The sequence below is a fragment of the Zobellella aerophila genome, assembly GCF_039539325.1.
GTDB lineage: Bacteria > Pseudomonadota > Gammaproteobacteria > Enterobacterales > Aeromonadaceae > Oceanimonas > Oceanimonas aerophila.
Genome location: NZ_BAABCX010000002.1, coordinates 1 through 230686, shown reverse-complemented (window position 1 = coordinate 230686; position 230686 = coordinate 1). Strand labels below are relative to the sequence as shown.

The 230686-nt window shown below is 59.7% G+C and carries 210 protein-coding genes and 4 tRNA genes (1 of these 214 cut by a window edge); 116 read left to right on the top strand and 98 right to left on the bottom strand.

The features are described 5' to 3' along the window. Positions 1–111, bottom strand: partial view of an NAD(P)/FAD-dependent oxidoreductase gene (locus ABD806_RS08675; RefSeq protein ID WP_344956944.1) — the 5' portion only. Its footprint begins 1128 nt before the window's first position; 111 of the gene's 1239 nt are visible here — the first part of the coding sequence; it begins with the start codon at positions 109–111; its stop codon lies beyond the left edge, outside the window. A 355-nt stretch (positions 112–466) separates the two neighbouring features. Then, the gene (locus tag ABD806_RS08670) at positions 467–1879 is read right to left on the bottom strand and encodes a sodium:solute symporter family protein (RefSeq protein ID WP_344956942.1); all 1413 of its coding nucleotides are present in this window, start codon (positions 1877–1879) and stop codon (positions 467–469) included. Positions 1880–2037: 158 nt separating this feature from the next. Here ABD806_RS08670 and ABD806_RS08665 point away from each other — a divergent pair, with 158 nt between their 5' ends. Next, entirely contained in the window at positions 2038–2943 is a 906-nt protein-coding gene (locus ABD806_RS08665; protein ID WP_344956940.1) for a LysR substrate-binding domain-containing protein, read from the top strand. A gap of 167 nt (positions 2944–3110) precedes the next feature. Here ABD806_RS08665 and ABD806_RS08660 read toward each other — a convergent pair whose 3' ends face one another. Beyond that, a complete protein-coding gene (locus ABD806_RS08660) occupies positions 3111–4028 on the bottom strand; it encodes a LysR family transcriptional regulator (protein ID WP_344956938.1) in 918 nt (305 codons plus the stop codon). A 243-nt stretch (positions 4029–4271) separates the two neighbouring features. Between ABD806_RS08660 and maiA the strand changes: the two genes are divergently transcribed. The 7 genes from maiA (at position 4272) to ABD806_RS08625 (ending at position 10992) form a co-directional block, all read left to right on the top strand. Further along, positions 4272–4913: a maleylacetoacetate isomerase gene (gene maiA, locus ABD806_RS08655; RefSeq protein ID WP_344956936.1), complete on the top strand. Its 642-nt coding sequence runs from the start codon at positions 4272–4274 to the stop codon at positions 4911–4913. Between the two features lie 43 nt (positions 4914–4956). Continuing rightward, a complete protein-coding gene (locus ABD806_RS08650; protein ID WP_344956934.1) occupies positions 4957–6156 on the top strand; it encodes a 3-hydroxybenzoate 6-monooxygenase in 1200 nt (399 codons plus the stop codon). 99 nt (positions 6157–6255) lie between these two features. After that, on the top strand, positions 6256–7287 hold the full coding sequence (locus ABD806_RS08645; protein ID WP_344956932.1) for a cupin domain-containing protein: 1032 nt from the start codon (positions 6256–6258) through the stop codon (positions 7285–7287). Positions 7288–7311: 24 nt separating this feature from the next. Next, positions 7312–8013 (top strand): fumarylacetoacetate hydrolase family protein, encoded by a 702-nt coding sequence (locus ABD806_RS08640; RefSeq protein WP_344956930.1) that lies wholly within the window; start codon positions 7312–7314, stop codon positions 8011–8013. Positions 8014–8199: 186 nt separating this feature from the next. Continuing rightward, positions 8200–9174: a TRAP transporter substrate-binding protein gene (locus ABD806_RS08635; RefSeq protein WP_344956928.1), complete on the top strand. Its 975-nt coding sequence runs from the start codon at positions 8200–8202 to the stop codon at positions 9172–9174. Between the two features lie 46 nt (positions 9175–9220). Then, on the top strand, positions 9221–9721 hold the full coding sequence (locus tag ABD806_RS08630) for a TRAP transporter small permease (RefSeq protein ID WP_344956926.1): 501 nt from the start codon (positions 9221–9223) through the stop codon (positions 9719–9721). After that, on the top strand, positions 9682–10992 hold the full coding sequence (locus ABD806_RS08625; protein ID WP_344956924.1) for a TRAP transporter large permease: 1311 nt from the start codon (positions 9682–9684) through the stop codon (positions 10990–10992). The genes ABD806_RS08630 and ABD806_RS08625 overlap by 40 nt, the downstream gene beginning before the upstream one ends. Before the next feature lie 528 nt (positions 10993–11520). Here the strand turns inward: ABD806_RS08625 and cuyB are convergent. Continuing rightward, positions 11521–12231 carry a cysteate racemase gene (cuyB, locus tag ABD806_RS08620; protein WP_344956922.1) on the bottom strand — a complete coding sequence of 237 codons (711 nt, stop codon included), beginning with the start codon at positions 12229–12231 and terminating at the stop codon, positions 11521–11523. A gap of 277 nt (positions 12232–12508) precedes the next feature. Between cuyB and ABD806_RS08615 the strand changes: the two genes are divergently transcribed. The 10 genes from ABD806_RS08615 to ABD806_RS08570 all read left to right on the top strand — a co-directional run bounded on the left by ABD806_RS08615 (position 12509) and on the right by ABD806_RS08570 (position 27197). Further along, entirely contained in the window at positions 12509–13426 is a 918-nt protein-coding gene (locus ABD806_RS08615) for a LysR substrate-binding domain-containing protein (RefSeq protein ID WP_344956920.1), read from the top strand. Beyond that, on the top strand, positions 13423–15120 hold the full coding sequence (locus ABD806_RS08610; protein WP_344956918.1) for a transporter substrate-binding domain-containing protein: 1698 nt from the start codon (positions 13423–13425) through the stop codon (positions 15118–15120). Before ABD806_RS08615 ends, ABD806_RS08610 begins: the two co-directional genes overlap by 4 nt. Beyond that, on the top strand, positions 15117–16541 hold the full coding sequence (locus tag ABD806_RS08605) for a sigma-54-dependent transcriptional regulator (protein WP_344956916.1): 1425 nt from the start codon (positions 15117–15119) through the stop codon (positions 16539–16541). The genes ABD806_RS08610 and ABD806_RS08605 overlap by 4 nt, the downstream gene beginning before the upstream one ends. Before the next feature lie 311 nt (positions 16542–16852). Continuing rightward, positions 16853–18130, top strand: coding sequence for a dicarboxylate/amino acid:cation symporter (locus ABD806_RS08600; RefSeq protein ID WP_344956914.1), 1278 nt, complete (start codon positions 16853–16855; stop codon positions 18128–18130). Positions 18131–18517: 387 nt separating this feature from the next. Next, a complete protein-coding gene (gene fdhA / locus ABD806_RS08595; protein WP_425583090.1) occupies positions 18518–19717 on the top strand; it encodes a formaldehyde dehydrogenase, glutathione-independent in 1200 nt (399 codons plus the stop codon). Between the two features lie 156 nt (positions 19718–19873). Beyond that, a complete protein-coding gene (locus ABD806_RS08590) occupies positions 19874–20365 on the top strand; it encodes an NAD(P)H-dependent oxidoreductase subunit E (protein ID WP_344956912.1) in 492 nt (163 codons plus the stop codon). After that, complete coding sequence (locus tag ABD806_RS08585; protein WP_344956910.1) at positions 20365–21900, top strand: formate dehydrogenase beta subunit; 1536 nt, start codon at positions 20365–20367, stop codon at positions 21898–21900. The genes ABD806_RS08590 and ABD806_RS08585 overlap by 1 nt, the downstream gene beginning before the upstream one ends. 15 nt (positions 21901–21915) lie before the next feature. Then, a complete protein-coding gene (gene fdhF / locus ABD806_RS08580) occupies positions 21916–24780 on the top strand; it encodes a formate dehydrogenase subunit alpha (RefSeq protein ID WP_344956908.1) in 2865 nt (954 codons plus the stop codon). Between the two features lie 154 nt (positions 24781–24934). Then, positions 24935–25756 (top strand): formate dehydrogenase accessory sulfurtransferase FdhD, encoded by an 822-nt coding sequence (gene fdhD, locus ABD806_RS08575; RefSeq protein WP_344956906.1) that lies wholly within the window; start codon positions 24935–24937, stop codon positions 25754–25756. 274 nt (positions 25757–26030) lie between these two features. Then, positions 26031–27197 carry a BCCT family transporter gene (locus tag ABD806_RS08570; protein ID WP_344956904.1) on the top strand — a complete coding sequence of 389 codons (1167 nt, stop codon included), beginning with the start codon at positions 26031–26033 and terminating at the stop codon, positions 27195–27197. Between the two features lie 708 nt (positions 27198–27905). Here the strand turns inward: ABD806_RS08570 and ABD806_RS08565 are convergent. Then, entirely contained in the window at positions 27906–29012 is a 1107-nt protein-coding gene (locus ABD806_RS08565; RefSeq protein WP_344956899.1) for an FAD-binding oxidoreductase, read from the bottom strand. Between the two features lie 305 nt (positions 29013–29317). Between ABD806_RS08565 and ABD806_RS08560 the strand changes: the two genes are divergently transcribed. Next, positions 29318–30583 carry an aromatic ring-hydroxylating oxygenase subunit alpha gene (locus tag ABD806_RS08560; protein WP_344956897.1) on the top strand — a complete coding sequence of 422 codons (1266 nt, stop codon included), beginning with the start codon at positions 29318–29320 and terminating at the stop codon, positions 30581–30583. A gap of 172 nt (positions 30584–30755) precedes the next feature. On the opposite strand, the gene ABD806_RS08555 is transcribed toward ABD806_RS08560, so the two are convergent. The 3 genes from ABD806_RS08555 to ABD806_RS08545 all read right to left on the bottom strand — a co-directional run bounded on the left by ABD806_RS08555 (position 30756) and on the right by ABD806_RS08545 (position 33774). After that, positions 30756–30983: a hypothetical protein gene (locus ABD806_RS08555; RefSeq protein WP_344956895.1), complete on the bottom strand. Its 228-nt coding sequence runs from the start codon at positions 30981–30983 to the stop codon at positions 30756–30758. Positions 30984–31211: 228 nt separating this feature from the next. Continuing rightward, complete coding sequence (locus ABD806_RS08550; RefSeq protein WP_344956893.1) at positions 31212–33158, bottom strand: acetoacetate--CoA ligase; 1947 nt, start codon at positions 33156–33158, stop codon at positions 31212–31214. A 133-nt stretch (positions 33159–33291) separates the two neighbouring features. Then, positions 33292–33774, bottom strand: a complete 483-nt coding sequence (locus ABD806_RS08545; RefSeq protein WP_344956891.1) for a thioesterase family protein — start codon at positions 33772–33774, stop codon at positions 33292–33294. 185 nt (positions 33775–33959) lie between these two features. Here ABD806_RS08545 and ABD806_RS08540 point away from each other — a divergent pair, with 185 nt between their 5' ends. The 7 genes from ABD806_RS08540 to ABD806_RS08510 all read left to right on the top strand — a co-directional run bounded on the left by ABD806_RS08540 (position 33960) and on the right by ABD806_RS08510 (position 42813). Then, positions 33960–34916, top strand: coding sequence for a GlxA family transcriptional regulator (locus ABD806_RS08540; RefSeq protein ID WP_344956889.1), 957 nt, complete (start codon positions 33960–33962; stop codon positions 34914–34916). Between the two features lie 264 nt (positions 34917–35180). After that, complete coding sequence (locus tag ABD806_RS08535; RefSeq protein ID WP_344956887.1) at positions 35181–35999, top strand: alpha/beta hydrolase fold domain-containing protein; 819 nt, start codon at positions 35181–35183, stop codon at positions 35997–35999. Positions 36000–36137: 138 nt separating this feature from the next. Then, positions 36138–37529, top strand: coding sequence for a BCCT family transporter (locus ABD806_RS08530; RefSeq protein ID WP_344956884.1), 1392 nt, complete (start codon positions 36138–36140; stop codon positions 37527–37529). A 506-nt stretch (positions 37530–38035) separates the two neighbouring features. After that, positions 38036–38926 carry a beta-keto acid cleavage family enzyme gene (locus ABD806_RS08525; protein ID WP_344956882.1) on the top strand — a complete coding sequence of 297 codons (891 nt, stop codon included), beginning with the start codon at positions 38036–38038 and terminating at the stop codon, positions 38924–38926. A 47-nt stretch (positions 38927–38973) separates the two neighbouring features. Continuing rightward, on the top strand, positions 38974–39942 hold the full coding sequence (locus ABD806_RS08520) for a 3-hydroxyacyl-CoA dehydrogenase NAD-binding domain-containing protein (RefSeq protein ID WP_344956880.1): 969 nt from the start codon (positions 38974–38976) through the stop codon (positions 39940–39942). 118 nt (positions 39943–40060) lie between these two features. Next, the gene (locus ABD806_RS08515) at positions 40061–41737 is read left to right on the top strand and encodes a BCCT family transporter (protein WP_344956878.1); all 1677 of its coding nucleotides are present in this window, start codon (positions 40061–40063) and stop codon (positions 41735–41737) included. 50 nt (positions 41738–41787) lie between these two features. After that, on the top strand, positions 41788–42813 hold the full coding sequence (locus ABD806_RS08510) for a GlxA family transcriptional regulator (RefSeq protein WP_344956876.1): 1026 nt from the start codon (positions 41788–41790) through the stop codon (positions 42811–42813). Positions 42814–42835: 22 nt separating this feature from the next. Here ABD806_RS08510 and ABD806_RS08505 read toward each other — a convergent pair whose 3' ends face one another. Both ABD806_RS08505 and ABD806_RS08500 read right to left on the bottom strand, forming a co-directional pair. After that, on the bottom strand, positions 42836–44014 hold the full coding sequence (locus ABD806_RS08505) for a gamma-butyrobetaine dioxygenase (protein WP_344956874.1): 1179 nt from the start codon (positions 44012–44014) through the stop codon (positions 42836–42838). Between the two features lie 412 nt (positions 44015–44426). Then, on the bottom strand, positions 44427–44669 hold the full coding sequence (locus tag ABD806_RS08500; RefSeq protein WP_344958068.1) for a hypothetical protein: 243 nt from the start codon (positions 44667–44669) through the stop codon (positions 44427–44429). Here ABD806_RS08500 and ABD806_RS08495 point away from each other — a divergent pair. Further along, the gene (locus tag ABD806_RS08495) at positions 44611–46215 is read left to right on the top strand and encodes a BCCT family transporter (RefSeq protein WP_344956872.1); all 1605 of its coding nucleotides are present in this window, start codon (positions 44611–44613) and stop codon (positions 46213–46215) included. The genes ABD806_RS08500 and ABD806_RS08495 overlap by 59 nt on opposite strands. Positions 46216–46731: 516 nt before the next feature. Then, positions 46732–47784, top strand: coding sequence for a choline metabolism transcriptional regulator GbdR (gene gbdR, locus ABD806_RS08490; protein ID WP_344956870.1), 1053 nt, complete (start codon positions 46732–46734; stop codon positions 47782–47784). Positions 47785–48047: 263 nt separating this feature from the next. Here the strand turns inward: gbdR and ABD806_RS08485 are convergent, their stop codons facing one another. Beyond that, on the bottom strand, positions 48048–49160 hold the full coding sequence (locus ABD806_RS08485; RefSeq protein WP_344956868.1) for an alcohol dehydrogenase family protein: 1113 nt from the start codon (positions 49158–49160) through the stop codon (positions 48048–48050). 1283 nt (positions 49161–50443) lie between these two features. On the opposite strand from ABD806_RS08485, the gene ABD806_RS08480 reads away from it, so the two are divergent. Then, entirely contained in the window at positions 50444–50815 is a 372-nt protein-coding gene (locus tag ABD806_RS08480) for a tautomerase family protein (RefSeq protein WP_344956866.1), read from the top strand. Positions 50816–51148: 333 nt separating this feature from the next. Here the strand turns inward: ABD806_RS08480 and ABD806_RS08475 are convergent, their stop codons facing one another. Continuing rightward, the gene (locus ABD806_RS08475; protein ID WP_344956864.1) at positions 51149–51430 is read right to left on the bottom strand and encodes a hypothetical protein; all 282 of its coding nucleotides are present in this window, start codon (positions 51428–51430) and stop codon (positions 51149–51151) included. Positions 51431–51686: 256 nt separating this feature from the next. Between ABD806_RS08475 and ABD806_RS08470 the strand changes: the two genes are divergently transcribed. The 6 genes from ABD806_RS08470 to etfB all read left to right on the top strand — a co-directional run bounded on the left by ABD806_RS08470 (position 51687) and on the right by etfB (position 59448). Beyond that, on the top strand, positions 51687–52667 hold the full coding sequence (locus ABD806_RS08470; protein WP_344956862.1) for a dipeptidase: 981 nt from the start codon (positions 51687–51689) through the stop codon (positions 52665–52667). A 31-nt stretch (positions 52668–52698) separates the two neighbouring features. Beyond that, positions 52699–53229 (top strand): DUF5943 domain-containing protein, encoded by a 531-nt coding sequence (locus ABD806_RS08465; RefSeq protein WP_344956860.1) that lies wholly within the window; start codon positions 52699–52701, stop codon positions 53227–53229. Between the two features lie 190 nt (positions 53230–53419). Next, a complete protein-coding gene (gene dgcA, locus ABD806_RS08460; protein WP_344956858.1) occupies positions 53420–55480 on the top strand; it encodes a dimethylglycine demethylation protein DgcA in 2061 nt (686 codons plus the stop codon). 45 nt (positions 55481–55525) lie between these two features. Next, on the top strand, positions 55526–57463 hold the full coding sequence (locus ABD806_RS08455; protein ID WP_344956856.1) for a (Fe-S)-binding protein: 1938 nt from the start codon (positions 55526–55528) through the stop codon (positions 57461–57463). After that, positions 57456–58682 carry an electron transfer flavoprotein subunit alpha gene (gene etfA, locus ABD806_RS08450; protein ID WP_344956854.1) on the top strand — a complete coding sequence of 409 codons (1227 nt, stop codon included), beginning with the start codon at positions 57456–57458 and terminating at the stop codon, positions 58680–58682. The genes ABD806_RS08455 and etfA overlap by 8 nt, the downstream gene beginning before the upstream one ends. Further along, positions 58672–59448, top strand: a complete 777-nt coding sequence (gene etfB, locus ABD806_RS08445) for an electron transfer flavoprotein subunit beta (RefSeq protein ID WP_344956853.1) — start codon at positions 58672–58674, stop codon at positions 59446–59448. Before etfA ends, etfB begins: the two co-directional genes overlap by 11 nt. 135 nt (positions 59449–59583) lie before the next feature. Here etfB and ABD806_RS08440 read toward each other — a convergent pair whose 3' ends face one another. The 4 genes from ABD806_RS08440 to ABD806_RS08425 form a co-directional block, all read right to left on the bottom strand. Then, the gene (locus tag ABD806_RS08440; RefSeq protein ID WP_344956852.1) at positions 59584–60072 is read right to left on the bottom strand and encodes a CAP domain-containing protein; all 489 of its coding nucleotides are present in this window, start codon (positions 60070–60072) and stop codon (positions 59584–59586) included. Positions 60073–60182: 110 nt separating this feature from the next. Then, the gene (locus ABD806_RS08435) at positions 60183–60593 is read right to left on the bottom strand and encodes an SRPBCC family protein (RefSeq protein WP_344956850.1); all 411 of its coding nucleotides are present in this window, start codon (positions 60591–60593) and stop codon (positions 60183–60185) included. Positions 60594–60626: 33 nt separating this feature from the next. Further along, positions 60627–61292 carry a TIGR02117 family protein gene (locus ABD806_RS08430; protein WP_344956848.1) on the bottom strand — a complete coding sequence of 222 codons (666 nt, stop codon included), beginning with the start codon at positions 61290–61292 and terminating at the stop codon, positions 60627–60629. Positions 61293–62022: 730 nt separating this feature from the next. Next, positions 62023–62901 (bottom strand): DMT family transporter, encoded by an 879-nt coding sequence (locus tag ABD806_RS08425; RefSeq protein ID WP_344956846.1) that lies wholly within the window; start codon positions 62899–62901, stop codon positions 62023–62025. A gap of 288 nt (positions 62902–63189) precedes the next feature. Between ABD806_RS08425 and purU the strand changes: the two genes are divergently transcribed. The 3 genes from purU to ABD806_RS08410 all read left to right on the top strand — a co-directional run bounded on the left by purU (position 63190) and on the right by ABD806_RS08410 (position 64702). Continuing rightward, the gene (purU, locus tag ABD806_RS08420; protein ID WP_344956844.1) at positions 63190–64056 is read left to right on the top strand and encodes a formyltetrahydrofolate deformylase; all 867 of its coding nucleotides are present in this window, start codon (positions 63190–63192) and stop codon (positions 64054–64056) included. A 78-nt stretch (positions 64057–64134) separates the two neighbouring features. Beyond that, on the top strand, positions 64135–64293 hold the full coding sequence (locus tag ABD806_RS08415) for a YqaE/Pmp3 family membrane protein (protein WP_344956841.1): 159 nt from the start codon (positions 64135–64137) through the stop codon (positions 64291–64293). Positions 64294–64324: 31 nt separating this feature from the next. Beyond that, positions 64325–64702 (top strand): DUF4112 domain-containing protein, encoded by a 378-nt coding sequence (locus ABD806_RS08410; protein WP_344956839.1) that lies wholly within the window; start codon positions 64325–64327, stop codon positions 64700–64702. A gap of 103 nt (positions 64703–64805) precedes the next feature. Here ABD806_RS08410 and nhaC read toward each other — a convergent pair whose 3' ends face one another. The 4 genes from nhaC to ABD806_RS08390 all read right to left on the bottom strand — a co-directional run bounded on the left by nhaC (position 64806) and on the right by ABD806_RS08390 (position 70418). Beyond that, entirely contained in the window at positions 64806–66296 is a 1491-nt protein-coding gene (nhaC, locus tag ABD806_RS08405) for a Na+/H+ antiporter NhaC (RefSeq protein WP_344956837.1), read from the bottom strand. Between the two features lie 311 nt (positions 66297–66607). Continuing rightward, the gene (locus tag ABD806_RS08400; RefSeq protein ID WP_344956835.1) at positions 66608–68932 is read right to left on the bottom strand and encodes an ATP-binding protein; all 2325 of its coding nucleotides are present in this window, start codon (positions 68930–68932) and stop codon (positions 66608–66610) included. Then, positions 68929–69696 (bottom strand): substrate-binding periplasmic protein, encoded by a 768-nt coding sequence (locus ABD806_RS08395; protein ID WP_344956833.1) that lies wholly within the window; start codon positions 69694–69696, stop codon positions 68929–68931. The genes ABD806_RS08400 and ABD806_RS08395 overlap by 4 nt, the downstream gene beginning before the upstream one ends. Then, complete coding sequence (locus ABD806_RS08390) at positions 69693–70418, bottom strand: response regulator (RefSeq protein WP_344956831.1); 726 nt, start codon at positions 70416–70418, stop codon at positions 69693–69695. The genes ABD806_RS08395 and ABD806_RS08390 overlap by 4 nt, the downstream gene beginning before the upstream one ends. 670 nt (positions 70419–71088) lie before the next feature. On the opposite strand from ABD806_RS08390, the gene ABD806_RS08385 reads away from it, so the two are divergent. After that, positions 71089–71763 (top strand): ankyrin repeat domain-containing protein, encoded by a 675-nt coding sequence (locus ABD806_RS08385; RefSeq protein WP_344956829.1) that lies wholly within the window; start codon positions 71089–71091, stop codon positions 71761–71763. 357 nt (positions 71764–72120) lie between these two features. Here the strand turns inward: ABD806_RS08385 and ABD806_RS08380 are convergent, their stop codons facing one another. After that, on the bottom strand, positions 72121–72534 hold the full coding sequence (locus ABD806_RS08380) for a GFA family protein (RefSeq protein WP_344956827.1): 414 nt from the start codon (positions 72532–72534) through the stop codon (positions 72121–72123). Positions 72535–72634: 100 nt separating this feature from the next. Beyond that, positions 72635–73681: a GlxA family transcriptional regulator gene (locus ABD806_RS08375; protein WP_344956825.1), complete on the bottom strand. Its 1047-nt coding sequence runs from the start codon at positions 73679–73681 to the stop codon at positions 72635–72637. Positions 73682–73986: 305 nt separating this feature from the next. Here ABD806_RS08375 and glyA (ABD806_RS08370) point away from each other — a divergent pair, with 305 nt between their 5' ends. From glyA (ABD806_RS08370) to ABD806_RS08345, 6 genes are all read left to right on the top strand, one after another. Continuing rightward, positions 73987–75240, top strand: coding sequence for a serine hydroxymethyltransferase (gene glyA / locus ABD806_RS08370; protein WP_344956823.1), 1254 nt, complete (start codon positions 73987–73989; stop codon positions 75238–75240). A gap of 61 nt (positions 75241–75301) precedes the next feature. Then, the gene (locus ABD806_RS08365; RefSeq protein WP_344956821.1) at positions 75302–76555 is read left to right on the top strand and encodes a sarcosine oxidase subunit beta family protein; all 1254 of its coding nucleotides are present in this window, start codon (positions 75302–75304) and stop codon (positions 76553–76555) included. A gap of 10 nt (positions 76556–76565) precedes the next feature. Beyond that, positions 76566–76862: a sarcosine oxidase subunit delta gene (locus ABD806_RS08360; protein WP_344956819.1), complete on the top strand. Its 297-nt coding sequence runs from the start codon at positions 76566–76568 to the stop codon at positions 76860–76862. Next, complete coding sequence (locus ABD806_RS08355; RefSeq protein ID WP_344956817.1) at positions 76859–79888, top strand: sarcosine oxidase subunit alpha family protein; 3030 nt, start codon at positions 76859–76861, stop codon at positions 79886–79888. Before ABD806_RS08360 ends, ABD806_RS08355 begins: the two co-directional genes overlap by 4 nt. After that, the gene (locus tag ABD806_RS08350) at positions 79881–80510 is read left to right on the top strand and encodes a sarcosine oxidase subunit gamma (RefSeq protein WP_344956815.1); all 630 of its coding nucleotides are present in this window, start codon (positions 79881–79883) and stop codon (positions 80508–80510) included. The genes ABD806_RS08355 and ABD806_RS08350 overlap by 8 nt, the downstream gene beginning before the upstream one ends. Positions 80511–80600: 90 nt before the next feature. Continuing rightward, the gene (locus ABD806_RS08345; RefSeq protein WP_344956813.1) at positions 80601–80945 is read left to right on the top strand and encodes a cupin domain-containing protein; all 345 of its coding nucleotides are present in this window, start codon (positions 80601–80603) and stop codon (positions 80943–80945) included. An 82-nt stretch (positions 80946–81027) separates the two neighbouring features. Here ABD806_RS08345 and eda read toward each other — a convergent pair whose 3' ends face one another. The 6 genes from eda to ABD806_RS08315 all read right to left on the bottom strand — a co-directional run bounded on the left by eda (position 81028) and on the right by ABD806_RS08315 (position 86970). Beyond that, on the bottom strand, positions 81028–81678 hold the full coding sequence (gene eda / locus ABD806_RS08340) for a bifunctional 4-hydroxy-2-oxoglutarate aldolase/2-dehydro-3-deoxy-phosphogluconate aldolase (protein ID WP_344956811.1): 651 nt from the start codon (positions 81676–81678) through the stop codon (positions 81028–81030). 10 nt (positions 81679–81688) lie between these two features. Then, positions 81689–82603 carry a sugar kinase gene (locus ABD806_RS08335; RefSeq protein WP_344956808.1) on the bottom strand — a complete coding sequence of 305 codons (915 nt, stop codon included), beginning with the start codon at positions 82601–82603 and terminating at the stop codon, positions 81689–81691. 42 nt (positions 82604–82645) lie between these two features. After that, positions 82646–84139 (bottom strand): sodium:solute symporter family protein, encoded by a 1494-nt coding sequence (locus ABD806_RS08330; protein WP_344956806.1) that lies wholly within the window; start codon positions 84137–84139, stop codon positions 82646–82648. A 100-nt stretch (positions 84140–84239) separates the two neighbouring features. After that, positions 84240–84629 carry a RidA family protein gene (locus ABD806_RS08325; protein WP_344956804.1) on the bottom strand — a complete coding sequence of 130 codons (390 nt, stop codon included), beginning with the start codon at positions 84627–84629 and terminating at the stop codon, positions 84240–84242. Further along, positions 84626–86080 carry an N-acyl-D-amino-acid deacylase family protein gene (locus ABD806_RS08320; protein WP_344956802.1) on the bottom strand — a complete coding sequence of 485 codons (1455 nt, stop codon included), beginning with the start codon at positions 86078–86080 and terminating at the stop codon, positions 84626–84628. Before ABD806_RS08320 ends, ABD806_RS08325 begins: the two co-directional genes overlap by 4 nt. Positions 86081–86106: 26 nt before the next feature. Further along, positions 86107–86970, bottom strand: coding sequence for a MurR/RpiR family transcriptional regulator (locus tag ABD806_RS08315; RefSeq protein ID WP_344956800.1), 864 nt, complete (start codon positions 86968–86970; stop codon positions 86107–86109). A 186-nt stretch (positions 86971–87156) separates the two neighbouring features. On the opposite strand from ABD806_RS08315, the gene ABD806_RS08310 reads away from it, so the two are divergent. Both ABD806_RS08310 and ABD806_RS08305 read left to right on the top strand, forming a co-directional pair. Next, positions 87157–88383: an amino acid deaminase gene (locus tag ABD806_RS08310; protein ID WP_344956798.1), complete on the top strand. Its 1227-nt coding sequence runs from the start codon at positions 87157–87159 to the stop codon at positions 88381–88383. A gap of 486 nt (positions 88384–88869) precedes the next feature. Continuing rightward, on the top strand, positions 88870–89313 hold the full coding sequence (locus ABD806_RS08305) for a YMGG-like glycine zipper-containing protein (RefSeq protein WP_344956795.1): 444 nt from the start codon (positions 88870–88872) through the stop codon (positions 89311–89313). A 92-nt stretch (positions 89314–89405) separates the two neighbouring features. On the opposite strand, the gene ABD806_RS08300 is transcribed toward ABD806_RS08305, so the two are convergent. Beyond that, complete coding sequence (locus tag ABD806_RS08300; protein WP_344956793.1) at positions 89406–90755, bottom strand: cytosine permease; 1350 nt, start codon at positions 90753–90755, stop codon at positions 89406–89408. Positions 90756–91091: 336 nt separating this feature from the next. On the opposite strand from ABD806_RS08300, the gene ABD806_RS08295 reads away from it, so the two are divergent. Continuing rightward, positions 91092–91694 carry a transglycosylase SLT domain-containing protein gene (locus ABD806_RS08295; RefSeq protein ID WP_344956791.1) on the top strand — a complete coding sequence of 201 codons (603 nt, stop codon included), beginning with the start codon at positions 91092–91094 and terminating at the stop codon, positions 91692–91694. Between the two features lie 154 nt (positions 91695–91848). On the opposite strand, the gene ABD806_RS08290 is transcribed toward ABD806_RS08295, so the two are convergent. The 7 genes from ABD806_RS08290 to cysK all read right to left on the bottom strand — a co-directional run bounded on the left by ABD806_RS08290 (position 91849) and on the right by cysK (position 100107). After that, entirely contained in the window at positions 91849–92658 is an 810-nt protein-coding gene (locus ABD806_RS08290) for a transporter substrate-binding domain-containing protein (RefSeq protein WP_344956788.1), read from the bottom strand. Positions 92659–92885: 227 nt separating this feature from the next. Continuing rightward, a complete protein-coding gene (dsdA, locus tag ABD806_RS08285) occupies positions 92886–94238 on the bottom strand; it encodes a D-serine ammonia-lyase (protein ID WP_344956786.1) in 1353 nt (450 codons plus the stop codon). 93 nt (positions 94239–94331) lie between these two features. Beyond that, entirely contained in the window at positions 94332–95687 is a 1356-nt protein-coding gene (locus ABD806_RS08280) for an alanine/glycine:cation symporter family protein (RefSeq protein ID WP_344956784.1), read from the bottom strand. 166 nt (positions 95688–95853) lie between these two features. Further along, the gene (locus ABD806_RS08275) at positions 95854–97890 is read right to left on the bottom strand and encodes a tRNA(Met) cytidine acetyltransferase TmcA (protein WP_344956782.1); all 2037 of its coding nucleotides are present in this window, start codon (positions 97888–97890) and stop codon (positions 95854–95856) included. After that, positions 97883–98164 (bottom strand): HlyU family transcriptional regulator, encoded by a 282-nt coding sequence (locus ABD806_RS08270; RefSeq protein ID WP_344956780.1) that lies wholly within the window; start codon positions 98162–98164, stop codon positions 97883–97885. The genes ABD806_RS08275 and ABD806_RS08270 overlap by 8 nt, the downstream gene beginning before the upstream one ends. A 202-nt stretch (positions 98165–98366) precedes the next feature. After that, the gene (gene crr, locus ABD806_RS08265; RefSeq protein WP_344956778.1) at positions 98367–98876 is read right to left on the bottom strand and encodes a PTS glucose transporter subunit IIA; all 510 of its coding nucleotides are present in this window, start codon (positions 98874–98876) and stop codon (positions 98367–98369) included. Between the two features lie 262 nt (positions 98877–99138). After that, complete coding sequence (gene cysK / locus ABD806_RS08260; RefSeq protein WP_344956776.1) at positions 99139–100107, bottom strand: cysteine synthase A; 969 nt, start codon at positions 100105–100107, stop codon at positions 99139–99141. A 291-nt stretch (positions 100108–100398) separates the two neighbouring features. Between cysK and ABD806_RS08255 the strand changes: the two genes are divergently transcribed. Next, entirely contained in the window at positions 100399–101835 is a 1437-nt protein-coding gene (locus tag ABD806_RS08255; RefSeq protein WP_344956774.1) for a L,D-transpeptidase family protein, read from the top strand. A gap of 133 nt (positions 101836–101968) precedes the next feature. Further along, positions 101969–102514 carry a peptidoglycan L,D-endopeptidase MepK gene (gene mepK, locus ABD806_RS08250; RefSeq protein WP_344956772.1) on the top strand — a complete coding sequence of 182 codons (546 nt, stop codon included), beginning with the start codon at positions 101969–101971 and terminating at the stop codon, positions 102512–102514. A gap of 2 nt (positions 102515–102516) precedes the next feature. On the opposite strand, the gene cysZ is transcribed toward mepK, so the two are convergent. After that, the gene (cysZ, locus tag ABD806_RS08245) at positions 102517–103281 is read right to left on the bottom strand and encodes a sulfate transporter CysZ (protein WP_344956770.1); all 765 of its coding nucleotides are present in this window, start codon (positions 103279–103281) and stop codon (positions 102517–102519) included. A gap of 326 nt (positions 103282–103607) precedes the next feature. Between cysZ and zipA the strand changes: the two genes are divergently transcribed. Next, a complete protein-coding gene (zipA, locus tag ABD806_RS08240; protein WP_344956768.1) occupies positions 103608–104555 on the top strand; it encodes a cell division protein ZipA in 948 nt (315 codons plus the stop codon). A 222-nt stretch (positions 104556–104777) separates the two neighbouring features. Continuing rightward, on the top strand, positions 104778–106811 hold the full coding sequence (ligA, locus tag ABD806_RS08235) for an NAD-dependent DNA ligase LigA (protein ID WP_344956766.1): 2034 nt from the start codon (positions 104778–104780) through the stop codon (positions 106809–106811). 85 nt (positions 106812–106896) lie between these two features. Here the strand turns inward: ligA and ABD806_RS08230 are convergent, their stop codons facing one another. Next, a complete protein-coding gene (locus ABD806_RS08230; RefSeq protein WP_344956764.1) occupies positions 106897–107442 on the bottom strand; it encodes a LysM-like peptidoglycan-binding domain-containing protein in 546 nt (181 codons plus the stop codon). A 236-nt stretch (positions 107443–107678) separates the two neighbouring features. On the opposite strand from ABD806_RS08230, the gene gltX reads away from it, so the two are divergent. From gltX to ABD806_RS08200, 6 genes are all read left to right on the top strand, one after another. Beyond that, a complete protein-coding gene (gltX, locus tag ABD806_RS08225; protein WP_344956762.1) occupies positions 107679–109091 on the top strand; it encodes a glutamate--tRNA ligase in 1413 nt (470 codons plus the stop codon). A 540-nt stretch (positions 109092–109631) separates the two neighbouring features. Then, a tRNA-Ala gene (locus ABD806_RS08220) sits at positions 109632–109707 on the top strand. Between the two features lie 28 nt (positions 109708–109735). Next, positions 109736–109811, top strand: a tRNA-Ala gene (locus ABD806_RS08215). 33 nt (positions 109812–109844) lie between these two features. Next, positions 109845–109920 (top strand) — tRNA-Ala (locus tag ABD806_RS08210). Positions 109921–109940: 20 nt separating this feature from the next. Then, a tRNA-Ala gene (locus ABD806_RS08205) sits at positions 109941–110016 on the top strand. 84 nt (positions 110017–110100) lie between these two features. Then, complete coding sequence (locus ABD806_RS08200) at positions 110101–110793, top strand: DNA-3-methyladenine glycosylase I (RefSeq protein WP_344956760.1); 693 nt, start codon at positions 110101–110103, stop codon at positions 110791–110793. Here ABD806_RS08200 and ABD806_RS08195 read toward each other — a convergent pair. Further along, positions 110781–111380, bottom strand: coding sequence for an arylesterase (locus ABD806_RS08195; RefSeq protein ID WP_344956758.1), 600 nt, complete (start codon positions 111378–111380; stop codon positions 110781–110783). The genes ABD806_RS08200 and ABD806_RS08195 overlap by 13 nt on opposite strands. Between ABD806_RS08195 and ABD806_RS08190 the strand changes: the two genes are divergently transcribed. Together ABD806_RS08190 and ABD806_RS08185 are read left to right on the top strand one after the other, a co-directional pair. Then, positions 111379–112062: an ABC transporter ATP-binding protein gene (locus ABD806_RS08190; RefSeq protein ID WP_344956756.1), complete on the top strand. Its 684-nt coding sequence runs from the start codon at positions 111379–111381 to the stop codon at positions 112060–112062. The two genes, ABD806_RS08195 and ABD806_RS08190, sit on opposite strands and share 2 nt — an antisense overlap. Continuing rightward, positions 112055–114493 (top strand): ABC transporter permease, encoded by a 2439-nt coding sequence (locus ABD806_RS08185; RefSeq protein ID WP_344956754.1) that lies wholly within the window; start codon positions 112055–112057, stop codon positions 114491–114493. The genes ABD806_RS08190 and ABD806_RS08185 overlap by 8 nt, the downstream gene beginning before the upstream one ends. Before the next feature lie 33 nt (positions 114494–114526). Here the strand turns inward: ABD806_RS08185 and ABD806_RS08180 are convergent, their stop codons facing one another. The 4 genes from ABD806_RS08180 to ABD806_RS08165 form a co-directional block, all read right to left on the bottom strand. Continuing rightward, positions 114527–115435, bottom strand: a complete 909-nt coding sequence (locus ABD806_RS08180) for a TIGR01777 family oxidoreductase (protein ID WP_344956752.1) — start codon at positions 115433–115435, stop codon at positions 114527–114529. Positions 115436–115768: 333 nt separating this feature from the next. Beyond that, positions 115769–116269 (bottom strand): thiol peroxidase, encoded by a 501-nt coding sequence (gene tpx / locus ABD806_RS08175; RefSeq protein WP_344956749.1) that lies wholly within the window; start codon positions 116267–116269, stop codon positions 115769–115771. 211 nt (positions 116270–116480) lie between these two features. Continuing rightward, the gene (gene pta / locus ABD806_RS08170; RefSeq protein WP_344956746.1) at positions 116481–118643 is read right to left on the bottom strand and encodes a phosphate acetyltransferase; all 2163 of its coding nucleotides are present in this window, start codon (positions 118641–118643) and stop codon (positions 116481–116483) included. 11 nt (positions 118644–118654) lie between these two features. Beyond that, positions 118655–119854 carry an acetate kinase gene (locus ABD806_RS08165; RefSeq protein WP_344956743.1) on the bottom strand — a complete coding sequence of 400 codons (1200 nt, stop codon included), beginning with the start codon at positions 119852–119854 and terminating at the stop codon, positions 118655–118657. A 272-nt stretch (positions 119855–120126) separates the two neighbouring features. On the opposite strand from ABD806_RS08165, the gene yfbV reads away from it, so the two are divergent. Beyond that, positions 120127–120564 carry a terminus macrodomain insulation protein YfbV gene (yfbV, locus tag ABD806_RS08160; RefSeq protein ID WP_344956740.1) on the top strand — a complete coding sequence of 146 codons (438 nt, stop codon included), beginning with the start codon at positions 120127–120129 and terminating at the stop codon, positions 120562–120564. Between the two features lie 19 nt (positions 120565–120583). Here the strand turns inward: yfbV and ABD806_RS08155 are convergent, their stop codons facing one another. Further along, complete coding sequence (locus tag ABD806_RS08155) at positions 120584–120748, bottom strand: hypothetical protein (RefSeq protein WP_344956736.1); 165 nt, start codon at positions 120746–120748, stop codon at positions 120584–120586. Between the two features lie 8 nt (positions 120749–120756). Then, on the bottom strand, positions 120757–121032 hold the full coding sequence (locus ABD806_RS08150; protein WP_344956733.1) for a gamma-glutamyltransferase: 276 nt from the start codon (positions 121030–121032) through the stop codon (positions 120757–120759). Positions 121033–121399: 367 nt separating this feature from the next. Here ABD806_RS08150 and ABD806_RS08145 point away from each other — a divergent pair, with 367 nt between their 5' ends. The 3 genes from ABD806_RS08145 to ABD806_RS08135 all read left to right on the top strand — a co-directional run bounded on the left by ABD806_RS08145 (position 121400) and on the right by ABD806_RS08135 (position 125922). Beyond that, entirely contained in the window at positions 121400–122167 is a 768-nt protein-coding gene (locus ABD806_RS08145) for a M15 family metallopeptidase (RefSeq protein WP_344956730.1), read from the top strand. A 592-nt stretch (positions 122168–122759) separates the two neighbouring features. Further along, on the top strand, positions 122760–124253 hold the full coding sequence (locus tag ABD806_RS08140; protein WP_344956728.1) for an alanine/glycine:cation symporter family protein: 1494 nt from the start codon (positions 122760–122762) through the stop codon (positions 124251–124253). Between the two features lie 223 nt (positions 124254–124476). Continuing rightward, positions 124477–125922 carry an NAD-dependent succinate-semialdehyde dehydrogenase gene (locus ABD806_RS08135; protein ID WP_344956726.1) on the top strand — a complete coding sequence of 482 codons (1446 nt, stop codon included), beginning with the start codon at positions 124477–124479 and terminating at the stop codon, positions 125920–125922. Positions 125923–126058: 136 nt separating this feature from the next. Here the strand turns inward: ABD806_RS08135 and ABD806_RS08130 are convergent, their stop codons facing one another. Beyond that, positions 126059–126826 (bottom strand): hypothetical protein, encoded by a 768-nt coding sequence (locus tag ABD806_RS08130; protein ID WP_344956724.1) that lies wholly within the window; start codon positions 126824–126826, stop codon positions 126059–126061. A gap of 304 nt (positions 126827–127130) precedes the next feature. Here ABD806_RS08130 and ABD806_RS08125 point away from each other — a divergent pair, with 304 nt between their 5' ends. Further along, a complete protein-coding gene (locus ABD806_RS08125) occupies positions 127131–127931 on the top strand; it encodes a glycine betaine ABC transporter substrate-binding protein (protein ID WP_344956722.1) in 801 nt (266 codons plus the stop codon). Positions 127932–127946: 15 nt separating this feature from the next. On the opposite strand, the gene ABD806_RS08120 is transcribed toward ABD806_RS08125, so the two are convergent. From ABD806_RS08120 to ABD806_RS08050, 15 genes are all read right to left on the bottom strand, one after another. Further along, positions 127947–128756: a hypothetical protein gene (locus tag ABD806_RS08120; protein WP_344956720.1), complete on the bottom strand. Its 810-nt coding sequence runs from the start codon at positions 128754–128756 to the stop codon at positions 127947–127949. A gap of 201 nt (positions 128757–128957) precedes the next feature. Further along, entirely contained in the window at positions 128958–129257 is a 300-nt protein-coding gene (gene fis, locus ABD806_RS08115; RefSeq protein WP_116473813.1) for a DNA-binding transcriptional regulator Fis, read from the bottom strand. Between the two features lie 25 nt (positions 129258–129282). Beyond that, positions 129283–130248 (bottom strand): tRNA dihydrouridine synthase DusB, encoded by a 966-nt coding sequence (gene dusB, locus ABD806_RS08110; RefSeq protein ID WP_344956716.1) that lies wholly within the window; start codon positions 130246–130248, stop codon positions 129283–129285. Between the two features lie 215 nt (positions 130249–130463). Beyond that, complete coding sequence (gene prmA, locus ABD806_RS08105; RefSeq protein ID WP_344956714.1) at positions 130464–131345, bottom strand: 50S ribosomal protein L11 methyltransferase; 882 nt, start codon at positions 131343–131345, stop codon at positions 130464–130466. 244 nt (positions 131346–131589) lie between these two features. Then, complete coding sequence (gene panF, locus ABD806_RS08100; RefSeq protein ID WP_344956712.1) at positions 131590–133044, bottom strand: sodium/pantothenate symporter; 1455 nt, start codon at positions 133042–133044, stop codon at positions 131590–131592. Next, positions 133034–133276, bottom strand: coding sequence for a DUF997 family protein (locus tag ABD806_RS08095; protein ID WP_344956710.1), 243 nt, complete (start codon positions 133274–133276; stop codon positions 133034–133036). Before ABD806_RS08095 ends, panF begins: the two co-directional genes overlap by 11 nt. Positions 133277–133577: 301 nt before the next feature. Beyond that, positions 133578–134918, bottom strand: coding sequence for an acetyl-CoA carboxylase biotin carboxylase subunit (gene accC, locus ABD806_RS08090; protein WP_344956708.1), 1341 nt, complete (start codon positions 134916–134918; stop codon positions 133578–133580). Positions 134919–134927: 9 nt separating this feature from the next. Continuing rightward, positions 134928–135389 (bottom strand): acetyl-CoA carboxylase biotin carboxyl carrier protein, encoded by a 462-nt coding sequence (gene accB / locus ABD806_RS08085; protein ID WP_344956706.1) that lies wholly within the window; start codon positions 135387–135389, stop codon positions 134928–134930. Between the two features lie 34 nt (positions 135390–135423). Continuing rightward, a complete protein-coding gene (aroQ, locus tag ABD806_RS08080) occupies positions 135424–135873 on the bottom strand; it encodes a type II 3-dehydroquinate dehydratase (protein WP_344956703.1) in 450 nt (149 codons plus the stop codon). 364 nt (positions 135874–136237) lie between these two features. Next, positions 136238–138187 carry an acetate--CoA ligase gene (gene acs, locus ABD806_RS08075; RefSeq protein ID WP_344956701.1) on the bottom strand — a complete coding sequence of 650 codons (1950 nt, stop codon included), beginning with the start codon at positions 138185–138187 and terminating at the stop codon, positions 136238–136240. A 244-nt stretch (positions 138188–138431) separates the two neighbouring features. Then, positions 138432–138863 carry a YqaA family protein gene (locus tag ABD806_RS08070; RefSeq protein ID WP_344956699.1) on the bottom strand — a complete coding sequence of 144 codons (432 nt, stop codon included), beginning with the start codon at positions 138861–138863 and terminating at the stop codon, positions 138432–138434. After that, positions 138856–139545, bottom strand: a complete 690-nt coding sequence (locus ABD806_RS08065; protein WP_344956697.1) for a gamma-glutamyl-gamma-aminobutyrate hydrolase family protein — start codon at positions 139543–139545, stop codon at positions 138856–138858. The genes ABD806_RS08070 and ABD806_RS08065 overlap by 8 nt, the downstream gene beginning before the upstream one ends. Further along, positions 139533–140504, bottom strand: coding sequence for an amidoligase family protein (locus ABD806_RS08060; RefSeq protein WP_344956695.1), 972 nt, complete (start codon positions 140502–140504; stop codon positions 139533–139535). The genes ABD806_RS08065 and ABD806_RS08060 overlap by 13 nt, the downstream gene beginning before the upstream one ends. Before the next feature lie 22 nt (positions 140505–140526). Further along, complete coding sequence (locus ABD806_RS08055) at positions 140527–140889, bottom strand: DUF2956 family protein (RefSeq protein WP_344956693.1); 363 nt, start codon at positions 140887–140889, stop codon at positions 140527–140529. Next, positions 140890–141513 (bottom strand): molecular chaperone TorD family protein, encoded by a 624-nt coding sequence (locus ABD806_RS08050; RefSeq protein ID WP_344956691.1) that lies wholly within the window; start codon positions 141511–141513, stop codon positions 140890–140892. A gap of 305 nt (positions 141514–141818) precedes the next feature. Between ABD806_RS08050 and glyA (ABD806_RS08045) the strand changes: the two genes are divergently transcribed. The 10 genes from glyA (ABD806_RS08045) to ABD806_RS08000 all read left to right on the top strand — a co-directional run bounded on the left by glyA (ABD806_RS08045) (position 141819) and on the right by ABD806_RS08000 (position 149715). Beyond that, positions 141819–143072: a serine hydroxymethyltransferase gene (gene glyA, locus ABD806_RS08045; protein ID WP_344956689.1), complete on the top strand. Its 1254-nt coding sequence runs from the start codon at positions 141819–141821 to the stop codon at positions 143070–143072. A 152-nt stretch (positions 143073–143224) separates the two neighbouring features. Continuing rightward, positions 143225–143674 (top strand): transcriptional regulator NrdR, encoded by a 450-nt coding sequence (gene nrdR / locus ABD806_RS08040; protein ID WP_116473798.1) that lies wholly within the window; start codon positions 143225–143227, stop codon positions 143672–143674. Further along, complete coding sequence (gene ribD / locus ABD806_RS08035) at positions 143675–144790, top strand: bifunctional diaminohydroxyphosphoribosylaminopyrimidine deaminase/5-amino-6-(5-phosphoribosylamino)uracil reductase RibD (protein WP_344956685.1); 1116 nt, start codon at positions 143675–143677, stop codon at positions 144788–144790. After that, positions 144790–145440, top strand: coding sequence for a riboflavin synthase (locus ABD806_RS08030; protein ID WP_344956683.1), 651 nt, complete (start codon positions 144790–144792; stop codon positions 145438–145440). Before ribD ends, ABD806_RS08030 begins: the two co-directional genes overlap by 1 nt. A 13-nt stretch (positions 145441–145453) precedes the next feature. Further along, positions 145454–146563 carry a bifunctional 3,4-dihydroxy-2-butanone-4-phosphate synthase/GTP cyclohydrolase II gene (ribBA, locus tag ABD806_RS08025; RefSeq protein ID WP_344956681.1) on the top strand — a complete coding sequence of 370 codons (1110 nt, stop codon included), beginning with the start codon at positions 145454–145456 and terminating at the stop codon, positions 146561–146563. 59 nt (positions 146564–146622) lie between these two features. After that, positions 146623–146934, top strand: coding sequence for an EthD family reductase (locus tag ABD806_RS08020; RefSeq protein WP_344956679.1), 312 nt, complete (start codon positions 146623–146625; stop codon positions 146932–146934). Positions 146935–147057: 123 nt separating this feature from the next. After that, a complete protein-coding gene (locus ABD806_RS08015; protein WP_344956677.1) occupies positions 147058–147600 on the top strand; it encodes a HutD/Ves family protein in 543 nt (180 codons plus the stop codon). A 13-nt stretch (positions 147601–147613) separates the two neighbouring features. Further along, entirely contained in the window at positions 147614–148276 is a 663-nt protein-coding gene (locus ABD806_RS08010; protein WP_344956675.1) for an alpha/beta hydrolase, read from the top strand. A 159-nt stretch (positions 148277–148435) separates the two neighbouring features. Further along, positions 148436–148783, top strand: coding sequence for a HopJ type III effector protein (locus tag ABD806_RS08005; RefSeq protein WP_344956673.1), 348 nt, complete (start codon positions 148436–148438; stop codon positions 148781–148783). A gap of 17 nt (positions 148784–148800) precedes the next feature. After that, a complete protein-coding gene (locus tag ABD806_RS08000; RefSeq protein ID WP_344956671.1) occupies positions 148801–149715 on the top strand; it encodes a DUF808 domain-containing protein in 915 nt (304 codons plus the stop codon). 310 nt (positions 149716–150025) lie between these two features. On the opposite strand, the gene ABD806_RS07995 is transcribed toward ABD806_RS08000, so the two are convergent. After that, the gene (locus ABD806_RS07995) at positions 150026–150928 is read right to left on the bottom strand and encodes a DMT family transporter (protein ID WP_344956669.1); all 903 of its coding nucleotides are present in this window, start codon (positions 150926–150928) and stop codon (positions 150026–150028) included. 631 nt (positions 150929–151559) lie between these two features. Between ABD806_RS07995 and ABD806_RS07990 the strand changes: the two genes are divergently transcribed. Both ABD806_RS07990 and rluF read left to right on the top strand, forming a co-directional pair. Further along, on the top strand, positions 151560–152699 hold the full coding sequence (locus ABD806_RS07990; protein WP_344956667.1) for an EAL domain-containing protein: 1140 nt from the start codon (positions 151560–151562) through the stop codon (positions 152697–152699). A 274-nt stretch (positions 152700–152973) separates the two neighbouring features. Beyond that, the gene (gene rluF / locus ABD806_RS07985; RefSeq protein ID WP_344956665.1) at positions 152974–153897 is read left to right on the top strand and encodes a 23S rRNA pseudouridine(2604) synthase RluF; all 924 of its coding nucleotides are present in this window, start codon (positions 152974–152976) and stop codon (positions 153895–153897) included. A gap of 16 nt (positions 153898–153913) precedes the next feature. Here the strand turns inward: rluF and ABD806_RS07980 are convergent, their stop codons facing one another. Further along, complete coding sequence (locus tag ABD806_RS07980; RefSeq protein ID WP_344956663.1) at positions 153914–154447, bottom strand: O-acetyl-ADP-ribose deacetylase; 534 nt, start codon at positions 154445–154447, stop codon at positions 153914–153916. 80 nt (positions 154448–154527) lie between these two features. On the opposite strand from ABD806_RS07980, the gene ribH reads away from it, so the two are divergent. The 9 genes from ribH to fusA all read left to right on the top strand — a co-directional run bounded on the left by ribH (position 154528) and on the right by fusA (position 165494). Further along, a complete protein-coding gene (ribH, locus tag ABD806_RS07975; protein WP_344956661.1) occupies positions 154528–154995 on the top strand; it encodes a 6,7-dimethyl-8-ribityllumazine synthase in 468 nt (155 codons plus the stop codon). Between the two features lie 13 nt (positions 154996–155008). Then, positions 155009–155419, top strand: a complete 411-nt coding sequence (gene nusB, locus ABD806_RS07970) for a transcription antitermination factor NusB (protein WP_344956658.1) — start codon at positions 155009–155011, stop codon at positions 155417–155419. 45 nt (positions 155420–155464) lie between these two features. Continuing rightward, positions 155465–156433, top strand: a complete 969-nt coding sequence (thiL, locus tag ABD806_RS07965; protein ID WP_344956656.1) for a thiamine-phosphate kinase — start codon at positions 155465–155467, stop codon at positions 156431–156433. Then, the gene (locus tag ABD806_RS07960; protein ID WP_344956654.1) at positions 156430–156909 is read left to right on the top strand and encodes a phosphatidylglycerophosphatase A family protein; all 480 of its coding nucleotides are present in this window, start codon (positions 156430–156432) and stop codon (positions 156907–156909) included. Before thiL ends, ABD806_RS07960 begins: the two co-directional genes overlap by 4 nt. A gap of 464 nt (positions 156910–157373) precedes the next feature. Then, on the top strand, positions 157374–159113 hold the full coding sequence (locus tag ABD806_RS07955) for an ABC transporter ATP-binding protein (protein WP_344956651.1): 1740 nt from the start codon (positions 157374–157376) through the stop codon (positions 159111–159113). A 20-nt stretch (positions 159114–159133) separates the two neighbouring features. After that, complete coding sequence (locus ABD806_RS07950; protein WP_344956649.1) at positions 159134–160690, top strand: ABC transporter substrate-binding protein; 1557 nt, start codon at positions 159134–159136, stop codon at positions 160688–160690. Between the two features lie 91 nt (positions 160691–160781). Further along, positions 160782–161756 carry an ABC transporter permease gene (locus ABD806_RS07945; RefSeq protein ID WP_344956647.1) on the top strand — a complete coding sequence of 325 codons (975 nt, stop codon included), beginning with the start codon at positions 160782–160784 and terminating at the stop codon, positions 161754–161756. A 3-nt stretch (positions 161757–161759) separates the two neighbouring features. Further along, positions 161760–162695 (top strand): ABC transporter permease, encoded by a 936-nt coding sequence (locus ABD806_RS07940; RefSeq protein ID WP_344956645.1) that lies wholly within the window; start codon positions 161760–161762, stop codon positions 162693–162695. A 705-nt stretch (positions 162696–163400) separates the two neighbouring features. Next, positions 163401–165494 (top strand): elongation factor G, encoded by a 2094-nt coding sequence (fusA, locus tag ABD806_RS07935; protein ID WP_344956641.1) that lies wholly within the window; start codon positions 163401–163403, stop codon positions 165492–165494. Positions 165495–166123: 629 nt separating this feature from the next. On the opposite strand, the gene ABD806_RS07930 is transcribed toward fusA, so the two are convergent. Next, the gene (locus tag ABD806_RS07930; protein WP_344956639.1) at positions 166124–167038 is read right to left on the bottom strand and encodes a LysR family transcriptional regulator; all 915 of its coding nucleotides are present in this window, start codon (positions 167036–167038) and stop codon (positions 166124–166126) included. 106 nt (positions 167039–167144) lie between these two features. Between ABD806_RS07930 and ABD806_RS07925 the strand changes: the two genes are divergently transcribed. From ABD806_RS07925 to ABD806_RS07900, 6 genes are all read left to right on the top strand, one after another. Beyond that, positions 167145–168302: a CaiB/BaiF CoA transferase family protein gene (locus ABD806_RS07925; protein WP_344956637.1), complete on the top strand. Its 1158-nt coding sequence runs from the start codon at positions 167145–167147 to the stop codon at positions 168300–168302. Positions 168303–168457: 155 nt separating this feature from the next. Next, positions 168458–169597, top strand: coding sequence for an acyl-CoA dehydrogenase family protein (locus ABD806_RS07920; RefSeq protein ID WP_344956635.1), 1140 nt, complete (start codon positions 168458–168460; stop codon positions 169595–169597). 47 nt (positions 169598–169644) lie between these two features. Then, on the top strand, positions 169645–170394 hold the full coding sequence (locus ABD806_RS07915) for an electron transfer flavoprotein subunit beta/FixA family protein (protein WP_344956633.1): 750 nt from the start codon (positions 169645–169647) through the stop codon (positions 170392–170394). Beyond that, positions 170394–171338: an electron transfer flavoprotein subunit alpha/FixB family protein gene (locus tag ABD806_RS07910; protein WP_344956631.1), complete on the top strand. Its 945-nt coding sequence runs from the start codon at positions 170394–170396 to the stop codon at positions 171336–171338. The genes ABD806_RS07915 and ABD806_RS07910 overlap by 1 nt, the downstream gene beginning before the upstream one ends. A 206-nt stretch (positions 171339–171544) precedes the next feature. Next, entirely contained in the window at positions 171545–172849 is a 1305-nt protein-coding gene (locus tag ABD806_RS07905) for a YjiH family protein (RefSeq protein WP_344956629.1), read from the top strand. Between the two features lie 70 nt (positions 172850–172919). After that, positions 172920–174581, top strand: a complete 1662-nt coding sequence (locus ABD806_RS07900) for an electron transfer flavoprotein-ubiquinone oxidoreductase (protein ID WP_344956627.1) — start codon at positions 172920–172922, stop codon at positions 174579–174581. 41 nt (positions 174582–174622) lie between these two features. On the opposite strand, the gene dxs is transcribed toward ABD806_RS07900, so the two are convergent. The 3 genes from dxs to xseB are packed head-to-tail and all read right to left on the bottom strand — an operon-like array spanning position 174623 to position 177643. After that, positions 174623–176488 (bottom strand): 1-deoxy-D-xylulose-5-phosphate synthase, encoded by a 1866-nt coding sequence (gene dxs / locus ABD806_RS07895; protein ID WP_344956625.1) that lies wholly within the window; start codon positions 176486–176488, stop codon positions 174623–174625. Positions 176489–176509: 21 nt separating this feature from the next. Next, positions 176510–177397: a (2E,6E)-farnesyl diphosphate synthase gene (ispA, locus tag ABD806_RS07890; RefSeq protein ID WP_425583089.1), complete on the bottom strand. Its 888-nt coding sequence runs from the start codon at positions 177395–177397 to the stop codon at positions 176510–176512. Next, positions 177398–177643, bottom strand: a complete 246-nt coding sequence (gene xseB / locus ABD806_RS07885; protein WP_344956623.1) for an exodeoxyribonuclease VII small subunit — start codon at positions 177641–177643, stop codon at positions 177398–177400. Positions 177644–177865: 222 nt separating this feature from the next. On the opposite strand from xseB, the gene thiI reads away from it, so the two are divergent. Then, on the top strand, positions 177866–179314 hold the full coding sequence (gene thiI, locus ABD806_RS07880; protein WP_344956620.1) for a tRNA uracil 4-sulfurtransferase ThiI: 1449 nt from the start codon (positions 177866–177868) through the stop codon (positions 179312–179314). Positions 179315–179461: 147 nt separating this feature from the next. Here the strand turns inward: thiI and ABD806_RS07875 are convergent, their stop codons facing one another. After that, entirely contained in the window at positions 179462–180373 is a 912-nt protein-coding gene (locus ABD806_RS07875; protein WP_344956617.1) for a ketopantoate reductase family protein, read from the bottom strand. Between the two features lie 194 nt (positions 180374–180567). On the opposite strand from ABD806_RS07875, the gene ABD806_RS07870 reads away from it, so the two are divergent. Further along, on the top strand, positions 180568–181050 hold the full coding sequence (locus ABD806_RS07870) for a YajQ family cyclic di-GMP-binding protein (protein WP_344956614.1): 483 nt from the start codon (positions 180568–180570) through the stop codon (positions 181048–181050). A 278-nt stretch (positions 181051–181328) separates the two neighbouring features. Here ABD806_RS07870 and ABD806_RS07865 read toward each other — a convergent pair whose 3' ends face one another. From ABD806_RS07865 to ABD806_RS07845, 5 genes are all read right to left on the bottom strand, one after another. Continuing rightward, positions 181329–182177: a nucleoside-specific channel-forming Tsx family protein gene (locus ABD806_RS07865; RefSeq protein WP_344956612.1), complete on the bottom strand. Its 849-nt coding sequence runs from the start codon at positions 182175–182177 to the stop codon at positions 181329–181331. Between the two features lie 141 nt (positions 182178–182318). Then, positions 182319–183689 carry an AmpG family muropeptide MFS transporter gene (locus tag ABD806_RS07860; RefSeq protein ID WP_425583109.1) on the bottom strand — a complete coding sequence of 457 codons (1371 nt, stop codon included), beginning with the start codon at positions 183687–183689 and terminating at the stop codon, positions 182319–182321. After that, positions 183677–184270 (bottom strand): peptidylprolyl isomerase, encoded by a 594-nt coding sequence (locus ABD806_RS07855; protein ID WP_344956610.1) that lies wholly within the window; start codon positions 184268–184270, stop codon positions 183677–183679. The genes ABD806_RS07860 and ABD806_RS07855 overlap by 13 nt, the downstream gene beginning before the upstream one ends. Beyond that, entirely contained in the window at positions 184271–184840 is a 570-nt protein-coding gene (locus ABD806_RS07850; protein WP_344956607.1) for a YajG family lipoprotein, read from the bottom strand. Positions 184841–184851: 11 nt separating this feature from the next. Then, a complete protein-coding gene (locus tag ABD806_RS07845) occupies positions 184852–185988 on the bottom strand; it encodes a methyltransferase (protein WP_344956605.1) in 1137 nt (378 codons plus the stop codon). A 61-nt stretch (positions 185989–186049) separates the two neighbouring features. On the opposite strand from ABD806_RS07845, the gene ABD806_RS07840 reads away from it, so the two are divergent. The 11 genes from ABD806_RS07840 (at position 186050) to dinB (ending at position 195623) form a co-directional block, all read left to right on the top strand. Beyond that, positions 186050–186643 (top strand): alpha-ketoglutarate-dependent dioxygenase AlkB family protein, encoded by a 594-nt coding sequence (locus ABD806_RS07840; RefSeq protein ID WP_344956603.1) that lies wholly within the window; start codon positions 186050–186052, stop codon positions 186641–186643. A gap of 9 nt (positions 186644–186652) precedes the next feature. Beyond that, positions 186653–186964: a BolA family protein gene (locus ABD806_RS07835; RefSeq protein ID WP_344956601.1), complete on the top strand. Its 312-nt coding sequence runs from the start codon at positions 186653–186655 to the stop codon at positions 186962–186964. A 390-nt stretch (positions 186965–187354) separates the two neighbouring features. Next, a complete protein-coding gene (locus ABD806_RS07830; RefSeq protein WP_344956599.1) occupies positions 187355–188698 on the top strand; it encodes a Na(+)-translocating NADH-quinone reductase subunit A in 1344 nt (447 codons plus the stop codon). Between the two features lie 3 nt (positions 188699–188701). Then, complete coding sequence (locus ABD806_RS07825) at positions 188702–189940, top strand: NADH:ubiquinone reductase (Na(+)-transporting) subunit B (RefSeq protein WP_344956597.1); 1239 nt, start codon at positions 188702–188704, stop codon at positions 189938–189940. Between the two features lie 10 nt (positions 189941–189950). Further along, the gene (locus ABD806_RS07820; protein ID WP_344956595.1) at positions 189951–190703 is read left to right on the top strand and encodes a Na(+)-translocating NADH-quinone reductase subunit C; all 753 of its coding nucleotides are present in this window, start codon (positions 189951–189953) and stop codon (positions 190701–190703) included. Then, positions 190696–191328, top strand: a complete 633-nt coding sequence (locus ABD806_RS07815) for an NADH:ubiquinone reductase (Na(+)-transporting) subunit D (RefSeq protein WP_344956593.1) — start codon at positions 190696–190698, stop codon at positions 191326–191328. The genes ABD806_RS07820 and ABD806_RS07815 overlap by 8 nt, the downstream gene beginning before the upstream one ends. 3 nt (positions 191329–191331) lie before the next feature. Then, entirely contained in the window at positions 191332–191928 is a 597-nt protein-coding gene (gene nqrE, locus ABD806_RS07810) for an NADH:ubiquinone reductase (Na(+)-transporting) subunit E (RefSeq protein ID WP_344956591.1), read from the top strand. A gap of 26 nt (positions 191929–191954) precedes the next feature. Beyond that, complete coding sequence (nqrF, locus tag ABD806_RS07805) at positions 191955–193178, top strand: NADH:ubiquinone reductase (Na(+)-transporting) subunit F (protein ID WP_344956589.1); 1224 nt, start codon at positions 191955–191957, stop codon at positions 193176–193178. Positions 193179–193184: 6 nt separating this feature from the next. After that, complete coding sequence (locus ABD806_RS07800) at positions 193185–194219, top strand: FAD:protein FMN transferase (protein ID WP_344956586.1); 1035 nt, start codon at positions 193185–193187, stop codon at positions 194217–194219. Between the two features lies 1 nt (position 194220). Next, positions 194221–194445, top strand: a complete 225-nt coding sequence (gene nqrM / locus ABD806_RS07795) for a (Na+)-NQR maturation NqrM (RefSeq protein ID WP_344956584.1) — start codon at positions 194221–194223, stop codon at positions 194443–194445. A 137-nt stretch (positions 194446–194582) separates the two neighbouring features. Beyond that, complete coding sequence (dinB, locus tag ABD806_RS07790) at positions 194583–195623, top strand: DNA polymerase IV (RefSeq protein WP_344956581.1); 1041 nt, start codon at positions 194583–194585, stop codon at positions 195621–195623. A 39-nt stretch (positions 195624–195662) separates the two neighbouring features. On the opposite strand, the gene ABD806_RS07785 is transcribed toward dinB, so the two are convergent. Both ABD806_RS07785 and ABD806_RS07780 read right to left on the bottom strand, forming a co-directional pair. After that, positions 195663–195995: a hypothetical protein gene (locus tag ABD806_RS07785; RefSeq protein WP_344956579.1), complete on the bottom strand. Its 333-nt coding sequence runs from the start codon at positions 195993–195995 to the stop codon at positions 195663–195665. A gap of 98 nt (positions 195996–196093) precedes the next feature. Further along, positions 196094–197554, bottom strand: a complete 1461-nt coding sequence (locus tag ABD806_RS07780) for an aminoacyl-histidine dipeptidase (protein ID WP_344956576.1) — start codon at positions 197552–197554, stop codon at positions 196094–196096. Between the two features lie 442 nt (positions 197555–197996). Between ABD806_RS07780 and gpt the strand changes: the two genes are divergently transcribed. The 6 genes from gpt (at position 197997) to ABD806_RS07750 (ending at position 203227) form a co-directional block, all read left to right on the top strand. Then, positions 197997–198461: a xanthine phosphoribosyltransferase gene (gpt, locus tag ABD806_RS07775; RefSeq protein WP_344956575.1), complete on the top strand. Its 465-nt coding sequence runs from the start codon at positions 197997–197999 to the stop codon at positions 198459–198461. 80 nt (positions 198462–198541) lie between these two features. Further along, positions 198542–199795 (top strand): esterase FrsA, encoded by a 1254-nt coding sequence (frsA, locus tag ABD806_RS07770; protein WP_344956573.1) that lies wholly within the window; start codon positions 198542–198544, stop codon positions 199793–199795. Positions 199796–199903: 108 nt separating this feature from the next. After that, positions 199904–200302, top strand: a complete 399-nt coding sequence (gene crl, locus ABD806_RS07765) for a sigma factor-binding protein Crl (RefSeq protein WP_344956571.1) — start codon at positions 199904–199906, stop codon at positions 200300–200302. Positions 200303–200403: 101 nt separating this feature from the next. Continuing rightward, entirely contained in the window at positions 200404–201507 is a 1104-nt protein-coding gene (gene proB, locus ABD806_RS07760) for a glutamate 5-kinase (protein ID WP_344956569.1), read from the top strand. An 8-nt stretch (positions 201508–201515) separates the two neighbouring features. Further along, a complete protein-coding gene (locus tag ABD806_RS07755) occupies positions 201516–202772 on the top strand; it encodes a glutamate-5-semialdehyde dehydrogenase (protein WP_344956567.1) in 1257 nt (418 codons plus the stop codon). Between the two features lie 26 nt (positions 202773–202798). After that, positions 202799–203227, top strand: coding sequence for a hypothetical protein (locus ABD806_RS07750; protein ID WP_344956565.1), 429 nt, complete (start codon positions 202799–202801; stop codon positions 203225–203227). 74 nt (positions 203228–203301) lie between these two features. Here the strand turns inward: ABD806_RS07750 and ABD806_RS07745 are convergent, their stop codons facing one another. The 8 genes from ABD806_RS07745 to ABD806_RS07710 all read right to left on the bottom strand — a co-directional run bounded on the left by ABD806_RS07745 (position 203302) and on the right by ABD806_RS07710 (position 208756). Beyond that, the gene (locus ABD806_RS07745) at positions 203302–203808 is read right to left on the bottom strand and encodes a redoxin domain-containing protein (protein WP_344956563.1); all 507 of its coding nucleotides are present in this window, start codon (positions 203806–203808) and stop codon (positions 203302–203304) included. Then, entirely contained in the window at positions 203805–205859 is a 2055-nt protein-coding gene (locus ABD806_RS07740) for a protein-disulfide reductase DsbD family protein (RefSeq protein WP_344956559.1), read from the bottom strand. Before ABD806_RS07740 ends, ABD806_RS07745 begins: the two co-directional genes overlap by 4 nt. Before the next feature lie 54 nt (positions 205860–205913). Then, complete coding sequence (locus tag ABD806_RS07735; protein ID WP_344956557.1) at positions 205914–206285, bottom strand: hypothetical protein; 372 nt, start codon at positions 206283–206285, stop codon at positions 205914–205916. After that, on the bottom strand, positions 206267–206869 hold the full coding sequence (locus ABD806_RS07730) for a LysE family translocator (protein WP_344956555.1): 603 nt from the start codon (positions 206867–206869) through the stop codon (positions 206267–206269). Before ABD806_RS07730 ends, ABD806_RS07735 begins: the two co-directional genes overlap by 19 nt. Before the next feature lie 158 nt (positions 206870–207027). After that, positions 207028–207582: a YceB family lipoprotein gene (locus ABD806_RS07725; protein WP_344956553.1), complete on the bottom strand. Its 555-nt coding sequence runs from the start codon at positions 207580–207582 to the stop codon at positions 207028–207030. Between the two features lie 87 nt (positions 207583–207669). Continuing rightward, on the bottom strand, positions 207670–208110 hold the full coding sequence (locus ABD806_RS07720; protein ID WP_344956551.1) for a YaiI/YqxD family protein: 441 nt from the start codon (positions 208108–208110) through the stop codon (positions 207670–207672). Then, a complete protein-coding gene (locus tag ABD806_RS07715; protein ID WP_344956549.1) occupies positions 208110–208511 on the bottom strand; it encodes a DUF2750 domain-containing protein in 402 nt (133 codons plus the stop codon). The genes ABD806_RS07720 and ABD806_RS07715 overlap by 1 nt, the downstream gene beginning before the upstream one ends. Positions 208512–208546: 35 nt before the next feature. Further along, positions 208547–208756, bottom strand: coding sequence for a DUF2061 domain-containing protein (locus ABD806_RS07710; RefSeq protein ID WP_344956547.1), 210 nt, complete (start codon positions 208754–208756; stop codon positions 208547–208549). 213 nt (positions 208757–208969) lie between these two features. Here ABD806_RS07710 and aroG point away from each other — a divergent pair, with 213 nt between their 5' ends. Then, on the top strand, positions 208970–210028 hold the full coding sequence (gene aroG / locus ABD806_RS07705; protein ID WP_344956544.1) for a 3-deoxy-7-phosphoheptulonate synthase AroG: 1059 nt from the start codon (positions 208970–208972) through the stop codon (positions 210026–210028). A 53-nt stretch (positions 210029–210081) separates the two neighbouring features. Here the strand turns inward: aroG and ABD806_RS07700 are convergent, their stop codons facing one another. The 15 genes from ABD806_RS07700 to leuS all read right to left on the bottom strand — a co-directional run bounded on the left by ABD806_RS07700 (position 210082) and on the right by leuS (position 225114). After that, the gene (locus ABD806_RS07700) at positions 210082–211155 is read right to left on the bottom strand and encodes an NAD(P)H-dependent flavin oxidoreductase (protein ID WP_344956541.1); all 1074 of its coding nucleotides are present in this window, start codon (positions 211153–211155) and stop codon (positions 210082–210084) included. A 97-nt stretch (positions 211156–211252) separates the two neighbouring features. After that, positions 211253–212218, bottom strand: a complete 966-nt coding sequence (lipA, locus tag ABD806_RS07695; RefSeq protein WP_344956539.1) for a lipoyl synthase — start codon at positions 212216–212218, stop codon at positions 211253–211255. Beyond that, positions 212215–212868 (bottom strand): lipoyl(octanoyl) transferase LipB, encoded by a 654-nt coding sequence (gene lipB / locus ABD806_RS07690; protein WP_344956537.1) that lies wholly within the window; start codon positions 212866–212868, stop codon positions 212215–212217. Before lipB ends, lipA begins: the two co-directional genes overlap by 4 nt. A 9-nt stretch (positions 212869–212877) precedes the next feature. Beyond that, entirely contained in the window at positions 212878–213141 is a 264-nt protein-coding gene (gene ybeD, locus ABD806_RS07685; protein ID WP_344956535.1) for a DUF493 family protein YbeD, read from the bottom strand. Between the two features lie 165 nt (positions 213142–213306). After that, a complete protein-coding gene (locus tag ABD806_RS07680) occupies positions 213307–214491 on the bottom strand; it encodes a serine hydrolase (protein ID WP_425583108.1) in 1185 nt (394 codons plus the stop codon). 66 nt (positions 214492–214557) lie between these two features. Beyond that, on the bottom strand, positions 214558–215475 hold the full coding sequence (locus ABD806_RS07675) for a septal ring lytic transglycosylase RlpA family protein (RefSeq protein ID WP_344956531.1): 918 nt from the start codon (positions 215473–215475) through the stop codon (positions 214558–214560). Continuing rightward, positions 215459–216433 carry a lytic murein transglycosylase B gene (mltB, locus tag ABD806_RS07670; protein ID WP_344956529.1) on the bottom strand — a complete coding sequence of 325 codons (975 nt, stop codon included), beginning with the start codon at positions 216431–216433 and terminating at the stop codon, positions 215459–215461. The genes ABD806_RS07675 and mltB overlap by 17 nt, the downstream gene beginning before the upstream one ends. A 12-nt stretch (positions 216434–216445) precedes the next feature. Next, on the bottom strand, positions 216446–217552 hold the full coding sequence (rodA, locus tag ABD806_RS07665) for a rod shape-determining protein RodA (protein WP_344956527.1): 1107 nt from the start codon (positions 217550–217552) through the stop codon (positions 216446–216448). Further along, the gene (gene mrdA, locus ABD806_RS07660; RefSeq protein ID WP_344956524.1) at positions 217545–219443 is read right to left on the bottom strand and encodes a penicillin-binding protein 2; all 1899 of its coding nucleotides are present in this window, start codon (positions 219441–219443) and stop codon (positions 217545–217547) included. Before mrdA ends, rodA begins: the two co-directional genes overlap by 8 nt. 2 nt (positions 219444–219445) lie before the next feature. Further along, positions 219446–219916, bottom strand: coding sequence for a 23S rRNA (pseudouridine(1915)-N(3))-methyltransferase RlmH (gene rlmH, locus ABD806_RS07655; protein ID WP_344956522.1), 471 nt, complete (start codon positions 219914–219916; stop codon positions 219446–219448). Further along, positions 219916–220257 carry a ribosome silencing factor gene (gene rsfS, locus ABD806_RS07650; RefSeq protein WP_344956520.1) on the bottom strand — a complete coding sequence of 114 codons (342 nt, stop codon included), beginning with the start codon at positions 220255–220257 and terminating at the stop codon, positions 219916–219918. Before rsfS ends, rlmH begins: the two co-directional genes overlap by 1 nt. A gap of 34 nt (positions 220258–220291) precedes the next feature. Continuing rightward, the gene (gene nadD, locus ABD806_RS07645) at positions 220292–220939 is read right to left on the bottom strand and encodes a nicotinate-nucleotide adenylyltransferase (protein ID WP_344956518.1); all 648 of its coding nucleotides are present in this window, start codon (positions 220937–220939) and stop codon (positions 220292–220294) included. After that, positions 220936–221958, bottom strand: coding sequence for a DNA polymerase III subunit delta (holA, locus tag ABD806_RS07640; RefSeq protein ID WP_344956516.1), 1023 nt, complete (start codon positions 221956–221958; stop codon positions 220936–220938). The genes nadD and holA overlap by 4 nt, the downstream gene beginning before the upstream one ends. Further along, a complete protein-coding gene (locus ABD806_RS07635) occupies positions 221958–222443 on the bottom strand; it encodes an LPS-assembly lipoprotein LptE (protein WP_344956513.1) in 486 nt (161 codons plus the stop codon). Before ABD806_RS07635 ends, holA begins: the two co-directional genes overlap by 1 nt. A gap of 91 nt (positions 222444–222534) precedes the next feature. Further along, a complete protein-coding gene (gene leuS / locus ABD806_RS07630) occupies positions 222535–225114 on the bottom strand; it encodes a leucine--tRNA ligase (protein WP_344956511.1) in 2580 nt (859 codons plus the stop codon). Positions 225115–225235: 121 nt separating this feature from the next. Between leuS and ABD806_RS07625 the strand changes: the two genes are divergently transcribed. The 4 genes from ABD806_RS07625 to ABD806_RS07610 all read left to right on the top strand — a co-directional run. Further along, positions 225236–225721 (top strand): zinc ribbon-containing protein, encoded by a 486-nt coding sequence (locus ABD806_RS07625; protein ID WP_344956509.1) that lies wholly within the window; start codon positions 225236–225238, stop codon positions 225719–225721. 365 nt (positions 225722–226086) lie between these two features. Beyond that, positions 226087–227679, top strand: coding sequence for a TolC family protein (locus tag ABD806_RS07620; RefSeq protein WP_344956507.1), 1593 nt, complete (start codon positions 226087–226089; stop codon positions 227677–227679). Then, positions 227679–228413 (top strand): efflux RND transporter periplasmic adaptor subunit, encoded by a 735-nt coding sequence (locus ABD806_RS07615; protein WP_344956505.1) that lies wholly within the window; start codon positions 227679–227681, stop codon positions 228411–228413. Before ABD806_RS07620 ends, ABD806_RS07615 begins: the two co-directional genes overlap by 1 nt. Positions 228414–228480: 67 nt before the next feature. Then, a partial coding sequence (locus ABD806_RS07610) for a DUF4347 domain-containing protein (protein ID WP_344956503.1) occupies positions 228481–230686 on the top strand: 2206 nt, incomplete at its 3' end.

Below are 230686 nucleotides of genomic sequence, written 5' to 3'. Positions count from 1 at the left end.
CGAGCCGGGCTGATTGGCATCCAGCAAGGTCACCCGATAGCCCCTGTCCAGCAGTGTTTTAGAAACGGACAGGCCGACAATGCCAGCACCGGCCACGATGATATGTTTCATTTTAATAAAACCACCTGATTAGCTTGAATGGCAGTGACGAAATGGCAGTGACGATATGCGCTGTTAAATAACTGCTCTTGATCGTGCCGAATAAATCGGAACCGCAGGCATGGCATCAATAACGCCATGGTGTCGATGGCGACCGAGGGAACCTGATCTCTGGTTAACTGGAGCCGCATTAAAACCGTTTACTTAACAGAACCATGTAAGGGTTGAGAGGGGGCAGAGCCCCCTGACGATTAATTTTCTTTATAGAATTTATAAGACAGGGCGCCGACGACCAATGCAGTCAATATACAAGTGGCGGATACGGCATAAACGACCAATTCAAACCAATGCATATCTGAACTCCTCATTAACTGTTTTTAGTAACGAGCGTGGCCGCCCGGCTGTTTTTAAAGATGTGATAAATGATGGTAAAGGCCAGCAGGTTGGCGGAAACGCCGGCGACCAGTGCCGATAATCCCGTCATGCCGCTCAGATCCCAGGGGCCCCATTTCCATACCACTGTGACCAGGGCGCCGGCGATGATGGCACCGATGGCCGACTTGCTGCATTTAAGATCGAAGAGCACACCCAGTACAAAGGGAATGAGGATGGTCGGTGCCCAGAGTGAGTAACTGATCAGCAGGGCGTCTATGATAGAGGTCGCGTACAGGGCGAAGATCACGGCGCCGATGCCGATCAACAGGTTTACCAGGCGTTCGATCCACAGTTTCTTTTTCTCGCCGACATCGGGGTTGATAAAGCTTTGATAGATATCCTTGACGAAGATAACGGAAGCCGAGTTGAGATAGGAATCGGCGGTCGACATCACCACCGCCAGCAAAGAGGCGAGTACCAGGCCGGTGATCCCCAGGGGCAGTGCGGTCCGGATCAGCTCGGGCATGGCCAGATCCGGGCTGATATTCGGGTAGAGGATCAGGGCAACCAAGCCAATGGTCGAGCTGACGAAATAGAACAGGAAACCGAACAGGCCGGAGATGGTATAGCCGATTTTGGCATTGCGCGGGTCCGGTGCCGCGAGCGCGCGCTGGGTATAGGGTGGCACCAGGGTTTCACCCAGCAGGAAGGCGATGAACAGGCTGAGGAACATGCCGGGGCCGTAGTCGCCCATGATGCTGAAGTGGCTGTCGGGCAACCTGGCGATCAGGTGTTCTACACCACCCACTTCATTAATGCCGATCAGCAAGGTGATTGGCATGAAGATGGCCAGCATCAGAAACTGCACCACATCGGTCTGGATCACCGCCCACATGCCGCCAATGGTGGAGTAAAGCAATACCACCCCCATGCCGATCAGGATGCCGGTGGTAATGTCGATACCGATGATGGCATTGAATACTGTCCCGACCGCCAGGGCCTGGGCGCCCAGGATCCCGATGCAGAATATCAGTGAAAAGATACCGGTGATCAGCCGGGCGTAGCGGCCAAACTGTTGTTCCATGATGTCGCCCACCGTATGGGCACCGATATACCGCTTCAACCTGGGGGCAATGAAGATACCCGTTAATACGGTGGCAATCGGGAATGCGCTGGCCGCAAACATAAAGGCATAGCCGTGATCGAAGGCCTGGCCGGCCCGGCCCATGGAGGCGCCGCCGCCGAGGAAGGACGCCGCCAAGGTGGCAAACAGGATGGGCCAGGTTATCTTGTTGCCGGCGACGGCGAAATCGGCGCTGGAGGTCACCTTTTTGGCACTTCGGTAACCTATGTATCCCAGCAATATAAAGTAGGCCAGCAGGCCCATCGCATCTAAGTAGTGCATCACTCTCTCCTACATCCCTTGTGTGTTGTGAGTATGTGTTGATTATGTTAACTATGAAGGTATAAGAACAAATAATACTTTTTGATGAATGTATAAATAATATTTTTACCTATTTTGGTTAACCGCAAAGCTGTCTGAGGTAGTGCATGATCCCGAAAATGAATGCGAAGCAACTATATATATTTCAGGAGGTTATCCATAGCGGCAGCATCAGCAAGGCGGCCCGGCGGCTGGGGTTGACACAACCGGCGGTCAGCACCGCCATCGCCAACCTCGAAAGCGACATGGGCTTCTTGTTGTTCAAGCGGAACCACTACGGCACCGAGATGACCATAGAGGCCAAGTCCTTCTCCGAAGGGGTGGAGCGGGTGATCAAGGCGCTGAATAACCTCGAGGAGCTGGCCGAGGATCTGAAGCATGGCCGGGTCGGCAAGCTGCAGATCGGGTGCATGCCGGGGCTGTCAACCATCACGCCCAAGATCGCCGCCCGTTTTATGCGCAACAACCCGGAAGTGAAGCTTTCCCTGCAGACCTTTCCTTCCAAGAAGGTGGAGGAGTGGGTTGCGGCCGGCCACTTCGATCTCGGTATCGTGGAAAAGCCACAGTCTAAAAACGAACTGGAGATCTTTCCCTATAAGTTCGAGATGCTCTGCGCGTTGCCCGAAGACTCGAGGCTGGCAGACAAGGAAGAAATTACCATCGAGGATCTGGACGGCAAGCCGATGATCACCCTGGGTGATGCGCATCAAACCACCATGCAGCTGCGCAGCCTGGCAAGCCGGCACGATTGCCAACTTAATGTGGTTGCCGAAACCCAGCTTTTCCCTTCGGCGATGGCCCTGGTCAACGAAGGGGTAGGCTATGCGCTGATCGATCCCGTGACCGCCATGGAATACGGCAAGCGGAGTGATAGCCAGGTGATTTTGCGGCCTTTCCTGCCCCTGGTCGAATTTGAGGTCGCCATCATCCTGCCTAAATTCCATCTGGTCTCCCGGCTTTGCCAGCATTTTCAGCTTGCCCTGAGAGAGGAATTCGATCATCTGGTACAGTCGCTGACTAACTAATGGCTGCTCCGGTACGTGCTGGGCAGCAGGCACTGTGGCATGTCACTCCCCGGGCAAAACATGTATTACAGTACAAAACCCTAAGCCGACACTGGCATCTGCCGTGTCCCGTAGCCTATCCACGACGCGCTCCCGGCTGCCGTTGTCAAATTCCGGGTGGCCGACGGTCAGGTAAATGAGGTCGATTGGCGCAAACACTCGAGTAAATCGAGTATGGCGCCGTCGGGGTTTTTCTCATCGCGCCAGCACATGCCCACATAGCCTTCTGAACTGTCTATCTGAATGTCCAGGGGGACCACCAGGCCGCGGCCGGTAAAGTGCTGGGCGACCCGCTCCGAGCCAATCGACAGCATATCGCTGTATTGCAACAACCACAGGTTGCCTACCTGGGAGGAGGACTCTATCCGGTAAGAGGGCGGCTTTCTTCCCGCCATGGTCAGGGCTATGTCCAGTTTGCTGCGGATCGGGGTGCCATGAGGCCAGACAATCCAGTCGTATTCATAAAGATCATCCCAGCTCAGATTTTGGCGCTGTGCCAGCGGATGCCCGGGGCGGGCAATGATCCGCAGCGGCTCGTTGTATAGCATTTCGCTGCGCAGCGTCGGCCGCGGCTGGTAGTTGTCGAGCCGGCCGACCACCACATCCAGTTTGCCCAACTCCAGTTTTTCCAGCAGGTAATTCATGGTGCTTTCCTGTATTTCCACCCGGGCCCTGGGATGTTTGCCGAGATACTTCATGATGGCCGCCGGTACGAAGCTCGGTGCCGAGGCCGGCGAAGTGCCGACCGCAATGGAGCCTGAGCTGCCTTCCTGCAGGGCTTCCAGGTTGTGCTGGGCACGGGACATTTCGGTGATGATGCGCCGGGCATGGCTGATCAGCGTTTGGCCCATGACGGTGGGTTGCAGGCCCCGGGAATGGCGTTCAAACAAGGGGGAGCCAATGTCATCTTCCAGTTCTTTCAGCCATTTGGACAAACCGGGCTGAGTGGTATGGGAAAGACGAGCGGTATCGCTCAGGCTGCCGGTTTCCGCCAGGTTGATAAGCAGATGCAGGTGTTTAAGGCGCAGGCGTCGGGTCCAGTCCATCTTGATATACCATAAATTGCATAGCGGTATCTTAAAATATCATTATTCGCTATATGTTGCCTGGTTAATAATGTTACGCAGAAGTTGGTTTTGGGTGCCGTACTTGTGTACTGGGCTTACCGACGCAGCGTCATGATAACCGGGCGGATGGCGTGAACAGCCGACTCATAGCGTCAGCAGGTGATCAAGCGTTATGTCGTCGCGCCACAGGTTCGCCGTTATCTCATCTACAGGGTGGACTCTATGCAGCTTTACAGTTTTTTTAACAGTTCAACTTCTTACCGGGTGCGTATCGCGCTCGCCCTGAAGGGGCTGGATTACACTTATCAAGGGATCAACATCCGGGTGGGTGAGCAGCGCTCGGCCGATTACCAGGCGTTGAATCCCTCCCAGGGAGTCCCCTTGCTGGTGGCTGATAATGGCACTGCCATCAGCCAGTCCCTGGCGATTATTGCCTATCTGGACGATGTTTATCCCGGACCCAAACTTATCCCTGAAGAGCTGTTGGCCAAGACGAGGGTGCTTGAGCTGGCCAATGCCATCGCCTGCGACATGCACCCGGTGAACAACCTGCGGATACTGGGTTATCTGAAAAATGAATTAGGGATAGACGAACAACAAAAAACGACCTGGTACAACCACTGGATCTCCGAAGGGTTTGCCGCGGTCGAGGCCTTGCTCAGCCGCCACGGCCACGGCCAGTATTGCTTCGGCGATGCACCGACCCTGGCGGATTGCTGCCTGGTGCCTCAGGTCGCCAATGCCCAGCGCATGGGCTGTGATCTGAGCCCTTATCCGAAGGTGATGGCGGTGTATCGATACTGCCAGCAGCAGCCGGCCTTCCGGCAGGCCGCGCCCGGCGAGCAGCCTGACTTTATTGGCTAAGCCTTGATGCCGCAGTCATAACCTTAATTCATGGAGAACCATTATGGATGAACAATACGCGCAACAGACAGTCATCGTGGTGGGTGGCGGTATCGGTGGCCTGGCCGCGGCACTCGCCTTGGTACGCCAGGGGTTCCAGGTGCTGGTGCTCGAACAGGCGCCGGAGATCGGCGAAATTGGTGCCGGCATCCAGCTTGGCCCCAACGCCTTCCATGCCTTCGACGCCCTGGGCATAGGCGACAAGGCCCGTAGTCGCTCCGTATTTACCGACTACATGGTGATGCATGACGCCGTTGACGGCGCCCAGATCGGTAAAATCCTCACCGGTGAGAACTTCCGCAAACGCTTCGGCAACCCCTACGCGGTGATCCACCGGGCGGATGTGCACCTGTCGCTGCTCGAAGGCGCACAGGAAACCGGCCGGGTCGAATTCAAGACAGATACCCGTATTCAGCGTGTCGAACAGGACGAAAACGGCGTCAGCGTGTATGACCAGCACGGCAACCTTTATCGGGGCGTGGCGCTGATTGGGGCCGACGGTGTGAAATCCGTGGTGCGCGACACCTATGTCAAGGACCCGGCCAAGGTCACGGGCCATGTGGTCTACCGGGCCGTGGTTGAGAAAGAAGACTTCCCCGAAGCGCTGCGCTGGAACGCTGCCAGCCTGTGGGCCGGTCCCAATTGTCACCTGGTGCACTATCCGCTGCGCGGTGGTGAGCAATACAACGTGGTGGTGACCTTCCACAGCCGCGAACAGGAAGAATGGGGAGTGACCGAAGGCAGCAAGGAAGAAGTCGAAAGCTATTTCCAGGGCATCTGTCCTATGGCGCGCCAGCTGATCGAGCTGCCCAAGAGCTGGAAGCGCTGGGCCACCGCCGATCGCGATCCGGTTGCCCAGTGGAGCTTTGGTCGCGTCACCCTGCTGGGCGATGCGGCGCATCCCACCACCCAGTACATGGCACAAGGTGCCTGTATGGCGCTGGAGGATGCGGTCACCCTGGGCGAAGCCCTGCGGGTGAACCACAACGATTGGGACAAGGCGCTGGATCTGTACCAACAGTCGCGCATTGCCCGTACCGGCCGCATTGTGCTGTCCAGCCGTGAAATGGGCCGGCTGTACCACGCCAAGGGGGTTGAGCGTCTGATCCGTAACGAGTTGTGGAAAGGCCGCAGCCAAGAACGCTTCTACGATGCGATCGAATGGCTGTACGGCTGGAACGTGGAAAACTGTTTGAAAGAGTGAGACAGCAAGTAAGCCGCTGAGCGAGACAGTTGGCCCGGTGGCCGCACCCGGCTAGCGGGACTGGGCGCCGCAAGCGCCGTCAAGATGAGGATAATGAAGATGCAACAACTCGGAACACTTGAAGATCTGCCAGAAAGCTATCGCAATGAGCTGACCGAACAGAATCTGGTTCCGCTGTGGCCCAACATGCGCGCGGTTCTGCCGCCCAAGGTGCCCAGCAGAAAAACCCGTACCCTGTGCTGGGACTACAGCAGGGTGCGTCCGCTGCTGCTGCAGGCCGGTGAACTGACACCGATGGAAAAAGCCGAGCGCCGGGTGCTGGTGCTGGCCAATCCGGGTCATGGCCTGAACAACATGCAGGCCACCCCCAGCATCTATATGGGGCTGCAGCTGATCTTGCCGGGGGAAACCGCGCCCAACCACAGGCACACCCCCAATGCGGTTCGCATCATCATCGAAGGCGAGGGGGCCTATACCACGGTCAACGGCGAACCTTGCAAGATGGAACGCGGTGATCTGATCCTGACCCCGTCGGGTAAATGGCACGAGCACCAGCACGAGGGCCAGGGGCCCATCGTCTGGTTGGATGTTCTTGATTTACCCCTGATTTATCAGCTGGAAGGTTCCTGGGCGATGGAAGGCAAGCCGCAGGAAAAAATCCTGTCGCGGGATAAGTCTTTTGCCGATTACAGCGCGGCCGGCGTGGTGCCCAGCATCAACTTCCGGCGTGGCGAAACCGACTCGCCCATGCTGCGTTATCCCTGGGGCAAAACCCGTTCCTGCCTGGTCGAGATGGCCGAGCATTACCAAGAGGGTCTGCTGCAAGTCAGCTATGTCAACCCGGAAACCGGCGCCAGCCTGTTCCCCAGCATTGGCTTCGGTGCACTGATGTTAAGGCCGGGCGAAACCATTGCCCTGCCCAAGCGCACCACTGCCTGTGTATTCCATGTGGTGGAAGGCCATGGTGAGCTTTCCGTCGATGGGAGCTCAGTGGTGGCCTGGAATGAAAAGGACACGCTGTCGGCCCCTGGCTATAGCGATATCGTCCTGCGAAACCGCTCGGCCGATAAGCCTGTATTTATGATCATCGCCGACGAAGCACCCCTGCATCGTTACTTGGGCATTTTTTAACTACTGGATAGTGAGACTGAAGTTATGTCAAATAAACTGTTATTCCCGGCTAAAGAGCAAACCGTGGCCGTGGTTGCCGGCACAGAGGCACTGTTTCCGGTACATCGTATTTTCTGTGTCGGCCGTAATTATCATGCGCACGCCGCCGAAATGGGCGTGAGTGTCGATAAGTCCAAGAATGAGCCTTTTTATTTTACCAAGCACCCGAGCAGCCTGATCCCCAGTGGCAGCGAAATTGCTTATCCGCTGCAAACCGCCAACTACCATTACGAGATGGAGCTGGTGGTAGCCATCGGTAAAGAGGGCTTCGAGGTGAGTGAAAGCGATGCCAACGATATTATCTTCGGCTATGCCAGCGGACTGGATATGACCCGTCGCGACCTGCAGCTGACAGCACGTGAAACCGGCCGTCCCTGGGATCTGGGTAAAGATTTCGAGGAGTCTGCCGTGGTATCTGCGATTGTGCCGAAAGAAGTGACCGGTGCCGTTGAAGCCGGCAATATCGAACTGGCGGTCAATGGTGCGGTGAAACAGAAGTCCGACCTGACCAAGCTGATCTGGAATGTGCCGGAAATCATTGCGCACCTCTCCAAGTTCTACCACCTGCAGCCGGGTGACTTGATCTTTACCGGTACCCCGGAGGGAGTCGGCGCCGTGGTGGTCGGTGACCAGATCACCGGTACCGTCGAAGGCGTGGGTGATGTGTCACTCATTATCAAAAAATAACGTTAACCCTGGCTGATAAACCCCGAGGCCGAGGGAAACGGCTCGGCCTCGGTTTTTATCATAGGTTGCTGGTGTACGTGAACGCAGAACAAGTGGATGGTTTTTCACTCGAGCTAATGGTCATGATAAGTGCTAGTAAGATGCTTTTTGACTAAAAGTTCGATATTAAATGGAGTTTAACTCGTCATGATGATTGTAAAAAAGTTATTTACCGGTAGCGTGATGGGGGCCGCCTTGGGCTTCAGTTTGTCAGTGAGTGCCGACACCCTCAGGCTTGGCCATGTTACCCCCCCAAGCCATATCTGGCACCAGGTTGCGGAACGCTTTAACGACAATCTGAAAGAAGAATCTGCAGGTAAGCATACGATTAAGATCTACCCCTTGTCCAAGCTGGGGGGGGATGACCAAATGATCAACATGCTCCAATCCGGTGGTATTCAACTCGCGGTACTTACCGCGGGAAGCCTGTCCAACCGGGCTGAACCCATGAATGCCTGGTTTCTTCCTTATATTTTCAAAGATGTAACGGATGCAGCCGATGCGACCAGCCACCCGGCAGCCCAACAGATGCTGGAAGACTTAAGAGAGCATAAGCTGGTCGGTCTGGGTTACACCTTTGCCGGTATGCGTCACATTCTTTCGACCAAACCGGTGACCACTACCGATGACTTTGAAAATAAAAAAATAAGATCTTTTCCTAACCAGTTGTTTAATGACTGGTGGAATCAGCTCGGCGCTGCTCCTACCGCTTTGGCGATCAGCGATGTTTCTTCAGCATTGACAACAAACCTGTTGGACGCGGTTGACGTAGACCTTGATATTGTCGTTGGTTTAAAAATGTACCAGCAAGCACCTTACTTGACATTGACCAACCATATGGCATTCCCCGGCGTCGTGGTTGCCTCAGAGAAATGGTGGAACTCCCTTTCCGATGAGTACAAGGACATGGTATTGAAGTCATTTAAAGAAGCTGAGCAATGGGGTTTCGAGAAGCAGGCCGAGGCAGAGGTGGCTAATCTGGCGTTGCTCAAGAAGGAAGGCGTTACCGTTAGCGAGTTTAATCGTAAACAGTTGCATGATGCGACGGCAGTTGTGATTGAAAAGTACACGAACGTCAATGAGCTGACTAAGGATTTTTATCTGCAACAAACTCAAAACTAAGTTATTTAGTTAGGTAGGGCCGCAGGCCCTACTAATCGAGGTTATTATGTTAAAGATTATAAATGAAATAGATGGGCTGATTGGAAAGCTAGAGTATGGGCTCTTGATCCTGCTGGTGTCATGCCTAACTGTTATTTTATCGGCTCAGGTTGTGCTCAGATCATTTTTCAGCAGCCCGATTTTCTGGGCGGAAGAAGTCGCCGTGCAGATATTGATCTCTGCCACCTTTATCGGCGTCAGTTATCTGCTTTATTCCGGCAAGCTGGTGCGGGTGGATTTCATCCTTACGGTATTGAAGGCACCTTATGCGGTATGGCTGGATAAGATATTGGAACTTGTGGCGCTGGTGGTGCTGGCCGTGTTGTGTTATTACGCTACCGAGTGGATTCTGCGCCCGGAGATTAAAGTGGATGTCTCCCCCACCACGCAACTGCCAAGATGGTATAATTATGCGGTTTTGGTTGTCTCATTTTATTTCATGTCCTGGCACCAGTTTGTGAAAGTAATATGTCCGACGAAGATTGCTCAAGGCGAGGCGCCATTATGATTACCACCCTTTCCTTTTTTGTCGCCTTGCTGATAGGTCTGCCTATTTTCATTACATTACTACTGGGGACCCTTGTGTTTTTAATGCAAGCAGATCTCGCGGTATTAATGAGTGACTTGACAATACAGCTTTATGGTTCGCTTAACCAGAATGGTCTGCTGGCGATTCCTTTGTTCATGCTGGTCGGTGAGCTGATGAATAAAGGCGGATTGACCTCCCGTCTGATGAATGCCGCCGATGTGTTCGTCGGCGGTTTTAAAGGTGGCCTGGCTTATGTGAATCTGCTGACCAATGCCATGGCGGCCTCTATTCTTGGTTCGGCTACCGCCCAAATCTCGGTCATGAGTCGTTTGATGGTACCGACCATGGTGGAGAAGGGCTACAAAAAAGAGTTCTCTTCCGCCGTGACCATGGCCGGTGGTTTACTCGGGCCCATTATTCCTCCCTCCATGCTGATGATTATCTATGGCGTGGTGGCTTATCAGCCGATCTCTGCCCTGTTTATTGCCGGAATACTGCCGGGAATATTGATAGTGGTGGGTTTTGCTGTGGTTATTTTCATTACCGGCATAGTGTCGGGCTTGCCTTCCGGTGAACACCTTAAACACAGAAATGTTCGTCAGGAACTGATCAGCGGTTTATTGCCAGGTGCCATCCCCCTGGTGGTGATCATCTGTATTATCGCCGGCGTGATGACGCCGACCGAAGCGGGTGCCATTGCGTCGATCATGGCGTTCATCATGGGCTTTTTCGTTTACAGAACCATCAGTATCAAAGATTTACCGGGCATCTTCGGTGCCGTTGGCATCAATACCGCCACCATCACCGGGCTGATCGCCACCGCCTCCGTGTTTGGCTGGGCGCTGTCTTTTGAAGGTGTTCCCGATATGCTGGTTGAGTGGATCAGCGGCATCACCACATCCCCGTTACTGTTCCTGATGCTGGTTTATGTGCTGGTGATCTTGCTGGGCATGTTCCTGGAGAGTATCAGCGTGATGATAGTGATAGTGCCCATCATCTTGCCTGCCGCGCTCTCTTTTGGCATAGACCCCATCCACTTTGGGGTTATCATCAGCCTGGCCACCCTGGTGGGTCTGGTTACCCCGCCGGTGGGGCCTGGGCTCTATATTGCGATGACCTCCGCAAACCTGCCGATGGGTTCTCTGTTCAAGGCGATGATACCGTTTTTGCTGGCCATGTTTATCTGCATGCTGATTATCGCCGTCTTCCCATCCATTTCCTTATGGCTGCCCGGCATGATGGGTAAGTAGCGCATACCTTATACGCGATAAAAACACATATAACTATAAAATAGAGATACTAAAAATAACCATTGATTTATATGCGCACCCCGGTGCGCATTTTTTATCTGGTATCGCCCATGTTCGCCGAGACTAAAGAACTGTTCCGAATAATAGATCACTCTCGGCAGCGACCAGGTGCCGCTAAGCAGAGCAGTTCCCCTTATCCTCCCTGATGCAACGGAGTTGCCTGTTGGCGTAGTCGACAGACAACTCGGTGCTCGAGAAGAGACAACAGAGATCGACTACCATGACCGTGAAATGCCATGGACGGCATTTCACGAGCTCTCAGTGATGAGTTTCTGGCGTGTCTCGGGAGGCGGCTGTGTTGCCTCTGAGTTCAGGTTTAAAAAGATGATCAGATTTTTATTCAAATTGGTATTACTTAGCATGTGTCGCTATACCCTGGAGGATCTGACGCCATGGGAGTATTTGGCGAAACACCAACGGGTGGAAAACTCTAATCTGCGGTGTAACTAAAATAGGGATGTTTACACCCTAAGCCGCCACCGGCATCTGCCGGGTGCCGTGCCAGCGAATGCAGGCGGCCGCCAGTGCCTTGGTGGCATCCATGCCCAGGCGAGCGTGAGGCGAGCCAATGTGAGCGAGCGCGAAGGGGATCTCGGTACAGCCGAGAATGACCCGCTCCACTCCCTGCTGCAGCATTTCGCCCATGCAGGCGTCCAGCACTCGGCCCCCCTGTTCGACGGCGCCGGACTTGACCAGATAGATGCCCTCCATCACCCGCTTCTGCAGTGCTGTATCGGGCGTTTTAAGGCTGATGCCGAATTCCGCCAGGTGCCGGGGGTAAAAGCCGGCCTTCAAGGTGCCGTCCGTGGCCAGCAGCCCCACCGAGGTTATCCTGTCCCGTGCCAGCGCCTCGGCGCAGGCCTGGGCGATATGCAATATGGGCACACTGCTCGCCCGAGCCAGTGGTTCGTACCAGTAGTGGGCCGTGTTACAGGGAATGGCGATACAGCCGGCCCCGCCATTGATCAGGGTATTCAGCCCCTGCAGCAGTGCGTTGAGGGGGGATTCCTGGTTGTCCAGCAGGCAGGCGGTGCGGTCGGGGATCTGGGGGACGGAATGGACCAGCAGCGGCAGGTGTTCCTGATCCCGCGTGGCCGGGGTCTGGCTGATGATTTTGGTAATGAAATCGACGGTGGCCAGGGGACCCATACCGCCAAGTATTCCGATCAGGGAACTCATAATGGTTTCTCCATGCTGTTTGTCAGTAGCCTAAAGCAGCCGATGCCGGCAGCGACAATGCCGTCTGAGTACCCCCTATGCCCGATCTGCATAACCGGTGGGTAATTTTTTACATATCAACAGGATGAGGTTGTCATACGCCATCGTCATAACCGGTGCGGGGTCGGCATGGGCCGATATTGGCCTGAGGAATGGGTCGTGCGGATGATATAATGCGGCGGGTGCCGGTCATCAGGTGACCGCAAGCAGATCCATTATCGAGCCGAGGGGTGGGAGCATGAATATAGAAACAAAATGGCTGGAGGACTTTCTCTCCCTGGCCCATACCCAGAGCTTCTCCCGTTCCGCACAGGAACGACACATGACCCAACCCGCATTCAGCCGGCGGATCAAGGCGCTGGAAGCCGCACTGGGTTGTGAGCTGGTGGACAGGACCAGCACGCCCGTGCAGCTGACCGATGAAGGACGGCTGTTCCGGATCACCGCGCGGAACCTGGTGTCCCAGCTGGCCGACAGCATAGGTCACCTGCGGTCGATGAAACAACGCGGCGGCCGCACCATCGATTTTGCCGTGTCCCATACCCTGTCCCTGTCTCTGTTTCCCGCCTTCCTGCAGTCTTTTCGACAGGAGCTTGACGGGGTCAGTACCCGACAGCTGGTGGCCAACGTGGATGACAGCGTACAGGCACTGAAAAACGGTATCTGTGATTTCCTGCTGGCCTTCGAGGATCAGACCCTGGTGTCGGAACATTTTCACAAGTTCGAGCTGCAGACAGTGCAGCTGGTGCCTGTGTGCCGGGGTGATGAAGAGGGGAAGGCGATTTTCAACCTGGATGCGTCCGAGCCGGTGACCTTGCCTTACCTGGGCTACCCCGGGGAAATTTTCCTGGGTCGCTGCGTGGCGCGGTTGTTGCGCAATCGGCCGCGAACGGTGAGGTTGCAGCAGGCATTCGAATCCCCCCTGGCCGACAGCCTGAAGGTCATGGCCATGCAGGGCATGGGCATCGCCTGGGTACCGAGTTTCGCCATTCGGGAAGAGTTGCGGCAGGGATTTCTGGTGGTGTGCGGCGGGAGCAGCTGGCAGCTTTCCCTCAATGTCTGCCTCTATCGCTGCAGCCGGCCCTTGTCCGATGCAGCCGAAGACTTCTGGCGCCTGTGCGAGCACAGCTATGGCCAGCCGGAGCCCAGGGGATGAGCATGTTCGTGCGCCCCGGGCTGTATCTGTTGCAAGCCGCCCTGTGGTGGCTGCTTACCTTAAGCGGAGCGACGGCCGCGGACTACCGGGATGACAACCCTATACGGGTGGGCGGCGATCAGAGCTATCCGCCCTATGAATTCCTTAACCAGGATGGAGAACCGGACGGATATAATGTTGAACTGACCCGGGCCATCGCGGAAGTGATGGGCATGAAGGTCGACATCCGTCTGGGGGACTGGGATGCCATGCGCAAAGGCCTGGAGACGGGCGAGCTGGATGCGCTGCAGGGCATGGTGTTTTCCAGCGAGCGGACGGCCGAGTATGATTTTTCTCCTTCCCACGCCCTCGTGCACCAGTCGATCTTTGCCCGCAAAGGCGAGGGCAGGGCGACCGAACTCGCCGAGTTACGGGGCAAGGAGGTCATAGTGCAACGGGGCGGCATCATGCACGACCATCTGTTGCAGAATAACGTGGGTGCGCGTTTGATCCTGGTCGATACCCATGCCACCGGATTGCGTTTGCTGGCCGCGGGTAGGCACGACTATGCCCTGGTCGCCAATCTGCCGGGGCTGTATCTGGGCCGTGAGCTGGAACTTTCTAACATAGTGCCGGTGGGGCAGCCTTTCAGCCCGCAGCGCTATGGCTATGCGGTGAGCAAGGGTAACGAAGCCTTGCTGGCGCGCTTCAGCGAGGGGCTGGCTATCCTCAAGAATACCGGGCGTCACCAGGAAATATATGACAAGTGGCTGGGCCCCCTGGAGCAGAGTGGCTGGCCCTGGAAGAAGATCGGCCTGGCAGCCGCCCTGATGTCGGCCGTGTTGCTGGTGGTGCTGGGAGGCATCATGGTCTGGAACCGGATGCTGGCCCGGGAGGTGGCCCGGCGAACCCGGGAGCTGCACCTGCAGCATCAGCAACTGATCCAGGCCGACAAGATGTCTTCCCTGGGGATCCTCGTTTCCGGTGTGGCCCACGAGATCAACAACCCCAGCAGCCTGTTGCTGTTGAATTTGCCGGTGCTGAAGGAAGCCTACCAGGATATGGAGGAGCTGCTGGAAGCCCAATACCAGCAGCAGGGCGACTTCTATCTGGCCGGGCTGGCATACAGCCGCATGCGCGAGGAACTCCCCGCCATGTTGGATGATATGCTGACCAGCGCCGGCAGGATCCGGCGCATCGTCGATGACCTGCGGGATTTTGCCCGCCAGAATCCTGCCGAACTCGCCGAAATGGTTGATCTCAACCAGGTGGTCGCGACCGTCATCCGGCTGGTTGACAGCTGCATCCGCAAATCCAGTGACCATGTCGAGGTGGCCTATGCGGAGGCGCTGCCCCGTTTCAAGGGCAACGCCCAGCGGATCGAGCAGGTGGTGATCAACCTGATCGTCAATGCCTGTCAGGCACTGACATCCCCGGAGCAAGGCATTTCGATCAAGACCGGTTATCATGCCCGCAGCGAAGAGCTGTGCCTCGAAATCACCGACCAGGGCTGCGGCATAGAACCACACAACCTGTCCCGCCTGAAAGACCCTTTCTTCACCACCAAGCGAGAGCAGGGCGGGATAGGGCTGGGCCTTTCCGTGTCTGCCAGCATAGTGCAGGAGCATGGCGGCCGGCTGATCTATGACTCGGAGCCGGGCAGGGGAACCCGCGTCACCCTGTTTCTCCCCGTACTCAAAGGAGCCCCGTCGTGAACAAGAGTAACCCTTATCCCAGCTTCGGTGTCTTGCTGGTGGATGATGAGGCCCCTTTCCTGCGCAGCCTCAGCATCGCCCTGGAGCGGCTGGGCGGCATCAACCACATCTACCGTTGCGAAGACAGCCGGGAGGTCATGGGCGTGATTGCCCGGGAGCCCATCGGTCTGGTGCTGCTGGATCTGACCATGCCTCATCTGTCGGGTGAGACCCTGTTGCGGCAGATAGTGGAAGAATACCCCGAGATCGGCGTTATCGTCGTCAGCGGCCTGAATCAGCTGGAGACGGCGGTGAACTGTATCCGTCTCGGTGCCTATGATTATTTCGTCAAAACCACGGAAGAAGACCGCTTGATCGGCGGCATCCGCCGCGCGATTGAGAGCCAGGAAATACGCCTGGAAAACCAGGAAATGCGCAAACGGTTTCTCACCGATACCCTGGAACGACCCGAGGTGTTTGCCGGCATCGTTACCCGGGACAAGGGCATGCGTTCGGTGTTCCAGTATCTGGAGGCGGTATCGGCCAGCAGCCAGCCGGTATTGATCTGCGGTGAAAGCGGGGTGGGCAAGGAGCTGATCGCTCATGCCATTCATACCCTGAGCAACCGTAACGGCCCCGTGGTCTGTGTCAATGTGGCCGGGCTCGACGATAACGTCTTTGCCGACACCCTGTTCGGTCATCATCGGGGGGCCTTCACCGGTGCCGATCGGACTCGTGCCGGCATGATTGAGCAGGCCGCGGGCGGTACCCTGTTTCTGGACGAGATCGGGGATCTGAGCCTGGCTTCCCAGGTCAAGCTGTTGCGGCTGCTGCAGGAAGGGGAGTATTACCCCCTGGGCAGCGACAGGCCCAAGCGCATCCGTGCCAGGGTGGTGGTTGCGACGCATCAGGATCTGGCCCGCAAGCAGCAGGCCGGTGAGTTCCGCAAGGATCTCTACTACCGGCTACGGACCCATCAGGTGGAAATTCCGCCGCTGCGCAACCGCAAGGGCGATATCCCCCTGCTGCTGGAACACTTCCTTGCCGAGGCGGCGGCGGAGCTGGGCAAGACGGTACCCACCGTGCCCAAGGAGCTGGCGGTGCTGCTGGCCAACCATGCCTTTCCCGGCAATGTGCGGGAGCTGCGCGCCCTGGCGTTCGATGCCATGAGCCAGCATAAATCGCGGATGCTGTCGATGGAGGTGTTCCGGCGGGCCCTGGGGCAAAATGAGACGCTGTTGGCGCCGGAAGGAGAGGCCGAGCCCGCGCCATTCGGCCATATGCAGACACTGCCCAAGCTGAATGAAGTCGGCGATCTGCTGGTGGCCGAGGCCATACGCCGGGCGCAGGGAAATCAATCGCTCGCCGCCCGGCTGCTGGGCGTTTCCCAGCCGGCGCTGAGCAAGAGGCTGAAGAAAGCCGGTTCCGAGGACGCCGGATAAACCCCTATAACCCGGGTTAAGGTTATAACCCGGGTAAAATCGCCTATAAGCTTGATTAGCAAAGAGTTGTTTGCTTTTTTGTGCTCCGCCCCTAACTTTGGTTATACCCCTTCTGTCAAGCCATGCCTGCCTGTTAAAAAATAAAAATCATATAAAAACAATTACTTACTTTGTTTTTAGGATTTGGCACATTGTTTGCTTTTGTTGGGTGAGGAGTTGGCGATTGACCGCCAGATACCGATGGGCCGGACCGCTGCATTGCGCGGTATCGTCCGGCAGCAAGCCACGACATCAGTAACAAGGAATAGGCGATGGAACAAACAATATTAGAGAAAGGCAGCACCGGCTTTTGGAGCGGACTCGCGCTATGGAAAAAAATTCTGGTGGGTATGATCCTGGGGATCATCGCCGGGGGGGTCATGGGCCCGGATGCCGAGCTGTTCAAGCCGATCGGCACCCTCTTTGTCAATGCGATCAAGATGCTGATCGTGCCGCTGGTATTCTGCTCCCTGGTGGTGGGGGTCACATCCATGCAGGATACCCGCAAGATGGGGCGTATCGGCCTCAAGTCGGTAGTGCTCTATCTGGGTACGACGGCGGTGGCCATCAGCATCGGCCTGGGGCTGGCGCTGCTGTTCGCTCCGGGGGATGGCATGAATATGACCATCACCGAGCAGGCGGCGGCGAACGAAGCGCCTTCCATGATGGACACCCTGCTGGCATTGATCCCGCAAAATCCCATCGGTGCCATGGCCGCAGGCAACATACTGCAGATCATCGTCTTTGCCCTGGGGCTGGGCATTGCCCTAACCCTGTGCGGTGAAAAGGCGGAGCCGGCGGTCCGGCTGTTTGAAAGCCTGTCCGAAGGCATGTACAAGCTGACCGAACTGATCATGAAGCTGGCCCCCTACGGTGTCTTCGGCCTGATGGCCTGGGTGGCCGGCAAATATGGCCTGGAGGTACTGCTGCCGCTGATCAAGGTGATTGCCCTGGTCTATGTGGGCTCCCTGATCCATGTGCTGGTGTTCTACACCGGTCTGATCAGCGTGCTGGGTCGCCTCAACCCCGTCCGCTACCTGAAGGGGCTGATCAACCCGGCTGCCGTGGCCTATACCACCACCAGCAGCTCCGGCACCCTGCCGGCCACCATCAAGGCCGCCCGCGAAGAAATGGGCGTATCCCGGGGCATTTCCAGTTTCGTGCTGCCGCTGGGCGCGACCATCAACATGGACGGCACCGCCCTCTATCAGGGGATCTGTGCCGTGTTCGTGGCCCAGGCCTTCGGCATTGATCTGGGCGCCTCCGACTATATCCTGATCATCATGACCGCCACCCTGGGCTCGATTGGTACTGCCGGTGTGCCCGGTGCCGGCCTGATCATGCTGTCGCTGGTACTGACCACCGTTGGTCTGCCGCTGGAAGGCCTGGCGATTGTCGCCGGTATCGACCGTATCCTGGATATGGCCCGTACCAGCGTCAATGTGTGTGGTGACCTGATGGTGTCGGTACTGATCGGCAAGAGTGAAAACGAGCTGGACGAATCTGTCTATAACCGCGCCGGTCACGCGAGCGACGTCGCCAAAGGGTAACAGGCGTCGAATGCAGCGCAGGACGGGGCAACCGCCCCCTCCTGCCACCCACTCGGGTCTTGATTAACCATCGGATCCAACCAGCATCCCGCCGTGTTGCCATACCCACGGCGACCCTGTCGGAATCCTTATGCCGGCCGCCGTGCCATCCCTGCTGCAACCCACTCGACGGGCATTTTTTTCCTTCTTTCCCCGATTCTATTCCCCCCGCGTTAACCCATGTCTTGTTTTGACATGTCGGTGTCTTAATCAGCAATGTTGCCAAAGGGTATCGGCTGTTTACTGTCGGTTACCTTGACAGGGGCTTTGATGCTGCCGCCTGTCGCGGTTTGTGACGTCCCGGTCAGATGCCGGCGTTGACTCCCGTTAGCAAAAAGGATGTTCATTATGTGCGCAATTCACGGAAACAGAGGTGTTGTCTATACCGGTCCGGGCAAGGTCGAGGTGCAATCCATCGCCTTCCCTGAACTGTCCATAGGCAAACGCGCCTGTCATCATGGGGTGATCCTCAAGGTGGTGTCGACCAATATCTGCGGCAGTGACCAGCATATGGTCCGTGGACGGACCACCGCCGAGGCCGGCCTGGTTCTGGGCCATGAAATCACCGGACAGATCATCGAATGCGGCCGTGATGTCGAGTTTCTCAAGGTGGGCGACATTGTTTCCGTCCCCTTCAACATCGCCTGTGGCCGTTGCCGCAACTGCAAGGAAGGCAAGACCGGCATCTGTCTGAACGTCAACCCGGCCCGTCCCGGCGCCGCCTACGGTTATGTGGACATGGGCGGCTGGGTCGGCGGTCAGTCCGAGTATGTGATGGTGCCCTATGCGGACTTCAACCTGCTCAAGTTCCCCGATCCGAACCAGGCGATGGAGAAAATCCGTGACCTGACCCTGCTGTCAGACATCTTCCCCACCGGTTTCCACGGTTGCGTCACCGCCGGCGTGGGCCCCGGCTCCACCGTCTATATCGCCGGTGCCGGTCCGGTCGGCCTGGCCGCCGCCGCTTCGGCCCAGTTGCTGGGTGCGGCCTGCGTCATCGTCGGCGACATGATCCCGGACCGCCTGGCCCAGGCGCGCAGCTTCGGCTGCGAGACCATCGATCTGCGCGAAGAAGGTTCGATGGAAGACAAGATCGAACAGATCCTGGGTGAGCGTGAAGTCGATACCTTCGTCGACTGCGTCGGCTTCGAGGCTCATGGCTGCGGCTGTGATCATGGCAAGGAACAACCGGCTACCGTGCTGAACTCCGCCATGGCCCTGACCCGCGCCGGCGGCCAGATCGGTATTCCCGGCCTCTATGTCACCGAAGATCCGGGCGCCGTTGACGAGGCTGCCAAACATGGTGCCTTGAGCATGCGCTTCGGCCTGGGGTGGGCCAAGTCCCACTCCTTCCACACCGGCCAATGCCCGGTGATGAAGTATCACAGGCCCTTGATGCAGGCGATCCTGTTCGATAAGGTGAAGATTGCCGATGCCGTTAACGTACAGGTGATCAGCCTGGATCAGGCCGCCCAAGGCTATGCCGAGTTTGATGGTGGTGTCGCGAAGAAATTTGTTATCGACCCCCATGGTATGGTGCCGGCGTAAATAGCGATGCGGTAATGCCAATGCCTTCCACCATACGGTGGAAGGCATGTTTTGGTTGATGGTAATTTGTCCGGCCAGGAGCGGTCGGGCGGACAGAATAATTCATGGCGGTTTATACAGCTAAGCCGACATGACCGTTTTTATAAGGTTGATGCTATGGATGAGACTCAAGCAGGCGTTCTTAATACTATCGAAGACCTTGTCGGTTCGATAAAACATAAACCTGGCGCGCTGTTGCCCATCTTACATAGTATCCAGGACCATTTTGGCTATATCCCCGATCCCGCCATCGGGGTGATCGCCTCCCATTTACGTTGCACCGAGGCCGATGTGCACGGTGTGATCAGTTTCTACCATTATTTCCGAAGCCAAAAGCCGGGCCGGTATGTCATCGAAGTCTGCCGGGCCGAGGCCTGCCAGGCGCAGGGTGGCCGGGAGTTCGAGCAATATGTACGGGACAAGCTGAATATCGGTTTCGACCAGACCACCCCGAGCCAGGATATCAGCCTGAAGGCGGTCTATTGCCTGGGCAACTGTGCCACCGGCCCTTCCATCCGGGTGGGTGACGATATCAAGGGCCGCATGAATCCGGCTAAATTCGATCGTCTGGTGGATGAGCTGACCACCTTCAAACTGGAGCTGAAATAATGACCCTGCGTGTCTATGTTCCCTATGAGACCACGGCCCTGTCCCTGGGCGCCGAACAAGTGGCGACCCTGATCCGGCGCGAAGCCGAGCGGCGTGGTGTGGATATTGAAATCATCCGCAACGGTTCACGCGGCCTGTTCTGGCTGGAGCCGCTGGTCGAGGTGGAAACCGATGAAGGTCGCTATGGCTTCGGCCCGGTCGAGCTGGACGACGTCGCCTCCCTGTTCGACGCCGGCTTCGAGCGCGGTGCCGTCGAGCACCCGCTGGCCCTGGGCCTGACCGAACAGATCCCCTATCTGAAAAACCAGCAAAGGGTGACCTTTGCCCGCATCGGCATCACGGATCCGGTGTCGCTGGATGACTATCGCTCGCTGGACGGTTTCAAGGGCCTGGACAAGGCGGTGAGTCTGTCGGCCCAGGCGCTGGTCGACTGCGTCAAGGAATCCGGCCTGCGTGGCCGGGGCGGGGCGGCGTTTCCCACCGGTATTAAGTGGCAGACGGTGCTCGATGCCCAGGCTCCGCAGAAGTATATCGTCTGCAATGCCGATGAGGGCGACTCGGGCACCTTTGCCGACCGTATGGTGATGGAGTCGGATCCCTATATGCTGATCGAGGGCATGATCATCAGCGGCCTGGCGGTGGGCGCGACCCAGGGTTACATCTACCTGCGGGAGGAATACCCGCTGGCCCATGAATTATTGAACAAGGCCATCGAGCGGGCCTATGCCGCCGGCTACCTGGGCGACAATATCGCCGGCAGCGGCCGCCGCTTCGAGCTGGAGGTGCGGCTCGGCGCCGGCGCCTATATCTGCGGCGAAGAAACCTCGCTGCTGGAGAGCCTGGAAGGCAAGCGCGGCATGGTACGCGCCAAGCCGCCGCTGCCGGCGATCAATGGCCTGTTCGGTCAGCCGACCGTGGTCAACAACGTGCTCACCTTCGCCGCCATTCCCTCCATCCTCGGTGAGGGCGCCGAGTTTTATGCCAATTACGGCTATGAGCGCTCCAAGGGCACCCTGCCGTTCCAGCTGGCCGGCAACCTCAAACAGGGTGGCCTGGTGGAGCTGGCCTTCGGCCAGCGCCTGCGCGATTTGATTTATGAATTCGGCGGCGGTACCCGCAGCGGCCGGCCGGTGCGGGCGGTGCAGGTCGGCGGTCCGTTGGGGGCCTACCTGTCACCGGAGCAGTTTGATGTGCTGCTGGATTACGAGTCTTTCTCAAAAATCGGTGCAGTGCTCGGTCACGGCGGCGTGGTGGTGTTCGATGAAACCGTCAATATGGCCGAGCAGGCCCGCTTCTCGATGGAATTCTGTGTCGAGGAATCCTGCGGCAAGTGCACCCCGTGCCGGATAGGTTCGGTACGCGGCGTCGAGGTGATCGACAAGATCATCGCAGGCGATAACCGGGCCGCCAATATCGCGCTGCTGGAAGACTTGTGTGACACCATGATCCAGGGCTCCCTGTGCGCCATGGGCGGCATGACGCCGTTTCCGGTCAAGAGCGCGCTCCAGTATTTTCCCGAAGATTTCAACAGCTAAAGGTGGGCGTAAATTATGGTTGAGCATTTTTATCCCGAGAAGGATTACGGGACGCCGGCCCGTCTGTCGGAAAAGCTGATTACCCTGAACATAGACGGCATTGAGGTCACGGTACCCGAAGGCACGTCGGTGATGCACGCGGCGGCCAGGGCCGACATCAATATCCCCAAACTGTGCGCCACCGACAGCATGGAGGCCTTTGGCTCCTGCCGGCTTTGCACGGTGGAGATAGAGGGACGGCGCGGCTATCCCGCCTCCTGTACCACGCCGGTCGAGCAGGGCATGGTGGTGCGCAGCCAGAGCCAGGCCCTGGCCAAGCTGCGCCGCAATGTGATGGAGCTGTATATCTCCGATCACCCCCTCGACTGCCTGACCTGCCCGTCCAACGGCGACTGCGAGCTGCAGGACATGGCGGGCGCCGTGGGCCTGCGCGAGGTGCGCTACGGCTTCGACGGCGAGAATCACCTGGATTCGGTCAAGGACGAATCCAACCCCTATTTCACCTTCGATCCGAGCAAGTGTATCGTCTGCTCTCGCTGCGTGCGGGCCTGCGGCGAGGTGCAGGGCACCTTCGCCCTGACCATCGAAGGCCGGGGGTTCGACTCCAAGGTGTCCACCGGCAAGGATACCAACTTTGTCGACTCGGCCTGCGTGTCCTGCGGCGCCTGCGTCCAGGCCTGCCCGACCTCGACCTTGATGGAAAAGTCGGTGATCGACAATGGCCAGCCCGAGCACAGCGTGATCACCACCTGTGCCTACTGTGGCGTGGGCTGCTCATTCAAGGCGGAAATGAAAGGTGATCAGGTGATCCGCATGACCCCCTGGAAGGGTGGCAGTGCCAACCATGGCCATTCTTGCGTCAAGGGACGTTTTGCCTTCGGTTATGCCACCCACAAGGACAGGCTGACCAAACCCATGATCCGTCAATCTATCGACGAGCCCTGGACCGAGGTCAGTTGGGAAGAGGCGATCAATTTCGCCGCCCGGCGCCTGCGCGAAGTGCAGGACAAACATGGCCGCAAGAGTGTCGGCGGTATTACCTCGTCCCGTTGTACCAATGAAGAAACCTACCTGGTGCAGAAGCTGGTACGGGCGGCGCTGGGCAACAACAACACCGATACCTGTGCCCGGGTCTGCCACAGCCCCACTGGCTATGGCCTGAAGATGACCCTGGGCGAATCGGCGGGTACCCAGGACTTCGATTCGGTGATGCAGGCCGATTGCATCATGGTGATCGGCGCCAACCCCACCGACGCCCACCCGGTGTTCGGTTCCATGATGCGCAAGCGTCTGCGGGAAGGGGCCAGCCTGATCGTGGCCGATCCCCGCCATATCGATCTGCTGGAAACCCCCCACGCGGGTGAGGGCATCCACCTGCCGATCCGGCCGGGGACCAACGTCGCCCTGATCAATGCACTGGCCCATGTGGTGGTTACCGAGGGACTGGAAGACGAGGCCTTCGTGGCCGAGCGCTGCGATCCGGACGATTACCTCATCTGGCGCGCCTTCGTCGCCGAGCAGCGCAACTCGCCGGAGCTGATGGCGGACGTGATCGGCGTGCCGGCCGAAACCATTCGCCGGGCGGCCCGCCAGTATGCCACCGCCGGCAACGGTGCCATCTATTACGGCCTGGGCGTCACCGAACACAGCCAGGGCTCGACCATGGTGATGGGCATCGCCAACCTGGCGATGGCCACCGGCAATATCGGCCGGCCCGGGGTCGGGGTCAACCCGCTGCGGGGCCAGAACAACGTGCAGGGCTCCTGTGACATGGGCTCCTTCCCCCATGAACTGCCCGGCTACCAGCCGGTCAATGATGCCGGGGTGCGCGGCCAGTTCGAGGTGGCCTGGGGCGTGAGCCTCGAAGCCGAACCCGGATTGCGGATCCCCCATATGTTCGATGCCGCCATTGCCGGCCAGTTCAAGGCCATGTATGTGCAGGGTGAGGACATCGCCCAGTCGGACCCCAATACCCAGCATGTGGAGGCGGCGCTGCGCTCCCTGGAGCTGTTGATCGTGCAGGATATCTTCCTCAACGAAACCGCCAAGTTCGCCCATGTGATCCTGCCCGGCTCCACCTTCCTGGAGAAGAACGGCACTTTCACCAATGCGGAGCGCCGGATCAACCGGGTACGCAAGGTGATGCCGCCGCTGGCGGGCAAGGAGGACTGGGAGATCACCATGGCGCTGGCCAATGCCCTCGGTTACCCGATGCGCTATCGGCATCCCTCCGAGATCATGGATGAAATCGCCAGCGTGGCGCCGTCGTTCGCCAATGTCAGCTACGACAAGCTGGATGAACTGGGCAGCATCCAGTGGCCCTGCAACGACGAGCATCCCGAAGGCATGCCGGTGATGCATACCGACAGCTTCCCCATCGGTCGGGGGCGCATGGTGGTGACCGAGTTTATCCCCACCACCGAGCAGGTGTCGGAGACCTATCCGCTGTTGCTGACCACCGGGCGTATCCTCAGCCAGTACAATGTTGGGGCCCAGACCCGGCGCACCGACAACAACGTCTGGCACAGCGAGGACGTGCTGGAAATCCATCCCCATGATGCCCAGTTGCGGGACATTGCGGACGGCCAGCCGGTGACCATCGCCAGCCGTACCGGCAGTACCGTGCTGAAGGCCAGGTTGAGCAAGCGCATGCAGCCGGGAGTGGTGTATACCACCTTCCACTTCCCGCACAGCGGTGCCAACGTGATCACCACCGATAATTCCGACTGGGCGACCAATTGCCCGGAATACAAGGTGACGGCGGTGCAGGTGTCGGGCTCGGATGCGCATGCCCTGTCCGACTGGCAACAGAAGTTTTATGCCTTTACTCGCGAGCAGCTGGACTTCCATGAGGCCGGCAGCAAGCAGGATAGCGACTAAAACCCGAAGCTGGTCCTGGCCTGAGGGCGGATGACATCAGCAATAACGGGGCGCTTGTTTGGCAGGCGCCCCGTTTTTATGCGGAAATAACTTGCCGGTGGCGACGGCTAACGGTATCAAGAACCTATATCATAAACAGCGTAAAGGAGCCCTCATGAGTGGTCAGCAGTCGGAAAGCTGCCCTGCGGGCGTGGTCAGCGCAGGGGTTGACCGGATCCGCCGGGGCAGTCGGTCCCGAGAGCAGGATCTGGTTGCCGAAGAGGTGCCGGTGGCGCTGGTCTATAACGGTATTTCCCATGCGGTGATGATGGCGAGCCCCCTGGACCTGGAAGATTTTGTACTGGGGTTCAGCCTGACCGAAGGTATCATCAGCCGCGCCGGGCAGATCTACGGCATGGAACTCAGCCACCAGCAGTTGGGCATCGAAATAGAGATAGAGCTCAGCAGCGAGTGCTTCCTGAAATTAAAAGAGAAACGGCGGGCGCTGACCGGTCGCACCGGTTGTGGCCTGTGCGGCCGGGAGTCGCTGGTGCAGGCCCTGCCGCCGGCTCCCCTGGTCAGCCCCGCCGCCATGCCGCCCCTGGCGGCGATCGCCCGGGCCGGCGAATTGCTGCAGGAACGGCAACCGCTGCACCGCCTGAGTGGCGCCGTCCATGCGGCCGGCGCCTTCGACCGCGAGGGCGGTCTGCTGGCGGTGCGCGAGGATGTGGGCCGGCACAATGCCCTGGACAAGCTGATCGGCGCCCAGCTGAGCGGCACAAGGCCCCCCGCCGACTTCATGATGGTCACCAGCCGGGCCAGCTACGAGATGGTGCACAAATGCGCCATGCTGGGGGTGGCCACCCTGGTGGCGGTGTCGGCTCCTACCTCGCTGGCCATCGACTATGCCCGGCAGTCGGGGATGAACCTGCTCGGCTTCGCCCGCGGCGGGGATGGCGTCATCTACCACCAGGCCGATCCGGCCGGGCCGGAGTAACCCTTTCCCATTCAGCGTCAAGTCCGGTCATAGCACCGGGCTTTTTATTGCATACTGTCGTATCCAGATATAAAGGTGACGTATCCAGGGTCTGCCCGGCGGGCTATCTTACCTAAAGTTATGTTGATTGATTGTTCAATTAAATTGGGCGGGTGCCGAAGGGCGGGGCCTGATCATGTTCATAGCGGGGTGCTTACAAACCAGAGAAACCAGTGGATGGTATTATCGCAATGTAACTTACGAGTCATGGAATCAAGACAAGAGGGTGTTACCCATGGATATGGTGTTGTCTGTTGCTATTATTTTTACCCTGGTGGCCTCGGCGGTGATACTGCTGCGCCTGGGAAATGTACGTTGTAAGGGCGAGATGCCCACCTCCCTGTTTACCTTTATCGCTATCCTGTTTACCTCCGGCCTGGATGTCGGCCTGATCATGTTCCCGCTGACCGAATTTCCGGTGTATGCCAGCGAGGCCGAATACGGTTTCGCCAACCCGCTGGCCATCGAGTTTGGCTTCTGGGGCTTCCTGGTGTGGGGTTTCTACTTCCTGACCACCTTCTACTTCGTGCTGGTCGAACCCAGGGTCAGGCTGTTCGAGATCCCGCTGATCAAGTTTATCAACAACCTGGTGATCATCGGCACCTGCGCCTTCACCGGCTTCCTGTTCCTGAGCTATCTGCCCAGCTATATCGAAGGCATCTCGCCGGCCATGACCTATGGACTGGTGGCGCTGGTGGTGCTGGCGGCCGTCTGGTCCAGCTCGGACGTGCGTTATGTGAAGTTGCTGAGCGTGGCGTCGACCTGGCTGTTTATCGCGCTGATCGGCGCTATGTGGTTGAACACGGGGGCGGGCGTGCAGGGGCTGGGTGGCACCGTGGCCGGTATCGGTGAATACTTCGCCAACATCCATCAGTTTGTTACGCCCATTACCGACTACCATGCCTTCTACCTGTTCTGGTGGTTCTCCTGGAGCATCATGATCGGCCAGTTCGTGGCCCGTTTCTCGGGCGGACTGAAGGCCTGGCAGCTGTGTCTCGCCATGCTGGTGGTACCCTCCATCCCTATCGCCATCTGGTTCTCGGTGCTCTACCTCCATTTCGAGCAGACCCTGGTGATCGGCGGCCTGCTGAACCTGGCGATGGTGGTGGTCGGGGTTATCTTCGTGATCAACTCCCTGGACTCCCTGATCCGCCTCTATACCACCAACCTGCGTATCGAGGCGGAGAAGCTGGGGCCGGTTCGCTATGTGGCCCTGAACTGGACGCTGATGTTCGGCCTGGTGCTGCTGTTCCAGTTCACCCCGCTGAAAATCGAGTGGGTGGGACTGGTGGTGATCGGCCTCTACGCGCTGATTTCGGTGCAGCTCTGGCGGCGTCGCAGCCAGCTTCACCGGCTGGGGCAGGACTCTGACCGGGTGACCACGGTGTCTGCCAAGGCCTAAGGTAACATTCCCTATATTCCCAGCCGATGTCAGGCCGCCTAATGGCGGCCTTGTTGTTTTCAGGGCTGCTGATATGTCTCGGGGTATTCCCTCTCTGCGCTGGGTTAAGCGAATGAGGCTTGCCTTGGTGAGCGGCATTTATCCTGATCAGGATTGTCGGTTTGAAGCCTGAGCCAGGCTCTCATCCGCCCTTCGGGCCACGACGAAATCATGAACAGTAACGGAACACACCCTGGGAAGAAGGCTTTGCTTAAAATAGGCGACGGCTCTGCGACAGATGTGTGTCGAGCGATGGGCAGATATCGGAGAAGGGCGCTCGGGTTCGGTCCAGCCGTCCATGGCGTTTAAAAAACTGGCCTGGGCCTCGTTGCCCAGGCCAGTAAAAGTGGACTGACCCTAATCAACATGCCTGTCTGTCAGGCATGGCATAATAGTGCCACGAAGCTGGTTGCTCATATTATTCGTAAGCGACATAAATCATTGTTCTATTGACGGATTAATCGATGAAAAGGAGGCTTTTAGGGGCGGCTGGTGGATTTCAGCTCGGGGTGATAATGGCGCGTGCCGGTCTGGAGCCGGGCATTGGATCCTTCTGGAATAGCCGCCATGGCTGTCACGGGCCGGTTTGGGGATGGTGAGTCGGGAGACGGCTTCCATTCCCTTATGGTGTGCGTCTGAGCACTGGGAATGGAAGCCGGGGAGGGGGAGTTAGAAAGCTACTTCCACATTGCCCTGGGGCACGCTGCAGCAGCTCAGTACATAGCCGTCGGCGATGTCTTCGTCGGTGATACCGCCGTTGTGCTCCATGGTGACTTCGCCCTTCACCACTTGCACCTTGCAGGTACCGCAGATGCCCATGCCGCAGGCCTTGGGAATGTGCAGGCCAACCTGGGCCGCCGCACTGTGCAGGGTTTCGCCCGGCAGTATCTCCACCTGCAGGTCGCTGTCCTGGAAGGACACCGTCAGCCGGTCTTCGGTACGCTCCAGTTCCTCGGCCAGCTCATGGGCCTCGCGGGCCTGTTCCTCGACGTCTTCGGCGACCTCGACCGGGGTTGCGCCAAAACTTTCCTCATGGTAGTGCTCCATCGGGAAGCCGCTGTTTTCAAGCAGGGTGCGCACCGCCCGCATATAGGGGTTGGGACCACAGCAGAATATTTCCCGCTCCATGAAGTCCGGGGCGATAAGGGCGAGCATGGCGCCGTTCAGGTAACCCTTGAAGCCACTCCAGGTTTCCCCTATGTCGGTACGCTCGCAGATCAGGCTGAGGTGAATGTTGTTCAGCCGGGAGTCCATGTGCTGCAGCTCCCGGTAGAACACCAGGTCCTTCGGCGTGCGGGCACTGTGTACGAAATGCATATCGACGTCGGCGTTGGTGTCGAACCACCAGCGGGCCATGGACATCACGGGAGTGATGCCGACGCCGCCGGAGAGCAGCAGCACCTTGTCATTGGGGAAATCGATACAGTTGAAGTTGCCGACCGGACCGTGTACCGCCAGGGCGTCTCCTTCATTGAGGTTGTCGTGCAGCCAGTTGGAGACCACACCGCCGGGCACCCGCTTGACGGTAATGGAAAAGCTGTAAGGGACGGAAGGGGAGGAAGCGATGGTGTAGCTGCGCATCACCGTCTGCCCTTCGATTTCCAGTTCCAGGGTGACGAACTGTCCCGGCTTGAAGAAGAACAGCAGGGGGCTTTCCGCGGTAAAGCAGAAGGTCCTGACGTCCCAGGTTTCCTGTATGACCCTGACACAACGCACGGGGTGACGCCCGTTGCTCCATGTTTGGGTATTGATGGGTGAGATAAAATCCTGATTCATCGCTGTTCTCCGACCGGCTTAGGGAGCCACTCCCCGGGTTATCCTTTATGCTGGCATTTTTGTGCACTTTGGACCCGGGCGGTTGCCCAAAAACGACATGCAGATATCTGCCAGCCCCGCTTTGGATAATGAGCAGGCAGATGTTGGGCGAGGCGGGGGGCGGGAGGTCGGAAATCATCGGCCGGCGAGTCGTTTTCAGATAATCGCTTGATGATAACCTTGATGAAAATAGGGCTTCCGGTGGGGTTCCATCGATGGTATCCGGGACACACCGTTCAACCACAACAGCAAAGGAAGCAGCACACATGGAGCAGACCAACACCGCATTGATCGGCACAGCCCCCAGCCTGGGTGAGGCAGTGCAGATGTTGCAGCAGCGTCGTCCCGGCTATTCACTCCCTCAGGCGTTTTATAACAGTCCCGAAGTCTTTGCCGCCGATATGGAGCAGATTTTCTGCAAGGAATGGCTCTATGTCGGCCTGACCTGCGAGATCCCCAAGATCGGTAACTTCATGACGCTGGAAGTGGGCAACAACCCCATTACCATAGTGCGCAACAAGCAGGGCATTCAGGCTTTTCACAATGTCTGCCGCCATCGTGGTTCACGTCTCTGTACCTCTAAAAAAGGCAAGGTCGCCAAGCTGGTCTGCCCTTACCACCAGTGGACCTATGAGCTGGACGGCAACCTCATCTATGCCGGCAATGATATGGGTGACAGTTTCAACAAGGCCGACTTCCCCCTGAAGCAGGTGCACACCAAGACCGCAGGCGGTTATATCTTTATCAGCCTGGCCGACAATCCACCGGAGATCGACGGCTTCCTGGCGGAGCTCGAGCGTTATCTTGAACCCTATGATCTGGAAAACGCCAAGGTGGCGGTGCAATCCGAAATCGTCGAGGATGCCAACTGGAAGCTGGTGATCGAAAACAACCGGGAATGCTACCACTGCAATGGTTCTCATCCCGAGTTGCTCAACACCCTGCTGGAATTTGACGACACCACGGATCCCCGCGCCACCGACGGCTTCAAGGCCCACGTGGCCCGCATGGCCGAGCAATGGGACGCGGAAAATATTCCCCATGAGCATGTGTCGTTCGGGTTGCGCAACCGCATGGTGCGCATGCCGCTGGCCGAAGGCAAGGTGGCGATGACCATCGATGGCTCCAATGCCTGCGAGAAGACCCTGGGCCGGGTCAAGAACCGGGAGCTGGGTTCGCTGCGCATCCTGCATCTGCCCAACTCCTGGAACCATGGCCAGAGCGATCACCTGATCACCTTCCAGGTGGTGCCGATCGGTCCGCAGAAGACCAAGGTGATCACCAAGTGGGTGGTACACAAGGATGCGGTAGAAGGGGTTGACTACGATGTGGAAAAACTGCGTCGGGTATGGGACGCCACCAATGCCCAGGACAGGACTCTGGCCGAGGAAAACCAGCGGGGCATCAACTCCATGGCCTATGAGCCGGGCCCCTATTCAGCCACCTATGAATTCGGGGTGGTGAACTTCATCGACTGGTACTCGGACACCTTGATCGACAATGCCCAGGTGTCGGTCAAGTTGCCGGAATAAGCCGGTCTTGTGGTAACACCGTTCACTTAAGCAGAAAGGAGAGTCCTCTTCCACACACCGACTCGCCGAAACCCGTCCCTGGGGGCTCGGCGAGTCGGCTTTGTAGATGACGACTCACCTTAACTGAACAGTGTTATGTCTTGCGGGGGAGTGTCCTGCTCCCCCGCAATCATCATTTCATACAGCTATTCAGAACATCCTGCACCTCGGGGTGCAGCAGTTCCCGTTTGACCAGCAGCGATTCCAGCCGTTCTTGCCATAACGCCCGTTCCGCTCCCGCCAGGGCCGCGGTCAGTCTGTCGGCACATTCCGCCAGCGACAGCCGAGCTGCCCCCTCAAGCCCCCAAGCCTGCAGCTGGGCACGAAAATCGTCCTGATCCATCAGCTCGGTGATCATCATGGTTCTGTCCTCCTCTCTTTAATTTTCGCTACAGCCTATTCAGCCGTTTTAGCCTCCGCAACAGCTATCTGCCTTTTATGTCGTATACAGGACAGTCACCGGATTGCAGGACGCCCCGCCATGATCCGATGGCGTATCGGGATACGCCTTGCCCGGGCTGCGCATCCCGAAAATAACAGCACGCCGGCCCGTTGAACAGGCCGGCGACCGCCGCTGCGGGATAGTTCATCAGCATTTCAGTTGCGGCAGATCCCGGTACCACTCGAGCGCCTCGGGATTCGCCAGTGCCTCCATGTTTTTCACCGGCCGTCCTTCGACCGTGCTGCGAATCGCCAGTTCCACCAGTTTTCCGGTCCGGGTGCGGGGGATATCCGCCACTTGGATAATCTTGCCCGGCACATGGCGCGGCGTGGTGTTGCTGAGAATGATCTGGCGGATCTCCTGCTCCAGTGCGGTATTAAGGCGGTATCCGGGGTTGAGCACCACAAACAGGATCACCCGCACATCGTCCTGCCAGTTCTGGCCGATGGCGACGGCTTCCTGCACCGCCTCGACCTTCTCGACCTGGCGGTAAATCTCGGCGGTGCCGATCCGCACCCCACCCGGATTGAGCACCGCATCGGAACGGCCGTGGATCACCACGCCGCCGTTGGACGTCAGCTCGGCATAGTCGCCCTGGGCCCAGACATGGTCGAAGGTGCTGAAATAGGCGTCGCGGTACTTGCGGCCGTCGCTGTCGTTCCAGAAGCCGATCGGCATGGCCGGAAAGGGCCGGCTGCAGACCAGCTCCCCCTTGCCGCTGACCACCGGCCGGCCATGGTCCCAGATGTCGACCGCCATGCCCAGCCCCAGGCACTGCAGCTCACCGGCATGCACCGGCAAAATCGGGCAGCCCAAGGCAAAACACGACAGTATGTCGGTACCGCCCGAGATCGATGACAGGCAGAGATCGTTTTTGACCTCTCGGTAGACATATTCGAAGCTCTCGTGGGTGAGCGGCGAGCCGGTGGATAGCAGGGTTCTGAGCGCGTCCAGCCGGTGGCTGTGAAGCGGCCGGATGCCGGCCTTTTCCTGGGCCGCGATATATTTGGCGCTGGTGCCGAAGACGGTGACCCCTTCCTGTTCCACTATATCCCACAGCACCTCTGCCGTTGGCGCTAAGGGTGAACCGTCGAACAGCACCAGGGTAGCGCCGGTGGCCAGGCCACTGAGCATCCAGTTCCACATCATCCAGCCACAGGTGGTGTAATAGAACAGCGTATCCTGGCGCCCGAGATCGGTATGCAGCTGCTGCTCCTTGAGGTGCTGCAGCAGGGTGCCGCCCACGCCATGGACGATGCACTTGGGTACCCCTGTGGTATCGGAGGAATAGAGGATACAGAGCGGGCTGTCGAAGGCCACCTGGGTAAATTCGGGTGTGGTTGCCGCCGGGTCGATAAAATCATTGAGCAGCACGGCGCCGGGCACCGGGCTCAGGTCGGGTTCGGCGTTGAGGTAGGGCATGACCACCAGCCGGCCGAGCTCCGGCAGGTGCGGCAGCACCTGTGCTAGGCGTTGCAGTGAGTCGAAGGCCTTGCCGTTGTAGAGGTAGCCGTCGGTGGTGAACAGCACCTTGGGGCTGGTCTGACCGAAGCGATCGATGATGCCCTGGAGACCGAAATCCGGTGAGCAGGCGGTCCAGACCGCGCCCAGGCTGGCGGTGGCCAGCATGACCACGGCGGTATCGATGACGTTGGGCACAAAGCCTGCCACCCGATCGCCCTCGACTACCCCCACACGGCGCAGGCCGGAGGACACCTGCGCCACACGTCGGTGAAGATCGGCATAACTCAGGCTGTCGCGCCGGCCCGCCTCGTTGCGAAACACCAGCGCCGGCCGGTCGTCACCGAAGCGCAGCAGGTTTTCGGCGTAGTTCAGCCGTGCCTCGGGAAACCAGCGCGCCCCCGGCATCCGCTGGCCATCGACCAGCACCCGCTCACCCCGCTCACTTGCCTGCACCCCGGTAAAGTCCCAGACCAGTGACCAGAAGTCTTCCGGTCGTTCGACCGACCAGCGATGGAGCCTGTCGTAGTTGTCGAAATGCGTACAGGCTCGTTCGCCGGCCTGTTGCATGAATCGGTGCAGGTTGCTGCGCGCGATCCGCTTGGTGTCAGGTTGCCACAGTACCTTGTTCATCGTCACCCTTATCCCTCTTATCATTGTGGGATTGAGCCCGCGGTATCACTCAGGCGAATCCGCGGGCCTGCCGCTTGCTCGTGCAGCCACTGCCTGCCTGTTGACGAATACACCGGCAGGAAGACTGGCCTGTTCAGTCGCGCGGACGCGTCAGGGCAATGCTGCGCCCGGCCAGTGCCGGCCAGTCGCCGTTACCCTGGCGCTGTTGCAAGGCATCGACCCGCGCCGCGGTATCGGGCAGCATGGGCGCGGCGCGGTGGGCCGACATGTCCATATGCAGCAACAGGGTCTCCATCGTCGCCAGTTCCATGTCGCTGTCGCCGTGGCGCATGGTGAAAAAGACCCGTAGCTTTTTGGCATCACTTTCGAGCAAGCGCGCACCCACCAGCAAAGGTTCGCCGAGGCTCACCTCCCGCAAATAGTGCACCATGCTCTGCATCGTATAGACAGATACCTGATACTTGGTGCGGAATGCCTCGTTCAGGCCGATCTGCTGCATGAATTCGTCGATGGCCTGGCTGAACACCAGCACATAGCAGGCGTCATTCATATGACCGTTATAATCGATCCACTCGGGCAGGACAGGCCCGCCAAATACCTTGAGTTCGGTTGTCATTTTCAGTCTCTTGTCAGGATTGCGCCAGTGTACCTTTTGGACAATACTAAGCCTCCCGCCCGGAAAAATTTGCCTGAATCCGCCTATTATTAGCCCAACGGATTAACAGATGGGGGAGGGGAGCGCATCGCTGATTGCAGACCAGGACCTGACAACAACCGTACATTCAAGGACAGAGTGAACCCATGTTTGGAGACCGTCCCCGCAGCTACCCTCAGCACATTGGCTTTTTGCTGGTGCCCGGCTTCTCGCTGTTCGGCTTGACGTCCATGCTTGACCCATTGCGCCACGCCAACCACAGCAGCAACCGCGAACTGTACCGCTGGCAACTGATCTCTGAGCTGGGGGGGCCGGTGCGCAGCAGCGACGCCCTGGACATCATGAGCGACACCGGCATCCGCGATCTTCCCGTCTGCGATACCCTGATTATCTGTTCCGGCTACGATCCCCACACCCGGATCACCCCTGGCCTGCTGGGATTTATCCGCCAGCAGGCCAGCCACGGCGCCGATATTGGCTGTCAGGACACCGCCGCCTATATTGCCGCGGCCGCGGGCATCCTGGATGGCTACCGCACAACCATGCACTGGGAAAACCTGCAAAGCACCGCCGAGGCGTATCCCCGGGTCGATTTCGTACAGGAACTGCTGGTGGTGGACAGGGGCCGCTTCTCGTGTCCCGGCGCCCTGTCGGGGCTCGATATGATGCTTTATCTGATCGGCACCCAGCACGGTAATGGCCTGGCCACCACAGTCGCAGACGAGCTGATCTACACCCACAAGCGCGCCCACAGCGATCCCCAGCGCACCTCGCTGCAGAAGCGTCTGGACAGCCGCAACCCGCGTCTGGTCGAGGCGGTACAGTTGATGGAACGCAACCTCGAAGAGCCGCTGCGTATCGGCGAAATCGCGGACCAGCTGCGGCTCTCCGGGCGTGAACTCGAGCGCTTGTTCCGCCACTATCTGCAGCAGACCCCCAGCGCCTACTACCGCAACCTGCGCCTGGACCAGGCCCGCTGGATGCTGCAGCAAACCAGCCAGAGCGTCACCGATATCTCCATCGCCTGCGGCTTCGTCTCCCTGTCCCACTTCACCCGCAGCTACCAGCAGCGTTTTAAAAAAAATCCCAGCCGGGAACGCTGAGCAGGCGAAAAGCCCTGTCCGTCATCCGCCCTGCTGACGCAAACAGGCATCGCTTATCCATTTACGACAACACGTGGAATTATTCGCATTTGAGCAATATTGGTGCGGATAAAGACAAAACAACTGAGCGCAGGCAAGTAACTTAGTTATCAATCTATGGTGTGACGGAACACCGAACCCCCGGCGCTCATTCAACGAAACCTTAAGAGAGCGAACAAGACACAATTTTGGCATGGCCGATGCCCCGGTACAGGAGACGTCAGTATGGATATTGCCACCTTCGAGCAGCGCTTCCAACGCGGCTTGGACGCCATAAGCGGCATGCCGCTTCCCGCAGCGCGCCGCCACTACGATGCCCTCTGTGCGTCCTTCGCCCCACCGAGCCCCGCCGGTATGGCTCTGAGCGACGCCCGCATCGAGGACGTGCCGGTCCGCCGTTACCGCCCCGCGCGCCGCCGCCCGGGCCGGGTGCTCTACGTGCACGGCGGCGGTTTCAGCCTGGGGTCGCTGGACAGCCACCAGGGCATTGCCGTGGGTCTGGCCCGGGCGCTCGAAAGAGAGGTCGTCAGCATCGGCTACCGGTTGATGCCACAAGCGCGCTATGCCTGCGCCATGGATGACTGCCGCAGGGTGTTCGAGGCCCTGGCACCCGCGGCGCTGGTGGGCGACAGCGCCGGTGCCCGGCTGATCCTCGACGCCGTGAGCGGCGCCAGGCGGGTCCCGCCCTTGGGGCTAATCTACCCCTTGGTGGGCGTCCCGGCACGGGCAACGCTCGGAGCCGACGCCCCGCTGCTCAGCCGCGAGGAGGTACTGGCGGCCTGGGCACTGATCGAGCGGGATGCCCCCGCCGGCGATGGCCTTAGTGCTCCCGCCGAATGCGTGGAGGTGCTGGCGGTTGAGCGGGACCCCCTGACCGCCCCCCTGGAACATGCCGTCACCGCCTGGCGCAAGGGCGGCGCCGACGTGGGCTATCACCTGGCCGCCAACATGTTGCACGGCTGTTTGCATGCCCGCGAGTCGCTGCCCGAGATGGCGGAGGCCTGGCTGCGGTTCTGCGGGGCCCTTGGGGATCGCCTGGGCTGACCGGCCCTTGCCTTGCCGTTTTTCAGATTCATTGCCGACGGGCGCACCTTGTCGGCCCAGCAAGGAGACGCCATCAACGATTAACCACAGCTTCCCCGGTTCACCACAGCCATCACGACAAACACAAGAGAGATACGCATGAAACGGAACTTCAGCACCACCATCGCCACCATAGTGACGATCATCGCCCTTATCGGCTTCGCCGCCCTGGCACCCGAGCCCTTCCAGGCGCTGCTCAATACCATCAAGCTCAACGTCATCGGCAATTTCGGCTTCATTTTTACCTATCCCGCCTTCGTCGTTTCGGTCGGGTTTATGCTCCTGATGCTGACGCCGCTCGGACGCCTGCGTTTCGGTGAGGGTTCTCCGGAATTCTCGACCCTGAGCTGGCTGGGGATGCTGTTCGCCACCGGCATGGGCATCGGCCTGGTCACCTGGGGCGTGCTGGAGCCGCGCTACCACGTGGAGGCGGGGACCAGCACCGATCAGGCGCTGCTCTACGCCTTCAACCACTGGGGCCTGTTGGCCTGGGCCGGGTATCTCGCCATCGGCGTCCTCTTCGCCCACGCCATGTATAACCTGAAGATCGCCAAACCCGCCGAGAGCCTGCTGGGCGGCGGCTTTCTCAGCAAGCTCAACCTGGTGAGCCTGGTGGTGTCGACGGTCATCGGCCTGTCGCTGACCTTTTCCTACGCCGCCGAACCGCTGCAGCAAAGCCTGGTGCAATTCCTGGGGCTCGACGTCAGCCCCACCCTGATCATCATGGTGCTGACCGGCTTCGCCATCGCCTCCAGCGCCTCCGGCCTGAATCGCGGCATCAAGTGGCTGAGTAACTACAATACCCTGTTCGCCCTCGTCCTCATGGTTGGTGTATTGCTGCTGACCAATCCGGGAGACATCCTGTCGACCTTTGGCCGGCTGTTGCCCGAATACCTGCTGAGCTACCCGGCTATGGCCACCGATATCGGTCTGGGCGATCCCGAACGCAAGGCCTGGCTCGCCGACTGGCTCTACGCCTTCGAAGCCTCCTGGTATGGCTGGTTCGTCTTCACCGGGGTATTCATCGCACGCATCTCCAAGGGGCGTACCCTGCGTCAGATGGTATTGGGGGTGATGCTGGTGCCAAGCCTGTTCTCCTGCCTGTGGTTCACCGTATTTGGTCTGGGCGGACTCGAAACGGGCGCTAAGGATGTGTTTGAGCTGATGGCCAGCCTGGATCAGTACGGCATTCTTTCGGCCATACTGGCGCTCAACATCCTGCTGTTCTTCGTCACCAGCGCGGATTCCGCCGGGCTGGTCTGTGAAATGCTTACGGTAGAGCGCTCTCGGGCCTTCTGGATTGTCGCCATGGCTGCCCTGGCCATCGTCATCAACTGGCTGGATGGCGACATCTTCAAGGTTATCCTGACGCTCATCTCGGTGGCGGCCATCCCGGTTGCCTTCGGCATCTTCGCCATGGGCGCCGCCTTTTTCCTGCGCCTCAGACGCGATAAGCCGGCACGGCAACTCGGCGAGACGGCCACCGACTAACATAGCGGATACGAATACCGCACCAGTCGAGACAGAGTTCGGGGCTCGGCTGGCAGACCTTCCACGGCAGGGCCGGAACATGTTTCTGTTGTTCCGGCCCTGCCGCCATTCATGGTGGCCCGAGGCGCAGCGAGACCCAAGGGGCACGCAAGCTCGGGCCCGATCCCTGCAGCACAATCACGAACACACCCTGGGCCCGCGGCAACAGGCGGGTCTGTTTCTACTCACGACTGACCATCAGCCGTACCGGCTTTCGACCACCTCCTGCAGCCGCCATAACCAGCCCAGCCTAGCCCTCTGTCCGCCCCTGGCCCGCTGACGCAAACAGATATCTCGTATCGATTTACGACAATGCTCAAATGTGCTCGCTTATGGGTAACATTGATGCGTATTTGGGCAAAAGTTGAGATCTCAGGCGAGTAACTTAGTCATCAACCGATGGCGTGACGGGCATCCGGACTCCCGATCGGTCATTCAACGAAATCCTAACAGGAGCGAGTAACAGTATGAATCAGGACGTCATCATCACCTGCGCCATTACCGGCGCGGCCGATACCGCCAACCGCAGCCCGTATGTGCCGGTTACCCCGAAAGAGATTGCCGATGCCGCCATCGAGGCTTGGAACGCCGGTGCCGCCATCGCCCATATGCATGTGCGTGACCCGGAGACCAAGCAGTGCTCCCGGCGCCTGGATCTGTACGCCGAGGTCTGCGAGCGGCTGCGGGCCGCCGACTGCGACGTCATCATCAACCTGACCGCCGGCATGGGCGGCGACCTCTACATAGGTCCCGAGGAAAATCCCACCGCCTTCTGCCCGGAAACCGATCTGGTCGGCGGTCTCGAGCGCCTGGTGCATATCGAGGAGCTCAAGCCCGAGATCTGCACCCTCGACTGCGGTTCGGTCAATTTCGGTGACAGCAACCTGGTATACATCTCGACGCCGGACATGCTGCGCAAGGCGGCGGCCCGTATCCAGCAACTGGACGTCACCGTCGAACTGGAAATCTTCGATACCGGCAACCTCTGGTTTGCGCTGCAGATGATGAAGGAAGGCCTGCTGGACGACAACGCCATGTTCCAGATCTGCCAGGGTATTCCCTGGGGCACGCCGCCCGAACTGAGCCTGCTCAAGGGCATGGTCGACATGCTACCGGCCAACACCAACTGGACCGCCTTTGCGCTGGGCCGCAACCAGCTGCCTTGGGCGGCGCAGTCCGCCCTGCTCGGCGGCCATATCCGCGTCGGTCTGGAAGACAACCTGTATCTGGGTAAGGGCCAGTTCGCCACCAATGGCCAGCTGGTGGAGCGCGCCGTCAATATCGTCGAAAACATGGGCTCGCGTATTCTCAACCCCGGCGAGGCCCGCCAGAAACTGCGCCTGCGCGGCACCCAGTAACACCTGTTGCAACGACACAGCACCCAACCCTATTCGGAGCAAATATCATGAATCGTCCCTTACCAACCGAAGTCACCAAGGCCGGCGTACTCGGCACCGGCGTTATCGGCGGCGCTTGGGCGCTGCATTTCCTGAGAATGGGCATGGACGTGGTCGCCTACGATCCGGGCCCCAATGCCCGTGAAAAGCTGCTGGCGATGGTGGACCATATCTGGCCGACCATGGAGAAGCTGGGCCTGCGCGAGGGCGCGAGCCCGCAGCGGCTGCGCTTTGCCGACAGCCTGGAAGAGCTGGTCAACAGCGTCGAGGTGATTCAGGAAAGCACACCGGAAAACCTCAATGCCAAGCGCGGCCTGTTCGCAGAACTCGACCGGCTCGCCCCGCCCGAAGTGGTGATTATTTCCAGCACCTCGGGGTTTGCCATGACCGACATGGCCGTCGAGGTGCAGCAGCAGGCCGATCGCTTCGTCGTCGGTCATCCGTTCAACCCGCCCTATCTGGTGCCCTTCTGCGAAGTCTGTGGCGGCGAGCGCACCAGCCAGGACGTGGTCGACTGGACCGCGGCCTTCTACGAGGCGATCGAGAAACAGGTCGCCAAGATGGACAAGGAGCTGCCGGGCTTTATCGGCAACCGCCTGCAGGAGGCCCTGTGGCGCGAGGCGCTGCACATGGTGGCCAACAACGAATGCTCGGTCGAGGACATCGACAAGGCCATCGCCTACGGACCGGGTCTGCGCTGGGCCATCATGGGTCACTGCCTGACCTATCACCTGGGCGGCGGCCAGGGCGGCATGGCGCATCTGCTGGATCACTTCGAGGAATCCTTGAAAGAACCATGGACCCGGCTGGATGCCCCCGAGCTGACCCAGCAGCTCAAGGATGATATGGTCGCCGGTTGCCTGAGTCAGGCCAATGGTGCCTCGATCAACGAACTGATCCAGGAGCGGGACGACTGCCTGATCCGCATCATGCAGACGCTCAAGGAATACCGCGACGAACACGGTATCCGCCGCTGAGACACTCGCAATGGGGCAGGACACAGGCCCCATTGTTACCTATCCCCAATCTTAAGGAGGCTGTTGATCCATAGAGCAATACAAGGACCCGTATGATGGCTTATCGGAGACAAACAGAATGTCTATAGAACAACAAATTTCAGACAGTGGCAGTCAGGTTTTCAAGTCTGACACCCTGGCCCGCGAGGGCCTGTTCAAGGGCATGCACAAGGGCATGACGGTGGCTTCGGCCGCACTGGTACTCGCCTTCGTGCTCTTCACCGGCTTCAATACCGAACTGGCCAGCAGCATCTTCGGCACTGCCCGTGGCTGGATCGAAACCACTTTTGGCTGGTACTACCTGGTGACGGTGGTGTTCCTGATCGCCACCTGCTGCTACATAGTGTTCAGCCGCCATGGCAGCATTCGCCTGGGCGATGACGACACCCGACCCGAGTTCAGCAATTTTGCCTGGTTCTCGATGCTGTTTTCCGCCGGCATCGGCATTGGCATCCTGTTTTTCGGCGTTGCCGAGCCCATCTTCTACCTCGATAACAGCGGCGCCTTCGGCTATCCCAACAACCCCTACGCCGATATGGCCGGCGCCACCGCCATCGGCCACGACCGGGCCGTCGATGCCATGCGCGTCACCTTCTTTCACTGGGGTTTTCATGGCTGGGCGGTCTACGTCATCGTCGGCCTGTCGCTGGCCTATTTCGCCTACCGCATGAAACTGCCGCTGGCGTTGCGTTCGGCCCTTTATCCCTTTATCGGTGAGCGCATCTATGGCCCCATCGGGCATGCGGTGGATATGCTCGGCGTACTGGGCTGCGTGTTCGGCGTTGCAACCTCTCTGGGCCTCGGCGTCAGCCAGATGTCGGTGGGCCTGGAGCGGCTGATCGGCGTCGATCCCGGGATCAACACCCAGCTGATACTGATCGCCGGTATTTCGGTGATTTCCATTCTATCGGCGATGTCGGGCGTTCAACGTGGCATCAAGATCATCTCCGAGTGGAATATCATCATCTCGGTGCTGGTCATCGGTTTCTTCCTGTTCGGCGGCCCGACCACCTGGCTGCTGAGCCTGTTTGCCGAGTCTTTGGGTGATTACCTGGTCAACTTCGTGCAGATGGGACTCTGGTTCCCCGAAGAGGAAGGCCCCGCCAGCTGGCAGAACGGCTGGACCGTGTTCTACTGGGGCTGGTGGCTGGCCTGGGCACCCTTCGTCGGCCTGTTCATCGCCCGTATTTCAAAGGGCCGTACCCTGCGTGAATTCGTGCTCGGTGTGCTGCTGGTACCGACCCTGGTGATCTTTGTCTGGCTGGGTATCTTCGGCGGCACCGCGCTCTGGCAGGAACTGCACGCCGCAGGTGGCCCCGGTAGTGCCGGCCTGATCGATCTGGTCAAGGACTGGAACCTGCCCGCCGCGCTGTTCGCCAGCTCCGACGGCATCGCCGGTACCGGCCCCCTGGGCTGGATTCTCTCGGCACTGATGGTGTTTCTGCTGATGAGCTGGTTCGTTACCTCGTCGGATTCCAGCACCCTGGTGCTGACCACCATACTGTCGCTGGGCAATGACGAGCCGCCGCAGCTGTTCCGGGTGTTCTGGGGCCTGGTGATAGGCCTGGTGGCCGCCGTGCTGCTGCTGGCCGGAGGCCTCAACGCCCTGCAGACCGCCCTGATGGCCGCGGCCCTGCCCCTGAGTCTGGTCATCCTGGCCATGACCTTCGGGGTACTGAAATCCCTGTGGCAGGAGTCGGGCCAGCTCGGCGCTCCGAGCCCCGCGCCCAGCGCCTCAGCGCCCCAGCAAGACTGACGTTGCCCGGACCTGCGTGCACACGGCGCAGGCCCGTATCAGGAATTCATATGCAAGCAACCATACCCACCGGGACGGCGGCGATCGCCCCCGCGGCTGTCCCGTCCATTCTCCATCCCGATGATGACGGTGTGATCACCGTCTCTTTTCTGTTGTTGCCGGAATACGCCATGGTGTCGCTGCTGTCGGCCATAGAGCCGTTACGCATCGCCAACCGCCTGGCTGGCCGGGAGCTGTATCGCTGGCAGTGTCTGAGCGAGAACGGCCAGGCGGTGATGGCGAGCAACCAGATGGCGCTGCAACAACACCTGGATATGCACGCCGTCGACCCGCCGCGTAACTTGTTCGTCAACGCCAGCTTCCATCCCGAACGCCATCAGAGTCGCGAACTCATCGACTGGCTGCGCCGGCTGCGCCGGCGTGACAGCCTGCTGGGGGCGCTGGATACCGGCTGCTACCTGCTGGCCCGGGCGGGCCTGCTGAAAGGGCATCATATTACCCTGCACTGGGAAGCGGTACCGGCATTCCAGGAAACCTACCCCGATATCCTGATCAGCCCGGAACTGTTTGAAATCGGCCGCAACCGCATCACCTGCGCCGGCGGGACCGCCGCCACCGACATGATGCTGCACCTGATCCAGCAGCAATCGGGCACCGCACTGGCGCTGCAGATTTGCGATCAGTGCATCAAGAACGGCATACGCCCGCCCTCCGACCGGCAGCGTATCGGCCTGCCGCGGCAGCTCAATATCCATCATCCCCGCCTGAGCCGGGTGCTGGCGCTGATGGAGCAGCACATCGAAACACCGCTGACTCCGGCGGAACTGGCCCGCAGTGCCTTTATCTCGCTGCGCCAGCTGGAGCGTCTGTGCCGGCGTTTCCTCGATGCATCGCCCTCGGCCTACTACCTTAAGTTGCGCCTCGAGCGGGCCCGGCAGTTGCTGCAGGAGACGGATCTGAGCGTCTGCGAGGTCGGCAATGCCTGCGGTTTTATCTCGGCGTCCGGTTTTTGTCGCAGCTACCGGCGTTATTTCGACATGACGCCCGGCGAGCAGCGGCGCCGGGGCGCCGCCTGACCCACAGATCCGTATGGGGAGTCTACAGGGTGCGTTCCAGCACCCGGATACGGGACAGCAGCTCGTCGCGATCCACATAACAGCCCTGCAGGTGACGCTGGCCCTGCTGCAGATCAAAGGCCCGGCGGGCATGCAGCACGCGGCGGTTGTCGAACACCAGCAGGTCGCCGGGCATCAGGCGATATTCAAACTGGAAACGGGGCTCGCGGGTCAGGCTGATGAAGGTGCGGTAGGCGCGATAGTGCCGTACCACCTGAGCGGCCGGCACATCCAGCGGACCGCGCAGGAAATTGGCAAAACGTACCTCGACAACCCTGCCCTGGCCGTCGAGCACCAGTGCCGGTCCGCGGAAACGGTAATCGCTGTGGCGGTCCTTGTTGTAGAAGTCCATCGGCAGGCTGCTGAGGGCATCGAAGTCGTCGGGATATTGTTCGCGCATATGCTGGGCAATGCGAAAACCATCCACCAGGATCGACTCGCCCCCGGCGGCGTCGTTTTTCAGACAATGCAGAAACTGTAATCCCGGCTGCAGTTCCCGCGTGGGCAGATCCGTATGCAGCGGCAGGCGCAGGGTGGTGTAGGCGGCGGTATTAGCGTCGGGTTTGGCGCGCACATCGAACAGGGTGCCGAAATTGGTTTCCCGGATGAAGGAGATGCGGGCGGCCACCTGCAGCAGGGTGCCGGGAGTGGTATCGGTATTCTGCAGCAGGGAAATGCCGCGATCATGCAGCTTGCGCAGCCAGCTCAACAGCACGGTATCGTCCTGCATCATGGCGGCGTAATCATAGGTGGGCAGACTGGTTTCTATCGTGGCCCGATCCCAGATATCGGGTTGCCATTGCCGTGCCGCGCGGGCCTGATCGCTGTAACAGTGGCTGCGCAACCAGCCGGGATGGAAGCGACTGACGTGACCATCGTGATCCCACTGGATATGAAGATATTCCCCGTCCAGCTGCGCCTCCACCGGCCGGATGGACAACGGCACATCACAGATTTCGAACAGCTGTTCCCGGGTCAGGGACGATACGCAACTGGGGCAGGGGCAATTGTCCCGCAGCCACAGATAGTGAAATTCGCTCTCGTGACCATCGTCCCAGGTCAGGCGCAGAGAGTCCGGCCCGGTCTCAATGCTGAGCGGCTGGTGGTTCACCGGATAGTGGCCGTAGCCGGCGGTTTCGAAAGTGGCACTGGTGTCATTCATGGGGGCTCCTGCCTCGTTACGGCTGCGCATGCGGCAGCATTGGCAACGATAGTAAGGAGAAACCCCACTCAGCCGGTGTTCCCGGATCGCCATGTTACAGGCACAGGGCGACAACCCGGACGGCCAGCATATCCGGCTCGGGTCTACCCGCCGACCAGTAAGAAACGGGCGCAGTACCTGGCCGGCTATCGGTTTGAGGAGGTGTTGCATGATCTGGTTCCGAGTATGAGCGCTTTATCCAGCTCCAGGCGCTGACCGGAGGGGATCTTCATCCGTTGTACCCCCTGCGCCGGCGGGGGTATTTGCCTGACAAACTATGGCCCGGTGGGAGATATACGAGTCCCCCACTCAGATCACTGCCTTTCATGTCGTATTCAGGACAGTCGGCGAATCGCAGGGCGCCCAGGCATAATCAGGTGTCGCATCGGGGAAACTCTGCCCGGGGCTTAGCTGTTGTGATATAGGCCAGTTTTTGCCGATAACGACGGCCTTCCGCCGCTATCGGCAAATTCTGCATCGGTAAACGGTGGGCCCGCAGGATGTTTGGCCCCCGGTTGCCGTTAAGCTGTTTAATTATCCGACGGAGATCTTGTCCTATGTTAGGCAAAGATGGACTTTTGAAAGGAATGAGCCCGGCGGCGACAATCAGTTCCATGATTATCGTTACCTTATTTGTATTGGGAGGAGCTTTTTTCCCCGATTCGGCTGCCAAGTTATTTGACAGCATATCGGGAGATATTCTCAGCCACTTCAAATGGTATTACATTGCCATAGTGGCCTTGATGTTGGTGTTCTGTGTGGTGCTGGCCTTCAGCCGCTTCGGCAGCCTGCGACTGGGAGACGACAGCTCCCGTCCGGAATACAGTCTGTTTTCCTGGTTTGCCATGTTGTTCAGTGCCGGTATGGGTATCGGGCTGGTGTTCTGGTCAATAGCCGAACCCATCTATCATTTTCAGAGTAACCCCTTTATTACCGAGGGGATGACGCCGGAAGCGGCCGAAGTGGCCATGCGGCTGACCTTCTTCCACTGGGGCCTGCATCCCTGGGCCATCTATGTAGTGGTGGGTTTGTCCCTGGCCTATTTTTCCTACCGGAAACAGCTGCCGCTGACCATCCGCTCCGCCCTCTATCCGCTGATTGGCAACCGCATCTATGGTTGGATGGGTCACGTGGTGGATACCCTGGCGGTATTCGGCACCATCTTCGGGGTAGCGACCTCCCTCGGTCTGGGGGTTGCCCAGATCAATACCGGCCTGAATCATCTGTTCGGCATGGAGATAGGTACCAGCAGCCAGCTGATCCTGATCGTGGTGATCTCGCTGATCGCCACCCTGTCGGTGCTGTCCGGGCTGGGCAGGGGGGTTAAATGGTTATCGGTTGCCAATATGTGGTTTACCGCCGCCATCCTGCTGTTCCTGCTGTGCTATGGTCCCACCCGCTTCCTGCTGCAGAGCTATGTGCAGGGGATAGGTGATTACCTGACCCATGTGGTGGCCCTGAGTACCTGGACCGATGCCAGTAAAGACAGCCAGTGGCAGTCCTGGTGGACAGTGTTCTACTGGGCCTGGTGGATGTCATGGTCGCCCTTCGTCGGCATGTTTATCGCCCGCATCTCCAAGGGCCGTACCATCCGGGAATTCATCTGCGGTGTGCTGCTGGTGCCGACCCTGCTGGGCATGCTCTGGCTGACCCTGTTCGGTGGTACAGCCCTCTATCTGGAGCTGACCAATACCGTCACCAATACTGCCGGGGAAGTAGTGGCGGCCGTTGGCCAGGCCGGTATCGTAACGGCGGTGGGAGAGAACGTGACCTCGGCCCTGTATGCGACACTGGCGCTGCTGGATGCCGGCACCATGGGTTCCCTGGCTGCGGTGCTGTCCACCCTGCTGGTGGCACTCTACTTCATTACCTCGGCCGACTCCGGTACTTTGGTGGTCACCACCATACTGTCGCTGGGCAATGAACATCCGCCGCGCATGCAGCGGGTGTTGTGGAGCATGGCGGTGGCGGCGGTGGCGGCCATACTGATGCTGGCCGGGGGGCTCAAGGCGCTGCAGACGGCAGCGATCATTGCCGCCTTCCCCTTCTCGTTCGTCATCCTGGTGATGATGTGGGGCCTGTACCGGGCCTTGGCCGGAGACGTGGTGGTTGATGGCATAGTGTCTTCCGCCAGCGAGGTAAAGGTGCCTCCTGCATCCTAAGTCGTTGAGCTGGCGGCCCCGAGGGGGCGCCAGCTTGTTTTGATTCGGGCCCGAGCGGATATCGGGTTCCAGGCCATGGCTCCCCCTTAATTGTTACATTTTCTTGGTTTGTTAGACCTGTCGATAAAGTCACTTTAACTAAGCGGAAATGCGCTTTTTTCTCTATCTGAAGTTATTTTATCGAGACGTTTTATCTCTTTCTTTTTGGTGGCTGCTTAGAGTGCTTATTATTTGTTTCATAAGTGTTTTTTACTTGTGGCGAGGTAAATGAGGCGATCGGGGAAGGGCATAAAAATTAATTTTTTAGAATTTATAATCGAGTTATGAGCCATGACTCAAGAAATTGATAATGTGATCCTTTCGCAGGGGGAATTTTTGTAATAGATTTGTCGCTGTATTGTTTGGTGTTGTTCTACTTTGTTGCGTTTTGCCCGGATTGGGCAGCCACAGCGGGTAGTACGCCGTATCAGGCCCGGATCACAGCCGTCGTAGGGCCGGAGCCCAGGAGAAACAGTGATGAGTCAGACTAACCGAGTTGGTTTTTTACTGGTGGATAATTTCACCATGATCTCTCTGGCCTCCGCCATCGAGCCCCTGCGCATGGCCAACCAGTTGTCTGGCCAGCCCCTCTATGAATGGGTGATGCTTACCGAAACCGGGGAACCGGTGCGGGCCAGCGACCACGTGATGGTCACCCCGGATCACAGCATCCAGGACTGTGGCCATCTGGACATGATGATCCTCTGCGGCGGCGTGGGGGTAGCCAATGCCCGCAGCCGCAACCTGCGGGCCTGGCTGCAGCAGCTGGCCAAGCGCCGGGTCAAGCTGGGAGCCGTCTGTACCGGTAGCTACCTGCTGGCCGATGCGGGCGTGTTGACCGGCTACCGCTGTACCCTGCACTGGGAGTATATGGCCGCCTTCAAGGAGTCCTTCCCCCATCTCGAAACCAGCAGCGCCCTCTATTGCATCGACCGGGACCGGCTGACCAGCAGCGGCGGCACGGTGCCGATGGACATGATGCTGCATCTGATCGAAAAGGAGCACTCCAGCGCATTGAGCACCGCCATCTGCGACATGTTCCTGTGCGAGCGTATCCGCGAGGGACAGGAAGAACAGCGGGTGCCGCTGCGCCATATGGTGGGTACGGCCCAGCCCAAGCTGGCCGAGGTGGTGGCGCTGATGGAAGCCAACCTCGAAGAACCGATCACCCTGGATGAGCTGGCCTTTTATGTGGGCCTGTCCCGGCGGCAGGTCGAGCGGCTGTTTCAGCGGCATGTAAAATGCTCGCCCTCCCGCTATTACCTTAACCTCCGGCTGAAGCGGGCCCGGCAGTTGTTGCGCCAGACCTCGTTCTCCATTATCGAAATCGCCACCGCCTGCGGTTTTGTGTCCACCCCCCATTTCAGCAAGTGCTACCGGGAGAATTTCGGCGTGCCGCCGCGGGACGACCGCTGCGGCCGGTCAGCACCCAAGCCGCCGGCCGATGCGCCCATACTGCCGGAACTGGTGATGAACATTCAGCTGGAGTCGGCGCGGGGGGAGCCCACTTTCGCCTCGGTGATCCTGTAACCGCCAGGCTTGCGCATCTCCTTATATGACAAGCCCGCTACGCGGTAACGCCGTTCATTTAAGGGGCATCCTTCGCCACTGAGCCGACCGTTGGCGTCATGGACGACGCCGTCGAGCCCCCAAGGACGGGATCTCGGCGAGTCGGCGTGTGGAGGAGGACGTCCCTTTCCGCTTAACTGAATGGTGTTACCGCTATACGGGCTTGTTGCTTCCCGGCTCGGCTGGTCGCCGAGCGGCATGGGGATAACGGCGACGGTTGCTGGTTAATCCGCCTCCTCCTGGGGCGGCACCAGCACCAGCTTGCCGATAAACTTTTTCGCCATAAAATCTTCCTGCGCCGCCACTATCTGCCCGAGGGGGTAGATTTTCGCGATCAGCGGGCGGATTTCGCCCCGTTCGATATAACCGACAAGGTTTTCGAACACCCGCCGAGGCTGCCAGGTGCAACCAAAAAAGCTCAGATCCTTGAGGTACAGGGTGCGCACATCCAGTTCCACTATAGGCCCGGCGATGGCGCCCGCCACCGCATAGCGACCGGCCCGGCATAACAGCTCGCACAGTTGTGGCCATTGCGGCCCGGCGACCAGGTCGACCACCACCTGCACACTGTCGCGCCCCAGCGTGCCGACCAGGCTTTCTCCGCGGGGAATGACCAGATCGGCGCCCAGCTCCTTGATATCTGAACACTTGTCGACACCGCACACGGCGATGACATAGGCGCCGCGGCGTTTGGCCAGCTGTACCGCGGCCGAGCCCACTCCGCCGGAGGCGCCGGTAATCAGCACTCGTTCACCCGTTTTTAGTCCGGCGCGCTCAAGCATGTTTTCGGCGGTGGAGTAGGCGCAGGGGAAGGACGCCAACTCCGCATCACTGAGTGCACTGTTGACAGCAAAGGCTTCGCTGGCACGGACAACCGCATACTGGGCGAATCCGCCGTCACATTCGGAGCCATAGGTAATGCAGTGGTAGTCGCCATTTCCGGTCAGGGGGGCCTGCAGTACCCGCACCAGTACCCGCTCGCCGATACGCCCGGCATCAACATGAGCGCCCACCGCCACTATCTCGCCACAGCAGTCGGCGCCCTGGATCCGGGGGAAGGCGAGGGGGGTGCCGGACCAGCTGGCATCGTCATCGTTGACGGTATCAAAGCCGCTTGCCGCCCCTTGGTTGGTGTCGCCGGTGACGGCCTTGGAGTACCAGCCAATGCGGGTATTGATGTCGGTGTTGTTGACCGCGGCCGCGCCGATGCGGATCAGCACCTCGTTGGCGCCAGGCTGTGGCACCGGCAGATCCTGCCGGTACTGCAGTTTGTCCAGTCCGCCATGGCCGGTCAGCAGGACGCCGGCCATGGTGCGGGGAAGTGGGTGATTGGTCATGCCATGCTCCGTCAATGCAGTGGAGGAACCAGTTACCTTTCACCTTATTGAAACGGCATGATTCATACAAACGAATATTTATTAACTGATGGTTCAAAATATATGAATCATATGACGGTATCGCCGCAACCCCGACGTGCCCCATCAACCGGCCCGCAGGAGAAATGATGGAATGTGGGATGCCAGGTGGTTGTAAATAGGTCAGAATTTATTCTGACAGCGATTTGCCAGGTTAAAATCTGACCCACAGGGATATGCCGGGTCTGCGGTCTGCGTAGGAGCGACCTTGTTCGCGAAAGGGGGCAGGCAACACGAGACCGGTGGTGGATCCGGCGTTGCCGGACTCTACCTGCCCACCCGAATAAATTCGGGCCTACAGGACCATGCAGGATCTGCTGATTGTTGTCGGTCAGAGTTTAGTCTGACGGCGGCGTTCGCGGTTTGTTTTCGGGGAGCCGGCGTTATTTGTGTTTGGCCAGGAAGCGCTCCGCCACCTTGCGGTGAGCGTCAGACATCCTGGACTTGCGTTTCTCCAGCCCCTTCAGAAACTGCTTGACTGCGTGGTGCGCGTTTTGCCACGAAGCGGCACAGCCTCAGCGTCATTTATGCGCAGTAACGGAACACACTCTAGGTGAGAACCGGGCTGGTTGCTCCAGTTTTAACCTGAATGAGAAAGCATGTTTGAAACCTACAAGACAGGGCATTGAGTTTGCTAGGTTGAGTCTATCCGGGTTCTGAATTGATAAATAATTCCTGTTTGAAGACCTGTTCACGCATGAGAAGAACAGTTTTACTGATTTAGAGAAAGGCACCACCGACAGTCCACTCTTAAAAATGTTTTTATAACTTTTATGTTTTTTGAAAATATTGATAAGAGATACTTGGCTCTATCCATTATTTGCACTTGGCTCTATCCATTATTTGCATTTTGTTTTTCAGTTGTGTGTTGTGATTATTATCACAAATCAATCAATGTTTTAGGCTTTGAAGGATCCTTGAAGAGCGATATTAAATTTTTAGTTTACCTTTATTATTGTTATTGCTTTCAATGGGTTAAAGGGTGTTTTATGTTGTTTTGAAAAGTTTTCTTGCATGCTTGTTTTAAAACGGTTAATTTTTTGTTGGCTTCTGATAATGAGCATGTATCTTTACCAAAGATAAATATAGACATTGGTGCGAAATCTCGACTCTGTTATGAGGGTAATGGAAGCCCCGTAGATCAGCCTGGCGTTTGAGCCAGGACCAAGATGAACGTTCATTTGATCATTTAAAGGAGTATTACTGTGCCAACTATTCGAATTCAGGCGCTCACCCCTATCGAGCATGAGATAAGCGGGCTATTGACCAACTGCACTGCTGCGGCTGCAAACGCCCTGGATATCCCCCAGGATTGGTGTTGGGCTCTGTTTCAGCCGGTAGAACCCGGTACCTATGCTGAAGGTGCCCGGGTTTGGGGAGCCACAGATGTGGGGCGCGCCTCGGTACTGATTTCAATTTCAGCTTTGGAGGGGCGAACTCCGGAACAGAAAGCGGCTGTCCTGAGCGGTACGGCACATTCTGCAGCTGAGTATCTCGGTTTGCCACTGACTCAAGTGTTCGCCGATTATCGCGATATACCAAAAGGGCAGGTATTCAGCGGCGGTGAGATTGTTTGATACATTAGTATCAGCGATGTTTTAGTTCAGTGTGTCTGAGTTAATCATATGCTGTTTGTATTAAGGGTTGGTGTAAACTTTAAAGAGTCTACTCCAAGCCGGTTAATTATCCAGATGCTTGGTGGTGACATCATGAGCCGCATCATCCAATTGTAAATTTTGGCATGGTATTTATTTGCGAATTGGATATAAAACACCTTGTTCTATAACCTCTTTGCTCAAGTTGACGGCCTAATTTACTGCCCTTAATTAGTTGACCACTACAGCAATCGCTTGTCTTTATATATAAACAAGCCCCGCATAGCGGGGCTTGTTGCTTTCCGGGTTGCCGACTTATTTGTGTTTGGCCAGGAAGCGATCGGCCACTTTGCGGTGGGCTTCCGACATCTTCGACTTGCGCTCTTCCAGTCGCTTCAGAAACTGCTTGCGTTCCTTCTTGTCGGATGTGCGCTCATAGCCGTGCTCCAGGTGCTTTCTGAACTGCTCGGGTGACATGTCTTCCATCTTCTGGCGCTGCTCATGTTGCGGCTTCGGATGCTTGTCATGGTCTGCGGCATGCAGCGGGCCAGCCATCACCAGGGCACTCAGCAGCAGGCTCTTGATATTTGTCTTCATGTTTTCCTCGATACGGATTTTGTTAATGGTGCCATTTTCAGGGAGCTTTGTGGCTCGCTTATGCCGGGCCGGTGGAGTTTGGTGACAAGGTGTGACAAGTGTGACAGGCCACCGCGGCGGTCGACGGCAGCAGTGACGTTTTTGGCTATGTGGTCGTCGTTTTCAGCCAGCGGGCGGGGATGACTGCGGGCTAGACTGGCCCTGAATCCGGTGGACTCTGTACCACCTGCCACATTAATTCAAGGAAGGTCTGGCTATGCAAAATGCAGCTGAACTACACAAGCAGGCGGTCGTTATCGACGGCCTGATCATCGCCAACTGGGGGCGAGAGCTGTTTGAAGACATGCGTCGTGGTGGCCTCACCGCAGCTAACTGTACCGTATCGGTATGGGAAGGGTTTCAGGGCACGGTCAACAACATTGCCGCCTTCAACCGCCATTTTCAGGAGCATGCCGACCTGATCCGTCCGGTACGCACCACCACCGATATCCTGAAGGCCAAGGAAGAAGGCCGCACCGGCGTGATCCTCGGTTTCCAGAACGCCCATGCCTTCGAAGATCAGCTGGGTTACGTGGAAATATTCAAGCAACTGGGCGTGGGCATAGTACAGATGGCCTACAACACCCAGAACCTGGTGGGTACCGGCTGTTACGAGCGTGATGGCGGCCTGTCCGGCTTTGGCCGTGAAGTGGTGGCCGAGATGAACCGGGTCGGCATCATGTGTGACCTGTCCCATGTGGGCGCCCAGACTTCCAAGGAAGTGATCCTCGAGTCCAAGAAGCCGGTGTGCTACTCCCACTGCCTGCCTGCCGGGCTGAAGGATCACCCGCGCAACAAGTCCGATGAAGAGCTGCGTTTTATCGCCGATCACGGCGGTTTTGTCGGCGTGACCATGTTCGCCCCCTTCCTGAAAAACGGCATCAATTCCACCATCGACGACTATGTCGAGGCCATCGCCTATGTGATGGAGCTGGTCGGCGAAGACGCCATTGGCATCGGCACCGACTTTACCCAGGGTCATGACCAGAACTTCTTCGAGTGGCTGACCCACGACAAGGGCTATGCCCGTCGTCTGACCCGCTTCGGCGAGATCATCAACCCCGAGGGTATCCGTACCATCGGTGAATTCCCCAACCTGACCGAGGCGCTGCTGCGTCATGGTTTCTCACCGCGCCAGGTGGAAAAGGTAATGGGCGGCAACTGGATGCGTGTGCTGAAAGATGTCTGGGGCGAATAAGCCATAACAAGGAAGTTAAAGGAGAATCACAATGTCAGTACATGCACCCGAAATGCCGATCGAAGTCAGCAATGAAACCGGCGTCTGGACCACAGACGCACTGCCCATGCTCTATGTGCCGCGTCATTTCTTCGTCAACAACCATATGGCGATCGAAGAGGAGCTGGGCCCGGAGCGTTATGCCGAGATCCTCTATAAGGCCGGCTACAAGTCCGCCTGGCACTGGTGTGAAAAAGAAGCCGAGTGCCACGGCATCAGCGGTGATGCGGTATTCGAACACTACATGAAGCGGCTGTCTCAGCGTGGCTGGGGTTTGTTCACCATCGAAAGCCTGGATATCGCCGCCGGTACCGCCAAGGTGCGCCTGGATCATTCCGCCTTCGTCTATCAGTACGGCAAGGTGGATCGCATGGTGGATTACATGTTCACCGGCTGGTTTGCCGGTGCGGTAGACCAAATCGCCGAAAGCCAGGGGCTGTCGGTGCGCACGGTCGCACGGCAGACCCAGAGCGGCGCCCAGACCGGCTGTGATTACGGCCTGTTCGAGGTCAGCCCGCTTTAACGTGGCCCGGCGGTCGAAGGTGCCGCACGCCGACACGCCGTGACCCCCTCCTGGGAGCTCGGCGGCGCCATCCCTGGCGCCAACGGTCGGCTTAGCCATCACCTTCCATCGGCTGTGCAGTCATCGCGACAATAGTAGATATCGGCGGGCCGGTTGCCGGCCCCCAGGCAAGTTAGCAGAGGGATCCAGGATGGGACAGTTCGACGCCTTGTTTCAACCCATGAATATCAACAAGCTCACTATCCGTAACCGGGTGGTGAGCACGGCGCATGCCGAGGTTTACGCCACCGACGGCGGCATGACCACAGAACGTTACGTCAAGTATTACGAAGAAAAGGCCAAGGGCGGCCTTGGCCTGGCCATCTGCGGTGGTTCCAGCGTGGTCTCCATCGACAGCCCCCAGGCCTGGTGGAGCTCCGTCAACCTGAGCACCGACCGCATCATTCCCCATTTCCAGAACCTGGCCGATGCCATGCACAAGCACGGCGCCAAGATCATGATTCAGATCACCCACATGGGACGTCGCTCCCGCTGGGACGGCCATAACTGGAGCACCCTGGTCAGCCCGAGCGGCATCCGCGAGCCGGTGCACCGCGCCACCTGCAAGGTGATCGAGCCGGAAGAAATCCAGCGCATCATCGGCGATTACGCCCAGGCCGCCCGTCGCGCCAAGGAAGGCGGGCTGGACGGGGTCGAGCTGTCGGCCGTGCACCAGCATCTGATCGACCAGTTCTGGAGCCCGCGGGTCAACAAGCGTACCGACGAATGGGGCGGCAGCTTCGAAAATCGCATGCGCTTCGGCCTGGAAGTGCTTAAGGCGGTGCGTGCCGAGGTTGGCCCCGATTTTGTGGTGGGTATGCGTATCTGTGGTGACGAGTTCCACCCGGACGGCCTCACCCATGACGACATGAAACAGATCGCCAAGTATTACGACGACACCGGCATGGTGGACTTCTTCGGCGTGATCGGTTCCGGCTGTGACACCCACAACACCCTGGCCAACGTGATCCCCAACATGAGCTATCCGCCCGAGCCTTTCCTGCATCTGGCGGCGGGTATCAAGGAAGTGGTGACTGTGCCGGTGATCCATGCCCAGAACATCAAGGATCCCAACCAGGCCCAGCGTATCCTCGAAGGCGGCTATGTCGACTTTGTGGGCATGACCCGGGCGCATATTGCCGATCCGCACCTGATCACCAAGATCAAGCTGAACCAGGTGGACCAGATCCGCCAGTGTGTGGGCGCCAACTACTGCATCGACCGTCAGTATCAGGGGCTGGACGTGCTCTGCATCCAGAACGCGGCCACCTCGCGCGAGTCGACCATGCCTCATATTATCGAGCCCACCAGCGGTCCCAAGCGTAAGGTGGTGGTGGTCGGTGGCGGCCCCGCCGGCATGGAAGCGGCCCGGGTCAGTGCCGAGCGCGGCCACGAGGTGGTGATGTTCGAGAAGGCCCCGGAGCTGGGCGGACAGGTAACCCTGGCGGCGAAAGCGCCCCAGCGTGACCAGATAGCCGGTATCACCCGCTGGTATGCCCTGGAGCTGGCGCGCCTGAAGATAGATCTGCGCCTAAACACCGCGGCCGACACCGCCGCCATCCTGGCGGAAAAACCGGATGTGATCATCCTGGCCGTGGGCGGCACTCCCTTCGTGCAGCAGAATCCACACTGGGGCGCCGACGACGGCATGGTGGTCAGCAGCTGGGATATCCTGTCGGGCAAGGTTGAGCCGGGCAAGAATGTGCTGGTGTACGACACCATCTGCGAATTCAGCGGCATGTCGGTGGCCGACTACCTGGCGTCCAAGGGCAGCCTGGTGGAGATGGTCACCGACGACATCAAGCCGGGTGCGGCCATCGGCGGTACCACCTTCCCGACCTACTATCGTAGCCTCTATGAGCGTGAAGTCATCATGACTTCCGACATGGCGCTGCATCAGGTCTACCGGGAAGGTGACAAGATGATCGCGGTACTCGAAAACGAGTATACCGGCCAGAAGGAAGAGCGGGTGGTGGATCAGGTGGTGGTGGAAAACGGTATTCGCCCCGACGAGAAGCTCTACTACGAGCTGAAGGCCGATTCCGTCAACAAGGGCCAGATCGATATCGAAGCCCTGTATGCGGCCAAGCCTCAGCCGAGCCTGTCTCTCGGTGACCAGGGGTACATCCTGTACCGTATCGGTGATTGTGTATCCCAGCGCAACACCCATGCCGCCATCTATGACGCCCTGCGCCTGTGCAAGGACTTCTGATCTGAGGGCGCCGGAGCCTGCTCCGGCGCCATGAGGTAAGCCCCTATGTTTGAGCCTGTGATCCCCTATCTGTTATTGCTCGCCTTTGCCCTGGCCGTTGCCGGTGGGGTGCGGCGGGTACGCCTGTGGCGCCAGGGACAGTCAAGCCCGGTCTCGTTCTGGCAGGGTCTGGCCGCCATGCCGAGGCGTTATCTGGTTGATCTGCACCATGTGGTCGCCCGTGACAAGTACATGTCCAACACCCATGTGGCCACCGGTGGCGGCTTTGTGTTGGCGCTGGTGCTGGTGGTGCTGGTGCATGGTTTCGGCCTGAAATCCGCCTGGCTGACCTGGCCGCTGCTGGCGGCCTCCCTGCTGATGACGGCGGGCGCCTTCTTTGTATGGAAGCGTCGCACCAAACCGGCCAGTGAGCTGCCCAACTCCCGCCTGTCCAGAGGCCCCTGGCAGCGCCTGCCCAAGAGCCTGATGGCGTTTTCCATCGGCTTTTTCCTGGCCACCCTGCCGGCTGCGGGCATATTGCCCGAAGGCACCGGCAGCGCCCTGCTGGCCCTGTTGCTGCTCGGCGTCTGTGTCTGGGGTCTGGGCGAGATGCTGTTCGGCATGACCTGGGGCGGCCCCATGAAGCACGCCTTTGCCGGCGCCCTGCACCTGGCCTTTCACCGTCGTCCGGCCCGCTTCGGCGGTGGTCGTGACACCGGCCTGAAGGCGCTGGATCTGAATGCCGACAAGCTGGGCGTGGAGAAGGTCACCGATTTTAAATGGAACCAGCTGCTGGGCTTTGACGCCTGCGTGCAGTGTGGCCGTTGTGAAAGCAAGTGCCCGGCCTTTGCCGCCGGCCAGCCGCTCAACCCGAAGAAGCTGATCCAGGACATGGTTATCTCCATGGCCGCCCAGGAAGAAGTGATTTATCGTGGCAGCGCCCATCCGGGCCAGGAGCAGGCCGCCCGCACCGGCTGCCCCGACAAGCCGCTGGTGGAAAGCATCCTCGACAGCCAGACCCTGTGGTCCTGCACCACCTGTCGGGCCTGCGTGGAAGAGTGCCCCATGATGATCGAGCACGTGGACGCGGTGGTGGACATGCGCCGTTACCTGACCCTGGAGCGGGGCGAAACCCCGGGCAAGGGCCAGGAGGTGCTGGAAAACCTGATCGCCACCGACAACCCGGGCGGCCTGTCGCCGGCCAGCCGCAGCCACTGGGCGGCGGATCTGGCGATCCCCCTGCTCAAGCAGACCCAGGAGACCGATATCCTGTTCTGGGTCGGCGACGGCGCCTTCGACATGCGCAACCAGCGCACCCTGCGTGCCCTGGTCAAGCTGCTCAAGGCCGCCAATGTGAACTTTGCCTTCCTCGGCGACGAGGAGCTGGACTCGGGTGATCTGGCCCGCCGTCTGGGCGACGAAGCCACCTTCCAGCGTCTGGCGAAGACCAATATCAAGACCTTAAGCAAGTACCGGTTCAACCGTATCGTCACCGCCGATCCCCATGCCCTGCAGTGCCTGGGCACCGAATATGCGGAGCTGGGCGGGGATTACCGGGTGCTGCACCACAGCGAGCTGCTGGCGGAGCTGCACCAGCAGGGGCTGTTGGCATTCAATGGCAACGGCAACGCGCGCCTGACCTACCATGATCCCTGCTACCTGGGGCGGTACAACGGTGTGTATGACGCGCCCCGTTACCTGCTCGACCAGCTCGGTTTCGAGCGCACCGAGATGGAACGCAGCGGCTTCCGCTCCCGTTGTTGCGGCGGCGGCGGTGGTGCGCCGGTCACCGATATTCCGGGCGAACGCCGCATTGCCGACATGCGCATGGACGACGCCAGGGCGGTGAACGCCGAGGTGATGGCGGTGGCCTGCCCCCAGTGTACCCATATGATGGAAGGGGTGGTGGAGCCGCGGCCCGAGGTGAAGGATATTGCCGAACTGTTGCTCGATGCCCTGGTGGTACGGGAGCAACAGCCAGAAAAGGAGGTTGCCCATGTCTGATCTGACTCGTCGTGATCCACGCCTGGAGTGGATACTGCGCAACCGGCTGCATCCCCGGCATGCTGAGCTGAATGGCCAGGAGACCCGTGGTCCGACCGGGCTGCTGCGCAAGAACCCCAGACCCCAGTGGCAGTATGGTCCCAGCGGCCTGCGCCGGCTGGATCGCCTCAACATGGGCGGGGCCGCCGGGGTGACCCAGCTGTCTTCGAAGAAACGCAGCGAGCAGGTGGTGTTGCCACTGCACCAGGTGCTGGAGCCCCAGGCGTATATCGCGGTCTGGCTGCAAACCAGCGGCGGCCGCCTGACCAGCCACTGCAAGGATGTGCTGGGCCAGGCCCAGCAGCTGGCGGTGGCCCGCACGGAGCCGACCGCCGTGCTGGGTGTGCTCTGTGGCGAGTTGAAGGAAAGCCTGGAAGGCGCCGGTGTCGATCGGCTGCTGCAGGTGCAGGGGCCGGACTATGAAGGCTATCAGCCCGAGGCCTGGGGTCAGCTGTGCGGCCAGGTGGATGCCCAGCTGAGTCCGCTGTACTGGCTGCTGCCCGACAGCGGCGAGTCCGCCGAGCTGGGCCGCCGCCTGGGTGTGACCCTGGGCGAGCGCCCGGCCACCGGTGTATGGAGAATGGAAGCCGACCAGCTGATCGCCAGAAACGGTGCCGGCAACCAGGATATCAGCCGGCCCTGGTCTCGCATCATGCTGTTGCTGGAAGAATGCGCGCTGCCCTGCGGCGAGTATCGTTACGAAGCCAGCCCGCTGGAGCTGACGCTGACCGCGCCGGCCCGTTCCCGGATTGCCGATCTGGGGCAGATTGCGGTGGATCCCGCCGAAATCCCCCTGGCCGAGGCCGAGTTTATTCTGTCGGCCGGTAACGGGGTACACGACTGGGATCAGTTCCACCAGGCTGCGGCCCTGCTCGGGGCCTCGGAAGGGGCCAGCCGGGTGGCGGTGGACGACGGCTTTATGCCGCGCAGCCGCCAGGTGGGGGCAACCGGTACCTGGGTCAGTGCCCGCGTCTATATTGCGGTGGGGATTTCCGGCGCCGTGCAGCATCTGCAGGGTATTGGCAAGTGTGAAAAGGTGGTCGCCATCAACCAGGATGCCGACTGTGACATGGTCAAACGGGCCAGCCTGACCACCATCGGCGACAGCCGCGACATCCTGGCCGCGCTGATGGCGCTGGCCGAGGCCAAATCCACCCAGGAGGTGAGTGATGCAGCCTGATACCCTGAACATTGCCGTGCTGGTCTCCCAGGGGCAGCATCCGGTATCCGGGCGCGCCCGCCGCGCCCATCAGGATGCCTGCGCCCTGGAGCTGGCCTTATCTTTGAGTGGCAAGGTCAGCGCCATTCATGCCGGTGATCCCGAGCAGGCCGCCCTGCGCGATTACCTGGGCATGGGCATCGACGGCCTGACCGTGCTCAACCAGAGTGCGGACGATGATGCCCTGACGGTGCTCTACCCCTACCTGACCGAGCAGCAGCCGGATATTTTGCTGACCGGGGTTCGTGCCGAGTGTGGCGAAGGCTCCGGCCTGTTGCCTTACCTGCTGGCCGAACGCATGGGCTGGCCGCTGGTCACCGGTATCGCCGCCATCGAGAGTATCGAGCACGACGAGGCCTCGCTGCTGCAGGCCCTGCCCAGAGGCCAGCGCCGGCGCATCAAGGTCAAACTGCCGTTCGTCGCCAGTGTCGAGAGTGCCGCCGCCGAACCCCGGCAGATCGCCTTTGCCAGGGCCAGGCGCGGCAACATAGCGCGGCTGACCCAGGCCACCGAGGTCGATCAGGCACGCACCGAATGGACCCTGTCGGCGGCCAAACCCAGGCCCAAGCGACTCAAGGTGGCCACCGCCAAGACCGCCGCCGACCGCTTCAAGCAGGCCACCGCCAAGGCCCAGGGCGGCAAGGGCCAAATCATCCGCGATGATCCCCAGGCCGCCGCCAAGGCGATCTTTGAGCTGCTGGTCGAAGAAGGGGTATTGCGCAAGTAAAGGTTCGCCTTGGGGAAGGCAATGAACAACGCCGGCGAATGCCGGCGTTTTTATGGGTAATGATTGATGGTTCACCTTATTTTGTTATTGAGGCCTGTCCGGAAGCATTGAACTATTCCATTGCCATGGGTTACCTCAGTGCCTGCCGAAGTCCACCACCGTGTACCACTTGGTGCCGTTGGGATAGAGCAGCCCTACGCCGGCGTGGGTGTACTGACAGTCAAGCATGATGGCTTTGTGCGTCGGGCTGTTCATCCACCAGTTAACGGTTTCCGCCTCGCTGGACGGAGACTCGCTCCAATAAAGGATCTCGCCATGACCGGAGAGGGGGGTAAAACCGGCGGCGATGATCCGTTGCTCCGGCCTGCTGCCGTCAGACCCCGTGTGGCCATCCGTGCCAGCCTGGAGGTGGGCGCCATTGTCGCGCATATCCACGGCATGGCGGTCTGCGGCAACACGCAGGGTATTTGACCCCGTGACCGCGGCGCAACCCGCTGCGGCCCGCCGTTGATTGATTAGATCGAGTATGTTTGTTCCCGGAACGCTGCTGGTGCCGCCGGCACAGGACACCACAGAGGCGAGAATGCCCGCGGTTACCGCTATTTTGGCTAGGGGATGGCGCATTTCTGGTTTCTCCTTTGAGGTCTCACGCCCGGGTCGAGGCGTGTGTGGCGCGGCGCGGCCGGCGCCACACAGGTTCCTATCGCTTTGTTCGTTGCCGTTGCCCATGCCGTCTACCGGCCAGCTTCGACGTGCCTGGCAAAATTGCTCAGGATGGCCTGCCATCCCTGGCGCTGTTGCTCCACAGAATGCGTTGGCTCATCGTCAAATGTTTCGCGTACCGTTACACCATTGCCCCCGGCGGCAAACTCCACCAGCACGACACGACCGTCACCGAGGGAATATTCAATCAACTCATGTTCCACTATCCTCGTATAGGTTCCGGCGAAGTCGAAGCCGATGCTGCCGTCTTTGGCTTCCATGCGGGATGAAAAGGTACCTCCAATGCGTAAATCCACCGTGGCGCTCGTGGTGTGCCAATCATCGGAGGCGGCATTCCACCGCTTGATATCGGCTGGCGTAGTCCAGGCGCGCCAGACATCTTCAACGGGGGCCGCGACAGTGGCTTCTACGGTGATCTTCATGGAGTGGCTCCTTTGTGGGTGGCGACTAACGCCTCAAACACCGGCGCAGCTTTGGCTTGTGGCATGTCGATAATTGCGAAGGTAGTTTATTACGCTACCCGCCGTTAACTTGAACATAGGATAAATATCCATTCCTATACTTTTTAGCCCTTTCGCTGTCCATTGATTGCACGCATTCATTAAGTAGTAGTCACCGGTAGCCTGGTAAAACTGACTGTTACCGTAGATCCCCTTTTCCAACGGCAAGACCTTCCCATATTCATTTTTTTCAAGACTCCCCGCTATAAATTCGATGAGGGAGGAGAGTTCATTATCGGTCAGGCATAACGTCTCAATGTCGCTACTGGAAAAATAGGCATCAACATCATGCGGGACTGCCACCGCGTGTACAACAGATGGGGTTGGCCAAAAAGCTGCTCGTAATGTTAATCCGGATGTGATTTCCTGTGCCTGGTAAAAGGCTTTCTCTCCCCAACCAAATTCAATATAGGGTGTACCACCAAATCTTTCCCTTAGGGCAGGTAGTCGCATTTGTATTTCCCTGGCGGGAACAACAAACCCCGTGTGCCAACCATGACTGACAATGTACAGGGCGTTATCGCCTTCTCCGGTGAAAGCGGGAGTGTGGCTAACAACATCTGGTTTTGCTGAGCATGCGGAGATCAGCGCGACGGTAATCAATGGTAAAACAGGTTTCATAGCAATAAGCGGAAGGCTATGCCTCAAGGAATTCAATCGTTGCTCCGATGAGTAGATCGCAGGCCATATGCAGGACGGCAGACTCGGCGTAAAGCCATCCATGGGAGCTAAGTTGTGCTATCCGACCGCCAGAGGTGGCGGAAATGTCGAAAATGCGGGAGTACTTTTCGACCCTGGCGCAGAAGATCCGCTTACCAGCATCTTGTCTCCGCCCTGGATACATCAGTACCAGGAGCGGTTATTTAAATAACTGTTCCTAATTGTGCTACAGAAATCAGGCTCGAACGCAGACTCGCCGTAAACCCATCCTTGGGGGCTCCGCCGCACCATCCCTGGCGCGGAGGGGCTGCTTATCGAATCCTGACTTCTGTCTCGAAATGTAGCGGTATTTGTATCAGTTATTTAAGGTGCCGGGTGGTTCGGACTCAGAACAAGCCGCACGCTACCGCCTTGGCGTTGCAGGTTGTACCCCAGGTGCCGCTTATCTGCCCTGATCGCTGTGTCATCAATATGGTTGCCGTAAGAGAAATTGTGGGCGATGGCAAGAAAAATTCAAATGGATCTTGCCGCAACCTGGGAGTGGTAAGCCTCATGATGAAATTCCAAATGAGGCAATGGATCATGGATGCCTGGGGGTGTCATGCAACCGATGACAAGACAAAGGTCAGGATCTGGCCAGCAGAGCTTCCGTGCGGAGCCGGCCCTCGCCGCATCGATGAAGCACGGCTAGTTAAGCCCCGCAGGGGCGTTTAGCTAAGGGGGCCCTGCTGCGCCGCTTGCCCGGCCACGACTGGCAGGCGAGGGCGGCGACCACCACCAGGCCGCCCATCCAGGCCTGGTGGCTGGGTTGCTCGGCCAGCACCAGCCAGACCCACAAGGGGCCGAGGATCATTTCCAGCAGCATGATCAGGCCCACTTCCGGGGCCGACAGGTAACGGGGCCCCTGGGTGATCAGGGCATAGGCCAGGGGCACCACCAGCAGGCCGAGTATGGCCATCCATAGCACATCTTGCGCGGGCATCACCAGAGTCGGGGCCTGCAACAGGGCAAACAGACTCACCAGCAGCCCGGCCGGCACCAGCGCCGGGGTCATGTTGGCGGGGCTGGCGGCCCGTTCCACCACAAACTTGGCGGCCATGCTGGCGGCACACAGCAGGGCGATGAGATCACCCAGCAGGTGGCTGCCGTCCCGGCTGCCGGAAAAAACCAGCGTCAAGCCGCCCAGGCAGAGCAGGATCGCCAGCCAGGTACGCCTGGATACCGCCTCTTTCAGGACAAAGCGGCTGAGCAGGGCGCCGATCAGCGGTGCGGCACTGAGGATGATCAGGGTATTGGCCACGCTGGTCAGCCGTATCGAGATCACAAAGGTCACGGTACAGACGGCATAGAATAATGCCGAGCCCAGTCCGAGCGAGAGCAGCTTGCGGGTAGGGCGGTAGCTGCGGGCCTGACACAGACAGACACTGCCGATACACAGGCTCAGTAACAGCCCCCGCCAGAACAGCAGTATCCAGGGATCGGCGCTGATCAGCCTGATCAGCAGGGCATCCAGGCTCAGGATCGTGACTCCGGCTGTGGTCAGCAGCCCTCCCTTTAAATGGTTATCCATCTGTGCTCTCCCGTTTATCTTATTACTGAGCCTGCATGGTATGCCTGCCTTGTCATCAGCATGGCTCTGCCGGCGGCCTGATGTTGTCGTAAAACGACCCATCGGGCAGGCGCTTATCGATGTTGTCGCAAATACACATCAGCCGGACGCAGCCAATCACTCCCACGGTCGCTTCACTCTTTAGTATGGTCCGAAATAAGGCAGGGCTAGCCCGGTGCCTGTTTATTACCATCGGGCCCAGTCCCGATATATCAAGGCCAACATGGATTCAACCACAGGAGGTGACCCATGACCCACCCCGACACCTATATTCTCAATGCGACCAGCCCGAGCAGACTCGGTACCGTCGATGTGGTGACCCGTTACCTGCGGGAGCAGGGCTGTTATGTGGCCGATATGCAGACCTTCGACGACGCCCGTGCCGGGCAGTTTTTTATTCGCGCCGAATTTCGCCGGCCCCAGGAACAGGCATTTGATGAAGAGGCGTTCCGTTCGGGCTTTGCCGGCCGCGCCGCCGACTTCGACATGGAATGGCGTCTGACCGACCGCAGCCGCAAGCCCAACGTGGTGATCCTGGTCTCCAAATTCGACCACTGCCTCAATGACCTGCTCTACCGTTACCGTACCGGCCAGCTGGCCATCGAGATCCCGGCGATCATCTCCAACCACCCGGATCTGCAGCGGCTGGCGGACTGGCACCATATCCCCTTCTATCATCTGCCGGTAACGCCCGAGACCAAGGCCGAGCAGGAGGCGCAGATGTGGGACATCATCCGCGAGAGCGAAGCCGAGCTGGTGGTGCTTGCCCGCTATATGCAGGTGCTCAGCCCCGAGCTGTGCACCAGGCTGGAAGGCTGGGCGATCAATATCCACCATTCGCTGCTGCCAGGTTTCAAGGGCGCCATGCCCTACCATCAGGCCTATCAAAAAGGGGTCAAACTGGTGGGAGCCACCGCCCATTACATCAACGACGATCTGGACGAAGGCCCCATCATCACCCAGGGCATACAGCCGGTTGATCACAGCCATTATCCCGAAGATCTGGTGGCCAAGGGGCGGGATGTGGAATGCATCACCCTGGCCCGGGCCATCCAATATCATATCGAGCAGCGGGTGTTTATGTACCAGGGCAAGACGGTGGTGCTGGGCAGCTGATACCCCTTCGGCAGCCTGCTGACCTATAATGCCCCCGAGCAGCCCTGTTCGGGGGCTTTTTGTTATGGGGAGACAAGCATGGATTTTATCAGGATCATTATCGCCATCCTGCTGCCGCCGCTGGGGGTCTTTCTGCAGGTCGGGATCGGCAAGCATTTCTGGATCAATATTATTCTTACCCTGCTGGGTTACATTCCCGGCATAGTGCATGCGGTGTGGGTGATTGCCAAAAAGTGACAGCCCGGCTCACAGGAAGGGAGGAACAACCATGGTGACAGGGGCCGGAGGGGAAACGGCTCATCATTCGGCCAAAACCCGGGCGCGGCTGGATCGGCTCGCCTGGCTGCTGGACAGCGCAATCAGGCTGCCCGGCGGCTTCAGAATTGGTCTGGACGGCATCATCGGTCTGGTGCCCGGCGTCGGCGACCTGGTTGCCGCCGGCCTGTCGTCCTATATCATCGCGGAAGCGGCGCGTATGAAGCTGCCCGGCACCCTGCTTGCCCGCATGGGGCTGAATGTATTGCTGGAGTTGCTGGTCGGTTCAATCCCTGTCATCGGCGATATCTTCGACTTCGCCTTCAAGGCCAACAAGCGCAATGTGCGGCTGATCGAGGCGTATCTTGAGAAAGCGAGCCTCGGTAGGTAATTTGCTCCCGTCGCGAAATAAAAACGGGCCTGCTCAGGCCCGTTTCTGTTTATAGCAAGTTTTTAATGAACAGCCCCGCTAGAGGGGCTGTTTAATGGTGGCATTACTTGACCAGCAGCGGCTGTTCCGCGGTGGCCGGGGAGGTCTGCTGCTCTTCCTGCTGCCAGCGGGTGATCTCGTCGGCACTGGCCCTGGGTGAGAACCAGCCCATGTGGGCGTAAAACATGCCGATCAGCGGCGACAGCCAGCAGGCGAAGGCCAGCGGGATATACAGCAGGTTGATGGTCTGGCCTTCGGCGATGCCGAGCCCCAGGGCGGTGATCACCACGGCGCCGCCGGCGTTCCAGGGGATCAGCGGCGAGACCAGGGTGCCGCCTTCCTCTGTTGCCCGGGACAGGTTGAGCGCCGAATAGCCTTTTTTGCGATAGGCGGGGGCGAACATCCGGCCGGGTAGGGCGATGGACAGGTAGGGGTCGCCGCCGATCACATTGGTCATGGCCGAGGTGGCGATGGCGGACGACTGCATGGCGGCGAAGCCGTTGGAACGAGACAATATCTTGTCGACCAGTACCTCCAGGCACTTGGTGTGCTCCAGGATACCGCCGAACGCCAGGGCGATCAGCATCAGGGTAATCACCCAGGTCATGGACTGGATACCGCCCCGGTTCAGCAGGGAGTCGATTTCACGGATGCCGGTATCGATCTTGTAGCCGCCAAACATGTACTGGAATACTTCCTGCAAACTGACGCCCTGGGCCCAGATGGCAACAATGCCACCCAGCATGGCGCCGACGAACAGGGTCGGCAGGGCCGGCATCTTCTTCACCGCCAGGGTGATGGTCACCGCCAGCGGCAGCAGCAGCATCCACGACAAATAGAAGCTTTCTTCCAGGCCGCCGATGATCAGCCGTACCTTGCTGAAGTCGACCTGCTCGGCGTTGATCAGGTTGAAGCCGACGATCAGGTAGATGACCAGGGCAATCAGCATGGCCGGGATGGTGGTCGGCAGCATGTTGCGGATATGGTCGAACAGGTTCACCCCGGTCACCGCCGGTGCCAGGTTGGTGGTGTCCGACAGGGGGGACATCTTGTCGCCGAAAAAGGCACCCGAGACCACGGCGCCGGCGGTCCAGTACATGGGGATGTCAAAGCCGGTGCCTATGCCCATCAAGGCCAGGCCGACGGTACCCGTGGTACCCCAGGAGGTGCCGAGCGACAGGGAGACCACAGCACAGATCAGCACGCTGGCGGCCAGGAACAACTCCGGCGACAGCAGGCTGAGGCCGAGCTTGATCAGGTAAGGGACGGTGCCGCTGGCAATCCAGATCCCGATGATCATGCCGACGATGATCAGGATGCCGACGGACTGCAGGCCCAGCCGCACCACCTTGACAATGCCTTCTTCCATATCATGCCAACGATAGCCCCTGAACCAGCCGATCAGGGCGGTGATGGCGATACCTATGGCCAGCGGGATATGGGGGGTGAAGTCATTGAAGTAGAAAAGCTGTATGCCCAGCACCAGGAAGGTGAGGGCGATGGGCAGCAGGGCCAGGAAAAAACTCGGCTTCTGCGGAATGGGTTTGGTCGTCATGGTTCCCTCCATACACTTGATAAAGCAAGCGATGCCTGTTCAGGCCGACAGGATCGGCCCGTCTCGACAGCGGTGAGTGTCTTGCGTGTTGGTATCACCCATAAGGGGTGGTACTGAACGCAGGCTATCATCCTGTTGTAATGGAGGTGTTTACGAGATGTGCTGATTTGTAATAACTTGTCACAAGTGCCCTTTACGATTTCAACAAATTGATTTAATTGATTTATTTTATTGTTGAGTCGCTGGCGGTGGGGGCGGGCTGCCGGCATCACGGCGGAATATCATGCCGGCCGTCCCGCCATGGATAGCCGTCAGTGGCGGCGGTCGAGTTCCATCAGCAGGGCGTCAACCCGCGCCAGGGTGTCGGCCATGCCGCGGTTCAATTCGTCGACCAGGGGGGCGGGGATCTGTGCCTGCCGACGGGCGCGGGTTTCCAGCTGCTGCACCAGCTGGCTGAACTCGGCAAAGCCCAGCATGGCACTGGCTCCGGCCAGTTTGTGGGCGAGCTGCTCGGCTTCGTACAGATCGCCGGCGGCAATCTCTTCAGCCAGGGTACGGCATTCGGCCGGGAGCTGCCGACGGAAGCGGGTCAGCAGGGTCTTCACCTTGTGTCTGCCGAGGATGGCGAGGCTTTCCGCCAGCAGCGGATTGGCCGCGAGCAGGCCCAGCGGTGGCCGGTTAGCGGGTGTTGCGGGCTGGCCGGCGGCATCCGTCCGGCAGGCATTCACCAGTGCCTGGCGCAGCTTCTGCTGATGGACGGGTTTTGCCACCACCCCCTGCAGGCCGGCATCCAGGTAGCGCTTGATGTCCCTGGGCATGACACTGGCGGTGACGGCGATGATAGGGGTATGTTCATTCAGCCGGCCGGGATGGGCGCGGATGCGCCGGCTGATGGTGACGCCATCCATATTGGGCAGGTGCATGTCCATCAGGATAACGTCGAAAGACTGCTGCGCCGTGATGGCGAGCGCCGACTCGCCGTTTTCAGCCAGGCATACCAGATGGCCATCATGTTCCAGCAGTCCGGTGATCACCTGCTGGTTGATGGGCATATCTTCCACCAGCAGCAGGCTCAGGCTGTCCATGGCCTGGGCTTGGGCGGGGGGCGCTTGCTCGGTGCCGCTATCCAGAGGCTCGAGGGGCAGCTCGAACCAGAACTCGCTGCCCTGGCCCGGGGTACTCCGCACCCCTATGGTGCCACCCATGGCCTGGACCAGGGTCTGGCAGATGGCCAGTCCGAGTCCGGTCCCCCCGTATTGGCGGGTAATGGACTCATCAGCCTGGGTAAAGCGGTTGAAGATCCGCTGCTGCTGTGCTGCGGGGATGCCGATCCCCGTGTCCCGCACGGCAAAACGCAGCCGGTTGGGGGCCAGCGGGGCTATCTCAAGCCTGACGCTGCCCTGTTCGGTGAATTTGATGGCATTGGCGAGCAGGTTGGTGAGTATCTGGCGCAGGCGATTGGCATGGCCCCGGTAATAGGTCTTGAGGACAGGGGCCAGCTCAATGCCAAGGTCGAGCTGTTTCTTCAGGGCATAAGCCTGCATCAGCTCCATGCAATTCTGCACCAGGCCGGTCAGTGAGAAGTCGGCCCCTTCATCACTCAGGTAGCCCTGTTCCAGCTTGGCGTAATCCAGCACGTCGTTTAACAGCATCAGCAAATGCTCTGAGGATTGTCTGAGGGTGTGCAGGTATCCCCGTTCCGTTGCTTCCAGCCGGGCGTGCTGTAACAGCTGGATGGTGCCCAGGATGCCGTTCATGGGCGTTCTTATTTCATGGGTCATGGTTTCCAGAAACTGGGATTTCGCCTGATTGGCGGATTCCGCCGCCTCCTTGGCACGCAGCAGGCTTTGGGTTCTTTTTTCCACCATGGCCTGCAGCTCTTGCTTATGTTTGGTCAGTTGGGTGTGTTCCTGCTCTCTTTTTTCCAGATCTTGGCGGATGGCCAGACGCATCTTGTTGAGGGCGCTGACCACTGTGCTCAGTTCGTCCTGGGCTCGGTGGGGCGGGCGGTCAAGTGCCAAGGGGGTATCCAGGTATCCCTGCCCCAGCCGTTCCACATAATGCGCCATGGCCTCAAGGTGCCGGGTGACCCGGCGCTGAAACAGGAACATGATGCTGAAGGCGATGGCCAGTATGGTCAGGGTGTAGCTGAACAGGGTGATCATGGCCCCCTGCAGCAGCTGCCGGTGAATGCTGCCGACATCAACCTGCAGCTCCAGCCGTCCTATCTGCCGTTCGCCCAGGGTCGGGCTCCGGTAATCCAAATCAAAATGATAGGTGCTGGCCGAGGGTAATGGCTCCCGAAGGCGGCTGAGCAGCAGCGGCTGCTCAAAGGCGTCGGATTCTAGCCGCAGGAACGCCATATGCGGCATGTCCAGGATGCTTTTTAACTGCAGGAGGGTCTGCTCGGTATTCAGATCCCAGATACTTCTGGCAAGGCTGTCGAGGTAACTGCTTTTTATCAGCCGCAAACGATCCTCTATGGCTGCCTGCTCTTTTTGGTAATCAATGTAAAGTTGCAGGCTGGTCGAGATCACGGAAAAGAACAGGCTGCATGCGAACACCATGATAAACATCCGGAAGCTTAACGGATGGGCCTTGCGATAATCCGCTATCAACCGCAGCAGCTTTTTCATCTGGCCGAGGCATCCCCGTCCGGTGTCTGGGCAAGATACTGCTGGCTGTAATGGTCGGTGAGATACTGAATGTAGTTCTCCATGGTCAGCTCATTGATGCGTGCAGACAGATAGGGCAGGTGTTTCACCAGGGGCGAGTCTTTCTGAATGGCCAGGTAGTAATGCTCTATGGTGATGATGTCCGGCAATGGTTTCAGCTTGTCTCGGTAGGCCAGTTGCTGCAGTTGCAGCGAGGCGGTCAGTTGTCCGATGGGCATATAATCGATGCGGCCCATGGCCAGCTTCTTCAGGTTCTGGCTGCCTTCCGAGACTCGTTCCACGAAGGCATGCTGTTTGACGAAGTCGTCAAACTCGTCGCCAAAGCTGTCGCCGAACAGCAGGCCTATGGTCTTGCCTTTCAGTTGGGCAAGGGTGGTTGCCGGTTCTTTGTTGTCCGCATGGGTGATCAGTATGATGGGGTCGGCGATGATGGGATATTGGGTGAAGCGGAAGTCCTGTTTGCGCTGCGCCGTCTGATAGGCCGAGACGATCACTTCAACCCGGCCCGCCCTGGCTTCCTGCAGGCAGCGTTCCCAGTTGCCAAAGACCGACAGTTCCAAGGTATAGCCCAGTTCGCCGAAGATTTTCTCTGCCAGATGGGGGGCGATGCCGGTCAGCTGCCGATCCTGGGCCCAGGAAATGGGGGGATATACCGGATGGCCACAGGCGAACAGGGTACGGGCTTCTGTCTGGGCTGCCAGCATCAGCAACAGCAGGTATTTCAAGGGAGATCGACAGCCTTGGGGGTAAAGACGTAACCGACACCATGCACCGTTAAAATTATCTTCGGATCGGCCGGGTTGTCTTGCAGCTTTTTGCGCAGCCGGCCGACCAGTACATCCACGGTCCTGTCGCTGGGTACCCATTCCCGGTTTTTTATTTGATCAAGCAGTTGGTCGCGGCTCAGTGTCCTGCCCGAATTGCTGATAAAGGCGCACAGCAGTTGAAACTCACCATCGGTCAAAGAGAGGGTTTCTCCGCCGTCGTTGATCAGTACCCGACGGTCGAGATCCAGGGTCCAGGCATCGAATTTTTTGATATTCGGGGAGGATTCGGTCTGCGGGTTGGCGGCGATGCTGCGCACCCTCCTGACCAGGTTCTTGGCCCTGGCCAGGATCTCCCTGGGGTTGAAGGGTTTGGTGATGAAGTCGTCCGCACCACATTCCAGCCCGATGATACGCTCTATGTCATCTTGTTTGCTGGTGACCAGGATAATGCCGATTTCAGATTTGCCCCTGATTTCCCGGGTCAGGGTCAGCCCGTCTTTTCCCGGCAGCCGGATATCCAGCAAGATCAGGTCGATATCCTTGGCCGCCAGTATGGCTTCGGCCTGTTCGGCGGAGTCGGCTTCACATACCCGGTAGTTTTCCGCCGTGAAGTAATCCACCAGGCATGCCCGGGTGATTTCTTCATCCTCGACGATCAATATCTTTATATCCGTTGTCATCTTGACAATACATCTCCTGAAATCACCAGGGCGGGTGCGCCGACCGAACCATGTTAAACCGGTGTATCTAGCATGCATGCCGTTTTACTGTCAATGGCTGCCCTTGTCCGGGGCGGGATGCCGTGGCCCTGTTCACCCCGCTGTTTCTGGCGTGCCTGGCTGGGTGACATGCCGAAATAATCCTTGAAGCAATGGCTGAAATGGGGCTGGGGAAGGCGATGTCTAGTGGGGTGAGGGCTCCGCTCGATTGTTGAAATGAAAGAGGCAAGACATCGCCGGCCAGTCGGCGCGGGTGCGCCAGCTGGCCTGCCTGAACGGGGGCATACTGCTGGCGCCGGCCTCGCCGCTGGGCTAACGGCGCTGAGCAGGACAGTGATGAACGTCTCTTTAACCATGTCATCCAAGGACGGGCCTGCTTTCAACACGATGCGGGAAGGACAGCGCCCCTGTTTCACCAAGCCCCTAGGCACTCTGGCGCGGTCAGGGAGTGGCGGTGTCCATCACCCTGGCAGATACGGATCGAGCAGGAAGCTATTTGGTTCTGCACTGATCTCCATTAAAATATTTAATTTTTAAATAGTTAGTCCGACGTCTACCATGCCCAAAGCGGCGGTGGCCAGTCCGTCGCGCGATGTCCGTTCGCCCCGAGGGCCAAGTTGAGGAGAAGAAGATGTTGCTGATCCGTTTGTCCATCCATGGCGCCTGGCTGCTGGCGTTGCTGATGTCGTGGGCGGGCTCTGCCGCCGGCGGCGAGCCGGAGGAGCGGCTGCGGGCGGCGGCGACCGCGGGCGATGCCCAGGGGGTGCGGGCGCTGCTGGCGCAGGGTGCGGACAAGGAAGCCCGGGACCGGCAAGGCCGCACACCGCTGCTGATTGCCACCCATCACAACCAGGTGGCGGCCGCCCGGGTGCTGATCGAAGCCGGGGCGGACGTGAACGCCAAGGACAATATCGATGACAGCCCCTACCTCTATGCCGGGGCCCGGGGATACAACGAGATCCTGAAGATGACCCTGGCCCACGGGGCCGATCTGGCCAGCACCAACCGCTATGGCGGCACGGCCCTGATCCCCGCAGCCGAGCGCGGCCATGTGGACACGGTGCGCCTGTTGATTGCGGCCGGGGTGGACGTGAACCATATCAATCGCCTGCACTGGACGGCGCTGATGGAGGCCATTGTGCTCGGCCGGGGCGGACCCGAGCATACCGAAATCGTGCAATTGCTGGTGGATGCAGGGACGGATCTGAATATCGCCGACGCAGACGGCATCAGTCCGCTCCGGCATGCCCGCCAGCGCGGCTATGCCGAGATAGTGCGCATCCTGGAGCAGGCCGGCGCCCGTTAACGACCACCCGATCGGGCAATGCCGTTCACTTAAGGTGAAAAGGGGAGTCCTCCTCCACACGCCGACTCGCCGAAATCCCGTTCCTGGGGGCTCGGCGGCGTCACTGACCGCCAGGGATGGCGGGAATGCCGGAACGGCAGGAGCATTTTCCGGCCATGACGCCAACGGTCGGCTTGGTAGATGAGGACTCCCTTAACTGAACAGCATTACCCGCCCGGGGCCGCATTTTTCCTATCCGGTGATGACCCTGCTGCCCACCCTGCCGATGGGCACTGGCGGCTTTGCCTCGCCCCGGATCCAGGCCCGCGGGGACTGCCGCCGGGGCATGCTCAGGGCCCTGATGCAGGGCGGCGCCTGCTAGCCTTGCTTGTCGAAAGCGGGAACACCTTCCGGCAGGGAATACCAGCTTTGCTTTTCACTCACCCAGACATGCATCGTCGGCTGGAACATAGTGTCATCCGCCAGGTCCACCGGCTTGAGTTTCAGCTTGATGATCTCCGGCTGCGCCGGGTTGTAATGATAGATGCGGTTGCCACAGCCGGGGCAGAACTTGGCATTGTTCCTGTTGCCGCTTTCCGCCAGCCGGCCCCATTCTTTCATCTCGCCGGTAAAGCGGATGGCCTCTGCCGGAACGAGGGCGGTGACGCTGAACGGAGCGGTGGCCAGCTTTTGGCACTCCTTGCAATGGCAGGCAATGACTTTCCTGGGGGGGGCGTTCAACTCATAAGTGACGCCGCCGCACTGGCAGGAGCCCTGGATGGGATAATTCATCTTGTATCTCCGCATGGGTTGGATATGGAATGAGGTGTGGTTCTTTTGGAACCATTCTGACCTGCCCCATAGCAAACCGCAACGGTGAGCGGACATCGGTTCACCCCCTCTGTTTCTGCCTCGCCTGGCTGGGGGAGATACCGAAGTAATCCTTGAAGCAATGGCTGAAGTGGGTGGAACTGAGGAAACCGCAGGCCACGGCGATGTTGACTATGGTGTCATCGCTCTGCAACAGCAGGCGGCGGGCATGGGTGATGCGCAGCTCCAGGTAGTAACGGGAGGGAGTGGTTTCCATGTGGGTTTGAAACAGCCGCTCGATGCGGCGCCGGGACACCCCCACGAAGGAGGCCAGTTCGTCGACGCTGAGCGGCTCTTCGATATTGGTGCTCATCAGCCGCAGCAGGTTGCGCAGGGTCTCGGGGAAGCTGGGATCATCGGCGGGCAGCACCAGTTTGGCCTCGTCGCTGTCGGCCACCTGATCACAGCTGAGGATCTCCCGGATGGCCCGCACCGTGGCCTTGTCCTGAACCTGTTCGATCAGCGCCAGCATCATCTCCAGGGCACTGCTGGGGCCGGCGCTGGTCACCCGTTTTTCCTCCACCACCAGCACCCGCTCGGAAACCCTTACCTTGTCGAACCGCTCCCGGGCAAAGGCGTGGTTGTCCGGGTGCAGGGCGCAACTGTGCTGGTCGAGCAGGCCGGCGTATGCCAGCGGGATGGCGCCGTTCCAGAGTCCGCCCAGGATGATATCCTGCTTGGCCGCCGCCCTCAGCTTGGCGGTCAGCAGCGGCTGTTCCGCCAGGGAGCAACGATAGCCGCCGCAGACAATCAGGATATCGAGGGCTTCCTCGCCCTCCAGCGGCAACAGCGTCAGCTCGCCGCTGGTGGAGATGTCGAGCGCCAGATCGCTTTTCACCATCACCGAATCCAGCCCGAAGGTACAGAAGCTGAACAGGGGGGCGGTGCGCACCAGGTTGGCGGTGACCAGGGCGTCGACCGCCGCGGTAAAGGCCATCATGGAAAAGTGTTCCAGCAGTACAAAGCCGACCCGTACCGGCTCGTCGTCGGTGTCCGGGCTCGGCAGGAAGGCGCTGTTGGCATCACGCAACAGGCTACTGAAATGACGTTTTTCTTTGGCTTCACGCATCGATGGCTGGCTCGCTACAGCGGGTGATAACCAGGCCGAACCTGGATAAATGAACGTTGGCTCAATAATACCGGCTCCTGCCCCGCTTTTCATCCACAGGGCGGCAGGTGGCGGTCGCGTATCGTAACATTTCCCGCACATTCCTGTCGCAAATACACAGCATTGCGCCGCTGCCAGTCAAACACCGGGTGCTTGCACTCTTTACTATGACCCTCAATAAGGCTTGGAGTGTACCCGGTAGGGTACCCGCCAGGGATGATAAGTCTGTTTGGGTGGCCCATCGCCCGGAAAGGAGAATAAAGAAGATGTTTAGTAAGCAAACGCGCATTCAGGATGCAGATCCGGCTGTCTGGGCCGCCATGGAAGAAGAAGCCAGCCGTCAGGAGCAGCATATCGAGCTGATCGCCTCCGAGAACTACACCAGTCCGGCGGTGATGGAAGCTCAGGGTTCGGTGCTGACCAACAAGTACGCCGAAGGCTACCCGGGCAAGCGTTATTACGGCGGCTGTCTGGCCGTCGACAAGATTGAGCAGCTGGCCATCGATCGCGCCAAGGCACTGTTCGGCGCGGACTATGCTAACGTCCAGCCCCATTCCGGCTCCCAGGCCAATGCCGCCGTCTTTATGGCCCTGTGCGCCCCGGGCGATACCGTGCTCGGCATGAGCCTGGCCCATGGCGGCCACCTGACCCACGGTGCCAAGGTCAGCTTTTCCGGCAAGATCTACAATGCGGTGCAATACGGCCTGAACGAAGCCACCGGCGAGGTGGATTACGACCAGGTCGAAGCCCTGGCCATCGAGCACAAGCCGCGCATGATAGTGGCCGGTTTTTCCGCCTATTCCCGGGTGATGGACTGGGCCCGCTTCCGCGCCATCGCCGACAAGGTGGGCGCCTGGCTGTTCGTGGACATGGCCCATGTCGCCGGCCTGGTCGCCGCCGGCCTCTATCCCAACCCGCTGCCCTTTGCCGACGTGGTCACCACCACCACCCACAAGACCCTGCGCGGCCCCCGTGGCGGCCTGATCCTGGCGCGCGCCAACCCCGAGCTCGAGAAGAAGCTCAACGCCGCCGTGTTCCCCGGTGGTCAGGGCGGCCCGCTGATGCACGCCATCGCCGCCAAGGCGGTGGCCTTTGCCGAAGCCCTGGCCCCTGAGTTCCGTGATTATCAGCAGGGCGTGATCGACAACGCCCGCGCCATGGTGGAAGTGTTCCAGAAACGGGGGTTCAAGGTGGTGTCCAACGGCACCGACAACCATCTGTTCCTGCTGGACCTGTCCGATAAGGGCATCACCGGCAAGGACGCGGATCGGGTGCTGGGCGATGCCCATATCACGGTCAACAAGAATGCCGTACCCAATGATCCCCAGTCGCCTTTCGTGACTTCCGGCCTGCGCATCGGCACCCCGGCGGTGACCAGCCGCGGCTTCAAGGTTGAACATTGCCGCCAGCTGGCCGGCTGGATCTGCGACATCCTGGAGCACATGGATGACCCCGAGGTGATTATCGCGGTGAAAGATCAGGTCGCCACCCTGTGCAGCTATTTCCCGGTGTATCGCTAACCCAAAATTCGCGTCGACGAGCGACTGACAGTGCTCGCCCTTATCAAGAACAGGTGACAGTATGCAAAAGTATTCAGGTTTCGGGTTGCTCAAGCACGCCCTCAGCCACCACGAGAACTGGCAGCGGGTGTGGCAGAATCCCACCCCCAAGAAAGACGGCTACGACGTGATCATCGTCGGCGGCGGCGGCCACGGCCTGGCCACCGCCTATTACCTGGCCAAGGTGCACGGCATCACCAATGTGGCGGTGATCGAGAAGGGCTACCTGGGCGGCGGCAACACCGCCCGCAACACCACCATAGTGCGTTCCAACTACCTGTGGGACGAGGCCGCCTGGCTGTATGAACATTCCATGAAGCTGTGGGAAGGCCTGGCCCAGGATCTCAACTACAACCTGATGTTCAGCCAGCGCGGCGTGCTCAATCTGGGCCACACCCTGCAGGACATGCGTGACATCGAGCGCCGGGTCAACGCCAACCGCCTCAACGGCATCGACGGCGAAGTGCTCAGCGCTCAGCAGGTGCAGGAGATGGTGCCGATCCTCGACTGCTCCAAGAACGCCCGTTACCCGGTGATGGGCGCCTCCTGGCAGGCCCGCGGCGGCACCGCCCGCCACGACGCCGTGGCCTGGGGCTTCGCCCGCGCCGCCGATGCGCTCGGTGTGCACCTGATCCAGCAGACCGAAGTCACCGGCATCCGCCGCGCCAACGGCGCCGTTACCGGCGTGGAAACCAGCCGCGGCTTCATTCCCGCGCCCAAGGTGGCCTGCGTGACCGCCGGCAACTCCGGGGTGATGGCCGGCATGGTCGGCATGAAGCTGCCGCTCGAGTCCCACCCGCTGCAGGCCATGGTCTCCGAGCCGCTCAAGCCGATCCTCGACACCGTGGTGATGTCCAACCACGTACACGGCTATGTGTCCCAGTCCGACAAGGGTGACCTGGTGATCGGCGCCGGTATCGACAGCTTCCTCGGCTACGGCCAGCGCGGCTCTTTCCCGACCGTCGAGCACACCATCGCCGCCATCGTCGAGATGTTCCCGATCTTCAGCCGGGTGCGCCTCAACCGCACCTGGGGCGGCATCGTCGACACCTGTCCGGACGCCTGCCCGATCATTTCCAAGACCCACATCAAGGGGCTCTATTTCAACTGCGGCTGGGGCACCGGCGGCTTCAAGGCCACCCCGGGCTCGGGCCATGTGTTTGCCCACACCATCGCCCATGACGAGCCGCACGATCTGGCCCGGCCCTTTACCATCGACCGCTTCAACACCGGTCACCTGATCGACGAACACGGCGCCGCCGGCGTGGCCCACTAAGGAGAGCCCCATGTTACATATCTATTGCCCTCACTGCGGTGAGCTGCGGGAAGAAGAAGAGTTTCACTGTGCCGGCGAAGCCCATATCAGCCGCCCCGAGAACCCGGATGCGCTGACCGACGAACAATGGGCCCAGTACCTGTTTTTCCGCAAGAACCCGCGCGGCCTGCACCACGAGCTGTGGATCCATGCCACCGGCTGCCGCAAGTTCTTCAACGCGACCAGGCACACGGTGACCTACGAGATCAAGGAAACCTACAAGATTGGCGAGCAACCCCAGGTGGTTGAGCAAGGAGGCAACGCATGAGCCAGACAAACCGCATCAGCAGCAAGGGCCGGGTCAACCGCAGCAAGCCCCTGAGCTTTATCTTCAACGGCAGCCGTTACCAGGGTTTCGAGGGCGACACCATCGCCTCGGCCCTGCTGGCCAACGGCATCGACGTGGTCGGCCGCTCCTTCAAGTATTCCCGTCCGCGCGGCATCACCGCCGCCGGCGCCGAAGAGCCGAACTGCATCCTGCAGGTGGGCAGCACCGAAGCGACCCTGATCCCCAACATCCGCGGCACCCAGGCCGAGCTGTATGACGGTCTGACCGCCACCAGCACCAACGGCTGGCCCAATGTGGAGCGGGATCTGATGGGCGCCATCGGCAAGCTGGGCGGCAACCTGATGCCGCCGGGTTTCTACTACAAGACCTTCATGTACCCCGAGTCCATGTGGCCGACCTACGAAAAGCTGATCCGCAAGGCCGCCGGCCTAGGCCGGGTGCCCAAGGCGCGGGATCCGGACAGCTACGACAAGCTCAACCACCACTGCGACGTGCTGATCGTCGGTGGCGGCGCCGCCGGCCTGGCAGCGGCGCTGGCCGCCGGTCGCCGCGGCGCGCGGGTGATGCTGGTCGACGAGCAGAACGAGTTCGGTGGTCACCTGCTGCACAGCACCCAGCTGATCAACGGCCAGGCGTCGGCCCAGTGGGTGGCCGAGGCGGTCAAGGAGCTGCGCAGCTTACCCGATGTGCAGCTGCTGCCGCGCAGCACCGCCAACGGCTACTACGATCAGAACTTTGTCACCGTACTGGAGCGGCGCACCGATCACCTGGGTGAGCGGGTGTCGGGCCAGAGCCGCCAGCGGCTGCACCGGATCCGTGCCAAGCAGGTGATCCTGGCCACCGGCGCCCATGAGCGGCCGCTGGTGTTCGGCAACAACGACCTGCCCGGCTGCCTGGTGGCCGGTGCCGTGTCCACCTATATCAACCGCTACGGTGTGGTACCGGGTCAGCAGCTGGTGCTGATGACGGCTAACGACCATGGCTACCAGACCGCCATCGACTGGCTGGACGCCGGCCGTCCGGTGGCGGCGGTGGTCGACAGCCGGGCCGCGCCCAGGGGAGAACGCTATCAGGCGCTGAAGGCGCGCGGCGTGACCATCTATACCGGCCACGGCGTGATCGAGGCCAAAGGCAAGAAGCGGGTATCCGGGGTTCTGGTGGCACCGCTCAGCGCCGACGGCACCCAGGTGACCGGCAAGGCGGTCGAGCTGGCCTGTGACACCATCGCCAGCTCCGGCGGTTGGAGCCCGGTGGTGCACCTGGCCTGCCATACCGGTTCCAAGCCGGTGTGGCGGGACGACATCGCCGGCTTCGTTCCCGGCCCGACCGTGCAGAAGCAGCGGTTGGCCGGCGGGGTTCAGGGCAGCTATGCGCTGTCGGCCGTGCTGGCCGAAGGCCTGGCCGCCGGCCGTGAAGCGGCCGTCGCCGCCGGTTACGGTGAGCTGGCCGCCAACGTGGTGGATGCGGAGATCAGCACCCGGGATCCGAAGGAAGATGCCGCCCAGGCCCTGTACCTGGTGCCGCACAGCAAGCCGGTGAGCCGGGCGCCCAAGCAGTTCGTCGATTACCAGAACGACGTGACCGCGGCGGGCATCCAGCTGGCGGTACGCGAAGGCTTCGAGTCCATCGAGCACATCAAGCGCTATACCGCCATGGGCTTCGGCACCGATCAAGGCAAGCTGGGTAACATCAACGGCATGGCCATCGCCGCCCAGACCATGAACAAGAGCATCCCGGAAACCGGCACCACCGTGTTCCGCCCCAACTACACCCCGGTGACCTTCGGGGCGCTGGCCGGGCGCGATGCCCACCACCTGTTCGATCCGGCGCGCTTTACCCCCATGCATGCCTGGCATGTGAAACAGGGCGCCGAATTCGAGGACGTGGGCCAGTGGAAACGTCCCTGGTTCTTCCCCAAGGCCGGTGAAGACATGCACCAGGCGGTCAACCGCGAATGCGTGGCGACCCGCACCAGCGTAGGCATCATGGATGCCTCGACCCTGGGCAAGATCGATATCCAGGGCGCGGGCGCGCGGGAATTCCTCAACCGCATCTATACCAACGCCTGGACCAAGCTGGGTGTGGGCAAGTGCCGCTACGGCCTGATGTGCAAGGAAGACGGCATGATCTTCGATGACGGGGTGACCTCCTGCATCGACGACAACCACTTCATCATGACCACCACCACAGGCGGCGCCGCCGGCGTGCTGCAGTGGCTGGAGCTGTGGCACCAGACCGAATGGCCGGAGCTGGAAGTGTACATGACCAGCGTCACCGACCACTGGGCGACCATGACCATCTCGGGCCCCAACAGCCGCAAGGTGCTGGAGAAGGTAGCCGAGGACGTGGACCTGTCCGGCGACAACTTCAAGTTCATGGACTGGAAACCGGCGACCGTGGCCGGGGTGGCGGCGCGGATCTTCCGCATTTCCTTTACCGGTGAGCTGAGTTTCGAGATCAACGTGCAGGCCAACTCCGGCTTGCATGTGTGGGAAGCGCTGATGGAGGCGGGTGCCGAGTTCGACATCACCCCCTACGGCACCGAGACCATGCACGTGTTGCGGGCCGAGAAGGGCTTTATCATCGCCGGTCAGGACACCGACGGCTCGGTGACCCCGGACGACATGGCGATGGGCTGGGCGATCGGCAAGCAGAAGGAGTTTCCGTTTATCGGCAAGCGTTCCTGGTCACGCTCCGACACCAAACGGACCGACCGCAAGCAATTCGTGGGACTGAAGTCCAAGGATCCCAAGACGGTGATCCCGGAAGGGGCGCAGATCGTGCTGGATCCCAAGCAGGCCATCCCGATGAAGATGGAAGGCCATGTGTCATCCAGCTATTACAGCGCCAACCTGGGCCACTCCATCGCGCTGGCGCTGGTCAAGGACGGCCTGCAGCGCACCGGTCAGACCGTGTACTGCCCGCTGGCGGACGGCCGCGTGCTGGAAGCGGAAATCACCAGCCCCATTTTCTATGATCCCAAAGGAGAGCGTCAGCATGTCTAAGGTTACCACCAAACTGGCCGAGTCCGGCCACCGGGTTCGGGTTGAATCACCCCTGTACCATGCCGACCTGCCGGCGCTGGCCGAAAAGAATCTGCAGGGGGAAGTGCTGTTGCGGGAGAAGGCGTTGCTGGGGCACCTGGTGCTGCGCGGCAATGCGGGCAACGAGCTGTTCACCAGCGTGGTAGCCAAGGTACTGGGGGTGGCATTGCCCACCCAGCCCAGCAGCTCGGTGGAAAGCGACCAGGTGCTGGTGCAGTGGCTGGCGCCGGACGAGTGGCTGATCATAGTGCCAGGCGGCCGGGAAGGGGCGCTGGAGGCCGAGCTGCGCGAGCAGCTGTCCGGTCACTATGCCATCAATGACGTCAGTGGCGGCCAGACGGTGCTGGAGCTGTCCGGTCCCAAGGCGGAGCTGGTGTTGCGCAAGTCGACGCCCTATGACATCCATCCGTCCAACTTCCCCACCGGCAAGTGTGTGGGCACGGTATTCGCCAAGACCAGCGTGTTGCTGCGGCGGACCGGCGCCGACAGCTTCGAGCTGGTGGTCCGTCGCAGCTTCGCGGACTACATCTGGATGTGGCTGCAGGATGCCAGCCAGGAATACGGTCTGGTGATCAAGCGCTAACCGTTGAGGCCGGGTGCTGTCTACCCTCGGGCCGACAGCGCCCGGCCCGGTTTCAACCACGGCAATCAATACGACCATTAAGGAAATAACATGTCAAAACGGATTACGGTATTACGCGACACCCAGCCGGATGTATTGCTGGATGCCACCAAATGGGAAAAACTGTCCGGCGACCCGCACACGGTGAACCTGAATGCCTATACCTCGGAAGACGGCAGCAAGATCATGGGTACCTGGATCTGCACCCCGGGCAAATGGGCGGTGAACTATACCAAGTGGGAATACTGCGATTTCCGTGAAGGCTACTGCATCCTCACCCCGGAAGGGGGAGAGCCCATCCACCTCAAGGCCGGCGACATCTTCGTGGTCGAGCCCGGCTTCCAGGGCACCTGGGAAGTAGTGGAAACGGTCAGGAAATATTTCGTCTTCGCCTGATCTTTACCTTTTAAGCCGATACCCGGCCAGCACATCACAGCCCTTAGGCAGCCATGCCTAAGGGCTTTTATCTTATGCGGACTCAGGCCCGGGCATCGATGGCGAAACGCGCTACCACCTGCCTGACGTTCTGGCCAATGAGATCCATCGCACCGTCATCGACCAGCCGGGTGGGGGTCAGCCAGGTGCCGCCACAGCAGATAACCCGCGGCAGCGTCAGATAATCGCCGGCATTTTCCAGCGTCAGGCCACCGGTCGGCATCAGGCTTATCTGCTGATAAGGCGCCAGCAGGGACTTGACCATGTTGATGCCTCCCGAGGCTTCGGCCGGGAAGAATTTGAGCAGGCTCAGCTCAAGCTCCAGTGCCTGCTCCACCTGGCTTGGGTTATTGATGCCGGGAATAAAGGGCACGCCCAGGGAGCGGCAGGCCTTGACCGTCGTGGGGTTCAGGCCGGGGGCGACCATAAATTCGGCCCCCGCCGCGAGGGCCGCCTCGGCCTGGGCGCCGTTAAGTATGGTGCCGGCACCGATGCAGAGCTTGGGGCAGGCTTGTTTCATCAGGCGAATGGCGTCGGCCGCCCCTTCACTCCTGAAGGTCACTTCGGCCACGGGCAAGCCGTTGTCGACCAGGGCTCTGGCCAGGGCGGGGGCTTGTTCTACCCGGTTGATCTGGATAACCGGAATGATCTTGAAACGGGCCAGGGTGGTGGCCAAGGTCGTTTGGGTCAGCATGTTGTTTCCTTTAGAGCAGTGCAGCCATGGCGTCCCGGGGGATGATGGCCCCGGGATACCGGATAACGGTCGCGGCCAGCCGGTGGCCGAGTCGGGCGGAAGCGACGGGGCTTTCCCCCCGCAGGCGGGCCGCCAGGTAGCCGGCGGCGAAGGAGTCGCCGGCGGCACAGGTATCCACGACCGGACTGACGGGCTCGGGTGCCAGTGTCCACCGCTGCCGGTCGAGGGCGATCACACAGGCCTCGGCGCCGCGTTTGATGACCAGCTCCCGACAGCCGTGCCGCTGCCAGCGGCTGATCAGGGCTTCCACAGGGGCGCCTGGGTAGAGGGCCAGTTCATCCTCTTCGGTCAGCAGGGCCAGGCTGACCCAGGGTGCCAGCCGGTGGTAGTAGTCCCTGGCCTGCTCGGCAGACCAGAGTCTGGGTCTGAAGTTGTTGTCGAAGATCACCTCCAGGCCACGTTCCCGGGCCAGCCGGGCGCACGCCAGCAGGCGCTCGCGGCCGGCCGGGGGCAGTATGGCTAGGCTGATGCCGCTCAGGTAGAAGGCATCCCAGCCGTCCTGTGCCAGGGTCTGCTCCAGGCGGGTCTGGACCGAGGCGAAATATTCCCGTACCGGGCTGGCCGAGCGCCAGTAATGGAAGTGACGCTCGCCGTCTTGCGCGACTGTGACCAGGTAAAGCCCGGGGCTGCTTGCTTCCCGGTGTTCTACCCAATGGCAATCCAAGTCCTCATCCCGCCAGGCATTGACCAGGTCGGTGCTGAGCTGATCGTCGCCCAATGCCGTGGCATAGGCGACCTTGTGGCCATAACGGGGTGCCAGACGAGCGAGGTATAAACAGGTGTTGAGGGTGTCGCCACCGAAGCGCAGCGCCAGGGGGGCGCCGCTTATCTCCAGCATACATTCGCCGAAGCCGATAATATTCATATCCATCTCCAGGCGGCCGGGGCCGCCTTTAGTTATGCCGTATTACGCCGTCTTGGTTTGGGAGCTGGCGGCCACCGTCTGGCTGCCTGCCGTTTCCATCTGTTCCCGCTCCTCGGTGAGGATCCGCAGTGCCTCTTCGGGAGCGACCTTGTTGGCGGGGGTCAGCAGGCTCACCAGGAAGCCGGAGCCGGCGGCCACTATGACCGACGGGATGCAGGGATTGCCCCAGTAGGCATTCCAGTCGCCGTTGAGGATCACCGAGAAGGAGGCGACGGACGCCCCTATCAGGCTGGCAATGGCCCCTTGCCAGTTATAGCGCGGCCAGTAGCGACCGAGCAGGGCGCAGACGAACATCCCCGACATCACGGTGGAGATCATCCGGGTGATGTAGGTGATGATGTCATTGGAGGTGAGGGCGAAGGCCAGGGCCAGGCCGATGACCGCCACCAGGGCATAGCGGGAGTAGCTGATGGTTTTTTCCTGAGCCGGCATGCGGCCGGTGAACAGGACATACAGATCCCGCAGCATGATGGATACCCCGGCGATGGCATCCGAGCTGGCCGACGACATGGTGGCGGAGAGGCCGGCGATCAGTACCACCAGGGCCAGGGAGGCGGGCAGCACGGTGGCGGCCACGAAGGGGAAGGCGAAGTTGTTGTTATCGAGACCGGGGTCAATCACATGGGCCGCCATGCCGATGATGGCCGGGAGGGCGGCAAAGAACAGGTAGAGCACCCCGGAAATCACGAAGGAACGACGCACCGTGCCCACATCCTTGCCGGAATAGATGCGCTGACGGAAGGAAGGGGTAGCCAGTACGCCCACACCCACGACCACGGCGAGGGAAATGGCCGGCAGTGTCCCCAGTTTTTCCACGGCAAACGGCGTCAGCACCGCGGGATCCAGCCCCTGGTAGAGGTTGTCCCAGCCACCGATATAGTGAACGGCGCCGACGGCCATCAGGATAAAGCCGAAGAAGAGCACCAGGGCCTGTATGGTGTCGGTCCAGACCACGGCGGTATAGCCGCCGATCACCACGTAGATGGTAAAGCCCAGGGCAATACAGATTTTAGCCGTGGTGATATCGATACCGGCGGCCCAGGATAGGTACAGGCTGCCCCCCAGTATGTGGGCGCCGAGCCAGCCGATGCAGGCGATAAAGATAAGCACCCCCACCAGATTTTTGACCGTGCGGTTGGCGCCTACATAATAGGATAGTTCCTCACTCATGGTCATAAAACGGAGTTTTCTGACCGGGGCAAACCACCAGGCGGTGAGCAGTATGCCGATGGCCCCGCCGATGCCGTAGAGCATGCCGGCCCAGCCGTTGGCATAGCCAAACCCCACGGCGCCCATGCTGGAACCCGTGCCCACCATGGTCGCGACCGTGGTGCCCAGGGTCAGGAAGAGCGGCAGCGAGCGCCCCCCCAGCAGGAAGTCGGTGCCCGACTTCTGGTTACGGGAAACCCGCCAGCCCAGCCAGATCATAAATACTACATAGGCCAGAAAGCCGCTTAGAAACAGTGTACTGTCCATAACACACCCTTTATAATTTCGTCGCTAAAACGTTTGATTGATTTGGGCGCCGCTTGTCGGCGCTTTTTTTTTGTGGCGGGCCTTGGCCCGCCGCGCTCCCTCAGCGGGGAGCCTGGTAACAGGTCAGATCCACTTCCACCTTGCAGTCGACGACCAGATCGGCCACGGCACAGATGCGGGCCGGCGGATGGGCGCCGAAATACTCCCTGAACACCTTGTTGAAGGAAGTGAAGTAACGGGCATCTGTCAGTATGACCTTGACATGGACCACATGCTCCAGGCCGTAACCCGCATCGCGCATGATCTCCAGGCAGTTTTCAATGGCCAGGCGCGATTGCTCCACTATGCCCCCCTCGACCACCTCGCCGTCTTTCATCGGCGTCTGGCCCGAGACATAGAGCCAGCCACCGGCCTCGACCGCCCGGGCAAAGGGCAGGTGCTGCCCGCCTGTGCCGGTGCCGCCTTCGGTACCGTAACGCTTGATACTCATCGTGTTTCTCCTCGATAGTGTTTGGGATATAAAAATCGTCCCTGGCGCCGGTCGGTCGCGGCACCATCCCGGTAACTGAGGGTGCCGTTGACCCACACCTGGCGGATGCCTTGTGCTGGCGTGCAGGGATGGTTAAAGGTGGCGCTGTCCTGGATGCGTTCGGGATCGAACAACACCAGATCGGCGAAATAACCGGGTTTGAGCAGGCCTCTGTCGACCAGGCCGAAGCGGTGAGCCGACAGCCCTGTCATCTTGTGCACTGCCTCCGCCAGGGAGAACAGGCCCTGATCCCGGCTGTAATGACCCAGCACCCGGGGGAAGGCGCCCCACAGGCGCGGGTGGGGATGGGGATCATTGGGCAGGCCATCGGAGCCCACCATGCTCAGGGGGTGGGCCAGTACCCGGCGCACGTCTTCCTCTGCCATGCAGTGATAGACGGCACCGGCAGGCATAAGGCGCTCCGCAGCCTGATACAGGGGCAGCTGCCACAAGGCCGCGATCTCGGCCAGGGTCCGCCCGGCCAGTTCGGGGTGAGGATCGGACCAGGTGATAAAAATCTCGAAGTCGTCGGTCACCTGCTTGAGATCCAGGGTGGAGGAGCTGGCGGCATAGGGATAGCAGTCGCAGGCGACATCCTGGTGGCGGGCCGCCAGCTCCAGGGCTGCCAGGGTCTGGACGGTTCTGCCCCAGTTTCCGGCACCGGCACACTTGAGGTGGGAGATCACCACCGGCACCCGGCCATGGCGACCGGTGGCGAAGGCTTCTTCCATGGCTTCCAGTATGCCTTCGAATTCCGTCCTGAGGTGGGTGGTATAGATGGCGTCGAAGCGGGACAGCTCCTCGACCAGGGCCATGACCTCGGCAGCGGGGGCGGCATTGGCACTGGCGTAAGCCAGCCCGGAGCTGAGTCCCAGGGCGCCTTGCTCCAGGGCCTGGCTCAGCTGGGCACGCATGGCCGAGCTCTCTTCCGGACGGGCGGCGCGGTAGAGGTCGTCCATATGGTTCTGGCGCAGGGCGGTGTGGCCTATCAGGGCGGCGACGTTGACGCTGGGCCTGGCCTGGTTGACGGCGTCGATATAAGCGGACAGGGTGGGGTAGCAGAAGTCGGCCTGCTCCCCCAACAGGTTCATGGGATCCGGGGGCGCGCCGGCCAGGGTGACGGGGGCGGCGCTGATGCCGCAGTTGCCGACGATAACGGTCGTCACTCCCTGGCTGAGCTTGGGCAGCATCTCCGGGGTGCGGATGACGTTGGTATCATCATGGGTATGGACATCGATAAAACCCGGAGCCAGGACCAGGCCCCGCCCATCTATCCGATGTCTGGCGGTGCCAGCCAACGCGGGCCCTATGGCCTGGATCCGCTCCCCCCGAATGGCCACGTCGGCCACATAGGGGACGCCGCCGTTGCCATCTATCAGCGAGGCCTGGGTGATAACTACGTCATAATCCATGCTACATCTTCCTGCTTTGTCCCGGCTCAGTCGCCGAGGGGTTGTCTGTCGGTGCCGCCGCGGTGGGCATCCAGGGTCAGCTTCAATCGTCTCAGCTGGTCCCGGACCTGACGTTTATGGGCCAGGGCCAATTCGGTGGCCACTACATCGATCAGTGCCATCATGGCGTAGCGCGATGCGGTGGGTTTGTAGATAAAATCCGTCTCCTGGGTCACCAGCCCCAGGGTCAGATCGGCCACTTTCGCCAGCGGAGAGCCCTTGCTGGTGATGGCGATCACCTTGGCACCATAGTGCTTGGCGATCTCTGCCGACTCCACGACCTCGGGGGTGAAGCCCGTCAGCGAGAGGGCGACGAACACATCCTTGGCCGAGACCGAGGAGGCCACCATGCGGCCGAGCAGGCCGTCGTTATAGCTGCTCACCACAAACCCCAGGCGGAACAACCGGAACTGCAGCTCCTGGGCCATGATGGTAGAGCCGCCGCCCATGCCCACGACCAGCGTCTGGCGGGCCTGGCTCAGCCAGCCCACCGCCTGTTTAATCGCGGCCTCGTCCACCACCTTGCGGTTCATCTCCAGCACATTCTTGATGCCTTCATAGATGCCGTTGATACCGTCTAAATCCGGCGCCTCGTGGATGAAGCGCTGTCCCACCGCCAGGGACTGGGCCAGGCGTACCTTCAGGTCCCGTACGTCCCGGCAGTTCACCGACTTGGCGAAGCGGGTAATGGTGGCCTGGCTGACCCCCGCCTCCTGCGCCAGCTGGCCTATGCTGGCCCGGGCCGATGCGGCGATATCGTCCAGCACCAGCTGGGCGACCCGTTTCTCGGCATCGCTCAGCTCGGGAAACTTTTCGGTGATGCGGGACACTATGTCGATCTCGTATGTCATCTTGAACCTCGTCAAAATTATTGTCTTTTCCTCTTCCCAAAACAGTGAAAATGCGCACAATTAGGAGGGTGTGTTTTGATACTTTGTACCATAATCACAACTGTATCCAATAAAATTAAATAAAAAACAATAAATTAAATGGTGTTACTTTAAAATTGCTTATTTATCAATCAAGAGGTTTAAGTTATGAAGTACCATGATTTGGTCGGTCGTCATAAGGGTGGAATACCCAGTTCCAGGGCCGATGGGGGGGACAATGTGCTGGCGGAAGACTGCAGCTTGCCGCTGGCCATGATCAAGGCGTCGGCCCTGGAGCAAAACCTTAAGTGGATGCAGTCCTTCATGAACGCCCAGGGCATGGCCTTCGCCCCCCACGGTAAAACCACCATGGCGCCGGCCCTGTTTCGTCGCCAGTTGGCGGCGGGCGCCTGGGGGCTGACGGTAGCCAGTCCCCAGCAGGCCTGGACAGCCTTCGAGGCTGGTGCCGAACGCATCCTGATGGCAAACCAGCTGGTGGGTAAGGCCAATATGGCCCTGGTGGCGGAACTGCTGGAAACCGGGACTGAGTTTTATTGTTGTGTCGACAGCCGGTTGAATGCACAGCAACTGTCGGCTTTCTTCGCATCACGGGAGCAGGAACTCAAGGTGCTGGTGGAATTAGGGGTGCAGGGAGGACGCAGTGGTTGCCGTTCCCTGGCCGACGCCCAGTCCCTGAGCGAAGCCATCATCGGCTTACCGGGCTTGCGTCTTGCCGGTGTCGAATTTTATGAAGGCGTCATCCATGGCGAGGGGGCCGAAGCCGGGATCCTGGCCCTGGTGGCGGATGCCGCCAGCCTGTTGCAGTTCCAGGCCAGCCGGCTGCCGGCCCGGCCGCTGCTGATCACCGGCGCCGGCTCGGCCTGGTACGATCTGGTGGCCGAGGGGCTGAAACAGGCGATATTGCCCGACGGGAGTTTGCCGTTGCTGAGACCGGGGTGCTACCTGACCCACGATATGGGCATTTACGCCCAGGCCCAGCAGGGGGTGATGAGCCGCAGCCAGGCGGCCTGCTCCCTGGGCGGCGATCTGGTCTCGGCACTGGAGCTGGCGGCCTATGTTCAGTCCACCCCCGAGCCGGGGCTGGCCGTGATCGGCTTCGGCAAACGCGACGTGGCCTTCGATGCGGGCCTGCCCATTCCCCTGGCCCATTATCGGGAGGGGCGGCAAATAACCGCCGAGTGCGGTGGCTGGCATACCGAAAAGGTGATGGACCAGCATGCCTTTATGAGCCTGCCGGAGGCGGTGGACATACAGGTTGGAGACATCATAATTTTTGGCACTTCGCATCCCTGCCTGACATTCGACAAATGGCGAGCCCTTGCCCTGGTCGATGATGAATATCAACTATTAGAGTCAATTGTTACCCATTTTTAATGTGGATAACGCTTCCATCCCAGGTACCTAAGCGATAATAGATTGAAATATATATAAAAAGCTTCGTTGTGTTTAGATGGCCGTGGTCAGGCGCAACATCTGGCGCAACGAGGCCCGTCCCGGCGTTGTATCCGGCATCAGGGGGTAATGGGTTTCATCTCTCTACCAGTCCAGCTGTACCCTGTCTCGGGTTTTGCGTGTTTTTTTAACTATCTGATTTTAATGGTGCTTCATTTAGACAGGAGCCAGGACCCGATAGATGACCTGGGTTGATGGACAGATCCTGTCGGTGGCCAATGGCCACAAGGCGGCGTGACTCCTCCTGTCGTTATCATAAATTTTTAATAAATACAGTTGGTTGCTAACACTTTGACAAAAGTCGGTGTCATTTGAGAAAGGCACCCATGCTGGCCAGATTTCCGGTTTTTTGTATAGTGATGCCCAAGTTGAACGGCACAATTGAGAACCTTTATGCTGAAGCGATATATGAAACTGTATGCCCTGGTCCTGCTTGCGGGCGCGTCTCCGGCCATGGCCTCTGAAACCCTCAATACCATTATCGGCGGCGGCGCAGGCGGCGCCGCCGGCGCCCTGATTGGCCAGCAGTTGGGCGGCAACACCGGCGGCCTGGTGGGGGCCGCGCTGGGCGGCGCGGCCGGTGGCGCGGCGACCGCCGATCGGGGCAACAAGAATGAAGCGGGTCTGGGTGGCGCCGTCGGCGCCCTCAGCGGCGCGGCCATCGGTAGTAGCGTAGGCGGACAAAAGGGCCAGCTGATCGGCGCCGGTGTCGGCGGCGCGGCCGGCTCGGCCATCGGCGCCAGGACCGGTGATGGACATGAGTCCAGGAAAGAAGTACATCATTACCATCATGGTCATGGCCATAAAAAACACAAACATAAGCACAAACACTGGCATCATGACGATGATTGAGCCTGAACAAGAGCGGCCCTCCGGCCGCTCTTTTGATGATATTACCGTCCTGCGTTCTTGGCCCAAGTTCAGTGCTTTATAGCAGATACTTCCTACGCTAACTTTTTTTCAAAATATTGATCGGCACCTGATTTCTTTAGAGTTAAGAAAAATATAAAGGTGAAAGGAAAGCCGATAAGCCATGAATAATCAAGGAATGAGAAAGAAACAATGGCTCCACATACTAAAGAGCACATTCCTGCTGGGCTAAAACCTCCTCGGTAGTTATAATGGTTTTTTTCATCATACAATTTTTCAATATTTAGTTTCATTTTTCTTATAATAAAGTAATCCGCTAACATGATTGCTGCGGCAGGGCCTAAAAAGCTTGAATAAAAGTTTTGGAATTTAAAGAAGTAGTCACTACTGAATAGTAGCCAAGGGGCGGTGATGACTGACAGCACCGACACGTAAATGATTCCTCCTTGCCAAGATGTTTTGAATATATCCTGAAAGGCCAGCGCCGGAGGTAATATGTTCAGTGTAAGGTTGGAAGTGATTTGAGCAAGGATAATAAAGACTAGGAGAATTATTCCAAAAATAGGGTTGGGTGATAGCTGAACCAGACCTGCTATAGGGTCAGTACTACCGGTAGCCAGACCAATAAACATGCCTGATACAATCATGAACAACCAGGGAGGGAGCACTCCGGTAAAATTAGCGAGAGCGCTTGTTCTGAATATCGATTTTCCTTTCGGATTAATCTGTCTCGTCAAATCCGAGCTATTCAGTATTACTGTTGTCCAGTTGGCGAAGGCCGCCATCATTCCCGCAATCCATGCTAACCCCCAAGACCCGGGAATTTCTGATGCTGTGGAAAAATCAATATTTCCTTCGGAGAAAACCACATAGAAAAAATAAATAAGCATGGAGAAAATAATGAACGACATGGCGCCATTGAATTTTGATATGGTTTCTATACCACGGTAGGCTAGTGCACTCTGTAAAGATAAAATTAAGAAAAAGTACACCCAAACATTTGAGAATCCAAAAAGACTGTTTGTAACTTGTTCTAGCGCCAAAGCACCAATCCAGGTGCCTATACCATTCCATGCAATGGCAGGAATACACCTTAAAATGGCGACGACCTTAGTACCTTTTGTTCCAAAACAAGTTCGTCCTTGGATAATGAAGGGAATGCCATAACGCATTCCTGCATGGCCCTGAAACGTCATCAATAAGGCCACACCAATACTGGCAACGATTCCGGCTGCCAATACCTGTATAAAGTTAAGACTCCCGGTGGGATAGAGAAGATACTGACCAATAACCATGATTTGCACAATAATGCCTGAGGACCAAAACACCAACGCATAGCTGTTTTGTGTCATCGGCCTCTTCTCTGGAGGGACGGGCATTATGCTATCGGGAGAACTTTGTTTATTTGAATTGTCTTGATTCATCGAAAATTCCCTTTTTATGTTGCTGACTCAACCCTAGGGCCGGGCATGTTAGTTAGATGATTTTCAATGTGGTTATTGCGATGCTCACCTCCGCATTTATTATTTATAATTACAAATAATAAATCACAAAAATGTAATGGAAATGTTAACTGGTGTCAATCGGCCAGGTGAAGGACATGGAACTGTCTCTCAGCCCCTTGGAGCTGGGGGTAGCCAGCATGCGGCGGTAACCATGAGTTCCTGGACGGGCAGGCACCAAAAGCCGGCGCCATGCTGGCAATCGGAGCTGGGACAAGGCATTATTTCGGGAATTGTCACTTTCCGTTCAGGCGTTGTATGTTCATAAAAAATAAGCCTTTTATGCTAGCGGCTCTGGTCGTTTTTCTGGTTGGTTGCGCCACATCTCCACCGCGTAACCCGGAAGATCTCTGCGCCATTTTCGAGCAACATGACGACTGGCATAAGGCGGCCAAAAACAGCCAGGAGAAGTGGGGCGTGCCGGTGCATGTGATGATGGCGACCATGTATCAGGAGAGCTCGTTCAGGCACGATGCCCAGCCGCCGATGCGCTATTTCCTGTTTATTCCCTATGGTCGCGCCTCCAGTGCCTATGGTTACCCCCAGGCAAAAGATGAAACCTGGGCCGATTATCAGCGGGAGAGCGGCAACGGCTGGTCCAGCCGAGACGACTTTGCCGATGCCATCGACTTTATGGGCTGGTATATGAGCAAGACTCACCGGATAAACGGCGTTTCCAAGTGGGATGCCTATCAGCAGTATCTGAACTATCACGAAGGCTGGGGTGGCTACCGCCGCGGCAGCTACCGGCAAAAGCAGTGGCTGCTCAATGTCTCGCGCCGGGTGGACAGCCGGGCCCAGCGTTATGCGAAGCAATATTGGCAGTGCAAGGAAGAGTTGAACAGCGGCTGGTTTGGCTAGGGTGTGTCCCGATACTGTGCATCAGAGCAATAATGCTCGAGTACATAGGTTATTGAAACAGATGACAGAGACCAGGGAGGTAACCTTGTCTACTCCTGGCTTCTGTCAACTGGGTAATCAGCGGGACGATGAGCCGCTTTTTACGCTCGGAGTGTTAAGAACCAAACCCTTCCGGCAGCGGTGCTTTGAACCAGGTATTGGAGGCCTGGTTGAGCGAGCCATCGGCCAGGGCCTTGGCAATTAGCGCATTCACTTTTTCCTGCAATTCGAACTCACCTTTTTTCATGCCGATATAGCAAGGGGATTCCAGCAAAATGAATTTCACTTCGGGGATCTGCTCAGGATTATGTTCTGCCAACTCTGTCGCCACCAGATTACCGGTGGCAATCAACGGCACATGACCGGATAAATAAGCCGAAAGCGTACTGTTGTTGTCGTCATAACGGCGGATGGTAACCGAGCTTGGCGCTACCTTTTTAAGCTCGATATCTTCCACTGCATCACGGGTGACACCTATTACCCGGCCATCAAGATCTGCGGGTGAGGAAATGCTCATTTCGGGAGGACCGAAAACAGCGAGAAAAGAAGGAGCATACGCATGGCTGAACGAAATGGCCTTTTCCCGCTCCGCATTTTTACCCAGGCTGGAGATCACCAGATCGACTATGCCCATCTGCAGGGATGGAATACGGTCGGCGCTAGCGACCGGGATGAGTTCAAGCTTGAGCTGCAGGCTATTGGCAAGATAGTTCGCCACATCGATATCATACCCTTGGTGTTTCATATCTGGACCCGCCGATCCGAAAGGCGGAAAGTCTTGCGGAACGGCAATTCGTAGTGTGCCGCGTTGTTCTATCTCGCTCAGCAGGTTTGCCTGAGCAATACCGGAAAATAAAATCAAACCAACGGCTGCGAGTCCATTAAGCAGACGATTTCTAAATAGCTGGAGCCTAGATGCTTTCATTAATCTATCCTTGACAGGGTAATTTATGGTGTTTGTTCTTTTTAAAATATAATTACTGGTTTATTGTGCTAATGAGTGCCTCGGACATTATCAATGACAATATCGTGAGTCGGCATTCATGTCATAGGATAAGGCAGCAGGTTAGACCGTCATGCATCGAAATAGATGGCATAACGGCTCCAATTGATAATCTATATATTTCCGGCAACGCCGTCAGCCAGGCCGGATTATGGGCGGGTATTTGGGCTCAAATAGCGGGCCATTTCTTCCGCCGGCACCATGCCGCCGCCGGTGGCCCAGACGATATGATGGGCGCGGGCCATGATCTCGGGATCCAAGCCCATGCGGGTCCGGTAGCCCTGGGTTTCCCACAGTATCCGCGCCATGCCGGGCATGCCGGCGAGCGCCGAGGGTTCGAGACGGATCCCTTCACAACGAGCGAGCAGGCCGAGCAAATCCAGCATCTCCTGATCGCCCAGGGTGTAATAGCCGTCCAGCATGCGTTCCATGGCCCGGCCGACAAAGCCCGAGGCCCGGCCCACCGCCAGGCCGTCGGCGGTGGTGATGTTGTCTATGCCGATATCCTGCACCGAAATCCGTTCATGCAGCCCGGTATGCACCCCCAGCAGCATGCAGGGAGAGTGGCTGGGCTCGGCAAAGATACAGTGCACCGCATCCCGGAAGGCCAGCTTGAGGCCGAAAGCCACGCCGCCGGGGCCGCCGCCCACGCCACAGGGGAGATAGACGAACAGCGGATGGGCCTTGTCCACTCCTATCCCTTGTTGCCGTAGCTGGGTCTTTAATCGCTCGCCGGCCACCGCATAGCCGAGAAACAGGCTGGTGGAGTTCTCGTCATCGACAAAATGACAGCGGGGATCCGTCGCCGCCTCGGCCCGACCTTGCTCGACCGCCACCGAGTAGTCGGAGGCATATTCCAGTACCTTGACCCCGTGGCTGCGGAGCTTGTCTTTCTTCCATTGGCGGGCATCGGCGGACATATGCACGCTAACCTTGAAACCGAGTCGGGCGCCAATAATGCCGATCGACAGCCCCAGGTTGCCGGTGGAGCCGACCGCAATCGAATACTGGCCAAAAAAACGGCGGAAGGCGTCGCTGTCCAGGCAGGCATAGTTATCGTCCGGCTTCAGCAGACCGGCCTCCAGCGCCAGGCGCTCGGCGTGTTGCAGCACTTCATAGATGCCGCCCCTGGCCTTGATGGAACCGGATATGGGCAGCTGGCTGTCCAGTTTCAGCAGTAAACTTCCGGGCAGCTCACCCCCATAGCGGGTGGCCAGCGCCTGCTGCATGGCGGGAATGGCCTGCAGGGGAGATTCGAGTATGCCGTTGGAGGACCGGGTTTCCGGGAATGCCTGGCAGAAATAGGGGGCGAAGCGGTCGAGCCGCTCGCTGGCCTGCCGTACATCGTCCGCACTCAGGCCGACATGGGACAGGGCCTGCTCGAAAGAGGTCACGTCCGGGTTAAACCAGCTGACCTCACGCAAGGCGATAAGCTCATTAAGCAGGGGAAACTGTTTGCGTAGCTCGGCAAGGGCCTGTGGGGTATAGGTGGGGTGAGACATAGGGTATCCTGCGATGGAAGAAAGCAGGCATCATTATTGCGGCCTCGGCCAGGGGACGGCAAGGGGAATGGGCGAACCCCATTCCCCCGGTTGTTACTGTTTGTTGGCTGATGCCGCCTTCTGGCCGGCGAAGTATTCCTTGGTCACCTTGAACACCACCGGGCTCAGTAGCCCCAGGGCGATCAGGTTGGGAATGGCCATCATGGCGTTCAGGGTATCGGCCAGCAGCCAGATAAACTCCAGCGACTGGGTCGCCCCCACCGGCAAGGCCAGCACCCAGGCGATGCGGAACGGCACTATGGCCTTGACTCCGAACAGGTATTCCACGCATTTTTCGCCGTAGAAGCTCCAACCCAGTATGGTGGTGAAGGCAAACACCGCCAGCGCGATCGTCACTATGTATTCACCGTTGGGCACGGCGGTGGCAAAGGCCAGGCTGGTCAGGGCGGCACCGGTTTCACCGCTGGTCCAGCTGCCGCTGACGACGATGGCCAGGCCGGTAATGGAACACACCACTATGGTATCGATAAAGGTACCGAGCATGGCGATCAGCCCCTGGCGCACCGGGTTGTCGGTCTTGGCGGCGGCATGGGCGATAGGCGCGCTGCCCAGGCCGGCCTCGTTGGAGAAAATCCCCCGGGCCACACCGAAGCGGATTGCGGCCCAGACGGCGGCACCGGCGAAGCCACCCTGGGCGGCGGTGGGGCTGAAGGCGTGCTCGACTATCATCAGGAAGGCGGCGGGAATAGCGGTGATATTCACCGCCAATACCACCAGGCCGGCAACAAAGTAGGAAACCGTCATCAGCGGCACCAGCTTACCGGCCACCTGACCAATCCAGCGGATCCCGCCGATCAATACCGCGCCGACCAGCACCATCAGCACTATGCCGGTCGTCAAAGTGGAGGCACCGAAGGAGGACTCCAGGGCATGGGCCACCGAGTTGGCCTGTACCGTGTTGCCGATACCGAAGCCGGCCATGGCGCCGAACACCGCAAACAGCAGGCCAAGCCATGCCCATTTGGGGCCTAGGCCATTCTTGATGTAATACATGGGGCCGCCCACATGGTCGCCCAGTTTGTCTTTTTCCCGGTATTTGACCGCCAGCACGGCTTCCGCGTATTTGGTGGCCATCCCCACCAGGGCGGTCATCCACATCCAGAACAAGGCCCCCGGGCCGCCCAGTATGATGGCGGTGGCGACACCGGCGATATTACCTGTACCTATGGTGGCGGACAGGGCCGTCATCAGGGCGTTGAAGGGGGACAGATCCCCTTCACCCTTTTCCGCCTTGGTAAACAACAGCTGAAAGCCCATCTTCAGTTTGCGGATGGGCATAAAGCCCAGGCCCAGCTGCAGATAAAGACCTATCCCCAAGATACCGACCAGCATGGGCACGCCCCATACCACGCCGTTAATCGATGAAAGTAGTGATGTTAACAGTTCCATCTGTCAGGTTCCTCGATAGAGATGTTGAGTTCCTCCTTAGCGTAGACTCGTTTGAGCGATTTTCATATGGAGGCTAACGGCTAAATAAGCCGGTTGCCGGCGCCTTGAGGTCACAATAGAGTTCCGCCGGGGGAGGGACTCCGGCCATGGCAGCAGGCTGGTAGCCCTATGCTCCGGCCAGCAGACGTTGAAAAACAGCCCGCAACTGAGCGATGACGGCTTTCCTTCCCGCTAGTCCAAAGGTACCCGCCAACCGCTCAACCTGCGAGCCCGGCAGCAGGGCCTGGCGCAACAGCTTGTGCTGTCGTGGCTCCAGATTGGCGGTCGCGGCCTGCTCGGCAACAAAACGCGCCAGCGTCGGCTTATCGGCGGAAAAATCCCGATGGGCGAAGGCGAAGTCATGGGCGATGCGTCTGTCATTATCCGGGTTCACCACCCGAGCCGAGTCTGGGCGGGGGAGCTGGGCCACTAATTCAGGCGGCAGCCCGGCGAGGGCGTCTTGCAGGAAGTAGCTGAGGTTGGCCTGGAACAGTGCCTGCCAGCCCGGCAGGCACTGTTCCCCGGCCGGGCTGAGCGGCGCCAACAGCATGGCGGCATGATGGCCGCTGACGCCGTCGGCGGTCAGCCCCAGGCGCACCAGCGAAAAGCCATTGCGCTGCCAGAAACGCAGCAGCTCAGGGGTGGCGCCAAAGCTGGCGCCGAGAAAATCCAGCCGCCCGGTGTAGTGCTGTTGCAACCGGGCCAACAGCTGGGAGCCGAGACCCTGACCGTGACGCCGGGGATGCACCACTATGCGCATGATACGGCCATAGCGCATGCCGGTGGCCTCGGGCAGGCCGCCGTGAAAGGCCAGGGATTGGGGCAGAAGGTGGCCTCGGGGGCGGCGCTGGCCGCGCCAGACAGCCTGCCCCAGCGCCGGATCCAGCCCACCTTCCCTGACGATCAGCATGGCGGCCACCGGGATATCGTCCTGGCTGGCCAGCACTATCTCGGTATCGGGGGCGTCCAGCAGGTAGCGCAGATCACTGGGGCTGGTCTGGTAATGGGCCAGGGTCAGCAGGCCGAACAGCTGATAGAGCAGGGTTTCGTCGGAGGCCAGCCGGTCCTGGCCCAGCCAGCGCAGCTGCAGCCGTCCTTGTTCCGGGGGGGAGGCTGGATCCGCATCCAGGGCCAGCAGGCGAAATACCAGGGGTTCCAGCGGATCCCGGCGGCTCCAGCGGGCCGGGGTGCCGAGCCGGTAGCTGCACCAGCCGGGAGCCAGACTATCGAGCCTCTGCTGGAATTTGAGCTGAAACCCCAGCCCCGTGCCTTCATAGCCGTGTTCTGTGGTGGCAAACAGGCAGCAGTAATGTTGTGCCATCCGGGTCAGCATGGGCACCGGGATGGCGGCCGCCTCATCGATCAACAGAATATCGGCAGGGGGCAGGGTATCAAGCAGCAGATCCGGGGCGATAAAGTCCAGCGTACCCCGGGCATGCTCCTGGGCCTTGGCCGCCGCCCCGGGATTGGGGGCGGTCAGCAACAGGCGGAGCCCGCCGGCGGCCAGCTTATATGCCGCCAGCCCCAGCAGGCTGGACTTGCCCCGGCCCCGGTCGGCGGTCAGCACCATCATCTGCCGTCGCCGGGCCGAGGTCAGCAGCATGGCCAGGGCCTGGCGTTGATCCGGGCTCAAACAGCCATGCCTGTCTCTCCGAGGCTGCCAGTGGGCGCCGGTCAGGGGGGGGAAAGGGGGCGGCGGTGCCTGCTGTCGCCACAGCAGCACCTTTGGATCGGATAATAAAATCCGGCAAAAACGGTGGATGAAATGGCTGGTCAGTCCCCTGGCCTGTTCGCTCAAGGCCACGTAACGGCTGAGATCGGGATCGGCATAGTCGGGCCAGTCGTCGAGGGGGGGGCAGAGCAGCAGGGCGACGCCGCCGGCGGCCAGGCAGCCGAGCGCGGCGCCGAAGGCATCAGGGTGCAGGCCACTATGGGCGTTAAAGATCAGGCTGGGATATTCCCGACCCAGGTAGCGGCCGACCTTGTTGGCGGGGATGGGGTGGCACTCATCGGGGCCTTCTCCCAGCCACAGGCTTTGGTCGTCGGTCAGCCGTCGGGCAGTGCCGATGCCCCAGTCCTGACTGCCAGCCAGCACCAGCAGGCGTCGTTCGCCACTATGTTTGAGGGCATGGCGCCATGCCGACCATCCGGGCGCATCAGCCAAAAATCCGCTCACCATTTTCATCTATCACCCGCTTGGCCTTGGCCACCATCAGCTCGGCGGCCAGTTCGGCACTGGGCAGCAGATCCGAGCGGATCAGCAGATATTCCCGGGGCTCCTGGTCGATGACTTTGACGATGCGGCCTTGCAGCCGGTACTGACCGCCTTCGGCCTTGGGTTCAGGGTAGATATCGAAGCCCTGATAGCTGACGGTCTCAAATGCGGGGTCGGTTGAAGTCTGCTTGGGCTTGCCTAGGTTTTTTAACCAGTTAAACATCATGAACTCCAACATAAACCAATTAAAAAGACGCCGGCCGGCGTAATGCTTGTCGGTTAAGCGTAAAACAGGATTAGTTAGCTTCCCGCCGACACGCCGTAAACCCATCCCTGGCGCAGCAGGTCGGCTTGAAAGCCAGCCAATCCCGTTAACCGATCGGCATTACGCCAGCCGGCGCCTCTTTATGATCATTGGCCGGCCATTATTTTTTAACGCGAAATACCAGGTCCTGTGCCAGGGTCACGGCGCCGCTTTGCTTATGCAGCTCTTTCACTTCATCCATGTTGGAGATAACCACGGGCGTCAGGGTGGACTTGGCCTTGGCTTCCAGCAGGGCCAGATCGAATTCGATCACCGTATCCCCTTTCTTGACCTGCTGGCCTTCTTTGGCGATACGGGTAAAACCCTCGCCCTTCAGCTCGACGGTGTCGATCCCAAAGTGAACAAACATTTCCAGGCCCGAATCGGATTCGATAGAGAAAGCATGGTTGGTTTCAAAGATCTTTCCGATAGTACCGTCACAGGGGGCGACCATCTTGTTGCCACTGGGTTTGATGGCGATGCCGTCGCCGACTATTTTTTCGGCAAACACTACATCGGGCACATCTTCGATGGCCACGATTTCCCCGGACAGGGGAGCATAAATTTCGATGCCACTGGTTTCATTACTATCGTCGGAGACCAGTTTTTTTAATTTATCGAACAGACCCATAGTGTTAGCTCCTGGAGTTATGTAGCGCATGATAATAACAGACGGTCTTTCCATTGTTAAAGAGGTTAGTCTGGCTGGATGGCGGCTGGCCAAGGGGCATATTGATCCCCATGGATAGACCATCATAGGCCCGTTAAGGCGATTTTGACATGCACGTGGTCAAAACGGTGATGCTTTGCCCTGGGAACGGGGTGAATCATCGCTTGCGATGAAACAAAAAAGGCGCCGTTGGCGCCCTTGGTGGATGTTCTTCATCTAATGGTTATTGCTGTAGTTCCTGCTCGGTGAACAGGCCCTGGAACAGGGCGGTGCTGAGATAGCGCTCGCCGGAGCTGGGCAGGACAACCACTATGGTTTTATCGGCAAACTCAGGCAGTTCGGCGATGCGGTTGGCGGCCACCACGGCGGCACCGGAGCTGATCCCGGCCAGGATGCCTTCGTCCCTCATCAGGCGTTGGGCCATGTCGATGGCTTCTTCGCTAGTGACGCGCTCAACCCGGTCGATCAGGGACAGGTCGAGGTTGCCCGGGATAAAACCGGCACCTATGCCCTGGATCTTATGGGGGCCCGGTTTGATGTCTTCGCCGGCCAGGGCCTGGGTGATAACCGGTGACTCGACCGGCTCTACCGCCACAGAGGTGATGGCCTTGCCTTTGGTATTCTTGATATAACGGGACACGCCGGTGATGGTACCGCCGGTACCCACGCCGGCAACAAATACATCGATCTCACCGTCGGTGTCGTCCCATACCTCAGGACCCGTGGTCTTCTCATGGATTTCAGGGTTGGCCGGGTTGTTGAACTGCTGCAGCAGCACATATTTTTCCGGGACCGATTCTGCCAGCTCCATGGCTTTTTCGATGGCACCCTTCATACCCTTGGCACCGTCGGTCAGCACCAGGTTGGCGCCCAGCGCCTTGAGCAGCTGACGACGTTCCAGGCTCATGGTATTGGGCATGGTCAGGGTAATGGGGTAACCGCGGGAGGCGGCAACAAACGCCAGGGCAATGCCGGTGTTACCGCTGGTGGGCTCGATAATCTCCTTGCCCGCGACCAGTACGCCGCGTTTTTCCGCATCCCAAATCATGTTGGCGCCTATCCGGCATTTAACACTGAAGCTGGGGTTACGACTCTCAACCTTGGCCAAGACCCGGCCCTTAGAAACCCGGTTCAGTTTTACCAGAGGAGTACGACCAATGGTCAGTGAGTTATCTTCAAAAATATTGCTCATTGTGGCTATCCCTGAGGTTCACAGTGTCTAGTTACTATGTCAGCTTAATCTTTCTTTGAGGAATGAGAAGTGACGATTTGTTATAACAATATGTTATTAAATGCTAAAATGATATTCCCATAATATTTTTTGGTCGGGTATCTGTGTGTCGATGAGAGATGCTATGGTTGCCCTTATCAGCGGCTGTTGTAGGGCAAAGCGAGGCGCTTGAACGATACTTATGGTGTAGTTATCCGGAAGGGCAGGAACAAGATGCGTGCTCTGATATGTGGGTGGTTGTGGTTATGCCTGATGTTGGCTACCCCCGGGATCGGGGCCCAGCAATGGCAGGATGTGCCGGAGAGCCGGGCGCAGTTGCATCAGCTGGGCCTGGAACTGGCCCTGGCCGATGTGCACCCGCAATTGACCCTATGGTGGCAGCAGGCCGCCCTGCAAGCCGCCGGTGATGATGCCGATAATCAGCTGCTGCTGGGCATCAGTGCCTTCTGGCGGCACTGGCAGGGGATGACCCTTGTCGCGCGACAGCATCTGCAAACCCGCGATGCTCCGCTGGTGATTACCGAGCAAGACCGGATTGCCCTCGAGCTGGCGATCGAGCAGGGCCAATTAGGCGTGCTGGTGGACGCCCTTATCCCTGATTATCCCGACTACGACAGCTTCAAACGGCAGCTTGGGCATTTGCTCGCATTGTCGGAGCAGGCGTGGCCGGTATTGCAAAAACCGACCCTGCGCCCCGGCGAAAGCTCGGCCCAGGTGCCCCTGTTGCGGCAACGATTAATCTTGTTGGGGGATTTGCCCCCGGCTGCCGACCTCGGCTCCCGGTTATACGATGCGGAACTTGAGCAGGCGGTGCGTTCTTTTCAGCGGCGTCATGGTCTCGAGGTCGACGGGGTAGTGGGCCCGCATACCTATGCTTGGCTGAACGTGACGCCGGTCACTCGGGCCCAGAAGCTGATACGCGGTATGCTGCGCACTCTGATCGCCGACACCCTGGCGCCCTCCTATCTGTTGGTGAATATTCCCGAGTACCGGCTGAGGTTGTATCAGAACCGGATCCAGATGCTGGAAAGTGCTGTGATCGTCGGTACCGACAGCAGAAAAACCCCGATCATGGTCAGTGAAATCACCAATGTGGTGGTCAATCCGCCCTGGCATGTGCCCAGATCCATCCTGGAAAAAGATATCATCCCCAAGCTGCAGCGGGATCCCGGTTATCTCCAGCGGGAAGACTTCGAAGTGCTGGACAGGGGCGGTCGGGTCGTGCCCAATCAGGTATGGCAGGCTCGCCTGTTCAGCGGATTTCCTTACGCCTTGCGGCAGCGTCCGGGTAATAAAAGTGCCTTGGGTGCCTACAAATTTCATTTGACCAACAGCAATGCCATCTACCTGCATGATACCCCGGCCAAACGGCTGTTCAGCCGGGACAGCCGCGCCTTCAGTTCAGGTTGTGTGCGGGTAGCGGAAGCGGAACAGCTTGCCTTGTGGCTGCTGGGGGAAAAGTGGAATCCCGACCGGCTGGCCGACTTGAAAGCCACTCAGCGTACCCGCTGGCTGAAGGTGCCCGCGCCCTTGCCGGTATTGATGGTGTATTGGTCTGGGTGGCTGGGCAGCGATGGTCTGCCTCGTTTCAGGGACGACATCTATGGTTTTGATCAGGGACTGCTCGACCCCTTTCTCCGGGAGCAGACTCAACCGCTGCCGTTACCCGTAAATCGGGTTTCCTTATAACCAAACGGTGTTGATTGCTTTAGCCCATTTGGTTATTTTCTCGCCTCTGGTTATGTTTTTATTTAATAAACAGGCTCGTTTGAGGCAGCACCTCGCGAGCCTGTCGTGTGTGTTCACACCCAAGGGGGATTTAATGCTGCATTCCGACCTGAACCGCCGACGTTTTCTGTTGGGATTAGGCGGGCTTGGATTGGCTTCAGTGGTACCGGGAAAGGCCTTGGCCAGTTTTTCGGCACCCGAACGCAAACTGAGCTTCTATAACCTGCATACCGCTGAAAAGGTCACCGCCAGTTTTTGGGAGGATGGGCGTTATATCGATGAGGGCCTGGCGGCGCTTAACCATGTGATGCGTGATTTTCGTCAGAATGAGGTTCATCCCATCGATCCCAAGCTGTTTGATCAGTTGTTTGTGTTACAGCACAAGCTGGGCAAGAAAGGTGAAATCCAGATTATTTCCGGTTACCGTTCGCCCAAGACCAATAATATGCTGAGAAAAGCCAGCGGCGGCGTCGCCAAGAAGAGTTACCACATGCAGGGCAAGGCCATCGATCTGCGTCTGCCCGGGGTGCCGGTGAAGCAGTTACATAAAACGGCCCTGTCACTGAAGGCCGGCGGCGTTGGCTATTATCCTTCCGACAACTTTGTACACCTGGATACCGGCCCAGCCCGCAGCTGGTGATGCTAGTCCCTTAACATGGGCTGGCGATAGTGATCCACCCAGAGCGCGGTGGCTCCGCAAATGGCCACCGGCATGATCAGCAGGTTTACCAGCGGCAGGGCTGAGCAGAGCGCGACACTGGCACCAAAGCCCCAGGTCAGGCCGCGCTTTTCCGCCAGCGCCAGGCGCATACGGGTAAAGTCGATTTTGTGGTTATCGAAGGGGTAGTCGCAATACTGGATGGTCATCATCCAGGCGGTGAATAAAAACCACAGCACGGGTGCCAGGGTTTGTCCCAGGGCGGGGATCAAGAACAGCAACAGGCAGCCCAGTGCGCGGGGCAGATAGTAGGCCAGTTTGCGCCATTCCCGACCCAGCATGCGGGGGGTATCCTTGACCAGGGCGGCCCAGCTATCGTCGTGAAGCTGCTCGCCGGTCAGCTTTTGCTCCACCCGCTCGGCCAGCAGGCCGTTGAAAGGCGCGGCCAGCATATTGGCGACCGTGGTGAATACCAGCGAGAACACGATCAGCACACTGATGATGGCCAGCGGCCATAGCAGATAGTTCAGCCATTCCAGGTAGCTGGGGATACTCTGATTCAGCCAGCCAAACAGGCGTTCCAGCTGCAAATACAGCAGGTAAAAGGCGGCGCCGAACAGCAACAGGTTGACGCTCAGCGGGATCAGCACAAACAGGCGCAGTTCGGGTGAGCGGACCAGCGATAAGCCACGGAGCAGGTAGTGGGGACCGCTAACAGGGGCGGCCACACGGTGGGCAGGCGAAGGCATAGGGACTCCAGCGGGTAAAAAGGGAGCACCATTCTAGCCATCTTTAGCCGGGCTGCCGAGCCCGGATGCAGCCATTCGGCCATGTCACATGGCCTCTTGTCGCATCTCCGATGTCCTGGCCGACCCAAACCGTACCCTCCTGCCCTCGACGATGCCGACGATTCACCCAATTGACATATATTATATTGATCCTGCGTCTCTTTAGCTCTTGTCAAACAAGCGGGGTAAACTTACCCTTGGTGCTGATATTCGGTAATCCATTGGCCGAACGAAGATTGCCTTTGGGATGACGCCGCCCGAACACCAGCATATTTAGAGAATCGATAATGCAGGATTTGCGAATTATCTTGATCATCATAGGGGCAATTGCGATTGCCGCGCTCCTGATCCACGGTTTATGGACCAGCCAGAAAGGACGTCAGAAGCCTATTCGTGAAAAACCCATGAATAAGGTGGCGACCCAGACGGCAGATGGTAAGGCTTTTGATGAGGATGGCATCGGCAAGGTGCGGGTGGTCGGTACTCAGCAGGCCAGGCGGCGCCTGGATGACGACGAAGACGACATCCCGGTAACCTCGACGCATGTTTCTGCCTACGATAACGACGATGAGGAAGACGAGCCGCATCTCGGCCTGGCCGCCGCGCCGGTGGCTCCGACTAAGTCTAAATCCGTGGAGTTCGAGCGGCAGCAGCGGTATGAGCAGGGCGAAATCGATCCCCTGTTTGACGAGCCCGAACTCGAGCCGGTTGCCGTCAAGGAAAGCAAGGAGGGGGCCGCTCGGGTGGTTGAAGAAGTTGAAGAAGAGGTGTCAATCGACTTTGCCCCTGCCGTAGCTGTCGAACGGCCGCGCACCTGGCAGGATGTTTATGTGGTTAACCTGATGGCCCGCCCCAATCAGCAACTGCAAGGCAGGACCCTGATGCGGGTGCTGACCTCCCTGGGTTTTAAATTCGGCGAGATGGATATATTCCATCGCCACCAGAGTCCATCCGGCCAAGGCGAAGTGATGTTCAGCCTGATCAATATGGTCAAGCCGGGAACCTTCGATCCCAATGCTATGGCGGATTTTACTACTCCCGGCATCTCGATTTTTATGCAGCTGCCCGAGCCAGGCTTGGGCAAGGTTCATTTTAATCTGATGATCCAGGCGGCCGAGACCTTGGCCGAAGAGCTGGACGGCCTGTTGTTTGATGGTGAGCGATCTCCTCTCAGCCCGGACTACCTGGCTCATTGCCGGGAACAGTTACGCAACTACGACAACCAGCTGAACTGACTTTTCACATGATTAAAAGTGCGGCTCTGAGCCTAATGTCAGTCAGTTAACGGGATTGATTGGCTTTCAAACCGACCTTCTGCGCCAGGGACGGCGCAGCAGAGCCCCCATGGATGGGTTTACGGCGTGTCGGAGGGAAGCCAATTCATCCTATTTTACGCTTAACTGACAAGCATTGCGGCTCTGAGCCGCACTTTTTTTGTTTTAGCGGAATCCCCCTTTATGTCTGATCCCTATGCCCGTCTGCTCGCCCTGAGAGCACAACTCGAAACCTATAACGAACAATATTACGTGGTCGACGCCCCGACCGTGCCCGACGCCGAATATGACCGGCTGATGCGCGAGCTGGTGGCGTTGGAGCAGGCCCACCCCGAGTGGCGGGATCCCGACTCGCCCAGCCAGAAGGTCGGCGGCGCGCCGGTGTCGGCGTTTCCCGAGGTACGGCACCTGCTGCCCATGCTGTCGCTGGACAACGTGTTCAGCGATGAGGAGCTGATGGCCTTCGAAAAGCGGGTGCTGGACCGCCTGGATCGCAGCGAGCCGCTGGCATTCTGCTGCGAACCCAAGCTGGATGGTCTGGCGGTGAGCCTGGTATACGAGCAGGGACGGCTGGTGCAGGCCGCCACCCGGGGCGACGGCAGCACCGGCGAGGGCATTACCGAGAATGTGCGTACCATCAAATCGATTCCGCTCAGGCTGAAAGGCGATGACTGGCCGGCCCGGCTGGAAGTGCGCGGCGAGGTATTTATGCCCAAGGCCGGCTTTGATGCCATGAATGAGGCGGCCCGCGCCAATGGTGACAAGGTATTCGCCAACCCCCGTAACGCCGCCGCCGGCAGCCTGCGCCAGCTGGACTCGCGCATTACCGCCAGGCGGCCGCTGGCCTTTTACTGCTACGGGATTGGCCAGGTGGAAGGTGAGCCTCTGGGGGAGTGCCATTTCGATATCCTGCAGCGGCTCAAGGGCTGGGGCCTGCCGGTGAGCCCGGAGGTCAGGCGGATGCAGGGCAAGGCCGGCTGCCAGGCCTATCACGACGATATCCTGAGCCGCCGCGATCGGCTGCCCTACGAGATAGACGGTGTGGTATACAAGGTCGATGAGCTGGCCCTGCAGGCCCGGCTGGGGTTTGTGGTCCGGGCGCCGCGCTGGGCCACGGCCCACAAGTTTCCGGCCCAGGAGGAGCTGACCCGGCTGCTGAACGTGGAATTCCAGGTGGGCCGGACCGGTGCCATCACCCCGGTTGCCAAGCTGGCACCGGTGGCGGTGGCGGGGGTGACCGTGTCCAATGCCACCTTGCATAACGCCGACGAAATCGCTCGCCTGGGGGTGATGATCGGGGATACGGTGATCGTGCGCCGGGCCGGCGATGTTATCCCGCAGGTGGTGGCGGTGGTGATGGATCGCCGTCCCGACGATGCCCGGGCTATCGCGTTTCCCGAACGGTGTCCGGTGTGTGAGTCGGAGATAGAGCGCATTGAAGGCGAGGCGGTGGCCCGTTGCATCGGCGGCTTGTTCTGTGGCGCCCAGCGTAAAGAGGCGATCAAGCATTTCTCCTCGCGCAAGGCACTGGATATCGAAGGACTGGGCACCAAGATTATCGAGCAGCTGGTGGAGCTGGAGCTGGTCAAGACGCCGGCGGATCTGTTTCACCTGAGCCATCAGCAACTGGCCGGCCTGGAGCGGATGGGCGATAAGTCTGCGACCAATGTGCTGGCGGCGCTGGATAAGGCGCGCACCACCACCCTGGCCCGTTTCCTCTATGCGCTGGGGATCCGGGAAGTGGGGGAAGCCACCGCCAACAACCTGGCCCAGCACTTTTTAACCCTGGACGCCCTGGCAGGCGCTGAGGTCGAGCCCTTGCTGGCGGTGCCGGATGTGGGCGAGGTGGTGGCCAAGCATATCTATTATTTCTTCCGCCAGCCCCATAACCTGGAGGTGGTCAGGCAACTGGTCGCGCCGCGAGCCGACGGCGGCTGTGGTATCCACTGGCCCGTAATTGCGGTCCCCAAGGCCGACAGCCAACCGCTGGCCGGGCAGACCTTTGTGCTGACCGGTACCCTGACCCGATTATCCCGTAACGAAGCCAAGGCGGCGCTGCAGGCCCTGGGGGCCAAGGTTGCGGGCTCGGTCTCGGCCAAGACCCACTTTCTGGTGGCGGGTGAAGCCGCCGGCTCCAAGCTGACCAAGGCTCAGGAGCTGGGGGTGGCAGTAATGGACGAGGATGGGCTGGCGGCGCTGCTGGCCCGATATGGCTGAAATCTGTGGGTCCGGACAAGTTCGGACCCACAACTTAGGGATAAGCATCTGACGCAGCTGTATCCGGCTGCTTTTCTTCTTTCGCTTAAGGCGTATTCACCAGCGCGAATTCCTGGCCCAGGCGACGGAAGGCGCTGATGGTCAGCCCCTGTTCGCGGATCTCCAGGTAATGCAGCTGCCCCTGGCCGTTGAGGATCAGGATCAGGTTCTGTCCGGCCCGCAGGTTGCTGATCGGTTTGTAGCTGGGCTCGGCCCGAACTAGGGCGATCACATCCGTACCCGGCAGTTGCAGGGTACGGAACAGAGAAGACAGGGTTTCCCCTTGGGCAACCCTGTGATCCAGCCGTTCGCCCCCCTCGGGGATGGGCAGGGTGTCGCTGTGGTCCGTGCCCAGCGGCACGGATAAGGCGCCCGAGACCGGCACGGGCGGCACCGCGGGGGCCGGTTGCCACAACAGCAACAGCAGCCAGAGCGGCAGCAGCAGCAGGATGCCGGTCCTGTGCCCTTTGGGGAGCCGGGCCAAGGCGTCTAGCCCCCGGCCAAGGCCTTGGCGGGCGGGCAGGGTCAGCTCATTTAATGTAGTGCCGAAAGAATCTGATCTTCGGCCGGTATCCGATTTTCGTCTGGTCATGGTAAAGGCCCTCTCTGCCGCTAGTGTATCCAGCGAGGGGCCATGCCGACAAGCGCTCGGACCCGGTCGATGACAACTTTTGTCTGCCGCCGGCCGGCCGTTGCGGGCCGTGCGGACACTCCGCCCGGTGGCCAGGGATACAAAGCGTTTCGCCCGCCCGCCACGGGTGCTAAAATAGCCACCATTTCATTTCTACTAGGCTCATTTGGGCCGTCGACTCAGCTAAGGCAGAAAGAATGACAGTTAAAACGCGGTTTGCCCCCAGTCCCACCGGCTTTCTTCATGTAGGTGGTGCCCGTACGGCCCTCTATTCCTGGCTTTATGCCCGTCATCAGCAGGGCGAATTCGTGCTGCGCATCGAAGACACGGATCTGGAGCGCTCCACCCAGGAAGCTATCGATGCCATCCTGGAAGGCATGAACTGGCTGGGCCTGAACTGGGACGAGGGTCCCTATTATCAGACCCAGCGTTTTGACCGTTACAATGCGCTTATCGAGCAGCTGCTGGCCGAGGGCAAGGCCTATCAATGCTACTGCTCCAAGGAGCGGCTCGAAGCCCTGCGTGAGCAGCAGATGGCCGCGGGCGAAAAACCCCGTTACGACGGTACCTGCCGTCACGGCAACGCCGAGCACGCCGCCGACGCGCCCTGTGTGGTGCGTTTCAAGAATCCCGGCGAAGGCTCGGTGGTGTTTGACGACCATGTGCGTGGCCGTATCGAAATCGCCAACCGGGAACTGGACGACCTGATCATCCGCCGTACCGACGGCGCCCCCACCTATAACTTCTGTGTGGTGGTGGACGACTGGGACATGGAAATCACCCATGTGGTGCGCGGCGAAGACCATATCAACAACACCCCGCGCCAGATCAATATCTACCAGGCCCTGGGCGCCCCCGTGCCCGAGTTCGCCCATGTCTCGATGATCCTGGGCGACGACGGCGCCAAGCTGTCCAAGCGTCATGGCGCCGTGAGCGTGATGCAGTACCGGGATGACGGTTACTTGCCCCAGGCATTGCTCAACTACCTGGTGCGGCTGGGCTGGTCCAATGGCGATCAGGAAATTTTCTCCCTGGAGGAGATGATTGAACTGTTCTCGCTCGATGCCATCAGCAAGTCCGCCTCCGCCTTCAATACCGACAAGCTGCTGTGGCTGAACCAGCACTACATCAAGACGTTGCCCGCCGACGAGGTCGCGGGCCATCTGGTGTGGCATATGAATGACCAGGGCATAGATACCACCCAGGGGCCGGCCCTGAGTGACGTGGTCGCCCTGTACGCCGAGCGCTGCAACACCCTCAAGGAGCTGGCGGCCCAGAGCCGTTACCTGTTCGAAGACTTCGGCGCCTTCGAAGAAGGGGCGGCCAAGAAGCACCTGCGTCCGGTGGCCGCCGAGCCCCTGGCCCTGGTCCGCGCCAAGCTGGCCGAGCTGGCCGACTGGCAGGCGCCGGCCATTCACGAGGCCATCCATGCCGCCGCCGCCGAGCTGGAGCTGGGCATGGGCAAGGTGGGCATGCCGCTGCGGGTGGCGGTGACCGGCGTCGGCCAGTCGCCGGCTATCGACGGGGTGATAGCGCTGCTCAGCAAGGAGCGGGTGCTGGCCCGTATCGATATGGCGCTGGCGTTTATTGCCGAACGGGCCCAGGGTTAAACTCGGCCTCAGCCGGTAAGCTTTAAGCCGGAAAAAAACGGCGCTGTATAAGACAGCGCCGTTTTTTATTGCTGCATTTCTTTGTCTGCGATCAAATCGCTGGCTCCCGACCTGACTCTTAGTCACAAGTTTTGTTGATTTTTGGTGACAGGCGACCTTAAAAAATCGGCTAAAGGGCGCGACTCCGCCGACACGCCGTTAATCCATCCATGTGGGCTCAGCCGCGCCATCCGTGGCGCGGATGGTCGGCTGAGCAGACACCCTTTTCCCTCCTCGGGCAGCAGAGAAGTCTGGTGGCACTTCCAACAAACAGCTTCGGATCATCGAAGAGGCAACCCTACTGCGTCTTTGTACGTGATCACTTACTGGGGGACTTGTGACCCAGAGTCAGGCTTACGGCTGGAATTGGCGGGAATCTCATCAGGAAGTTCAAAAAATGACTGGTTGGGCGGCTTTTTTTATTTTCTGGTTGACACTAAAAGGCCCCCTGCCTATTATGCGCCTCGTCTGAACGGGCATGGTCCGGGAAGAAAGATAAGCGGGGCTATAGCTCAGCTGGGAGAGCGCTTGCATGGCATGCAAGAGGTCGGCGGTTCGATCCCGCCTAGCTCCACCACTTATCGCAATTGAAATATCTGCCAAATGGGGTTATAGCTCAGCTGGGAGAGCGCTTGCATGGCATGCAAGAGGTCCGCGGTTCGATCCCGCGTAGCTCCACCAAATGGCAGAAAACCAGTGAAACAGCATTGTTTTGGGGCTATAGCTCAGCTGGGAGAGCGCTTGCATGGCATGCAAGAGGTCGGCGGTTCGATCCCGCCTAGCTCCACCAAAACAATCTGACCCGAATTCGGGGCTATAGCTCAGCTGGGAGAGCGCTTGCATGGCATGCAAGAGGTCGGCGGTTCGATCCCGCCTAGCTCCACCATATAAGAGGCTACTGCAGACAATGCGGTGGCCTTTTTGTTTTTCCATGGGCACAATAAAATAAAGCTCATTCGAGACTTGTTTTATGGAGCACTTCGAACACATCTACCTGCGGGCCTGCGCACGCAAGGGCGGCGAGGCCTCCCTCAAGGCCCTGCTGGCCACCCCATTGCATACTGCCGCCGAGCTGGCCGCCATTCCCGACGACAGATGGCTGTCGTCCTTCACCATGAGTATTTTTCAGTCCGGTTTTGTCTGGGAGGTGATCCGCAACAAGTGGCCCGACTTCGAACGCGCCTTCTTCGGCTTCGAGCCGGAGAAAATGCTACTGCTCGATGCCGGCCATATGGAACGGCTTAACAACGACAGCCGGATCGTGCGTCATGCCAGGAAAATTGCCGCGGTGCCGGCCAATGCCCGCATGGTGCTGGAGCTGGGTAAACCCTTTGGTGGCTTCGGGGCCTTTGTTGCCAGTTGGCCGCAGGATGACAGGGTAGGGCTATGGCAGGTCCTTAAAGCCCATGGCCGGCTGCTGGGTGGCAATATCGTCGCCTACAGCCTGCGGCGGCTGGGTGTGGATACCTTTATTTTCACCCCGGATGTCAGTGCTTACCTGCGCCAGCATGGGGTGGTCAGCGCCGGTCTCGGCAGCAAGACCGGCATGGCTCAGGCTCAGGATGCCTTTATTCGCTGGCGCCGGGAAAGTGGCCTGAGCTTTAGTGAGATCAGCAAGACCATCGCCTTTTCGGTCGGCGATAATCGGCTTCATTCCACATAAGAGCGGAGAAACTCATGTACCTGCCGCGCGATCAGCGGTTGGGCCTGTTCGGTGGGATGGATGCCGTCATCCATCATCATGCCGTTCTGGTTGAGTAACGGCTCGACAAAGAAAGGCAGCAGGGGAAGCCGGTGCTGCCGGGCCAGTCTGGGGTAGAGGCTTTCAAACTGCTCCAGATAGCGCCGACCGTAATTGGGCGGTAGCTTGATCTGGGTCAGCACTACCCGGGCGCCCGCGTCGGTGGCAAGGGTGATCAAGGTATTCAGGTTGTTTTGTATCGATGCCGGCGGCAGGCCGCGCAGGCCGTCGTTGCCGCCCAGGGCGATGATCACCCAGTCGGGTCGGTGGCGCTCCAGCAGTTGTGGTAACCGTTGCAGCCCACCCTGGGTGGTGTCGCCGCTGACGCTGGCATTCACCAGGCTGATGGGGCGTCCTTCCTGTTGCCAGGTGTCGGCCAACAGCCGGGGCCAGGCCTGGGCGGCACTCATCCGATAACCGGCGCTCAGGCTGTCACCCAGGACAAGCACGGTGTTAGCATGAGCAACGGATGACACCAGCGCCAAGATGATAATAAGGGCACGCAGCATGACAACATCTCCAATTATTGCGGTAAACGGACTCAATCACAGGGTCAAACTGGGAACAACCACCCTGTCCATCCTTCAGGGGATAGCGCTGGAAGTCAAGCACGGCCAGAGCGTGGCCCTGCTCGGTGCCTCCGGCTCGGGCAAGTCTACCCTGCTGGGCCTGCTGGCCGGGCTGGACATCGCCTCAGAGGGGCAGATCCGGATCGGCGGCCAGGAGCTGTCGTCCCTGGATGAGGAGCAGCGTGCCGCCCTGCGGTCGAAGTATATCGGCTTTGTGTTCCAGTCGTTTCTGTTGCTGCCCACCCTGACCGCCCTGGAAAATGTGATGCTGCCGGCGGATCTGCAGGGCAGGGCCGGCAATAAAAAACGGGCCCTGCTGTTGCTGGAACAGGTCGGCCTGCGCGATCGTGTCCATCATTTCCCCACCCAGTTGTCCGGCGGCGAACAGCAGCGGGTGGCCATCGCCCGGGCCTTTATGACCGAGCCTGAGCTGCTGCTGGCCGATGAGCCGACTGGCAACCTGGATCATCACACCGGCCAGCAGATCATCGAACTACTGTTTCGCCTCAACCGGGAGCACGGCACCACCCTGTTGATGGTGACCCACGACGAGGCCCTGGCCAGTCGCTGTCAACGCCGCCTGTTGATGAATGCCGGCCACCTGGAGGAGCAACATGGGTAGCCTGAGCTGGGCCTTGATCTGGCGCGAAGCCAGCCGGGGGCCATTGCGCCTGTTTATGTTGGCGTTGGCACTGTGCGTGGCCAGCATACTGAGTGTCACCCTGGTGGCGGATCGGCTGAACAATGCGCTTAAGGTATCGGGGAGGGAATATATTGCCGCCGATCGTATCCTCACCGGCAGCCGTGCAGCCGATCTTGCCTGGCTGGAGGAGGCCGAAGCCCGTGGCCTTCAGATAGCCCCCGGCCAGAGTTTCAGCAGCGTCTTGTTTGCCAACGAGCGGCTGCATCTGGCCAGCGTGCGGGCGGTGGACCGGCAGTTTCCCTTCTATGGCGAATTGCAGTTGTCACCGGCGGGGGAAGTCAGCCCCGGGACCATCTGGTTGTCGGCCCGCTTGCTGGCGCTGCTGGGGGTCGGCACGGGTGACAAGGTCGAGTTGGGTAACCTGACGCTCACCGTGGCTGGGGAGCTGGTCAAGGAGCCGGACGCGGGCTTTTCTCCCTTTCTGCTGGCACCGCGGGCGTTGATCCATCTGGACGATGTGGCGGCCAGTGGCATCATCATGGAAGGCAGTCGGGTGAGTTATCGCTACCTGTTTAAGGGGGAGCAGGACACACTGGATGATTTTTACGGCTGGTTGCGGCCGCAACTGCAGCCGGGCCAGCGCTGGCGCGGGGCGGATGATGCCGATACCCCGGTGGCCCGCTCTATCGGCCGGGCCGAGCAATTCTTCCGACTGGCGTCGCTGACCGGGGTCCTGCTCGGCATACTGGCGATGGCCATTGCGCTGGGTTATTTCTCCCGGCGGGAGCAGGACCGGATAGCCCTGCTCAAGACCCTGGGGGCCGGGCGGCGGCAGCTGTTCCGCTGGCTCAGCCGGCTGTTGGCCGGCTTGCTGGTGATGGGCTCCCTGCTCGGCGGGTTGCTGGGTTATGGCCTGCATAAGCTGATCCTGCTGGCGCTGGGCGATACCCTGGATATCCCCCTGCCGCCACCGTCGCCGGCCCCGTTCCTGGTGGCCGCCGGGTTGGCCCTGCTCACCACCCTGATGCTGTCCGTGGTGCCCATGGTCCGCCTGCTCAGGGTGCCGCCGTTGCGGGTATTGCGCCACGAAAGCGAGGCGCGTATCCCCCCCTGGTGGAGTGCGGCGACCTTGCTAGGCGGCACCTTTGTGCTGAGCTGGCTGTTTGCCGGCGAGCTGGGGCTGGCGGCGGGCCTGCTGCTGGGGCTGTTGGCCCTGGGCGCGGTGCTGGGCGCCTCATGCTGGTTGTTGCTGATCCTGGCCCGGCGCCTGGGGGGCGGAATCGCCTTTCGGCTGGCGTTCGGCCGGCTGCAACGGGCCCGGCTGGCGACCCTGGTGCAATTCGGCGGGGTGGCGCTGGCGCTGTTTCTGGGGACCCTGCTGTGGGTGGTGCGGGGCGAGCTGGTGGACGGTTTCCTGGCCCGGCTGCCGGCGGATACCCCCAACCGCTTTTTAATCAATATTGCCGAACAGGAGCGGGAGCCGATCCAGCAGCGGCTGCGTGAGGCCGGCCTCGACAGTTCGCAGTTCTATCCCATAGTCCGTGGCCGCTTGACCGGGATCAACGGCCAGTCGGTGAACCGGGATGTGGATAGCGCCCAGGGCGGTGGCCAGGGGCGGGAGCTGAACCTGACCTACACGGAGGCGCTGCCGGTCGGTAATCGGCTGCTGCAGGGCGCCTGGTCCAATACGCCGGGTGGCGTGTCGGTCGAGTCCGGCCTGGCGGAGCGCCTGGGGCTGGCGATCGGCGATCGGCTGACCCTGGATCTGGCCGGGCAACAGGTGTCGGCCGAGGTACGCAACCTGCGGGAAGTGGACTGGGACAGCATGAGGCCCAACTTCTATCTTATCTTCAGCCCGGATGTGCTGGCGGACTATTCCGCGACCTGGCTGGCCAGCTTCTACTTGCCGGACGAGCTGAGCTCCTTTGAAATCTCCCTTATCCGGGATTTTCCCACCATTACGCTGTTCGACGTGGAGGCCCTGCTCGACCAGCTGCGGGCGGTGCTGGCCCAGGTCAGCCGGGCCTTGCTGGTGATCATGGCCTTGGTGACGACCGCCAGCCTGCTGGTGTTGCTGGCCCAGGTGGAAGCGACCCTGGAGGTGCGTCGGCAGGAGCTGGTGTTGCTGCGTACCCTAGGGGCGGGGGGAAAGCTGATTACCGCCTCCTTGCGCTGGGAATGGCTGGCGGCGGGACTGGCCGCAGGGTTTTCCGCTGCCCTGGCTGTAGAGCTGTGTGTCGCCGTGTTGCTGCCCTGGTGGCTGGAGCTTCCCTGGCAGCCCCATCCCTGGGTGTGGCCGAGCCTGCCCTTGCTGGGTGCCGTGCTCCTGTTGCTGACCGGCCGGGCCGGGGGCATTGTCAAAGGGCCGCTGGCCGTGCGCTTACGGCAACTGGCCCAGGGTTTGGGTTAAGCAGAGAAAAAGGGCGAGGTGTTGCGTGCAGGCTCAGCCTGCGCGCATCACGCTCAGGGTTTCTTTCAGCGCCTTGTCCAGACTGGGGTAACGGAAATGAAAACCGACCTCCTGCAGCCGTACCGGCATCACCCGCTGGCCGTTGAGCAGCAGTTCGGCCATTTCGCCAAACAGCAGCCGCATCGACCAGGCGGGAATACGCAGAAAATGGGGCTTGCTGAGGTTGTGGGCCAGGCAGCGGCTGAATTGTTCATTGGTCACCGGATTGGGGGAGGTGGCGTTAAAGGCGCCGTGGCACTCATCATGCTCCAGCAGGAATAGGATCAGGTTGATCACATCCTCGATATGGATCCAGGACATATACTGCTGGCCCGAACCGATGGGGCCACCGAGCCCCAGACGATAGCTGGGCAGCATCTTCTTCAGGGCGCCTCCTTCCGCACCCAGTACCAGACCCATACGGATCACGCAGACCCGGGTATTGTCATCCTGGGCGGCCATGGCCAGTTCTTCCCAGCGGGCGCAGACCTGGTGGCTGAACTCCGGATGGGGGTGGGTATCTTCATCGACCAGGTTCTCATCCTGACGGCCGTAATAGCCCACCGCCGAGCCGCTGATGATGACCTTGGGTGGATGGGTCCCGGCGTTGAGCTTCTCTACCAGGGCCTGGGTTATCTGCCAGCGGCTCTGGCAGATGCGCTCCTTTTGTGCCTGGCTCCAGCGCTTTTCGGCAATGGGTTCGCCGGCCAGGTTGATCACCGCATCGAACTCGTCCAGGTTGTTCAGCTCTGCCAGCGAATGGATGGCATCGACATCGTGGCCGAGGCGCTGATATACCTTGTTGGGGGAACGGCTGAGTACACTGACCTGATGGTGCGGCCGCAGGTGACTGAGCAGGCGCCGACCGATAAAGCCGGTGCCGCCGGTAACCAGTATCTTCATAAGCCTCTCCTTGTCGCTGACCGTGAGCCGCTGAGACAGAGTCCCAAGTTCAGGATAACAGAGGAAAAGTGATCCGTGTTGGTTGAATGCGCACCAATAGTGTGCCGATTGAAATCGGGAGCGACTTGAATAGTGTTGACTGAATGTGGATCAGTGGCGTGATGAATGAAGCCGAAGACGGCAAAGCAAGGCACTGGCCGGGATATGGCGACCAGTGCAGACAAAGCCTGGTTATCCACATTAACTGTGAATAAGTCTGTAGACTAACCAGGGCTTGCGGGCTAGTTTATTGATATTAAAACAAAAAACAAATAGGACAGGGATCCGTCAAGATCAGGACAATGCCTGAATCGCCGCCTCGTAGTTAGGCTCATTGGTCAGTTCTGATACCAGTTCACCGTACACTACCTGGCCCTGTTCGTCGAGACAGAGCACGGCCCGGGCGCTCAGGCCACGCAGGGGACCCTCGGCCAGGGCGACGCCATAGCTGTTCAAAAACTCCTGGTGACGAAAGGCGGAGGCCACTTGCACATTGTCGATGCCTTCGGCACCACAGAAACGGCTGCCGGCAAAGGGCAGATCCATGGACACGCACAGTACCTGGGTGTTGTTCAGGGTGGCGGCCTTCTCGTTGAACTTGCGCACGCTGGCGGCACATACCCCGGTGTCTATGCTGGGGAAGATATTGAGCAGCAGTTTTTTACCGGCGTAATCGGACAGGCGGATATCGGCCAGATCGGCACCAGTCAGGGTGAAATCGGGGGCGGCCTGGCCGACGGCGGGGAAGCGGCCGGATACGGCAACGGCGTTGTCTTTGAAGGTTACTGAGGACATGGTCATCTCCTTATGGTGAAAAACCATAAGGTAGCAGTTTCCACCATAAGGAAAAGGTTTTTATGAAAAAAAGATGGCTGGATGGCTGAGAAACCGGGAGCAAAGCCGCCTTGGCTTCGGTACCGGTCCCGGATGTTAGAGCTGCCTTAGGGGGTATCCCGTTACTGTGCATTAATGTCGCTGATGCTGTGCCGTTTCGGGGCAAGGCGCTTTAGACCTTGCCCGTCTGCTGGCCGGCCTGGATGGCGGTCAGTGCTATGGTATAGACGATATCGTCGACCAGGGCACCGCGGGACAGATCGTTGACCGGCTTGCGCATGCCCTGCAGCATGGGGCCGATGGACACCAACTCGGCGGAACGCTGCACCGCCTTGTAGGTGGTGTTGCCTGTGTTCAGATCCGGGAAAATAAACACGGTGGCCTTGCCCGCCACCGGCGAGTTGGGGGCCTTTGACTTGGCGACATTCTCCATGATGGCGGCGTCGTATTGCAGTGGGCCGTCGATCACCAGATCCGGGCGTTTCTCCTTGGCCAGGCGGGTGGCTTCACGCACCTTGTCGACATCCACCCCGGTACCCGAGGTACCCGTGCTGTAGGAGATCATCGCCACCCTGGGTTCGATGCCGAAGGCCTGGGCCGACTCCGCCGACTGGATGGCAATTTCCGCCAACTGCTCGGCGCTGGGATCCGGGTTGATGGCGCAGTCACCGTAGACCAGTACTTGATCCGGCAGCAGCATAAAGAACACCGACGACACCAGGGAGGAGCCGGGGGCGGTCTTGATGATCTGCAACGGCGGCCGTATGGTGTTGGCGGTGGTGTGCACGGCGCCGGAGACCAAGCCGTCCACCTCGTCGCGTTCCAGCATCATGGTGCCCAGCACCACATTGTCTTCCAACTGTTCCCGGGCGACGATTTCGGTGATGCCCTTGGCCTTGCGCAGTTCGACCAGGCGCTCGATATAGTTGTCGCGCACTTGGGCCGGATCCACAATGTCGACCCGCTCGTCCAGACTCACCCCCTGTTGGGCGGCGACCCGCAGGATTTCTTCCCTGTTACCCAGCAGTACGGGACGGGCAATGCTGCGCTCGGCACAGATGGCGGCGGCCTTGATGGTGCGGGGTTCTTCGCCCTCAGGCAGCACCACCCGTTTGGCGGCGCGGCGCGCCAGCTCGGTGAGTTGATAGCGGAAGGCCGGTGGGCTCAGGCGACGGCTGCGGCTGGATTTGGCGCTGAGCGACTCTATCCAGTGCTTGTCGATATGGCCGGCGACATAATCCTGGACCAGCTCGATCCGGCCGCTGTCGTCGACCGGGATTTCCAGGTTGAAGTGCTGCAGGCTGACCGCGGTCTGCCAGGTGTTGGTGTCGACCATCAGGATCGGCAGGCCGGTCTCGATGGCGCGCTGGCACAGCGCCATGACCTGCGGTTCGGGATGGTAGCTGCCGGTGAGCAGCAGGGCGCCTATCTTGACCCCGTTCATGGCGGCCAGACAGACGGACACCAGCACGTCGGAACGATCCCCCGAGGCCACCATCAGGCTGCCGGGACGGATGTGCGCCACCAGGTTGTGGATGGCGCGGGCACAGAAGGTGACGCTCTGCAGGCGGCGGCTGTTGAGTTCGCCCTCATTGATGATATTGGCGTTCAGGTGGCGGGCCAGGTCCACGGCGCGGGGGGTGACCAGCTGGGTATTCCAGGGAATGCAGCCGAGGATGCGCAGCGGGGTCTTGCCGAACACCTGTAACACTTCCAGGTTGGGAGACAGGGGCTCTCCCTTGGCGTTGGCGCTGAACATTTCGGTCAGGTCGGGGCGGGCGTTGCCCTGTTCGTCGACCGGCGCGCCCACCTTGTTGATGATGCAGCCCACGATGCGTTTGTTGGCCACACCCCCGAAATTGGCACAGGCCAGCTCGATACGCTCTTTCAGCTGCTGGCTGGAGTCGTTGCCGGGCTGGGCGATAAACACCATGTCGGCATCCAGCGCCTTGGCCACGTCATAATTGATGCGGTTGGCAAAGGGCAGCTTGTCGGTCGGGATCAGGCCTTCCACCACTACCACTTCGGCACCGCTGTCGTGTACGTGCTTTTCATAGCGGGCGACGATCTCTTCCAGCAGCGCATCCAGGCTACCTCTGGATATCATGCTCTCGGCATAGCTGAGGGCAAAGGGCTCGGGCGGTGTGATATGGGAGCCGTTGGCGATCACCGCGCTGGAATGATCCTGGCTCTTGCGGCGGATCCTAGGCTGGGAGACCGGTTTGAAAAAGCTGATATTGACCCCGTTGCGCGCCATGGCACGCACCATGCCAAGGCTCACCGAGGTGGCGCCGACACCGCTGCTGACGGGGATTAACATGATAGTTCTGGCCATGATGGATACCTTTACTTGCTTGCCAGTGTCAGGGCGTCCTGGGCGATGACCCATTCCTCGTTGGTGGGCAGAACCCAGGCCGGTGTGCTGTCGGCGGTGGTAATGCGGCCGGCATTGCCAAACCGGGCCTGGGTGTTGGCGTCGCCATCCACCTTAAAGCCTAGCAGGCCGAGCTGTGACAGGGTCAGCTCCCGCACCAGGCTGGAGTTTTCGCCGATACCACCGGTAAAGACGATGCCGTCGAGGCGTCCGTCCAGGGCGCAGGCGTAGCCGGCGATATATTTGGCCAGGCGATAGCAGAAAATATCGAGGGCGCGCTTGGCCTCCGGGAGGCGGTGATAGTTGTCTTCGGCAAAGCGGCAGTCACTGCTCTGTTCGGTCAGACCGAGCAGGCCGGATTCCTTGGTCAGCATGCCGTTGATGCGCTCAGTGCTGTAACCCAGCACATCGTGCAGATGAAAGATGAGCGCCGGATCTATATCTCCGCTGCGGGTGCCCATCACCAGGCCTTCCAGCGGGGTCAGGCCCATAGAGGTGTCCACCGACCGGCCATTCTTGATGGCGCAGACAGAGGCACCGTTGCCCAGGTGGCAGCTGATGATGTTCAGTTCGGATACCGGTTTGTCCAGCAGTTTGGCGGTTTCCTGGGTGATATAGTAATGGCTGGTGCCGTGCATGCCGTAGCGACGGATGCCCTGTTCCCGGTACAGGCCGTAGGGGATGGCATACAGGTAGGCGTGCTCGGGCATGGACTGGTGGAAGGCGGTATCGAAGACCGCCACCTGGGGCAGGTCGGGAAAAGAGCTGCGGGCCGAGGCGATGCCCACCAGATGGGCGGGGTTGTGCAGGGGGGCCAGGCTGGCACAGTCCGCTATGCCCTGGGTCACGGCGTCATCGATCAGTACGGAATGGGTGAACTGTTCGCCACCGTGTACCACCCGGTGACCGACGGCGTTCAGGTTGTGCATTAAATCCGGATTAGGCGTAAGCAGGTGTTGTACGATAAAATCCAGTGCTTGCTGATGGGCCGCTCCGGCGCTTAGCCCGGCGTTGCCTTTCTCACCCCCTAGTTTCCATTTGATGCGGGCTTCGGGCAGATAAAAGCATTCGGCCAGGCCGGAGAGTTTTTCATCGCCGTTCTCGGCGTCGAGGATGGCAAATTTCAGCGACGAGCTGCCGCAGTTAAGGACAAGGATCAGCTTACTACTCATACATCAAACCTTTTCGTCAGGGATGTCGAAAAATTTTTCTGCCCGGGGGTCTGGATCGGGCATTAACTATTTTTAACTCTATCCTTAAGGTAAGAATCATTTTCCGAAAGAAAACTGAGTCGAATGCATCCCTGATATAACCGGTGCGGTTAGCGGGCGGGATTATAGCTTTTTTTTGTCATAAAATAACGGAAAAATAGGATTGCTTTTTCGCTATAACCGATGAGATGTAATTTAGTAACAAATGCGCAGAATGTAGACCGGGAGGATTTATGGGCGTGTTAGGCAACACCCTGTACCGGGGCAAGCAATACCTGGCGATATGGCCTCAGGAAAAACAACTGGCGGCCCTGTTTCCCGAATACCGCATCATGGCCGCGACCCGCCTGGGTGTGAAAACCATGCCAGCGATGATCACCTTCAGCCTGCTGTGCCAGTTTCAGTTTGGGGAGCCCGGCCTGTGGCCCAGCGTGGTGGCCTCTGTACTGTTCCTGGCCAGCCTGCCGGTGCAGGGCCTGTACTGGCTGGGCAAACGGGCCGATACCCTGCTGCCACCGGCGCTGGTCAACTGGTACCGACAGCTGCACCAGAAAATTGCCGCCGCCGGCGTCGAGGTGAAGGAGCCGGTGGCCCGCCCCCGCTATTTTGAGTTGGGGGAAACCCTCAGCGTCGCCTTCAGGCAGCTGGATAAGTCGTTTATCAACGAGTGATCGCTTGCCAGCTGCAGATTCAGCCGTCGGTACGGGCCTCCGTTCCCCCGCAGAGCACGCCTGTTCGGGGAGCCCTGAGGTTGATCTGCCCCCGACCATAATTACTGCCGTCGTGGTCCAGCTGCACGCCATGTCTGCGGGCCGCCAGCTGTTGTGCCAGGGGCGCGCCTGCTGCTGCTTCCAATCCCAGTTTTAGCCCCCCAGCCACTGCCAGCGGGGGGCATCCAGCGCGGCCTGGGGGTTGAGGCCAAAATCCACCATGTTCATCACCACCCGCATATGTCCCTGGGGTTGCATATAGGCATCCATCACGCCGAAGGGTCCCTGGGCCGGTCCCTGGCGCGTCAAAAAACCGGGAATAATGGTGTGGTAGGGGCGCTTGCCCGGCGACAGGCAGTTGGGATGGCCGGAGTCGAGGGAAAACCCAAGCCCCCGATTGTGCAGGCTGATGCCGGTGCCGGGTACCACCCCCCCGAGCCGAAACCCTGATAATTGCTCTGGATAAAGGGCACCATATTGCCTTCGCCGTCGGCGGCATCGACCGCATTGCCTCCCCGTTTCAGGATATCCAGTCCGGCCTGGGCCGCGAGCGGCTGAGAGGCTGCGACCATGCCGTTGCGGCCATAGCTGGCCGAGCGGCGGGAAGGGTAGGGGTAATGTAGGGGATCTAGAAACCTGCCGGTCTCCATTGGCCAAGTGAACCCCATATTAGCAGATGGCCGGCCGGCGCAGGTCAGCTGAACGTGGCTTGCCGGCCGATTTCGGTGCTTTGCCGCTTGCAAATAAAGGACGAATTGGACAGGCTGGGATACCTTCCTTCCCAAGCATAGCGCCGATGAACTTTTTGTCCCAACCCCTGCCCCAGCTGCCCGCACCCGACTGGGCACAAATTCAGGCCCTGTCCATCGTCGAGAACGGCGACCCCCTGGTACCCTTGGGGCTGGTTTCTTCTCCCCTGCGGGTATACCCGGCTTATTTCCACCTTGGCGTACCTCAGGCGCTGTCGGAATGCTATGTGCGCCGGTCTGTGCTGACCCGCCTGCAGCAGTCCGCTCGCCTGCTGCCGGCCGGTATCGAGCTGGTGGTACTGGACGGTTGGCGGCCATTGGCGGTACAGCAGTATCTGTTTGATACCTTGCTGCACGCCATGCGGTCCCACTTCCAGCAGCAGTCGGAAGCCGAGATAACCGCCCGTACCCGCCAGTTTGTGGCGCCGCCGAGCACGGATCCCCGGGCTCCGAGTCCCCATCTGACCGGTGGCTCCGTGGATGTCACCCTGTGCGACAGTGACGGCGTCTTTTTGGATATGGGCACAGAGTTCGATGATGTGACACCCTGGTCCTATACCACCGCCTTCGAGGGCATCAGCAGGCCCGATGGTCGAGAGGCGGAGGTGATTGAGAATCGTCGCCTGCTGTACAGCATTCTGACCCGGGTCGGGTTCAGCAACCTGCCCAGTGAATGGTGGCATTTTGATTATGGCAACCAGAGTTGGGCCTGGTACAACCATCAGCCTCAGGCGGTGTTTGGCCCGGTGGAACTGGCCGGAATTGAAAGCCGCTGGCATCAGCAGGTCAGCCGCTTTGCCGACAGCTACCTGTAGCCGGCTACGCATGAGCGGTATTATGATTGACGGCGGGGCTCCCGGTGCGGTTTATGCCGCCATGCCGGCCATCCAGAACGACTGGTTTGACCATATTATATGCTGTCAATGCCGCAATTGTAGCCATTGAAGGCCATTTCTTCACCAGGCACCTTGTTAAATCTTCTTACATATCCCTTCTTCGCAGTAAATGAAAATGTGACATCCCTTACATATTTTAAAATTGTACAGGCCGTCCTGCCGAGACAGTTTTTACCTTGTCTTAATCTTTATGCATTTTCCCGTAGGCTGAGGATACTGTCGGTGATTTAATTTAACTAATTGATTAATAAATTATTTATTTTATTTTTTTCGACCGTTCCTGGTGGGGGAAGTGTTTGAAATACACATTGTTATTTATTTGTTAATCACGGTCGCCGTTATGGATGAGAAATTCTAATTAATGCCCCCCCTTGTACAGTTCCGCCGCTGGTAGTACTTTGCCCTGCACTTAACGGTCGTGCTTGCCCGATTGTTAACAAAAGTGTTCCTGTTACAGGACGATGTGCTGCTTAATGCTGTTCCATCCGGAATCAGAACAAAGGACGTTACTATGAGTGAGTTGGTTAATGCGATAAATGGCTATATCTGGAGCCTGCCCCTGATCTATCTGTGTCTGGGGGTGGGCTTGTACTTTTCCATTCGAACCCGCTTCCTGCAAGTACGGCATGTCAAGGAAATGGTTCGCCTGATGTTCAAAGGGGAATCTTCTCCCGGTGGTATCTCCTCCTTCCAGGCGCTGACCCTGTCACTGTCCGGCCGGGTCGGTACCGGTAATATCGCCGGTGTGGCCACCGCCATTACCTTTGGTGGCCCAGGCGCCGTGTTCTGGATGTGGATGGTGGCCTTCCTCGGTGCGGGTACTGCGTTCGTGGAATCTACCCTGGCGCAGATCTACAAGGAAAAGGATGACAGCGGCCTGTACCGTGGCGGCCCCGCTTACTACATCGAAAAAGGGCTGGGAATGGGTTGGTATGCCTGGATCTTCGCATTTGCGACTGTCATCGGTTGCGGCCTGCTGCTGCCAGGCGTCCAGGCCAACAGTATCGCTTCCGGTATTGAAAACGCCTTCGGTATTCCGGCTTCCGTTTCCGCCGCCGTGGTGGTGGTGATGCTGGGCCTGATCATCTTTGGTGGCGTCAAGCGTATCGCCCACTTCACCCAGGTTGTGGTGCCCTTTATGGCACTGGGTTATATCCTGGTGGCGTTTGTGATCATCGCCCTCAACGTTGAGCTGGTACCCGAAGTGATCAGCCTGATTGTCGGCAGTGCCTTTGGCATGAAAGCCGGTTTCGGCGCCATCCTGGGCCTGGCCATCGAATGGGGTGTGAAGCGCGGTATCTACTCCAATGAAGCTGGTCAGGGCACGGGTCCTCATCCGGCCGCCGCCGCCGAAGTGTCTCACCCGGCCAAGCAGGGTCTGGTGCAGAGCTTCTCCGTCTATGTCGACACCCTGTTCGTGTGTTCCGCTACCGCCTTTATGGTGATCATCACCGGTACCTACAACGTGATGGGCAAGACCGGCGAAGCCCTGGTTGAGAACCTGCCCGGCGTGGCAGCCGGTCCCGGTTATACCCAGGCGGCCGTGGAAAGCATCATGCCCGGCTTCGGCAGCGTGTTTGTCGCCATAGCCCTGTTCTTCTTCGCCTTCACCACTATCCTGGCTTACTACTATATCGCCGAAACCAACGTGGCTTATATCAACCGCAAGATCCACAGGCCTTGGCTGGTCTTTGCCCTGAAAATCGCCCTGATGGCGTCGGTGGTATACGGTGCGGTGAAGACGGCGGATCTGGCCTGGGGCCTGGGTGATATCGGTGTGGGCCTGATGGCCTGGCTGAATATCGTCGCCATCCTGCTGCTGCAGAAGCCGGCGTTGGTGGCACTGAAAGACTACGAGGCGCAGAAGGCCCAGGGTCTGGACCCTCAGTTTGACCCGGCCAAGCTGGGCATCAAGAACGCGGACTTCTGGAACAAGGGCAAGCATGTGCAGCCGCAGCCCCAGGCTGATGACGGCATCGCCCCCGTACAGGTAGAACGCAGCTAAAGGGATCGGGTTTTTCCTACCCCTCCCTATCAGGGCCGGATGCAGATCCGGCCTTGTCTTTTTTTATTCCCTCTGCCCCTAAGTGAGTGCCCGGGTTGGCCCAAGCCGAGCGCCCGCCGCTTGCGGTTATACTCTCTTATAGATAAGTTGACCCTTCTCGCATCTGTTTGAATGAGTGTCGCTTGGCGCTCATTCGGCGCAAATCAAACCAAGGAGTAGAAAGATGGATTCTGCAAATCCCCTGTGGCAGACCGGTTGGTATTGCGATGGCGAATGGCGTACGGCCAGCAAGACCTATGAGGTGCGTAATCCGGCGAGCGGAGAGGTCATCGCCGAGGTGGCTCAATGTGGCGCCGATGAAACTCAGGCCGCCATCGATGCCGCCGACCGGGCCTTTGCCGGCTGGCGCAAGACGACGCCCAAGGAGCGGGGCGCAGTGCTGCGCCGTTGGCATGATTTGATGATGGCGCATCAGCAGGAGCTGGCCGAGCTGATGGTGCTGGAGCAGGGCAAGCCCCTGGCCGAAGCCAAGGGGGAGGTGGCCTATGCCGCCAGTTTCCTGGAATGGTTCGCGGAAGAAGCCAAGCGTGCCTATGGCGAAACCATTCCCAGCCCCAGGCAGGAGAATCGCCTGTGGGTGGTCAAGGAGCCGGTCGGCGTGATTGCCGCCATCACCCCCTGGAACTTTCCCTTCGCGATGATCACCCGCAAGGTCGGGCCGGCCATCGCCGCCGGTTGCACCGCCGTGGCCAAGACCTCCGAAGAAACGCCACTGTGCGCCAATGCCCTGGCGGTGCTGGCGGAACGGGCGGGGATGCCGAAGGGGGTCCTCAACCTGGTGTCGGGTAATGCCGCAGCCATCGGCGACGCCATGATGGACAGCCCCAAGGTGCGCAAGTTTTCCTTCACCGGCTCCACCCGGGTAGGCAAGCTGTTGATGGGTAAGGCCGCCAATACGGTGAAGAAGCTGTCGCTGGAGCTGGGCGGCAATGCGCCCTTTATCGTGTTCGATGATGCTGATCTGGATGCCGCCGTGGCCGGCGCCATGGCCTCAAAATTCCGCAACACCGGCCAGACCTGCGTCTGCGTCAACCGCTTCTTCGTGCAGGACGGTATCTACGATGCCTTCGTTACCCGGCTGGCCGAGGCTGCCAGCGCCATGAAGGTGGCGGACGGCATGACGCCGGGGGCCCAGCAGGGGCCGCTGATCAACCAGGCGGCGCTGGATAAGGTGGAACGCCATGTGGCCGATGCCCTGGCCAAGGGGGGCCGCCTGGTGTGTGGTGGTCAGCCCCATAGCCTGGGCGGCACCTTCTATCAGCCTACCGTCATCGCCGATGCCAACGAAGGCATGATGCTGGCCCAGGAGGAAACCTTCGGTCCGGTCGCCGCCTGTTTCCGCTTCAAGGACGAAGAGGAAGTCCTGGCCCGCGCCAATGCCACCCCCTTCGGCCTGGCGGCCTATTTTTACACCACCGATATCAAGCGGGTGTTCCGGGTCAGCGAGGGTCTGGAGTCGGGCATGGTCGGGGTTAACGAGGGCATCATCTCCAACGAGGTGGCGCCGTTCGGCGGGGTCAAGGAGTCCGGCCTGGGCCGGGAAGGGGCCCGTATCGGCCTGGAAGAGTTTATGGAAACCAAGTATGTGAACCTGGGTAACCTGGGGTAATCGCTTGCCGGCCAGTGCGGCGCTGATTTGACCAGGCTCATTTAAAACAAAGCCAGGACTCCATAACGGAGCCTGGCTTTTTTCATGGGCTGAGTTAAGCAATCAGATCCAGTTGTTCATGATGGGAAAGCGCTCATCACTCGGCGTTGAGCAGGGCCTGCATCGCCGCCTCGGCCTGTTCCCGGCTTTGTTCTTTGGTAGGAGCCGTCGGCTTCGCCGATTTCGCAGGCTGAGCCGCGGCCAGCGCCTTTAACTTTTTTTCTGCCGCCTGCAACTGAGCCTGGGTTCTGGCCAGCTCATCCTGGAGCCTGCTATCGGCTTTCGCCACTGGCTCGGCCTTGGCCGCCGGGCCGTCCACCTCCATTGGCAGCAGGGCTGAGGGCGGGGCTTCGGTGTTATTTGATGCCGGCGCCAGGGCTTGTCCGAGGGCAGATTGGCCGGTTTTGGCCGTCGCCGTGCCGGCGGCGCTTAACCAGTCTTGCATGGCGCTCGGCCAGACGGCGGCATGGCCGGTATGGGATTCACTGAATACCTTGGTCTGCTCTTCGGTATTGAGCAAGACCGCCATCTGGTTGGTATCTGAGTTCCATACCAGTCCGGCTTTTTCACTGTCTTGCTGCGGAGTATAACGGGACATCACATAAAACAGCGGGCCTTCCTGCTGCAGCTCGCTGGCGGTTTTCAGCAAATTGATCGTGGTGTCGTAATGGGGGCCGAGCAGGCCGGTCATCCGGGTCTTGATCACCGGTTGTTCGAACAGGTTGGTGGTGTTCGGATCCAGCCCGACCATGGGTTTGAGCAGGGCCCACATCAGCTGGCCCGGCCCCATGGCCAGTAACGGTGCTACACAGGCGGTTAGACTAAGGCTTAAAAGCGTTACTTTAAGCAGGGTTAAGATACGCATCTGAGAATCCACATAAGGTATTGATATAAAAGACTTACCTGTTCGAGTCTGTACTTCTATAAAGACACTCGGCAACGGGCGGGCGCAAGTTAACATAGATCGAGTAAAAAAGAGCCAGGTTGCAGAAAAAATAGTTGGCGCCGGAGCCGCCGCAATACCGCCGAGCCCGGTCATGCGCTTGGCTGGGACCTCTCAGGGGCAGGAACTGACGCCCGACATAAGCTGGCGTAACTCCCGCGACCTTCATGACTTTAGTGCTACTTTTTGGCATGCTTGGCGGCCGTTAACGTCGCCAGGTATTCCCATGAAAAAACTGCCCCTGTTATTGCTGAGTCTGTTGCTGGCCGGTTGTGGCGAGGAAGAACAAAAGCATATCCATTTACTGAGCGGCGATTGGGATCTGGCGCTGGCGTCCAGCCATATGGCCAAGGCGGCCCTGGAGCAGGCGGGATACAGCGTCAGCGTGGAGCTGGCCAATCCGGGGCAGATCTGGTCCCGGTTGGCGGCCGGCGAGGCCGATGCCAGCTTGTCGCTGTGGATGCCGGAAAGCGGCGGGGCCTATGTCGAGCGCTTCTTCGATCGCCTGCATGATCTGGGGCCTAATTATCCGACCCTGCGCCTGGGGATTGCGGTGCCGGAAGGGGCGCCGGTGCACAGCCTGGAACAGCTTGCGGGCAGCGGTTATGGCGCCGGCCAGATTGTCGGCATAGACGCCAGCCACGGCATCATGCCGATGACAGAGCAGGTGTTGGCGCTTTACGGGCTGGATGACTACCGGCTGCTGTCCGGCTCTGTCGAGGCTTATCGTCAGCGGGGACAGGCCGCCATTGATACCGGGCAGGAGTTGTTGTTGATCGCCTGGCAGCCGGATCGCCTGCTGATGAGCGGCAAGCTGCGCCTGCTGGCCGATCCCAAGGCGGCCTTCGCCACCGGTGAACGGCCCCATACCCTGGTGCGTCGGGGTCTGGAGGACTCGGCACCCCGGGCGATGGAGGTCCTGGCCAGCCTGGGCTGGCAGCAGCAGGATGTGGTCTTTATGTTTGAGCGGCTCAACCAGGGCCACGATTTCTCCCAGGCGGCGAACCTCTGGCTAAAGCAGTACTAACCGTGCTCGGGTCGTTTAAGGTTTTTTTCTTTTCCTGCGGCGGACCAGCCAGGCGAGCGGGGCGAATAGCATCAGCGCCAGCAGCCAACCCTCGAAGGATGCTTCGTCCCCCCGTAACGCAACATTAACCGGCTCTGCCAGGCCTGCGTCGTCTGCTCCCGGAGCCATGCCACCCTGAGCCTGATGCCCCCCGGAGCTGTGACCCCTCCCGCCTGGCCCATCCCCCGGGGACGTTTGCCCGGCTAGGGGCCCTGTCTCTCCTGTACCCGAACCGGTTTCGGATGCGGCTGTGTTGCTGCTGCCCGTTGGGAAGGAGCCGACGCCGTTGTCCGCGCCCGCGTTGTTGCCCGGTGAGGACGGGTCTCCGGCGTTGTTGTGCGAGCCCATGTTGCTGCCCGTTGGGGAGGAGCCGGCGATGTTGTCCGAGCCTGTATTGCTGCCCGTTGGGGAGGAGCCGGCGATGTTGTCCGAGCCTGTATTGCTGCCCGTTGGGGAGGAGCCGGCGATGTTGTCCGAGCCTGTATTGTTGCCCGTTGGGGAGGAGCCGACACCGTTGCCCGCGTCCGCGTTGTTGCCCGATGAGGTCGAACCGCCGCCGTTGTCCGAGGCCGCGCCGTTACCTGACGAGCCTGAATCCTTGCCTGCTCCGGAGCCGTTATCCTGATCATTGATCTGCTGAATAGCCACCACAATACCCATAAGGGTGTCGCCAATGGCCTTGCTCAAACCCTGGAAGCTGGTAACGACCACCAGGGCGAGTAACGCTCCGGCGATGGCATACTCAACGGTGGTGAGGCCAGACTGCCTCGACACTCTCCCATCCATGGGGGTATTCCTTGACATGATTTTCTTTGTTATGAGTCTAGGCAATACCCCGGGACTAAGGTAGCTAAATGGGGGAGGGGTCGTGACCGGAAGCGAGCGGCTGTTTGATGGGAATGATGGAGAAATAGCGAGTTAAAAGCAAAAAAGGCGCCAACCCATGCAGGTCAGCGCCTTTAAATTCAATGTCTTAACTGATTGTTATCAGTTCATGCCGTACTTTTTCAGCTTCTTGCGCAGGGTGCCGCGGTTGATGCCCATCATATTGGCGGCGCGGGTCTGGTTGCCGCGGGTATATTGCATGATCACGTCCAGCATGGGCGCTTCGACTTCGGCGAGGACCAACTCATACAGCTCGGTTACTTCCTGGCCGTTGAGCTGGGACAGGTAGTTGCGCAGGGCCTGATCGACCGAGTTACGCAGCGGGCGTTGGGTCGGCTGCTCGGAAGACGGAGATTTTGTAGTAGTAACCAGTGCATCTGAAGTCGGAGTTTGTTCGAACATATTCGGTCTGCTCTTCTTTTGTTCGTTAAGCTATATTCGCGAAATACTGCTCCAACGCGCCGAGCTGTTGCTGCGGCTCGTCGAGAGCGTTGAAATCATTGCGAAAGTCACGGCCCGCGTCACTCTCTTGCAAGTACCAACCCACGTGTTTTCTGGCGATCCGAACGCCCAGTACCTCACCGTAAAACGCATGCAGTGCGGCAACATGTTCCCGGATCATCGCCCACTCCTGGTCCTTAGGAAGCGGTACGGGTTTGGTGCCCTGCTCAAGGTAGTGGCGGATTTCTCTAAAAATCCAGGGCCGTCCCTGGGCCGCCCGGCCAATCATAATGGCATCGGCGCCTGTGTAATCCAGTACAAAACGCGCTTGTTCCGGGCTGCCGATATCCCCGTTGGCAATCACGGGGATAGAGACGGCTTGTTTTATCGCCCTGATGGTGTCGTATTCCGCTTCGCCTTTATACATGCAGGCGCGGGTACGACCGTGCACGGCTAAGGCCTTAATACCACAATCTTCGGCGATACGGGCGATATGCACGCCGTTGCGGTGTTCAGGATCCCAGCCTGTACGAATCTTCAGGGTGACGGGCACCTCGACTGCAGCCACCACGGCACTGACGATATCTCGCACCAGCTCCGGGTATTGCAGCAGGGCAGAGCCCGCCAACTTCTTGTTCACTTTCTTTGCCGGGCAGCCCATGTTGATGTCGATGATCTGGGCACCCTGGTCGACATTGACCCGGGCCGCCTCGGCCATCAACCCAGGATCTGAGCCGGCAATCTGTACGGAGCGGATCCCTGTTTCCCCTTCATGATCCATACGCCGACGGGACTTGTCGGACTGCCACACCCTGGGGTTGGACGACAGCATTTCCGACACCGCCATACCTGCGCCCATGCGCAGGCACAGGGTTCGGAAGGGCCTGTCGGTCACACCGGCCATCGGCGCCACCAGCAAGGGTGCGGACAATTTGTAAGGACCAATTTCCATGAGGATTCAGTTATCACGGCTCAAGGGCGCGTATCTTACGCATTTTTTGGGGAGCTGAAAAGGTCACAAATTGACCGTGTTGGAAATTTTTATAAGTCAAGGCCGGGGATGTGGTTGTGCGCAAAAAATCGGCCCGTTCCGGCTAATAAAAAAGCGTTGTTGAACTTGGCGCCGGGGATAATTGCCCATCGGCAGGGTTATCCCGGCGCCGGCGGTTACAGTGGGCGTTTCACGCCGCTTAAACGGGCCCATTCTTCCCGCAGGCCGGGCGTGGTCATCTCGAACCACTGGCCGTAGACCTGATTCAGGCCGTCGGCCTGGGTCTCCAGTATGCCCGACAGCGCCAGCAGGCCGCCGGGCCTGACCAGCGAGCTTATCAAGGCCGACAGCTCCTTGAGCGGACCGGCCAGGATATTGGCCACCACCACATCGGCTTCCAGGCCCGGGGGCTGATCCTGGGGCAGATAAACGGACAGCCGGTCGGCCACGCCGTTACGCTCGGCGTTGTCGCGGCTGGCCAGCAGCGCCTGGGGATCGATATCGATGCCGATCACTTCCTTGGCGCCCAGCTTTAACGCCGCCAGTGCCAGTATGCCGGAGCCGCAGCCGAAATCGATCACCGTCTTGCCTTCCAGCTGCTGACCATCCAGCCACTCCAGGCACATGGCAGTGGTCGGATGGGTGCCGGTGCCGAAGGCGAGGCCCGGATCCAGCATCACATTGACCGCCTCCGGATCCGGCACGTCACGCCAGCTGGGACAGATCCACAACCGCTTGCCGAATTGCATGGGATGGAAGCTGTCCATCCATTCCCGTACCCAGTCCTTGTCTTCCAACTGCTCGACCTTGTAGACCAGGTTCTTATCATAGATGCGGCGCATGAAATCGATGATGGGGGCCGGATCGGTTTCGGCGTCGAACAGGCCGACCACCACGGTGTGTCCCCACAGCAGGGTCTCGCCGGGCAAGGGCTCGAACACCGGATTATCCTCGGCATCCATATAGGTGACCGCCTGGGCGCCCTGGCCCATCAGCATGTTGCTGACCTTGTCGGCGGTTTTTTCGGTGGCATTAATGCGAATTTGTATCCAGGGCATGGCGCTACTTCATCAAGGCGGTAAAACGGGGATTCTAACATTGGTCGTGCGTGCTGTCCTGCTGGCGGGGAGCGGAACACAAAGCGGTAAGCCGTAAGTCCGTATCTTGGCACGAGTCGGCTTGTTGTATAAAGAGGCAGCAGGGTTGCCTCCCCGACACGCTTAAAGTACGTCCATGTCACGCTCAGCACATGACGTCCCTGTCATGTGACGGTCGGCTGAGGCAATCCCTGCAACCTCTCTATCAAGGGCGGCCGAACAGGGCTCGTACCGAGGCGGTTGGCGCTGGCGTCGAGAGCGAGCCGACCACATAGGCCAGACCCGACAGCAGCAGGCTTGGCACTATGGCGTGCAGTCCCAGCAGCTTGATGCCGAAGGTGGTCAGCAGGCCATAGCAGACGGCGCCGGTGAGCATGGACGCCAGCGCCCCCGTGCTGTTGCCCCGCCACCAGTACAGGCCGAGCACCAGCGGCCAGAAAAAGATCGCCTGCAGGGCGCCGAATGCCAGCAGGTTCAGCCAGATGATCATCTCCGGCGGGCTGAGCGCCGCCCACAGCACGATCAGGCCCAGCGCCAGGGTCACCAGCCGGCTGGCCCGCCTGATGGCGGTGGGGGAAGGCGGGGTGCGACTCAGGTAGTTGAGGTACAGATCCTTGACCAGGGTGGCGGAGGCCTGGATCAGCTGGGAGTCGATGGTCGACATGATCGCCGCCATGGGGCCGGCCAGGAACAGGCCGGCGACGATCGGCGGCAGCACCGCCAGCATCAGGGTGGGCATCACCTTATCGGGGACATCCAGGTCCGGCAGCAGCGCCCGGCCGAGGGCGCCGGCGAAGTGCATGCCGAACATCAACAGGGCGCCGACCAGGGTGCCGATGATGATCCCCCTGTGCATGGCTTTGCTGTCTTTATAGGCCAGACAGCGCACCGCCGAATGTGGCAGGCCGATCACCCCGAAACACACCAGTACCCAGAACGACAGCATAAAGGACATGCCGAGAAAGCCACCCGGCCCCCGGGGCTGCACGAGGCCGGGGTCGATGGCGGCCAGTTGTGCAAACATGGCAGGTGCGCCGCCGCCGGCGTGCAGCACCCCGGCCAGCAGTACCAGGGTGCCCAGCAACATCAGCACCCCTTGTACCGCGTCGGTGACCACCACGGCCCTGAAACCGCCTACTAGGGTATACAGCAGCACGGTCAGCGCAAACAGGATGAGTCCGCCCTCATAGGGCAGGCCGGTTACCGTCTCCAGCAACCGGGCGCCACCGATAAACTGCACCACCATGGTCGCGACGAAGGCCGCCAGCAGCCCGAGGGCCGCCAGGAGCACCACCAGCGGGCTCTGGTAGCGGGCAAACAGCATATCGTTGATGGTCAGCGCCTCGACCTTGCGGGCGATATGGGCGAACTGTTTGCCCAGCACTCCCAGGGTCAGCCAGACGGTGGGAACCTGGATCATCGCCAGCAGCACCCAGCCCAGACCCATGCGATAGGCCGCCCCCGGGCCGCCGATAAAGGACGAGGCCGAGGCATAGGTGGCGACCATGGTCATCGCCAGCACAAAGCCGCCCATGGTGCGGTTGCCGAGGAAATAATCCTGCACGAAGCTGCCGCTGACCGGGGCCCGGCTCAGCCAGAAGCCCAGTCCCAGCATGGCGCACAGATAGACCACCAGCGGGATCAACAGCTCAAGATTCATCCTGTGCTCCTAATGCCACTGGGGTAAAGTATCGCCATATCATCAGCGCGCACAGCAGGATAAAGGCGATGGGATTAAACACACAGCTCAGCAGAAACCATAACGGCCAGCCGGCCCAGCGGGCGTCGGCGGGGATCAGGTAGGCGCTGACGGACCAGCAGAGCAAATATAAACAGGCCAGGGCCACGCTCAGCCGGGCTTCGCAACGGGCGATGGTAAAGATATCGGTCATATGACTCCCCTTGATAAGGGGGCGAAGCATAGCAAAACAGCGGAAATTTCGGGATAGCGGCGGGGAAATCAAACGGCGTCTTGAAGGGAAAGCTGAACCTGTATATAGGAGGCTAACCGACGATCGGAAAGCCTGTTGTCGGCGAGAGGGATTAGCTCAGCCGCGCCAGGGATGGCGCGGCTGAGCGTACATGGATGTATTAACAGCGAGCCGGTGGAGCTAGACCCTTTACCGACATTTACGATATGTAAATCGGCGCTTAATAAAAACGGCGCCTTTTGGCGCCGTTACTCTGGGGTGATTACAGGCCCAGCTTTTTCTCAAGGTAATGAATGTTGGTTCCGCCGTTGCGGAAGTTTTCATCACTCATGATTTCTTTATGCAGCGGGATGTTGGTCTTGATGCCGTCGATCACCAACTCGTTGAGGGCATGCTTCATGCGCGCGATGGCGATATCACGGTTTTCACCGTAGCAGATCAGCTTGCCGATCATGGAGTCGTAATAGGGGGGGACCTTGTAGCCGGCATAAATATGGGAATCCCAGCGCACACCCAGGCCACCCGGTGAGTGGAAGCGCTTGATCTCGCCCGGACTCGGCACGAAGGTCTGGGGATCCTCGGCGTTGATGCGGCACTCGATGGCATGACCACGGACCACCACCTGATCCTGGGTGATGGACAACGGCTGGCCGGCGGCGACACGCAATTGCTCCTTGATCAGATCCACCCCGGTGATCATTTCGGTGACCGGATGCTCCACCTGGATACGGGTGTTCATCTCGATAAAGTAGAACTCGCCGTTTTCGTAGAGGAATTCAAAGGTACCGGCGCCCCGGTAGCCGATGTCCACACAGGCGCGGCAGCAGCGATCACCGATAAATTTGCGCATTTCGGCGGTAATACCCGGCGCCGGCGCTTCTTCCACCACCTTCTGATGGCGACGCTGCATGGAGCAGTCCCGCTCGGCCAGGTGGATGGCGTTGCCCTGGCCGTCGGCCAGCACCTGAACCTCGATATGGCGCGGATTTTCCAGGAATTTCTCCATGTACACCATGTCGTTGCCGAAGGCGGCACCGGCCTCGGCCTTGGTCATGGCGATAGCATTTTCCAGTTCGCTTTCGGCGCGGACCACCCGCATGCCGCGGCCGCCGCCGCCACCGGCGGCCTTGATGATCACCGGGTAACCGATACGCTTGGCGATGGTGGCGTTGCGCTTGGCGTCACCACCGATGGGGCCGTCGGAGCCGGGCACACAGGGTACGCCGGCTTTCTTCATGGCCTCGATGGCCGATACCTTGTCGCCCATCAGGCGGATGGTATCGCCGCGGGGACCGATAAAGATAAAACCGGACTTTTCCACCTGGTCGGCAAAGTCGGCGTTTTCCGCCAGGAAGCCATAGCCGGGATGGATGGCGATGGCGTCGGTGACTTCGGCGGCGGCGATGATCGAAGGAACATTCAGGTATGACTGGCTGGCCTGATTACCACCGATACAGATGGATTCGTCGGCCAGCAGCACATGCTTGAGTTCACGGTCTGCGGTGGAATGAACCGCCACTGTCTTGATCCCCAGCTCCTTACAGGCGCGCAGGATCCTAAGTGCGATTTCACCGCGGTTGGCGATGACTACTTTATCCAGCATGAGGCATCCTTACTCTATGATGAACAGAGGCTCGTCGAACTCAACGGGCATGCCGTTTTCGGCAACAATGGCCTTGATCACGCCGGACTTGTCGGCTTCGATCTGGTTCATCATCTTCATGGCTTCAACGATGCACAGGGTATCGCCGGCTTTCACGCTCTGGCCAACTTCGGCAAAGTTCTTGGCACCCGGGCTGGGCGCACGGTAGAAGGTGCCCACCATGGGAGAGCGCATCACATGACCGCTGACTTCGGGCGCGGCTTCGGCTACCGGAGCCGCGGCGGCTACCGGGGCTGGGCCCGGGTTGGCAGGTACAGGGGCGGCCTGCATCTGGTAATGGGGCATGGCCATGGTCGGAGCGGCGCCATAGCGGCTGATGCGAACGGACTCTTCACCTTCGGAAATCTCCAGCTCGGCGATGCCGGATTCTTCTACCAGTTCGATCAGTTTCTTGATTTTACGAATATCCATGGGCGTTCTCTTTTTGTGTGAGTGCTGTGCTGAATTAACGGCGATCCAGGAAACGGGCCGCCGCCTCAAGGGCAAAATCGTAACCATCGGCACCCAGGCCGCAGATCACCCCCACCGCCTTGTCGGACAGGTAGGAATGATGGCGAAAGGGTTCGCGGGCATGCACATTCGACAGGTGCACCTCGATAAAGGGGATCTTGACCCCCAACAGTGCATCGCGAATGGCCACGCTGGTATGGGTAAAGGCGGCAGGATTGATGATAATAAAGTCCTGCACTCCCATGGCCTGGTGGATGGCGTCTATCAACAGATGTTCCGCGTTGGACTGCAGATGGCTCAAGTCGATACCCCGCGCCGCGGCCTGCAGCCCCAGGCGGTCGACGATGTCCTCGAGGCTGTCCTGACCATAAATGCCCGGCTCACGCAGCCCCAGTAGGTTGAGGTTGGGGCCGTTGAGCAACAGAATGCGGTATTTATCGGTCATAATGCGGCAATCCTCGTCGATCTTGTTGAGTAAAACAAGTAGTGCGCAGAGCCTAGCCGGTTTTGCCCCCTTTTGGCAAATAAAATCCGAAGGCCAGACGCAACGGGCCCAATTATAGTGACTTCGTGAAAATTGGCAGCAAATTACTGGTCTAATGACTGGGGGATACGGGATATAGCCGGGTTTGCGGCGGTTGTCCGGTCAGAATCTGTCCCTATGTTACAAAAATCCGGCTCTGGACTGGATGCGGAAGGGATCTCAGGTAAGGAAAATCGTGTTGCTTGTCGGCGAGTGTAGCGAATTTTCGGGGTTGTTAATAAAAAAACGCCGCCAAACATTGGCGGCGTGAAAGTTGGCCTTATGGTCAGGCGTGGCGGCTGCGCTCTTCTATCAGGCGCTCGACCACACCCGGATCGGCCAGGGTTGAGGTATCCCCCAGGGAATCCGTTTCGCCGGTGGCGATCTTGCGCAGTATGCGACGCATTATCTTGCCGGAACGGGTTTTGGGCAGGCCTTCGGCCCAGTGGATGATATCCGGGGTGGCGATGGGGCCGATTTCCTTGCGCACCCAGTCTTTCACTTCTTTATGCAGCTCGGCGGAAGGCACTTCGCCGGCGTTGAGGGTGACATAGGCATAGATGCCCTGGCCCTTGATTTCGTGGGGCACGCCGACCACGGCGGCTTCGGCTATCTTGGGATGGGCCACCAAAGCCGATTCGATTTCGGCGGTCCCCATGCGGTGTCCGGAGACGTTGAGCACGTCATCCACCCGGCCGGTGATCCAGAAATAGCCGTCTTCGTCACGACGGGCGCCGTCACCGGTGAAATAGGTGCCGGGGAAGGTGGAGAAGTAAGTCTGTTCGAAACGCTCATGATCGCCGTAGACGGTGCGCATCTGACCCGGCCAGGAGTCGAGGAGCACCAGGTTGCCGTCGGTGGCGCCCGGCAGCTGATTGCCTTCACCGTCGACCAGGGCCGGTTGCACGCCGAAGAAGGGGCGGGTGGCCGAACCCGGTTTGAGGTCGGTAGCGCCGGGCAGGGGGGTGATCAGGATGCCGCCGGTTTCGGTCTGCCACCAGGTGTCGACGATGGGGCAACGCTCGTCGCCGATCACCCGGTAATACCACTCCCAGGCTTCCGGGTTGATGGGCTCGCCCACCGAGCCGAGCACCCGCAGGCTGGCCCGACTGGTGTCGACCACCGCCTCATCGCCCTTGGCCATAAAGGCGCGGATCGCGGTCGGGGCCGTGTACAGGATATTGACCTGGTGCTTGTCGACTATTTTGCTCATACGGTTGGTATGGGGATAGTTGGGCACGCCTTCAAACAACAGGGTGGTGGCGCCGTTGGCCAGCGGGCCGTAGAGCAGGTAGCTGTGGCCGGTGATCCAGCCGACGTCGGCGGTACACCAGTAGATATCGCCGTCATGGTAGTCGAACACATACTTGAAGGTCATGGCCGCATAGACCAGGTAGCCGCCGGTGCTGTGCAGTACCCCCTTGGGAGTACCGGTGGAGCCGGAGGTATAGAGGATAAACAGCGGGTCCTCGGCGTTCATCTCTACCGGCGGACAGTCGGTGCTGGCCTGGGCGGTAGCCTCATGCCACCAGAGATCCCGGCCTTCTTGCCAGTTGATCTTGCCACCGGTTCGGCGATAGACGATGACCTTTTCAATGGAGCTGACCTTGGGATTGGCCAGTGCCAGATCCACATTGTCCTTGAGCGCTACGGCGCGGCCGCCCCGCAGGCCTTCATCGGCGGTGATCACCACCTTGGCATTGGAGTCGACAATGCGGCTGGCCAGGGCGTCGGGGGAGAAACCGCCGAACACCACCGAGTGTACGGCGCCGATACGGGTACAGGCGAGCATGGCGACGGCGGCCTCGACCACCATCGGCATATAGATGCTGACCACGTCACCCTTTTGTACGCCCTGGGCCTTGAGCACATTGGCAAAGCGGCAGACCTGCTCATGCAGCTCGCGGAAGGTCACCTTTTTGTCGTCGTCGGGGCTGTCCCCTTCCCAGATGATGGCGACCTCGTCGGCCTTGGTGGCCAGGTGGCGATCGATACAGTTGGCAGACAGGTTGAGGGTGCCATCTTCATACCATTTGATGCTGATATGGCCCGGCTCGAAGGAAGTATTCTTCACCTTGGTGTAGGGTTTGATCCAGTCGATGATTTTGCCCTGCTCGCCCCAGAATGCCTCGGGGGTGTCGATGGATTGCTGATAAAGGGCCTGATAGCCGGCATCATCCAGCAACGCATCCTTGGCAATGTGTGTTTTTACCGGATGGACCTTAACTTCACTCATTATTCCGCTCCTTGGTGTGTAACCATTGGTTAACAAGGTGACCCAGAAGGTCGTTTCACTCAATTAGACTTTCGGCTAAAAAGCAACATGCTGGCAATACTATACAAGCAGTTGTTGCGCCCATGTTGATGAATTTCGCCAAGTTGACCAGCCCGGCGCATCGACTGGCCAGAAAATGACTCATCGGCCGCACCGGATCCGGTGGGAGATGCGTCAGCGGCCCGATTGTCGACCGTCGTCCACCTTACAGCAGCAACTGCTCGGCAAAATAAATCACTATCAGGTAACGCAGCCCCTTGCCGATAAATACCAGCGCCACGAACAGCGGCAGCCGCACCTTCATGATGCCGGCGATAAAGGTGAGTGCATCGCCGCCCACCGGCGCCCAGGCGAACAACAGGGACCAGATGCCCAGGCGCTGAAACCAGTGCTGGGCCCGGGCCAGCTGATCCGGTTTGACCGGAAACCAGCGTCTGTGCTGGTAATGGAGCAGGTATTTGCCCAGCCACCAGTTGACCACCGAGCCCAGGGTATTGCCGGTGCTGGCCAGGACCCACAACAATACGGCCGCGTCGGGCTGGCGGGTGAGCACCGCGGCCAGCACCACCTCGGAATAGAAGGGCGCTATGGTGGCGGCCAGCAGGCTGCTGGCGAAGACGATAATAAAATCAAACATCCAGTGGCTCCGGTACTGACTGGTCGGCGAGCCGGACCAGCTGCCGGAACAGGCGGCGCTGGTGGGCCAGGTAGGGCAGGTACTCGGGGTGCCACTGCACGCCCAGCAGATAGTGGTCGCCAGTGGATTCGACCGCCTGCACAAAGCCGTCCAGATCCCGGGCGGCTACCGCCAGTCCCTCGCCCAGGCGATCGATGGCCTGATGATGCAGGCTGTTGATGCGCCACCTGGGTTGTTGCACTATGGCCTGCAGGTGACCCTGCCGGCAGCCGACGGCGGTCTTGCGCGCCAGTGGCGTGCGCCGGTTGGAGGTGTGCCGGCGCAGCGGGCGTATATCCGGGTGCAGGGAGCCTCCCAGCACCACATTGAGCAGTTGGGCCCCCCGGCAGATGCCGAGCACCGGCAGCCGGGTGTGCAGGGCATGCTCAAGCAAGTCGATTTCAAAGGCGTCGCGTACCGGATCACTGGGCGCCCTGCCGGTATCGGCGCCGTACAGGCTGGGGTCGATGTCGTCGCCGCCGCCGATGATCAGGGCCTGCAACTGGTCTCTTTTATGTTGCTGGAAGGTATTGGGGGTCAGATGCAGGGCGCGCCCGCCGGCCAGCCTGATGGCGCAGCGGCTCGCCCACCAGGCCAGCGGCAGCCGGCTGTCGGGGCCGGTGACCCCAATCAGCGGAGCCATTGGACGACCTTGGTTTTCCAGGGGGCGATAAAGTCCGGTGTCAGGTTATCGAGGTGGGCGAGATAATGGCGGCACACCTGGTCCAGTCGGGCGCTGTCGTTGGCCAGGGATTCGACCTGCAGCCAGCCGTCCCAGGCGTGTTGCAGGCTCCAGTCCGGGTTGTCGATATCCGAGTTGGGCAGCCGGTAGTGCAGGGTGGGACGCTGACTGACCTTGTCGTCCCGCACCGCCCGGCGCACCTTGTGCTCATCATGCCAGGCCAGTATCGGCAACAGATCCATGGCCCGGTTACGGCTGGCGTTGTCGGCTAGGTAGTCGTCGGTGAAACGGGCCAGGTCGGGCCAGTAGCCCAGAGCCAGGACCTGACGGCAATAGTCCTTGCCGAAGGCGCGGATAAAAGGCGAAATCTTACGGGCGGGGGCAAAGGCCTCCCGGCTGTCCAGCCAGTCGTGCAGGCACAGGTAGGCCTTGAAATAGCACAGCAGGGTCTCTGCCGATAGATCGGGCAGCTCCGGGTTGAGGTGCAGGCCAAAGGCATAATGCAGGGCGTGGCGGGTACCCTTGGCGCCCATTTGCCGTAGCCGGGTAAACAGCCGGTCGAGCTGTTCGAGTTCATTCACCGGCAGCGGCGGGCTGATCACCTCCAGGGGAGCCAGCTGATGGGCCAGCTCGCCCAAGATGTCGGTCGCGGCCTGTTCCAGTTCACCCGGTTGCTGCTCGGCCTGGGCCCGGGCCAGGCGTTTCAGATAGTCAAAGTCCAATTCCGTCCTGAAGGTACCGAAGGGACCGTCGACGATTTCAATTTCATAGGCCGAGATCGGCCTGATCTGCCCCCCCAGGGTATCGGCAATCGCCCGGGCCAACTGGGCCAGGCTCAGCCCAGTCAGCTCCAGCTCAACCCCTATCCGACGTACCCGGCCGTCACGGGTGTGCAGGATCTCGGGCAACCACAGCGGCATGATCAGGCTCCTTCCATAGGATTTAGGGCGTTTTGCTCAGCCAGAAATACAGTCCGAATCCCAGCCAGCTCAACAGCAGTAACAGCCAGGGGAGCCAAGCACGGTAGGGAGAGTCGGTATCCTCGGGCACTTCTTCGGGGGCAAACGACTCGGACAGACTCGCGTCCTGATTGTCCCTGGCCTGCTGTTTCCTGGCCTTGTCGGCGGCACGGGCCCTGGCTTTTTGCTGTTTCTTGTATTCTTCAATGCCTTTTTGGATGCCTTGGGCAATCAGTCGGGTTTGTTCCTTGCTTTGCCCGGGTTTCTGGGTCGCGCGGGCGATGCGCCCGGCTTCCTCCTGGGTCTCGGGAGACGCTTCGGATCGTTTGTGTTTAGCGTATCGCATCTATTCCGCCACATTATTCAGATAATGCAGATCCATGCTGAACATGGCCTGCAGCAGGTCGGCGGCGGCACTGTAAAAGCCGCCGCCGTCCCGCTGATGACAGGCCTCGACGAATACCGGCAACCAGTCGAGCAGCAGTTGGTTGGCCAGCTCCCGCTGGCTATCCAGCAGTGCCAGACGGGCACTTTCCTGACCGGTTTCGCAGGAAGCCAGCGCCAGGGTTGCCATCATTTCCAGCTGGTTACATAGATTCAGGGGGTCGTCATCCGGCAGCCGGGTGCCGTGTTGTTTCAACAGCACCGACATCAGGATCAGCGCCTCATCGTCGGCTTGGGCCAGGCGGGAGCTGTCCAGCAGCGAAGGGGTTCCGGCGAACAGCTGCTGGTATTGGCGGCTCAGGCTGGCATGGGGCTGCGGCCGTTGTAACACCCGGCCGGCCTGGATACGGAAGGCTTCGGCTGCCTCTTTCATCGGATCCAGGGTGGCCAGGCTTGTTAAAAAAGCATGCATATCGTGACCGTCAAACTCCTGGATCTCATCTTCTGCCAGGGGCGCGGCAAACAGGGCGGTAAACCAGTAATACAGTTCAGCGCGGCGGTGGGAGGTAACCATGAAGTCTTGCATATTCTCCTCGGCATCTGGGTGGGGCCTGGCCCGACGGTCTTTCGTGGAGCCAATACTCGCAGGCGGCAGTCAATGCCCTCATTCTAGCGAGTTTGGCCACCATATTCATATGCGGCAGCAAGGTAAAGCACACGGCCGGGTTAGACGTGCGAGTGAACAGATTATGTGCACATTTAAACTTTTTGTGAAGTTTTCAACAAAAAGGTGAAAAAATGTTGAGAAGCCTCGATCTGGGACTAGGCCGGAACGCCTTCTGGGGGTACACTCTCATTTTCAGTGACAACCCCATAAGTCAGGAGAAACGGATGTTAAAGCGTGAGATGAATATCGGCGATTATGATCCACAACTGTGGCAGGCCATCAGCGATGAGACTCGTCGTCAGGAAGAGCACATCGAGTTGATCGCCTCTGAGAACTACACCAGCCCGCGCGTGATGCAGGCCCAGGGTTCCCAGCTCACCAACAAATATGCCGAAGGCTATCCGGCCAAGCGTTTCTACGGTGGCTGTGAATACGTCGATATCGTTGAAGAGCTGGCCATCGAGCGTGCCAAGCAGCTGTTCGGCGCCACCTATGCCAACGTGCAGCCCCATTCCGGTTCTCAGGCCAATGCCGCCGTGTTCATGGCCCTGGTCAAGCCAGGCGATACCGTGATGGGCATGAACCTGGCTCATGGTGGTCACCTGACTCATGGTTCTCCTGCCAACTTCTCCGGCAAGATGTACAACATCATCCCCTACGGCATCAATGACGCCGGCGTGATCGACTACGAAGAAATGGAGCGTCTGGCGGTTGAGCACAAGCCGAAGATGATCATCGGTGGTTTCTCCGCTTTCTCCGGTATCGTCGACTGGGCCCGCATGCGCGAAATCGCCGACAAGGTAGGCGCCTGGTTCATGGTGGACATGGCTCACGTTGCCGGTCTGATTGCCGCCGGTCATTATCCGAACCCGGTTCCCCATGCCCACGTGGTCACCAGTACCACCCACAAGACCCTGGCCGGTCCCCGTGGCGGTCTGATCATTTCCGGTGCCAACGATGAAGAGCTGGAAAAGAAACTGAACTCGGCGGTCTTCCCCGGCGGTCAGGGCGGCCCCCTGATGCACATCATCGCCGCCAAGGCCGTGGCCTTCAAGGAAGCCTTGGAGCCCGAATTCAAGGAATACCAGGGACGGGTCGTCAAAAACGCCAAGGCCATGGCCGACGCCTTCCAGCAGCGCGGCTACAAGGTGGTTTCCGGCGGTACCCACAACCACCTGTTCCTGCTGGATCTGATCGACAAGGACATTACCGGTAAAGAAGCCGACGCCGCCCTGGGCCGCGCCTTCATTACCGTCAACAAGAATGCGGTGCCCAACGATCCGCGCTCGCCCTTCGTGACCTCCGGTATCCGTATCGGCACCCCGGCGGTGACCCGTCGCGGCTTTGACGAGGCCGATGTACGTGCACTGGCCGGCTGGATCTGCGATGTGCTCGACGACATCAACGATGAAGCCACCATCGCCCGGGTGAAGGAGCAGGTGCTGGAAATCTGTCGCCGTAAGCCGGTTTATGCCTGATATCGACGCTAAGCGGTAATCGCTGTCAATGCCGGCCTCGTGGCCGGCATTTTTATTGATAGGGCCCGCGAGGCTTGGCGCCCGGCCTCGGCTATGGCAAGCTTACCGCCAGTTAATGAGACCGGGTTTCGATTTTTCCCTATGGAGGCACCATGCATTGCCCCTTCTGTAACGCGAGCGATACCAAGGTAATCGACTCCCGCCTGGTGGGCGACGGCCTGCAGGTACGCCGGCGGCGGGAATGCAATGCCTGCAAGGAGCGTTTCACCACCTTTGAGACCGCCGAACTGGTGATGCCCAGGGTGATTAAGACCACGGGCGTGCGTGAACCCTTCAACGAAGACAAGCTCGAGGGCGGCATGCTGCGCGCCCTGGAAAAGCGCCCGGTGAGCACCGAGGCCATCGAGCAGGCGATCAGCCGTATTGAGTCCCAGCTGCGCGCCACCGGTGAGCGGGAGGTTCCTTCGGAGCTTATCGGCAACCTAGTGATGGAAGAGCTCAAGCAGCTCGACAAAGTCGCCTATATTCGTTTCGCCTCCGTATACCGTTGTTTTGAAGATCTGCGCCAATTCGGCGAAGAAATAGCCCGACTGGAGCAATAAGTGTTCACCGAACAAGATGCCCGCTGGATGGCTCGGGCCCTGGAGCTGGCCCGCCTGGGCCGCTTTACCACTTCCCCCAACCCGGCCGTGGGCGCTGTGCTGGTTCAGGGCACCGAGCTGGTCGGCGAGGGCTATCATCGGCAGGCCGGTGGGCCGCACGCCGAAGTTTTTGCCCTGTGCCAGGCCGGCAGCCGCGCCTTGGGCGCCACCGCCTATGTCACCCTGGAGCCTTGCTCCCATCATGGCCGCACCCCGCCCTGTGCCCAGGGGCTGATCGACGCCGGGGTGGCCCGGGTGGTGGCGGCCATGGTGGATCCCAATCCGCAGGTGGCCGGCCGTGGCCTGGCGATGTTGCGTGAGGCCGGCATAGAGGCCGAGCACGGCCTGATGGCCGCCGAGGCCGCGCGGCTCAATACCGGCTTTATTCACCGGATGCGAACCGGCCGTCCCCATGTCACGGTCAAGCTGGCGTCGAGCCTGGATGGCCGCACCGCCCTGGCCAATGGCCAGAGCAAATGGATTACCGGTCCGGATGCCCGGCGCGACGTGCACAAGCACAGGGCCTTGAGCTGCGCCGTCTTGTCCGGCGCCGATACGGTGCTGGCCGACAATGCCTCGCTCAATGTGCGCTGGACTGAGTTGCCCGCCTCGCTGCGCGGCGATTACCCACAAGACCGGCTGCGCCAGCCGCTGCGGGTGATCATCGACGGCCAGAACCGGCTGACCCCGGATCTGGCGCTGTTCAGCATCCCCGAGCCTATCTTGCTGGTGAGGGGGGGAGTCAGCGGCGGTCTGCCCAAATGGGTGGAGGAATGCGTGCTACCGCTGTCCGCCGACGGCAAGGTGGCGCTGGGCGCCTTGCTCGACGAGCTCGGCCGACGGCAGCTCAACTACCTGTGGGTGGAGGCCGGCGCCCGCCTGGGCGGCGCGCTGCTGACCCAGGGGCTGGTGGACGAGCTGATCCTCTATCAGGCGCCGAAATTGATGGGCAGCCAGGCCAGGGGGCTGTTTGAGCTGCCTTGCTTTGACGCCATGGCCCAGGTGCCCGAGCTGCAGCTTTCCGACTGCCGCCGGCTGGGCCCGGATATAAAAATAACCGCTAAGGTGAAAAACTGATGTTTACCGGCATAATCGAAGCCACCGGCACCCTGGCCGCCGTCAGCCGCAAGGGCGGCGAGTCGGTGGTCAACATACATTGTCCGCAGCTGGATCTGTCCGACGTCAAGCTGGGAGACTCCATCGCCACCAACGGCGTCTGTCTGACGGTGACCGAGCTGGGTCAGGACTATTATTGCGCCGATGTGTCCGGCGAGACCCTCAGCCGCACCGGTTTTGCTGACTATCGACTCGGCCAGGCGGTGAATCTGGAAAAGGCCCTGCTGCCGACTACCCGCCTGGGGGGACATCTGGTGTCCGGCCATGTGGACGGGGTGGGGCGGGTCAGCAAGCGTACCCAGCTGGGGCGCACCCTGGAGTTGTGGGTGCACGCCCCCGTTGATCTGGCCCGCTACATCGCCGAAAAAGGCTCCATTACCGTCGATGGCATCAGCCTGACGGTCAACGAAGTTTCGGGCTCGGCCTTTAAATTGACCCTGGTGCCCCATACCTTAGCGGGAACCACACTCATGGAATGGCAGGTGGGCCGCAGCGTCAACCTGGAAGTTGATCTTATTGCCCGCTATCTGGAGCGTCTGCTCGCCGGTAATCCGGAACAGAGCGGCGGGCTGACCCTGGCGACCCTGGCTGCCAGCGGCTTTATGAAATAAACGGGAGAACAAGATGGCGTTAAGCAGTACCCAGGAGATTATCGAGGATATCCGGCAGGGCAAGATGGTTATCCTGATGGATGACGAAGACCGGGAAAATGAAGGCGATCTGATCATGGCCGCCCAGCATGTGCGTCCGGAAGATATCAACTTCATGGCCAAATACGGCCGGGGGCTGATCTGCCTGACTCTGACCGAAGCCCGCTGCCGTCAGCTGGATATTCCCCAGATGGTCAGCCGGAACACCGAGCAGTTCTCCACCGCCTTTACCGTATCGATCGAAGCCGCCGAAGGCGTGACCACGGGTATTTCCGCCGCCGACCGCGCCCGTACCGTGCAGGCCGCCGTGGCAGCCAATGCCAAGCCGTCCGATCTGGTGCAGCCCGGTCATGTGTTCCCGCTCAAGGCCCAGAACGGCGGTGTCTTGACCCGCGCCGGCCATACCGAAGCCGGTTGCGATCTGGCGCGGCTGGCCGGGGTTGAACCCGCTTCCGTGATCGTCGAAATTCTCAATGAAGACGGTACCATGGCCCGTCGCCCGGACCTGGAGAAGTTTGCCGAACAACACGGCATCAAGCTGGGGACCATCGCCGATCTGATCGAATACCGCAACCAGAATGAAACCACCATAGAGCAGGTGGCACGTTGCACGCTGCCCACCGAATACGGTGAGTTCGAGCTGGTGACTTTCCGCGATACCATCGACAATCAAATCCATTTCGCCCTGAAAAAAGGCGAGGTGAAGGCCGATGAACCGACCCTGGTACGGGTGCATATCCATGATGTGTTTACCGATGTGCTGCTGTCAGACCGGACCACGGCCCGCACCTGGCCGCTCGCCAGGTCGATGGAGCGCATCGCCAACGAGGGCGGAGTGCTGGTGATCCTGGGTAAAGAGGAAACCCCGGATCATCTGTTGTCGATGGTGCGCATGTTTGAAGCGGTCGACAAGGGCGAACGGCCCGAGGGCGCCAAATGGCAGGGGACTTCTCGCCGGGTGGGCGTGGGCTCACAGATACTGCAGGCGGTGGGGGTGGGCAAGATGAGGCTGCTCAGCTCGCCCAAGCGCTACCACGCCTTGGCCGGTTTTGGCCTGGAAGTGGTGGATTACATTACCGAGTAAAGGGGTAAGCCGGCTTACCCCGGCTTGAGACATAAAGGGTAACAAGGAGTAGCCAGGCAGTGATCAGGGTAAGTGTACTGTATACCAATAGCGAAGGTTGCCGGTTTGATATGGATTACTACCGTGACCATCATATTCCCTTGCTGCGGGCGCGGCTGGGAGAGGTATTGAAACAGGTGACGGTAGAGCAGGGCATCGGCGGCGGCAGGCCGGGAGCCAGCGCGCCCTACCTGGTGATGTGCCACCAGTTGTTTGAGTCGGTCGAGGCTTTTCAGAATGCCATCGCCCCCCATGGCGCCGAGATCATGGCGGATGTCGCCAATTTTACCGATATCAAGCCAAAGATACAGTTCAGCCGGATCATCCTGTAATTCCGCAGCAGCTGTACCGTTATCCGGGCCCTGTCGGTCCTGATGGTCTGAACAGTAAATAAACCCATGGGCGGCCTTTTAGCCGCCTTTGTTGTGATTGTTCATCAAGCAAGGAAATCCTGTATGGCAAGAATATTGGGACCGGGCGACTTTATCGATATGCCCTGGAAAAATGGCGGCGGGGTAACCCGGGAGCTTTACCGCCTTGCCGGGGCGGAGGGCGGTGATGCGTTTGATTTCAGGATCTCCATGGCGAAGGTGGGACAAAGCGGCCCCTTTTCCTTTTATCCGGGCATCGATCGGGTGCTTATGCTGGTCGAGGGCGGCGGCTTCAGGCTGAATTTCGCCGATAATGATGCTGTGTCGCTGGACAGGCCGTTCGAGCCGGTGTTTTTTACCGGGGAGCAGGCCATTCAATGCGACTTGCTGTCGGCAGAATGCCTGGATTTTAATGTGATGACCAACCGGGATTGGGGCCGGACAGAGGTGGATGTACACCGGTTGAACGTGCATCAGGCCTGCCGCTTCGAGGCCGAGGCCCGGGTTTTTCTGTACCTGCATGGCACCGAGCCCCGGCTGATCCTGTTGGAGCCGGGCGAACGCTATGAGTTTACGGCCTCCGAACCGGCCATAGTGGTTGAAATACGGGTGTTTACCCACCAATGATCAGGAGCAGCAGATGAGCCATTTACCCTGCGTAGAACGTGAAAGCGGTCCCAACCCGGATGCCAGCGTGATCTGGCTGCATGGCCTGGGCGCCGACGGCCATGATTTCGTCCCTATCGTCCCCGAACTGCGGCTGCCCGAGGGCAGCGCGGTACGCTTTATCTTCCCCCATGCCCCCCGTATCCCGGTGACCGTCAACGGTGGCCATGTGATGCCCGCCTGGTACGATATCCTGGCGATGAGCCTGGAGCGGGAAGTGGACCAAGTACAGCTACGGGCCTCGGCCGCGGCGGTACGGGCATTGATCGAGCGGGAGCTTGCCCGTGGCATCGATAGCCGGCGCATTGTACTGGCCGGCTTCTCTCAGGGCGGCGCCGTCGCCTACGAGGCGGCCCTGGGCTATGACAAGCCATTGGCCGGCCTGATTGCCATGTCCACCTATCTGGCCACCGCCGACAGCCTGGTGTGCGACCAGGCCAACAAGTACCTGCCCATTCAGATCCTGCATGGTGTCCAGGACGGCGTGGTGCCGGAGATATTGGGTGAGCAGGCCTGCCAACAATTACAGCAGCTGGGTTTTGTGCCCGAATACCATACCTACCCGATGGAGCACAGCGTCTGCGCCGACGAAATTGCCGATATCTCCCGATTCTTAGGGCATTGCCTGCGGTTGTAAGGCGCGTTTATCTGTTGCAAATGCCGGGCCCTAACGCCGATGCGCCATCGACCCATCCTTGGCGCAGAGGATCTGCCAACGGCTCCCGAGCGCTGCCCAAGCTTTAGCAACATTAACATCAGCGATTCAATATTCGAGTAATACTACCAAGGAAATAATATGAGCCTGAACAGCCTGCAGGAAAAGTTGCAAAACAGCCCCGACACCATCGAATTCAGCGAGGTCATGGCGGTGATCGATACCCTTTATGATTTTACCCCCACCGCCTTTACCAATGGCGATGTCAGCAATGAAGCCGGGCAGAATAACGGTTCTTGCAAGCTGCTGGCCTTTGCACGGCAGCAGGGCCTGAGCGAGCAACAAACCCTGGCCTGCTTCGGCGCCTTCTATCGGCACGATGTGCTGCAACATCCCGCCGGCAGCGATCATCAGAATATTCGCAACTTTATCAAAACCGGCTGGCCGGGCGTTGCATTTGCCGGTCAGCCATTGACTTCCAAAGCATAAGCGGAAGGATATCCGTCATGGCCGGTACCAGCCTGTTAACCCTGCTCGATGATATCGCCACCATACTGGACGACGTGTCGCTGATGACCAAGGTTGCGGCCAAGAAGAGCGCCGGGGTGCTGGGCGACGATCTGGCGCTCAATGCCCAGCAGGTGTCCGGGGTGCGGGCCGAGCGTGAGCTGCCCGTCGTCTGGGCGGTGGCCAAAGGCTCGTTGCGTAACAAGCTGATCCTGGTGCCGGCGGCCCTGCTGATCAGCGCCTTGGCCCCCTGGGCCATCATCCCCCTGCTGATGCTGGGCGGCACCTTCCTCTGCTTCGAGGGGGTGGAAAAGTTGGTGCATTCCTTCGGACGGCATGAGGCCGACCACACCAGGCTGGCCGAGATAGACGAGTCGGTCGATATGGTGGTGTTTGAGCAGGATAAGATCAAAGGCGCTATCCGAACCGATTTTATCCTGTCGGCCGAGATCATAGTGATTACCCTGGGGACGGTGGCCGGGGGGGGCTTCGGCCAGCAACTGGCGGTGCTGGCCGGCATCGGGCTGCTGATGACCATAGGGGTTTACGGCCTGGTGGCGGCTATCGTCAAGCTGGATGATGCGGGGTTGTATCTGAGCCGGAAGACGGGCATGGTACGCGGCCTGGGGCTGGCCATGCTCTCGGCCTGTCCGTACCTGATGAAAGGCCTGTCCGTGGTGGGCACTGCGGCCATGTTTCTGGTCGGGGGCGGCATCCTGCTGCATGGCATCCCGGGTGCCGAGACGCTGATCCATCAATGGGCGCAGCATGTCCAGAGTATACCGCTGGTAGGCGGTGTCCTGGCTTGGCTGGCGTCCCCCCTGCTGAACGGTATCGGCGGCATGCTGGCCGGTGCCCTGGTGCTGCTGTTGGTGAAGGGGACAGGCCGGCTGAAGCTGCGGTTCAGGGGGTAATAAATATCCCATTCCCGCGTACTAATACTTGTCAGTTAAGAGTAAAACGGGATTAATTAGCTTCCTGCCGACACGCCGTAAACCCGTCCTTGGGGCTCTGCTGCACCATTTGACCGCCATGGATGGCGGAAATGTCGAAAACGCAGGAGCATTTTTCGACCCTGGCGCAGAAGGTTGGCTTGAAAGCCAACCAACTCCGTTAACTGATCGGCATTACTTCCCGTGGACCCGCTTACAGCTTGCCGTGGGTTAGGTTTCAAGCTGACAAGCCATTGTCAGAACAAGTTCTGGCCCACAACTTCCCCATTCCCTAACCCCGTTTATTGATGCTCAGTGCCCGGCGGTTACGGTACCAGGCCAACAGGTTGCGGCTGCGGTAACTGAGCAGGGCGAGCAGGATCAGCAGGCAGCCGATAATTTTTTGCATCGGCATCGGCTCCTGATACCAGAACACGCTGATCAAGACAGTCCACACCGGCTCCAGCATCATGATGATGGCTGCATTCGCCACATTGCTGTGCTTTTGGCCCATGCTCTGACAGACAAAGCGCAACGAGGTGGCGAGCAGCACGCTGGCGGCAAACCAGCCCCAGATATGGGGGGGCACCTGGTCGGGCCAGCTTTCCAACAGGACGGAGTAAAGCAGGTTCATCACTCCGGTCACCGCCAGTTGAATGCAGGTGAGTGCCATGGGCGGGATGCGTCGGGCAAAGCGGCTGTTGAGGTTGAAATACAGGGCCATGGTCAGGGAGGCCAGTAAAAACAACAGCTGACCCGCGGATAAACTGAGTCCCGAGCCCATGGTCAGTAGCAACAGACCGGTGACGGCGATGGGCAGGGCCAGCCAGAACTGGCGGGTCGGCCGCTCCTTGAACAACAGCCAGGCGAGGGGCGGGACCATCAGCATCGACAAGCTCATGATAAAGGCGCCTTCACCTATTCCTTTGCTGTGCGAGACCGCCTGGATCCAGAAGATCAGGTTCAGGGCCATCACCAGCCCGACTGCGGCGGCCTTGAGCAGGTTTGTCCTGGGGATGGCAAGTAACTGCCGGTAGCAAAACGGCAGTAGCAGCAGGGCGGCCAGCACGAAGCGCCAGCCGACGAAGCCGGCGGGGGGCAGGCCCTGGATCGCTTCTTTGGAAAACAGCCAGCCGGCGGATGCCAGCAGGGTTGCGGATAAAATGAACAGATCACCGCGCCGTTCTGGCAGCATAGGTGGACCCCGGAATTAAAGAGACAGAAAATGGATAAGGCGGGCCGGTTTGTCGATTTACTTATCAGCGGTCCGCGCCCAATTGGCCATGGCAGTACAATCGTTTACTACTCTATGTTATTTAGCCGGTCTTTTACACTCAACATCTATGCCGGCTACCTGTTTCGACGGTAAACTTTTAAACAGCGGTTTCTGATTGTGCTACAGATCCGGCCGCAATCACGCCATGCATTATAGTGGGTTCTGCCGTACCATTGGCCGTCAGGAATGACGGCAAGGCCGGAACGGCAGGAGCATTGTCCGGTCAGGGTACACAGAGCTGCTAATCGGCCTGCGACCGGGAGTCGAAATGTCGCGCTGTTAAAATCAGTCGGCTAAGTGAGCAGAAAATCAAGGTGCGCTAAAAAGCCAGCCATGAGCACGAAACGAGGTGTTGGCCGGGTTGGAACAGGTTATGATGATTTCAGTTGTTTCTTCGGCAGGGCAAGTCTGGCTAAAAAACAATTGGAATCCCATGTAGAGTGCCGAATTCACCGCAGACATCATATATACATATGGGCATCGTATGCCGTGGCCTTCGTATTGGCACCCGATAATGCCTTCAAATAAAAATAATTAAATTGGTTTTACTATGTCGTTAAATATTCTGGTTATTGATGATGATATTAAAGTTGGGAATCTAACCAAGGTATTACTGAAGAAGAAAGGTCATCAGGTTGCCCACTTTACGGAGCTGCATTCGGCCATGGCGGCCTTTGCTACCACTCAGGTTGATTTGGTTATTCTGGACCTCCATCTTGGAGCTCAGGGTGGGATTGATGTATTGCAGTATCTGTCCCGGGTTTCGGTCAAGGCACCGATTTTGATCATGAGCTCCTGTGACACCCGCACCGCCAATAGTGTGATTAATGTGGGACGGGCCTGCAATTTGAATATGGTGGGTTTTCTGCCCAAGTCGCAGACGGTTGAGGAGCTGGTGGCGCTGGTTACCCAGTTCGATCGGGTTGCTCACCCGGTCGATGATGACTCCCTGACTCATGCCTTGGAAAACGACCAGTTTTTCCTGATGTATCAGCCCAAAATTGATTTACGCGATGGCGGCCTGGTCTCGGTTGAGGCGTTGTTGCGCTGGAAAGATCCCGAGCAGGGAATCATCACCCCGGATCATTTCATCAGCATGGCTGAAAAAAGTGGCCATATAGATCCCATTACCTGGAAGGTGATGGACATGGCCCTGGCACAACTCGCCTGCTGGCAGGCTCGGGGTATGGAGCTGACCATGGCTATCAATATGTCGGCGGTGCTGCTCGCCAAGCCCGACGTCAGCGAGATTGTTCAATGGTTGCTGGCTAGCCATGGCATAGCTCCCAACAAGCTGATCCTGGAATTGACCGAGACGGCCGGGCTGCACAACCTGATGCCGGCGCAGGACGCCATCACCCGTTTACGTGCCATGGGCGTGGAGTTGTCACTGGATGATTTTGGTACCGGGCATGCCTCATTTACCCAGCTGTATCAGATCCCCTTTTCCGAAATCAAGGTGGATCGCATGTTTGTCGGCCGCATGCCGGAAGACGACCATGCTTGTGCCATTGTCGAGGCCATCGTTGGGCTCGGGAAATCCCTGGGCATAAGGGTCGTAGCGGAAGGCATAGAGCGGCAGCAACAGCTGGAACAGCTTAAGGGGTTGGGTTGTGAGGTCGGGCAGGGGTACCTGTTTGGCCGGCCGATGTCGCCGGGGGACATCGAACAGCGGTTTATGCACGGTTAAAAGGAGCCAGGTGTGCATCATTGAGCCGCTGTCCGTGCCGGTATGCTGTCTTGGGTATGGGCGCAACCTTCCGTTCGGCGGCGTAGCCGGTCGCCCTTGACTCGGCCTTTGTTCCTGCTCCTGATACCCTATTGCGCTTGCGAGCGTGCCTGTGCGCATTTAGACTTCCCCCTCTTTCACCTTGCCGGCCGCCGTGCCGGCGAGGATGCACGTTACCCGCGACAGAGCCGGCCCATGGTGGCCGATGGGACACAGACAGGAGTACCTTGGCGTTATGACGAGCGATAACGGCGGCACCCGCTTAAACAAGTTCATCAGCGAAACCGGCATCTGTTCACGCCGTGAAGCTGACCGTTTAATCGAACAGGGCTGCGTAATGGTCAATGGCCAGGTGGCCGGTATGGGCGTCAAGGTATCGGATACCGACCAAATCAAGGTAAACGGCAAGCCTCTGCGTGCCAAGCCCAAAGCCGTGTATCTGGTCTACAACAAGCCGGTAGGTATTACCTGCACCACGGATCAGGCTATTCCCGGCAATATCGTCGATGCGGTGAACTATAAGGCGCGGATTTTTCCCATCGGTCGGCTGGACAAGCCCTCATCGGGGCTGATCTTGCTGACCAATGACGGCGATATCGTCAATAAGATACTGCGGGCCGGCAATGCCCATGAAAAGGAATATGTGGTCTCGGTCGATAAACCCGTTACCGATGATTTTATAAGAAAAATGTCGGCGGGCGTACCGATCTTGGATACCGTGACCAAGCCCTGCAAGGTTAAAAAAATTAGTTCAAACAGCTTCAATATCATTTTGACCCAGGGATTGAATCGCCAGATCCGGCGGATGGCGGAGTATCTGGGCTTTAATGTTACCAGCCTCAAGCGTATCCGGATCATGAACATCAGCCTGGGGGGATTGAGGGCGGGCCAGTGGCGGGAAGTCAGCCCCGAAGAGCTGGCCATCATCAACGGCATGCTGCAGGGGTCCAGTAAAACCGAGGAGGCCTCGGTGCTGGATGTACCCAGGGCGGCCAGGAAAACGCCGCGCCCCCGGCATAAAACGGAGTACGCCGGGGCAGGTCCGCGGACCCCAGCCCCCGGTGGCCGCACGGGAGCCGGTCAGGGACGCAAAAAACAGCAACAAGCGGGCAGGGGCGGGGCGTACCGGTCAAAGGCACCCGCCGGCAAATCACGCTGACTGTGCGGAGCTTCGTTCAGCGAGCATGTTCCGACAGGGTCTTTTCCAGCAGGGTGCGCATCCTGTCGTCGAAGGCCACCAGGTAAACCTGCCGCAGGCTGTGCGCCTGCCGGCTGAATGCATGAATGGTGGTCACGGCGATACGTGCCGCCTGTTCCAGCGGGTAACCATAGACGCCGCAGCTGATGGCGGGGAAGGCGATGCTGTGCAGCCCCTGCTGTTCGGCCAGTTGCAGGCTCTGCCGGTAGCAGGAGGCGAGCAACTCCGGCTCCTGTTGATGACCACCGTGCCAGACCGGACCCACGGTATGGATGATGAAGCGGGCCGGCAGGCGGAACCCCGGGGTGAGCTTGGCCTGGCCGGTGGCGCAACCGCCCAGGGTTTTGCAATGGGCCAGCAACTCCGGGCCGGCGGCCCGGTGAATGGCGCCATCCACGCCGCCGCCACCCAGCAGGCTGTGATTGGCGGCATTGACGATGGCATCGAGCTGCAGGTGGGTGATGTCTGCTTCGATAATCTGGAGTTCCAGCGGCTTTCGGGTGTTTGTCATGTTCCCTCCCAGTCTTGGGCTTTTGCCAATCTCAGGTTGTGCTAGAATGTGCCCACTTTTCTATCCGGATAAGGATTCCCATGAAGGTAATCGAAGGGCAAATCGCCGCGCCCAAGGCCAAAGTGGCGATCGTGGTCGCCCGTTTTAACAGTTTTATTAATGATAGTCTGGTGCAGGGAGCGCTGGATGTGCTCAAGCGTCAGGGCCAGGTAGCCGATGATAACATCACCCTGATCCGGGTGCCCGGCGCCGTAGAAATCCCCCTGGTCTGTAAGAAGCTGGCCAAAACCGGCAACTATGACGCCATCATTGCCCTGGGCTGTGTGATCCGGGGCGGCACCTATCATTTTGATCTGGTGGCTAACGAAAACAGCAAAGGCCTGGCCGCGGTGATGATGGAGCACGAAATGCCCATCGCCTTCGGGGTATTGACCACCGAAAATATTGAACAAGCCATAGAGCGCGCTGGTACCAAGGCGGGTAATAAGGGCGCCGAGGCGGCCCTGAGTGCGCTTGAAATGATTAACGTCCTGCACGAGCTGGACTAAGAGGAGTACTGCATTGAAACCGTCTGAACGTCGTAAAGCCCGCCGTCTTGCCACCCAGGCCATCTACCAATGGCAAATGACCAAGGATAACGTGGCCGATATTGCCCAGCAGTTTATGCTGGAGCAGGACACCAAGGGCGTGGATCTGGATTATTTCCGTGATCTGCTGTTTGGGGTATCGGTACATTCAGTCGAACTGGATGGGGTGTTTTCACCTTATTTATCCCGTCCGCTGGCCGAGCTGGACGTGGTGGACAAGGCGGTGCTGCGGTTGGCCACCTACGAGCTGACCCGGCGTCAAGACGTGCCTTACCGGGTGGTTATCAATGAGGCCATAGAGTTGGCCAAGTCATTCGCTGCCGAAGAGAGCCATAAATTTGTCAATGGCGTGCTCGACAAGGTAGTCCGGCAGTTAAAAAAATAACAAAATAAATCGGGAAAAAGCCAGCTGTTGCTGGCTTCATTTTTTATGAATGAATTCGACATAATAAAACAATATTTTACTACCGACAGCGGCCGCAAGGATGTGGTGATGGGCCCGGGGGACGATTGTGCCCTGTTGCAAGTCCCGCCCCAGACCCTGTTGGCGGTGAGCACGGATACCCTGGTCAGCGGGGTGCATTTTTTCGCCGATATGGACCCGGTCGCCCTGGGCCATAAGGCGCTGGCGGTCAACCTGTCGGATCTGGCGGCGATGGGCGCGGATCCGCGTTGGGTATCGCTGGCACTGACCCTGCCCAGGGTCGATGAAGCCTGGATCAAGGGCTTTTGCGCCGGCTTTTTTGAGCTGGCGGAATATTACAACGTCGCCCTGGTCGGTGGGGACATGACCCGCGGACCCCTGTCGATCACCGTTTCGGTCAAGGGTACCCTGCCCGAAGGCAAGGGACTCAGGCGCAGCGGTGCCAAGGTCGGTGACGGCATCTATGTCACCGGAACCCTGGGTGACGCGGCCCTGGGGCTGAAGCAGGCGTTGGGTGAACTCAGCGTGCCCGAGCCTTACCGGGAATTTGTCCGCAACAAGCTGGAACATCCCCATCCGCGTATCCTGGTGGGCCAGGCGCTGCGCGATATTGCCTCCAGTGCCCTGGATATTTCCGATGGCCTGGCGGGCGACTTGAATCATATCCTGGCGGCTTCCGGGGTGCGGGCCCAGCTGGATCTGGAAAGCCTGCCGCTTAGCGAAGCCATGACCGCCTCTGTGACTCAGGAGCAGGCCTGGCAGCTGGCACTCAATGGCGGCGATGATTACGAGCTGTGCTTTACCGTGCCGGGCGTGCACCGGGGACAACTGGAAACCGCCTTGTCTCACTGCGGCGTCAAGTTTACCCAGATCGGCCGCATCGGTTTCGGTGAGCCCGGGCTGGAGTTGCTCAATAACGGCAAGCCTTACAGCATGCCGCTACACGGCTGGGACCACTTTCGGGGGGCCTCATGAGAAAGCCGGAGCTGGCCCCGCTCAGGCTCAGCAATCCCCTGCACCTGCTGGCCCTGGGCTTCGGCGCGGGGCTGAGCCCGGTGATGCCGGGCACCATGGGCACGCTCGCCGCCGTGCCCCTGTACTGGTTGATACAGGGGTTGCCGCTGGGCTGGTATCTGGCCCTGCTGGTGGTGGGGTTTATTGCCGGTATCTGGATTTGCAATGCGGCCACCAAGGCGATAGGCCGGCACGATCACGGTGCCATTGTGTGGGATGAGATCATCGGCTTCGGCATCACCATGACGGCGGCCCCTGCCGGCTGGCAGTGGGTCCTGGCCGGTTTCGTGCTGTTCCGCTTGTTCGACATCGTCAAGCCCTGGCCGATCCGCTGGTTCGACCGCCGCATCCATGGCGGCTTCGGCATCATGCTCGACGATGTGATTGCCGGGATCTTTGCCTGGCTTTGTCTGCAGGGATTGGCCCTGTTCCGGTAGCCAGCCAGGGCCTCCTCCTTTACTTGACCTTCAGGCATCCCTTCTGCCAGCGGCAGAGGGGGTGCCTGTCGCGTTTCCGATCCCTTTATTTAACAATATGTTAATCGGCAGGCCGTTGCCGAGCCGATGCCCCGAAGCCCCCGAGCATGATTTTAATGGCGATAATTTGGTCATAAACTCTGCATTAATAATATATATTGAAATTTATTACTGGGAATGTGACGTGGCTCCATATATCTGCTGTTCCGTTCGGGGGGCTGCTTAGTCTAGAATACTTTCAAATGTTACTTTTTTGTTATTTTCTCCTTCGGGAGAAAAATGACAAATCAGGTCTATATTTGATGGGCCAGTGGTCGGGAATAGCATTGCCGATGCTGGCCCTGGCCTGTGATCCGACGGTAAGTAATTGATTTGTCGTTGGAATAAGGATGCGGTATCGGGGGTAGCCCCGAATAAGGATAACCATGGCCCTGCTAGAAGTTAAAAATCTACGGATAGAGTACCCCTCCCGCCGCGGCGTGATGGCCGCGGTCGATGATCTGTCTTTCGCCATAGAGAAAGGCGAGATCCTGGGGGTGGTGGGGGAGTCCGGCGCCGGCAAATCCACCATCGGCAATGCGGTGATCGACCTGCTCAGCCCCCCCGGACGCATCGCCAGCGGCGACGTCTATCTCGATGGCGAGCCGATTTCCGGCTTGGGTCCGGCCGCCATCAGGGAGATCCGTGGCAGCCGCATCGGTTTTATCTTTCAGGATCCCATGACCTCGCTGAACCCGCTGTTTACGGTGGAATATCAGCTGGTCGAAACCCTGCTGGCCAATACCGGGCTGACCCGGGAGCAGGCCAGGAGCAAGGCGATTTCCCTGCTCGACGCGGTGGGCATTCGCGAGCCGGAGCTGCGCATCAAACAATACCCGCACCAGTTTTCCGGCGGCATGCGCCAACGGGTGGTGATCGCCATTGCCCTATCCTGCGATCCCGAGCTGATTATCGCCGATGAGCCCACGACCGCGCTGGATGTGTCGATCCAGGATCAAATCCTCACCCTGATCCGCAGCCTGTGCAAGGAACGCAACGTGGGCTGCATGCTGGTCACCCATGATATGGGGGTAGTATCGAATGTTACCGATCGGGTGGCGGTGATGTACCGTGGTCACCTGGTGGAAATCGGCGCCACCGAACAGGTGCTGGGGTCTCCCGCGCATGCCTATACCCGCAGCCTGATCTCCGCAGTGCCCCGTTCCGATGTCAAGTTGCGGCGTTTTCCCCTGGTGTCGTACATCGAGGATGCCAAGGAGATGAGCCCGCTCGACCTGAAACATCATTGGCTGGGGCAAAGCCAGGATCAGCGCAGCTATCAGGGCGCCCTGCTGCGCGTCGAGCACTGCAACCTCAGGTTCGTCACCAAGGATTCTTTCTTCGCCTCCCGCCGGGAATACCTGCAGGCCACCAATGATGTCAGCTTTGAGATCAACGAGGGCGAGACCTTCGGCCTGGTAGGGGAGTCCGGCTCCGGCAAGTCGACCATCGCCCGTGCCATCACCGGCCTGTATCCGCCCGACAGCGGCAAAATCTGGTTCGAAGGCATAGAGCTGACCGCCATCGAGAGCGACCAGCAGCGTCGTCCCCTGCGCCGGCAGATGCAGATGGTATTCCAGAATCCCTATTCTTCCCTCAATCCCAGGATGCGGGTGGCCGATATCATCGCCGAGCCGATCCGTTTCCACCGGCTGGCCGGAAACGAGGCGCAAATTCGCCAGATAGTGGCGGATCTACTCGACCATGTGGGCCTGGGCAGCCATGCCGGGGTCAAGTATCCCCACGAGTTTTCCGGTGGCCAGCGCCAGCGCATTTCCATTGCCCGGGCGCTGGCCACCCGCCCCAGGCTATTGATCTGTGATGAGCCGACCTCCGCCCTGGATGTTTCTGTGCAGGCACAAATATTGAACTTGCTCAAGGACTTGCAGGATGAGCTCAAGCTGACCATGTTGTTTATCAGCCATGATTTACCGGTGATCCGGCAGATGTGCGATCGGGTCGGGGTGATGAAAAAAGGCACCCTGGTGGAAGTCGCACCAACCGAGCAGTTGTTTACCGCCCCCGGCCATCCCTACAGCCGGTCGCTGATCTCCCTGATGCCAGAGTTCAAGGGGATGTCGCGCGCAGGCCTGGATATTTCGGGTGTGGCCGTTGGCCAAAGCTAACCATGTTGATGGAGTGTTAAATGAAAAAAGGATTCAATAAGATAACCGCCGCCCTGGTTGCCGCCGGTTTCGCGCTCAATGTTCAGGCTGCCGATATTACCATCGCCTATGATGCGGATCCGGTGTCCATGGATCCCCATGAGCAGCTGTCGGGCGCCACCCTGGAGATGTCGCACCTGCTGTTCGATCCCCTGGTGCGCTGGACCAAGGAATTTGAGTTTGAGGCGCGGCTGGCGGAAAAGTGGGAGCGTGTCGACGACACCAGGGTGCGCTTTCACCTGCGCCAGGGCGTCAAGTTCCATTCCGGCAATGAGTTCACCGCCGATGACGTGCTGTGGACCGTCAATCGCCTGAAAGGCTCTCCCGATTTCAAAGCCATTTTCGAGCCGATTGCCGAGGTGGTAAAGGTGGACGAGCACACCATAGAGGTGGTGACCAAGGGGCCCTATCCGCTGGTGCTGAACACGGTCACCTATATTTTCCCGATGGACTCCAAGTTTTACAGCGGCACCACCGAGGATGGCAAGGACAAGGCCGACGTGGTCAAGCATGGCGGCTCCTTCGCCTCCACCCACACCTCGGGCACCGGGCCGTTCAAGCTGATCTTCCGGCAACAAGGCGTTAAGGTCGAGTACGAGCGCAATCCGGATTACTGGGACAAGCAATCGCCGGGTAACGTGGACAAGATGACCCTGGTGCCGATCAAGGAAGACGCCACCCGGGTCGCGGCCTTGCTGGCCGGCGACGTGGATTTCATCAAGCCGGTGTCGCCCAACGATCATGACAGGGTCAAGTCGGCCGATGGCGTCAAGCTGGTGACCCTGCCGGGCACCCGCATCATCACCTTCCAGATGAACCAGGACAGCTTCGAGCCGTTCAGGGACGTGCGGGTGCGTCAGGCAGTCAATTACGCCATCAACCAGGACGGCATAGTGCAGCGGATCATGCGGGGGTTTGCCACCACCGCCGGCCAGCAGCCCCCCGCCGGCTATCTGGGTCATAACCCCGAGCTTAAGCCCCGGTTCGACCTGGACAAGGCCAAGGCGCTGATGGCCGAGGCCGGTTATCAGGACGGCTTCAAGATCAGTATGATCGCCCCCAACAACCGCTATGTGAATGACTTCCGCATCGCCGAGGCGGTCAAGGCCATGCTGGCGCGCATCAATGTCGATGTGGATCTGAAAACCATGCCGGTGGCCCAGTACTGGCCCGAGTTCGACAAATGCGCCGCCGATATGCTGATGATCGGCTGGCACTCGGATACCGAGGACAGCGCCAATTTCTCTGAATTCCTGACCATGACCCGCAATGCCGAAACCGGCCGCGGCCAGTATAACTGCGGACACTATTCCAACAGCGAAGTGGATGGCCTGATTGAGTCGGCCAACCTGGAAACCGATACCGCCAAGCGGGAAGCCATGTTGCAGCAGGCCGAGAAAATACTGTACGACGATGCCGCCTTCGTGCCGCTGCACTGGCAGAACCTGGCCTGGGGGGCTCGCGACAAGGTACAGGCCGAGCCCATCGTCAATGCCATGGACTTCCCCTACCTGGGCGACCTGGTGGTGAAGGAATAACGTTGCTGCGGGGATTCGGGAGCAGGGGCTGGAGGGCCCCGATCCCTATTCCCCAAACCCCATTCCCGGTTCCCCGAAGTTGGAATAAATCATGTTGACGTTTTTACTAAAGCGGCTATTCCAGGCCCTGATTGTGATGTTTGTGATCAGCCTGGTCGCCTTCTCGATCCAGGATCACCTGGGTGACCCCCTGCGCGAGCTGGTGGGCCAGTCGGTGTCGGAAGAGGTCCGGCAGCAGATGCGCACCGAGTTGGGGCTGAACGATCCCTTTATGGTCAAATACGGCCGTTTTATCGGTAATGTGCTGCAGGGGGATTTCGGTACTTCCTATTTCTTCAAGAAGCCGACCCTGGAAGTCATTTTCGAGAAACTGCCGGCGACCCTGGAGCTGGTGTTCTGTGCCAGCATCATCATCATCGTGCTGAGCATACCGTTGGGCGTTTATTCGGCGATCAAGCCCAGATCCCTGTTGTCCAAAGTCATCATGGGCGTCAGCATCATCGGCATTTCGGTGCCCGTGTTCCTGACCGCCATCCTGCTGATGTATGTGTTCTCCATTGAACTCGGCTGGCTGCCGGCCTACGGCAGGGGCGTGGTCACCAGCCCCCTGGGGTGGGACTCGGGGCTGTTCAACTGGCAGGGGATCCGCAACCTGATCCTGCCGAGCATCGCCCTGTCTTCGATCATGCTGCCGCTGTTTATCCGCCTGGTGCGTTCCGAGATGCTGGAGCAGCTCAGCGCCGAGTATGTCAGGTTTGCCTGGGCCAAGGGGCTGGATAAATACCGGATCTGGTTTATCCACGCCCTGAAGAACACCCTGTTGCCGCTGATCACCGTCGGCGGGGTGCAAATCGGCACCATGGTGGCCTACACCATACTCACCGAAACCGTATTTCAATGGCCGGGCATCGGACTGCTGTTCCTGGAGGCCATCACCCGGGTCGATACGCCGCTGATCACCACCTATGTGATCTTCGTCGGTTTTATCTTCGTGGTGACCAACACCGTAGTGGATCTGATCTATGGCCTGGTGAATCCGACCGTCAACCTGGCCGCCAAGGGGTAACGCATGACTACAGTAGCCAGCCCAAGCCGTTGGGCCCGTTTTAAACAGTCGGATTTTATCTACCATTTTCTGCGCGACAAGGTCGCCATGGTCAGCTTCGCGGTGTTCGTGGCGCTGGCGGCGGCGGCGTTTCTGTCGCCGCTGATCGCCCCCCACAACCCCTATGATCTGGCGACCATCGACATCCTCGATTCAGAGTTGCCGCCATCTTGGCTGGACCAGGGGGATGAGCGCTTTTGGCTGGGTACCGATGTGCAGGGCCGGGATATCTTCAGTACCATCCTCTATGGCTCGCGGATCTCGCTGATCATCGGCCTGGGTGCTGTGGCGCTGCAGCTGGTTATCGGCATCATAGTGGGCCTCTGTGCCGGCTACTTCGGCGGCCGGGTCGACAACCTGCTGATGCGCGTCGCCGACGTGCAGCTGTCGTTCTCCACCATGATGGTGGCCATCATCGTCTCGGCCCTGTTCCAGGCCACCTTCGGCTCGGACTTTTACTCCCGGTATGCGGTACTGATGCTGGTGGTGATCATCGGCCTGGCGGAATGGCCCCAGTACGCCCGTACCATAAGGGCAACGGTATTGGCGGAGAAGAAAAAGGAATATGTGGAGGCCGCGCAGGTGATGGGCTTTCGGGCGGTGCGCATCATGTTCCGCCATATCCTGCCCAACTGCCTGTCACCGATCCTGGTGATCTCCACGGTACAGGTGGCCAATGCCATCATGAGCGAGGCGGCCCTGTCTTTCCTGGGGCTGGGCATGCCGGTGGATAAGCCGTCGCTGGGGTCGCTGATCAGCATGGGCTTCAGCTATATCTTCTCCGGCTCCTGGTGGATCACCGCCTTCCCGGGCATCTACCTGGTGGTGCTGGTGCTGGTGATTAACCTGCTCGGCGACTGGCTGAGGGATGTGTTCAACCCCAAGATTTACAAGGGGTAGCTGTGGGGGCGTCGACCTCGGCGCGATAATGATTGCCATGGCCTACGGCCAATTTGTGCTCGTTCCTGCGCTCCGCGTAGGAACGCCGAACGGAACGAGAGGGCACCCAGGTGTGCGCCAATTAATTCGGCGACATCCGCTGGCCGGTATGGACTGTGCCGGTTCTGGGGTAACATTCAGGCTCTGAAATTGATGGCGTCATGGTCCGTGCCTTTTGCAGGAGAACGCCGTGAAATCATCTGACTCAAGCTGTTACCGACCTACTGCTAAATAACTGTTCCTAATTGTGCTATAGAAATCAGGCTCGAACGCAGACATGCCGCAAACCCATCCTTGGGGGCTCTGCCGCACCATCCCCGGCGCGGAGGGTCTGCTTATCGAATCCTGATTTCTGTTTTGATATGTAGCGGTATTTGTATCAGTTATTTAGTTGCCGGTTTGTTCGCGGGGGCCGACTATAAGGTTGCCGGCGGCAGTCTGTTTTATATTGCCTCAGCACGGCCAACCAAAGGGTTACAACGCCGACTCCTAACCGGAATGAGCCTCGTCTGCCGGACTGTTCAAATTGCCCTCGTTCATGCGCCAACCCTGCATTGCGCCCGGCCGGCTCTAATGTATAATATGCGCCCAAGTAACCTGATGTGCGGTGTGTCAGTACTTTCGCATGCTCCGTCTACTTCTTAAACCTATCATTAAAGTTGAATCATGACCGAATTATCCAAATACAGAAACATCGGTATCTTCGCTCACGTTGATGCGGGTAAAACCACGACCACCGAACGTATCCTCAAGCTGACCGGTAAGATCCATAAGATCGGTGAAGTACATGATGGTGAGTCCACCACCGACTTCATGGAACAGGAAGCCGAGCGCGGTATTACCATCCAGTCTGCAGCCGTCAGCTGTTTCTGGAAAGACCACCGCTTTAACGTTATCGACACCCCTGGCCACGTTGACTTCACCGTTGAAGTATATCGTTCGCTGAAAGTGCTCGATGGCGGTATCGGTGTATTCTGTGGTTCTGGCGGTGTTGAACCTCAGTCTGAAACCAACTGGCGTTATGCCAACGAATCTGAAGTTGCCCGTATCATCTTCGTAAACAAGCTGGACCGTATCGGTGCCGACTTCCTGCGCGTTGTTCAGCAAACAAGAGACGTGCTGGCTGCCAACCCGGTGGTGATGGTGCTGCCCATCGGCCGTGAGGACGAGTTCAAGGGTGTGGTTGACCTGCTGACCCGCAAGGCCTACATCTGGGACGAAAGCGGTGAGGCCGAAAAATACACCATCGAAGACGTACCGGCCGACATGGTCGACATGGTTGAAGAATACCGTGAAAAACTGGTCGAAAGCGCCGTCGAGCAGGACGACGACCTGATGGAAGCCTACATGGAAGGTGAAGAACCCTCCATCGAAGACATCAAGCGTTGTATCCGCAAGGGTACCCGTACCATGGCCCTGTTCCCGACCTACTGTGGTTCTGCATTCAAGAACAAGGGCATGCAGCTGGTACTGGACGCCGTAGTTGACTACCTGCCTGATCCGGTAGAAGTCGATCCTCAGCCCCTGACCGACGAAGAAGGTAACGAAACCGGCGAATACGCCATCGTTGATGCCGACGCTCCCCTGAAAGCGCTGGCGTTCAAGATCATGGATGACCGTTTTGGTGCCCTGACCTTCGTACGTATTTACTCCGGCCGCATCAAGAAGGGTGATACCATCCTCAACAGCGCTACCGGCAAGACCGAGCGTATCGGTCGCATGTGCGAAATGCAGGCTGACCAGCGTAATGAGCTGGAATCGGCGCAAGCGGGTGACATTATCGCCATCGTTGGTATGAAGAACGTGCAGACTGGTCACACCCTGTGTGATGTCAAGCACCCCTGTACCCTGGAAGCCATGGTGTTCCCCGAGCCGGTTATCTCTATCGCAGTAGCGCCAAAAGATAAAGGCGGTTCTGAGAAAATGGGTATCGCCATCGGCAAGATGATTGCTGAAGATCCCTCATTCCGCGTGGAAACCGATGTTGATTCAGGTGAAACCATCCTTAAGGGCATGGGTGAACTGCACCTGGACATCAAGGTAGACATCCTCAAGCGTACCTACGGTGTTGAACTGATCGTGGGTGAGCCGCAGGTTGCCTACCGTGAAACTATCACCGCCGAAGTGGAAGACAGCTACACCCACAAGAAGCAGTCTGGTGGTTCCGGCCAGTACGGCAAGATCGACTATATCATCCGTCCTGGTGAAGCCAACACCGGTTTCGTGTTCAAATCATCGGTTGTGGGTGGTAACGTACCCAAGGAATTCTGGCCAGCGGTCGAGAAAGGTTTCGCCAGCATGATGAATACCGGTACCATCGCCGGCTTCCCGGTGCTGGACGTTGAATTCGAACTGACAGACGGTGCTTACCATGCCGTTGACTCCTCAGCCATCGCGTTCGAAATCGCAGCCAAAGGCGCCTTCCGTCAGTCTATCGCCAAAGCCAAGCCGCAATTGCTTGAGCCTGTGATGAAAGTTGACGTGTTCAGCCCGGAAGACAACGTGGGTGACGTCATCGGTGACCTGAACCGTCGTCGCGGCATGATCAAGGATCAGAACGCCGGCGTTACCGGTGTCCGCGTCAAGGCTGACGTACCCCTGTCAGAAATGTTCGGTTACATCGGTTCGCTGCGTACCATGACCTCTGGTCGTGGTCAGTTCTCCATGGAGTTCTCACACTACACAGCTTGTCCGGCCAACGTATCTGAAAAAGTTGTTGCTCAGGTTAAAGAGCGCAAAGAAGCTGAAGCCAAGCGGTAATTCTGGTTTCAAGACGCTGGTTTTTTGATAAAACCGCTGCCCAGGCAGCGGTTTTTTTATGGGTGAACATCACCACGGCAATCCCCCCTGAGTGTGGAGGGCTGCTCAGGATGGCAGAGGGCAGCCGTTGGCTGCCCTCTATTTTTATGTCTGCTTAAGCGCGGGACAGCGATTGAAAAACCAGGCCATCAGGACGGCGGGTATGCCGGTGATGGCGCCAATTATCGCCAGCTACAGGTTGGTGAACGGTATCGCGTTTCCTCCCGGCAAGGCGACACAGAGGCCGGCGATAATCAACAGCAGGTGGATCGGCCATTGCAGGAGCTGATGGCGACAGAAATCGCCGACCAAGACCAGAAACCCGCATGACCGCAGTCCCATTTCATCTGTAATGCCGGGCCGAGGTATTGCATCGGGCCGGCAATACCGTTTTCTGTGAAGCGATCATTCGCTCGATAGGGGGGGGATATGGTGGTCAAGGGGGTGGGAACCTTCAAGCTGCGACACCGGAAGTAGTGCCCTGGGATCCTGGCCATCCAGGATGCCAGGGCATTTTTTATTATTGTCAAACCCGGAAACCCTCGGCTGCCGCCGAACCTCATGTGCCTCTGTCGGTAACGGGTCGTTGCTTATGCCGACCCGGAGACGCCTTCCTCTTCGGCAAACATCGCTTTGATTTCATCCATCACGCTTTCCGCCACCGGGGTAGGGGAGAAGTGATGGGAGTGGGCCATCACCAGCCTCTGCGACGGCAGCTCATTCGAGATAGGTCGGCAGACCAGGGTTGCGCCGTCATAGGTCAGATCCGAGGCGGGCCTGGTGATCAGCACCGACACCCCCAGACCGTGGGCCACCATGCCGCGCACCATTTCCAGCGACGTGGTCTTATAGGCGATATTCGGCTCCAGCTGGTATTGCCAGAAGGGGGACATCAGAAACTCCCGGCTCAGGGGCAGATCTATCTGGATCAGGTCTTCTTGCGCCAGTTCTTCGAGCGTGACGCTGTCCTGCCGTGCCAGCGGGTGTTCCGGCGGTAGGGCAGCGTAGAATTGGTATTCCTTGAGCAGCTCAACCTGGGGCCGTTCGGTCATGCCCAGATCGTAGGTCAGGGCCAGTTCGACCTGACCGGTGTCGAGCATGCGGCTGACCGAGCTGAGGTCGCCTTCGCGCAGCTGGATCTCGACCCTGGGCAGCCTGCTTCTCAGGCGCCGGAGCAGCCTGGGAACATAGGAGGGTCCCAGGGTGGTGAAGTAGCCGATGGTGATCTGGCCGCGCAGCTGGCCGCCCGCATCCTGGGGTTCGACGAACATTTCCGCCCTGGACAGCAGGGCCCGCGCCTCTTCGAGTTTACCCAGGCCGAACGGGGTGATTGACAACCCTCTGGGCGGGTTGCGGATAAACAGCTCGGCACCCAGTTCGGCTTCCAGGTTGCGCACGATAAGCGATACCGCCGGCTGTGACAGATGCAGGTTGCGGGCGGCGGCGGCGGTACCGCCGCACTCGGCGACCGCCACGAAAACCTTGAGTTGGTGAAGCGTAATCACTATCAGAAAATTATATATTTAATATTTGTAACTACTATTTTACACAATACTTACAGGCTGACAAACTCGAATTCAACCAAAGAACGAATGAGAGAGTGCTCCGACCATGGAACCGAATAGCAAGCGCCAGCCCCTCGCGGGGATCAAGATAGTCGACCTGACCCGGGTATTATCCGGTCCCTTCTGTACCGCCCTGTTATCGGATCTGGGCGCCGACGTCATCAAGGTAGAGCCGCCGGCGGGGGATGAATATCGCCATGTCGGTCCCTTCAAAGCGGGGGAAAGCGCCCTGTTCACCCTGATGAACCGCAATAAGAAAGGGGTGGTGGCGGATCTTAAAAATAGCGGGCACCTGGCCCGGGTGCTGGAGCTGGCGCGCGACGCCGATGTCTTCGTCGAGAATTTCAAACCCGGTGTGGCCGAACGCCTGGGATTGGGTTACGAGTCGGTCAGGGCGGTTAACCCGGACATCATCTATGCCAGCATCTCCGGCTTCGGGCAGAGTGGCGAGCACAGCCAGCTGCCGGCCTATGATCTGGTGGTGCAGGCGATGTCCGGCATGATGGCGATTACCGGCGAGGCGGACGGCGAGCCGACCAAGGTCGGCGAGTCCATTGCCGATCTGGTGGCGGGTCTGTACGCCTCCTGGGCGATCCTGGCCGCCCTGTTCGACCGTCAGCGCGGCGGCACCGGTGTGCACCTGGATATTGCCATGCTGGACTGCCTGTTCTCGCTGATGCCGACCCCGGTCGCCCAGTGGATGTTTGGCGGCCAGGCGCCGGGGCGGGTCGGCAATCGTCACCCGCTGTCCACCCCCTTTGGCGCCTTCAACGCCCGGGATGGGCGGGTGATTATCGCTGTGCTCAACAACCGCCAGTTCGGCGCCCTCTGCGGCGCCATGGCGCAGCCGGCCATCGCCGAGGATCCCCGTTTCTGCTCCGATGAAGAGCGTACCCGCCATGAGCCGGAACTACGGGTCCTGATAGAAACCTGGCTTGCCGGGCACAGTGTCGAGTCGGCCATCGCCGCCCTGGCCGGTGCGGGGATACCGGCGTCACCCGTGCTGGAGATGGGGGAGGCACTGGCGCGCGCGCGGCACGGCGAACGCCAGTTGTTGCCGACCCAGCAGCATCTCCGTCTCGGGGACATTCCCATCATGATTCAACCGATCCGGGCCAGTGGCTGGCAGACCCTGGCCCCCCGGACGGCACCGACCCTGGGCGAGCACAACGGCGAGCTGTTCGGCCAGGCCATCCACACCTGACGCAACCGGTCCCGGGTTACCGGGCCGAAAATCAACAACACCAATCGTATATCAGCCGATTTTTCCGGTGAGGGCCCGTTGCGCCCGAAAATCCCCCGACGCCCTGCTGGACAGGGGAGATCCGCCGGGATCGGCACAGCAAGGAGGGAGTAACAATGAATATTACGGTCACCGACGATGACCTGATGTTGTCCGACGCGCTGCAACGCTTTTGCCAGGAGGTGATAGCACCGGCGGCGGCGGAGGTCGACGAGCGCAGCCTGTCGGCAACCTGCCACCGACCGGCGCTGTCCGAAATCGGCATCATGGGGATGAACCTGCCGGAAGCCTATGGCGGCACCGGGGTGTCCGCCGTTGCCCTGTATCTGGCGGTCGAACACCTGGCGGCGGCCTGTGGCTCCACCGCCTCCATGGTCACGGCGCACTTTCTGGCCACCGATTCCATCCTGCTGGGCGGCACCGAGGCGCAGAAGCAGGCCTGGCTGCCCGATGCCGCGGCCGGGCGCAAGCTCGGCGGTTTTGCACTGACCGAACCCAGCGCAGGGTCGAACCCCGCCGCTATGCGCACGGTGGCGGAAAAAACCGCAAACGGTTACCGCATCCGCGGCGTCAAACATTTCATTTCCAATGCCGCCGAGGCGGACTTCCTGGTGGTGTACGCCAAAACCGACAAGAGTGCCGGTCATCGCGGTATCAGTGCCTTTATCGTCGACCGGCACTCGGCCGGGATCGAGGTCAGCCCTCCCGAACGCACCATGGGCCTGAAGGGCGGCCACGTCTTTGAAGTGGCGCTGGATTGCGAGGTGCCGGCCGGGAACCTGCTGGGGGGCGAAGAGGGCAGGGGATTCCGTACCGCGATGCATGTGCTGGATAACGGCCGGGTCGAAATCGCCGCCAGCTGTACCGGTATCGCCCGTGCCGCCTACCAGGCCGCCCTGTTCTGGGCCAAGACCCGTGAGGTCAACGACCACCCCATCGCCGAGTTCCAGGGCCTGCAGTGGATGATTGCCGATATGGCGACCGAGCTGGAAGCGGCGCGCATGTTCGGCCTGAAGGCGGCCACCAGGCGTGAGCAGGGGGAGCGTTTTTCACAGGAGTCGGCGATGGCCAAGCTCTACGCCTCGGAAGCGGCCGGGCGCATTACCGACAAGGCACTGCAGATCCACGGCGGTTACGGCTATACCCGCGAAATGCCGCTCGAGCGCTATGTCCGCGATGTGCGCATCATGCGCATCTATGAAGGCTCTTCCGAGGTGCAGCGCAACATTATCGCCCGCACCGTACTGCAGGACTGAGGACAGGCGGGTTGCCCGCCTCCCGTTAATGGACGGAGGTTTTTGAAATGAAGGTTCTGGTTACCGTTAAAAGAGTGATTGATTACAACGTCAAGGTACGCGTCAAGGCGGATCACAGCGGCGTGGATCTGAGCAACGTCAAGATGGCGCTCAATCCCTTCTGCGAGATTGCCGTCGAGGAAGCGGTCCGGCTGAAGGAGGCCGGTACGGCCACCGAGGTGGTGGTGGTGTCCATCGGCCCGGCCGCCGTGCAGGAGCAAATCCGTGCGGTGCTGGCGCTGGGTGCCGACCGCGGTATCCATATCGAGACAGAGGCCGACCCCGAACCCCTGTCGGTGGCCAAGCTGCTGGCCAAGGTGGTGGCCGCGGAACGGCCGGGCCTGGTGATCCTGGGCAAGCAGGCCATCGATGCCGATAACAACCAGACCGGCCAGATGCTGGCCGCGCTCACCGGCATGGGCCAGGGCACCTTCGCCTCGGCAGTCAAGGTGGAGGGCGATGAGCTCCTGGTCACCCGAGAAGTCGACGGCGGTTTGCAGACCCTCGGCCTGCGGCTGCCGGCGATCGTCACCACGGATCTACGCCTCAACGAGCCGCGTTATGCGACGTTGCCGAACATCATGAAGGCGAAGAAAAAACCGCTGGAGGTCAGGGCTCCGGCAGCGCTGGGCGTCGAGCTGCGCGCTTATAGCCAGGTGCTGAAAGTGGAACCGCCGGCCGATCGCCGGGGGGGCATCAAGGTGGCTTCGGTTGAGGAGCTGGTCGACAAACTGAAAAACGAAGCGAAGGTGATCTGATGAGCATCCTGATTGTTGCGGAGCATGATAACGGCAGCCTGAAACCGGCCACCCTGAACACTGTCTCGGCTGCCGCCCAAATTGGGGGCGACATAGACATACTGGTGGCCGGTGCCGGCTGTCAAACCGTCGCCGAAGCCGCCGCCAGGGTCGCCGGCGTCTCCCGGGTATTGCTGGCGGATAACGCGGCCTACGGTCATCAGCTGGCCGAGAACCTGGCGCCGCTGGTGGCCCATCTGGTGCAGGAAGGGGGCAGGGACTACGGCCATATACTGGCGCCGGCCACCACCGCCGGCAAGAACCTGCTGCCGCGCGTCGCCGCGCTGCTGGACGTGGGCCAGCTGTCCGATGTCGTCGGTGTCGACGGCACCGATACCTTCAAGCGGCCGATCTATGCGGGCAATGCCATAGCCACCGTCAAATCCCTGGACGGGGTCAAGGTCATCACGGTGCGCACCACCGCCTTCGAGGCCGTGGCCACCACCGGCGGTTCGGCGGCGATTGACACCCTGGATGTGGCCTATGACACCGGGCTCTCCCGTTTTATCGATGAACAGCTGGCCAAGTCCGACCGTCCTGAGCTGACCGCGGCACGCATCGTCATCTCCGGGGGGCGCGGCATGGGTAACGGAGAGAACTTCGCCCTGATCGCGCAACTGGCCGACCGCTTGGGCGCCGCCATCGGTGCCTCCCGTGCCGCCGTCGACGCCGGTTTCGTACCGAACGATATGCAGGTCGGCCAGACCGGCAAGATAGTGGCGCCGGATCTCTACATCGCCGTCGGCATTTCCGGCGCCATCCAGCACCTGGCGGGTATCAAGGGGTCTAAGGTGATAGTCGCGATCAACAAGGATGAAGAGGCACCGATTTTCCAGGTGGCCGATTACGGCCTGGTGGCGGATTTGTTTGAGGTGCTGCCACAACTGACCGCCCGGCTGGCGTGATAAAGGCCGGGACAACCAGGAGCAGGGAGGGGAATCGCGGGGGCGTGAGTTGATTGAGGTTGTGCAGCCGGGGGGAAGGGTTCTCTCCGGATGCCGGTTAAGGGAGTACCCCCGCCATCTTGGCCGGGGGCCTCAGACATCATCAAATACTGGAGATTGTAAGGATGAATAACGCTGAAACAATACAGGGAAGGAGCAGTGGTGCCGTGAAGGCTCTTTTCGGCAGCCTGGTCGGTTTACTGATTTTCTTTGTGCCATTTTCGGTTGGTTCCGGTAAATCGACGGTGCCGCTGGTGACCATCATCGGTGCCATCAAGGCGTTTCTGGGCGCGAATCTTGAGTACATTACCCTGGGGCTCACGGTGCTGTTGTGCATTACCTGGATTGCCTCCAAGGTGACCGGCAATGCCGCATTGCAACGCTATCACCGCAAAGACAACGCTATGGTCGGCCTGCTGTTCGTGCTGGGGGCGGTATTTGCCGCCCTGCTGGTGTTCAAGATCGGCCCCGACTGGTTTTTGCACAAGGATGTCGGCGGCCTGGCGCTTTATCTCGGCGGCAGCGTGTTCCTGACGGTCACCGTCGCCGGCTTTTTGGTGCTGTTCCTTACCGAATTCGGCTTCCTCGAGTTTGTAGGTACCCTGATGGAACCGCTGATGCGCCCGCTTTACCGGCTGCCGGGGCGCTCGGCCGTGGATGCCGTCGCCTCCTTTGTCGCCGCGCCGGCGGTCGGCATCTTTATCACCAACAAGCTTTACAAAAGCGGCCACTATACCCAGCGCGAAGCGGCCAGCATTGCCACCAATTTCAGCATCTGCAGCCTGGGCTTCTTTGCCCTGCTGGCCTCGATCGGCGGCATCATGGATTACCTGCCGCACATGATCATCTCGTCCTTTGTCATCAACTTCGTGCTGGCCGCGGTGGTCACCCGCATGCCGCCGCTGAGCCGCAAGCAGGATATCTATTTCGACGGCCAGCCGGCGCAGGATGCAGCAGAGGGGACGGGCGTACCGGGCGGCAATATATTGATGCGGGCCTGCACCGCCGCCGCCGAGCGGGCGTCGATGACGGGTCCCGATGTCTTCTATAAATATTTCTGGGAGGCGGCGACCTTTGCCCAGAAGATTGTCGCCTATATCCTGTCGATTGCCACCATAGCGCTGATCGTCGGTACCTATACGCCGGTATTCGACTACCTGGGGGTGCTGTTCGAGCCCTTGCTCAACCTGTTCGCCTTGCCCGATGCCGACAAGATAGCCCCGACGGTGCTGCTCTCCCTTGCCGAGATTGCCTTGCCGGCCATCATCATCGCCGGGGCCGATGTCGCGCCCATGAGCGTGTTCTTTGTCTGCACCCTGTCCACCATCCAGATCATCTTCTTTACCGAAAGCGCGAACGCCATGCTGGAGTCCGATATTCCGCTGTCGGTGAAGGATCTGATGGTGATCTTCCTGATCAGAACGGTGCTGGCCATTCCGCTGGTGGCGTTGGCGGCCCACCTGATCTTCTGAGGCTAATCGGCCTTAACGTTAAGGGGGCGGTGATGACGGCCCCCGGTTTTACCGTAATACGGGTATTGTGATGAATAGAGAATCCATGGCATTTGATGTGGTCATAGTGGGGGCCGGCCCCGCCGGGCTGTCGGCCGCCTGCCGGCTGATGCAGCAGGCCCGGGACGCCGAACGGGAACTGGCGGTCTGCGTGGTCGAAAAAGGTTCCGAAGTCGGCGCCCATATCCTCTCCGGCGCCGTGATCGAGCCGCGGGCGTTGAACGAACTGTTCCCCGACTGGCGCGATCTGGGGGCGCCGTTAAACACGGCGGTGACCGAAGACCGGATCTACCTGCTGAAAGACGCCGACAGCGCCCGCCGCATCCCCAAAGCGCTGGTGCCCAAGACCATGCACAACGACGGCAACTATGTGGCCAGCCTGGGCAACCTCTGCCGCTGGCTGGCCGAGCGGGCCGAAGCGCTGGGCGTGGAGATCTTCCCGGGCTTCGCCGCCGCCGAAGTGCTCTACCATGAAGACGGGCCTCTCAAGGGAAGCGTCAAGGGCGTCGCCACCGGCGATATGGGGGTGACCGCCAGCGGTGAGCAGGGCCTGAACTATATGCCGGGTATGGAACTGCACGCCAGGTACACCCTGTTCAGCGAGGGCTGCCGCGGCCACTTGGGCAAGCAACTGATCGAAAAATTCGCGCTGGACAAGGACGTCGACCCTCAGCATTACGGTCTCGGCATCAAGGAGCTGTGGGACATAGACCCGGCCAGGCACCAGCCGGGCCTGGTGGTGCACGGCGCCGGCTGGCCGCTTGAAGGCGATACCAACGGCGGCTTCTTCCTCTACCATGCCGAGGACCATCAGGTGGTGGTGGGGCTGATCATCGACCTCAACTACCGCAACCCCTGGCTGAGTCCGTTCGACGAGTTCCAGCGTATGAAGCATCACCCGTTGTTTGCGCGGACCCTCGAAGGCGGCAAACGCGTCTCCTACGGTGCGCGGGCCATCGCCAAGGGCGGCTTCAACTCGCTGCCGAAGATGACCCTGCCCGGCGCGCTGCTGCTCGGCTGCGATGCGGGCACCCTGAACTTCGCCAAGATCAAGGGCACCCACACCGCGATGAAGTCCGGCATGCTGGCCGCCGAGGCGGTGTTCGAAGCGCTTGCGGGCGGCGATGAGGGCGGCCAGGAGCTGTCGGTCTTCAGCGAGAAATTCAGGCATTCCTGGCTTTACGACGAACTGTTCCGCAGCCGCAACTTCGGCCCGGCGCTGCACAGGTTCGGCACCGTCCTGGGCAGCGCCTTCAACGTCATCGACCATAACCTGTTTGGTGGCAAGATCCCGGTGACGCTGCACGACCGCCGCCAGGACCATGCCGAGTTGAAGCCGGCGGCCGAGTGCCAGCGGTTTCCGTATCCCAAGCCCGACGGCAAGCTCAGCTTCGACAAGCTGTCCTCGGTGTTCCTGTCGAACACCAACCACGAAGAGGATCAGCCCAGTCACCTGCGGCTGAAGGACGCGCAGATCCCGCTGTCGACCAACCTGCCGAAATGGGCCGAACCTGCCCAGCGCTACTGCCCGGCGGGGGTTTACGAAGTGATCGATGAGGCAGAAGGCCGGCGCTTTCAGATCAATGCCCAGAACTGCGTGCACTGCAAGACCTGCGATATCAAGGATCCGTCCCAGAACATCCGCTGGGTGGTGCCGGAAGGCGGTGGCGGTCCCAACTATCCGAATATGTAAGCTGGGGAATGGGGATGGACCCCCATTCCCTGAATTGCTGATTATCGGGCCCGGTATGCCTGGATGGTTTGCACCATGCCGTCGGCGTCCAGCCCCAGTTTGGCCAGGATCTGCTGCTGGCCGCCCTGTTCGATAAACATATCGGGCAGGCCCAGATTCAATACCGGCACCGGCTTCTTGTGGCGCATCAGGCATTCGTTGACCGCCGAGCCGGCGCCGCCCATGACGGCGTTTTCTTCCACCGTCACCAGCAGCTGGTGGCTGTCCAGCAAGTCGAGCAGCAGCGCTTCATCCAGCGGCTTGACGAAGCGCATATCGACCAGGGTGGCGTCCAGCCGTTCGGCCGCCTCTGCGGCCTCCGCCAGCAGGGTGCCGAAGTTGAGCAGGACAATGTTCTTGCCCTGGCGCAGGACCCTGCCCTTGCCGATCTCCAATGCCGTCATCTCCTGCTCGATATCGGCGCCCGGGCCGGTGCCGCGCGGATAGCGCACCGCCGCCGGTCCCTGATGGATGAAACCGGTATAGAGCATCTGCCGGCACTCGTTTTCGTCGGCCGGCGTCATGATCAGCATATTGGGGATGGTGCGCATAAAGCCGAGATCGAAGGCCCCCTGATGGGTGGGGCCGTCGGCACCGACGATGCCGGCCCGGTCGATGGCGAACAGCACATCCAGCTCTTGCAGCGCCACGTCGTGGATCAGCTGATCATAGGCCCGTTGCAGGAAGGTGGAATAGATGGCCACGACCGGTTTCTTGCCCTCGATGGCGAGGCCGGCGGCCAGGGTCACCGCATGTTGCTCGGCGATGGCCACATCGAAATAGCGTTGGGGAAACTCCCGGGAGAATTTCACCAGTCCCGAGCCCTCCCGCATCGCCGGGGTGATGGCCATCAGCCGGCTGTCGGTGCGGGCCATGTCACACAGCCAGTTGCCGAAAATGGCCGAGTAGGACAGGCCGGAGCCGCCGCTCTTGGGCAGTTGGTGGTGGTTGGGATCGAACCTGGGCACGCCGTGGTAGCCGATGGGATCCTGCTCCGCCGGCAGATAGCCCTTGCCCTTGCGGGTCATCACATGCAGCAGCTGCGGGCCCTTGAGCTTGCGCATGTTGCGCAGGGTCTCGACCAGGGTCTCGATGTCGTGGCCGTCGATGGGCCCCACATAGTTGAAGCCGAACTCCTCGAACAGGGTGCCCGGCACCACCATGCCCTTGAGGTGCTCCTCGGTGCGACGGGCCAGCTCCTTGAGCGGGGGGACCGCTCCCAGGGCTTTCTTGCCGCCTTCGCGCAGGCTGCTGTAGAGCGGACCGGACATGATGCGCGCCAGCCGGTTGTTGAGTGCCCCGACATTTTCCGAAATCGACATCTCGTTGTCGTTGAGGATCACCAGCATGTCCTTATGTACATCACCGGCATGGTTGAGCGCCTCGAAGGCCATACCCGCGGTCATGGCGCCGTCGCCGATGATGGCAACCACCTTGCGGTCCTGCTGTTCCTCGTCGGCGGCGATGGCCATGCCCAGCGCGGCGCCTATGCTGGTGCTGGAATGACCGACACAGAGGGTGTCGTACTCGCTTTCGGCCCGCCAGGGGAAGGGATGCAGGCCCTGATATTGGCGGATGCTGGTCATCCGCTCCCGGCGTCCGGTGAGGATCTTGTGCGGGTAGGCCTGATGACCCACATCCCACACCAGGCGATCGAAGGGGGTCTTGTAGACATAGTGCAGGGCGACCGTCAGCTCCACCACCCCCAGGCCGGAGGCCAGGTGGCCGCTGCTGCGGCTGACCGAATGCAGCAGATAGGATCTCAGCTCACGGCACAGGGCCGGCAGCCGGTCCTGGGGCAGGCTGCGCAGTTCTTCGGGAACGTTGGCCAGGGCCAAGTTCGGGTAATCGGCGATATTCAGACTCATAGGCTTATTATTATCCTCGCCCTAAAATTCACGTTCGACGATATAGCGGGCGAATGTTTCCAGTGTGTGCGTATTGTAGGGAATGTCGGCCAGGGCCGCGCGCGCTTGCTGATGGAGCTCCCGGGCCAGCGCCCTGGCGCCATCCAGGCCCAACAGCGCCGGATAGGTGCTTTTTTGCTGGGCCGCGTCCTTGCCCTGGGTTTTGCCCAGGACCTGGGTGTCGGCGGTAATATCGAGAATGTCGTCCTGCACCTGGAAGGCCAGGCCGATGGCCTCGGCATAACGGCTGAGGGCCGTCAGGTGGGCCTCGTTCAGCTCGGATGCGCACAGGGCGCCCAGCCGCACGGCACAGCGGATCAGCGCGCCTGTCTTGTGGCGGTGGATGGACTCCAGGGTCGCCATCTCCACAGCCATGCCTTCATATTTGATGTCCAGCGCCTGGCCGCCGCACATGCCGTGGTAGCCGCTGGCGTGGGCCAGCTCCTGCACCATGCGCAGCCGCCGGCCGGCATCCAGGGCGCTGTCGTTGCCGCTCACCAGCTCGAATGCCAGGGTCTGCAGGGCATCGCCGGCCAGGATGGCGGTGGCTTCATCGAATGCCTTGTGCACCGTGGGTTGGCCCCGGCGCAGGTCATCGTTGTCCATGGCGGGCAGGTCATCATGGATCAGGGAATAGGCATGGATGCACTCGATGGCGGCGGCGGCGGTGTCCAGCGCCCGGGCATCGGCCTGCAGCAGCTCGCCGCTGGCATAGACCAGCAGCGGCCGGACCCGCTTGCCGCCTTGCAGCAGACCGTATTTCATGGCCGCCTTCAACTCGGGGGCCAGGTTGTCCAGTTGGTCGATATGATGCCGGAGCACGGCGTCGATGCGGGCGCCGTATTGTTGTTGCAGCAGCTGGAATGACACTTAGTGTTCCTCCCCGCTCTGGTCGAAGGGGAGGAGTTGCTCCTGATCCTGCTGCAGCAGGATCTGTACCTGTTGCTCGGCCTGGGTCAGCCGTTGCTGGCCGGTGCGCACCAGTTGGATACCCCGTTCAAAGGACTTGAGCGCCTGCTCCAGGCTTAGTTCGCCTTCTTCCAGTTGGCTGACCAGGGTTTCCAGTTCCTGTACGGCGCTTTCAAAATCCATATTTTCCGGTTTTTTGGCGGCCATCGGGATCCTCTGTCGTTAAGCCTGTATAATTGGCGGCAATAGTAACATTGCTGCTCGCCATTTGGCGAAAGATATACGGGGGACAGGGGGCCTTTAGTGACCCGGATATCAGAAAATCAGCACTCGATTTGAACCAGTTAGTCATTATTTAATCAAGAGCCCGGCTTTGCTGTATAATGCCGGGCTTTCATGTTTGTTTAGACAGCTCAGGCGTCCCGGTTTATGAAATTTATTATCAAGCTTCACCCCGAAATCACCATCAAGAGCAAGTCGGTACGCCGGCGCATGAGCAAGATATTGCAGGGTAATATCCGCAACGTGCTGCGTCCGCTGGACGAGAACGTCAAGATCCGCGCCGACTGGGACAAGCTGGTGCTGAGGAGTAATATCGAGGGTGAAGCCCATCGTCAGGCGATGATCGGCTACCTGTCCCACATCCCCGGCATACAGGCCTTCCTGGAAGTGCAGGAAATCCGCTTCAGCACCCTGGACGATATCCTGGAACATGCCCAGGCCATGTATGGCGAGCGATTGGCGGGCAAGACCTTCTGTGTGCGCTGCAAGCGCCGGGGTCAGCAGACCTTTAACTCGCTCGACGTGGAACGCTACGTGGGCGGTGGGCTGAACCAGCGGTGCAACACTGGCGGGGTACGCCTGAAAGATCCTGATCTGCAGGTCAACCTGGAAATCGACGAAGACCGCCTGTATTTGATCAGCGAGCAGCACCCAGGGCTGGGCGGTTTTCCCATCGCCACCCAGGAAAGCGTGCTCAGCCTGATGTCCGGCGGCTACGATTCGGGCGTGGCCTCCTATCAGTTCATCAAGCGCGGTAGCCGGGTGCATTACTGCTTCTTCAACCTGGGCGGCAGCGAGCACGAGGCCGGGGTGCGGGAGGTCAGTCATTATCTGTGGAAAAAGTACGGCTCTTCCCACAGGGTTAAGTTTATTGCCGTGCCCTTCGAAGGGGTGGTCACCGAGATCCTGGAAAAAATAGATTCCAGCCACATGGGGGTAGTGCTCAAGCGTATGATGATGCGCGCCGGCGCCGCAGTGGCACAGCGGCTGGATATCCAGGCGCTGGTGACCGGCGAGTCCATGGGCCAGGTGTCCAGCCAGACGGTCACTAACCTGAATGTGATCGACCGGGTGACCGACACCCTGATACTGCGCCCGCTGATCGCCGCCGACAAGCAGGACATTATCGATCAGGCCCGTCATATCGGCACGGCCCCCTTCGCCGAGAAAATACCGGAATACTGCGGGGTGATTTCCCAGAAGCCGACCATCAAGGCCAAGCTGGGCAAGGTCGAGGCGGAAGAGACCAATTTCGACTTCGGCGTGCTGGATACCGCCATCCAGGCCTCGTTTGTGGAAGATATCCGCAACCTGGCCAAACCCCGGGTGCTGCCGTCGGTGGAATTCAAGCAAGAGGCGGATGAGCTGGAAGTGATCCTGGATATACGAGCACCGGAAGAGGAAGAAGAGGCGCCGCTCACGGTGGAAGGCCGTCAGGTCGTGCATATGCCCTTCTTCAAGCTGGCCCATCAGTTTGCCGAGCTGGATCCCCAGCGGACCTACCTGCTCTATTGTGCCCGCGGGGTGATGAGCCGGCTGCAGGCCATACATTTGAAAGAGCAGGGCTTCGATAATGTGAAGGTCTACCGGCCATAACGGCTGTGTTGCTTACCACTCCCATGTGCTGATGGGAGTGGTTACTTGTCTGTTGATATGGGGCAGCTTATCAGCCGATAACGGTTTGTCAGAATTAATTCTGACCCACAACATCCCGCTTCCCGCTTCCCGCTTCCCGCTTCCCGCTTAATACCTGCCCTTGTCGGAAGAGCGTTTGACTATTTCCTGGTACAGCTGCTGGCAAACCGGCGCCGGCAGCTGATGCCGACTGGCCTGGCCGAGGATATAGCCGGTGATATAGTCGATCTCGGTAGGACGGCCATGGGCCAGATCCTGATGCATGGAGGAGTAGTTGGTGGCGGTCAGTTCCATCACCCGGTGCAGGCGTCGCTTGAACAGCTCCAGGGTTTCGGTTTCACCCAGGCGCAGCATCACCTGATGCACTTCTTCGGTCAGTTGTTCCAGCACTTCAAAGAAGCGGGGCTCGAGCAAGTCACCGTTATGGACACCATAACGGGCGGTCAGCGGGTTGATCACCGCGTTGACGGCCAGCTTTTGCCGCTGCAGGGCATGGATATCCTCACTCCATTGGGCGTGGCCGAAGGCGGTGGTCAGGGGGTGGCAGAGGTGTTGAAAGTCATGGGCCGCGTCATTCGCAGGCCCTATCCAGGTCTCTCCCTTGCCCGTATGGCGTATCAGCCACTCGCTTTCTTTCATGGCGCCATGGCTGGTGACGCCGACCAGTATGGGGTTGTCGGGGAACAGCGTCCTCACCGCATCGGTTACCCCCATGCCGTTATGCAGCAGGATGATGGGGCAGCTGGCTGGCAGGCCGCGCAGCCCTTGCAGGGCGCCGACCACCTGATAGGCCTTGGTGGTGACCAGCAAATGGGACAGTTGGCTGGCCTGCTCGGCGAACAGCGGCCGGGTATGGATAAGCTCATGGTGCCCGCCCAGGGTAATCAACTCCAGGCTGGGGTGCAGGTGCCCCCGGTGGCGCTCCGACAGCAGCAGGGAAACCGGGTGTCCCTGCTGGCGCAACAGCCCGGCAAATACGCAGCCTAAGGCCCCTGCACCGAGGATGGCCCACTCACTCATAGTGTTTCCCCTAATCGTTGTGGTTATTACTTTCTGTCTATCCTATTACGTTAACCGCCAAGCCTGGCCGAGGCCAGCGGATTTTAGTGCGCCGACAGCAAGGCAAACAAGCATTGGGCTACAAATAGGGTTAGCATAAGCCCTGAGATGGGCCCATCTCAGGGCCGGGTATAAGCAAGATAGAAGGAGTGAATATGCCGTCTTTTGACATCGTCTCTGAAGTGGAGATGACCGAGGTGCGCAACGCCGTCGACAACGCCAACCGCGAGCTGGAAACCCGCTTCGATTTCCGTGGCGTTCAGGCCAGCTTCGAACTCAATGACGACAAGGTCAAGCTGGCAGCCGACGCCGAGTTCCAGCTGCAGCAGATGCTGGACATACTGAGGGGCAAGCTGATTAAGCGCAATGTGGATACCCAGGTGATGGACGAAGGCGAGGTGGTGCATTCGGGCAAGCGCTATTTTCTGGAGGTGGCGTTCAAACAGGGCATCGACAGCGCCCAGGCGAAGAAGCTGGTCAAATTGATCAAGGACAGCAAGATCAAGGTGCAGGCCTCCATCCAGGGCGATCAGGTGCGGGTCACCGGTAAGAAGCGGGACGATCTGCAGGAAACCATGGCACTGGTGCGCCAGGCCGAGCTGGATCAGCCGTTTCAGTTCACCAACTTTCGCGACTGAGTCTCCTGTCGGCTATGGCGGGGTTTGCGGGAGCGGCGAGCAGCCGACAGTTGTCGCCTGTGAGTTCGGCTCTCTTACGAGCCGGTATTGAATAAATGGCGCCGCCAGCCCGATACAGTCACTTAGGAAGGATAAGGGACTCCCTAAGCCAACCGGCGATGGCATGGATGCCATCGCCGAGCATACAAGGATGTACTCGCTGCGTGTTGGCGTGGGATACCTTATCCTGACTCATCCCTTAACCGGCAAGCATTCGCCCTCTGGCCCCTTTAGTAGAATCAGAACTTGTAGGTCACCGAGAAATAATGGCCGAGCCCCGAGGTGTCCTGGTTGACACCGGTCGCCCCGCTGCTGTCCTGAAAGAACGCCATGTTGTTGTACAGCTTGGCGCCGTAACCCACCGCATAGCGTTCGGAATGCCAGTAGATGCCGTTGAACCATTCCAGGGCGTTGCTGGAGCGGCCGGTCATGCTGCCGACGGTATCGGCCCCGAACTTGTAGTCCAGATAACCCTGATAGGCGACAAAACTGCCGTTTTCAAAGGTGTGGAAGGGTTTGAACCAGTTGGTGGAGGCCATGTAGCCGTCAAACTTGCCTTCATCCGGGGCGCCGTAGTTTTCCCGTACATAGCGGCCGTAGAGGTTCAGGCCCATCTTGCCTAACCAGGGAACCTGTACATCTGAGCCCAGGCCCACATAATGCTCGAACAGGCCACCGAAGGCGCCATTGTCGGCCACATTGGTGACGGTGGCGATATACAGCTCCAGCACCGGACCGAAGGACAAGTCGGTCTTGGTCAGCGCATCCAGAGACAGGCGCGGCGCAAACTTGAAGAAGAAGTTATCCTTGCCGTTCAAATCATCGCCGCGGCTGTCGAAAATATCGAAGACATCCAGGTAGCCGTAGAGATCAAACAACCCGGAACGGCCGCCGAACTCCATCTCCATATAGGTGTCTTCCTGGTTGCGGAAGGGCAGCTTGTTGTCGACGCTGCGCATTAGGTTGAACTGCAGCCATTTGTAGTCGTTCTTGTGGATATCGTCGCTGTAATCGGCGGCACCGACGGCCGGTGCGCCGAATGCGGTCAATATACCGGCGGCCACCGCGGTGGTGATCCTCTTGGCCATCTGTCTCTTCCTCGTCGATTATTTGAGGTTTTCCCTAACCGTCACGTCGGGTTTACCTGGGGAGGCCGAGTCTAGGCAGGACAAAAAATGGCGCAAGACCGCAAACGATTGCGCCATGTCAGTTTTGTGACAGGGGTGGCATTAGTGATTTTTGGGGGGAAGATTGAGGCGGGTCACCCGCCAGATCAGGATCAGTACCGGCATGCCGATGGCGGCGGAGCCACAGAAGAAGCTGCTGTAGCCAAAATTATCCACCACGACGCCGGAAAAACCGGCGATAAACTTGGGCAGCAGTAGCATGACCGAGCTGAACAGGGCGTACTGGGTCGCGGAAAAGGCGACATTGGTCAGGCTGGATAAATAGGTGATAAAGGCGGCGGTGGCGATGCCGGCGCTCAGGTTGTCCACCGAGATAATCAGCGTCAGCAGTGGCACATGGGCACCCACCTGGCTCATCAGCGCAAACAGCAGGTTGGTGCCGGCGGTGAGAAACGCCCCCAGCATCAGGATGCGCAGGGTACCGAAGCGGCTGACCATAAGCCCGCCCAGTGCCGCTCCGACCAGGGTCATAATCACCCCGTAGACCTTGGTGACGGTGGCGATTTCCGACTTGCTGAAGCCCATGTCGACATAGAAGGAGTTGGCCATCACCCCCATCACCACATCGGCGATGCGATAACTGGCGATCAGCGCCAGGATCAGCAGCGCCTGCCAGCCGAAACGGCGGAAGAATTCGGCAAAGGGCGTTACCACGGCGCTTTCGATAAAGGCCAGCAGGCTGGCCAGCGGGGCTGGGCAGCCGCGCTCGATCAATGCCTGCCGGTGCTCGGCCTGGGCCTGTTGCTGAGCTGCCAGGTTGACTTCAGGCTCATGCAGAAGCAGGCAGGTGACCACCCCCACCAGCATGCAGCCCATCATCACCAGGTAGGCGACTTTCCAGCCGAGCGGATCATAGCCCAGATCCGAGCCTGCCCAGGCGGCAATGGCCAGTACCCCGGCGCCGGCCAGGATCATCGCCAGCCGGTAGCCGGTCATATAGGCGGCGGCCAGCGCCCCCTGCAGCCGTTCCGGGGCTGCCTCGATGCGGTAGGCGTCGATGACGATATCCTGGGTGGCGGAGGCAAAGGCGACGGCCAGCGCGCATAACGCCAGGCTGTAAATCTGGGTGCTGGGATCCGAGTACGCCATGCCGGCCAGCGCCGCCATGATGGTCAGCTGGGATACCAGCATCCAGCTGCGGCGCCGGCCCAGCCTGCGCGACAGCCAGGGCAGCGGCAGGCGATCAACCAGCGGCGACCACATCCATTTGACCCCATAGGCCAGGGCGACCCAGCTGAAAAAGCCGATGCTGGTGCGGCTGACCCCGGCCTCCCTCAGCCAGAATGACAGGGTGCCGAACACCAGCAGCAGCGGTAGTCCGGATGAAAACCCCAGGGCGAACAGGATCAGCACCCGGCGCTCGGCATAAATCGACAGGCTTTGCCGTATGCTGGTGAGGGTCAGGGTTTTGATACCGGCTCCTGGGCCATGGGGCCTTCGGCCTGTTCACCCAGGCGGCGTACCTCAAGCAGGACGATCGGCTCGTCGGGCACGTCCCGGGCGCGTAGCTGCATGTTCATCCCGGTGGGCACTCCGGCCATGCGCGTCAGGGCTTCCTGCCCGGCGGTAACCCGGCCGAACACCGTGTAGCCGGGGCTACGTCCACCGTCCAGGGATAGGTTGTCGCTCAGGTTGATATAAAACTGGCGGGTCGCGCTGTGGGGGTCCTGGGTGCGGGCCATGGCGATGGTGCCGGCCCGGTTGGACAGGCCGTTATCGGATTCATTTTCTATCGGGCCGTAGCTAGGCAGGGGCGCATAGTCGGTATCATAGCCGCCGCCCTGCACCACGAATCCAGGGATCAGCCGGTGGAACAGGCTGTTGTTGTAGCTGCCATCATCCACATAACGTAAAAAGTTGGCGACGGTGAGCGGTGCTGCCTGTTCATCCAGCTCCAGCTGCAGCTTGCCATGGCTGGTGACCAGCTCGACCCTGGGGCCGGCCAGTACCGCGCTGCTTAGCAGGCAGCCGAGTAACAGTAAAAAGGCCTTCATTTAGCCTCCGTTGATGAAGTTTTGTACATCCCGATCGGCGAGCATGTCCTGTACCAGTAGTGACAGCTGCTTGTTCAGCGCTTCCTTGACCTTATCCAGATCCGGATGCAGGCGGCCGGGGAATTCCTGCTGGGCACTGCGGCGATATTGCTTGGTCAGGCGCTGACCGTTGCGCTCCAGGGTCACCTGCATGCGCAACTGCTGTACCACGTCGTAGCTGATATGACCGCGGATCACCCGGGCCAGCACTTCCTGCAGCTCAAGTTCCATGCGGGTATTGGCACTGTTCTCGAGATACAACCCCTGGGTACTCAGGCCCTGGGCCAGCTTCTGCTCCATCTGTGCGCGCAGGTTGTTGCTGGCGCCGACCACCACCGGGGATTTGTCCTTCTGCTCTATCTGAATAATATAATCGTTGGCCCTGTTGTCCCGGCTGCTCAGGCTGACCGCCTGACCCCGGTAGACGCCGCCGCCGGCCTGGACCGTGGGATTCACATCGACGGCAATAGGGTAGTAACTGGCACAGGCGCTCAGGCCCAATGCCAGCACGGCACTCGCTAACCATTTCATTATGTTATTCCTTATGCGTTTTTAATGGCCCTCAGGATAACGAATTTCCGGTTGGATGCCACTACCCTCTGATTGCCAAAAAGCCGTTTCAGTTTCTGGTGGTAGTCCAGGTGACGGTTGGCAACCAGCAATAGCTCACCGCCACGCCTTAAGACCCGCTTGGCATCCACGAACATCTGCCAGGCGATATGATCGGTAATCGCCTGTTGCTGATGAAAAGGCGGGTTGCACAGTACCAGATCCGCGTCCTCCGGCCCCATGCCCTCCAGGCAGTTGTTAACCATGAACTGGGCACGGGACAGGGCATCCGGTAGGTTATCGCCGACATTGTGCCGGGCGCTGGCCACCGCCATATAAGACTCATCGACGAAGGTGACCCTGGCCTGGGGATTGCGCGCCAGCGCCACCAGCCCCAGCACGCCGTTGCCGCAGCCCAGATCAATGATGCGGTCGGGCCGGCCGGCGGGGATATGCTCCAGCATGAAACGGGCGCCCACATCCAGGCTGCCCCGGGAAAACACATTGGCCAGGTTGTGAATGGTCAGTTCGGTACCCTCCAGCGGCCAGCTCTGGATCGCTGGCACGGGGGAGGGCGCCTTGCCCATATCCGGCTCGGCGAAGATCAGCCGGGCCTTCTTCCAGGCCAGGCTGGTATGGGTCGGGCCTATGTAACGCTCGAACAGCTTGAGGGTCGAGCTGTGCACATCGCGGGCCTTGGCGCCGGCGATAACACGGGTTTCGGGGCCCATCACCTGGCTCAGACAGGCCAGCTGATGTTCCAGCATGGCGTTGATCTTGGGCAACTTGAACAGCACCAGCCCCGGTGCCTGGGGCCAGTCATCCAGGCTGTTCAGACTCTGCCAGTCGGCGGTAATATGGTTGTCACGGGCATTGTGTTCCAGGGCCAGCTCCGAGACCCGGGAGTCGAATATGGTGCAGGGGCGGTAGCGGTGCAGCGCCAGGGTCAGGGCGCCGAAGGCGTCGTTGACGATGATCAGTGGCGCCGAGTCGTCCCATGCCAGTGTGCCCAATTGCTGAATGAGGTATTCGTCCGCCGCCTCCCATGCCTGCAGGCCGTGATCGGTAAATTTGGGATAGCGGTGCAAGACCAGCTCGCCGCCCTGGGGCAGAGGAAAGTGATGGTTCATAACAGGAACAGGATCCAAGATGGCAAAGGCCCATTTTAACAGTTGGCAGGAGAAAAGCAGCATGAGCCTGTGGTCGTTTGAACCTGAGTGGATCCATCTGCCTCAGGGCCGTCTGCTGTGGTGCCCGGCGTTGTTCAGGGATATGGCGGACGGCTGGTTTGAGCACCTGGAGGCCGAGGTGCCCTGGCAACAACACCGATTGCGCCTGTTCGGTAAAACTCATGACGAACCCCGGCTGTCCTGCTGGATGGGTGAGCTGCCCTATCGTTATTCGGGACGGGTGCGGCAACCGGTGCCCTGGACCCCCACGGTACGGGCCATTCGTGAGCGGGTGGTGCAAATTTGTGAGCAGGATTTCAACGGCGTCTTGCTGAACCTGTACCGTGATGGCCGGGACAGCATGGGCTGGCATGCCGATAATGAGCCCGAGCTGGGGCGCAACCCGCTGATTGCCTCGGTCAGCCTGGGTGCCCCCCGGCGCTTCCTGCTGCGCCATTGCCACGACGGTCAGCGTCGGCAGCTGGTGCTGGGTCATGGCAGCCTGCTGGTGATGGCGGGAGAAATGCAGCATCATTGGCAACATGCGTTACCCAAGACCGCAGCGGCGACCGGCCGGCGCATCAACCTGACCTTTCGCACCGTCATTCATTCATAGGAAGCAAGCATGTCAATCCAGACCACCATTGAGCAAAAAATCAACCAGGCCTTTGCCCCCGAGCATATGGAGCTGATCAACGAGAGCCATATGCACAATGTCGCACCCGGTTCGGAAACCCATTTCAAGCTGGTGTTGGTCACCGAGCAGTTCGTCGGGCTGCGGCTGCTGGCCCGCCACCGGGCGGTCAACCAGTTGCTGGCCGAGGAACTGGCCGGCGGTGTGCACGCCCTGGCGTTGCATACCCTGACACCGGCCGAGTGGCAGGCCAGGGGCGGAGTACCGGCAAGCCCGGCCTGTCGCGGTGGCTCGTCGAACTGAGCGAACGGGCCAAGTTTGCCAGGTGTTTTGTTTACAATTCGCCCAATAAACCTGAGTTAAAAGTTTGTTTTTTTGTTGACAGGGCAACGCTTGCGGGTGACTGCGGCCAAAGCCTGATATTCGCTTTGATATCAGGCTGTTAATCTGGTTCACCGATCGTTGCCGGCACAAGCTTTTACCGTCGGAGCCAGCAATTTTTAGTAATTGCCATGGCAGGCGTGCTTTTAAAAGTGCTAGAATTACGCGCCTTTAATATCGGGCTGGATGTTACCGGACTGTAGTCATACTGTTGTCAACGCGATAGAGGCAAGCCGGTAGCGACTCATCAGCATGTTGTCATGTCCGTCATGGCAAGTACCTGTCTTCCCCTAACAAGTAGTGCAAGTGAGTATGATTACAATTAAAAAAGGACTGGACCTCCCGATCGCCGGGGCCCCAGAGCAAGTAATCTACGATGGTCCCGCCATCAAACGTGTTGCTACGCTGGGTGAGGAGTATGTGGGAATGCGCCCTACCATGTATGTCAAGGTAGAGGATCGCGTTAAGAAAGGTCAGGTTATCTTCGAAGACAAGAAGAATCCGGGCGTTAAATTCACAGCTCCTGCCGCAGGTCAGATCGTCGAGATCAACCGCGGTGCCAAGCGCGTGTTACAATCCGTTGTTATCGCCGTCGATGACAGCGAAGAGCAGATTACTTTTACTCAATATACTTCCGCCGATCTGGTTAAGCTGGATCGGGAAACCGTGCAAGAGCAGCTGGTTGAATCCGGTCTCTGGACCGCCCTGCGTACCCGCCCTTACAGCAAGGTGCCGGCCCTGGGCTCAACCCCCCACTCTATCTTTGTCACCGCCATGGACACCAATCCCCTGTCCGCCAATGCAGAGCTGATCATCAAGGAAAGTGCACAAGCCTTTACCGATGGTCTTGCTGCCTTGAGCCGCCTGACCGATGGTCAGGTGCATGTCTGTAAGGGGGAGGGCAGCCTGCCTCAGGCCCAACAGGGCAGTGTCAAGGAACATGTCTTCGTGGGCGTGCACCCCGCCGGCTTACCGGGTACTCATATTCACTTTATCGATCCTGTGGTGCCGGGTAAGGTAGTGTGGCATATCAATTACCAGGACGTGATCGCCGTCGGCAAGCTGTTCACCACAGGTGAACTGTATACCGACCGTGTGGTTGCCCTGGGCGGCCCCGTGGTACAGAAGCCCCGTCTGCTGCGTACCCGCATCGGCGCCTGCCTGACCACCTTGACCGAGGGTGAGCTGCAAGACGGTGAAAACCGCATCATCTCCGGCTCCGTGCTGTCCGGTACCAATGCCGAAGGCCCCTATGCCTACCTGGGTCGTTACCACCTGCAGGTATCCGTGCTGGCCGAGGGTCGGGAAAAGGAATTCATGGGCTGGATTGCCCCCGGCGCCAACAAATTCTCCGTGACCCGCGCCTTCCTGAGTCAGTTCACTAAAGGCAAGCTGTTCGATTTAACGACCTCCACCAACGGCTCCAGCCGTGCCATGGTGCCGATCGGGAACTACGAACGGGTGATGCCGCTGGATATCCTGCCCACCCTGCTGCTGCGTGACCTGTTGTCCAGCGATACCGACAGTGCCCAGACCATGGGCTGCCTGGAGCTGGATGAAGAAGATCTGGCGCTCTGCACCTATGTGTGCCCGGGTAAATATGACTACGGTCCTGTCTTGCGTAGCTGTTTGACCAAGATTGAGCTAGAGGGCTAAGTAATGAGTTTGAAAGACACTCTGGAAAAGCTCGAACACCATTTCGAGCCGGGTGGTAAATACGAAAAGTTTTACGCCCTTTATGAAGCCGTGGCGACCGTGCTCTATACCCCGGGCACGGTGACGCGCAATGCGTCTCACGTACGTGACAGCATCGACCTCAAGCGCATCATGATCATGGTGTGGCTGTCGGTATTCCCGGCCATGTTCTTCGGTATGTACAACACCGGTGGCCAGGCTATAGGTGCGCTGATCAACATGTACTCACCCGCGGAAATCGCGGCGCTGGCCGACGACAACTGGCGTTATGGCCTGGCCCAAGCCCTGGGTGCCACCCTGGGAGAGGGCGCAGGCTGGGGCAGTAAGTTGCTGCTGGGCGCCATGTACTTCCTGCCTATCTACCTGACCGTGTTCCTGGTCGGTGGCTTCTGGGAAGTGCTGTTTGCCTCGGTGCGCAAGCACGAAGTCAACGAAGGCTTCTTCGTCACCTCCGTGCTGTTCGCGCTGATCGTGCCCGCTACCCTGCCCCTGTGGCAGGCTGCCCTGGGGATTACCTTTGGGGTGGTGATGGCCAAGGAAATCTTCGGCGGTACCGGTAAGAACTTCCTCAATCCGGCCTTGGCCGGTCGGGCCTTCCTGTTCTTTGCCTATCCGGCGGAGATCTCCGGTGACTCGGTATGGACCGCGGTTGACGGCTTCTCCGGCGCCACCGCCCTGGGCCAGTGGGCTTCCGCTGGTCAGGCCGGGCTGCTGAATGCCAACACCGGCGAAGCGATCAGCTGGATGGACGCCTTTATCGGCAACATCCAGGGCTCCATGGGTGAAGTCTCCACCCTGGCTATCCTGCTGGGCGGCCTGTTCATCATCTATCTGGGCATCGCCTCCTGGCGTATCGTGGCCGGCGTGATGATCGGCATGGTGGCCACCGCGACCCTGTTCAACGTCATCGGCTCCGATACCAACGCCATGTTCTCCATGCCCTGGCATTGGCACCTGGTGCTGGGCGGATTCGCCTTCGGTATGATGTTTATGGCCACCGATCCTGTGTCCGCCTCCTTTACCAACAAGGGTAAATGGTGGTACGGCGCGCTGATCGGCGTCATGGTGGTATTGATCCGTGTGGCCAACCCCGCCTTCCCCGAAGGCATGATGCTGGCCATCCTGTTCGCCAACCTGTTCGCGCCCTTGTTCGATCACTTTGTGGTGCAGGCTAATATCAAACGGAGGCTGGCCCGTGGCTAAGAAAGAAACAATGGGTAGAACCTTTGGTGTGATCGGCGGTTTGTGCCTGGTCTGTTCTATCGTGGTATCAGTGGCTGCCGTCGGCCTCAAGCCGATGCAGCAGAAAAACCAGGCGTTGGACGTGCAGACTAATATCGTCGATGTCGCCGGCCTGGGTCGCAGTAACGTCGCCGATAACTACAGCCGCTATATAGACGCGCGGCTGGTTGATCTGGCCACCGGCGAGTTCACCGAGCAGCCTGCCGACGGCTACAACCAGCGTACCGCCGCCAAGGATCCCGCCGCCAGCATCAGCCTGAGCGCGGATGAAGATCCGGCCGGTATCCGCCGCCGCGCCAACCTGGCGCCGGTCTACCTGGCGAAAGACGAAAACGGTGAGCTGGACAGTATTATCCTGCCGGTACACGGTCAGGGGCTGTGGTCTACCATGTATGCCTTCGTGGCGGTCGCCCCCGACGGCAATACCATCAAGGGCATCACCTACTATGAACAGGGTGAAACCCCCGGCCTGGGTGGTGAGGTGGAAAACCCGGCCTGGCGTGCCCAGTTCGTCGGCAAGCAACTGTTTGACGAAAACGGCCAGCCGGCACTGCGCGTCGTGAAAGGCGGCGCGCCGGAAGGGGCTCCTTCCAGTGTCGACGGCCTGTCCGGCGCCACCCTGACCTCCAATGGTGTGCAGAAGACCTTTGAGTTCTGGTTGGGTCCTAAAGGTTTTGGTCCTTTCCTGGCCAAGGTTCGTGAAGGAGAGCTGAACAATGGCTGATAAAGCTGAAATGAAAAAGGTGCTGTTCGGGCCTATTATCGGCACCAACCCCATCGCCCTGCAGGTACTGGGAATATGCTCGGCCCTGGCGGTGACCTCGCAGATGCAGACCGCGTTTGTGATGTCCCTGGCGGTGATCTCGGTAACAGCGTTTTCCAACCTGTTTATCTCGTTGATCCGCAACCAGATCCCCAACTCGGTACGGATTATCGGCCAGATGGCGATCATCGCCTCGCTGGTGATCGTGGTGGACCAGATCCTCAAGGCTTATGCCTATGACATCTCCAAGCAATTGTCGGTGTTCGTGGGACTGATCATCACCAACTGTATCGTGATGGGCCGTGCCGAAGCCTATGCCATGAAGAGCCCGCCGCTGATGTCGTTCCTGGATGGCATCGGTAACGGCCTCGGCTATGGTCTGATCCTGCTGGTGGTGGCCACCGTGCGTGAAATCCTGGGTTCCGGTACCTGGTTCGGCATCGAGATCCTGCCGCTTATCAAGAACGGCGGCTGGTATCAGGCCAACGGCCTGCTGCTGCTGCCGCCCAGTGCCTTCTTTATCATTGGCCTGTTTATCTGGATCCTGCGTACTTACCGTCCAGAGCAGGTGGAGGCGAAGGAGTAAAGCATGGAACATTTTCTGAGTTTGTTTATCCGCGCCGTCTTTATCGAAAACTTGGCGCTGGCCTTCTTCCTGGGGATGTGTACCTTCCTGGCGGTATCCAAGAAGGTCAAGACTTCGTTCGGCCTGGGGGTCGCGGTGACCGTGGTACTGACCATTTCGGTACCCGTCAACAACCTGATCTACAACTTCATCCTGAAAGACGGGGCCCTGGCCGAAGGGGTGGATCTGAGCTTCCTGAACTTCATCACCTTTATCGGGGTGATTGCGGCTCTGGTGCAGATCCTGGAGATGACCCTGGACAAGTTTTTCCCGGCGCTGTACAACGCGCTCGGCATCTTCTTGCCCTTGATCACGGTAAACTGCGCCATCTTCGGTGGTGTGTCCTTTATGGTGCAGCGGGACTACAACTTCGCCGAATCCATCGTCTATGGTTTCGGCTCCGGCATCGGCTGGATGCTGGCGATTGTGGCCCTGGCCGGTTTGCGTGAGAAGATGAAGTACTCGGATGTACCTGATGGTTTGCGTGGCTTGGGTATTACCTTCGTCTCCGCCGGCCTGATGGCGCTCGGCTTTATGTCTTTCTCTGGCATTTCTCTGTAAAGCCAGTGACGGAAGAGGAACAATAGATGGAAATCATTCTAGGCGTGGTCATGTTCACCGTGATCGTGCTGGTCCTGGTAAGCATTATCCTGTTTGCTAAGTCCAGGCTGGTTGCGGAAGGGGATGTGACTATCAGCATCAACGACGATCCTGCCAAGGCGATCACCACTGGCGCCGGCGGCAAGCTGCTGGGCGCCCTGGCGGCCAACGGCATCTTCGTCTCTTCTGCCTGTGGCGGCGGTGGCTCCTGTGGTCAGTGTCGGGTACGTATCCTGGAAGGGGGGGGGGAAATACTGCCTACCGAGCAGGATCATATCTCTAAGCGGGAGGCCCGCCACGGCGAGCGTCTGTCCTGCCAGGTCAACGTCAAGCAGGACATGAAGATCGAGCTGCCGGAAGAAGTGTTCGGCATCAAGAAGTGGGACTGTGAAGTTATCTCCAACGATAACAAGGCCACCTTCATCAAGGAACTCAAGCTGAAGATCCCCAACGGCGAAAGCGTGCCTTTCCGTGCCGGCGGTTATATTCAGATTGAAGCGCCTGCTCATCACGTCAAGTATAAAGACTTCGATGTGCCCGAGGAGTACCGGGAAGACTGGGACAAGTTCAAGATCTTCGAGCTGGAGTCCAAGGTAGACGAGGAAACCATCCGCGCCTACTCCATGGCCAACTATCCGGAAGAAGAAGGCATCATCATGCTCAACGTGCGGATTGCCACGCCGCCGCCGAGCAACTGGACTGCTCCTCCGGGCAAGATGTCTTCCTATATCTGGTCGCTGAAGGCCGGTGACAAGGCCACCATTTCCGGTCCCTTCGGTGAGTTCTTCGCCAAGGATACCGACGCCGAGATGGTGTTTATCGGCGGTGGTGCCGGTATGGCGCCGATGCGCTCTCATATCTTCGATCAACTCAAGCGCCTGAACTCCAAGCGCAAGATCAGCTTCTGGTATGGTGCCCGCTCCAAGCGCGAAATGTTCTATGTGGAAGATTTCGACGGCCTGCAGGAGCAGTGCGACAACTTCCAGTGGCATGTGGCGCTGAGCGATCCTCAGCCCGATGACAACTGGACCGGTTACACCGGCTTTATCCACAATGTGTTGTTTGAGAACTATCTGCGGGATCACGACGCCCCCGAAGATTGTGAATACTACATGTGTGGACCGCCCGTGATGAACGCCGCCGTGATCAATATGCTCAAGGAATTGGGCGTAGAAGATGACAATATCCTGCTGGATGACTTTGGTGGCTAATCGCTGATGATATCGCGTGTAACTAAATGGCTGGCCCCTGTGGGGCTGGCCTTTTTATTGGCGGCCTGTCAACCGCCGGCGACGGAGTCGTCGGTATTGCATCTGACCGGCGAGACCATGGGTACCTATTATTCGGTGAAGGTGGTGGGGGCCGATGAGGCACTGGCAGCGCCTCTGCAGGCGGAGATCGACCGCCGGCTGGAGCGGGTCAACGACCAGATGTCCACCTACCGGCCCGACTCCGAGCTGAGTCGTTTCAACCGCCATGAACAGCCGACGCCTTTCCCGGTGTCGACCGATACCGCCAGGGTGGTCACCGCCGCCCTGCAGCTGGGGCGGCAGAGCGATGGCGCCCTGGATGTAACGGTGGGACCGCTGGTCAACCTGTGGGGCTTCGGTCCCGATGCCCGGCCGACCCGCATCCCTTCACCTGAACAATTGCAACAGATCCGGGCACTGACCGGCCTGCGGCATTTGCAGGTCAGGGTGACGGCGGAAGGCGAGTTCCTGCATAAACAACTGCCGGAGCTGTATGTGGATCTGTCGGCTATCGCCAAGGGCTTTGGCACCGATCTGGTGTCCGAGTATCTGGCTGAAGAAGGCTTGACCGATCATCTGGTCGAGATCGGCGGCGAGGTGCGGGTCAGCGGTCACAATGCCCAGGGCCAGCCATGGCGGATTGCGGTGGAAAAACCGGGAGCGGAGAGCGGCTCGGTGCAGCAGGTGATCGCCATCGGCAACAACAGCGTGGCCACCTCCGGCGACTACCGTAATTACTATCAGCTGGATGGTAAACGGCTGTCCCATACCCTGGACCCGGCCACCGGCCGGCCGATCACCCATAACCTGGCCTCGGTGACAGTGATACACCCTTCCTGTATGATGGCAGACGGTCTGGCAACGGCGCTGACGGTGATGGGAACCGAGCAGGCCCTGGCATTTGCGGAAGCAAACCGACTGGCGGTCTATCTGCTCACCAAGACTGACGACGGCTTCAGGGTGGATATGTCCAGCGCCTTCAAGAAGTATTTAAGAGGTTGATATGCTGTATTTTCTGATTACCTTCGGGGTGTTTGCCCTGGTGATTTTCGCCATGGCCATCGGTTACATAGTGCAGCGCAAGACCATCTCCGGCTCCTGCGGCGGCCTGGGCTCGATCGGTGTCGAAAAGGCTTGTGATTGCCCGGACCCCTGCGATAACCGCAAGAAGAAAATGGCCAAGGAAGAAGCCAGACGTAAGATGCTGGAAGAAAACCGCATCATTTGATGTAGGGCAGGGACTTGGGATTGGTGATTCATCATCCCAAATCCCAAATCCCAAATCCCAAACCCCAAATCCCCGGCTTCCTGCCCACCTGGTTTCGCGCTACTATTCGGATACTGTGTATTTATCCAGCCCAGACCGTGCGCAAGATCATTCATATCGATATGGACTGCTTTTTTGCCGCCGTAGAGATGCGTGAGCACCCCGAGTGGCGCAGTATTCCCCTGGCCATCGGCGGCAGTGCCAGCCGGCGCGGGGTGATCGCCACCTGCAACTATCCGGCACGTGCCTATGGGGTTCGCTCGGCTATGCCCAGCCATCAGGCATTGCAGCTGTGTCCCGAGCTGCTGCTTGTGCCCGGTAATATGGAGCAATATAAGGCCGTTTCCCTGCAGATCCGTGAAATTTTTAGTCGCTATACCCTCTTGGTTGAACCCCTGTCATTGGATGAGGCCTATCTGGATGTGAGCGACAGCCCGCTGTTTCAGGGCAGTGCCACCCGCATCGCCGAGGATATTCGCCGTACTATCCAGCATGAGCTGCAGTTGACCGCGTCCGCCGGCGTGGCGCCCAACAAGTTTCTGGCCAAGATAGCCTCGGAAGAAAACAAGCCCGATGGCCTGTTCGTGATCCCGCCGGAGGCGGTCACCGATTTCGTGCAGCGCCTGCCCCTGGCCAAGATCCCCGGTGTCGGCCGGAAAACCGCGCAAAAGCTGGCGGACCTGGGATTGGAAACCTGCGGCCAGTTGCCTGACTTTGGGGCAACCGCCCTGGTGCGACACTTCGGCAAATTTGGTCAATTGCTCTGGCAGCGCTGTCAGGGCAGGGACGAACGACCGGTACAGGTGGAGCGGATCAGGAAGTCGGTGGGGGTGGAAACCACCCTGGCGGCCGATATTTACAGCGAGGTGGAAGGGGAGGCCGTGTTGGCCAGCTTGTGGCCGGATCTGCAGCGCCGGCTGGCCGAACGCGCCATCAAGGGGCTCTGTATCAAGCTGAAGTTTTCTGACTTTCAACAAACCACCCTGTCCCGGCGCAGCCTGAATCCGGACTGGCAACAGGCCCGGTTGTTGCTGGAGCAGGCCTGGGCACGGCGCAGTGGCAGGGGGATACGCCTGGTAGGGATCAGTGTGGAGCTGGACGACAGCCGGCACACAGAACAGTTGAAATTTGACTGGTAGCCAGGCTGGCTGCCGCTCTCATCGTGATCCGGCGGCGGGTTACGGGTTCAGATGATTTTCTTCCACTATCTGCCAGCCCTGATTGTTACTTGTCGTTGCGGCCGGCGGTGCCTGGACATTGTTCGATGGCGGTAGCTGAACGGCCGGTGCGGTCTGACCTGGCTCGATGGCGGGACTATACCGGCCATCGTTGACTGGCCGGGCTTGAACGGTGGGTGTTTCGTTACGCTTGTCGTTTTGGATACCGGGCGCCAGCTTGCGGGTCTCGTCCAGCAGTTCACGGCCGAAGCTCACCGCCTTGTTGAGCAGGTTGTCCGCCAGCACCGGGGTAGAGAGCAGGGTCAGCAATACACAGAGGGGGGAGAGTTTCATCTGGTTGTCCTCTTCAAGCGAATTTGCCCTGAGCATACGATAAATCGGCACAATTAAACATGCCGTCTCCCTCGCACCTGTCTGACTCTGGCGCGCGCCTAGCGGCGGGGCGTCTGGTGCAGCACCCGGGTCAGCAGCAGCCAGAAGCGCTCCACCGCCTTGATATGTACCCGCTCATCGGGGGAATGGGCGCCCTGGATGGTGGGTCCGAAGGATACCATGTCCCAATGGGGGTAGCTGGCCTTGAATAGCCCACATTCCAGGCCGGCATGGATCACCTTGACCGCCGGCAAGGCACCGAAAACTTCCTTATGGGTAGCCAGCACCAGCTTCATGATCGGGGAGTCGGGATCCGGCTGCCAGCCGGGATAGGCGCCATTAAACTGGCAGTCGGCACCGGCCAGGCGGAACACCGCGGCCGTCATCTCGGCCACCCGATCCCGGCCCCTGTCATCGAGGGAACGGATCAGGCATTGCACGAAGATACGCTCTTGCTCGGTTTTGATCACCCCCAGGTTGGTCGAGGTGGTGATGGTTTCCGCCATGCTCCGGCTGGTGGCCATCACCCCGTGTGGGCAGGCCAGCAGCGCATCCAGCAGGCGTTGCTGCAGCTGTGGGGCCATGACTCGCTCGGGCAGCTCCGGCTCGGCCGTCAGGCTCAGGCGAATAAAATCATCTACCCCGGCAAATTCCGTGCTGAATTGTTGCTGCCACCGCTCGAGCAGGCTGTTGATACGCTCTTGGTGCTCCGGTGCCAGGGTGATGGTGGCCCAGGCCTCACGGGAAATGGCATTGCGCAGGGTTCCGCCGTTCAGCTCGGCCAGGCTGAACTCCAGCTGCTGGCCGAGCGCGTGCAACACTTCGGCCAGCAGCTTGTTGGCATTGGCTCGCCCCTGATGAATATTGATGCCCGAATGACCGCCGCGCAGCCCGGCGACGGCCAGCCGCCAGGCCTGATGTCGCCGGTCGGGGCCCACCGCCAGGTAGGGCAGGCTGATATTGGCATCGACGCCGCCGGCACAGCCCATATAGACATCACCGTCCTGCTCGGAATCGGTGTTGAGCAGTATGTCTCCTTGCAGCAAGCCCGGCTCAAGGCCAAATGCCCCCGTCATACCGCTTTCTTCGTCTATGGTCAGCAGGACTTCCAGCGGGCCGTGTTCCACATGGCGATCGGCGAGCACCGCCAGACAGGCGGCAAGACCGATACCGTTATCTGCCCCCAGGGTGGTGCCGCGGGCCTTGACCCAGTCGCCATCCACATAGGGCTGGATCGGATCCCGGGTGAAGTCATGCCGGGAGTCGGCATTGGCCTGAGGCACCATGTCCATGTGGGCCTGCAGTATCACCCCTTTGCAATCCTCCATGCCGGCGGTGGCCGGTTTCCTGATGATCAGGTTACCGACTTTGTCTTGTTCGACCGCCAGGTGCCGGTCCCGGGCCCACTGCTCAATCCATTGGCGCAAGGCGGCTTCATGGCGGGAAGGATGAGGGATGCTGCAGATGGTCTCGAAGAATTGCCAAAGTAAAGGTGGTGACAACTGACTGATGCCGGCCATGGAATACCCTCTGGAGTCTGATTGCTTGGTGAACAGCCATCTTATCCTAACTTTCTTGTTATGGCTTGGTCCGAACAAAAAATACAATAAATTGTTGCTATTGCGTTACATTGTTCCAGGTTTTCTGTAACTGCTGGTTTTATAAACCACATTATTGCTGGTTGCTGGTTGCTGGTTGCTGGTTGCTGGTTGTTGGTTGTTGGTTGTTGGTTGAGCGGCGCAGCATGGGCGAGATAACCCGGGACAGCGCTCCCCCTTAATAAACCTGAAACACTGGTCAAGGTTAAGCGCAATCTTTATAATGCGCCCATTATTTATCCGTGGGCGTCTGACATCGGGCAGGGCATCAGCCTTTTGTCCGGCTTTCCTTTATCTGGAAAAATGTCGATGTCGGCGGCACTATACTTTTGATTCTGCATATCAACACCCAAAGGTTTTTTCTATGCCCAACAAATTCGTGGTTACCTGGGATTCTTTTCAGCGTGAAGCCCGCAAGCTGGCTCGTCGTCAGCTGCCCGCCAGCCAGTGGAAAGGCATTATCGCGGTGAGTCGCGGTGGCCTGGTGCCGGCGGCCATCATGGCGCGTGAGCTGGGTATCCGCCATGTGGATACCATTTGTATTTCCAGTTATGACCATGATCATCAGCGCACCGAGCTTCAGGTGTTGAAGCAGGTATCCGGTGACGGCGAGGGCTTCCTGGTGGTGGATGACCTGGTTGATACCGGCAATACCGCCAAGGTAATCCGTGAGCTGTACCCCAAGGCCAAATTTATTACCGTATTTGCCAAGCCCAAGGGCGAGCCGCTGGTGGACGACTTTGAGGTGCGGGTGGGTCAGGATACCTGGATAGAACAACCCTGGGATATGAGCGTGACCTTTGTGCCGCCCCTGTGTGAACAAGAATAAGGTATGATCAAAAGGCTCCTCGGGAGCCTTTTGATTTTATGGCGGATTTAACTTGATAGCGGGTGTAACAGGAGGCACTGATGAGCGGGGCGAGCGACAACCTGAGTGAGCGGCTGTTTTCCCGGACCGAGTACCAGCCCGAGACTTCTACCATTTCGTATCAGGGGGCCCGGGGGGAGGTGAACGAGCCGCTGGCGCCTTATATCGACGGTGCCCACCTGCCGAGTTTTTACCGGCTGCAAAAGCGGGCCTTCTGGCGCTGGCAAGGCACCGACAGCATAGAAATCGAGGCCACCCTGGCCCGAATCGCGGCCGGTCGAGGCCTGCGCAGCTCGGCGCGCTGGCTGGATACGGTCAGCGACTATAAACGCGGCAACTGGATTTTTGAATGGAGCCAGCTGGGCTCAGCCCAGCTGCAGCAGGGCATGGCGCTGAGCGGAGCCGAGCCGGAACAGGCCCGGCTAGCGTTCCTGGCGGCGGCCCGTTATTTCGCCCTGGCCAGCTATCCCCACCTGAAAGGCGATACCCTGGGGCTGCAGGCGCAACGGCTGGCGAATCAGGCCTACCGGCGGGCCGGACAGCTGCAGCCGGTGCCGCTGAAAGAGCTGAAAGTCCCCTTCCATGGCAAGTGGGTCCAGGGATATCTGCATTTGCCCCGGCTGGACAAGCCGAGCCCCTTGGTGATCGTCAGCGGCAGCCTGGACAGTATCCAGCTCGACTTTCAGCGTTTCTATCAAGACTACCTGGCCCCTGCCGGTATCGCCATGCTGACGGTGGATATGCCGGGGGTGGGCTATTCGGCCCATTGGCCGCTGGTGCAGGACAGCAGCCGCCTGCATCAGGCGGTGCTGGACTATGTGCCCAAGATCCCCTGGGTGGATGAGCGCCGGGTGGCCTTGTTGGGGGTCAGGATGGGCGGTAATGTGGTGGGCCGGCTGGCTTTCCTGGCACCCTTCAAGCTGCGTACCGTGGTGAGCATTGCCGGGGCCGGCCATCGTTATTTCACCGAGCACCCGCGCTTTATGCAGACACCGCCCATGTTGCGGGATACTATCGCTAATCGCCTGGGGGTCTGCAGTAATGACTGGGAACGGCTGTTTTACCGCTGCCAGGAGTTCTCGTTAAAAACCCAGGGGCTGCTGAGAAGCCGGACCACGGTGCCGATATTGAGCATAGGACACAAGCGTGACTTTATCTGTCCGGAGCAGGATACCCAGGCCCTGGCCGACGCCAGCAGGGGCGGCAAGGCACTGGTGCTGGACAAGCTGCCGCTGTTCGATGTGTACGGGGTGGCGCTGCGGCAAGCCCGGGACTGGTTACTGGCGCATTTCTGATGCTGTCCTTATCGCCAGTTGTCCGACTTTTTAGGAAGATGCGTGGGGCCACCCTTTACCCTTGGGCTAAAAAACGTTACATATAGGCTAGTTACCAGGGAGGCAGGCATGACAACAGAAAAGGCTACTCATCATCAACTGTTACGTAAACTGGCAGCCATCGGCCCTTACTTGCGCGGAGAGGTGTCGGATGAGTCTGAGTATTTCTTTGATTGTTTGGCCGTCTGCGCCAGCGCCAAGGCGGCACCGGAACAACGGGAGTTCTGGGGTTGGTGGATGACCTTGACGATGAAAAATGAAGAGACCTTCGAATTCCATTATACCTTGGGCTTCTATGATGCGGCCGGTGAGTGGCGTTCCCAGGAGGTGCCGAAGAAACATCAGGATGAAGTGGTTCGGACCTTGCGTGAGTTTTATGAGAAACTAAACCTGTGCCTGGACGGACTTGCCCTGAAGGCAGTACCTTCACCGGCCCTGGGAGAGAGCCACCTGCTCAGCGCGGCATAATGCGCACAAGGGCGATCATGTAAACGCCATAAGCGTCTTTTGAACTTTCTTTTTGCCGGCTGTGCCGGCATTGCTGTTATTAAGGAGCCGTAGGGCGTTCCATGAAAGGCAAAACCATCGTTGTTAAACTGGGCACCAGCGTACTTACGGGTGGCACCCGCCATCTGGACCGGGCGCACATGGTGGAGCTGGTGCGCCAGTGCGCCAGCCTGCACAGGGCCGGGCACAAGATCATCGTGGTCACTTCGGCGGCCATCGCCGCCGGGCGGGAGCACCTGGGCTTTCCAGAACTGGCTACCACCATGGCCAATAAACAGATGCTGGCGGCGGTGGGCCAGACCCAGCTGATCCAGAGCTGGCAAGCCCTGTTTAATATTTACGGCCTGCACGTGGGGCAGATATTGCTGACCCGTGCCGATCTGGAAGACCGGGAACGCTACCTCAACGCCAGGGATACCCTGAGGGCCTTGCTCGATCACCGCATCATCCCGGTCATCAATGAGAACGATGCGGTGGCCACCAACGAGATCAAGGTCGGTGATAACGACAACCTGTCGGCCCGCGCCGCCATCCTCGCCAATGCGGATCTGCTGATCCTGCTGACCGATCAAAAAGGCCTGTTCACCGCCGATCCCCGCCATGACCCCAAGGCGCAGCTGATTGAAGAGGTGCAGACCATAGATGACACCCTGCGCAAGCTGGCCGGTGGCAGCATCAGCGGCTTGGGCACGGGCGGCATGGCCACCAAGCTGCAGGCGGCGGATGTGGCCAGACGCGCCGGTGTCGATGTAGTGATCGCCACCGGGCAGATGCCGGAAGTCATCGGCCGCCTGGCCAAAGGCGAGCGGATCGGCACCCGTTTCCCGGCCCTGGCGACGCCCTTGGAAAGCCGCAAGCGCTGGATCCTGGCCGGGCCGCCTCCCCATGGTGAGATCCATATCGACGGTGGTGCGGTCAGCGCGGTCAGGGACAAGGGTTCGAGCCTGTTGCCCAAAGGCATAGTGAAGGTCGACGGGCGTTTTCGCCGGGGAGAGGCGGTACGTATCGTCAATCCGGAAGGCCGCGAGCTGGCACGGGGCATCTGCCGTTACGATGCCCTCGATTTGAACCGGATTAAAGGCAAGCACTCGGAAAACATCGAGGCCCTGTTGGGGTATGGTTACGGTAGTGTGGCCATTCACAGAGACGATTTGGTGCTCTTGTAGGAGACAAGATGAATTTAGAACAAATGGGTAAGGCGGCCCAGGATGCCGCTTATGTCTTGGCTGAAACCCCGACCCGGGTAAAGAACTGCGCCCTGCTGGCCATGGCCGATGCGCTGGAGGCCAATGGTTCGCAGATCCTGGCCGCCAACGAACAGGATCTGAGCGCCGCCCGGAACCAGGGTATGGCGGAGGCCATGCTCGATCGGCTGATGCTGAATCCGGCGCGCCTGAAGGCCATCGCCGATGATGTTCGCAATGTGGTGTCGCTGCAGGATCCGGTCGGCAGTGAGCTGGAATCCCGGGTGCTGGAAAACGGCATGCGCCTGTCCCGCCGGCGGGTGCCGCTGGGGGTGGTCGGGGTGATTTATGAAGCCAGGCCCAATGTCACCATAGATATCGCCGCCCTCTGCCTGAAAACCGGTAATGCCAGCATATTGCGCGGCGGCCGGGAGACCTTCCATACCAATCAGCAGCTGGTCAAGGTGATCCAGCAGGCCCTGGCGGTGAGCGAATTGCCCGCGGGCTGCGTGCAATATATCGGCGAGCCCGGACGGGAGTGGGTCAGCGGCCTGCTCAAGCTGGACCGCTACGTGGACATGATCATCCCGCGCGGGGGCCCCGGCCTGCACCAGCTGTGCAAGGAGCAGGCGACCATACCGGTGATCATCGGCGGTTTCGGGATCAGCCATACCTTTGTCGACGCCAGCGCCGATCTGGGCCGTGCCCTGGCGGTGGTGGACAACGCCAAGACCCACAGGCCCAGCGCCTGTAATGCCCTGGATACCCTGCTGGTGCACCGGGCGATTGCGGATGGGTTTCTGCCGTTGCTGAGCGAGCACATGGCCGCCAAGGGCGTTGAGCTGGTGGCGGAACAAGAGGCCCTGCCGTTATTGCAACAAGGGCCGGCCAAGGTGCGCGCCGCCCAGCAGGGTGATTTCGACACCGAGTGGCTGAGCCTGACCCTGGGGGTCAAGCTGGTGGCGGATGTGAATGAGGCCCTGGCCCATCTGCGCGCCTATAATGCCAGCCACTCCGATGCCATTTTGACCAATGATCTGGCCAATGCCGAGCGCTTTATCAATGGCGCGCCGTCGGCGGCGGTGTATGTCAATGCCTCGACCCGTTTCACCGATGGTGCCCAGTTTGGCCTGGGAGCCGAGGTGGCGGTATCTACCCAGAAGCTGCATGCCCGCGGCCCCATGGGGCTGGAGGAGCTGACCAGCTATAAATGGATAGGTCAGGCCGATTATTTAATCCGCCAGTAAGCGGGTTGTCTAAGAGAGGTTTTGTTATGCCGTCCAAGTTGCTGGATGCCCTGTTGTTGGCGATGCCCCTGTCGCTCACCCTGGAGTCGTGGCGACAGCATCTGAAAACCCAGTTGCCTTACCCGGTGCAAGGGGCTAATACCCTGTTTATCGGCGAACCCACCCTGGCCATTGTTGACTTTCAACATAACAGGGCCGAGGTGTTGCTGCCGGCGATAGAGTGGCGTCACCATGATATCCAGACCGCTAAGCCACAGCGGCAGGGGGTGGTGGAAGAGCGCAACGGCACCCTGGAACAGCTGATGGCGTTGGTGGATGAGACCATTGCCTTTCGTCTGAAGTCGTTTCGCGAGTGCGCCAGTTGCGGCACGCGCTTCCCGCCTGAAATGCTGGGCTCGCTGGGTGGCGAGCCCATCTGTCGGGACTGTATCAAAGGGCGGCGGGTGCTGTTCTGAAAATCGGGAGTCGGGGATTAGGGACTCGATCCTGGTCCCCAATCCCCAATCACTAGTTCCTGATCCCTGAGTCCCTAATTCCCGATGTGAGCCAGCCAGATGCGCAGAAACATGCCCGGCAGAGTGGTAAAGCCGGTGGTGATGTAATCCAGCTTGCCGTGGCTGGCAACCATAAGCGTAGGGGTGACCCCGATGCCAAGGGTACGGGCGAGCCGGGCTTGCCCGTCGTTGACCACGGCAAATTTCAATCTGTGCTTATCCACATAAGCGGTCAGTTTCTCCTCCGGACCCGAAGTGACGGCGATGCCGACCACCGGCAGCTGGCGGGCCGCCAGGCTGACCATGGGGGAGACCCATCGACACACGCCACACCAGCTGGCCCATACATAAACCAGCACCGGCTGCTGCTCGCTGAGGGCGGTCAGATCCAGCACTTGCCCATCCAGGGTGGTGAGGGTGCCCAAGGTCTTTGTGCCGGCCACGATATCCTGACTGCGCCAGATATCGATGGCGGTGATAACCGCCAGCAGGAGCAGCAGATAACCCGCCAGGGACCGCAGCTTTTTCCACCCGCGGCTCATGGCCGAGCCTCTTCCAGGGCATCGATCACCTGCCCGGTGGTCAGGAGCACCGGCAGGGGCTTGCCGTCGGGCAGCGTTGGTCCATACACTTGGTTAAAAGGCACGCCGGCCCGGCCATGGGCGCGTAAGTAGGCGGTCACCTCGGTATCAGGCCTGGTCCAGTCCCCCCGCATCAGCAGCAGATCCTCATCCTGCAGAGCACTGTATACCGGTTCCTGCAACAGGACGCCTATTTTGTTGGCCTGGCAGGTGATGCACCAGTCGGCGGTGATGTCTACAAACACCCGCTTGCCTTCGGCCACTTGCCGCTCGATGCGTCCGACATCGAGAGGTTTCCAGTTCAGTTCATCTTTCACCGGGTTCACCCAGTAAGGCTGGGTCAGCAGCGCCACCACGCCGCCTATCCCGGCCAGCAGGCTGCCAGCGGCCAGACAGATCAGCAGGGCCTTGATGCCGTGGCGGCGAACCGTAAACAGCAGGGGTAACAGCAACAGGGCGGCAGCCAACAGCAGGCTGGCATTGGGACCCAGGCTTGGACTGAGCAACGACAGCAACCACAGGCTGGTGGCCAGCATCATGACACCGAACAGCACCTTGACCCACAGCATCCAACGGCCGGGTTTGGGCAGTACCCTGAGGGCGGCGGGAAACAGCGCCAGCAGCAGCCAGGGTAGGGCCATGCCCAGTCCCAGGCCGGTAAAGATGGCAACCAGTATCGGTGGTGAGGAGGCCAGGGCTAGGGCCACGGCGGTGCCCAGGAAGGGGGCACTGCAGGGGGTGGCCAGCAGGGTGGCAAGCATGCCCTGCAACAGATGCCCGGCATCCCCCCGATAAGATCGGGTGGCCAGCCAGGTGTTCAGCTGGTGGGGCAGCCGGATATGAAACATGCCGAACAGGTTGAAGGCAAACAGGCCGGTTATCAGCAACATCAAGGTAAGAAAGGCCGGCTGCTGGAACTGGATGCCCCAGCCCAGGCTGGCGCCGGACCAGGTAAGCGCCAGCATAAAGGTGGCCAGTGCCCAGAATGACAGCAGTATGCCGATGGCCGACAGCAGCAGCGGACGACGAATTTGCGCCGGATTTCCACCATGGAGCAGCAGGCTGTTCAGCTTAAGCCCCAACACCGGCAGCACACAGGGCATGATATTGAGGATAAGGCCGCCCAGCAAGGCATAAAGCAGGGCCTGGAGCAGGCTGAACGGCGGCGTGTCGGGGAGTATGGGAGCCGCCTTGACGGTGCCGGACAGCTGTTCGGCAAACCCCTGATCGGCGACGGTGACGGTCAGGCTTTCACCCGCCAGATCTAGCGCATCATCCCAGCTGCCGACCATAAAGCGGACGTTGAGTCGATCGCCGTCCAGGTTCATTTGCGGGCGACTAAACAGGCTGGAGTCCAGATCATCCACAAATACCACCGGCTCCTGCCAAGGCCGAGGTCCCTGCAGGCTGATCAGCAGCTGTTGCCGCTGTTTGTCCCACACTGGCTGCGCCATGCTGACCAACCGGGCCGGGCCGGGCACCTGTGACAGCGCCTTCTGATAGGCATATTGAGAGCGCTCATCGACCCCGGAGGTGAGCGGCTCAAAGGTCAATTGCAGGGTGTAGTCGGTCAGCACACAGATGGTGGTACAGCTGGGCAGGGTCAGGATCGCATTGAGGTGGATTGGCCGGCTCGGATCCTCGGGCGCCAACTGCAGTGGAAACGCCACCTCGTCCTGATAGCCCTGGGTCTCGACGCCCAGCAGCATAAACCGCTCGGGAGTGGGCCACTGCCAGTTAACGGCGGCCAGGTTTTCCGAGCCTTGCCAGTCGATGCGCGGTGCTATCCCGCCTTCTCCCGGCGAACGCCAATAGCTCTTCCAGCCATCGTCCAGGGCGACTTCCAGCAAGGCCGGATAGTGCTGATTGCCTGCATCAAAGCGGCCGGCCTGGGACAGCCGGACCTGTACCGGCGGATGTTCGGGGGCTTGCAGCCAGCCGGTGTTTTGTGCCTGTGTCGGACCGGCGGACAGCAACAGCAGCAGCAGGCCGCTCAGTAAAATTTTAATCATGAACAGTCCTCATAAACATCAATACGTTAAATTTAAATCTCAACGTATCGGGGGCTATTCTCGGAACACACAGAAAAGCAAGTGCCGCCTTCGTCGGACGGCAAAGCACAGTTTGATGAGGAAGCAGAAAAAATAACGGGGCGGGATAAGAGGCCACAGCAACAGCAGCAGCCCGACCAGGGGGATGTCCTGCAGCGACCAGCTCTTGAACAGCAGTTTGCCCGACAGATCACAGGACTGTCCCGGTGTCGGCTGCTCGTCCTCGTTGCCTGACCGGGACTCGGACTGTTGCTCGGCGGAGACGGCGCCACCGGCGGCAGGGCAGGCAAGGATCAGTCCCATCCGCTGGCTCAGACAGATGCTCAGCACCATCAGTACCAGGGTGAGGGCCAGCCCGGCCCGGCGGGTCAGCCCAGCGCCAGCCATAATGCCACACCCAGCATCAGGCTGCCGGCGATGCGGTTCATCAACCGCACCTTGCCTTTCTGCAGCAGTACCCGGCTCAGGGTTCGGCCGCCACTGGCGTAGAGCAGCAGGCAGATAAATTCCAGGGTGAGGATAATTGCCACCAAGCCGATCAGCTGGCCGGCGAGCGGTGCTTGGCTGTCGATAAAGGGTGGCAGCAGGGCGATAAAAAACGCCCAGCCCTTGGGATTGGCAATGGCGGTGACAAAGCCCTGGCTTACCAGGGTGCTGGCGGGGATATGGCGCGGGCCCAGGTCAACCGGGCTCAGGGCCAGCTTGCCCTTGGAGCGCCACAGCTGGATGCCCAGATAAGCCAGGTATAAGCCGCCGCCATATTTCAGCAGCAGGAACAGCAGGGGATACTTCAGCATCAGGGTCGCCACCCCGATCACCGCCAGGCAGGCGACCAGGCCGACCCCGGCCAGCTCGCCCAGCATCATCCACAGGGCGCGGCGCACGCCGACCGTCATGCCCAGCGACAGGGCCAGGGTCATGCACATGCCCGGGGTGACCGAGACGAAGAAGAAGGTGGGGATAAATACCATTAAGATTGAGGCGTTGATAGGGCACCTGCCTGTTATTTGGATTAAGCCATAGACAATATTCTCCATTGTAGGGCAAAGGCCGGACAACAGGCTATGGAAAAAGGTCAGGATGGGAGTTTGGGACTGGGGACATTGGCATCCCCGGTCCCCGTTTTTGCTCAGTCGCTGAAGCGAGGGCTGAATACCAGGCGGCCGGGTGTGATATCCATGGCGATGGGGGCCTTGGTCAGCCAGCCGTAGCGGCTGTCGTCCAGGCGATAAACCGGCTGGTTTTCCAGTACAGCCCGCACCAGCTGCATCATACCGACCGAGGCGGCGGACATATCCCCCTGGTAGCCGAAGGCATTGACCTTGCTTTGCAGCAGGTTGAGGTCCCGCAGGTAGATGGCGTTCTGTTGGCGATCATAGACGGGCCGGCCCTCGATCACCAGATCCAGCCTGGCCGGGAAGCGGGCCACTAGGGCATTGATGGCGGTTTCCCCTTGCAGATCGAGGCGCACCACCTGGCGGTTGTCCGGGCCTATCGCCAGCCTGAGGTTGTCTATCCGGGTCTGGACCAGCCCCTGGCTGAGCTGGGGTGTTTTCTGTTCCAGCAGGGTATAAAGAGATTTTTCTATTTCACTTTCCGATACGCTGTATTGACTGAGGCCGGCACAGGCGGTCAGCAGCAGTGAGGCCAACAACAGCAGGGGGTAAACAAAGAGGTTACGCACGAACGGCTCCTTTCTCGCCGGATCTAAAGCGGCAGTGTAGCCTAAGCCGGGTAGGCAAATCCCGGAATTTATCGGACCATTTGGCAGCTATTGGCGCAACAAATTATCCAGCTGGTTGGCAAAGGCCTGGCGGTCGGACTGGCTCAGGCTGGGGGGGCCGCCGGTCTGCACCCCGCTGGCCCGCAATGTATCCATAAAATCCCGCATGGTCAGCTTGGCACGGATGGTGCCGCTATCGAAGCGTTCCCCCCTGGGGCTGAGCACATGGGCCCCCTTGGCCAGGGCGTCCGCGGCCAGGGGGATATCGGCGGTGATCAGGATATCGCCGGGTGCGAGGCGTGCCACGATTTCGTTATCGGCGATATCGAAGCCTTTTGGCACCTGTAGTTGCCTGATCAGGGTGGAAGGGGGCAGGGGCAGGCCGTGGTTGGCGACCATCACCAGTTCGGTGCCGGTACGCTCGGCGGCACGGAATAAAATGTCCCGAATCACCTTGGGGCAGGCGTCGGCATCGACCCAGATCTGCATCAGTTATGGCGTCCCTGTTTTTGCTTGCGGACGATGGCCTCTTCAAGCTCCCGGGGCTCGACCACCACACCGGTTTCATCCAGGGTCGGAAAGACCGCCACCAGTAATTCATCCTCTTCCATGCCGGGTACCCAGCGGGCCAGCCAGACTTGCAGACTGAGGGCTTCGGGGGTGCAATGGCTCCAGTCGTCCCGGGCCCAGTCCCGGGCGTAGTCGGCATGGGGCCAGACCGGGATGCAATCCTCATCATCGTCGGAGGTGAGCATCATGCAGCCGTGTTCGTCGGTCAGGATCCACAGCTCCTGGTGCTCACAGACCCGGGCCACAAAGTGATTGAAGCGTTCGTCATCCCGCATCATCTGGGCGGCATTTTTATCGGCGGTGGTCAGTGTGTAGCTCATGGCGGACTCTCGTTAAGGTGCTTATGTGCGCATGTTCACACCGGCAGCACCTTGTTGTCCAGCCCAAGCTGGCGGCGCCGGCTGTATTTGCTCCAGACTCGTTCGTGAAAATAATAGGCCAGGGTGTTTACCATGGGCTCCACCAGGGCGATCAGGCCGCCGATCAGTGGGTCACCACTCAACAGGTAGGCCACGCTGAAGGCAACGGTAAAGTGCACGGCGGCAAAGGTCAGGGTCTTGATCATGGGGAGTCATCCTTAAAAACAACAATTGATAAATGATAATCATTATTGTTTTGGTATCAAAGAGAATATTCCTATGGCTTCGATAGGGACAGCTTATCCAGGTAATCTGCGGATAAAGCGGGATTGCACGTTTACAGCCGGGCCCCGCTCGAGATAGATTGAAAATAATTTTTTCAGGGTACGCGCCCGCGCAATTAGCAGTCAGGACTCAGTATGCATTACCAGACAGACGACATTCGTATCAATGAAATCAAGGAGCTGTTGCCTCCGGTGGCGGTATTGGAAAAATATCCGGCGACGGACACCGCCTCGACGACGGTATTTGAATCCCGCCAGGCCATTCACCGTATCCTGGCCGGAGAAGACGATCGCCTGCTGGTGGTCATCGGGCCCTGCTCCATTCATGATACCCTCGCCGCCATCGAATATGGCAAACAGCTCAAGTCGTTGCGGGACAAATACGCTGATCGGCTGGAAATCGTGATGCGGGTCTATTTCGAAAAACCGCGTACCACGGTCGGCTGGAAGGGACTGATCAACGACCCTTATATGGACAACAGTTTCCAGATCAATGACGGCCTGCGCATCGGCCGCAAACTGCTGCTTGATTTAAACGACCTGGGATTGCCGACCGCCAGCGAATTTCTTGACATGATCACCCCCCAATACGTGGCCGATCTGATGAGCTGGGGCGCCATCGGTGCGCGCACCACCGAATCCCAGGTGCATCGGGAGCTGGCCTCTGGCCTGTCCTGCCCGGTGGGGTTCAAGAATGGTACCGACGGCACCATTAAGGTGGCGGTCGATGCCATCGGCGCGGCCAGCGCCCCCCATCACTTTCTGTCGGTCACCAAATACGGCCATTCGGCGATTGTCTCCACCGCCGGCAACCCGGATTGCCATATCATCCTGCGTGGCGGCAAGGAGCCCAATTACGATGCCGAACATGTGGCGGCGGTGTTCGCAGGGCTGGAAAAGTCGGGCCTGCCGAACAAGGTGATGATCGACTTCAGCCACGCCAACAGCAGCAAGCAGTATCAGCGACAGATGCTGGTGTGCGAGGATGTGTGCGGACAGATCGCCGGCGGCAACCGGGGGATTTTCGGAGTGATGGTCGAAAGTCACCTGATCGAAGGGCGCCAGGATCTGATCGAGGGTAAAGAGCTGACCTTCGGCCAGAGCATCACCGACGCCTGCATCGGCTGGGACGACACCGAGCGGCTGCTGGCCTCGCTGGCCGAGGCGGTGACGGCCCGGCGTCAGGGGGCGTAAGCCGCCTTCTTGAAAACCCAAGGCCCGCGCAAGCGGGCCTTGTTTTTGCCCACTCACACATCCACCAGCTCCTGTTCCGGCTGGGAGATGGCGCTTTGCAGCTCGTCCATCAGCAGGGCCACCAGCTCTGTGGCGGGGAGTACCCTGCCCATCGCCACCCCTTCACCGGCCCACAGGGATAAATAATCCTCGTTATCCTGCCTGGCCGCCGCCTGCCTGAGCGGCTGGGTCAGCAGGTGCTGCATGGGGTAGGGGGCGATGGCGGCCTCGGCCAGTTGGCGCATCATGGTGTTGTTGATACCACGGGCCAGCTTGCCGGAGAACACCCGGGTCAGCCGGGTGTCCTCTCCCCTGGCGGCCAGCAGAGCCCGCCGGTAGGCGGCATTGATGCCGGCCTCGGGGGTAAACAGGAAGGCGGTCCCCAGCTGTACCGCCGCCGCCCCCATGGCCATGGCGGCGGCCATGCCCTGGCCATTCATGATACCGCCGGCGGCAATCACCGGCAGGCTGACCTGGGCCGAGACTTCGGGCAGCAGGGTAAGCAGGCTTTGCGGAGACGCCGCCTGGCGGGCGCTGAAGCTGCCCCTGTGGCCACCGGCTTCACCTCCCTGCACCACTATGGCATCGACACCAGCGGCTTCCAGGTGGCAGGCTTCATCCTTCGAGGTGGCGGTGCCGATAATAAAGGTATGGCGGGCCTTGAGTGCGGTGATTTCGGCCTGGCTGAGGATTCCGAAGGTGAATGACACTATGGGTACATTGGCCTCCAGTATGGCGCTGAACTGCTCGTCAAACCCGGGAGCCGGTTGTTCGGGCAGGGGAAGCGGGTCCAGTTCCAGGTGTTGGGCTAGGGGCCGCAGTGCCCGGTGGGCGGCGGCGATCTCTTCCGGTTCGGCGGTGATTTTACTGGGTACAAACAGGTTGACGGAGAAAGGGTGTGAGGTGGCGGACCTGATATCCCGGCAGGCATGATAAATCTGTTCGCCACTGAGGTAGCCGGCAGCCAGCGAGCCCAGGGCGCCGGCCCTGCTGACGGCGGCAACGAGTTCAGGGGGAGTGGCACCCGCCATCGGGGCCTGGACAAGGGGATGGCGGATCCCGAGGCGTTCACATAACCGACGCTGCATCTGCTCTGTTCCTGTTGAGAAGTGAGCTTCAAAGGTAGGATAAACACCGCGGGGGCGCCAGCACCAGACAAAAAAGGAGCCTTTCGGCTCCTTCTGTTTATTTGATTTCTACGCCTTGGGCTTGCAGATCCGCATGATAGGAAGAGCGGACAAAGGGGCCGCAGGCGGCATGGCTGAAGCCGATGCTATCGGCCACGGCCTTGAGCTCGTCGAACTCGGCAGGCGGCACGTAGCGTTTCACCGGCAGGTGATGACGGCTGGGTTGCAGGTACTGACCCAGGGTGAGCATGGTGACATTATGCTCACGTAGATCCTTGAGTACTTCCACGATTTCTTCGTTGGTTTCCCCCAGGCCCATCATCAGCCCAGACTTGGTGGCCACCTGAGGGTGGATTTCCTTGAAGCGGCGCAGCAGCTCCAGGGACCACTTGTAGTCGGCACCGGGGCGGGCCAGACGGTACAGGCGCGGGGCGGTTTCCAGGTTGTGGTTGAACACATCCGGTGGTGTGTCCTTTAGGATCTCTAGGGCGGTATCCATGCGCCCGCGGAAGTCGGGAGTCAGGATTTCGATCTTGGTATTGGGGCTTTGCTCACGGATGGCACGGATGCAGTCGGCAAAATGCTGGGCACCGCCATCGCGCAGATCGTCCCGGTCTACCGAGGTGATCACCACATATTTCAGGCCCAGCTCCTTGATGGTCTTGGCCAGCTTGGCTGGCTCCTCCGGATCCACGGCCAGCGGGCGGCCATGAGCCACATCGCAGAAGGGACAGCGACGGGTACAGATGGCGCCCAGGATCATAAAGGTGGCGGTGCCGTGGTTAAAGCACTCGGGCAGGTTGGGGCAAGAGGCCTCTTCACAGACGGAGTGAAGGTTGTTCTCGCGCATGATGTTTTTCAGCCCCTGTATGCGCTGGTTGCTGGGAGGAAGTTTGATCTTCATCCACTCCGGCTTGCGTAGCACTTCCTCCTCGGTATCCGGCATAAACTTAACCGGAATCAGGGCCATCTTATCGGCGTCACGCAATTTTACGCCAGGCTCGACGCGTACAGGTTTGCTCATAATTTAATTTTCTCTGTGGTGTAGTAGAGATGTTGGTAGCCGAGCCGATCTGCCAGCAGGGGTACCAGCCTGGTTTGTGCTTCTTCTAGGCTTTGTGGACCACCTAGGGCACAACACTGGGTCATCGCCATTCCGGCATAACCGCAGGGATTAATTCGTAGAAAGGGGCTTAAATCCATGTTGACGTTCAAGGCCAGACCATGGAAAGAGCAGCCGCGGCGCACGCGCAACCCCAGGGAGGCGATTTTGCTCTGGTCGACATAGACCCCGGGGGCATCGGGCTTGGCATGGGCTTGGATCTGGTAATCGGCCAGCAGCTCGACAATCGACTCCTCCATGGCGGTGACCAGCGGCCTGACGCCCAGCTTCTTGCGGCGCACATCCAGCAACAGATAGAGTACCAGCTGACCGGGGCCATGATAGGTCACCTGGCCGCCCCGATCGGTTTGCACCAGCGGAATATCCCCCGGATCCAGTACGTGCTCGGCCTTGCCGGTCTGACCCTGGGTAAACACCGGCAGATGCTCAACTAGCCAGAATTCGTCTTCGGTATCTTGATTGCGTTGGTCGGTAAACAGCTGCATGGTATGCCATACATGCTCATAGGAGGCTTGTCCCCAGTGTCTGACCGTCAGCTTGTCATAATGCATGGGGCATTCCTAAAGCACATATTTAACCAGTTCCAACTGCCCCAAGGCATGATAAAGCTGTTCGACCTGCTCCTTGTTTTCTACCCTGACATAGACGGTCACCGAGTGGTAGTTGCCCTTGCTGCTGGGGCGCACCTGGGGGCTGTAGTCACCGGGGGCATGTTGCTGGATCACTTCTACGACCTGATCGGGCAGGCGTGCGTCGGCCAGGCCGAGGATTTTAAAGGGAAAACGGCAGGGAAACTCGAGCAACTCATCAAACTTGGTATTCATGGCAACCTTTGCTTTAACTGTATTCGGTGGATGACTCGCGAGTGAGATGTCATCAATAAGGGCATTTTTACCATAAAACCGACTAATCTGAAACCGGCAAGGTGCAGGGAGAAGGGGATTATTGCGGAGGAGGTAGCAACGGGTGCTGCCGCACCCGCTTGCTTGTTAATTGAACAGATCTTGGATTAGTAATTTGATGTAGTCGATCAGGCGGCTGAAGATGCCTCCCTGCTCTATGTCTTCCAGTGCCACCAGTGGCAGGGTACGGACTTCCTCACCGGCCAGCGTCAGGTGCAGGGTGCCCACCTGTTCGCCTCTGGCCAGCGGTGCTTTGAGGGCCTTATCCAGGGTAAAGTCGGCCTTCAGGTTCTGCGCCTGTCCCCGGGGAATGGTGACCGCCACCTGTTCGGCCACGCCTAGGCTGACGGTATTCTTGTCGCCCATCCAGATACGCTGACTGACTATCTCGGCACCGGCCTGATAGGGGGTCAGGGTCTGGAAGAAACGGAAGCCGTAGGTGAGCAGCTTCTTGCTTTCGGAAGCGCGCACCTTTTCATTGGCGGCCCCCATCACCACGGCGATTAACCGCATGTCATCCTTGGTGGCCGAGGACACCAGGTTATAGCCAACCGCTTCGACATGGCCGGTCTTGATGCCGTCCACGTTCAGGGAGTTGTCCCACAGCAGGGCATTGCGGTTATGCTGGGTGATGCCGTTGAAGGTGAAGGATTTTTCCGCATAGACGGCATATTCTTCCGGTACATCGCGGATCAATGCCTGACCCAGCAGCGCCATATCCCGGGCCGTGGTATACATCTCCTCGCTGTGCAGGCCATGGGGGGTCACGAAATGGCTGTTGCGCATGCTCAGTCTGGCCGCCCAGGAGTTCATCAGGTCGGCGAACGAGTTGACGCTGCCAGCCAGATGCTCGGCGACGGCCACGGTGGCATCGTTGCCGGACTGGATGACGATACCCCGGTTCAGATCGTCGATGCTGACCTGCTTGCCCACCTCGAGAAACATCACCGAAGAGCCGGGAAAGTTTTGCGCCCAGGCGGCTTCGCTGATGGTGACCATGTCTTCGCGTTTAACTTTACCGTCTTTCAGGGCCTGTCCCAGGATATAGGAAGTCATCATCTTGGTCAGGCTGGCGGGGGGCAGGCGTTCGTCGGCGTTATTGGCGACCAGCAGCTGGCCGCTGCTGTAGTCCATCAGCACATAAGACTTGGCCGCGATCGCCGGTGCTTCGGGAACCGCCTGTATCTCGGGGGCCAGGGGCGGCGCAGTTTGAGCGTGAGCTGCAAACGAGACGAAGGCAGCGGCAATGAAAGAAGAAAGTGATTTAACCATACGCATAACGACTGTTTGGTCCCTGTTTAATTGGCAATAGCTGCCGGTTGATGACAATTGTTGGAATTATTGGCTCAGAAAATAGGCCTGTGAGTACCCGGCGGCAATGAGCCTGGCCAGGGTATCTTGCGTCTGGTGTGCCGGGATTGGTCCCATTTGCAACCTGAACCATTCAGACTTCTGCTCAACCCGGGCGGGGAAACCATACTCCCTGCTCAATTGGGCGGCAAGCTCTTTGGCCCTGTCACTGGAGCGGGTAGCCAACAGCTGAATATGACGGCCGCTGATAGCCGGACTCTGCTTGGCGGCAGGGGCGGCAGGCCTGGGCTGATAGGCCACCGGTGTGCCGGCGACTGGTACCGACCTGCTGTTGGATGCCAGCCGTACCGGCTTGCCGTTGGGCGAGAAACGGAGCAGCTCGACCCGCACCTGTGCCGTACCGGTATCTAGCATGTCCAGCTTATAGGCGGCGGCATAGGACAGGTCGATGATACGCCCGCCGTGGAACGGCCCCCGATCGTTGACCCTCACTATCACCTGCTTGCCGTTCTGGGTGTTGGTTACCTTGACGAAGGAAGGCAGCGGCAGGTGCTTGTGGGCGGCGGTCATGGTGAACATATCGTAGATCTCGCCGTTGGAGGTTTCATAGCCATGAAACTTGGCGCCATACCAGGAGGCCAGGCCTTCATCCTGGTATTGCTCTACGTCATTCCACACCTGGTAGTCACTGCCCCAGACGTTATAGTCCCGGTTGCCCCGGCGGCTGTATGGTTCGTAGCGGGGAATCGCGTTTTGTACATGGTCCATGTTGGGGGCATTGGCCGGCATTTTGTCCTGGCGCAGGGCATAACGGCCGCCAGCGGTTTCCCTGTCATAAGCGGCATCGCTATCCGAGGATGAGTGCCCGGTTTGCTCCGGCTGGCTGCCGCAGGCAATCAGACCCAGTGCCGTCAGGGGGAGCAGGTATTTAACGAGATTGTTCATAAGCCTGTTTCAGTTGCTCACTTAGTTGATAGACGGCCATGGCGTACAGGGGGCTGCGATTATAACGGGTGATCACATAGAAATTGTGCCGTACCACCCAATATTCGGGGCCTGCCTCGCCATCCAGACGGATCAGCTTGACCGGCGTTTCCGGGCTCAGGGGGACATCGAGCCGCACCCCGGCTTCGTTCAGTTCGGCCCAGCTGTTGCTGATTTCAAGCGTTGAGTCCAGCAAGGTGGCGACGGCCTCTTCATCCGCAACTCGGGCAGGGTAGGCCACTTCCTCATCCCAATGCCAGTTATGTTCCCTGAAATAGTTGGCGACACTGCCGATGGCATCAATGGTGCTGAATAAGTCCCGGGTGCCGTCATCGTTGAAGTCGAGGGCGAAATGGCGATAACTGGAAGAGATAAACTGGCCCATGCCCATGGCGCCGGCGTAAGAGCCGTTCTGCTCGGTCAGGGACCAGCCCTGTTCCTTGGCCAGCCGCAGGTAGTGGCCGAACTCGGAGCGGAAGAAGGCGCCGCGGGGGGGATAATGAAAGCCCAGGGTGTAGAGGGCGTCCAGCACCCGGGTCTTGCCCATGTGGTTGCCGTAAAAGGTCTCCACCCCGATGATGGCGGTAATAATCTGGGGCGGCACCTGCAGCTCCCGCGCCGCGCGGGCCAGGGAGGCCTCATTGTTTTGCCAGAATTCGAGTCCTTGCCGCAGTCGCTTCTCGGTCAGGAAGATGGGACGGTATTGATGCCAGGGTTTACCTTCTGCCGGGCGGGTCATGGTATCGATAATGGATTGCTGGTAGTTGGCCTGTTCCAGCGCCGCCGTCAGCTCGGGCAGGGGCAGCTCAAACTGCTGGCTCAGCTCATCCAACCAGGCTTGTTGTTCTGCATTGAGTTCAGTTGCCTGCGCCGTCGAAGCCAGCAGCAGGGCGGCGGCAGGAAAGAGAGCAAGACGCATTGATTAGTCCTTTTATTTTGCCAACAGGCGTCTATGGGTGTGTACAGACATCAGGATGCCAAATCCGGCCATCAGTGTCACCATGGAGGTGCCGCCGTAGCTTATCAGCGGCAGGGGCACGCCGACCACCGGCAGCAGGCCGCTGACCATGCCGATATTAACAAACACATACACAAAAAAGGTCAGCGTCAGGGCCCCCGCCAGCAGGCGCTGGAAGGCGCCCTGGGCCTGGATGGAGATATGCAGGCCGCGGCCGATGATAAACAGATACAGCAGCATCAGCAGGCTGACGCCCACCAGCCCGAATTCCTCACTGATTACCGCAAAGATGAAGTCGGTATGGCGTTCGGGCAGAAACTCCAGCTGGGACTGGGTACCCTGCAGCCAGCCCTTGCCCCACAGGCCACCGGAGCCGATCGCTATCTTGGACTGGATGATATGATATCCGGCGCCCAGGGGATCGCTTTCCGGGTCCAGCAGAGTCAGAACCCGTCGCTTCTGGTAGTCATGCATGAAGAAGTACCAGAGCAAGGGCAGAAAGCCCGCCAGTGCCGCCGCTGCCGCCATGATCAGTCGCCACGACATGCCGGCCAGGAAAATCACAAAAACACCGGAGGCGGCGACCAGGATGGAAGTCCCCAGATCTGGTTGCTTGGCGATCAGCAGGGTGGGCAGCAACACCAGCCCAAAGGCCAGGGCCACGTGTAACAGGCCGGGCGGCAGGGGGTAGCGGCTGATGTAGGTGGCGATCATCATCGGCATCACCAGTTTCATGATCTCCGACGGCTGGAAACGGAATGAGCCCACCTCCAGCCAGCGCTGGGCGCCCTTGCCGATATCGCCGACCAGCAACACCAACACCAGCAGCACTATCCCCAGGGCAAAGACAGGCGGTGCCCAGCGGGCATAGAAGGAGGGGGGCAGCTGGGCCAGGACCAGCAAGACCACCAGCGACAAACCCACCCTGACCGCCTGGCGGCTGATGGCATTGATATCCTCGCCGGTGGCGGAATACAAGATGGCCATGCTGGCGGTCAACAGGATCAGCAGCCCCAACAGCAGGGGCCAGTCCAGGTGAAGGCGCTCCCACAGGGTGCGGCGAGGGGCGTGTTTATTCATCCGGGGTGGCCTCATCGGTGGCGGCAGATTCGGGGGCAGGTTCGGGAAGCAGGTAGGCATCCAGCATGGCGCGGGCGATGGGCGCGGCATAGGAACTGCCGCCACCGGCGTTTTCCAATACCACGGAGACGACCACCTGCGGATCGTCAAAGGGGGCGAAGGCGACGAACAGGGCGTTGTCGCGTAAGTGCTCCTTGGTGCTGGCGTGGTCATACTGTTGGTTCTCGGCCAGGCTGAACACCTGGGCGGTACCGGATTTGCCGCCGGCTTTGTAGGGCGTACCGGCAAAAGCCCGCCTGGCTGTGCCCTCCCGACCGTTGATCACCCGGTACATGCCATCCAGGGCCACCTGCCAGTGGCTGTCCTGTTTTATCTCGATGGGCTCCCCCTTGCTGATCGGCATATCGAGCACCCCATTCACGCTGGCGATACCGCGCAGCAACCTGGGATGAACGGTTTCGCCATGATCCACCAGGATGGACGTGGCCCGGGCCAGCTGCAGTGGGGTGGTGGTCCAGTAGCCCTGGCCTATGCCCACGGAAATGGTGTCCCCCTGATACCAGGGTTGCCGATGGCGGGCCTGTTTCCAGTTCCGTGAGGGCATGATGGCACGGGTTTCCTCATAAAGATCGATGCCTGAATACTGGCCGAAGCCGAAGTGGCTCATATATTCATTCACGGTGTCTATCCCCACCCGGTAGGCCAGATCGTAGAAAAAGGTGTCGGCGGAGATCTCGATGGCACGATAGACATCCATCCAGCCGTGGCCCCAGCGGCGCCAGTCGCGGAACTTGCGCGCGGTGTTGGGGATCTGGAAATAAGGGCCGCCAAAGAAGCGCGTTCTCGGGGTAATGGCCCCTTCGTTCAGCCCCATGATGGCGAGCATGGGTTTGACGGTGGAGGCGGGCGCATATACCCCCTGGCTGGCCCGGTTGATCAGCGGCCGGTTGGGGTCGTTGAGCAGGCCGCGATAATCGGGGCCGCTGATGCCATGAACAAACAGGTTGGGATCGTAACTGGGACTGGACATAATGGCCAGCACCTGGCCGTCCTGCGGGCGCATCAGCACAACGGCGCCGCGTTTGCCCGCCAGCAGCTGCTGGGCATGGGCTTGCAGCCGGATATCGATATTCAGATAAATATCGCTGCCGGCGATGGGCGGCTGATATTTGAGGGTGCGGATCACCCGGCCGCGGTTATTGACTTCTACCTCCTGATAGCCAGCCTGGCCGTGGAGCAGCTCTTCATAGTAGCGCTCGACGCCCAGCTTGCCGATATCCCGGGTGGCGGCATAGTTGGCCAGTTTGTTTTCTTCCCGCAGCCGCTCCACGTCCTTGTCGTTGATCTTGGCCATGTAGCCGAGGGCGTGGGTCAGGGTATCCTGATAGGGATAGAAGCGCTTCAGATAGGCTTCTATATTGGCGCCGGGGAATTTGTGCTGGTTGATGCTGAACAGAGCGACCTGTTTTTCGGTCAGCCGGCTGGCCAGGGGGACAGGAGTCGAACGACGCTGCCGTTTGGCTTCGCTCAGGAAGCGTTCTTTTGCCTCCTCATCCAGCTCGAGCAGGATTGTCAGGCGGTCGAGGGTATCGTCGAGATCGGCGGTTTGCTCCGGGATAATCTCCAGGCTGTAGATGGGGCGGTTCTCGGCCAGCAAGACCCCATTGCGGTCGTAAACCAGCCCCCGGGTCGGGGCAATGGGCACCACCTTGATACGGTTATCATTGGAACGGGTCTGATAGGCCTTGTGCTCGTTGACCTGCAGATGATAGAGGTTGACGAACAGGATTCCCATCAACACCAGGATACCGATAAACGCCACCAGTGCCCGGCGCCAGTGCAGGAAGGATTCTGCGTTATGATCCCGCATCTTTACCCGGCCTTTTGCCATACTTACTCTCTGTGGTAGGGAAGGTTGTTGTTGATGCTCCAGGCGCGGTACAGGCTCTCGGCCGCGACCACCCGCACCAGGGGATGGGGCAGGGTGAGGGGGGAGAGCGACCAGGACTGTTCGGCGGCGGCCTTACAGGCAGGAGCAAGTCCCTCGGGGCCGCCGATCAAGATGGCGATATCCCGGCCGTCGAGCTGCCAGCGGGTAAGTTGTTCGGCCAGTTGCTCCGTGGTCCAGGGACGTCCCGGAATATCCAGGGTGACGACGCGCGCCGACTTGGGCACAGCCGCCAGCATCTGTTCGCCTTCCTTGTGGAGGATACGCCCGATATCGGCATTCTTGCCACGCTTGCCGGCATTGATTTCGACCAGCTCGAGGGGCAGATCCCGGGGAAAGCGGCGCTGGTATTCCTGAAAGCCAGTCGTGACCCAGGCCGGCATTTTGGTGCCGACCGCCACCAACTGGAGTTTCATCAGGCGTAGGCTCCAACCGAGCTTTTACCCCAGAGTTTTTCCAGTTGATAGAAATCGCGGGTTTCTTCCTGCATCACATGGACGATGACCTCGCCCAGGTCAACCAGTACCCATTCGCCTATGCCCTGGCCTTCTACACCCAGCGGTGCCAGCCCTGCGTGCTTGGCCTCGGTGGCCAGGTGCTCGGCGATGGCGTTGACATGGCGGCTGGAGTTACCGGAACAGATGATCATGCAGTCTGTGATGGTGGACTTACCGCTGACATCCAGGACCAGGATATCGCGGGCTTTAAGATCGTCCAGTTTATCGACGATAAAGTCGTGCAATTGGTTACCTTGCAAGGGGTTAGTCTCCTCATTCATAAATGGCGGCGGATTATAGCACGGGCTCTTGGTAGAGTCCCTTATCTCGAATATAGGCCGTTACCGGATCAGGCAGCAAATATTGGGGATTGTTCCCTTCTTTTATGCAACGGCGGATCTGGCTTGAGGAGATGTCCAACTGGGGGTTGTCGAACAGATAAATGGCCCCCGCCTTCTGGCTGTGCAGGCGCTGTATATCACGGGTGCCCTGTTGCCGGTACAGCTGCCCCACCTCGGGATTGAATTCCGGCCGCCAGCCGGGCCTGTGGCTGACCACCAGGTGGGCATAATCGAGCAGCTCCCGCCAGCGGTGCCAGCGATTGAGCGACAGCAGCGAGTCCATCCCCATCAGGAAACACAGGGGCGTTGCGGGCCGTTCGCGGCGTAGTTCTATCAGGGTGTCTATGGTATAGGAGGGGCGGTTTCGCCTGAGCTCCCGGTCATCGACCACGAATCCCGGGGTGCAGCCGGCGGCCAGGGTCACCATGGCCAGCCGGTGCTCAGGAGCGCTGTCCGGGTTGGCCCGGTGCGGCGGAATATAGTTGGGCAGTAGCCGAATGTGGTCCAGCCCCAGCTGTTCCATGGTGGCGATGGCCGGCCGCAGGTGGCCGATATGAATGGGGTCGAAGGTGCCCCCCAGTAATCCTATGGGTTTGGTCATGGCGTTATGGTCAAGGGGGTGGCATCAAAAAAACCGACGCAGAGGCTGTACAACCAACGCCAGGCCTGCTCGTCGTCGAATTCTGCGAGGGCCCGGTCGGTGGCGGCCAGCATGGCCTGCAGCTGGGTTAGTTTGCCGAGCGGCAGGCGGGCCAGGGTCGCCTGGACCAGGGGCTGCCGGCTGGACCAGATATGGTGCTGGGCGGCAACCTGCTGAAAATGTTGTCCGGATTGCAACGCCAGCTGCAGCTCGATCAGCGTGGCCAGTTCCCGGCTCAGGATATGGCAGAGCATGCCGGCTTCGATGCCTTCCTGGCGCAACTGCAACAGGATACGGCAACTCCGTTTGACCTTGCCCTGCAACAGGGGATCCAGCAGCTGGAAGGGATTGAAGTGATGCTGGGGTTGAACATTATCCTGCAGGCAGCCAAGGGTCAGGGGTTGCGGCAGTTCCAGCAGCGTCAGCTTTTCCATTTCTCCGGCGGCCGCCAGCAGGTTGCCTTCAAAGGCATAGGCCAGCCAACGTAAGGCTTCGGGTTCGGCCCGCAGGCCGTGCTGGTGCAGGCGCTGCTCCAGCCAGCGTGGAAAATGCCGGGCATCGGGGGTATTAACGGCAACGGTAGGGCCTGCCGCCGCGAGTGCCTTAAACCAGGCGGATTTCTGTTGCGCCTGGTTGAGGCGGGGCGCCGACACCAGCAGCAACAGATCCTGATGGCAGAGGCCACAGAGTTCACGCAAGCGCTCCGAGGCGGTTTTATCCAGCTTGTCCGGCAGCTGCAGCTCGATTATCTGCCGTTGGCTGAACAGGCTCAGGGACTGGCTGGCATCGAAGATGGCATCCCAATCCAGGCCGGGCTCGGCGCTGAAAGCGTGCCTTTCCTCGAACCCCTGTGCGCGCGCGGCGGACCGCAGGGTGTCTATCGCCTCCTGCTTCAGCAATGGCTCGTCACCATAAATTAAATAGCAGGGCGCGAGCCCTGCCTTCAGGTGTTGGGGTAACTGTTCCGGGTACAGTCGCATCAATAACTCAGGCGACTCAGCTGCCGTATTATCTGGGCGGCGGCTTCTTCTTCCATATCCTGGCGCAGCTGCTCCTGCTCCCGGCTGGACGCCAGGGCCAGGTTGGATTTATCGAGGAAGCTGCGGTTGAAGGCGACATTAAATACCTGCCGCGGTTGCTCGGGAATATCCAGGGTAAAGCGGGTGGCGAAACGGGTGGCGTATTCCAGGGTATCGGCATGGGTATCGACTGACGCGGTGACATTGTTCTGTCCCAACTCGCTGATGGTCAACACCGGGGTGTTGCCATCCGCTTCGACCAGGCGTACCCCGGCGCGGATCAGGCGGGCCGAAACCAGGCGGTAAAACTGGGTTTTATCGTCGCCGGCCAGTACCAGGGTCTGCAACTCGGGTGGTAGGCGTTCACCACCCCGCAGCTGAAAACCGCAGCCGGACAGCAGTAGCGTCAGCAGTATGAGAACCCCTGCCTTGATGCGAGCGAGCATAATAACTCCTTTAAAAGCAGCTTGAAGCTGGAAGAGAAAGGCTTGGGTGAACAAGCCTTTATACAAACACTTTCAGCTTCTAGCTTCCAGTTTAGTTAGCCACTATATTCAGCAGTTTGCCGGGTACGTAGATAACCTTGCGGATGGTCTTGCCATCCAGGTGTCGCGCCACGTTTTCATCGCTGCGGCCGGCATTTTCCACCTGCTCCTGGCTGGCATCGGCGGGCACGGTTATCTTGCCGCGTACCTTGCCGTTGACCTGCACCACCACCAGTTTCTCGTCTTCCACCAGGGCGTCGGCATCGGCAACCGGCCAGTCGGCATGGTCGATATCCTCTTTGCCCAGCGCCTGCCACAGGACGAAGCAGCTATGAGGCACGATCGGGTGCAGCATCACGACGATGGCTTCCAGCGCTTCCTGCAGCAGGGCGCGGTTTTGGGCGTCGCTCATATCAACCTTGGCCAGCTTGTTCATCAGTTCCATGATGGCGGCGATGGCGGTGTTGAAGGTTTGGCGGCGACCCACGTCGTCACTGACCTTATTGATGGTTTTATGGACATCCCGGCGCAGCGACTTCTGCTCATTGCTCAGGCCGGCTATGTTGAGCGGTTCTGTGGTCCCCAGGGACTGATGTTCAAACACCAGTTTCCACAGCCGCTTGAGGAAGCGCTGGGCACCCTCTACCCCGGAGTCGGACCACTCCAGGGTCATGTCGGCGGGCGAGGCGAACATCATAAACAGGCGCACGGTATCGGCGCCGTACTTGTCGACCATCAGCTGGGGATCGATGCCGTTGTTCTTGGACTTGGACATCTTGGTCATGCCGGTGTGCACCAGCTCGTTACCGTCTTTGTCCAGGGCACGGCTGATACGGCCTTTTTCGTCCCGCTCGAGGGTGACATCCACCGGGCTGACCCAGGTACGGGCACCCTTGTCATCGGTGTGGTGGAAGGCGTCGGCCAGCACCATGCCCTGGCACAGCAGGCGCTTGAACGGCTCGTCCGATTCCACCAGGCCGGTGTCGCGCAGCAGCTTGTGGAAGAAGCGGGCATAGAGCAGATGCATACAGGCGTGTTCGATGCCGCCTATGTACTGGTCGACCGGCAGCCAGTAGTTGGCTTTGTCCACATCCAGCATGCCCTGGTCGTAATCGGGGCTGCAGTAGCGGGCGTAGTACCAGGATGACTCCATAAAGGTGTCGAAAGTATCGGTTTCGCGCAACGCCGGCTGGCCGTTATAGCTGGTCTTGGCCCATTCGGGATCGGCCTTTATCGGACTCTGGATACCGTCCATGGTCACGTCTTCCGGCAGGATAACCGGCAGCTGTTCTTCCGGCGCACCGACTACGGAGCCGTCTTCCAGGTTGAGCATGGGGATGGGGGCGCCCCAGTAACGCTGGCGGCTCACGCCCCAGTCGCGCAGGCGGAAGTTGACGGTGCGTCGACCCAGGCCCTTGGCAATCAGCGCATCGGCGATGGCATCGAAGGCCTGCTCAAAGTCCAGGCCGCTGAACTCGCCGGAGTCGAACAAGACACCCTTTTCGGTATAGGCGGCCTCACTGATGTCCAGCTCGCTCCCATCGGCGGGCTTGATGACCGGAACGATGTCCAGGCCGTACTGGGTGGCGAATTCATAATCGCGCTGGTCATGGGCGGGGACCGCCATCACCGCGCCCGAGCCGTAATCCATCAGCACGAAGTTGGCGACCCAGATGGGAACCTGTTTGCCGGTTAGCGGATGCACCGCATAGAAGCCGGTGGCCATGCCCTTTTTCTCCATGGTGGCCATCTCGGCCTCCGCCACCTTGTGATGCCTGCATTCGTCGATAAAGGCGGCAAGCGTGGGGTTGTTCTTGGCGGCACGGGTGGCCAGCGCGTGGCCGGCGGCGATGCCCACGTAGGTCACCCCGAACAGGGTGTCCGGGCGGGTGGTGTAGACATCAAAGTGTTCGTCCTGGCCGGCGACGGCAAAGCTCAGGGTGACGCCTTCGCTGCGACCGATCCAGTTGCGCTGCATGGTCTTGACCTGTTCGGGCCAGTCATCCAGGTTATCGATGTCGTTTAGCAGCTCTTCCGCGTACTCGGTGATCTTGATAAACCACTGGGGGATCTCTTTCTGCTCGACCGGGGTATCGCAGCGCCAGCAGCAGCCGTCGTTGACCTGCTCGTTGGCGAGCACGGTTTCGTCGTTGGGGCACCAGTTGACGGACGAGGTCTTCTTGTACACCAGGCCTTTCTCAAAGAGCTTGGTAAAGAACCATTGCTCCCAGCGGTAATATTCGGGGGTGCAGGTGGCCAGCTCCCGATCCCAGTCATAACCGAAACCCAGCCGCTTGAGCTGGTTTTTCATATAATCGATGTTTTCATAGGTCCAGGGGGCCGGTGCCGTCTTGTTGTTGATGGCGGCATTTTCGGCCGGCAGACCGAAGGCATCCCAGCCGATGGGCTGCAGTACATTTTTTCCCTGCAGGCGTTGGTAGCGGGAGATAACGTCACCTATGGTGTAGTTACGTACATGCCCCATATGCAGCCGACCTGATGGGTAGGGGAACATGGACAGGCAGTAGAACTTGTCTTTGCCCGGCTGCTCTGTCGCCTTGAAGGTCTGCTGCTCTGCCCACAAGCGTTGCACTTCGGGCTCGATATTCTGGGGAATGTATTGCTCTTGCATTAGTGACATCCGGATCTGTGAAATGGGTGATAAACCACGGCGATAAATCGCCATAGAATACCCCAGGGGGGTAAAGGCAACAATAGCCGCACCGTCCGGGTTCTGCATCCAAGGGGGGATCATGAGCAATCACGAGCAAAAACATAAGAAGGGGTATGACGCCTTCGTCGAGGAGTTGCACCGCCAATGGCAGCAAACCGAGGACACCACCATCAAGGACATGGTGGAAACGACCCAGGCCTATATGGAAGCGGCCGGAGATCTGACCAAGGATGAACTGGCGCTGATTGCCCAATACGTGAAGCGGGATCTGGCGGAACTGGGCAACAGCGGTGAGGAATTCAGGGACAGCGTCTTCTATCGGCGGATCAAGGAAACCGTGTGGGGCTGGCTGGCCAATGCCACCGACAAAAGCCAGCTGGAATGGCAGGAATTCAGCAATGAGCTCGAGCATCACGGCGAGTACCGGGCGGGGGAGATAGTGGGTCCCGGCATCTACGACTGTACCCTGTGCGCCCATCCCCACGAGGTGACCCACCCCGAGGTGCTGACCACCTGCCTGGAATGCAACCACGACACCTTTATTCGCCGGCCCTTGATGCCGTAACTACGGGCCGGGGCTGAGCCGCTGTCAGCCCTGTCCCTTTATTAATCCCCATCAGCGGACAATTTTTACCTCAAGAACCGTTGTCATTTGACACTATATCTGCGTGCCGTGATAGCATGGGCGGGAACAACTATCTAGCACGCGCCTATAGTGGGATCCTCAAGGATGAGTGACAGCGTGAGCCTGACATTTCGCGTCCTCGTTCCAGTGTTATCCCTTGGTATTTATGGTCAGTCATTGCCAGACGTCGCAAATAATATCTTGATATCAAATAAATATTAATTGTGTGTTCACAATAGCGCATTAGCCTCGGCTGTAAACGCAGCCAAGTGGATACAGGCTTTCTAAGGATAAGAGACCGATATATGTTTAAGAAGACCTTGCTTGCCTCATCAATGGTGCTGGCCATCAGTGGTTGTGCCGTCACCCCGCAAGCCATTTCCCCCGATAACGTCAGCAATACGGTACGCGCCGACATGGCGTTGTTTGCGCAGGAAGAAAGCCAGGTCGAAGGCATCATCGGCCTGGAGGGCGCCATTGCCCGGGCGGTGCGCAACAACAGGGATAAAAAGCTAAAAGCGCTGGAGTCGGCCATGGAGCAGGGACAGATTGATCTGGTCCGCCATGAGATGCTGCCCAGCCTGGTCGCCTCTGCCGGTTACTCTGCGCGCAGCAATTTTGCCGCTTCTGCCAGTGTCGGCTTTGAAGACGGACAACCCGACCCCCTGGGTCCCGACCCATCCTATTCGATCTCCCAGGACAAACAGCGTTCAACCTACGATTTGGCCCTGAGCTGGAATGTGCTCGATTTCGGCCTTTCCTACGTGCGCGCCAAGCAGCATGCGGACCGCTATCTGATTGCCAAGGAGCGGGAGCGCAAGGTCGTTCACAATATAACCCAGGATGTCAGGGGAGCCTACTGGCGGGCGGTGTCGGCCGAGCGGCTGCTGCAGAAGATCAGCCCGCTGATCGTGCAGGCCTCCGCCGCCCTCGACGATTCGCGCCAGGTTGAACTGCTGCAACTGCGCTCGCCCATGGAAGCCCTCTACTACCAACGGGAGTTGCTCGATATCCTGCGTGCCCTGCAATCCTTACGCCAGGATCTTGCCAATGCCAAGACGGAACTGGCTGCGCTGATGGGGTTGAAACCGGGCTCGGCATTCGAACTGGCCGATGTCGGCGCGCCCGATTTCAACGTGCCCGAGCTGGCGGTTGAACTGGCCGCCATGGAGGAACTGGCACTCAGCCAGCGGCCCGAGCTGGTTGAGACCTATTATCAGCAGCGTATTTCCGCGGCGGACACCCGCGCCGCCATGCTGAGTATGCTGCCGGGGATCAGCCTAAACGCGGGGGCGCACTACGACAACAGCGATTATCTGCTGAATCGGGATTGGACCAGCCTGGGGGCACAGGTCAGCTGGAACCTGTTCGATGTATTCAAGGTGGGGGCCGAGCGGCGTTTGGCGCAAACCCGTGAAGCGATAGCGGAAGAGCAGCGCCTGGCCTCTTCCATCGCGGTGCTGACTCAGGTCCACCTGGCCAGGATCGACTATAACGAGTCGCGCAAGAGCTTTGATCTGGCGGAACGTTATCTGCAGGTGGCCAACCGTATCAATGAACAAACCGTGAATGCCGCGCGCATGCAGCGCACCTCGGAACTGGACTTGATCCGTGAGTCCCTCAATACCCTGCTGGCCGAACTGCGCCGTGATGTGGCCTATGCGGATCTGCAAAACAGCTATGGCCGGGTCTTCGTGACCATGGGCATGGATCTATTGCCGGACGATTATGCCCGGAACAGCGTCGAGCAGCTGGCAGAGACCATCTCGGAGCGCTTTGCCCGCTGGCAGAGGGGTGAGCTGGCCGAGCCGGTGGCCGTCGTTCCGGCCGCGGATGCCGAAGAGGATGAGGCACAGGCCATTGGCGACGCCTCGGAGAGCGTGGATGAAATAAGCTGATGACGCGCATCCGGGGTAAAGCGCTGCTGCTATCGGCCCTGCTGCTGGCGATGCCCGCTCATGCCGAGGAGCACAAGGCGCGGGCGGTGATCAAGGCGCTGGATCGGGCTGTCTTGTCCGGCGAGCTGGCGGCCCGGGTGACCAGCCTGCCGAAACGACCGGGAGAAAGCTTCAAACGGGGTGAGCTGCTGGTCGGGCTCGACTGTGACCTATATGAGGCGCAGGCCAGCAAGGTAGCGGCAGAAAACAACGCCGCCAAGATCAAGCTGGATAACGCGCGGCAACTGAACGAACTGCGCTCCATCGGCAGCCTGGATGTGGCGCTGGCCCAGTCCGAATACGCACAGACCCAGGCCGAGCTGCGCATCGCCAGGATTAACACCCAGCGCTGTCAGATCACCGCGCCCTATGACGGCAAGGTGGTGACCCTGCTTGTCAACCAGCATGAGAACATTCGCCAGCAGCAGGAGCTGATCGAAATTGTTGCGGATCAGCGGCTGGAAGCCGAGGTGGTAGTGCCGGCCACCTGGTTGAGCTGGCTGCGGCCATCCATGCCGCTGACGCTGCAGATAGATGAAACCGGGGACAGGGTGGAGGCGACCATTGCCGCGATCAGCCCGGCGATCGATCCGGTCAGCCAGACCCTGCTGCTGCGCGCCCGGTTCGCGCAGTCGTCCGAACTGATGCCGGGAATGAGTGCGACGGCCTATATCGGCCAAACCGACACCCAGTAACACCATATATTTTGCGCCCGGGGAGCGGAGGCCTGAGCCGACCCCGATGCCGACCAGGGAAGATGCCATGAACAAGCAAGATAACGCCAAAACTTCACCCGGATTTCGTCGTAAGCCGCTGATTACCGCCCTTGAATCACGCATCTTGCTTGATGGCGCGGCGGTGGCCACCACCGTCGACATGAGCACGGACGTGGCCTTTCAGCAGGACCCGGTGCATCAGCCATCCCCGGACCAGGCCGTGCATGTCGGCGACGGCGCCCTGGCCCTGGCCCCCACCCAGCTCAAGGCCGGCGATCCGGGCCAGAACAATGGCCGCAAGGAAGTCGCCTTTGTCGACTCCGGCGTCACCGATTACCAGATCCTGGTCGACGGCATCGGTGCTGGCATCGAAGTCCGGCTGATCGACGGCGGCCGGGACGGCCTGGCGCAGCTGGCGGTGTGGGCGCAGCAAAACTCCGGCTATGATGCCATCCATATCCTCAGTCACGGCGCCGAGGGGCAGCTGCGCCTGGGGACCCTGACCCTGGACAGAGCTCAGGCCGAGAGTCGTGCCAGCGAGCTGGGCGCCCTGGGCCAGGCCCTGAATACCGACGGCGACCTGCTGCTCTATGGTTGCGAAGTGGCCGACGGCGAGGGTCAGGCCTTTGTGGAGCGCCTTGCTGAGCTCACCGGCGCCGATGTGGCGGCCTCGGATGATCCGACCGGCGCCGCCGCCCTGGGCGGCGACTGGGAGCTGGAAGTGACCCGGGGCGCCATAGAAACGGCCGGGGAGGGGATCTCGGCCGACGCCATGGCGGCCTTCCACCACATCCTGGCCGAGACGGTGATAGAAAACAGCGCTACCGGAATAACGACGTCTCTGGGCGGTGATGTGTTTGGTCAGTCCTTTACCGCCATCCAGGATGGCCAGCTGACCAAAATCGGTGTCGCCAATGACCTCACTGGCGTATCGCTTTCCGGCACCGCGACCCTTAAGGTGTATGCGGGGGCGGGCACCGGCGGCACCCTGCTTTATGAAAAGACGGGCATCGATCTTCGCTCTGTCGATACCGTCAACAGCCTTAACGACTACAGCTTTTATGACATCACCATAGACAGTAACGTCCAGCTGACCAGCGGCCAGGTCTATTCCTTCGTTCTTACTCCTAAAGAAGCCTATAGCCTCGTTTACACGTCAGAGGGCTATTCCGAGGGCGATGTTTATTATAATGGCTCGTTTGTAAGTGGATTCGACCTGGCCTTTAGGGTCACCCTGGATACTACGCCGGCAAATTCAACGCCATCAGTTTCAGTGGCCAATACCAGCCTTGCCTATACCGAAGGCAACGCCGCCACTCAGATCGACGGTGCCGCAACGCTTAGCGACTCCGATGGCGATGCGGAGTGGAATGGCGGGTCGCTGTCGGTACAGATTACCGGTAATGCCGAAGCCGGCGACCGGCTCAGCATTGTCGACAGCGACGGCGATGGCACCACCATTACCATCAGCGGCACCAATATTTTTGCCAATGGCGTGGATATCGGTGATCTCAGCGCCAGCGGTGGTATTGTCACCGGCGGCACCAAGCTCACGGTTACCTTCGACGCCGACGCGACCAATGCCAATGTGCAGGAAGTGTTGCAGTCGATGCGTTTCGACTCGACTGCCAACGATCCCGGCACTTCGAACCGGACCATCACCTTTACCGCAACCGACAAAAATGCGGCCAGCGGTTCAGATTCACGCACCATCGCGTTGACGGCCGTCAACGACGAGCCGACCCTGACCGCCAACGCCGGCAACCCGACCTTCACCGAAGGCGGTGCAGCGGCGAGCCTGTTCACCGGCACCAACATCAATACCGTCGAGGCTGGCCAGACCATCACCGGGCTGAGCTTCACCATCACCAACGTCACCAACGGCAGCAACGAGCGCATCAACGTCGATGGCACCACCGTGGTGCTGACCCACGGCACCAACGGCAGCACCGCCGGCAACAGCCTCAACTACTCGGTGATGGTGATCGGCACCACCGCCACCGTGACCATGACCGGTGGCAACCTGTCGGTCGCCGCGGCGGAGACGATGATCGACAACATGAGTTACCAGAACAACAGTAACGCGCCGTCGACCAGCAACCGCGTCGTCACCCTGACCAGTATCCAGGACAGCGGCGGCACCGCCAACGGCGGCGACAACACCGCTTCCCTGGCCGTCGCCTCCACCGTCACCGTGGTGCAGAACAACGACGAACCGACCCTGACTGCCAACGGCAGTCACCCGACCTTCA

What these genes read in the sequence shown, in the direction of transcription:
- pta (WP_344956746.1), bottom strand. Translation starts at nt 118,643, where the DNA reads ATGGCCAGAACTATCATGTTAATCCCCGTCAGCAGCGGTGTCGGCGCC.
- ABD806_RS07995 (WP_344956669.1), bottom strand. Translation starts at nt 150,928, where the DNA reads ATGCTGCCAGAACGGCGCGGTGATCTGTTCATTTTATCCGCAACCCTG.
- ABD806_RS07955 (WP_344956651.1), top strand. Translation starts at nt 157,374, where the DNA reads ATGGCCCTGCTAGAAGTTAAAAATCTACGGATAGAGTACCCCTCCCGC.
- tpx (WP_344956749.1), bottom strand. Translation starts at nt 116,269, where the DNA reads ATGTCCTCAGTAACCTTCAAAGACAACGCCGTTGCCGTATCCGGCCGC.
- ABD806_RS08515 (WP_344956878.1), top strand. Translation starts at nt 40,061, where the DNA reads ATGTCTATAGAACAACAAATTTCAGACAGTGGCAGTCAGGTTTTCAAG.
- crl (WP_344956571.1), top strand. Translation starts at nt 199,904, where the DNA reads ATGACAACAGAAAAGGCTACTCATCATCAACTGTTACGTAAACTGGCA.
- ABD806_RS08315 (WP_344956800.1), bottom strand. Translation starts at nt 86,970, where the DNA reads ATGACATACGAGATCGACATAGTGTCCCGCATCACCGAAAAGTTTCCC.
- ABD806_RS08190 (WP_344956756.1), top strand. Translation starts at nt 111,379, where the DNA reads ATGACAACATCTCCAATTATTGCGGTAAACGGACTCAATCACAGGGTC.
- lipB (WP_344956537.1), bottom strand. Translation starts at nt 212,868, where the DNA reads ATGCATTATGACAAGCTGACGGTCAGACACTGGGGACAAGCCTCCTAT.
- fusA (WP_344956641.1), top strand. Translation starts at nt 163,401, where the DNA reads ATGACCGAATTATCCAAATACAGAAACATCGGTATCTTCGCTCACGTT.
- ABD806_RS08195 (WP_344956758.1), bottom strand. Translation starts at nt 111,380, where the DNA reads ATGCTGCGTGCCCTTATTATCATCTTGGCGCTGGTGTCATCCGTTGCT.
- ABD806_RS07710 (WP_344956547.1), bottom strand. Translation starts at nt 208,756, where the DNA reads ATGATCAAGACCCTGACCTTTGCCGCCGTGCACTTTACCGTTGCCTTC.
- ABD806_RS08670 (WP_344956942.1), bottom strand. Translation starts at nt 1,879, where the DNA reads ATGCACTACTTAGATGCGATGGGCCTGCTGGCCTACTTTATATTGCTG.
- zipA (WP_344956768.1), top strand. Translation starts at nt 103,608, where the DNA reads ATGCAGGATTTGCGAATTATCTTGATCATCATAGGGGCAATTGCGATT.
- ABD806_RS08625 (WP_344956924.1), top strand. Translation starts at nt 9,682, where the DNA reads ATGTCCGACGAAGATTGCTCAAGGCGAGGCGCCATTATGATTACCACC.
- ABD806_RS08520 (WP_344956880.1), top strand. Translation starts at nt 38,974, where the DNA reads ATGAATCGTCCCTTACCAACCGAAGTCACCAAGGCCGGCGTACTCGGC.
- ABD806_RS08290 (WP_344956788.1), bottom strand. Translation starts at nt 92,658, where the DNA reads ATGAAAGCATCTAGGCTCCAGCTATTTAGAAATCGTCTGCTTAATGGA.
- aroG (WP_344956544.1), top strand. Translation starts at nt 208,970, where the DNA reads ATGCATTACCAGACAGACGACATTCGTATCAATGAAATCAAGGAGCTG.
- dxs (WP_344956625.1), bottom strand. Translation starts at nt 176,488, where the DNA reads ATGAGTCTGAATATCGCCGATTACCCGAACTTGGCCCTGGCCAACGTT.
- ABD806_RS08015 (WP_344956677.1), top strand. Translation starts at nt 147,058, where the DNA reads ATGGCAAGAATATTGGGACCGGGCGACTTTATCGATATGCCCTGGAAA.
- ABD806_RS08300 (WP_344956793.1), bottom strand. Translation starts at nt 90,755, where the DNA reads ATGAATCAAGACAATTCAAATAAACAAAGTTCTCCCGATAGCATAATG.
- ABD806_RS07800 (WP_344956586.1), top strand. Translation starts at nt 193,185, where the DNA reads ATGATATCGCGTGTAACTAAATGGCTGGCCCCTGTGGGGCTGGCCTTT.
- ABD806_RS08255 (WP_344956774.1), top strand. Translation starts at nt 100,399, where the DNA reads ATGTTGGCTACCCCCGGGATCGGGGCCCAGCAATGGCAGGATGTGCCG.
- ABD806_RS08500 (WP_344958068.1), bottom strand. Translation starts at nt 44,669, where the DNA reads ATGGAACTGATTGTCGCCGCCGGGCTCATTCCTTTCAAAAGTCCATCT.
- ABD806_RS07740 (WP_344956559.1), bottom strand. Translation starts at nt 205,859, where the DNA reads ATGATTAAAATTTTACTGAGCGGCCTGCTGCTGCTGTTGCTGTCCGCC.
- ABD806_RS08050 (WP_344956691.1), bottom strand. Translation starts at nt 141,513, where the DNA reads ATGCAAGACTTCATGGTTACCTCCCACCGCCGCGCTGAACTGTATTAC.
- ABD806_RS08505 (WP_344956874.1), bottom strand. Translation starts at nt 44,014, where the DNA reads ATGAATGACACCAGTGCCACTTTCGAAACCGCCGGCTACGGCCACTAT.
- ABD806_RS08030 (WP_344956683.1), top strand. Translation starts at nt 144,790, where the DNA reads ATGTTTACCGGCATAATCGAAGCCACCGGCACCCTGGCCGCCGTCAGC.
- ABD806_RS07855 (WP_344956610.1), bottom strand. Translation starts at nt 184,270, where the DNA reads ATGAAGGCCTTTTTACTGTTACTCGGCTGCCTGCTAAGCAGCGCGGTA.
- ABD806_RS08475 (WP_344956864.1), bottom strand. Translation starts at nt 51,430, where the DNA reads ATGAAGACAAATATCAAGAGCCTGCTGCTGAGTGCCCTGGTGATGGCT.
- ABD806_RS08555 (WP_344956895.1), bottom strand. Translation starts at nt 30,983, where the DNA reads ATGATGATCACCGAGCTGATGGATCAGGACGATTTTCGTGCCCAGCTG.
- ABD806_RS08550 (WP_344956893.1), bottom strand. Translation starts at nt 33,158, where the DNA reads ATGAACAAGGTACTGTGGCAACCTGACACCAAGCGGATCGCGCGCAGC.
- ABD806_RS07875 (WP_344956617.1), bottom strand. Translation starts at nt 180,373, where the DNA reads ATGAGTGAGTGGGCCATCCTCGGTGCAGGGGCCTTAGGCTGCGTATTT.
- ABD806_RS08355 (WP_344956817.1), top strand. Translation starts at nt 76,859, where the DNA reads ATGAGCCAGACAAACCGCATCAGCAGCAAGGGCCGGGTCAACCGCAGC.
- eda (WP_344956811.1), bottom strand. Translation starts at nt 81,678, where the DNA reads ATGCTGACCCAAACGACCTTGGCCACCACCCTGGCCCGTTTCAAGATC.
- ABD806_RS08320 (WP_344956802.1), bottom strand. Translation starts at nt 86,080, where the DNA reads ATGGATTATGACGTAGTTATCACCCAGGCCTCGCTGATAGATGGCAAC.
- ABD806_RS08145 (WP_344956730.1), top strand. Translation starts at nt 121,400, where the DNA reads ATGAACTTTTTGTCCCAACCCCTGCCCCAGCTGCCCGCACCCGACTGG.
- ABD806_RS08140 (WP_344956728.1), top strand. Translation starts at nt 122,760, where the DNA reads ATGAGTGAGTTGGTTAATGCGATAAATGGCTATATCTGGAGCCTGCCC.
- ABD806_RS08665 (WP_344956940.1), top strand. Translation starts at nt 2,038, where the DNA reads ATGAATGCGAAGCAACTATATATATTTCAGGAGGTTATCCATAGCGGC.
- ABD806_RS07840 (WP_344956603.1), top strand. Translation starts at nt 186,050, where the DNA reads ATGAGCCTGTGGTCGTTTGAACCTGAGTGGATCCATCTGCCTCAGGGC.
- crr (WP_344956778.1), bottom strand. Translation starts at nt 98,876, where the DNA reads ATGGGTCTGTTCGATAAATTAAAAAAACTGGTCTCCGACGATAGTAAT.
- ABD806_RS08525 (WP_344956882.1), top strand. Translation starts at nt 38,036, where the DNA reads ATGAATCAGGACGTCATCATCACCTGCGCCATTACCGGCGCGGCCGAT.
- fdhD (WP_344956906.1), top strand. Translation starts at nt 24,935, where the DNA reads ATGAGTGGTCAGCAGTCGGAAAGCTGCCCTGCGGGCGTGGTCAGCGCA.
- ABD806_RS08000 (WP_344956671.1), top strand. Translation starts at nt 148,801, where the DNA reads ATGGCCGGTACCAGCCTGTTAACCCTGCTCGATGATATCGCCACCATA.
- rlmH (WP_344956522.1), bottom strand. Translation starts at nt 219,916, where the DNA reads ATGAAACTCCAGTTGGTGGCGGTCGGCACCAAAATGCCGGCCTGGGTC.
- cuyB (WP_344956922.1), bottom strand. Translation starts at nt 12,231, where the DNA reads ATGAGTTCCCTGATCGGAATACTTGGCGGTATGGGTCCCCTGGCCACC.
- ABD806_RS08070 (WP_344956699.1), bottom strand. Translation starts at nt 138,863, where the DNA reads ATGTTTGATTTTATTATCGTCTTCGCCAGCAGCCTGCTGGCCGCCACC.
- nqrM (WP_344956584.1), top strand. Translation starts at nt 194,221, where the DNA reads ATGCTGTATTTTCTGATTACCTTCGGGGTGTTTGCCCTGGTGATTTTC.
- ABD806_RS08335 (WP_344956808.1), bottom strand. Translation starts at nt 82,603, where the DNA reads ATGAATATTATCGGCTTCGGCGAATGTATGCTGGAGATAAGCGGCGCC.
- ABD806_RS08630 (WP_344956926.1), top strand. Translation starts at nt 9,221, where the DNA reads ATGTTAAAGATTATAAATGAAATAGATGGGCTGATTGGAAAGCTAGAG.
- acs (WP_344956701.1), bottom strand. Translation starts at nt 138,187, where the DNA reads ATGAGTGAAGTTAAGGTCCATCCGGTAAAAACACACATTGCCAAGGAT.
- yfbV (WP_344956740.1), top strand. Translation starts at nt 120,127, where the DNA reads ATGGGCGTGTTAGGCAACACCCTGTACCGGGGCAAGCAATACCTGGCG.
- etfB (WP_344956853.1), top strand. Translation starts at nt 58,672, where the DNA reads ATGCAGCCTGATACCCTGAACATTGCCGTGCTGGTCTCCCAGGGGCAG.
- ABD806_RS08535 (WP_344956887.1), top strand. Translation starts at nt 35,181, where the DNA reads ATGGATATTGCCACCTTCGAGCAGCGCTTCCAACGCGGCTTGGACGCC.
- accB (WP_344956706.1), bottom strand. Translation starts at nt 135,389, where the DNA reads ATGGATATTCGTAAAATCAAGAAACTGATCGAACTGGTAGAAGAATCC.
- ABD806_RS07900 (WP_344956627.1), top strand. Translation starts at nt 172,920, where the DNA reads ATGAATAGAGAATCCATGGCATTTGATGTGGTCATAGTGGGGGCCGGC.
- ABD806_RS08560 (WP_344956897.1), top strand. Translation starts at nt 29,318, where the DNA reads ATGGAGCAGACCAACACCGCATTGATCGGCACAGCCCCCAGCCTGGGT.
- ABD806_RS08270 (WP_344956780.1), bottom strand. Translation starts at nt 98,164, where the DNA reads ATGTTTAACTGGTTAAAAAACCTAGGCAAGCCCAAGCAGACTTCAACC.
- dusB (WP_344956716.1), bottom strand. Translation starts at nt 130,248, where the DNA reads ATGGAAATTGGTCCTTACAAATTGTCCGCACCCTTGCTGGTGGCGCCG.
- ABD806_RS08310 (WP_344956798.1), top strand. Translation starts at nt 87,157, where the DNA reads ATGAAGTACCATGATTTGGTCGGTCGTCATAAGGGTGGAATACCCAGT.
- ABD806_RS07910 (WP_344956631.1), top strand. Translation starts at nt 170,394, where the DNA reads ATGAGCATCCTGATTGTTGCGGAGCATGATAACGGCAGCCTGAAACCG.
- ABD806_RS07715 (WP_344956549.1), bottom strand. Translation starts at nt 208,511, where the DNA reads ATGAGCTACACACTGACCACCGCCGATAAAAATGCCGCCCAGATGATG.
- ABD806_RS08280 (WP_344956784.1), bottom strand. Translation starts at nt 95,687, where the DNA reads ATGGAACTGTTAACATCACTACTTTCATCGATTAACGGCGTGGTATGG.
- ABD806_RS08325 (WP_344956804.1), bottom strand. Translation starts at nt 84,629, where the DNA reads ATGAGTATCAAGCGTTACGGTACCGAAGGCGGCACCGGCACAGGCGGG.
- ABD806_RS07825 (WP_344956597.1), top strand. Translation starts at nt 188,702, where the DNA reads ATGAGTTTGAAAGACACTCTGGAAAAGCTCGAACACCATTTCGAGCCG.
- ABD806_RS08095 (WP_344956710.1), bottom strand. Translation starts at nt 133,276, where the DNA reads ATGACCGATATCTTTACCATCGCCCGTTGCGAAGCCCGGCTGAGCGTG.
- ABD806_RS08650 (WP_344956934.1), top strand. Translation starts at nt 4,957, where the DNA reads ATGGATGAACAATACGCGCAACAGACAGTCATCGTGGTGGGTGGCGGT.
- ABD806_RS07785 (WP_344956579.1), bottom strand. Translation starts at nt 195,995, where the DNA reads ATGAAACTCTCCCCCCTCTGTGTATTGCTGACCCTGCTCTCTACCCCG.
- ABD806_RS08585 (WP_344956910.1), top strand. Translation starts at nt 20,365, where the DNA reads ATGACCCTGCGTGTCTATGTTCCCTATGAGACCACGGCCCTGTCCCTG.
- ABD806_RS08295 (WP_344956791.1), top strand. Translation starts at nt 91,092, where the DNA reads ATGTTCATAAAAAATAAGCCTTTTATGCTAGCGGCTCTGGTCGTTTTT.
- thiL (WP_344956656.1), top strand. Translation starts at nt 155,465, where the DNA reads ATGAATGAATTCGACATAATAAAACAATATTTTACTACCGACAGCGGC.
- lipA (WP_344956539.1), bottom strand. Translation starts at nt 212,218, where the DNA reads ATGAGCAAACCTGTACGCGTCGAGCCTGGCGTAAAATTGCGTGACGCC.
- ABD806_RS08010 (WP_344956675.1), top strand. Translation starts at nt 147,614, where the DNA reads ATGAGCCATTTACCCTGCGTAGAACGTGAAAGCGGTCCCAACCCGGAT.
- glyA (WP_344956689.1), top strand. Translation starts at nt 141,819, where the DNA reads ATGTTAAAGCGTGAGATGAATATCGGCGATTATGATCCACAACTGTGG.
- ABD806_RS07720 (WP_344956551.1), bottom strand. Translation starts at nt 208,110, where the DNA reads ATGCAGATCTGGGTCGATGCCGACGCCTGCCCCAAGGTGATTCGGGAC.
- ABD806_RS08385 (WP_344956829.1), top strand. Translation starts at nt 71,089, where the DNA reads ATGTTGCTGATCCGTTTGTCCATCCATGGCGCCTGGCTGCTGGCGTTG.
- nqrF (WP_344956589.1), top strand. Translation starts at nt 191,955, where the DNA reads ATGGAAATCATTCTAGGCGTGGTCATGTTCACCGTGATCGTGCTGGTC.
- ABD806_RS07820 (WP_344956595.1), top strand. Translation starts at nt 189,951, where the DNA reads ATGGGTAGAACCTTTGGTGTGATCGGCGGTTTGTGCCTGGTCTGTTCT.
- etfA (WP_344956854.1), top strand. Translation starts at nt 57,456, where the DNA reads ATGTCTGATCTGACTCGTCGTGATCCACGCCTGGAGTGGATACTGCGC.
- mepK (WP_344956772.1), top strand. Translation starts at nt 101,969, where the DNA reads ATGCTGCATTCCGACCTGAACCGCCGACGTTTTCTGTTGGGATTAGGC.
- ABD806_RS08065 (WP_344956697.1), bottom strand. Translation starts at nt 139,545, where the DNA reads ATGGCTCCGCTGATTGGGGTCACCGGCCCCGACAGCCGGCTGCCGCTG.
- ABD806_RS07780 (WP_344956576.1), bottom strand. Translation starts at nt 197,554, where the DNA reads ATGGCCGGCATCAGTCAGTTGTCACCACCTTTACTTTGGCAATTCTTC.
- ABD806_RS07950 (WP_344956649.1), top strand. Translation starts at nt 159,134, where the DNA reads ATGAAAAAAGGATTCAATAAGATAACCGCCGCCCTGGTTGCCGCCGGT.
- ABD806_RS08615 (WP_344956920.1), top strand. Translation starts at nt 12,509, where the DNA reads ATGAATATAGAAACAAAATGGCTGGAGGACTTTCTCTCCCTGGCCCAT.
- ABD806_RS08200 (WP_344956760.1), top strand. Translation starts at nt 110,101, where the DNA reads ATGGAGCACTTCGAACACATCTACCTGCGGGCCTGCGCACGCAAGGGC.
- ABD806_RS08345 (WP_344956813.1), top strand. Translation starts at nt 80,601, where the DNA reads ATGTCAAAACGGATTACGGTATTACGCGACACCCAGCCGGATGTATTG.
- ABD806_RS08360 (WP_344956819.1), top strand. Translation starts at nt 76,566, where the DNA reads ATGTTACATATCTATTGCCCTCACTGCGGTGAGCTGCGGGAAGAAGAA.
- ABD806_RS07960 (WP_344956654.1), top strand. Translation starts at nt 156,430, where the DNA reads ATGAGAAAGCCGGAGCTGGCCCCGCTCAGGCTCAGCAATCCCCTGCAC.
- ribBA (WP_344956681.1), top strand. Translation starts at nt 145,454, where the DNA reads ATGGCGTTAAGCAGTACCCAGGAGATTATCGAGGATATCCGGCAGGGC.
- purU (WP_344956844.1), top strand. Translation starts at nt 63,190, where the DNA reads ATGACCCACCCCGACACCTATATTCTCAATGCGACCAGCCCGAGCAGA.
- ribH (WP_344956661.1), top strand. Translation starts at nt 154,528, where the DNA reads ATGAAGGTAATCGAAGGGCAAATCGCCGCGCCCAAGGCCAAAGTGGCG.
- ABD806_RS07865 (WP_344956612.1), bottom strand. Translation starts at nt 182,177, where the DNA reads ATGGCCAAGAGGATCACCACCGCGGTGGCCGCCGGTATATTGACCGCA.
- gbdR (WP_344956870.1), top strand. Translation starts at nt 46,732, where the DNA reads ATGAGTCAGACTAACCGAGTTGGTTTTTTACTGGTGGATAATTTCACC.
- ABD806_RS07920 (WP_344956635.1), top strand. Translation starts at nt 168,458, where the DNA reads ATGAATATTACGGTCACCGACGATGACCTGATGTTGTCCGACGCGCTG.
- ABD806_RS07675 (WP_344956531.1), bottom strand. Translation starts at nt 215,475, where the DNA reads ATGAACAATCTCGTTAAATACCTGCTCCCCCTGACGGCACTGGGTCTG.
- ABD806_RS08135 (WP_344956726.1), top strand. Translation starts at nt 124,477, where the DNA reads ATGGATTCTGCAAATCCCCTGTGGCAGACCGGTTGGTATTGCGATGGC.
- ABD806_RS07925 (WP_344956637.1), top strand. Translation starts at nt 167,145, where the DNA reads ATGGAACCGAATAGCAAGCGCCAGCCCCTCGCGGGGATCAAGATAGTC.
- ybeD (WP_344956535.1), bottom strand. Translation starts at nt 213,141, where the DNA reads ATGAATACCAAGTTTGATGAGTTGCTCGAGTTTCCCTGCCGTTTTCCC.
- ABD806_RS08465 (WP_344956860.1), top strand. Translation starts at nt 52,699, where the DNA reads ATGTCAGTACATGCACCCGAAATGCCGATCGAAGTCAGCAATGAAACC.
- nadD (WP_344956518.1), bottom strand. Translation starts at nt 220,939, where the DNA reads ATGACCAAACCCATAGGATTACTGGGGGGCACCTTCGACCCCATTCAT.
- ABD806_RS08410 (WP_344956839.1), top strand. Translation starts at nt 64,325, where the DNA reads ATGGTGACAGGGGCCGGAGGGGAAACGGCTCATCATTCGGCCAAAACC.
- ABD806_RS07620 (WP_344956507.1), top strand. Translation starts at nt 226,087, where the DNA reads ATGTTTAAGAAGACCTTGCTTGCCTCATCAATGGTGCTGGCCATCAGT.
- ABD806_RS08390 (WP_344956831.1), bottom strand. Translation starts at nt 70,418, where the DNA reads ATGACAACGGATATAAAGATATTGATCGTCGAGGATGAAGAAATCACC.
- gpt (WP_344956575.1), top strand. Translation starts at nt 197,997, where the DNA reads ATGCCCAACAAATTCGTGGTTACCTGGGATTCTTTTCAGCGTGAAGCC.
- cysK (WP_344956776.1), bottom strand. Translation starts at nt 100,107, where the DNA reads ATGAGCAATATTTTTGAAGATAACTCACTGACCATTGGTCGTACTCCT.
- ABD806_RS08005 (WP_344956673.1), top strand. Translation starts at nt 148,436, where the DNA reads ATGAGCCTGAACAGCCTGCAGGAAAAGTTGCAAAACAGCCCCGACACC.
- ABD806_RS08305 (WP_344956795.1), top strand. Translation starts at nt 88,870, where the DNA reads ATGAAACTGTATGCCCTGGTCCTGCTTGCGGGCGCGTCTCCGGCCATG.
- ABD806_RS08660 (WP_344956938.1), bottom strand. Translation starts at nt 4,028, where the DNA reads ATGGACTGGACCCGACGCCTGCGCCTTAAACACCTGCATCTGCTTATC.
- ABD806_RS08230 (WP_344956764.1), bottom strand. Translation starts at nt 107,442, where the DNA reads ATGACCAGACGAAAATCGGATACCGGCCGAAGATCAGATTCTTTCGGC.
- ABD806_RS07940 (WP_344956645.1), top strand. Translation starts at nt 161,760, where the DNA reads ATGACTACAGTAGCCAGCCCAAGCCGTTGGGCCCGTTTTAAACAGTCG.
- ABD806_RS08330 (WP_344956806.1), bottom strand. Translation starts at nt 84,139, where the DNA reads ATGGACAGTACACTGTTTCTAAGCGGCTTTCTGGCCTATGTAGTATTT.
- ABD806_RS08350 (WP_344956815.1), top strand. Translation starts at nt 79,881, where the DNA reads ATGTCTAAGGTTACCACCAAACTGGCCGAGTCCGGCCACCGGGTTCGG.
- ABD806_RS08425 (WP_344956846.1), bottom strand. Translation starts at nt 62,901, where the DNA reads ATGGATAACCATTTAAAGGGAGGGCTGCTGACCACAGCCGGAGTCACG.
- dsdA (WP_344956786.1), bottom strand. Translation starts at nt 94,238, where the DNA reads ATGTCTCACCCCACCTATACCCCACAGGCCCTTGCCGAGCTACGCAAA.
- ABD806_RS07745 (WP_344956563.1), bottom strand. Translation starts at nt 203,808, where the DNA reads ATGAGCCGCGGGTGGAAAAAGCTGCGGTCCCTGGCGGGTTATCTGCTG.
- ABD806_RS07870 (WP_344956614.1), top strand. Translation starts at nt 180,568, where the DNA reads ATGCCGTCTTTTGACATCGTCTCTGAAGTGGAGATGACCGAGGTGCGC.
- ABD806_RS08435 (WP_344956850.1), bottom strand. Translation starts at nt 60,593, where the DNA reads ATGAAGATCACCGTAGAAGCCACTGTCGCGGCCCCCGTTGAAGATGTC.
- nhaC (WP_344956837.1), bottom strand. Translation starts at nt 66,296, where the DNA reads ATGACGACCAAACCCATTCCGCAGAAGCCGAGTTTTTTCCTGGCCCTG.
- ABD806_RS08600 (WP_344956914.1), top strand. Translation starts at nt 16,853, where the DNA reads ATGGAACAAACAATATTAGAGAAAGGCAGCACCGGCTTTTGGAGCGGA.
- ABD806_RS08185 (WP_344956754.1), top strand. Translation starts at nt 112,055, where the DNA reads ATGGGTAGCCTGAGCTGGGCCTTGATCTGGCGCGAAGCCAGCCGGGGG.
- ABD806_RS08545 (WP_344956891.1), bottom strand. Translation starts at nt 33,774, where the DNA reads ATGACAACCGAACTCAAGGTATTTGGCGGGCCTGTCCTGCCCGAGTGG.
- ABD806_RS08635 (WP_344956928.1), top strand. Translation starts at nt 8,200, where the DNA reads ATGATGATTGTAAAAAAGTTATTTACCGGTAGCGTGATGGGGGCCGCC.
- nrdR (WP_116473798.1), top strand. Translation starts at nt 143,225, where the DNA reads ATGCATTGCCCCTTCTGTAACGCGAGCGATACCAAGGTAATCGACTCC.
- aroQ (WP_344956703.1), bottom strand. Translation starts at nt 135,873, where the DNA reads ATGACCGATAAATACCGCATTCTGTTGCTCAACGGCCCCAACCTCAAC.
- ABD806_RS07990 (WP_344956667.1), top strand. Translation starts at nt 151,560, where the DNA reads ATGTCGTTAAATATTCTGGTTATTGATGATGATATTAAAGTTGGGAAT.
- ABD806_RS07750 (WP_344956565.1), top strand. Translation starts at nt 202,799, where the DNA reads ATGCCGTCCAAGTTGCTGGATGCCCTGTTGTTGGCGATGCCCCTGTCG.
- ABD806_RS08645 (WP_344956932.1), top strand. Translation starts at nt 6,256, where the DNA reads ATGCAACAACTCGGAACACTTGAAGATCTGCCAGAAAGCTATCGCAAT.
- ABD806_RS07830 (WP_344956599.1), top strand. Translation starts at nt 187,355, where the DNA reads ATGATTACAATTAAAAAAGGACTGGACCTCCCGATCGCCGGGGCCCCA.
- ABD806_RS08640 (WP_344956930.1), top strand. Translation starts at nt 7,312, where the DNA reads ATGTCAAATAAACTGTTATTCCCGGCTAAAGAGCAAACCGTGGCCGTG.
- ABD806_RS08375 (WP_344956825.1), bottom strand. Translation starts at nt 73,681, where the DNA reads ATGCGTGAAGCCAAAGAAAAACGTCATTTCAGTAGCCTGTTGCGTGAT.
- proB (WP_344956569.1), top strand. Translation starts at nt 200,404, where the DNA reads ATGAAAGGCAAAACCATCGTTGTTAAACTGGGCACCAGCGTACTTACG.
- ABD806_RS07680 (WP_425583108.1), bottom strand. Translation starts at nt 214,491, where the DNA reads ATGGTTAAATCACTTTCTTCTTTCATTGCCGCTGCCTTCGTCTCGTTT.
- ABD806_RS08540 (WP_344956889.1), top strand. Translation starts at nt 33,960, where the DNA reads ATGTTTGGAGACCGTCCCCGCAGCTACCCTCAGCACATTGGCTTTTTG.
- maiA (WP_344956936.1), top strand. Translation starts at nt 4,272, where the DNA reads ATGCAGCTTTACAGTTTTTTTAACAGTTCAACTTCTTACCGGGTGCGT.
- ABD806_RS08590 (WP_344956912.1), top strand. Translation starts at nt 19,874, where the DNA reads ATGGATGAGACTCAAGCAGGCGTTCTTAATACTATCGAAGACCTTGTC.
- fis (WP_116473813.1), bottom strand. Translation starts at nt 129,257, where the DNA reads ATGTTCGAACAAACTCCGACTTCAGATGCACTGGTTACTACTACAAAA.
- nqrE (WP_344956591.1), top strand. Translation starts at nt 191,332, where the DNA reads ATGGAACATTTTCTGAGTTTGTTTATCCGCGCCGTCTTTATCGAAAAC.
- ABD806_RS08060 (WP_344956695.1), bottom strand. Translation starts at nt 140,504, where the DNA reads ATGCCGCTGTGGTTGCCCGAGATCCTGCACACCCGTGACGGCCGGGTA.
- cysZ (WP_344956770.1), bottom strand. Translation starts at nt 103,281, where the DNA reads ATGCCTTCGCCTGCCCACCGTGTGGCCGCCCCTGTTAGCGGTCCCCAC.
- ABD806_RS08165 (WP_344956743.1), bottom strand. Translation starts at nt 119,854, where the DNA reads ATGAGTAGTAAGCTGATCCTTGTCCTTAACTGCGGCAGCTCGTCGCTG.
- glyA (WP_344956823.1), top strand. Translation starts at nt 73,987, where the DNA reads ATGTTTAGTAAGCAAACGCGCATTCAGGATGCAGATCCGGCTGTCTGG.
- ABD806_RS08400 (WP_344956835.1), bottom strand. Translation starts at nt 68,932, where the DNA reads ATGAAAAAGCTGCTGCGGTTGATAGCGGATTATCGCAAGGCCCATCCG.
- ABD806_RS07850 (WP_344956607.1), bottom strand. Translation starts at nt 184,840, where the DNA reads ATGAAATGGTTAGCGAGTGCCGTGCTGGCATTGGGCCTGAGCGCCTGT.
- ABD806_RS07730 (WP_344956555.1), bottom strand. Translation starts at nt 206,869, where the DNA reads ATGGTATTTATCCCCACCTTCTTCTTCGTCTCGGTCACCCCGGGCATG.
- ABD806_RS07700 (WP_344956541.1), bottom strand. Translation starts at nt 211,155, where the DNA reads ATGCAGCGTCGGTTATGTGAACGCCTCGGGATCCGCCATCCCCTTGTC.
- ABD806_RS07945 (WP_344956647.1), top strand. Translation starts at nt 160,782, where the DNA reads ATGTTGACGTTTTTACTAAAGCGGCTATTCCAGGCCCTGATTGTGATG.
- ABD806_RS08570 (WP_344956904.1), top strand. Translation starts at nt 26,031, where the DNA reads ATGGATATGGTGTTGTCTGTTGCTATTATTTTTACCCTGGTGGCCTCG.
- ABD806_RS08565 (WP_344956899.1), bottom strand. Translation starts at nt 29,012, where the DNA reads ATGAATCAGGATTTTATCTCACCCATCAATACCCAAACATGGAGCAAC.
- ABD806_RS08380 (WP_344956827.1), bottom strand. Translation starts at nt 72,534, where the DNA reads ATGAATTATCCCATCCAGGGCTCCTGCCAGTGCGGCGGCGTCACTTAT.
- ABD806_RS08120 (WP_344956720.1), bottom strand. Translation starts at nt 128,756, where the DNA reads ATGGATGGGAGAGTGTCGAGGCAGTCTGGCCTCACCACCGTTGAGTAT.
- ABD806_RS08510 (WP_344956876.1), top strand. Translation starts at nt 41,788, where the DNA reads ATGCAAGCAACCATACCCACCGGGACGGCGGCGATCGCCCCCGCGGCT.
- ABD806_RS08125 (WP_344956722.1), top strand. Translation starts at nt 127,131, where the DNA reads ATGAAAAAACTGCCCCTGTTATTGCTGAGTCTGTTGCTGGCCGGTTGT.
- ABD806_RS08415 (WP_344956841.1), top strand. Translation starts at nt 64,135, where the DNA reads ATGGATTTTATCAGGATCATTATCGCCATCCTGCTGCCGCCGCTGGGG.
- ABD806_RS07835 (WP_344956601.1), top strand. Translation starts at nt 186,653, where the DNA reads ATGTCAATCCAGACCACCATTGAGCAAAAAATCAACCAGGCCTTTGCC.
- ABD806_RS08455 (WP_344956856.1), top strand. Translation starts at nt 55,526, where the DNA reads ATGTTTGAGCCTGTGATCCCCTATCTGTTATTGCTCGCCTTTGCCCTG.
- ABD806_RS07845 (WP_344956605.1), bottom strand. Translation starts at nt 185,988, where the DNA reads ATGAACCATCACTTTCCTCTGCCCCAGGGCGGCGAGCTGGTCTTGCAC.
- xseB (WP_344956623.1), bottom strand. Translation starts at nt 177,643, where the DNA reads ATGGCCGCCAAAAAACCGGAAAATATGGATTTTGAAAGCGCCGTACAG.
- rodA (WP_344956527.1), bottom strand. Translation starts at nt 217,552, where the DNA reads ATGAATAAACACGCCCCTCGCCGCACCCTGTGGGAGCGCCTTCACCTG.
- prmA (WP_344956714.1), bottom strand. Translation starts at nt 131,345, where the DNA reads ATGCCCTGGATACAAATTCGCATTAATGCCACCGAAAAAACCGCCGAC.
- rluF (WP_344956665.1), top strand. Translation starts at nt 152,974, where the DNA reads ATGACGAGCGATAACGGCGGCACCCGCTTAAACAAGTTCATCAGCGAA.
- fdhA (WP_425583090.1), top strand. Translation starts at nt 18,518, where the DNA reads ATGTGCGCAATTCACGGAAACAGAGGTGTTGTCTATACCGGTCCGGGC.
- panF (WP_344956712.1), bottom strand. Translation starts at nt 133,044, where the DNA reads ATGAATCTTGAGCTGTTGATCCCGCTGGTGGTCTATCTGTGCGCCATG.
- dgcA (WP_344956858.1), top strand. Translation starts at nt 53,420, where the DNA reads ATGGGACAGTTCGACGCCTTGTTTCAACCCATGAATATCAACAAGCTC.
- frsA (WP_344956573.1), top strand. Translation starts at nt 198,542, where the DNA reads ATGAGCGGGGCGAGCGACAACCTGAGTGAGCGGCTGTTTTCCCGGACC.
- holA (WP_344956516.1), bottom strand. Translation starts at nt 221,958, where the DNA reads ATGCGACTGTACCCGGAACAGTTACCCCAACACCTGAAGGCAGGGCTC.
- accC (WP_344956708.1), bottom strand. Translation starts at nt 134,918, where the DNA reads ATGCTGGATAAAGTAGTCATCGCCAACCGCGGTGAAATCGCACTTAGG.
- ABD806_RS08055 (WP_344956693.1), bottom strand. Translation starts at nt 140,889, where the DNA reads ATGCGATACGCTAAACACAAACGATCCGAAGCGTCTCCCGAGACCCAG.
- ABD806_RS07980 (WP_344956663.1), bottom strand. Translation starts at nt 154,447, where the DNA reads ATGACAAACACCCGAAAGCCGCTGGAACTCCAGATTATCGAAGCAGAC.
- gltX (WP_344956762.1), top strand. Translation starts at nt 107,679, where the DNA reads ATGACAGTTAAAACGCGGTTTGCCCCCAGTCCCACCGGCTTTCTTCAT.
- mltB (WP_344956529.1), bottom strand. Translation starts at nt 216,433, where the DNA reads ATGCGTCTTGCTCTCTTTCCTGCCGCCGCCCTGCTGCTGGCTTCGACG.
- ABD806_RS08180 (WP_344956752.1), bottom strand. Translation starts at nt 115,435, where the DNA reads ATGAAGATACTGGTTACCGGCGGCACCGGCTTTATCGGTCGGCGCCTG.
- ABD806_RS08610 (WP_344956918.1), top strand. Translation starts at nt 13,423, where the DNA reads ATGAGCATGTTCGTGCGCCCCGGGCTGTATCTGTTGCAAGCCGCCCTG.
- ABD806_RS08470 (WP_344956862.1), top strand. Translation starts at nt 51,687, where the DNA reads ATGCAAAATGCAGCTGAACTACACAAGCAGGCGGTCGTTATCGACGGC.
- ABD806_RS08440 (WP_344956852.1), bottom strand. Translation starts at nt 60,072, where the DNA reads ATGCGCCATCCCCTAGCCAAAATAGCGGTAACCGCGGGCATTCTCGCC.
- ABD806_RS07815 (WP_344956593.1), top strand. Translation starts at nt 190,696, where the DNA reads ATGGCTGATAAAGCTGAAATGAAAAAGGTGCTGTTCGGGCCTATTATC.
- ABD806_RS07635 (WP_344956513.1), bottom strand. Translation starts at nt 222,443, where the DNA reads ATGCTCGCTCGCATCAAGGCAGGGGTTCTCATACTGCTGACGCTACTG.
- ABD806_RS08485 (WP_344956868.1), bottom strand. Translation starts at nt 49,160, where the DNA reads ATGACCAATCACCCACTTCCCCGCACCATGGCCGGCGTCCTGCTGACC.
- ABD806_RS07915 (WP_344956633.1), top strand. Translation starts at nt 169,645, where the DNA reads ATGAAGGTTCTGGTTACCGTTAAAAGAGTGATTGATTACAACGTCAAG.
- thiI (WP_344956620.1), top strand. Translation starts at nt 177,866, where the DNA reads ATGAAATTTATTATCAAGCTTCACCCCGAAATCACCATCAAGAGCAAG.
- ABD806_RS07755 (WP_344956567.1), top strand. Translation starts at nt 201,516, where the DNA reads ATGAATTTAGAACAAATGGGTAAGGCGGCCCAGGATGCCGCTTATGTC.
- mrdA (WP_344956524.1), bottom strand. Translation starts at nt 219,443, where the DNA reads ATGGCAAAAGGCCGGGTAAAGATGCGGGATCATAACGCAGAATCCTTC.
- ABD806_RS08495 (WP_344956872.1), top strand. Translation starts at nt 44,611, where the DNA reads ATGTTAGGCAAAGATGGACTTTTGAAAGGAATGAGCCCGGCGGCGACA.
- ABD806_RS08530 (WP_344956884.1), top strand. Translation starts at nt 36,138, where the DNA reads ATGAAACGGAACTTCAGCACCACCATCGCCACCATAGTGACGATCATC.
- ABD806_RS07735 (WP_344956557.1), bottom strand. Translation starts at nt 206,285, where the DNA reads ATGGCTGGCGCTGGGCTGACCCGCCGGGCCGGGCTGGCCCTCACCCTG.
- ABD806_RS07615 (WP_344956505.1), top strand. Translation starts at nt 227,679, where the DNA reads ATGACGCGCATCCGGGGTAAAGCGCTGCTGCTATCGGCCCTGCTGCTG.
- ABD806_RS08430 (WP_344956848.1), bottom strand. Translation starts at nt 61,292, where the DNA reads ATGAAACCTGTTTTACCATTGATTACCGTCGCGCTGATCTCCGCATGC.
- ligA (WP_344956766.1), top strand. Translation starts at nt 104,778, where the DNA reads ATGTCTGATCCCTATGCCCGTCTGCTCGCCCTGAGAGCACAACTCGAA.
- ABD806_RS08365 (WP_344956821.1), top strand. Translation starts at nt 75,302, where the DNA reads ATGCAAAAGTATTCAGGTTTCGGGTTGCTCAAGCACGCCCTCAGCCAC.
- fdhF (WP_344956908.1), top strand. Translation starts at nt 21,916, where the DNA reads ATGGTTGAGCATTTTTATCCCGAGAAGGATTACGGGACGCCGGCCCGT.
- leuS (WP_344956511.1), bottom strand. Translation starts at nt 225,114, where the DNA reads ATGCAAGAGCAATACATTCCCCAGAATATCGAGCCCGAAGTGCAACGC.
- ABD806_RS08130 (WP_344956724.1), bottom strand. Translation starts at nt 126,826, where the DNA reads ATGCGTATCTTAACCCTGCTTAAAGTAACGCTTTTAAGCCTTAGTCTA.
- ABD806_RS07625 (WP_344956509.1), top strand. Translation starts at nt 225,236, where the DNA reads ATGAGCAATCACGAGCAAAAACATAAGAAGGGGTATGACGCCTTCGTC.